The sequence below is a fragment of the Akkermansiaceae bacterium genome, from assembly GCA_017798145.1.
Taxonomy (GTDB): domain Bacteria; phylum Verrucomicrobiota; class Verrucomicrobiia; order Verrucomicrobiales; family Akkermansiaceae; genus Luteolibacter.
Window position 1 is genome coordinate 2,418,725 of sequence record CP059069.1, and the last position, 230,686, is coordinate 2,649,410.

A 230,686-nucleotide genomic window follows, 5' to 3' on the forward strand; every position below is an offset into this window, starting at 1 on the left:
GATATGCTTATCGGGCATCAATCACCCCTTGACATAACGTAAAATATCGTTACGAGTTTCTTCGTCACATGAATTCCGCCCCCACTTTCTTCCGCGCCCTCGGCGATGACACCCGCTGGCGCATCGTCCGGCTGGTGATGGATCGCGCGCTCTGCGTCTGCGAGCTGGCGGACATCCTCGGAATGCCGCAATCCTCCGTTTCCAGCCATGTCCAGATCATCCGCAAGGCCGGCCTGCTGGAGAGCGAACGCTGCGGCAAATGGACATATTTCCGCATCCACGCAAAACACCATCCGCTTCTCACCCATCTCATCGAAAACCTCCCTGTCGGCACCGCGCACAAGACCGACCTGAAAAAGGCCAAGGCCCGCCTCGCCGGGCGCGCCGGAAGCTGCTGCCCCGGCCCGGCCAAACTCGCCTGAAGACAGCCCATGAAACTCAACGAACTGAAATCTTTGCTCTCGGAATTCTCCGACCGCCACTTCCGCATCAGCCTCCCGGATGGCGATGCTATCCCGCAGTCCTTCCACGTCACCGAGGTCGGCCACGTCCACAAGACCTTCCTCGACTGCGGCGGCACGCTGCGCGAGAGCCGCACCTGCCAACTCCAGATCTGGGTGGGCGAGGACTACGAGCACCGCATCGAGACAGGGAAAATGGCCTCCATTTTGGAAAAAACAAAATCCCTCCTGCCCGATGACAGCGTCCCGGTGGAAATCGAATACGAGGACAAGGTCATTTCCCAATACACCATCCAAGGCCACAGGCTGACCGATGATGCGGTGATCCTCAACCTTGCGAATAAGCATACGGAATGCCTCGCCCCGGAGCTCTGCGGACTGCCCTCCATCAACCGCCTACCCGCCCTCGGCGGGAAATCATCGTGCTGCGCGCCCGGCCAAAGCTGCTGAACCCATGAACCTCTTCGAACGCCAGCTCACCCTCTGGGTCGGACTCTGCATCGTTGCCGGGATCGCCCTCGGCAAGATCGCGCCCGACCTCGCGAAAACCCTCGACGGGATGTCCATCATGGTCAACGGCGCGCCGGTCGTTTCCATCCCCATCGCCATCTGCCTGTTCTTCATGATGTATCCCATCATGGTGAAAATCGACTTCGGCGAGGTGGTGAAAGCCAGCCGCAACCCCAAGCCGGTGCTGCTAACGCTGATCGTGAACTGGGGGGTGAAACCCTTCATCATGCTCGCCATCGCCACCCTGTTCCTCGGCGGATTTTTCAAGGATCTCCTGCCCGGCACCGAGGTCGTGAAAGACGGCTCCACCGTGGAACTCTACCGCTCCTACATCGCCGGAGCCATTCTGTTAGGCATCGCGCCCTGCACCGCGATGGTGCTGGTCTGGGGGCACCTCGCCAAAGGCAACCAAGGCCTCACGCTGGTGATGGTCGCGATCAATTCCCTGACCATGCTTTTCCTTTACGGCCTGCTCGGCGGTTGGCTGCTGGGAGTGAACAAAATGCCCGTGCCGTGGGAGGCGCTGCTGCTCTCCGTCGGCATCTACGTCGCCCTGCCGCTGGTGGCCGGATATTTTTCCCGCGTCTGGATCATGAAAGCCAAGGGGCCGGAATGGTTTGCGGAAAAATTCCTCCGCTACCTCACGCCCGTTTCCATCACCGCCCTGCTCGCCACGCTTGTGCTGCTTTTCAGTTTCAAGGGCGAGACCATCCTCGCCAACCCGCTCACCATACTCTGGATCGCCATCCCGCTGACCATCCAGACCATCCTCATTTTCGCCATCACCTACGCCGCCGCGAAACTACTGCATTTCTCGTACGAAGACGCCGCGCCCTCCGCGCTGATCGGCGCTTCCAACCACTTCGAGGTCGCCATCGCCACCGCCGTCATGCTTTTCGGACTCAGCTCAGGAGCCGCGCTGGCCACCGTCGTCGGAGTCCTCATCGAGGTGCCGCTCATGCTCATGCTCGTCCGTTTCTGCCAGCGCACCAAAGGCTGGTTCGGAGCAGGGGCCGCCACTCACTGAATCGACATGAAGCCACCCGCCATCCTCATCCTCTGCACCGGCAATTCCTGCCGCTCCCACCTCGCCGAAGCCATCCTCCGCCAAGCCCTGGGCGATGGCTTCCGCGTCGAAAGCGCCGGCTCCAACCCCGCCGGATACGTCCATCCGCTGGCGATCCGCGCACTCGGGGAAATCGGCATCGACGCCACCGGCCACCATTCGAAGCACATGAACCTTTTCCTCGATGACCAGGTGGAAACCGTGATCACCGTCTGCGGCAACGCCGACCAGGCATGCCCGGTGTTCCCGGGCCAGCTGAACCGCCACCATTGGCCCTTCGAGGATCCCGCCCATGCCACCGGCGGTGAGGAGGAGCAGCTCGCCGTCTTCCGCCGTGTGCGAGATGAGATCCGCTCCGTCTTTTCCGCCTATGCGGCCGGCAGGCTCGATTCCTTGCCCGCCCGCCAAACGGCCGGCCCGTAGCCGCCGAACCCGGAACCCGCGGAGAAACCCCTCATCCCCCCATCGCCCTCGCTGCGCGCATGACACTGCCTGCGGTGAGCTTGAAGGCCGGGGAGATGCCCATGCCCGCGCTTTGCAAGCCCTTTGCCGTCCATTTGTTGCAGCCGTTGAAGAGGTGGTAGTCCCCGACGCCGCCGTAAAACTGGCTGTCGCCGTAAAGGCCTTTCCCCATGGGGACGATGGCTCCGCCCCCATCGCGCCGCAGGCTGCCGGACACGAAGCGGAGCAGGGAGGAAAGCTCCGCATCGCCCAGGGAGAGTTGCTCGACCTCGCTGGTGGGGAAAAATTCCACGGGATCGCCGGGGATGGCGACGGCGTGGGCGACCGATTCCGTAGGCCAGAAGACAGCGCGAAGGGTCAGGGCGGCGGTGATTTCCTCCGCCTGGTAGAAGCCCTTGTCGCCCCAGCCGATCTCGATGAAATCGGCACGTGCGAAGCGTCGCCTGAACTCCGGGATAGCTTTTCGCACCTCGTCGGCGGGGAGGATGAATCCGGTGTGCCAGCCGTGGCTGGCGACATAGATGCGGTTTCCCCCGGCAGCCTCCGAGGGAGCGGGCGGCGGCACTGCTGCCGGCTCCGTGGAGCAGGCGGAAAGGAGGATGGCAAGCGACGCCAAGGCCAGGGCGGGTATGGTCGTGCTCGGCATGGCTGTGTTGGCTTTCCGGGGTAAGGGCGGGCGACCCGCCCTCGCCGCTACTTGTTCGCCTCGATGAGATCCTGCGCCTCCTTGAGGTGGCGGCGGAGATCCTCCATGCGGAGCGCTTCCAGGATCTTGCGGCGGTCGGCCTTGGCGGGCTCGGTGCCCTCAGGGAGGATGCCGAGCGGGATTTCCTCCATGTCCCAGTCATCGCTGCGCTGGGTGCCGACGGGGATGTCCGTCATGCGCTCCGCCTGGAGGTTCGCCAAGGGGCTGCGGCCCCATGCGTAGCGGTAGTGGGTGGGGTTGGGAACCATCGGGCTGCTCAGGATCAGGGTTTTCGTATCCTTCTGCTCACGCCCGCGGTCGTCTTTTCCGGTCACGAGGTGGGCGGCTGCGGCGGGATGGAATTTCCTGTCCTCGCCGGCGATGGCGAAACCATAGATCGGGCTGCCGTCATCGACAGCGCCGACCGCCTCATCGAAATCGATACGGATGGTGCCGCCCTCCGCGGCGAAACCTTTCACGATGGGTGGCTTCCAGCGGATCATTTTATCCATGCCATACTGGCTGGCCAGCGCCCAGCGGGCGATGCGCTCCCCGGCGGGAAGCTTGAGCTGCGGGTGGTACCATCTGCGGCGAAGGTCGTAGGTGCTGGTGTAGCCGATGTTCTTGTCGCCCGCGTTGTAGAGGTCGAGGAACGTCCGGTACTGCGCCTCGCGGATGTAGGGGCCGGGGTTGGCCATCATCTCGGTGTAGTTGTCGAGCGTCTGCACCGGCCCGTCGGTGCAGAGGGAGAGGATGCCGAAGGGCATCTGCGGATCGCCGAAGGCGGCTCTCCATGCGGCGATCATGTGCGGGAACACCTGGTAATACATCTTCGCTCCCTCGGTGCCGTTGAAGCAGTTGTTGAAGCCCTGGTGGAAGATCGCGCCCTTGACGGCGAGCCCTTCGAGCGGTGCGATCATGCCGGCGTAGCAGTTGCCCGGGCGGTTCGGATCCAGGGGCGGGCCGGGCTTGACATCGGTGGGGCGGGCTTTGTTGGCGGGCATTTCCTGGCCTTTCGCTTTCATCGCCGCCGCCTGCTTGTCGTAGTTTTCGATACGCTGCCTGAGATCGGCCTCGCCGTCCCATGAGGCGACCTTTTCATCCCATGTCGCGAGCAGGGTTTTGACCTGCGGGGTGTCGATGTTGCGGAGCACGGGATCGGGCGTCCAGGTCTCGACGGTGGTGCCGCCGCGGGAGGTGTCGATGACACCGATGGGCACGTTGGCGGCCTTGTGGACGCGGCGTGCGAAGACGAAGCCGATGGCGGACATTTCGCGGACGCTCTCCGGGGTGCAGACATCCCAATCGCCCTTGCGGAAATGGCGGGATGACCAATCGCTCCACTCGTGGAGGCGGGGGAAAGCGGTGACTTTTTCCGGTGCGGCGGTGGCCGGGATGGTGAGGAGGCGGATCTCGGGGAAATTCGCGGAGACGATCTCGAGGTTGCCGTTTTCCACATTGGTGAGGGGGAATTCCATGTTGCTCTGGCCGCCGAGAACCCAGACATCGCCGACGAGGACATTGTCGAGGGTGAGCGTTTCCTTCGCGCCTTTCACGATGAGCTGGCGGGGCTCGGCGCTGGCTTCCATCGCGGGGAGGGTGGCTTTCCATGAGCGGTCATCGCCGGCGGTCGCCCCCTGCGACGCTCCGGCGAAAGTGACGGTGACTTTCTCGCCCGGCGCGGCCCAGCCCCAGATGGCGGCGGGCTTGCCGCGCTGGATGACCATGTTGGACTGGAAAAGGTTGTTCACGCCCAGCCCTGCGGAAACGGCGGGCACCTCGATCACATCCGCCCTTGGCATTTTCTGAGCGCCCTGGAGCGCAAGGATCCCCACAGCCATCCATCCTGCAAATATTGTTCCGGTTTTCATTTCAGTGGGCCAGATACTGGGTTTTCGCGGGGGTTCTTCCAGCGCGTTTTCACCGCATCCCGGCGTGCCAGGCGTTTCGGGGTTTACCATCCGTGGGAAATTGTGGATTCTTCCGGGCATGAAGCATCCGGCACTCATCCCGCTGTGCATCCTGTTCCTGATGGTGTCATCCCACGCGCAACTGCGCACTTTCACCAATGCGGAGGGCAAGTCCATCGAGGCGACCCTCGTCCGCGTGGAGGGAGACACCGCGATCCTGAAGCTGGGCAACCTCAGCGTGGCCAAGGTGCCCCTTGCCACCCTTTCCAAGGCCGACGAGGCGTACGTGCGGGCATGGTGGGAGGAAAACAAGGACAAGCTCGGCCCCATGGATGTGCGCCTGGCCATCGACAAGAACACGGAGAGGATAGACCGGAAGGTGACGAGATCCGGCAACAGCGGGGGCGGTGGCAACAACCGGAACAACGTCCTCCCGCCGCTGGTCACCAGGATGCAGAAGGACGAGGTCCAATACGTCTGCGAGCTCAAGAGCTATGTGAAGAAGGACATCTCCGACATCACCGTGAACTACACGATCTACAAGCGCGTCATCACCCGCGACAAGGACGGCACGAAATCCGACATGGAGGAGACGGATGGCACGGCGACGGTGCGGCTGCTGGAGGGCTTCGGAACAGCCACATTCGATACCGATGTGGTTCCGGTCGACAACCACTCCCAGAAGGGGGGCAAGGGACCGGACACGATGCGGTCGGAGACCATTGAGGGTGTTGTCTTTGTGCTCAGCGCGGGCGGCAAGGAGTTCCTGAAGCAAAGCTATCCGGAAAACTACATCGCGAGGATGGAGGAAGAGGAGAAACGCCAGGAAGCGCGCTGAGGGATCATTGCCGCAGGGTGAGCTTGTGCAGCCTGAGCATGACAGGCTGCGGCAACGGCTCCGGCGGCTTGCGGTCGCGGTTGGCGCCGAGCGATTCCCACTGGAGCATGTAGCGGACGGCGGGATCCGGGGATTTCCCGCTGTCGGAGGCGCGGCGTATGGACATGCCCTTGAAATCGCTTTGGGTGGCGGAGAGGCTTTGGGGGAAGTCAGGGACGATGCTGAGTTTCCGGTCGAGCGGCTTGAGCGATTTCCCGTCGATGACAAGCCGCCCGCTGCCGTGGTCGCGGTGCCTGTAGGTCATCGTCAGCAAGCCCCTTCCGGCTTCTTCGAGGCCGCTGCAAGAGATGCCGATGAAGCCCATGGAGCCGTTGCCGCCGAATTGCACCGGCGTATCCCAGTCGGTGAGGCGATGGATGCCCCATTTCCCCTTCTCGGGGCGCGCGACCCAGAGCTGCATGTTGCCGTCTGCGTCGGACTTGTGGTAGGAGATGAGGGGCGCCTTGCCGGGCCGGAGGAGAAGGCTGGCACCGCCGTTGATGATGCCACCGCCGCTGGGGATCGGATCCACCCATGCCTGCTTTTCGCTGAGCACGATGGGCAGTGGGATGGCCTCCCCGAAGGCGGATTCCCATCGGATGAGATCCTTGCTGCGGGCGTAGGACAGGTGGTTGTTCGTCGCGCAGTCCGGCGTGTCGCGCCAGACCCAGATCATGTGGTAAAAGCCGTCGGGCCCGAGGATGGGGCCGGAGGGGTAGGAGCTGCGCTCTGTTTCCCCATCGAAGAGCGGCTTGTCGAGGAAGCGCGACCAGGTGCGGGTGGCGGGATCGTACTTGTTGTAGATGTGGTTGCCCCTGCCGGAGCCGCCGTCGCGGTAGTTGTAGAGCAGGCTGCCCGAGGGGTCTGCCAGGAACTTCGGATAGGTCGCCCTGCCCTCCTGTTTCCCGGTCATCGGGAAAGCCTTCAGCGAGGTGATGTCCCCCGGTTTTTCCGTGCGGAAATAGACGAGCGGGTCGGCGTGCATGTTCCCGGAGACATGCAGGCAGCCGGTGCTGTCCATGGCCATGGTGATGTAGTTGTGCGAGTCCCAGCCGACCTGGCTCGGCAGCACCTGATAGGCCCATTGTTGTGAGTCGAGCTTGCGGGAGGCGACGGTCATGCGCCGCTCCTTGTCGTAGTAGGCTGCGTATTGGGTGTCCCCGGCGGTCAGCAAGGCGAAGCCGACACGGAAGTCCGAGACGACCTCAGCGATGTCGATGGAGGCGGCGAGCTCATGGCGGGACTCCGGGTTTGCCTGCGCGGCTGAAAGGCAGGCGAGGAGGGCTAGGAGGGCGGGTCTGGATGGCATGGTGGAAAACGGATGCGGGAACCGAGAGACATCCCTACGCCCGCGGACTCCTGATTTCTTCCAATCAAGGCCTCTTCTGAGGAGCCGCTTTCATTCGGGCTTGCCATCCAAGTCCCCGAAAACCGCCTTGAGCTTCCGGAGCTCGGCCTCTTCATGATCCGTGAGCTTCCCGGAAACCGCCGCCGCGGGATCGTCCCACAGCTCCGTAACGGGGCGCAGCTTGCCATTGCTGTCGAGGATGTGGCGCTTGCCGCGCACATGGCGCTGCTCCTTGTCCTGGATGTAAACCCAATCGCGCGGGTTTCCGGCCTCGCCGAGCAGCTGGGGCATGAAACTGCGGCCGTGGATTTTTCCCGCGGGCAGGGGGGCGCCGCCAATCTCGCAGAGAGTGGGGAGCATGTCGGAAAAATCGATGAGATCACCGCAGGCCGACCCGGCCTTGATCCGCCCCGGCCACCTGACGATGAGCGGGACGCGGGTGCCGCGGTCGGTCATCGTGCCCTTTCCTCCTTCGATGTCCTTGCCATTGTCCAGCCGGTGCACGAGGTCGCGGTCGGTTCCGTTGTCAGAGAGGAAAACGAGCACGGTGTTTTCCGCCACACCCATTTCATCAAGCGCCCGCATGAGCTTGCCCACGTTGTCATCGAGGTGGGCGACCATGTCGGGGAAATACTTCGGGTCGCCCTTGTGGTCGGGATCCGGGAGCCGGTAGCCCTGGTCTTCGCTCTCCGGGGTCGGCACCCACGGGTAATGAGGCAGCAGGCAGGTGTGGTAGGCCATGAAAGGCTTGCCTTCCGCATGGCTGGCTTTCATGAAGCCGATCAGGAACGCCACATCCACATCCGGCCCGTAGCGATCCGCGATTTCCGCGGCGATGAGTGTTCCGTTGCGGTTGAAATGCGGCTTCTCGAAGCGGGATGTCCTCTCGCCCGAGGGGGTGAAGATCTGCCAGCACTGGTATTGATCGAAGCCGAAGCCGTTGATCTCGTTGCGCTGGTTCAGGAACGAGAGCTGCCATTTCCCGGCGATCGCGGTGGCGTATCCGGCGCCCTTGAGCTGGCGGGCGAAGCTGGGCTGCCTGGTGTCAAGGTACATGTCCGCATGGGTTTCCAGGTTCCAGATCACCTGCTTCATGCCGTGGGCAAAGGAGTAGCGGCCTGTCAGCAGCGTGGCGCGGGAGGGCGAGCAGGTGGGATTGGAGAAACAATGGGTGAAGCGCATCCCCTGCGTTGCCAGCCTGGCGATGTTAGGCGTCTTGTGGGTGATGCCGCCGTAGGTGGACAGGCACTCGATGCCGAGGTCATCTGCGAGGATGACGAGGATGTTGGGTTTCACCGCGCCGCCGGCACCGCCGTGCAGGGCCAAGCAGAGGATCGCGGTTCGGAAAACGAAGCTTATCATCCCGCAGGTGTAGGTGCCGGGACCCGGTTATGGAACCAGATAATTCCGCAACATGACGGGAAGGGTCACGGCCTCTTCGCCGGAGACTGCGGCGGCGAGTCCGGGCCGTAGGGGATGCAGCCCCTATCGTCGGGCTTCAATCCCCACATCCTGTGATATTCGGCGGGACTGAGGAAATCGTCGCCGGTTTCGCGCAGCCTGGCCTGGAGCTTTTCCTCAAGCTCCTTTTGCAGGCCCGCATGGGAGGGATCGCCGATGAGGTTTTCCATCTGGTACGGATCGGCCTTGTTGTCATACATCATCCACGGGCCGTCGGGGCTTCGGACATAGGTATGGCGTGCGGTGCGGATGCCTCGGTAGGGCTTGCCCTGGAGGTATCCGGCGAAGGGTGAGACGGACATGATGAGGGCGGCCCTGTCGGCGTCGGTCTCGCCTTTCACGTAGGCGGAGAGATCCTCGCCCTCCACCGTTTCCGGCACCTTTATGGCGGATAGGGAAAGGAGTGTGGGCAGGATGTCGGGGGTGTTGAGGGGGGCCTCGACCGTGCGCCCTTTCCCGCCAGTGATGGGAGGGTAACTGAGGAGGAAGGGGATGCGGATCGATTCGTCCCAAGGAACCTGTTTTTCCTTCGGAGCCACGCCTTGGGAGCCGAGCATCTCGCCGTGGTCGGAGGTGAAGACGACGATGGTATCCCGCGCTATGCCGGTTTCCGCGATGGTTCCGAGCAGATCGCCGACGCATTTGTCGATCGCGGTGCAGTGCGCGTAGTAACCCCGGGATTCCCTGCGGGCGGCGGCCTGGCCGGCGGCGGGCACATTGGGGCGCAGCCGGATATCCTTCGCCGGATAGAGCGCCATGAGATCCGCAGGCGCGGTCTCATGCGGGAAATGCGGGCCGCCGTAGGAAACCAGGAGCAGGAAGGGATTTTCCGCCTGCGCATGCCTGCGGATGTATGCCTGGGCGTCCTTTGTCTGGGCGTAGGCATCGTAGCCCGGCCAGGTGCGGATCTGCGGGTCGTCGTTGTCGTAGTATTGCGAGTTGTTGTAGTCGTGGGTGCATTCCAGCACCTTCCAGTAGTCGAATCCCTGGCGGCGCCCGGCCGGGATGAAGGCAGAGCGCCCGTGGCCGTCGAGATGCCATTTCCCGATGTATCCGGTCCGATATCCGGCCTCCTTGAAAATTTCCGCCATGGTGAGCTCCTTGGAAGGGAGATGGAGATCGTTGAGGAACATGCCGGTGCTCAGCGGGTATCTGCCGGTGAGCAGGGCGGCGCGATAAGGGGTGCACACCGGGATTGCCGCCACCGCGTTGCGGAAATTCACGCTGCGCGCGGCGAACGCATCGATGTTCGGGGTTTTCACGTTCGGATCGCCGGCATACCCGAAGGCCTGGGCGCGCCATTGGTCGGTGAGGATGTAAATGATGTTGGGTTTGCGCGCCTCGGCTGCGGAGGCATGTCCCGATGGCAGGACCAGGGCGGCAAGCGCGAATATCGCGCCCGCAATGAGGAGGCTTGTGTGCGGGGCCTTGCCGCTCCTTCCCGCCTTCGGATCAAGTTTCATGGGGCGGAGCTTACCTGCACGGGGGCAACGGGCAAGCCGCCCGTTTCTAACAAATTGCGATGACGGTTGACCGAATCCCGCAAATTTATTAATTACTGCTTAATATCAATCTAAATGAGGTGAGATTCCCTTGCACGGATATGACGGCGCATCCGGCCCTTGGCTCCTGCATCCTCGCGATGATGATGGCCATCCCATTTGACTGCCGGGCGCAGGTCTCGCCTGCGGCCCACAGCGGATTCAGCGAGCAGGCCGGGGCTGCGGCATCCTATCCCTTCGCAGCGCCCGACGCTTATGTTCTGGGGGTGAACACTCTCGGAGACATTGGCGGAGCTGCGGAGGTTGCCGTTTTCCAGTCTTCCGGCAGCGGAGCTTTCTTGGTGTGCCGCTCGCCCGGAAAAGATTGCGAGGCGCCGGTGCATGGGATCCGGACCAGCCTGAACACCTTGGGGCGTTACGACATGGGCCTCTTTTTCACAGATCCCACCCAGGCCATCCCGGAACCCGGGCTTCTTGCCTTCTGCGTGCTCGGACTGTCGGTTCTTTCAGGGCACAGGCGCCCGCGTGGCGCCGCCGCAATAGGGCATTGAGCCGCCGGAAAAACGCCTGGTTCGGGGGCTTTCCATGGTTCTTTCGGGGCACACCGCGCGACGCCCTGCGGCTCCACTTGGCTCCGTCCCGGCATTCTTGCTTGAAATTCGGGAATTGGCGTTTGAGGTTTCGGCGGGTCTGCGCAAGATTGACGCATCCCTATTTCCCTTCCCCAATGAACGCCCTCACCCGCAGCGCCGCAGCTTACTGGCAATCCTCCATCGGCAAGAAACTCGTCGTCGCCGTCACAGGCCTGGCGATGGTGCTCTTCCTCGCCGGCCACCTCACCGGAAACCTCCTCATCTACGCAGGCCGCCAGGCATTCAACGACTACGCGGAAATGCTCCACACCATGGGACACGGCGCACTGATCTGGGTTGCGCGTATTGGGCTGCTGGTGGTCGTCACGCTGCACGTCTGGGCGACGGTGCTGCTGACGCGCCAGAACAGGTCGGCGCGGAAACAATACGAATACCAAGCCACCATCCAGGCATCCAGGTCGTCCCGCCTGATGATCGTCTCCGGCCTCACGATCCTCGCGTTCATCATCTTCCACATCCTCCATTTCACGGTGAAAGCCGGCAGCAGCTTCGGGGACATGATCGATGTCCCCCACTTGGCGGAAACCGGCGCGATCCGACACGATGCATACGGGATGGTCATCGCCGGCTTCAGCCCGGGCATCCTGACCTTTTTCGCCGTTGCATTCTACGTCATCGCCATGACCCTGCTCTGCTCCCACCTCAGCCATGGCGTCCAGTCGATGTTCCAAACCCTCGGCCTGCGCTCAAAAAAGGCCAGCGACCTGATCAGGAAAATCTCCGTCGGCTACGCGGTCGCGATCTACCTCGGCTTCATCTCCGTCCCGCTCTCCATCTTCCTAGGCTTCGTAAAATAAGAATTTCCCCGCACTCCCATGTCACTCGATTCGAAAATCCCCGCCGGCCCGCTGGAGCAGAAATGGTCCAGCCACAAGATGAACTCCAAGCTCATCAACCCGGCCAACAAGCGGAAATTCAACATCATCGTCGTCGGCTCCGGCCTTGCGGGCGGTGCCGCCGCCGCGACCCTCTCCGAGCTCGGCTACCAGGTGAAGTGCTTCTGCTACCAGGACTCCCCGCGCCGCGCCCACTCGATCGCAGCCCAGGGCGGCATCAACGCCGCGAAGAACTACCGCAACGACGGCGACTCCGTCTACCGCCTCTTCTACGACACGATCAAGGGCGGCGACTTCCGCTCCCGCGAGGCCAATGTCTATCGCCTCGCCGAGGTTTCCAACAACATCATCGACCAATGCGTCGCCCAGGGCGTTCCCTTCGCCCGCGAATACGGCGGTCTTCTGGACAACCGCTCCTTCGGCGGCGCGCAGGTCTCCCGCACCTTCTACGCCCGCGGCCAGACCGGCCAGCAGCTCCTCATCGGCTGCTACCAGGCGCTCGAAAAGGAAATCCACAAGGGCGGCGTGAAAATGTATCCGCGCACCGAGATGATGGATCTCGTCAAGGTCGATGGACACGCCAAGGGCATCGTCGTCCGCGACCTGAACACCGGCGCGATCTCCACCCACGCGGCCGATGCCGTGATCCTCGCCACCGGCGGCTACGGGAACGTCTTCTTCCTCTCCACCAACGCCATGGGCTGCAACGTCATGGCCGCATGGCGCGCCGCCCGCCGCGGTGCACTGATGGCCAATCCCTGCTACACCCAGATCCACCCGACCTGCATCCCGGTCTCCGGCGATTACCAGTCGAAGCTCACCCTCATGTCCGAGTCGCTCCGCAACGACGGCCGCGTCTGGGCACCGAAATCCCGCGAGATCGCCGCCAAGATCCGCGCCAAGGAAATGCATCCCAACGATGTCCCCGAAGACGACCGCGACTATTTCCTGGAGCGGAAATACCCCTCCTTCGGAAACCTCGCCCCGCGCGACATCTCCTCCCGCGCCGCCAAGGAAGCCTGCGATGACGGCCGCGGCGTCGCCCCCACCGGCCTCGGTGTCTACCTCGACTTCCGCGATGCGATCAAGCGCCTCGGCGAGGACAAGATCCGCGCCAGCTACGGAAACCTTTTCCAGATGTACGAAAAGATCGCCGGCGAGAACCCCTACGAGCGCCCGATGATGATCTACCCCGCCGTCCACTACACCATGGGCGGTCTCTGGGTGGACTACAACCTGATGTCCAACATCCCCGGCCTTCACGTGCTGGGCGAGGCGAACTTCTCCGACCACGGCGCAAACCGCCTCGGCGCATCCGCCCTCATGCAGGGCCTTGCCGACGGATATTTCGTCATCCCGACGACCATCGCAAACTACCTCGCGACCCAGAAGCCCGGCACTGTCACCACCCAGGACCCCGCCTTCGGGCAGGCCGAGGGCGAAGTCCGCGAACGCATCTCAAAACTCCTCTCCATCCAGGGGAAACGCACCGTCGATTCCTTCCACAAGGATCTCGGGAAAGTCATGTGGGACAAATGCGGCATGGAGCGCAGCGCCGAGGGACTCACCTGGGCGCTCGAGGAAATCCCCCGCATCCGCGAGGAATTCTGGAACAACGTCCGCATCCCCGGCACCGCAGACACCCCGAACATGGAGTTGGAAAAAGCCGGCCGCGTCGCCGACTTCCTCGAGTTCGGCGAGCTCATGTGCCACGATGCCCTCCAGCGCGAGGAATCCTGCGGCGGCCACTTCCGCGCCGAGCACCAGTTCACCGAGGACAGCCCGGAGGTGAGGGAAGGCAAGACCCAGCCCGGCGAGGCCAAGCGCCACGATGACACCTTCGCCTACGTCTCCGCCTGGGAATACCACGGCCCCGGCCAGACCCCCACCCTCCACAAGGAGCCCCTGGAATACGAGACCGTCAAACTCTCCGTCCGCAGCTACGCATGAGGTGGCGGCGGATTCCGTCCGCCCAGATCATGAGATAGGCATCAGGCGAAGCAATCGGATCCCTGCGGCATCGCGGTTCCCCCACTCCTTTTTACCTGGAGCGGCCACAAGGATGGCCAACATCCGGTGCATGACCCGAATGACCCGGAATCAGGCCATTTTCCAAGGGCTCAGGGCCATTGGGCGCGTTGGATCCCAGTGCCAAGCTCCTCCCCCCGATGTTCGTTGCACAGAGGCGCGGGGAATGCTTCACTCCCGTCGTGGCCTATCTCGAAATCAAAGACCTCGAAAAGCATTTCACCAAAAAAGCGGGGGGCATCCTCAACGCCCGCACCGAGACCGTCAAAGCGGTCGACGGCGTCACCCTGGACATCCAGAAGGGCGAGATCCTCGGCCTCGTCGGCGAGTCCGGCTGCGGGAAATCCACGCTCTCGCGCATGGTCATGCAGCTCATCCCGCCCACCGCCGGCTCCATCCTCCTCAACGGTGAAAACCTCAGCCGGCTGGATCACCGCGAAGTCAGGAAACGCCGCCTGGATTTCCAGATGGTGTTCCAGGATCCCTATGCATCGCTGAACCCCCGCATGACCGTTTTCTCAACCCTCTCCGAGGCAGTCCGCCAGCGCCACCCGGAGATGAAAGGCGGAGCCCTGGAGGAAAAAGTGGCCGAACTCATGTCCACCGTCGGCCTCGATGTGCGCCTGATGAACCGCTATCCGCATGAGTTTTCGGGCGGCCAGCGCCAGCGCATCGCCATCGCCCGCGCCCTCGCCCCCGAGCCGAAGCTCATCATCGCCGACGAGCCGGTCTCCGCCCTCGATGTCTCCATCCAGTCCCAGATCCTCAACCTCCTCAAGGATCTCCAGCGCGATCTCGGCCTGACCATGGTTTTCATTTCCCACGATCTCGGTGTCGTCCACTACATCGCGGACAGGATCGCGGTGATGTATCAGGGGAAAATCGTGGAGACGGGCACGGCTGACCAGGTCTTCCACTCGCCCAAGGACACCTACACTCAGCGGCTGCTTGCCTCGATCCCGCTGCTCGTAGCGGATTAGCCTTTGCTGACGGCGGTCACCTTGCCGTCGCTGACCCTGAAATTCAGGCGGTCGGGGCGGTAGTCGCGGGTGACGGGCTGCGGCTTGCCGTCCAGCTCGATGATGCGGTTACGCACCCCGGCGGCATCGCAGGCAGCCTTCACGGCGGCATGGGGCTGGCCGATGAGCGTCTCCGGCTTGCTCACATCGATGGCGGGCGAAACCCGCTTTTCGGATGCTGCCATGGCTCCGGAAGGCGGGCGGGTGGGGAGGGCGGACTGCGCATGACAGGAAACGAGGAGCGCGGACGTTATCAGGATGGTTGCGGTTTTCATCCGCATAGCATCGCAGGCCGGGGATTTTTTGCAAGTTCCCGGACGAAAAACCGCCGTTGCAACCGCCAGAAACCAAACTAGATTCACGACCTCATGAAATGGAACACAACGAGCGCCTCCGCAGCCTGCCTCACAGTCGGGCTGGCAGGATTCCTTGCCGGGAAAATCTCCACCGGAAACGGAAGCGCCGGCGGGGGCGAGGCCGATGAACTGATCGAGCGCGCCCGCCAGGTTTCCTCCGGCGGCACCGCGGCAGGCAAAGAGGGTGCCGGGATGCGCCGGGATGCTGCCGGACGCCCCGTCCGCGCCGGTGCAAGCCGTGCGGGCACCACCTTCGACGAGCGCCTCACCGACATGGAGGAGATCGTCCGCGGCGAGAACGCCCTCGACCGTGGCCGCGCCATGCTTGCATGGATCGACTCCCTCGCCCCGGATGAGTTCGAGTCCGCCGTGGCCCGCTTCCGCAGCCTTGGCATCACCGATGCGCGGATGGGCGAATACGCGATGTTGCTCACCGCATGGGCGCAGGTGGATCCCACCGCCGCCCTCGCCTACACCACGGAGAACACCCGCGGCGGCATGGCCACCGGCACAGTGCTCGCCGCATGGGCCAGCCGCGATCCGGAGTCCGCCATCGCATGGGCGGAGGCGAACCACGAGGGCGACGAGGCGAACCCCTACATGGCCGGCATCATACGCGCCCTTGCAGAGACCAATCCCACCCGCGCCACCGAGCTGCTTGAGAGAATGCCCTTCAGCTCCGAGCGCGGCCAGGCTCTCACGGCGATGATCCCGCACCTCACCCGCATGGGGCCTGAGTCTGCCCGGCAATGGATCTCCGCCCTCTCCGATGAGCGGCTGCGGGACGGAGCCACCGCCCGCATCGCCGAGGAATTGGCCAAGACGGATCCGGCAGGCACCGCCTCCTGGCTGCTCTCGAACCTCGGCGAGGCATCCACCCGCAGCGTCGATGAGGTCTTCGAGGAATGGGCGAAAAAGGACAAGGCAGCCGCCATGTCCTCCTTCGCCTCGCTGCCCGCAGGCGATGCCAGATCCCGCGCCCTGCGCGGCCTTGTCACCATCGAGGCGCGCGAGAATCCGCAGGCCGCCGCCAAGCTCATGGACACCTATCCCGCCGATGTCGATGAGCGCATGGTCTATCATTTCATGTGGAACTCCTTCGACGACGCACCCGCCGTGGCTCTCAGCCAGGCGCCGAAAATCACCGACGAGAGGAACCGCAACCGCATGTACCAACGCGCCCTCGGATCATGGCTCGAGAGGGACCAGCCGGCGGCACAGCGCTGGATCGACTCCGCAAACCTCCCCGAGTCCGTCCTGCAATCCCTCTCGAACCGCAACAACCCCTGAGCCCTGCCACCTGTTCCGGCAGCCTTCTACCACTCGTTGCTGAGCCCCTCGCGCTCGGCGAGTTCCAGGAGCTCCGGCTTCATCGGCCATTCGTCGCAGCGCTCGCTGGTGGCGTGGCGCTTGCTGGCTCCCTTGAGCAACATGCAGCCGGTGTTGTCGCCGATGATGCGTATCGTTTCGACTTCCTCCGGGGTGAGGCGGACATCGGGCATGTTCCCGAACTCGCGGATCTTGTCCTCGATGGGGCGGGCGTTTTCCCCTGCCTCCTGGATGAAGGTGGGGACCACGCACTCGACCGGGCTCTGGCTGAGATTCCAGATGCAGGCGAGCTCCAGCAGGCTGAGATTGTATCTCTCCCCGATGGGTCTCATCCGGTTCGCCTTTTCCATGCCGTGGCCGACCCAGCCCTCCGGCCGATAGGTGCGGTGGTCGCCGGGCTTGAAAACGTGGTCGGGTCCGCCGAGGTCGTCGTGGAAAACGCCGCCGTAATCGACCACGCGGGTGAGCACCTTGATGCCGTGCTTCTGGCAGGCGGGCAGCAGGAGATTCGAGGGCCACGGCTCTAGCGGATTGAGGATGAGCATGGCCCAATCGATGATGCCGCCGAATTTCTCGAAGAAGGCGAGGAGATCAAGCGTGAAGCCGTTTGCGGGGCCCGGGGCCATGCCTAGCTGCTTGGTGAGGCCGGTTTCCTTGGCGCGGGCCATGGCTTTCCAGACGGCCTCGGAGGTGTAGCCAAGCTCGTCGGGGTTATGGAGCATGAGGAGATCGAAGTGGTCGGTGCCGCAGCGCTCGAGGGAGGCTTTCGTGGCGCGGAGGACAAACTCCTCATAGCCATCGGCGCCGCGCAGCTCGGGATCGGTGAAGCGCGGGTAGCCCTGGGAGCCCTTGCGCTCGCCGTCGTAGAAATCGTGGCCAATCATGCCGACGAGGGAGTAGGTGGAGCGGTCGATTCCGGCGAGGGCTTGGCCGAGCAGGGCATCGGCCTTGCCGTTTCCATAGACGTCGGAGGTGACGAAGGTGCGGATGCCGGCCTCGTAGGCGGTCTTTATGCAGCCGAGGAAGCGCTCCTCGGAAAGGGTTTCGCCGAAGTGCATGAAGCGGCCTCCGCTCCATGTGCCGTATGCCGTGTTGGTGAGTTGCATGGTGATTGTTACGCGTTGTTTGCGCGGGAGCTTCCACCCCGGATGGGGGGTTCCGCAAGAGGGAATCGGCTGCGGATCAATCGGTGCGAGGAAAACAGCAGGATCAGGGCATGGGATCCAGCCGCTCCGCGTCGCAGGCCTTGGCGGCGATGAGCCTGCGGGGAATCCGCCCAGTCTAGGCGTGCATGTCGGCGAGAGTCGGGATGACCAGTTTCACCCCGGCGGCTGATGCGGAGGCATGGGCGCCCGAATGTGTTCATGTCCGGAAGCGAGTGCCTGGTGCGTTCCCAGACCCCGTCGCTCATGAATTCGTAGGCCATGACGCGACAAACCAATCACCATAATTCAGGGTTCAATCCTGAAATTTCCGACTTATGAAAACGTTTCCAGCCTATTTAGCTGCCTTCGCTTTCACGAAAACGCCCTTGTAAGGCTTTGTCACGTTCCCTTTTTCGGTGAGAATTCCGGCACTGACAAGAGTCTGGCGCTTCTCTCCTTAAGTCATCTTGGACATGCGGCTCCGGCCATTCTTCCACGCTGATGCATAGGGATCCGCTGTTTGTGCCTGAGCTTTCATATGCACAAGACGGCCGAAAGTAGCCTAGGGTGCAAGATGGATGGAAGAACCTTCGAATGCAGAACGAGCGAGAATGGTGACGATGACCCCATGATTCCCCAGAAGAACTGCGTATCTTCTTGTGATGGGGCATGGTTTTTTTAGGGTGTCTTCAACGAAAGTTTGACCTCTGATCGAAAACTGTTCATAAGAACGCAATGAAGTCCACGAAAGCAAATCATCGCCGCCCTGTTGGAGTCGATCTTTTCGCGGGTGCCGGTGGAATGTCACTTGGGTTCGAACAAGCTGGTTTCGATGTTGCGGCAGCTGTGGAGATCGATCCCATTCATGCGTGCATCCACCATTTCAATTTCCCGGAAACCACCGTCATCCCCGAGTCCGTCCAGAATCTGAGCGGCGCGGAAATTCGCAAGCGGGCTGGAATCACGGGCAAGGTCGATGTGGTGTTCGGGGGTGCTCCTTGCCAAGGGTTTTCAATGATCGGAAAGCGGATTTTCGACGACCCGCGCAACCGGCTCGTTGGGGATTTCGTCAGGATCGTCTGCGAGCTGGATGCCGATTATTTCGTCTTTGAGAACGTCAAAGGGCTGACAGTTGGCGCGCACAAGAAGTTCCTTGAGCAACTTATCGAAACTTTCGAGGAGCGGGGTTATTCAGTGAGGATGCCTTGGTCGGTTCTGAACGCCAGTTCCTACGGCGTGCCACAGGATAGGAAACGCCTCTTCCTGCTCGGTGCGAAAAAAGGGCTCACTGTTCCTGTGTATCCCGCCGCATCCACCCACCGCCCCGACAAGTCGCCGGAGATCGGCTTGATTTCCGCACCGAATTGCGAGGATGCCCTTGGTGACCTCCCCGATGCAGACCGCTACGCTACGCTTGGGAAAAGCGATGAAGTGAAGAGCAATGCTTGGGGTGCGCCATCGGCCTATGCAAAGGAAATGCGGTGCTCCGAAACGACCTCCTGGCACAATGGCCGGATCCGGATCTGGGATCCCGGCTTGTTGACTTCAAGCACCCGAACCTCCCATTCGGAAATTTCCCGCACACGTTTTTCAGAGACAAGTCCCGGATCGGTCGAGCCGATTTCCCGTTTCTTCAAACTCAGCCCCACCGGGGTTTCCAATACCCTGCGTGCCGGCACTGATGCAGCACGCGGAGCTTTCACCAGCCCCCGACCGATTCACTACAAGCACCCGAGATGTATTACCGTCCGTGAGATGGCAAGGCTTCACGGTTTTCCCGATTGGTTCCGTTTCCATCAGACAAAGTGGCATGGTGCCCGGCAGATCAGAAACGCAGTCCCGCCGCCGCTCGCCCGCGCTGTGGCATCGGAAGTCATCAAGGCGATGGGTGTTACCCCTGCAATGGCTGATGAAGCGATCTCACTTGGCGATCCCAAGCTGCTCACCATGGAAATGTCCCACGCCGCGAAGTTCTGGGGGATTGATTGCCCGATCCACAAACGCGATCGGAAAAGTGGCGCTCGCAAACGCACACAGCAGGAGACCGAACGCGAGAGACTTTTTAGAGTCGCAAGCTGACTAAATCCCGAGCGAGCTTACTCTTGCCTCCTCATCGCGCTCAAGGTCTCGTGGAATTCTCCATCTCACGATAGGGCTTCGTGAGCCTGCCTTTTTTCGTGAGAATGCCCGCGTTCACGAAGGTCTGGAGCTTTTCCTCATCCGTCATGATGTCGAAGCGCTTCTTGAACCGTTCCCATGCCTTTTCCACCGGAGAAGGGGACATGAAGGAATACTGGATGGATCGGCTTTTGCTCACGGGATTACAGTGGCCTGAAGTAGCCCATGATGCAAGCCGGATTCCGGATCGCGAGCTGGATGTGTGACTTCATTCTGATGGATGAACCTTCAAAGGCCGGTTCGGACTCTTGGAATACGCCGCGTACGGAATCGTAGGTCGGAGAATCGGCATCGGCGTCGAAAATTTCGGTCAGCCAGTTGATGATCGAGCAATCGAGTGTTCTTCGCAGAAGATCCAGGTCACCATCGTGGCGGCCTTCATTGCGGGGAACAGACAGGTCATACCGTTTCCTGAAGTCCACATATCGGGGGTAAGCCTCCGCAAGTATCCGGGTAGAGCTGATGTCCATGAAATCGAAGCAGTTCCCGAGATGAATCACTGCTCCGATCACCGAAGGGTTTTCCAATTTTCCCCTTGCGACCTGCTCCTTCGCCCAATCCAGTGCTCGCTCCGGCCCGTGTTCCCAGAAATAGATTCCGCTGCCGAGCCAGTCGTAGCGTTTCTCGCTCTTCTTGAGCGAATCTTCGCCCGCCAGTACCCGATCCGCAACGGATTTGTCGCAGCCATGGTAGCCGAGGACTAGGCGCTGGTATTGGAAGGCTTGGTTCATGCGGGTGCAGAAATCAGGATGACGCTTTCAAAAGACTGCGCAAGCTGAGAACCACGGGATCTGAGCCACGGAGAGCATTCAGGCCACCGGCACCCGCCTCTCGAACCATTGCCCCGATCAGAAATCCTATGCGAAAAGTGATCGAGCGATTTTATAAAATCCTCCAGGGGCCTGATTCGGAAACCCTTTCAACAATACCTTCTGATTCAAGTTCACGGATAGCGGCGACAACCCAGTATTGTTGGGCGGTAGATTTCGTTTTCGGGTAGTCGCCCCAATCGAGGCCACACGATCTGAAAATCTCGGCAGTGCGTAAACCTTTCCCGTTTGAGCCGTAATCAGGAGACGACTTCATCAAATCTACGATCAGACGCTTCGTCTGATTTCTGATGTTCTCCCCTATTGATTCGAAATTGCTCATTGTTTTTCTTTTCTACGAAACCTAATTCCTTACGCCAAGATCTGATCCAGCACATAAGGCAGGATGCCGCCGGCGTTGTAGTAATCGACTTCCGCCGGGGTATCGAGGCGGACTTTGAGCGGGATGGTGACCTTGGTGCCGTCCGGTTTGGTGGCGGTGAGGGTGGCGGACTGCATGGGCTTGAGTTCGCCGGCGATGCCGGTGATGTCGAACTTTGCGTCGGTGAGATCCTTGACCTTGTCGTAGTCGGCCTTGTCGACGAAGTTGCAGGGGAGGACGCCCATGCCGATGAGGTTGGAGCGGTGGATGCGCTCGAAGGATTTGGTGACGACGGCTTTGACGCCGAGGAGGCGGGTGCCTTTCGCCGCCCAGTCGCGGGATGAGCCCATGCCGTAATCCTCGCCGCCGATGCAGATGAGGGGCGTGCCCTCTTCCTGGTAGGCCATGGAGGCGTTGTAGATGAAGGTCGGGATCGCGCCGCTGACGGAGGCGATTTCCTGGTCGGGGGCCGCGACGGATTTCGCGCCGAAGTATTGGGTGTATCCGCCTTCGATGCCGGGGCACATGAGGTTCTTGATGCGGACGTTGGCGAAGGTGCCGCGGGTCATGACGCGGTCGTTGCCGCGGCGTGCTCCGTAGGAGTTGAAGGATGCCTTGTCCACGCCGTTGGCGATGAGGTATTGGCCTGCGGGGGAGGTCTCCTTGATCGCTCCGGCGGGGGAGATGTGGTCGGTGGTGACGGAATCGCCGAAGATGCCGAGCGGACGTGCGCCGAGGATGTCCTCGCTGCCGCCGATCTTGGTTTCGAAGAACGGAGGCGACTGGACGTAGGTGGATTTCTCGTCCCACTCGTAGGTCGCGCCTGCGGAGCCGTTGATCTCGCCCCATTTCGGGTTCGCGGTATCGACGTTTCCGTAGAGTTTCGCGTAAACCTCGGGCTTGAGCGCTGCATCGAGCTGGGCTTTGATTTCGGCCTGGGAAGGCCAGAGGTCTTTTAGGAATACCGGGTTGCCGTCCTTGTCGTTTCCGAGCGGTTCTGTGGTGAGGTCGATGTCCACGCGTCCTGCGAGCGCGTATGCGACGACGAGGGGAGGGGACATGAGGAAGTTCGATTTGATCGAGCCGTGGACGCGGGCCTCGAAGTTGCGGTTTCCGGAAAGGACGGAGGCGCAGACGAGGTTGCCTTCCTTGATCGCGCCCTCGATGGCCGGATGGAGCGGGCCGGAGTTTCCGATGCAGGTGGTGCAGCCGTAGCCGACCGTTTCGAAGCCGAGCTTGTCGAGTTCTGCGGAAAGACCCGTGGCGTCGAGGTAATCGGTGACGACCCGCGAGCCGGGGCCGAGGGAGGTTTTCACGAAAGGCGCGACGGTGAGGCCGAGAGCGTTGGCTGCCTTCGCGACGAGTCCCGCGGCGAGCATGACGCTCGGGTTGCTGGTGTTCGTGCAGGAGGTGATGGCGGCGATCAGGACGGAGCCGTGGCGCAGACTGGTGTCGATGTCCGTGGCGGTGATCGTCTCGCCCTCGATGAGGGGGTTGTCGAATTCACCGGCCGGGGAATCGAGGTGAAGCGCGACGGTGGTGTCGCGCAGATCCGCGCTGAGGCCGAATCCGCCGGCGGAGACGGGAGCGGTGAAGAGATGGTTGAAGCTGTCGCGGAGCGCGGGGACGTCGATGCGATCCTGCGGGCGTTTCGGGCCGGCGACGGAGGGGACGATGGTGGAGAGGTCGAGCTCGAGTTCGTCCGTGTAGGTGCAGTCGCCCTTGTCCGGGATGCCGAAGAGGCCCTGCGCCTTGTAGTAGTTCTCGACGGTGGTGCAGAGTTCCTCGCTGCGGCCGGTGCCACGGAGGTAGTTGATCGTTTCACCATCGACGGGGAAAAAGCCCATGGTCGCGCCGTATTCCGGAGCCATGTTGGCGATGGTCGCGCGGTCGGGCAGGGAAAGGGCTTCCGCACCCGGGCCGTAGAACTCGACGAACTTGCCGACAACCCCGTGCTTGCGGAGAATTTCCGTGACGCGGAGGGTGAGGTCGGTGGCGGTGACGCCCTCCTTCAGGGAGCCGTGGAGATAGACGCCGACGACTTCCGGGACGAGGAAGGTGACCGGCTGGCCGAGCATCCCGGCCTCCGCCTCGATGCCGCCCACGCCCCAGCCGACGACGCCGAGGCCGTTGATCATGGTGGTGTGGGAGTCCGTGCCGACGAGGGTGTCCGGGTAGTAAACGCCGTCTTTCGAGAGCACGCCCTTGGCGAGATACTCAAGGTTCACCTGGTGGACGATGCCGATGCCCGGAGGCACAACGGAGAAAGTTTCAAAGGCTTGCTGCCCCCATTTCAGGAACTCGTAGCGCTCGCGGTTGCGGATGAACTCGATGGCCATGTTGCGGTCGAGCGCGCTCTGGGAGCCGGAGAAATCCACCTGGACCGAGTGATCCACCACGAGATCCACGGGCACGAGGGGCTCGATTTTTTCCGGGGATGCACCGCGGGCGACAGCGGCATCGCGCATCGCCGCCACATCGACGAGCAGGGGGACACCGGTGAAATCCTGGAGGACGATGCGGGCGACGGTGAATGGGATTTCATACTCGCCTGTGTTTTTCGCGTCGTAGTTGGCGAGGTTCGCGACGTCCGCATCCGTGACCTTCCGGCCATCGACGTTGCGCAGAACCGATTCGAGCACGATGCGGATCGAGACCGGGAGCTTGGGGAGATTCGGGAATGTTTCCGCAAGGGCGGGAAGGGAATGGAATTTGCCCTCGGCGCCGGAGCCGGTGGTGAAGGTGCGGATGTAGCTCATGGTTGTGATGAAATGGGAGGTTTTGTGGGCGGAGGGTTGTTGATCAGGGGGGATTTGTCAAAAATGTTCGGCAGGCGGAATTTTCCCTGCTTTTCCCATGCCAAGATCGTGATTGAAGACCGGTCGCGTTCCGGGGCATGGTTGAGGGCATGAATAAGCCCCTTGTCGCCCTTGGCATGATTTTCTCGCTCGCCGCCTGCGCCCCGCAGGAACGCGTTCCCGTGCCCACCGCCGCGATGGCCACCCGCAGCGGCCAGGAGCTGGCGGCGCTTCAGAAGGGCTACGGTGTTTACATGAGCCAATGCGCCCGCTGCCACGAGCCGCTGATGCCCTCGGATGTCTCAAGCGAGGACTGGCACATCGTGACGCCGGGGATGGCGTGGAATGCGGGCATTTCCGAGGCGGATGAGCAGGCGGTGCTCAAATATATTTTGGCGGCCCGATGAGCGGGCCTAGCTTGCCGCAGCATGGGATACATCGCCTCAATTCTGGTTTTCATCACCTCGATGGCCTGCGCTGGAGAGCAAATCGCTGATTTCCAGTGGAATAGCCGGCTGCTTGTGCTGTCCGGCGCGAGCGGGGAAGCGGTGGCGAGGATCGCTGCGGACGAAGCGGGGATCCGCGAGAGGGACATCAAGGTTTTCGTGCTCGGCGGCTCCGGTGCGAAACGTTTTCCCGTCCCGGAAAAGCTCGCGGGGGAATTCGCCGAGCGTCTCGATCCGGATGCCGGGGCGCCGATGGTGTACCTGATCGGAAAAGACGGGCGCACCACGCTGCGATGGCCGATGGGCGAATTCACGCTCGAAAAGCTCTACGCCAGCATCGACATCATGCCGATGCGCCAGCGCGAGATGCGTGAGCGGGGACAGGGCGCGGGGAAGCCGGAAGCGCCCTAGATGCGGGAAGCCCCCGCGAGATGCTGTTGGGTGCGCCCAAGCCCCTCAGATATCGAACTCAACCCCCGGCTCGGGGATGATCACCACGGTGCCAGGCAGCCTTGATTCCAGCTCGCCCTTGAACCATGCCATCGCCCCCTCATCGCCGTGCACGAGGAAAACCTTCTTCGGCTTCACCTTGACGGCGTAGTCGGCGATGGCATCGCGGGTGGAGTGGCCGGAGAAATCGAAAACGCGCACCTCGCAATTGAGCTTCACCGGTGGATAGGCGGGATCGAGGTCTATCATGTCGCCCTGCTTCGCCGCACGGATCTTGCCGCCGGGTGTTTCCGAGTCCGCGTAGCCGACGAAGAACAGGCCGTGCTTCCTGTTTTCCAGGACACCCTGGCGGGCGAAGTTGTTAGAGACGGTTTTTTCCGACATCATGCCGCTGGAGAGCGCGTAGATGCAGCCGTTGTTGAAGGGGATGGGGCCGACGCGGCGCTTGTTGCCGCCCGCCAGCTCCATGTCGGTGAGGAACTTGAAGCCGCGGCGGTTGCGGCGGGAGACATCGCTGAACTTGTCGTAGATCGTGGTCATCTTGGTGCTCAGGCCTCCGATGTAGATGGGTGCCTTCGGATTCACGCGGCCCTCTTCCCTGAAGCGCTGGAGCATGGCCAGCACCTCCTGGGTTTTCCCCATTGCAAAGACCGGCACCAGTGCGGAGCCGCCGCGTTTCAGCACCCTGTCGATGGCCTCCGCGAATTCGTTCTCCTCCTCCTGCCGTGAGTAATCCGCCCTCCGCGCCTGCTCCCCGCGCGTCGTTTCCACGATGAGCGCGTCCACCTCGCCCTCTGGAAAGACCGCGCCCTTCTGGATCGTGCTGTCCTCGAAATTCACGTCCCCCGTGTAAAAAACCTTCTTCCCCTCCGCCTCGAACATCACCCCCACGGAGCCCATGATGTGGCCCGCATCGAAGAATTCGGCCGTTATTTTCCCGGCATCATCGACGAAGAATCTTTGGCCTGTTTTGCGCAGCTCGAAGTTCGCCTTCATGCGGTCGATTTGGCCATGGCGGAAAAACGGATACTCGGTGATGCCAAGCTCCGTGCGCTTGGATTCCATCACGTTGACGGAGTTGTGAAGCATCGCGCAGGTGAGCTCCGCGGCTTCCGGGGATATGAAAATCCGCGCCGTCTGCTGGCGCTCCGCGCATACCGGCAAGGTGCCGACATGATCCAGGTGGGAGTGGGTCACGAAAATGGCGTCCGCCGTGTCATCGCCGATCAGGTCGTAGCGGGGTTGCGCGGCCATGCCTTCCTCCTTCGGGTGCATACCGGCATCCAGCACCATCCTCACTCCCCCGGATTCCAACACATACGAATTCGCCCCTATCCCCACGTCCCTGCAGATGCTTTTGAAAACCATTTGTCCGCGCAGCCTCGACAATACGCCCCGGCCTGTCAACCCGTGTGCCGAGACCGGGCCGGGCCCCGGGAGCAAGCAGAGCAATCGCACCCTTTCGCGAATCCCGGATCCGTGCCATCTTCCCCCTACGATGCCCCTGCCCAAAACCCTTGCCATCCTCTTCCTGGGCCTGGCAGCTGCACAGGCCATCGAGATCCGGAACTACTCGCCCGCCCGCCACGACCGCTTCGTCACCGGGGAAAACGGCACGCAGCCCAACCCCGGCGCCTATTATGTTTCCAGCCGCTACACCGGCCTCGGCTACGCAACGGCGGGCGTGGACGGTCGCCAGTTCGCACTGGTCACGCCCCAGCACGTGCTGTTCGCGAGGCACTTCGCCCCCGCGAACGGCACCAACATCCGTTTCCTGAATGTCTCCGGCGAGGCGTTTGATCGCACCACGACGGCGAGCACAAACGTCCCCAACGGCTCGGGAGGGGTGGCGGATGTCCTCATCGTGAAGCTCAACGCCGCCCTGCCCACCGAGCAGGGCATCACACCCTTCCCCTACCTCAACCTCGCCACCGAGGCCCAATACAACAACACCGTCCTCACCGTCTTCGGCCAGACCCGACGCGCGGGCCGGGGGCGCATCTCCGCGTTTTCCGATTTCTCCGATGACAACATCGACACCACCCGCAGCTACACCTTCCTGTACAGCAATCTCGCAGGCAACCAGGACGATTCCTACCTGGTCTCCGGAGATTCCGGCAGCCCGAGCTTCGCATTGGTGAACAACCGGCCGGCTCTCGTCGGCCTGCACCTCGCGGCAGGCCTCGCATTCGGGAGCCGGGTGAGCACGGACAGCTTCGTCCCGCAATACGCGCCCGCAATCAACACCATCCTCGCTAGCGAGGGCTATCAGCTCATCCCCGCCTACCCGGCCACCGCCAGCCTGACGGCTGAAATTTCCAACCCACCGCTGCGCCAGGCAAAACCCGCCGACCTGGAGCTCACCATCACGAATTCCTCCCCGAACACCGCCACCAACCCCCGCCTCAACCTGCTTTTCCCCACCAACGCCATCCCCTCATCCATCACCGCCCCCGGCTGGATCATCGAGAACCCCTCACCCGGAGATTACCGCCTCCGCATCGCCACCCTCGGCGGAAACACCGCTGCCACCGCGACGATCAAATACGCCTCCGTACCAGTGCTCGATGAAATCCCCATCCAGGCCACCCACGGCTCGGACGGCAGCCCGGCGATTTCGCAAAACTTCGATCTACCCGTCGCGGAAACATTCGCCAGCTTCGTATCCGACCTCCCGCTCAAGGGCGAGCTCGATGACCCCGATCTCGACGGCATATCCAACCTGCTCGAATACGCCTTCGGCGGGAACCCCGGCGCGAACTCCAACCTCGCGGAAGGCGGCCATCCCCTCGCCCCACAGACCTCCCGCGAAAACGGCCTCACCTTCACCTACAGCCGCCGCACCGATGCCGCCGCCCGCGGCCTCACCTACGAGACCGAGTTTTCCGGAAACCTTGAAAACGAATCCTGGGGCACCTCGCCCCCACTCGGCGCATCGGTTTCCGCTGCGCCCTTCGATCCGGATGTCCCCGGCTTCGAAAACGTCACCGTAATCATCCCGGCGAATGGGAGAATGTTCGTGCGGGTCAAGGTGACGCTCGCGGAGCATTCCCCTTGAACTGGCCATCCCCCGGAGTCCTCGGGAACTGGATCACATTGCGGATCTTGTGGAAGCCGTGACGGATTTCAGCAGCCTCTCGAAGCCCAGAATTTTGTTTCCCATGGCTCCCGCTTGCCGCCTTGGCACTCCCGCGCACGCGCCGGTGGCGCCGAGGTTCCAGTCCTGGGTCGCGCCTGCGGGGATCGTATCGCCCTTGGTGAAGTCGGGTTTGTTCATCGCGCCCTTGGGAGCTGCATTGGAGAAGGGCGTGGCGAACAGCACCGCAAGGATCAGCGGGGCGGTGGTGCGGAAGGGGCAAAACAACATGATCGTTATATTTTGTTGGATGAAATGGGCCGCGTCCATCCGCAATTCCGCGCGGAGTATCCCCTGTTGTGGCACAGTGCCGCCCGGCCTGCCTGCCGCATCCGGAGGGTGACGGCGCGGTTCAGGCCAGAGCCTTGCGCGTCTTTCCGGGCAGGGAAGCGAACACCAGATCATACGAGTGCCGGATCAGCTCCTTGACCAGTCCCGCGGGCAACGAACCGTCGAGGATCAGGGTGTTCCAATGCTTCTTGTTCATGTGGTAGCCGGGGATGATGGATTCGTGCTGCTCCCGAAGCTCGATCGCGCGGTCGGGATCGCACTTCAGGTTGAGCCGCAGGCCGTCTTCGTCGTCCGTGTAGAGGGCGAACATCTTCCCGCCGACTTTCTGGACGAAAATCCCGGGGCCGAAGGGTTCCGACTCCTCGACGTGGGGGAGGGAGTGGAGAAGATCGCAAAGGGTGGAGGGGGACATGAGAACAAATCAATGCGTTGCCGAATATTTGTCTACCCCGCTTTCCCCAAGAAGCACGGGGAAAACCCGCTCCACCGGAAGGCTTTCCTGTTCGAACCGCCCCTTGTCACCGCTGGCGATCATGCATTGCATGGTGTGCCTGAGATCTTCCATCGACGGATTCGCGATGAGCCGTGACAGCGTTTCATGCTCCATTTCGGTCAGCGGAACCGGCTGTGGCGACGGCCTGTGTCCCATCAGGATGGGGCGGAAATTTCTTCCCGTTTTCTCCCGCAGGTCGCGGAGGATGTCGAAGCCCGCCGGATCGCTGTCGCCGAAGTGATGGAAATCCATTTCCGGCAGGCGCGCGATGAGCCGGCGCACGGCTGAGCCGGGGAAGCTGGTCTGGATGAGGAGCGCGCCGGGGTTGCGTTTCGCGAGTTCCATGAAGACATCCTCGTTCTCCACGGTCAGGCAGATGCGGGCGGCGGTGGAAATATGGCGGGCTTCCGCGATGTTCGTTTCCGAGAGGGTGTAGGTGCCGGGGAGGGCGGAGAAATCGATGCGGGAGCCGCCGATTTCTAGGACAAGCGGCCCGTGGAGATTCGCGGATCGGGGCTTGTGGAGAATGCCGAAAGCTTCGAGAGAGCTTTCTCCGGTGATCTCGCCGAGCGCCGTCACCAGCCTGGATTCCAGCGCTTGCAGCCGTTTCGAATCCCCGCAAATCCGGGCGCTGGCGTAGCGGATGAGCGATTCCCCCTGCCAGTTGAGCACGCCGGTGAGCGCGTCCATCAGTTCATGGTTGCCGGTTTTTGAAAAGGGCTGGAGGGACGCGCCGGACATGGCGCGGGAAGCCAGCGACGCACACCAATCCTTCCATGCTGCCACCCATTTTTCCGGGATGCTTCTTTCGGCGCATTGCTGGAAATAGCGGGCGAGTTCCTCCCGTTCGCGGGTGGGATTTGTCCTGCCGATCTTTGAAAACAACCATTCCTCACCGCCCTCCGCAGAGAGCCGCAGGGTCATTGGCAGGCCGGATTTCCGATGTCGGTCGATCCGGAAAACCCCGCCCGATTCGCTTTCCGCGAGGCGCAGTGCGTTTTCCGCAAGCTCACGTTCATCGCCGTCCCCGGCGCTGGCGAGGCGGAGGAATTTCTCGTAGTCGATGGTGAAGTCGCGCTTCCTGAGTGCGGATTTCCCGTAGAGGTCGGCGAGGGTTTGGAAAAGGGGGTTCATCGGGACGTAGGGAAGGGATTCGAAAGCGCACTTTGGGGTTCCAGCTCACCAGCAAGCCGATCTTCCAATCTGAGTCCCTGTGATGTCAAAGCCCGACTCGGCTGGGAGAAAATACTCGGATGCGAGTATTTACTTGATTGGGTTTGGGTCTGAGGTTATCCGTATTTCGTGATCAAGAGCTTCTCGGACAAAGCGACGCAAAAGCTCTTTCTCGGCGAGCCTCTCAATCAGAAGGAACGTCGGGCTTATGGGGCGATGAATTTGGAAAAGGCGGCGGAGCGGCTGTTTCTGCTGGATCGCGCCGACGAGAAGGCTCTCCTCACCGCATCCGCCCTCCACTATCACAAGCTCCATGGTTCCGGCCGATTTTCGATTGACGCTGATTCCCGCAAGTCCAAATGGCGCATCACCTTCACATGGGAAAATGACGAAGCGAAGGATGTCTGCCTCGTCATAATCGCAGACACTCACTGAAAACATTAAACGCGATGAAACCAAACCAAACACACAACTTTCCCCGTGATCCGAAACAGGTTCCCAATCCATCCAGCAATCCGGTTGCAGGGCTGATTCAGGATACCCTCATTCATCACGGACTCACACAGGCGGCGGCAGCCAAGGCGATGCGAATCTCACCGGGAGTGATCTGCGATGTGATCAAGGCAAGGAAACCCGTCAGCACGGAGCTGGCTTTGCGGCTCGAACATTGTCTGGGTCTCTCGGCGGATTTCATCCTCAAAGTCCAAGCGCATTTCCAATACTGCGTTGCCTATCATGCGAAGTCATCCCTCATCGCAACCGAGGTCAAGGTGCTCGTGAAGGTTTGAGTGTCGTGGTGCCGGATGGCTTGGCGGACAGGGAGATCAGCCCTCGATGCCGGTTTCCCTGATCCATTCGCGGCCTTCTTCGGAGTCGCGGAAGAGGACGACGGGGACGTTGCGGACGCCGACGCGGGTGCCGCGCCTTTCCTCCTTGCGGGTGATGATGATGAGCTCGTCGCACTGGCTGAAGGCGTAGGGGATGTTGCCGGAGGACATGGAGAACATGCCCTGGAGATCGAGTTCCGCCATGGCCTGGAGGCAGTTCTGGATGCGCTCGCCGGAGAGCTTTGAGAAGGCCTCGTCGATGGGGACGAGGGCGAGCGAGGGCTCCTTGCGGCGTGCTTCGTGGCGGTTGTAGGCGTGCAGGTAGCTGGCGAGGATGGCGACGAAGTACGGGCTCTGGTTTTCACCTCCGGACATTTTTCCGCTCTGCTTATCGACGCTCACCGGCTTGCCATCGGGATCGCGGATGTCGGTGACGAGCAGGTCGTAGTCGAAATACTGGCGGTAATCCAACAGCCGCGCGGCCTCCGGGCTGTTGGCGTTCTGGACGAGGGTTTTGAGGAAAACCTGGAGCGCGTCCTTCAGCTCGCCGCCCATGCTGGCGAAGAACAGCTCGTCCTCGTGGTGCAGGGCGTTGAGGTCGATAAGCTCCCGGTAGATGCGGAAATCAGGGTTCGGTTTCTTGTCGATCCGGTAGCGGTCGTGGCCGATGGGGCGCTTGAGCTGGTGGTTGAGCAGGGAGATGATGTTCTCCACGTTCTTGATCGCCTGCTGCATGCGGCTGAGCACCTGGGTGCGGAACAGCGATTCCCAGCGCTTGCGCTCGGCGGCGGACTTTTTCTCGAACTTGGGGATGTCCGCGTGCTCGATGGCGGCGAGGATTTTCTCGTAGGGCGCGGTGTCGCTGCCGTCGTCCGGGAGGTCGTCGAACTTGGGGTGGAAGGCGTTCTTGAAATCCAGCATCGCGACCTTGAGATCGCCGATGGTCTGGGTGGCGAGCAGCTCGGCGGCGGCGGCGGCTTTCGTGAACTCCCGGGCGCGGACATCGGCGGCGTGGTGGAAATCGATGGCCTCCTGCTTCCATGAAAGGTAGCGCTCGTGGTGCAGGTGGACGTCGATGCGTAGCTTGGTTCTCGAGAAATCATCCTCGCGGCGGGAGGCTTCCTCCTGTCGATCGGCCAGGTCTTTCTCGGCTTGGGAAATCTCGCGGTGTCCGCCTTTGCGCAGGATCGATTTTTCCTCGGTGGCCCATGCGGCGGCTTGTTCCTTGAGTTCGTTGATCTTGTCCTCCAGCTCGACGAGCTTGTCGTTGGCGATGGCGTTGATCTGGGTCATCAGCGCTTCGTGATCCGCCTGCTTGCGTGGCAGTTCCTCGACACGCACCAGCTCGGCGGCGACGTTGGCGTGATCCGGGATGGCTTTCTCGCGGGCGTCGAGGAGGCGGTCGATCTCGCGCTCGATGGGTTCGAGGCGGCGGAGCTTCGCTTCGATTTCGGCGAGGCGCAGGGTCTTGATTTCGAGCTGACGTTTCAGGCCGTTCTCGCCGATGAACGGTGTGCCGTCGTAGGCGAGCGGGCGGGTCAGGATGCCATCGCGCTTGATCAGGCCATCGGGGCGGATGGCGGATTCATGGCCGGACATTTCCTTGGAATCCGAGACGCGGATGAGGTGGCCGAAGGCTTGGTCGATGAAGGCGCGGGCGACGGGATCGCTGCAATCGAAGACTTCCGCGAGGGATTTTTTCTCCGGCTTCGGTTTTGAGGAAAGCAGATGGGCGGAGTCGATCAGGCTTTGCGGGCCGGCTTTCGCGAGGTCGTGGGCGCTGAGCTGGTCGAGGATTTTCGCGGCGCTGTCGTGCTGCTCCGGGGAGACGATGACGGCGAATTTTTCCGCAAGGGAGACCTCGGCGGCGGGTCGCCAGGTCTCGTCATTGATTTCGCAAAGCTCGCGCAGGGCGCGGGGCGGGGTCTCGCCGGGGGTGAGCGGGAGGGCGTCGCGGAGGGCTGTTAGAAAGGGCTGGGGGACGGGTGGGAGGCCGCGTTTCAGGGAATCGATCTGGGTGTCGAGCGCGGATTTTTCCGAGCGGAGCTGGCGCAGTTCCTCGGCATCGGAGCGGAAGCGGTCGCGGAGTTCGCGGCAGAGCTTGTTGGCGGCATCGGCGAGGAGGCCGAGGGTATTGGAGGTTTCCTCGCGCTCGCAGCCATCGAGGACTTTGATCGCGTCTTCCAGAGGGCTGGTGAAAACCTTCGGCTCCACGGGCGCCTTCGCCATTTCCTCCATCCACTTGCGGGCGTCCCTCAGGCGGCTGCCTATGCCGCTGTCGATCTTGGTGGAAATGACGCGGAGGCGGTCGATTTCCTCCTCCAGCTTGCGGATGCGGGCGGCGAGGTCGTTGTAGAGGCGGCCTTCGCTGGATTCGTTCAGCAGGGCGGTGAGCTGCTCGCGCTGCTCGGCGGCGTTTTTCATCTGCTCGCCCAGCTCGGTGAGGCGGGCTTCGTCATCGGCGAAGTCGGCGCGGAGTTTTTCGAGGCGCTCGGCGTGGAGGCGGACGGCTTCGCTACTATGTTCGTAGTGGTTTTCGGCGGCGAGGTAGGTGGCGACATCGCGGTCGCGCTCCGCGGTGCGCAGGGTTTCCGAGAGCCGGCGGACGGAGAGGAGTCGGTCGAGCTGGTTGCGGAGATCGCGGAGTTCGCGCTCGTAGGACTCGAAGTCGCGGAAGCTGGAGATCACGTCATCGACGGGCACGGCCTCGTTGGGCAGGACGAACTGGCGGCAGAAGTCGTCGAAGCTCTTGAGGTTCGTGAACGACATGGCGCTGGGCAGCAGCCGTTCGAGCACGTCCTTGTTGAAATTGAGGTGGGAGGGGTTCGCCATGTCGCGCAGGTATTCGCGCGAGGAGGTGAAGATCCGCCCGCCCTTGGATTCGATCATCGCCTTGAACTCGGCGAGCGAGCTGGTGCGGGATTTCCCGTCCTCCGGGGAAATGGAGAGGAAATCCTCGCGCTCCAGGGGTGCGGGGCAGAAGAAGGGGGTGGAGAAACCGTCGTTTTCCGAGGTGTTGCGGAACTCGAAGCGGATGCCCCAGGTTTCAATCCGCGATCCGTCCGGCCATGTGAATTCCGCGCCGATGTAGGTAACGACGCCCTTGTCGTGGAAATATTGCGGCTGGCCGTTTTCCTCGCGTTTCGTATCGAGCAGGCAGTAGCCCTTGATCGTGCGGTCGCTGCGCCCGCCGGTGGCGGAGCGGTTGAAGTGGTGGCGCGCGCGCTCCGGGCCGACGAGGACGAGCATGAGCAGGTCCATCAAAATGGATTTCCCCGATCCGGTGACACCGGCGAGGACGAGGTTGCCCTTGACCGGGAGGCTGTCGCGGTAGCCGTACCAGTTGAGCGCGTGGATCTTGGAAAGCTGGATGGCGCGGCTCATGCGTTTTCCTCCTCTACTGTGTCCGTAGTAATTACATCGTCGGCGGAGAAAGCGGATGCGGCGGCCGTCCAGTCGGCGAGTTCGCGGAAAGGCACGACGCGGCGGATGGCGGGGAGGACTTCGATGCCGGATTCCTCGAAGGGTTCGGCGGGTTCGAAGCGGATGAGGTTGAAGCGGGCTGCTTGGCGGAGGATTTCCTGCATGCGTCCGCGCGGGAAGACGCCGATGGCATCCGGGATGAGCTGGTCCTGGATGAGGCCGTTGAGTTCAGCGACGGAGAGGAAAGCCTGATCCTGGCCTTCATCGCGCCAGCGGACATCGCCCGCATACCAGAGGGCGAGCCAGATGAGGGTGGCGTCTTTCGGAAGTTTCAGGCGGAGCGCGCCGCTGGTGGGGATGGCTTGGATGAGGCGCTCCTCGTGGACGATCAGCACCTCAAGCCCGGCGAGGGCGGCGGCTTCCTTGACCCACTCGAAATACTGGCGGCACCAGTGGTAGAGGGCGGACTTCGAGTTTTCCAAACCGGTGATGGAGCCGGTTGCGAGGAGCTCCTGGAGGGCTTCGCCGAGGCGTGCGCGCTCGCCCTCCGGGAGGGTGATGAGGCCGGGGGATTCGGTGATTTCGGGTTCTAGATTCAAAATGAAGAGTTTTTTAGCCACGGATGGCACGGATGATCACGGATCGGGTTGAAATCCTCGACTCTTGGAACTGCAATTCCTTATCCGTGTTTATCTGTGTCATCCGTGGTTAAAATTCCTAGAGGTGTTGGTCATTTCTTGATAATGGAGAAACGCTCAATCTGGCAACCTTCGAGGGTATCGAGGGGCGGGATGGTGGTTTCTGCGGAGAGGCGGTCGGGTTCCAGGCGGTAGCGGGCTTCGGCGGATTCGGCGTGGAGGAGGAGTGAAATGAGGTCGGTGAAGCCGCTTTCGCCGGAGATGGCGAGATCGGCGCTGGCGATGCGGGCGCCTTTCGCTCCGGCGAGGATTTCACGAAAGGTGTTGGCGCGCTGGACGGTGAGGGAATCGCGGAGGGCTTTTCCCATGCCGGCTTTTCCGGCTTCGCGGTCGCCATCGTCGGCGGTGTCCTCGAAGGCATCCTGCTCGATGGAGGCGCGGCGGACGGGCGGGGAGTAGAGGAATCGAGGCCCGGCGGGGAGCTTGACGGCGGGCAGGCGGAAGTCCGGCAAGTCTAGTAGTTCGGAGGCGCTTTGGGATACGCGTTTCCCGGCCATGAGGCGGTTGACGGTTTCGAACATGGCCTTGATCTCGGTGCGGCGCTCGCCGGTGACGTCCTGGAGGTAGCGGAAACGGGAGAGCGAGCGGCGGGTGAAATCGGCGGTGCGGCGGTCGATCTCATCGGCCATGGGCAGGACGCGTTCGACGAGGGCGATGAGTTCGTCGAGGGCGTTGAGCACGGTGCAGCGGGCGGTTTCCGCAGACATCGCGGGATGGCGGCGGAGGACTTCGGTCTGCATTTCCGAAAGGGTGGCGGAGCAGCCCATGAGGCGGTTCGCGATGCGGTTGACGGCTTCCGGCAGGCGCAGGGGGAGGCGGGCGCGGACGAGCTCCGCGTAGCAGGCGTGGGAGATCTGTTCGGAGTAGTCGTCGAAAACGGTCTCGAGGTTCCCTTTGAGCGTCTCCTCCTCAAGCTGGCGGCGGGTGAGGCGCTGGACGGATTTCTGCATGGCGCGGAGTTCGTTCAGGCCTTCGCGGACGCTGGAGAGGCAGTTTTCCACCGTCTGCCAGGGGCGCTCGGAAAGCTCCGTCTCATCGACGAGCATGGCGCAGACGGCGATGAGCTTGTCGGTGAAAACGGCGGCATCCGGCCATGCGATTTTCCGCAGCGCGGTGATGAGGGTGGCCCCGTGGGCATCGAAATGGATGGTGCGCCGCCAGTCCCGGCGCGGGGGTTCATCGAGCCAATGGCATTTCAGGAGTTTTTCCAAAAGCAGCCGCGCCTTCTCGCGGGGCGTGGCTGCGGCCTCGCTGCCGTCCTCCTCGTCGAGTTCGAAGTCCGGATGGTGCTCCAGGGTATCGGTGATGAGCAGGATGACCTCCTCGCGCGACATCCCGTCGGGCCGGTCGGCGGACTCGGCCTCCAGGGCGTCGAGGGCATCCACGTAGAAGGGTGCGTTGCGCCCCGCCAGGACACGGAAAAACCCGGCACCGCGGGTCTCGCGGAAAAGGGCGGTGGAGAGATGCTCGGCGGGCATGGGGGGGGGTCGTAGGCCTACGTTGAAACCAGAACCAGGGTGTTGGGCAGCTTTTTCGCGGCCTTCTCAAAGGTGACCAAGGTCTGGCCGTCTCCGTGGGCGGCTCCGTGGATGAGTCGGTCGATGAAGCCGGGTTTCGTTTGGGAAAGGTTCGGGAGACCGAAGACCTTCCTTGCGGAGGGCGTGATTGCAACGGGAGCTTGCGCGGTGAGGGCTTTGAGCGCCGCCAGGGCATCGGCCTTGGTGAAGCCGAAATGAAACTGGAGCGCGAAGTAGCATTCGGAAAGCACGAGGTCGGAGATGAAGAGTTGGCTGCCGTCCTGGCGTTGCTCTTCGTAGAAGGAGAGGGCGGCGGGCAATTGGGAGTCAGGGCTTTCGGTGAGAATGCGCAGGACGAAGGAGGTATCGAGGGAGAAGGAAGCCATGGTTGTCAGGAGGGGGCTGTGTTGCTCCGTCCGTTGGCGATGGATTTGCGGATGTCATCCATCTCATAACTCACTCCCCCTGTCGGATATTTCGCCGCAATCTTCAGCCATGGGTAGGCTTTCGCCGTTTCCGCGGGAAGGGGGGCGGGTTCCAGGGATTTGGGGGTGGTTTCGATTTCCCCGGAGAGCCATTTTTCGAAAAGTTCGGCGGCGACCGCCCTCACGGGACGCCCTTCCAAGGCGCTGCGTGCCTTTACGTTGCGATAGAGTTCATCGGGAATCTCCAAGGTGGCTTTCATGGGAATACGGTTAGCTGTATTGCTGTGTAATGTCAATGCGAGGTGCTTCAAAGAAGCTGGAAGCCTTCGAGCTTCGCGGCTTTGCGATCCAAGGTATGGGTGGGGGCGATGGAGCGGGATTCGTTCCGGGCGAGGATGAGGCAGTCGGAGAAATCGGCGGTGGATTCGAGGAAGAGGTCGAGGGCCAGGCTGACGAGAATTTCGTCTTCGACGAGGATGGAGGCGGTATCGAGAAGTTTGCGGATGAACACGGCCGTCTCCATGCGGGAGTAACCGTAAGTCCGCCCCAAAACCCAGGAGAGTTCCGTGACAACAATGACGCTGACCCAAGCGGGATGCTCGTCCGAAAATTTTTCCGCCATGAGTTTTTCGACCCTTGCAAGCTGGGTCAGGTCATCACGGGTGGCGATGCGGACGAGGATGTTGGTATCAAGAGCCTCCATCACAAGCTCCTTGTGCGATGCCTTCGTTCATTTCCTCCACAGTGTAGCTGCGTTTTGCCCGTGGGAGGATGTTCATGAGTTCCTCCAATGTCCCCTTTTTCCTAGCGGGAGACACTTTGATTGAAGTCCCTTCGATCTGGAAATCCAGTTTGTCGCCGGTGCGGAGGTTGAGCTGTTCCCGGATCTTCACCGGCACGGTGATTTGGCCTTTGCTGGTGAGGGTTGCTTTCATTCCTTACGCAAGGTAAGGATTTTCGTGGGGATGTCAAGGGGCGGACTCACGTACCGGGAAACGCGGCTCCGTTCTCAATCCGTCACCGCACAGTTTCCCAAGTCTTTCAAAGTCTCTTCATTCACCCGCTGCGATCCGCGCGCGGAATTCCTGTTCCTCTGCTGTGTGTCTCGTCATCTGATCGTATAGTCCAGCCCATTGGGAGTCGGAGGGGTAGAGTTCGCTGTCATCCAGCTCCCCAAGCTCGCTGCGTCTCCACGCCTCGGCGGCGTAGGGTTTCAACTGCTCCGGCCAGCCCTCTTTATCATCGCGGGCATAACCCCACCGCTCTCTCCGCGCAATCCGCGCCCGGAACCAGTTTCAGGACAAGCTCCCTTGCCAAGCCATAACTGTCACGATCCGAGATATGCTCCGCAAAGCCGTCCTCATCGATGCCGTAGATCCCGAAATACCTCTCTCCCAGATTCTCATCGAACGGACAGTCGGAATCCGTGTAGGGGACAACCAGCGGCTCGGAGAGAAGATCACGCACTGTCTGGATGCGAAAGGCCTTGAAAGTGGCATCCGCGCAGATGTTGTCCACGACCACATCGACCGGAATCGGCAGCTCCCCATTTTCCCAAACTGGCAGCCGCAGCCGGAAGGCAACCCGCAGACAGTCGTCCGCGTCAAAGGATGCGAGCGCGCTGGCATCCATCACCGCAAGACACGCCTCCCCGAAACAGCTCTCCAGATAGTACGACCACGTATCCTCCATGTGGTCGAATGCCACGTGCATGCAAGCCCACTCCTCGAACATGCCCGCGACACGCATCAGCTCCCGCGTGAACTGATCCCATCCGTTGTAAGCCTCAGAGAGGTTTAGATCGGGATCATGTCTCACCTTCTCTTCGCACGCTTTTCGAAGGGAGCTGGCAATGGCGAACACGGCGGCGGGGTCAACTTCCTCGGGCGGAACATTCATCGCCAAGAATACCTGGCCAGGTACATCCGAAAGCGCAAGAGCCATTTCCAGCGGGAAATTCTAACTCGCCCCGGCAAGGAAAGCCGCCATCATCCGGGAATGGGGAAGGCCAAGAGTGTGAGATGGACAAGAGAGCAACTCCTTGTGGCGCTGAACCTTTATCACAAGCTCCGCTTCGGACAGATGGACAAGCGTCAGAAGGTGATTGTCGAGCTGGCGAATAAAATCGGGCGCACTCCGGATGCGGTGGCGATGAAACTCGTCAACCTAGCGTCACTTGATCCGACCCTTAAGCTGAGAGGAATCATGGGGCTCCCCGGCAGCAGCCAGTTGGATCGTGAAGTGTGGGAGGAATACCATGCCAATGCCGCCGAGTTGATTCCGATGGCGCAAGGGATGTTCGATGCGCTCTTCGTTAAGGACGAACTCGATACGACCGAGGTTCTTCCAGGCAAAGGAATTCGCGTCGTAAGGCGACCGCCGATGGGAAGCACCGAGTCCTCTTCAGTAACGAAACGGCGGATCGGGCAGGATTACTTCCGCGAAGTCGTTCTGAACAATTATAACGGCTGTTGCGGCGTCACCGGCTTACCGGTCAGGGAATTGCTCGTTGCCTCCCACATATTGCCATGGAGCGAACACGCGGCTGAGCGTCTCAATGTCAGCAACGGCATAAGCCTGAATCGCCTCCATGATTCTGCATTCGACCGTTATCTCATCAGCTTTGATGACGAACTCAGGCTGCTCCTTTCTCCTAAGTTGAAATCTCTTCTTCCTACGGAATCCGTCGCCTATCATTTTGAGGCATACGAGGGCAAAACTCTCAGTTTGCCCACCGACGGCTTCCCTCCCAACCTGTCGTTTCTCTCAAGCCATCGAAAGAAGCTGGCGAGGAACTGAGATTGGGGGAGCCGCGTTCATATATGTTTTTCGTAATCGCTCGAAAACACGCATTCACCCCCCGCTTTCTCGAAGGCGATGCGGAAGCCGCCGATGCCGCAGAAGAGATCGATAAAGCGGAGAGGACGCGCGATGTAATGCTTCTCGTCCTCCTGAAGGCTTGAGCTTTTCGCCTGCGCTTTCTCCCGCGTCGCAGCCTTCTTTGGGTGGGTGGGCTTTCTACTCAAAAGGGTTGTTTTTTTCTTGGCGGTCATGGATCAATTGAAGTGGGCAATGTCGTAGGATGTTTTTGATTCCAGCAAACCCGCACCGGAGAAAAAGGAGAAAACGGCGTGTTTGGAAGGAGATGGATGGGGCATGGGGTTGGCGGGAGAATGCGAATTTTTGGATTCCGGAGCAGGTGCGAAGGTGCCGGGAGTCACCTTTGGTGATGCGCCATGCTGGCGAGCAAGCATCCCAAGGGCAAACCTGAAACACGGCTTGGCGGGCGGATCGGGATGATGGAGTTGGTATTGATGGAAGAATTCCGACCACGGAGGACACAGAGAACACGGAGGTCTTGGTTGGGAACCCGCAGATCTTGCTGGAAGTTCTCTGTGCTCTCCGTGTCCTCCGTGGTAAAATCCCAAACTAGCTGGGTCTTCACTCTCCCGATCAGAACGGGCGCTCCCCTTGTTCAAGAGCAAACCTCGCAACTCTCGGCAGTCGCGTGTCCGGCTAAGGCGTGGGTTCGGTAAGCTTCCAGCACTGCTTCGAGGGCGGCGGCTTCCGTGGCTCCGATGGCGGAAATGCCAAGCGCCGAAAAGGAAGCCACCCAAACCTTGCCCATCTGGGCAACTTCAAAGGACAACTGGCGACGATTGGTCATAGTTCGGGATTGACGACGGACGTAGTTTCCGAGAGGGCGTTCTCAGCGTCAATACAGTTCCTGAAAATGAGGAAAATGAAGACTCGCGTTCTGGAGAACGCGGCTCCGGGTCAATGCGCCGCCAGCCAGTTCTTCCCGGTGCCTTTCTCGACGAGGATGGGGACGCCGTGGGGTAGTGGCAGGGCGGTTTCCATGATGTGGAGGATTTTCGGGACGAGTTCGGCTTCCTCTTCGGGGTGGAGGTCGAAGACGAGTTCGTCGTGGACCTGGAGGAGCATTTTGGTTTGGTAGGGCTTTTTGCGGAGGAGCTCGTCGATGCGGATCATGGCGATCTTGATCATGTCGGCGGAGGTGCCTTGGATGGGCATGTTGATGGCGGCGCGCTCGGCGTTGGCGCGGAGGCCGGCGTTTCCGGAGGAGAGGTCGGGGTAATGGCGGCGGCGGCCGGAGAGGGTTTCGGCGTAGCCTTTTTCGCGGGACTCCTGGATGGTGCGATCCATGTATTGTTTGATGGCCGGGTATTCGCGGAAATAGGCCTCTATTATTTCCGCTGCGTCTGATCGTGGGATTGCCAATCGCTGCGAGAGTCCGAAGGCGGAGATGCCGTAGATGATGCCGAAGTTCACCATCTTCGCGCCGGAGCGCATGTCGCGGGTGACTTCCTCGGGGATGACGCCGTGGACTTTCGCGGCGGTGATGGTGTGGATGTCGGCGCCGTCCTGGAAGGCGGTGATCATGGTGGGATCGCAGGCGAGGGCGGCCATCACGCGGAGCTCGATCTGCGAGTAGTCGCAGGAAAGCAGGGTGAAGCCTTTGCGCGGGACGAAGGCTTGGCGGATTTTCCGGCCGGACTCGGAGCGGACGGGGATGTTCTGGAGGTTGGGGTCGGAGGAGGCGAGGCGGCCGGTGGCGGCGAGGAGCTGATGGTAATGGGTGTGGATGCGGCCGGTCTCCGGGGCGATGTGGTTGGGGAGCGCGTCGAGGTAGGTGGACTTGAGTTTCGTGGCCTCGCGGTATTCGAGGATTTCCTCGATGATGGGGTGGATGCCGAGGAGGGTGGAGAGGGTTTGCTCGTCGGTCTTGTATTGGCCGGTTTTGGTTTTCTTGGGCTTGTCTAACAGTTTCAGGTGATCAAAGAGGATCTGGCCGAGCTGTTTCGGGGAGGCGATGTTGAACGGGGTGCCGGCGTGTTGCTCGATGGATTTCGCGAGCTGGTCGATGGTCTGCTGGAGATCGGCTCCGATGGTGATGAGGGCTTCGGGGTCGATGGCGATCCCTTCCATTTCCATGCGGACGAGGACGGGGAGGAGCGGGGCTTCGATTTCGGTGAAAATCTTTTCCATGCCGGATTCCTTGAGGAGGGGGCGGAGCTTTGCGGCGAGCTGGAAGGTGACGTCGGCATCCTCGGCGGCGTATTCGGCCAAGGTTTCCAGGGGGATGGAGAGCATGTCCAGATCCTTGCTCTTGGTGGCTTTCTTTTCCGCGAAGTCGAAGAGGTCGTCGCTTTGCTCCTCCGGGCGGCGACCGAAGATCGCCGCCACGTCGGCGAGTTTCACGGGGGTGTAGCCGAGATGGATTTCCGAAAGGTAGTCCATGCTGTGGCGGCGCTCGGGGGCGACGAGGGAGTCTGCGAGCATGGTGTCGAAGAACGGGCCTGCGACCTCGATGCCGTGGGAGTGGAGGACGGAGAGGTCGTATTTGAGGTTGTGGCCTATTTTTTCCGCCGTTCCTGCTAAGAGAGATTTGATATTTGAAATTAGAGATTCGGTGAATGGCAGATACCAGGCTTCGTGGGCTTTCCATGAGAAGGCGATGCCTAACAGTTTCGCGGAGTGGCGGTCGAGGGAGGTGGTCTCGATGTCGAAGCAGAAGGAGGGCTGGGCGTGGAGGTTTTCGAAGAGGGTTTTCTGGAGGGCGGGGGTGTTGGCGAGGTGGTAGGTGTGGGGGACGTCGCGGATGGTTTTGAAGGTGTCGAAGAGGGTGGGGGTGGATTCTTGCGCAGGGTCATTCGGCGGACGGCCCGGCGAGCCGTCCCTACCTGAGCCATCCCTACCTGCGTCATCCCCGAAGAGGCGTTTGGTGAGGGAGCGGAATTCGAAGTCGGTGAAGAGCTGTTTCACCGCCTCATCGTCGCGTTGGGAGAGGACGAGGTCTTCCCAGGTGACCTCTACGGGGACGTCGGTGATGATGGTGGCGAGTTCCTTGGAGAGGAGGGCTTGGTCGGAGTTCGCCTCGACGTTTTCCTTCTGCTTGCCTTTGAGGGAGGCGGTGTTGGCGAGGAGGTTTTCCATGCTGCCGAATTCGGCGATGAGTTTCTGCGCGGTCTTCGGGCCGATGCCGGGGATGCCGGGGATGTTGTCGGAGGCGTCGCCCATCAGGCCGAGGAGGTCGATGATCTGGTGCGGCTCGGCGACGCCCCAGATTTCCGGGAGCTGTTTCAGGCCGATGATTTCATGGTCGGTGCCCTTGCGTCCGGGTTTCCACATGAAGGTCGTTTCGGAAAGCAGCTGGGCGAAATCCTTGTCGGGGGTGACCATGAACGACTCGAAGCCCTCCGGTTCCGCGCGTTTCACCAGGGTGCCGATGATGTCGTCCGCCTCGAAGCCGTCGATTTCAAGGACGGGGATGTGGAAGGCGCGGCACAGGGCTTTCACGTGGGGGATGGAATCGGCGAGTTCCTCCGGCATCTCGTCGCGCTGGGCCTTGTAGGCGGGGTAGAGGATGTGGCGCGGGGTGGGCGCGGAGGTGTCGAAGGCGACCCCGATGTGGGTGGGTTTCTCCTTTTCGAGGATGGCCAGCAGGGTGTTGATGAAACCGTAGAGCGCGGAGGTGTTGACGCCTTTGGAGTTCCGGATCGGGTTCTGGATGAAAGCGAAGTGCGCCCGGTAAACCAGGGCCATGCCATCTAGCAGGAAAAGGCGTTTCATGTCCCTAAACCCTAAATTTTAAACTTCGAACTCCAATGAAGAATTCGCGGGAAATGTGATTTCCATGTGTGTCAGCTCTTTTGGGGGATGTCCGCCCAGGAGGCCTTCCAGGCATCGAGGGCTTGCTTGAGTTCCTGTTGGATCGCGGGGTTCTCCACCGGATTCTCCTCCCCGATGTCCTTGGAAAGATCGAAGAGCTGTTCGTTTTCTCCGCTCAGGATGAATTTCCATGGGCCGCGTCTTGCGGCTGAGCCTTTGCCGATATCCCAGAACACGGTTCGTCCGGGAAGCGGTCTGTTCTCCGCTAGGAGCGGGAGCAGGCTGATGCCGTCGAGACTTGGATCCTTTTCCATGCCTGCTGCATCGAGCATGGTTGGGTAAAGATCCATGGTCAGCGCGGTGGCATCCGTGCGGGTGCCGGCTTCAATCCTCCCGGGCCAATAGGCGATGGCCGGGACGCGGTGACCACCTTCCCAGATCTGCCCCTTGTGGCCCTTGAGCGCGCCGTTGGAGCCATTGGAATTCGCGCCGTTGTCGGAACAGAAGAACACGAGGGTGTTTTGCTGCAATCCGTTTTCGCGCAGCGCGGCAAGGATCTCGCCGAGGCCTTTGTCCATTTCCTCTACCATCTCGCGGTAGGCCGTGGCGATGTCCTTGCGCTCGCCTTTGCCTTTTTTGTCACCCTTTGCGCGGATGGCCTTGTCGCCCGGCCCCTGGTAGGGGTAGTGCGGCGGCTCGTAGGGGAGGTAGAGGCAAAATGGCTTGTCCTTGTTTTCGCCGATGAAACGCACGGCGTGTTTCGTGATGAGGTGGGTTGTGTACCCTTCCTCCGGATGCAGTGCATCGCCCTTCCACCAGTCCTCGTAGCCCTCCTGGTCGATGTGGGAGAAGAAATCGACATTGCCGCTGACGTATCCGCGGAATTCGCCGAAGCCCTGCCTCACCGGATTGAATTCCTTCGCGTAGCCGAGGTGCCATTTGCCGAAAATCGCGGTCGCATAACCGGCGCCGCCCAACCTTTCGGCGAAGGTGGTTTCCTCCAGCGGAAGCCCGACCTCCCGATGCCTCGCCGCCGTGACCACACCGGCGATGCCGCTGCGCTGCTGGTAGCGGCCTGTCATCAGCGCGGCGCGGGTGGGGGAACAGACCGCTCCGTTCGAGTGGAAATCGGTGAAGCGCAGGCCGCCTGCGGCGAGTGCATCCAGGTTCGGGGTCTTGGTCGTCTTGTTTCCGAAGCACCCGATGTCCGCGTAGCCGAGGTCGTCCGCCATGATGACGACAAAGTTCGGTCGGGCGGCGTGAAGCATGGGGCAAAGAACCAGGAGCGCGGCGATGGGGCGAAGTTCCATCCCGGAATGCTAGTTTCCCCTATCCAAACTCCAATCAGGAAAATGCCGCGGCCGGGTGGCGCAGATTTCTGACAAGATCCCCCTTTCATGAAGGTAGAGGATAGGTGCCTTGCAAGGCACGGGTTGCAAATCACCGGAAACGATGGCAGCCTCCGCCAGGAGCAATCCGCATAAAATCACAGAAAGAGCAAACAATGAAAACCAGCAAAACAACCAAGGCATCCCTCCTAACGGCGGCGATGTGTATCGGCTTCGCCGCAGTGGCGAACGCCGAAACCAACCTCCCCGATCCCGACGGAAAGCCCGCCGACATGACCAAGCCGGTTCAGGTTTTCCTGATCATGGGACAGTCCAACACCCTGGAAATGGGCAAGGTAACCCCTGATCTCGGCGAGAAATATCCCTTCCTTGTCGATGACACCGGCAAGTGGACCGTCCGCCAGGACGTGCGGAATGTGTCCGTGATGGTCGGGAAAGGCGTTTACCGCAACGAATGGCTGAGCGTCGAAGGCAAGGGCAAGATCGGCATCGAGATCGGTGTTGGCCAGCAGCTCGGCAACGCCATTGACGCGCCGGTGATGGTGCTCAAGAGCTCGATCGGCAACCGCAGCCTCGGCTGGGATCTGCTGCCACCGGGTGTGCCTCGTTACACTCATGATGGCAAGGAGCAACCTGGCTACAAGGAGACCGTCAAAAGCAAACAGGACAGCACCATTGTTCCCTTCGTCGAGGGTGGTGACATGCTGCAGTGGTATGCCGGCAAGCAATACGACGATGACGTCGCCAACGCCAAAAAGATCCTCGAGGACATCGGCACCTACTACCCCGGCGCCACCGAATACGAGGTCGCCGGCATCGTCTGGTGGCAGGGCGACAAGGACATGCGCAACCCGGCCCACGCCGCCAACTACGAGAAGCACCTCGGATTGCTGCTAAAGGCCTTGCGCAAGGACTTCAATGCCCCGAAAGCCGCCTTCGTGAGCGCGTCGCTCGGCCAAACCGACGAGAGCGACACCGAGTCCGGCCACGGCATCCTCCTGCATGCCATGAAAAACTTCGCGAGCGGCAAGTACAAGGACGAGCTCGGCGAGAACATCGGCTTCGTCTACAGCAAGCCGCTTCTCGATGCGCCCAGCAGCTCAAGCGCCCATTACGGAGGCAATGCCAAAACCTACATGAACGTCGGCCTGGCCTTGGGAGAGGCCATGGTGAAATTGTTGAAATAAGCTCTTTCGAGAGCCATCCGCCCTTCCGCATGCGCGGATCAGTCATGGGCCTGTGCGGTTTGCCGCGCAGGCCTTTCATGTTGCCCGACGTGATGGCATGAGCTTCGGGTTTGCAAAAACCGACAGTTTGTCCGAGCGTAAGCCGTGCATCCCCTGGGACTGAAAGACTCCCGGCGTTTCAGGGTATGTATCCACGTAATTTTCCGAAAACAATGAGATATTTTGCATGGACCATCGCGCCTCTGGCACTTCTTTTGGCAGGGTGCCGGGAGAAAACGATTGTATTCAGCAATGGCGCTGAGGATGCCGCAGCCCCGGCGTCCAACGGGAGTGAAATGATTCTTCCCGAGCAGGTCTCCTTCAACGAGCACATTCAGCCCATCCTCTCCGAATACTGCTATCACTGCCACGGCCCGGATGCCGGAACCCGGATGCCGGAGAAGGAGCCGTTGCGCTTCGATGTCGAGGAAGAGATGTTCAAGGTGCGGGATTTCGGCGCGCCGGTCATCGTGAAGGGCAAGCCGGAGGAATCCGAGTTGGTGAAGCTCATCCGCTCCACGGACAAGTCCGAGGTGATGCCGCCGCCGGAAAGCCACAAGACGATGGGCGCGCGGGAGATCGCGCTTCTGGAGAAATGGATCGAGCAGGGCGCGGAATACGAGGGTCACTGGTCCTATGAGCCGATCGCCAGGCCGATTCCGCCCGAGAACAAATGGTCCGACAAGCCGGTGGACGGCTTCATTTTCGAAAAACTCGCCGAGGCGGGGCTGGAGCCGAATCCCACCGACGATGCGCGCCGTTTCCACCGCAGGCTGTCGCTGGATCTCACCGGCCTGCCGCCGGAACCCGCCCAGACGGATGCGTTCGTGGCCGCTTATGAAAAGGATGCCGAGGCCGCCGTTGCCGCCGAGGCCGACCGCATGCTCGCCTCCATCCAAAGCGCGGAGCACTTCGCGCGGCATTGGCTCGACGCGGCGCGCTATGCCGACACGCACGGCATCCACATCGACAACTACCGCGCCATCTGGCCGTACCGCGATTGGGTGGTGCGGGCTTTCCACCAGAACATGAAATGGGACCAGTTCACCACCGAGCAGCTCGCCGGCGATCTCATTCCCGACCGCACGCTCGACCAGCACGTGGCCACCGGTTTCCTCCGCTCCCTCGCCACCACCGGCGAGGGCGGCGCGATCCCCGAGGAATACGACGCGATCTACGCCACCGACCGCGTGGACACCATGAGCGGCATCTGGCTCGGCCTCACGGCGAGCTGCGCCTCCTGCCACGACCACAAGTTCGACCCGTTTTCCCAGAAGGATTTCTACCAGTTCGCCGCGTTTTTCCGGAACAACACGATGAAGGCGCTGGACGGTAACAACGCGGAGCACGCGCCGGCCATTTTCGTCCCGCTACAAGATGACAGGGAAAAGTGGATGCAGATACAGGAGTCCGTGAAAAGCCTGGACGGAAAGCTCGCGGCGCGGCGCAAGGCGGCGAACGCGGATTTCAAGGGCTGGATCGCCACGGCGGCGCAGTCGCAGGCGCAGGAGACGGACTCTTCGCTGGCGATCCACCTCCCCCTCACGGAAAACGAAGGCAACATCAAGGGCAGGGTGAACGGCCAGCCGCAGGAGTGGTCGGCGGCGCCCAAGCGCATCGCCGGCCCGCTGGGCAAGGCGATCACGGTTTCCGGCGCGGACATCCCGCTGGGTGACATCGGAAATTTCTCGCGCGGAGATCAGGTCAGCTACGGCGGCTTCATCCGGATCGATGGCCCGGCAAGAGAGGTCAATGGCTCGGTCATCGCGAAAATGGATTCCGCCAACGGCTTCCGGGGCTGGGATCTCTACCTTGAGAACGGCCAGCCGGGCGCGCACATCATCGACAGTTGGGACAAGTCGGCGAACAAAATGGTCTCACCCACCATGCTGAAACCCAATGTATGGTATCATGTCATGGTCGTTTTCGACGGCACGCTCGCCGGCCACCAGACGATGTCGATTTTCGTGGATGGGAAAAGGGTCGGAGCCGGTGCGAATCCGAACACGGTCGGCGGAACCATCGAAACCACCGTGCCCCTGCGCCTTGGCTCTCGCGAGGGCGGGGAGTCGAAACTCAATGGCAAAGTCTCGCTCCAGGACTTCCGCTTCTACCGGAAAAAACTCACCGGGGCGGAGATTTCCGACCTTGCCAACAACAAGATGATCGGCGTCTGGGCGGCGATCCCGGAGAACAAGCGCACGAAGGAGCAGAACGCCGCGCTCGCGGAGCACTACTTCACCTTCGTGGATGCCCCTTCCCTTGAGCTGCTGCGCGAAAAGGACAAGCTCGTTGCCGCCGACGGCGAGATCCGGAAGCGCGGCTCTGCCACACTGGTATTCGAGGAGAAGAGCGAGGAACCCTTCGCCCACATCCTCACGCGGGGAGCCTACGCCTCAAAGGGCGAAAAGGTTTTCCCCAATACCCCCGCCATGCTGCCGCCCATGCCCGAAGGTGCGCCGAAGAACCGCCTCGGCCTCGCGAAGTGGCTCAACGACCCGAAAAACCCCCTCCCCGCACGCGTCACGATGAACCGCCTCTGGGCGAATTTCTTCGGGATCGGCATCGTGGAATCGGCGGGCGACTTCGGCATCATGGGCGCCCGCCCGACGCATCCCAAGCTCCTCGATTGGCTCGCCTCGGAGTTCGTTTCCAGCGGCTGGGACTACCGCCACATGGCGAAAATCATCGCCACCTCCAAGGCCTACCGCCAGTCCGGCGCGATCAGCCCGGAGAAACTGGAGAAGGATTACTCCAACGCCCTCGTCTCGCGAGGCCCGCGCCTTCGCCTCGACGCCGAGCAGCTCCGCGACCTCTCGCTTGCGGCCGCCGGAGCGCTCTCGCCGAAGGTCGGCGGCGCGCCCGTGAAGCCCTACCAGCCGGAAGGCATCTGGGAGGCCGTGGCCATGCCGCAGTCGAACACCAAGAACTACAAGCAGGACACCGGTGAGGCTCTTTACCGCCGCTCGATCTACACCTTCTGGAAGCGCACCGCCGCGCCGCCCACCATGGAGATCCTCGACGCGCCGACACGCGAGCACTTCTGCCTCAAGCGCAGCCGCACGAACACCCCGCTCCAGGCGCTCGCCCTGATGAACGACCCGCAGTTCGTGGAAGCCTCCCGGAACCTCGCCGCCAAGGCCATGTCGGAACAGAAGGATTTCGATACCCGCCTCGACCTCATGTCCCTGCGCCTCCTGAACCGGAAATTCGATACCGCCGAACGGGCCGTGGTGAAGGAAACGCTCGACGCCGCGCTCGCGCATTACACCGCCAAGCCCGAAGAGGCGCGGCTCGCCATCGCCACCGGGGAGTCCAAGGCTCCCGAAACCATCCCCGCCCCCGAACTCGCCGCCTGGTCGCTTGTCGCCAGCCAGCTCTTCAACCTCGACGAAACCGTAACCCGCTAAACTGCGATGAATCCAGTGGACATTTACAACCAGGCCTACACCCGCCGCCAGTTCTTCCGGAAATCCGGCACCGGCCTCGGTGTCGCTGCGATGGCCTCGCTGCTCGGCGAGAAAAGTTTCGCAGCTTCCCAGCCTGCGGGCGGCGTGGCTTTCCCTCAGTTCGCCCCGAAGGCGAAGCGCGCGATCTACATCTCGCTGATCGGCGCGCCCTCTCAGTTCGAGACCTTCGACTACAAGCCCGAACTGGTGAAACGGTTCAAGGAAGACCTCAAGGGCTATCTCGCGAAAGAGGGTGAGCGCCTCACCGGCATGACCTCGGGCCAGGCGGCCTTTCCCATCGCGCCCGCCCGCGTCAAGTTCACCCAGCACGGCCAGTCCGGCACGTGGATCAGCGATTACCTGCCATGGCACGGGAAAATGGCGGACGATCTCTGTGTCATCAAGTCGATGCACACCGACGCGATCAACCACGAACCCGCCAACCAGCTCATCTGCACCGGCTCGATGGTGAACGGCAAGGCTTCCATCGGTTCGTGGCTTTCCTACGGCCTCGGCTCGATGAACAACGACCTGCCCGCCTTCGTCGTCCTCCATGCGAAGCACACCTCGCCCTACTCGAACGTGCAGGCGATCTCGAACCGGCTCTGGGGCTCCGCGTTCCTGCCCGGCAAGCACGCGGGCGTCTCGCTCCGCTCGCTGGGCGATCCCGTCCTTTTCCTCAAGGACAACCCCGGCGTCTCCAAGGAAATGCGCCGCAAGATGCTCGACGGCCTCGGCAAGCTCAACATGAAGTCCTACGACGCCATCGGCGATCCCGAGATCCAGAACCGCGTCCAGCAATACGAGATGGCCTACCGCATGCAGTCCTCGGTGCCTGAGCTGGCCGACCTTTCCGGCGAAGCCGAGCACACCTACGCGCTCTACGGCGAGGAAAGCAAGACCCGCGGCAGCTTCGCGAACTCCGCCCTCATGGCCCGCAGGCTCCTCGAAAGGGGCGTCCGCTTCGTGCAGATTTTCCACCGCGGCTGGGACCAGCACGGCAACCTGCCGCGCGACATCGCCTCCCAGTGCAAGGACGTGGACCAAGGCTGCTACGGCCTCATCCAGGATCTGAAAATGCGCGGCATGTTGGAAGACACCCTGGTGATCTGGGGCGGCGAGTTCGGGCGCACGATCTACTCGCAGGGCCAGCTCACTGAGGACAACTACGGCCGCGACCACCATCCGCGCTGCTTCAGCATCTGGATGGCCGGCGGCGGCATCAAGGGTGGTCAGGTCTATGGGGAAACCGACGAGCTGAGCTACAACATCACCCAGAACCCCGTCCACATCCGCGATCTCCACGCCACCATCCTCCACGCCCTCGGCATCCAGCACGAAATGCTAAGCTACAAGTTCCAGGGCCTCGACAACCGCCTCACGGGTGTTATGCCGGCCAAGGTCATCAAGGATCTTTTCGCATAGCCCCTGAGGATCGCAATCGCCGCCTCAACTCTGCGTGGATATGCGGAGGGTTTCCCTTTCCATCCGCCGCCGGATATGTGTATCGTGAGGTATGAAAAAAATCCTCGCATCCGTCGATTTCTCAAACGCAAGCCCCGGCGTGGTCGCCACGGCCGCGGAAATGGCGAAAGCCTTTGGTGCGGAACTGCACCTCCTGCATGTGATCGAGCCCGAGCCGACCTACACCGCCTACGGCTTCACCCCGGAGGAATTCCCCGCCATCCACACCTTCCACGAGGAAACCCGCGCCCGCGCCAAGAAAACCCTCGAAGATGCCGCATCCGTTTTCCCAGGAGCCGTCACCCACCTCGGTGATGGCAGCCCGCTGCATGTGCTTGAGGAAAAGGTCAGGGAGATCGCCGCGGATCTCGTCATCCTCGGTTCCCACGGCCACGGCGTGGTGGCCTCGCTACTGCTAGGCAGCGTGGCCGAGGGCATGATCAGGAAATCCATCGTGCCAACGCTGGTGATCCCGGCGGGGAAGGATGAGTGAGGCTACACAGGCTCTTTGCCTTTCCAACCCGTTCCCTCAACCGCAGGCTCCTGTGCAATGCGCAGGCGAAAAACAGACCCTTTGCCTCTTGCTCGGTTTGCCCCTTGAGGGGACTTCACATTCTGGGCGAACAAGCAAAACCCTAGCTTTCATTCATTGCCCGGAAAGTCGTCGCTTTGCCATGCGCCCGGTCGGGTGATTTGGTGTTTGCCCTCTTCCTGGCATAAATCCAGCATGGCACTGTTTAACTTAAAGCCATGATGACGCGTGCCCGATTTCTCACTCCCGTTGCATTCCTCGCCCTTGTCGCCACCCACAGCCACTCGGAAATCATCGGCGTCGAATCCTTCGACTACCCGGACGGACCGGTCGCGGGGCAAAGCGGCGGCATTTTCTGGGACTACGACAACTTCGCGGTTTCGCACACCGGAACCGCCTCGGACTGGGACAACAGCTTCGGCGCTCCGTTTGTCCGCTACGGGAAATTGGTCACCGACAACTCGGGAACCGATCGCGAGTTCAACGGCCCCGGCGAGGGGTTCCCTCCCAGCGACGAGGGCAACGGCGCGGTCAACGACCCCGCCAGCGTCCCCAGTTCCGACGCCAAGGTGGTTTATTTCCGCGTCAACGCCACCACCGGGGCCACCGTGCCCGCCTACTTCGGAATCAGCTCCTACGACTTCAACGCCGAGCGGCTGTTCTTCGGGAAAACCGATAGCGGCAACGATTTCCGCGTCCGCGTCTTCGGCACCGGCGATGGCGGCTCAAGCGTGAACGCCGCCGCGAACACCACCTACACCTTCGTCGCCAAGCTCGATTACGTGAGCAATGTGGTCGCCTTTTTCGTCGATCCCGACCTCAACGCGGCGGAACCCCCACCCACCGCATCCCTCACCTACACCGGCACCAACTGGAGCACCGCCGTGCGCCTCGCCAGCGGCAGCGGCGGGGAAATTTCCTGGGACAAGCTCGTCGTCGCCACCACCTGGGACGATCTCGGCACCGTCGTCACCAACACCGCCGACTCCGGTGCCGGATCGCTGCGCGACGCCCTCGCCGGCGCGCCCGACGGCGGACTCATCACCTTCGCCCCCGCCCTCAGCGGGAAAACCATCACCCTCACCGGCGGCGAGTTGAGCCTCAGCAGGAACGCGGCCATCGACGCCTCCGGGCTGCCCCGCGGCATCCGCATCAGCGGCAACCGCGCCTCGCGGGTCATGAACATCGCCTCCGGGAGAAATGTCCGGCTCAACCATCTCACCATCGCCGATGGATTCACCGGTTCCTTCGGCGGGGGGATCAACACCGAGGGGGCGCTGACCATGGTGGACTGCCGCATCACGGACAATACCGCGGTGGGGGTCTGTGGCGGCGTTTACTCGTTTTTCGGAGGCGGCATTGACGCCCTGCGCTGCACCTTCCGCGGAAACACCGGAGCGGATGGAGGAGCCATCCGCCATCAGAACGCCGGTTCGGTCACCTTGCGCCACTGCACCTTCAGTGGAAACAAGGCGACCTCGGCCGTGGGCGGAGGGGCTCTGGCCGTCATCGACGGCACGACCACCCTGGTCCACTGCACCGTCACCGACAACCAAGCTCCGGGTCAGGCAGGGGGGCTGTTTTTGCAATCCCCCGCGACAGTCACGCTCGAAAACTGCATCATCGCCGGCAATCAAGCGCCCTTGGGAGCCGACATTCTGAAAGTTTCCGGAACCCTCACGCCGACAGGCACCAACCTCATCGGCAGCAACCAGTCGGTCACCAGCGAATTTCCGAGCGACGGCGTCCTCGTCGGGACATCAGGCGCGCCGGTCGATCCGAAGCTCTCCCCGCTCGCCTACTACGGCGGCAGGACGATGACGCGCCACCCGCTCGTCGGTTCCCCCGCCATCGATGCCGCCGGCACCACCGATCCCGGCGGCGGCGACCAGCGCGGCTACGCCCGCTTCAGCGATGGCGATGCCGACGGCACCCCGGCACTCGATATCGGCGCGGTGGAGGCAGGCTTGAAAATCGTCGCCACCACCGTGGTAGATGAGGACGACGGAAACTTCTTCTTCTCTTCCGGAACCGGAGCTTCCCTGCGCGAGGCGATCAAATATGCCCCCGATGGCGCCGTCATCACCTTCGAGATGGTCTCCGGCTTCGAGGACACGCCCGTCGTTCTGTCCCTCGGCGAAATCGTCATCGACAAGAACCTTTTCATCGACGCCTCGAGCCTAGGCGGCGCCGTCACCGTCTCCGGAAACCACGCCAGCCGGATCTTCCGAATCACCGGGGCGGCCGAGGTCGCCATGACCCACCTTACCATCACCGAAGGCCGCTCGGACGAAGGACTGGATTGGGACGACCCTTCCAATCCCGATTTTCCCTTTATCGGCACTCCCGGTGCTCCGGGCGGAGGGATCCTGAACGCCGGCGATTTGAGCCTGATCCACTGTCATGTCCAAGGCAACGAAACCGGCATGGGCGGGGATGGATTTTTCGATCCCAATGATCGCGAATCGATTGTTTTCGGCGGCTCGTCCGGAACCGGAGGCGGGATCCACAACCAAGGGAGACTGTTGCTGGAGTCCTCCACACTCTCCGGCAATCGCACGGGCGCGCGAGCAGTCCAAGGCAATTCAGCATCAGGAGGTGGCATCTATTCGGATTCAGGATCCGCGCTGATCATTCGCAGGTCTTCGCTCATCGACAACAGCGCGGGCAAAAGCCCGTCCCTTCAAGACGGAGGAGCCATCTACCTCCGCACCGCTACCCTCCGCGCCCATGACAGCACCTTCAGCGGCAACCGCGGGATCTCCGGGGGCGCGATCCGGTGCGCCTCCTCTACCGAAGCTTTCCTCTCCCGCTGCACTCTGACGGGAAACACCGCAAGATCAGGGGGCGGGGCGATCGAGATGAATTCCGGCACCCTTCTTATCCTGGATCACTGCACCATCTCCGCGAATTCCGCCGGACCTTCCGGCGGCGGCGCGATTTTCAACAATGGCAACACCACCGCCAACCACAGCATCCTCGCTGGCAACACGCCGGACAACATCGCGCGAAACCCGGTCACCGGCACCGGCAACCTCCTCTCCGGCGACCCGCTTCTCAGCCCCCTCGGCGGCTTCGGCGGCACCACCGCCACCCTGCTGCCGCTCCCGGGCTCCCCCGCCATCGGCGCCGCCACCGGTTCCCCCGCCGCCACCGACCAGCGCGGCTTCCCGCGCGACGCCTCCCCGGACATCGGCGCAACCGAGGCTCCGGACTGGGCCAACCCCGACCCCGCGGATCTCGCCGTCCTCTGGCCCAACGACCTCGACGGCGACGGCAACCCCTACGGACTTGAAGTCGCCATCGGCACCGATCCTTTCACCCCGTTCGGAGACGCGGGCTTCGAGAACCTCGCCGTGCCGCAGATCCAACCCGCCGGCGAAGCCGTGCTCAGATTCGGCAACAACAACACCGGCGTCCCCGCCGGCACCACCCTCCGGCTCATGCGCTCCACCACGCTCGCCGAGGGCAGCTTCGAGGAACTCGTCCGGATCGTGAACGGCAGCACCGCCAGCGACATCGAGGGCGGCAACGGCTTGTTCCTCTCCGGCGGGAACCGCCTCGTCACCTTCAGCGATGCCAATCCGCCCGCCGGCAGGGCGTTCTACCGCCTGGAGTCCGAATTCACGCCTCCGCCGTGAACCGCTTTCACCGGAATGAACGGAGATATCGTCAGCGCTTCGGCGTGAGATGATCGTCGGGATCCATCATGGCAGCTTCCCAGGGAAGGCACCTTGGTGGCCTGGCGATTTTTCAAATCCATTTCCGTTCAGAAATCGCTCTCCGGGTGCAGCTCGTGGTATTTGATCGCTTCCACGGCGACGGCGGCGGCGGTGCCGAAAATGGTTTCCACCGAGGCGGTGCGCGGGAGTTGAGCGGCAGGTCGGGCGAGGCCGAGGATGAGCTGGCCGTAGTTCTGCGCGCCGCCGAGGTGCTGCAGGAGCTTCAGGGAGATGTGGGCGGCATCGAGGTTCGGGAAAACCAGGACGTCGGCGGTTTTCCTGGCTGCCGCGTCCGGGAGCTTGGTCTCGGCGGCCTCGGGGTCGATGGCGACGTCCGCCTGAAGCTCTCCGTCGAGGTCGAGGTCGAGCGTTTCGCGGAGGATCCGGTCTTTTGCCAGGGCGGTGGCGGCGACGATTTTCTGCGCTTCCGCCGTGGTGGACGAGCCTTTCGTGGAGTGGCTGAGCAGGGCGACGCTCGGCCTGCGCCCGAGAAAGTGTTGGGCGAGCTTTCCGGTCTCGATGGCGATGGTGGAGAGCTGGTTCACATCCGGCTGCGGGATGAGGCCGGTGTCCGCGAGGAAAAGGATGCGGTCTTCCCCGAGCAGCGGGAAATGCGGGGCAACGAGCAACGTGACTCCAAAGATGCGCGGCACATCCGCCTCCGGCTTGATGTTGTGGAGCAGGGCGCGGAAGTAGGCGGCGGGGATCGCCTGGTTGCCACCGACGATGGCATCCGCATGCCCGTACTGCACCATCATGGAGCCGAAGTAATGAGGGCGGATGATGGTTTCCTCGGTGTCCACCTGGCCGCTGTCCCGGTAGCGACCCATGTTTTCCGCCCGTTTCACGAAAAGGGGCAGGTCGGAGGAGCTCTTCGGATCGATGATGCGGACGAAATTCAGCGGGATCCTGTTTTGTCCGGCCATGGCGCGGATGCGCTCCGGGCGTCCCAACAGGATGGGGGCGACGGCTTCCGCGGCGACAAGCCGGGCGGCGGCCTCGATGACGCGAATGTCCTCGCCTTCCGTGAAAACCACCCGTTTCGGATGGCGGCGAAGCTGCCCGATGAGGTGCTGGGTGACTTTGTTGTGGTCCGCAGGGTTGGATTCAGGCATGAGGAAAGTTCGCTTGGGGAATTGGAAAACATCCTGCCCGCGCTCAGGCCGGGAATCAACACCCGACTTTACGGCTCCCGTTTCCATGGGAGGGAAGGCTCCGTCACGCCAAAATCCCCTCCACCACCTTCGCGGGGGTGACTCCGGTGGGCTTCTGGTTCAGTCCCTGGAAGCGGAAGGTGAACCTGTCGTGGTCCATGCCGAGGCAGTGGAGGATGGTGGCGTTGAGATCGCGGATGTGCACGGGGTTTTCGACGATGTTGTAGGAGTAGTCATCGGTCAGCCCGTAGCTGGTGCCCGCCTTGGTGCCTCCGCCGGCGACCCATGAGCTGAAGCAGCGCCCGTGGTGGTCGCGGCCGGTGCCGAGCTTGCCCTGGCTGTAAACGGTGCGCCCGAACTCCCCGCCCCAGATGACGAGCGTGTCTTCGAGCAGCCCGCGCCGGTCGAGATCGGTGATGAGTGCGGCGGATGCCTGGTCGGTGTCATTGCACTGCGCCGCCAGGTGGGTGGGAAGGCTGAGGTGCTGATCCCAGCCGCGGTGGAAAAGCTGGGTGAAACGCACGCCGCGCTCGGCCATGCGGCGGGCGAGCAGGCAGTTGTAGGCGTAGGTGCCCGGGCGGCGGGCATCCTCGCCGTAGAGTTCGAAGACGGAATCCGGCTCGTCGGAAAGATCCGCAAGCTCCGGCGCGGAGGCCTGCATCCGGAAGGCCATTTCGTACTGGCTGATGCGGGTCTGGATCTCCGGATCGCCCAGCTCGTCGTGGCGGATGCGGTTGAAGGCGGCGAGATCGTCGAGCATCGCGCGGCGGTCGCTGCGGGTGATGCCTGCGGGGTCGTTGAGGAAAAGCACAGGGTCTTTCCCGCTGCGGAACTGCACGCCCTGGTGGCTGGATGGCAGGAAACCGCTGCCCCAGAGACGTGAGAAAATCGGCTGCCCCGGGTTTTTCCCCGTGCCTTGGGAGGTGAGGACGACGTAGGAGGGAAGGTTTTCGTTCATGCTGCCGAGCCCGTAGGAGACCCACGAGCCCATGCTCGGCATTCCGGGAAACTGCGATCCGGTGTTGATGAAGGTGATACCGGGGTCGTGGTTGATCGCCTCGGTGTGCATGGAGCGTATCACCGCGATCTTGTCCGCGATGCCTGAAGTGTATGGCAGGTATTCGCTGATCCACTGGCCGCTCTCGCCATGCTGCGCGAAGGGTTTCAGCCCCTTGCAAAGGGGGAAGCTTTTCTGCCCGGAGGTCATGCCGGTGAGCCGCTGGCCCTGGCGGACGGAGTCAGGGAGATCCTTGCCATGAAGTTTTTCCAGCTCCGGCTTGTAATCGAAGAGGTCGATGTGGGACGGCCCGCCGGATTGGAAAAGGTAGATGACTCGCTTTGCCTTGGGGGCGAAATGCGGGTTGCGCGCAGGCAGGGCGGCGGCGGGGATTTTCAGATCCGCCGCGAGCAGGCTGCGGGCGGCCATCGCGCCGAGGCCGAGCCCTGTCAGGCCGAGGAAGCTGCGGCGTGAGACGGCGTTGGCTGGGTGTTCGAGCGGGTTCATGGCCTGTTGATGAGTTCGTCGAGGTTGAGGAGGATGGAGGCGAGCATCGCGTGGGCGGCGAGTTCCGGATTTTCTGCGCCGACGAGGAGCTTCGCGGCGGCGGGATCCTTTTCATAGCGGGCATGATGTTTTTCCAGCGCCTCAGCCAGCAGGGAAAGCTCCTCCGCCGTCGGCTCGCGCCCGGTCGCCATCCGGAAGCCGTAGCCGGCGCGGTTTGCCCCGCCCTCCGCGATCATGCGCCGCCCGAAGGCCACGGCGGCCTCCACGTATTGCGGCTCGTTCATCAGGACGAGCGCCTGCAAGGGGGTGTTCGTATTGCTGCGTATCACCGCGCAGGTCTCACGCGTGGGCGCATCGAAAATGGCCATGGACGGAGGCGGCGAGGTGCGTTTCCAAAATGTGTAGATGCTGCGGCGGTAAAGCGAATCTCCGCTGCCCGGCAGGAATATCTGGGCCGTGAAGGGATGCTGGTAACCGAAGTGGCTGATCTCGCTCCACAGATCCGGCTGTGGCGGATGCACCCCGGGCCCGCCGAGCGTGGGATTGAGCAGGCCGCTGAGGGCGAGCGCCTGATCGCGGATGATCTCCGCCGCAAGGCGCGAGCGCGGCGAGCGGGAAAGCAACTCGCAGCGCGGATCCTTCTCCAGCATTTCCGCAGTGGCAACGGCGGACTGGCGATAGGTTTCCGAGCTCAGGATGGTCATCAGGGTGCTGCGCAGATCCCAGCCGTTTTCCACAAGATCCACAGCCAGCCAATCGAGCAACTCCGGATGCGTGGGCCATGATCCCTGGTTCCCGAAATCGCCTGCCGTCTCGACGATGCCGCGCCCGAAGATCATCTGCCAAAGCCGGTTCACCGCGACGCGGGCCGTGAGCGGATTCTCCGCGTCAGTGACCCAGCGGGCGAGATCGAGCCGGGTCGCCTCCCCTTCCCCGCCGATCGCCGGAAGCGCCGATGGTGTGCCGGCCGTGACCTCCTCGCCCGGCTGGTCGTAGGCGCCGCGCCCAAGGATGTGCGTCTTGCGGAGGCCGGGCTTGTGATCCATGACCATCACCGTGGTCTTGCCGCGCTTGATCTCCTTTTCCAGCACGCCGATCTCCACATCGATGGTCTTTAGCGTGATGCCTGCCAGGCCCGCCAGCGGGCCACCGGCCTTGATGAAGGCCTCGTTGAGCGCCTTCCAGTGATCGTGGGTGCGCTCCGGGCGCGGGATATCTAACAGCTCTCGCGGAGCGGTGGCGGTGGCCTCCCAGGATTCGCGGGCGGCGACGATTTCCGCCGAGGGATGGGAGCGGAGATATTGCAGCTCGGAGATCCTTTTGCCCACGCCGGCCATCCCGCCATCGCCGAGCGGCGACCGGTATTCGATGACAGGCGGCGAGCTGGCGTTCGTCGCGCCCTTGCCGCTCTCCGTGGAGCTGTTGAAAAATGCGAAGAAGCGGTAGTAATCCTTCTGCGAGATCGGGTCGTATTTGTGGTCGTGGCACTGGGCGCACTTCATCGTCAGTCCGAGCATGGAGGTCGCCACCGCATCGACCTTGTCGATCGCGTAGGCCACGCGGTATTCCTCCTCGATGGTGCCGCCCTCGTGGGTGTTCATGCTGTTGCGGAGAAAGCCGGTGGCCGCGATCTGATCCGGGGTGGCGCCGGGAATGAGGTCTCCGGCGAGCTGCTCGGTGACGAATTGGTCGTAGGGTTGGTTTTTCCGGAACGCGTCGATCACCCAGTCGCGCCAGCCCCACATGTCGCGGTGATCGTCGATGGAGAATCCATGGGTGTCCGAGTAGCGGGCGGCATCCAGCCACGGCATCGCCATGCGCTCCGCGAAATGCGGCGAGTCCATCAGGGTGCGGATCCGTTTTTCCCAGCGATCCGGCGAGCTGTCCGCAAGGAAGGAATCGACTTCCGCAGGTGTCGGCGGCAAGCCTGTCAGGTCCAGGTGCAGGCGCCGCACCTGCGTCTCCGGTGGCGCGGGCGGGCTGGGACTGAGGCCTTTTTCCAGGAGGCCGGCGCGGACAAATCCGTCCACGGGATTTCCCCGGGTCTCCGCCTTGACCGGGGGCACGAAGGCCCAGTGCGGCTGGTACTCCGCGCCGTTCTTGATCCAGCTTTCGAGGATTGCGATCTGTTCCGGCTTCAGCGGCGGCAGGTGCGCCTTGGGCGGCGGCATCATCATGTCCGGATCGGTGGAGAGGATGCGGCGCAGCATCTGGCTCTTGTCCGGATCCCCGGGAACGATGGCCGCCCCGTCATCGCGCGCTGCGATCGCCTCCTCGCGGATGTCGAGGCGCAGTTCCCCGCCGCGATGCTCCGGATCCTGCCCGTGGCAGAGGAAACAGTTTTCCGAAAGGATGGGGCGCACCTCGCGGTTGAAATCCGGCCCGGCGGCCGGCGCCGTGGAAGCGAGCGCAAGCAAGGCTACGGGAAAGCTTTTCCAGATGGGGATGGTGGCCTGTCTCATGATTCTCGAGCGCGAAAACAATTCCGCCTGAAGCAATACGCTCACAGCGGGGGAATCTTCGCATGAAGGTTCCATTTCGCAAGCCCGGGACACGCATGGGCACCCTGTGATCGCTCATCGCTCCAGCAAGCCGCGCAGTTTTCCCACCGCGAAGCCGATTTCCTCCGGAGAGACGCAGAATGGCGGGGTGAAGGCAAGCACATCCCCCGCAGGCCCGTCGGGAAGGGCGATGATCCCTGAGCGCAGGAGGGCTTTGATGGCTGCGAGGGCGCGTTCGCCGCTGTCGGTCTCCACGCCCATCATCAGACCCCGGCCGCGGATTTCACGGACACAGGGCAAGCTGACCAGGGCTTCCAGCGCCTCGCGGAGGCGATCCGCTGCGGCCCGCACCATGGCTTCCGTGCTTGGCTCCCGATAGCGGAACAGCGCTTCGAGAGCCATCGCACAGCCCATCGGATTCCCCAGGAAGGTGCTGGTATGCAGCGCCTCGCCCGCGCTTGGAGGCCAGCAGTCCATCACCTCTGCGGAGCCGACACAGGCGGAGATGGGGAATCCGCCGCTGAGGGCTTTGCCGAGGCAGATGAGATCCGGCACCACGCCCTCCCACTCGCAGGCGAACATTTTCCCCGTCCGCCAGAACCCGGTGTAGATCTCATCGAAAATCAGGACCGCGCCGACGGCATCGCACCACTCACGCAGGATTTTCAGGAAACCATCCGGCGGCACCACGATCCCGCCGCGCCCCTGCACCGGCTCGACCAGCACAGCGCCGATGGAGAGCCCGTCGAGCTCCCAGAGATCGTCGGAAAATGTTTCCAGTTCCCCCGGCGTGCGCGGAAAAGGGAGCCGCTGGGTCACGGCCGCAAGCTGTCCCTCGAAGGGCTCGCGGAACCAGCCTATCCCCGCCCCCAGCAGCGTGCCATAACCCAGGCCGTGATATCCGCCCCCGAAGGAAAGGATCCCGCTCCGCCCCGTCGCCACCACCGCCGTTTTCAGCGCCGCCTCCACCGCCTCGAAGCCGGAATTTCCAAACAGGCACTTCCCCTTGCGGCCGGCCCATCTCCCGAAAGTGATTTCGGAGAGCGCCTCGCAGAGTTCCACCTTGATCCGCGCCGGGTGGACATCGCCCATCGCGTGCATCAGGGATGCGCTCTGCCCGCGCAGGGCATCCCCGGTGAAGCCGTAGCCCATGCCCGCCACCCCGAAGCCGCTGGTCATGTCGAGATACCGGTTCCCATCCACGTCCCACACGTTCGCCCCCTCCGCCCGCTCCCAGAAAATGGGCCAGTCATCTACTAGGAACGTAGTGTTCCGGCACTCCACCGCCGAGAGCCTCGCCGCCAGGGCATGGGATTTCCCGCCGGGGACATTTGTGAGGATCTCGGGTAGCACGGTGCGGAGCATCCGCATTGCGAGCCGGTCATTGAAGCGCAAAATGACCGGCTTGGCACAAGCCGGGGATTGCGGCATGCATCACCCTGCGCTGACCAGCGCATGCTTCGCCTTCGCCCCGAGGCGCTTGATCCGCAGCTCCTCCTTGCTCGCCTCGGAGCGGTTGCCGACTTCGCGTCGATAGACGATTTCGAGCGGCAGCCGCCCGCGCAGGTATCTCGCCGCCTTCGGCCCCTGGGAAAGGTGCTCGGAAAAACGCCGTTCCACATCCGTGGCGATGCCGGTGTAGAGCGATCCGTCGCCGCAGCGGATGATGTAAACCGACCAGGTGGAAGCGGGCATGGCCGCTTGTAGCGCCCACAGGGACGAAGGGAAAGGATTCCCCTGATTTCGCTTCCAAGCCGCTCTCCGGGTCACGAAGCTTCCGCGCATCAGCCCCTACCTCCAGCTCCATCTCCTGGTTTTCATTTTCGCGGCGACGACCATCCTCGGTCGTCTGGCTTCCGTCAGTGCTCCGGTGCTCATCACCTGGCGTTGCCTGATCGCGGCGGTCGCCGCTTTCCTGTGGATCGCGGCCATGCGGAACCGCAGGATCTGGCTGGGCTGGCGGAAGGTGGGGAAACTGCTCTGCATCGGTGCGATCATCGGGCTGCACTGGCTATGCCTGTTCGGAGCGGTCAAGATCGCCAACGTTTCCATCGCGCTGGCCGGACTGGCCACCATGTCGCTGTTCACCGCCTTCGCGGAGCCGCTTTTCACCCGCCGCCGCATCCGACCCTTCGAGGTCTTCATCGGCCTGATCGTGGTGGTCGGGGTGTGCCTGATCGCAGGGGTGGAGCAAGCGCATTGGCTCGGCCTTCTCATCGCGCTGCTCAGCGCGCTGTTCGCGGCGATTTTCCTCGTCCTCAACGGCATGCTCATGGTCGAAGGCGCGGATCCCATGGTCATGGTCGGCTGGGAAATGGCCGCCTCCGCCGCCGTCTGCCTTGCCGCCGTCCCAATCTTCGATCCCGCAGGCCTGCCCGCGCTCGGTGTCCGCGATGCATGGGATTGGCTCTGGATCGGCATCCTCGCGATCATCTGCACCGTCTTCGCGCAGGATCTGACCAACCGCCTGCTGCGCTCCCTCTCCGCCTACGACATCAACCTCGTCTCGAACTTCGAGCCGGTGTACGGCATCATCGCCGCCGCCCTCATTTTCAACGAGCATGAGAGCCTCAAGCCCGCCTTCTACCTCGGCGCGCTGACCATCATCCTGGCGAATTTCCTCCACCCCCTCCTGCGGAAGCGTTTCGGGTGAAAAGCGCCTCACCCCAGGAGCCGGGCGCTTCGTTCGTTTCGCCGGGCGCGTCGAATGCCGTCTTCCACGACCCTGGGGCTCAGCCAACATCAAGCGACTAGCGCGCAACGGAAGCACCCGGGGTTTTGGAGTGCGCTTGTTGCGGGAAGTCGAAGGTCAAGACGAGCGGTTCGGTTCCCGTGTTCTCGATTTCGACACCACCGCGATCAAGCGCGGCTTGGGTGATGAATCCGATCTCGGGATAGATTTCGCCAAGCTTCATGTCCAGGTGATATCGCACTTCGAGTTTCCCAACCCGGCCGATGCCGCCATTGGTGTGAAACAGCGCGGGGCTTTCCGGGCAGAACTTGGTCTTGCTACCCGGCGCGACGATGAGGCGGAGAATCGAGGCCTTCTGGTCGCCGAGGAAATCACCGTAAACGATCCACTTTGCATCCACCCCATCGCCTACAAATTCTTCGGCGGTGATGGCCGGGCGCGAATTCTTCTTCACGAAGTTCGGATCCTGGTTCGCCTCGAAGTCGAACGTTTCGACCAGGAATTCCCAGTCTTCGTGCCGGTTCTTCGGATAGTCCTCTTCGCGGCAGGCGTAAAACGCATCGGCCGCCCCGATCCGCCCATCCAGCGTCAGATCCTCGGCCAGGAAATGCTCGTCCATCGTGACGTGCAACTCGTGCGTGCAAAGGTTCGTCGGTGAGTGCAGCACCCCGTTCGGCATCACGAAGCCGTTATCAATGTGCATCATCGTGTGCGGAGACAAATGCCGGACGCCGTTATACTCGCCCTGCCCCCAGCTCTTCATGCAGGCGAGGAACTGATCCTTTGTCACGAACGGGTAGAGACCCATCGCCGTGGTGTGATAGTGCGACGGGCTGACTCCGGGATTGTCGTATGAATTGATGTCGTAAACTTCCCATTTTGCCCAGTGGAGGTGGTGGGGAATGGGGTTCAGGTTGTCGAATTTCTTGGACACGATGGGCCAGGTGACCTTGCCGAACAATTCCCTCGAAAGTGACGTGGCTTTCTCTCCCATGACGGCTCCAGGATTGGCCTCAATCAAATCCTGAAGTGAGATCACCTGACCGCTCGGCGTGAGGACGTGCGCTTCCCCCTCACGAAAAGGCGCCTTTCCCGTGCGGGTATCGATGACGCCTGTCACGATGGGCACGGTGCAGCACATCCAGACCTCATCGAGACCCGTCCCATTCATGTAGTCCGGGTAGTACGATTTCTCATCCAGGCGAAGGCGCCTTCCCGGCGTGCAAAATGTCCGGCCGGCATAGCGGTGGAGGAGTTGCAGCACCCCGTCGTTCTGATTGATGATCTCATCGAGAATCGAATCCGATGCTCCATCGATGACATCGTGATGCGGGTATTCGTGCAGTTTGTCCGGGAGAATTGATGTCGAGGTGGGCATGGGAAATAGATTCCAAGCATTGAGAGATAGAGGCAAGAATTAATAGCGCTGGCGATGGAGGCTCACAAGAGATAGGGATAAGTCATGTGGATACGCCTTCACGCCCTCTTCGCCGCTTCATGCCTTGCCTCCTCCTGCCGCATCTATGAGGGAGGTGGGGAGCCAGGTGTTCGGCTTAGGGTGGGTGAGTCAGCTGGAATCGTTGAACGAAATGTCACCTTGGTTTCACTCGGGAAATCCTCTGCTAGGGTGAAGATCGACTCAGGCCGTACAGCCCAGGTGCTGACCCTCGGTCATTACGAGCAGCTTGATTTCACTAGAGGCCTCGTGCTTCACGAATCGGATCCCGGAAAACAAACGGCCAGAATCACCGGATTTCGCATAAAACGGACACTCAACCCGTATCAGCCGTTCTGAAAAACGCCTAGGGAATCGCGAATCAGCTTTTCCGTGCTCCAGTCGAAGTTTTTACAGGCGGCGGAGACGCCACCCGTGACCCAAGGCGCGGGGACGCGCCTACTCCATTGACGCTGGCGCAGGCTTGTTCCACGGTGCGGCATGGCGTGGGATTTCAACAAGGTGGCAATCGTTGGATCGGGCGCGATCGGCCTGTATTATGGCGGCAGGCTGGCGGAGGCGGGAGGGGATGTGAGCTTCCTGGCGAGATCGGATTTCGATGAAATTTCCGGGAATGGCATACGGGCGGAGAGCGTTGCCGGGGGCTTCCATCTACCGGAGGCCAAGGTCTTCCGCAGCGCGGAGGAGACCGGTGCGGTGGATCTGGTGATCGTTGCCTGGAAGGCGACTGCGAACGGTTCGCTTGGCGCGGTGCTGCCGCCTCTTCTTCATGCCGGCACGCAGGTGCTGACCTTGCAGAACGGTTTGGGGAACTGCGAAAGCGTCGCGGAAATCGTGGGGGCGGAGCGTGTCTGCGGAGGGCTGTGCTTCGTGTGCATCAATCGTATCGCCCCCGGAACGGTATCGCACACCTCGGGAGGGAGGCTGACCATCGGGGAGTTCGCACCGGGCGTCCCGGGAAGGGCGGAGATCTTGGCGGCGCGTTTCCGGGAAGCGAAGATCCCCGCAGCCGCAACGGAAAACCTGTTGGTCGCCCAGTGGGAAAAGCTGATCTGGAACGTGCCTTTCAACGGCCTTTCGGTCGCCGAAGGCGGCAAGGACACGAAGGAGCTTCTCGCAGATCCCCGCATCGAGGCCGAGATCCGCCGCCTCATGGAAGAGGTTGTCGCCGCCGCGCGAGCCCAGGGGATTTCGCTCGATCAGGCCTTGGTTGATAAGAACATCGAGCGCACCCGCCCGATGGATGCCTACCGCCCTTCTACGATGATTGATTTCCTGGAAGGCCGCGAACTTGAACTCGGGCCGATCTGGGAGGAACCGATGCGGCGCGCGAAGGCGGCCGGGGTGGAGATGGCTGCGCTGGAAAAGCTGCTCCTACGTATGAAAAGGCGTTTGGCGGAACGGGGCTGACAACTTGGTTTCTCTGCCTTTCACGCTTGCGGGCAGTGTCCCACCACCCCTTCGCCGGACCTATCGTCCCGCCCTCAAACAGTTTTGCCAGGGGCGAGGTCTTGCGGCGGCCCCCACGTGAGATCATCACGATTTTGCTGTGGCCCAAGGAAACGAGCTCCGGACAGCAGTTCGTAGCGCGGGTGTTTTCCTGGGGCTCGTGCTGGCGATGGCTACGTTCATGCTGTGCCCGAACAGCCCGAGCACCGCGAAGGGTTGCGCCGCGAACCACGACAGGACAGGCCGCGAACCCGCTTGCACCACCCAGGCATCCGGTTCGCAATTCATCGCACTGCCGGTGATTCCTTGTACCATGAGATCGATGTGTTAGGAACACCATCGGACATCCCCGAACCCTCTGTCGCCCTCCTCGGAGGACTTGGTGCAATGCTTCTGCTCCGCCGCAGAAGGTTCTGATTTTCATTCATGGCCATTAGTTCTCATATTCGCCCTGGCCGTTGATCCGGATCAGGGCGTTTTGATGTCGCCGCCGAAGGTGAGGCGGAGGGGAAGCCCACTGCGCCGGAAGTCAGGATTTCCTAAGGCGGCGCTCCGGCTGGAACTGCCACTCTGCCGCCCTGTTGCTTCTACTGTTCCTGCTGTCGGCGCATCTGCTCCTGCTGCTGGCGGGCACGCTCTTGCTGCTCCTGCTGCTGGCGTTGCATTTCCTCCTGCTGCTGGCGGGCGCGTTCTTGCTGCTCCTGCTGCTGGCGTTGCATTTCCTCCTGCTGCTGGCGGGCGCGTTCTTGCTGCTCCTGCTGCTGGCGTTGCATTTCCTCCTGCTGCTGGCGGGCGCGCTCTTGCTGCTCCTGCTGGCGCTGCATTTCCTCCTGCTGCTGGCGGGCGCGCTCTTGCTGCTCCTGCTGGCGCTGCATTTCCTCCTGCTGCTGGCGGGCGCGTTCTTGTTGCTCCTGCTGGCGCTGCATTTCCTCCTGCTGCTGGCGGGCACGCTCTTGCTGCTCCTGCTGGCGCTGCATTTCCTCCTGCTGCTGGCGGGCGCGTTCTTGCTGCTCCTGCTGCTGGCGCTGCATTTCCTCCTGCTGCTGGCGGGCACGCTCTTGCTGCTCCTGCTGCTGGCGTTGCATTTCCTCCTGCTGCTGGCGGGCGCGCTCTTGCTGCTCCTGCTGGCGCTGCATTTCCTCCTGCTGCTGGCGGGCGCGTTCTTGCTGCTCCTGCTGGCGCTGCATTTCCTCCTGCTGCTGGCGGGCGCGCTCTTGCTGCTCATTCGCTTGCTCCTCTTGCGCACCGCGACGGGTTTGTTGCTGGCGGCTGCCGGGGGGAGCCTCCTCTTTCGGCATTCCTTCCGCCTGCTTCCGAAGCTCCTCTGCCTGCTCGCGCTGGCGAGCCTGGGCTTCTTCGATCTGGCGGCGCGCTTCCTCAGCCTGTGCCTTGCGCTGCTCAAGGGCTTCCTGAATTTTTCTCAGCTCCTGCTGGCGGGCTGTTTCCCCTGCCGGTTCGGCGGGTTCCTCCATCTGCTGGTTCCCAGCCTCCTTCCTGGTGCGCGCCGCCTCCTCGGCAGCGGCCTGTGCCGCCCGACGTTCCTCCTCGAGCTTGGCTTTGCGCTGCTCGATCATTTCCTGAAGCTTGCGGCGCCTATCGTCCTGCGGAGTCCCTGGCTTAACGGGCTCCGGTGCCGGGGCGGCCTCTGGTTGTATGGGAGCCGGAGCGGGCGGAACCACTTCCGGAACCACCGGGGTGGGCTCAGGCTCCGGGGCTTCCGGACGCATTCCGGGACGCTCCGGACGCTCCGGCCTGCCGGGGGCTTCCGAAGGGACAATGCCCGGAGGAACCTCCGGAACTTGAGGCGTGGGAGTCACGCCGGGAGGGAGAACGGGTTCCCCCGGATCTCCCGGTGTTGCTGGCTCCGGCGAAATCGGGATCCCCGCAGGCGGCGTACCATCCGGCTGCGGCTCCACAGGTGTGCCGGGGAGCACTGGAATTGGCACACTGCCATCCGGGCGACCGGGGCGTCCCGGACGATCCGGACGGACATTCGGCCTTTCAGGGATGACAGCGACCGGCGGCTCCTGGGGCGCGCCGGGACTTGCTTCGTTCGCGTTTCTTCCCGCCTCCTCACGGCCTCTCTCCAAGCGTTCCCGGCGCTCACTCTCGAATCTTTCGCGCCCGCCGGCATCCGCCACGATACGCTCTGCATCCCTGCTCTCCTCCCTGCGGTGCTCGGAAAACTCCCTGCGCACATCCTCCGGCAGCTCGCGCGACCGCTCCACGGAGACACGCCCGAGATCCCTGCTCACCCTTTGCGGGCTGAGCGCCTGGTTCCAGTCCGCATCCATGCGCGGGGCGACGACACGCAGATCCCTGCCATCGAAACGCGAGCCCAGGCTGCGCCCGCTCCTGCCGAAATCAGGGCGCTGATCCATGTTCAGGCGGTGGATGGGGAACGGCCTTCCGATTTCCTGGCAAACCCTCTGGTATGCTGGGCCGCCGAGGAAAACGCGCTCATTGTCGACCCGGTAGCGTGTTATGTTGCGCGAGCTGCGGATGATGACCGTGTTCTGTGCCACGGGCAGGCAGTGGTTTTGTATTCCACTGCCGAAATTGCGGTATGACACGAAGGAGAACCATGAGCTTCCGATTCCGAAGTTCACCTCCACGGATGAATCCCATGAGCGATCCCGCCAGGCGAGCGTCTCAGGCGGGAGCGGTGCCCAGCCCACATATCCGGGGCTTTCCCGCCATGTCACCCATGCAGGCGCCCACTGGTTGCCAGGCACCCAAACCCAGCCGACGTTCCTCAGGAGCGCCCAGCGCCCGTAGTGGTAACAGGCCCAGCCGAATGGCTCGTCGGAGACCCATGTCCAGCCCTGGTTGGTGAATGCCCAGCGGCCGCGGGTGTAGGGCCGCCATGAAGAATCGCGCACGACCGTGGGCTGATAGACATAGCCGTAGTCCGAGCTGTTGAACCATGATCCGTAATTCGCCAGCGGGCGGTAGAAATTGTCAAAATCCCCTGTCGGGCCACTGACATAGGTTTTCCGTGTGACCGGCAGGGCACGGAGCGGCTCGCGCCCGGCCATGGACAGCTCCTTTTCCTTCAGCTCGCTCTCCAGTCCGGTGAGCTGCTGCTCGCGCGCATCGATCTCCTCCCGCGCCTGGGAAAGCCTGCCCTCCCTTTCATCGAGCTGCCGCTCACGGAGTGCGAGCGCTTCGGCCGCCGCCGCATCCTGTGCGCTGCGGTCTTGCTCCATCGCGAGGCGCTGCTGATCGATCAAAGTCCGTTCCCTCTCGATCGCCTCCAGCTCTGAGGTGAGTTTCTGGATGGCGAGCTCATCTTCCAGCTGGCGCTGCCGCTCCTGCGCCTCCGCCGCCTTTTTCTCAAGCTCTCCGAGTTTCTTGTCCAATCCCGCATCCCGCTTGTCGCAGGAAACGAGACCGAGGGCGGCGCAGGCCGCAAGCGCGGCGAAGTTCATGGTTTTCATAGGTCGTGGCGACGGGTTCGCAGGGGTTTTGACACGGGGGATGAGGAATTGATTCAAAAACTTTTTCCCTGGCGGGACGCCCTAGCCCTCAGGGTGGCGCAGCGAGGATGAAATCCACATGCGCCGGGATGCCGCCCGCTTCCCCGGAGACCTCGCGCACCAGCTTACCGCCGAGTGCGTGTTCCGCAGCCCGCTGCTCCATCGCAACGGCACGGGGATACTTCGCGAGGATGCTCCCGAGCGGATTGTGGAACTCCCGCAACACGATCCTGCCGCCCTCCGCATCATGAAGGCAGCGGGTGAAACAACCCTCCTGTGAGCGGATTTTCGCAAAAAGCTGCGCCCGGTACAACAGCGTGCTGCCCTTCGCCAACCGCGCTTTCCAGCCCTCCCCCTGATCCTGGAAATACTGGAAAAGCAGCCGGTCCGGCGAGTTCTCGCCGAACATTTTCTGGATCTGATCCAGCATCCCGAGGGTGAATTCCGCTGGGATCGCTGGAAACAGCGCATCGGCCTTTTCAGAAAGGCTGTAGAAAATCTCCGGCCTGCCGATCTCCGTCCGGGGCACCCGGGAGCGTTTGAGATATCCGAGTTTGGTCAGATCCTCGCAATGCTGCTTCACCGTCATGTAGCTGGTCCCCAGGCGGCGCGAAAGCTCGCTCACCGCCAGCCCGCCGGCCTCCTTGAGCTCGGTCAGGGTGGCCAGCCATTGCGGCTTCAGCATGTCGTGGAATGCGGGAAGGAACATCTGCTCGGGACATATCGTAGCCGGGGTTTTTTCCTTGTCCAGCGGGCGCATCGGGCGAGGCTTTCCCACAGTTTATGAAAATTCCGGCCTTCCTCCTGCCCTTGCTCGCGTCGATCTCAATCTCCCATGCCGCCGAGCGCCCGAACATCCTCTTCATCTTCACCGACGACCACGCGCTCCAGGCCATCTCCGCCTACGGCGGGCGTTTCCAGAAAATCGCCCCTACGCCCAACATCGACCGCCTCGCCGCCGAGGGCATGATTTTCGAAAACTCCTTCTGCGGAAACTCGATCTGCGGCCCCTCCCGCGCCTCCATCCTCACCGGCAAGCACAGCCACCTCAACGGCTACGTGGACAACGATTCCGGGCGCTTCGACGGCAGCCAGCAGACCTTTCCCAAGCTCCTCCAAAACGCCGGATACGAGACCGCCCTGATCGGGAAATGGCACCTCGTTTCCGACCCCACAGGCTTCGACCACTGGGAGATCCTCCCCGGACAGGGCAGCTATGTGAACCCTGATTTCATCCAGATGGACGGCTCCGTGAAACGCAGCGAGGGATACGTCACCGACATCGTGACCGACAAGACCATAGCCTGGCTCAAGAACCGCAAGGACAAGTCCAAGCCCTTCGTCCTGATGAGCCAGCAGAAGGCGCCGCACCGCAGCTGGGTGCCCGCACCGCGCCATTACACGCTCTTCGACGACATCGAGATGCCCGAGCCGGAAACCCTCTTCGACGACCATTCCGGCCGCATCGATGCGGTGAAAAACCAGCAGATGACCATCGCCAACCATTTCTTCTGGGGCTGGGACATGTTTCTCCATGGCGAACCCACCGACAAACGCTTCATGGGCGGCCTCGCAAACCAGGAATACGCCCGCATGACAGCCGCGCAGAAAGCCGGATTCGACGCCGCCTACGGCCCGGAGAACGATAAGCTCCTCGCCGCCCTGCCGACCATGACCGACGAGGAACTCACCCGCTGGAAATACCAGCGCTACATCAAGAACTACCTCCGCACCATCCGCGCCGTGGACGAGAACATCGGCCGCACCCTCGAATACCTGGAGGAATCCGGCCTCGCGGAAAACACCGTCGTCATCTACTCCTCCGACCAGGGTTTCTACCTCGGTGAGCACGGCTGGTACGACAAGCGCTGGATGTTCGAGGAATCCTTCAAGATGCCCTTCCTAATCCGCTGGCCCGGCGTCGCCAAGGCCGGGGTGAGGCCGGAGGCGATGATCCAGAACATCGACTACGCCCCCACCTTCCTCGAAATGGCCGGCGCGCCAATCCCGCCCGACATGCAGGGCAAAAGCATCGTCCCCATCCTCAAGGGCGAAGGCAAAACCCCCGAAGGCTGGCGCGACGCCGTCTTCTACCAATACTCCGGCGAGAACACCCACGCCGTCGCCCGCCACGATGGCGTCCGCGACTCCCGCCACAAGCTCATGCACTTCCCCGACACCGACGAGTGGATGCTCTTCGACCTGGAGAAGGACCCGCAGGAAATGAAAAACGTCTTCGCCGACCCCGCCTACGCCGCCGTGGTCGCGAAAATGAAATCCCTCTACGCGGATCTCAAGGAACAATACGGAGCCAACGCCTCCACCTTCCCCATGCACCGCATGAAGGAAGACTGGTGGAAGGAGCGCTGGGCGGCGAAAAACAAGGAAGCCAACACCAGGGAAGCGAAGGCCGCGCAGGTCGTTTTCCTCGGCGACTCCATCACCCAGGCTTGGGAAGAGAAGGGCAAGGATGCCTGGGACAAACACTTCGCGCCAATGGGCGCGCTCAACTGGGGCTACTCCGGAGACCGCACCGAGCACCTCATCTGGCGCCTCCAGAACGGCAACATCCAGCGCATCAATCCCAAGGCCGCCGTCATCCTCATCGGCACCAACAACACCGGCCATGAGAAACGCCCCGCCTCCGAAACCGTCGGAGCCATGAAGTCCGTCCTCGACGATCTCGCATGGAAATGGCCCGAGACGAAAATCGTCCTCATGTCCGTCTTCCCACGCGGAGCCAGCAAGGAAGATCCGCTGCGCATCATCAACGACGAGATCAACGAACAGGTCAAAGCCCTCGCCGACGGCAAGCGCGTCCACCTGTTAGACATCAACGCAAAATACCTCGATACCGAGGGCAACCTCAGCAAAGACAAGTTCCCCGACCTCCTCCACCTAAACCCCGCCGCCTACGACACCTGGGCCGGGGCATTGGCACCGATGCTCAAGGAACTGGGGCTCTGAACGGGCAGGTGCGTCCCCGCCCGATCTGAAAAGGTGGGGATCCCAAGCCAGCTCGATTTCATCGCAGGTTTCACGGAAACACGATACGCCTGGCAAAATCCCGTTGCTTTCCATGAAGATCGGGCTTGGTCTTCCGCCGGGACGCGGGCATTTTCTCACTGCAAAGCATGGACCTGGATATGACAGCTTGCAGGCGGGTGATGGTGACCGGTGGCTGCGGCTTCATCGGCGGGCACTTGGTGCGGGCCTTGCTTGCCGCGGGGAATGAGGTCCTGAACGTGGACAAGCTCACATACGCGGCCGATGCCGGGCTCATCGACGAATTCGCGGGGACGGGGCGGCACCAATTCTTCAAGGCGGACATCGCGGATGCGGATGCGATGCGGATGGCGATGGCTGATTTCCGGCCGGAATGGGTTTTCCACACGGCGGCGGAGAGCCACGTGGACCGCTCGATCGAAGGGCCGCTGGAATTCCTGCGGACAAATCTGCTGGGGACGGGGGCTTTGCTGGAGGCGGCTCGGAGGCAGCGCGTGAAAAATTTCCGCTTCATCCATATCTCCACGGACGAGGTCTATGGCAGCCTCGGGGAGGATGGGGCTTTCGATGAGGAAAGCGGATACGGGCCGCGCTCGCCCTATTCGGCAAGCAAGGCGGGGGCGGACCACCTGGTCCGGGCATGGCACGAAACCTACGGGCTGCCGGTGATCGTGACGCATTGCGGAAACAACTACGGCAGCGGCCAGTTCCCGGAAAAGCTGATACCGCTGGCAATTTCACGGGGCCTGGCGGGCGAGGGAATCCCGGTCTATGGGAGCGGCCGGCAAGTGCGGGACTGGGTGCATGTGGAGGATCACGTCGCGGCGCTCATCGCGGTGGCGGAGCGTGGCAGCATCGGGGAAACCTACTGCATCGGCGCCCGGGACGAGTGGCGCAACATCGATCTCGTGCAGGCGATCTGCGGAGCCCTCGACGAGCTCCGGCCGGATGCTTTCCCCGCCGGGCACGCCTCGCTCATCCGCCATGTGGACGACAGGCCGGGGCATGATTTCCGCTATGCCGTGGATCCGGGGAAAATCATGCGGGAACTGGGCTGGGGAGCACGGAAAAAACTGTCCGCCTGCCTGCCGGGACTTGTCCGCGCGGCGGCCGGCCCCTGAAGTCAGCGGGCCCTGATGGCGGCGACCGCGCGCTCTGCAAGCACCCTGATTTCCGGATCGGGATCCGAGGAGAGCTTTTCCAGGCCGGGCAGCTCCGCATCGGTGCCGACCTTGCCCAGCAGCCTCACCGCGGAGCGGCGCAGCGGCGCATCCTTGGAGCCAAGCTGGGCCAGCAGGCCGGGGATGATGCGTGCGCCGAACCTTGCGTAGTAGGTCTCCCAGTTGCCGGGGCTTTGGATCCAGATCTGGTTGATCGGCGGGATGGCGTCGTCCGCCCCTCCCCTTGACACCAGATCCACGAGGCTTTCGGAAACAATGCCGCCTGCGGCAAGGGAGCTGCGCAGCACCCCGAGCCCGGCTTCCGCCGCCGGGCCGGGCTCTTCCTGCCATACGAGAAGGGCTTTTGCGAGCTGGTCGTGGAAGCTGACGCCGGGCTTGCCGAGCAGATCGGTGAGTGAGCGGCTGATGTCCTTGCGGTAGATCGTCGGCTCCGCATCGGCAAGGCGCTCGACGGCGGCCTGGACGCGGTCGAGGTCGATGTTGCGCAGCTCGTATTGGTTGAGCTCGTAGAAGGCGGGATCCTTTTTGTCGTTGAGCTTCTCGGCGGAGCCGGCGGCGAAGTGCGAGTTGTCCACGCGAACCACGATCACGGCGATCTCCGGGAAAGTGCCCTCCACGGAACCGAGGCGGCCTGCGATCTCAGCCACCTTGGTGATGTCCATGGCCACATCGCTGAGGACCATGAGGTAGTTCCCGTCATCGCGCGGATAGGGATGGGAGGAAAGCGATGCCTCGGTTTCCCGTATGAGGAAATCCCTGGCTATGAACTTGTTCCTCGGCGTGAGGCCGGTGAGGAAGATCCCGAAGGCCTCTTTCCCGTCCGTGGCCTTGCGCATCCTTTCCTGCTCCGCCTCCAGGGGTTTCGTCCCATAGCGCTCACGCATTGCGAGGAGCGGATCCTCATCCTCCTCCTCGGTGCCGAACAACACATCCACATCGGCCGGCCTGAACTCGACGATGTTGTTCTGTGCGAGCGGCTGCCCCTTGAAGAAAAAAGGCAGGCAGACAACACCGGAGCCGAGCAGGACCCCGAAGGCGAAGGCCTTCACCCGCGCCTTGGGGTTTGCGTAAATGAGAAGGACGATGCCAAGCAGGGATGTGAAGCAGGCCACGATGAGCTTGTTTTCCAGCGGCATGACACTGAAAGCGCCCCCGGGATTCACCGCGAAGATGAGCATCAGCGCGATGATGGCCATCAGGGCGACCCCGAAGATGCCCGCGATGATGCGCTGCGGGGAGGCCGGCTCAAGCCGCTCCGGGGAGCTGAACTCCGCGTATCGCATCGTCGCCAAGCCCTCCGGTGCCGCTGCGGACAGCGGAACCCGCTGGAAATGGTTCAGATCCGTCCCGCTGCGCTCCCCGGGGTAGAATTTCTTCGAGCGCAGCACAACATCGTCATTGATGCGGAAACGGGTCTCGCAACCCCCGCACTCGACCATGCGATCCATCAGGTCGGCACCCACGAAAAAGCGCTGCCTGCAATTCGGGCAGCGTATCGTCAGGTTCTCACTGGTGTTTTTCGTGTCGGCCATGTGCCGCGGTAACTTGCCCGAGAGATCTTCCGAATGCAACCACACTTGCGAACGGGTTTTTACTTCGGATAAATTAATGATTGATGTTTCTTTGAAATCAAGCTAAGCCGACATCAATCAACTGAATTGCCATGGATACCTTATCGCTTGCACCCCTGCCATCCGAAACCACCGAGCAAAGCCGCAGCCTCCGGCGCAGTCGCGTAGAGGGCTTCATCGATGAGAATGTGGTTTCCCGGGTCATTGAGAGGGGAGCCTACGACAGGCATCCCGTGCAGCCCGAGGGGATGGCGCTTTCCTCCAGCGAGGACGACTACGCAGGCTGGGCGCTGCCGGTCACATCCCCTTTCCGGGAAATGACGGAGAGTCCATCCACCTCCCCGGCCGTGGTTCGCCTGCCCGGCATGCCGCGCCTCCGGAAAGACGCGGAGCCGGGGGTCGGCGCACCGTATGAGGGCGGGCACCGCTGGTGGCTCTTCGGCATGTCCGGGGCGCTGGCCTGCGGCATCATGGCACTTACATTCCTTGGCATCGCGCAGAGCAAAGGCAGGCCCGGCACGACCGGCATGAACTCCGCCCCGGCCTCCCCGACGAGCCGGGCTGTGGTTCCGGTTACAGCCATCGAGGGGCCGGTCATCTCCCCGGCGCTCACCACCATCCTGCCTGCGGACCGCTGAAGCCCGCCGGCCCGCCGCGAGCTGCCCCATGTGACAATTTTCGCTCGTCACCCCGCACCCGGCCATCCGAGACTGGCGCAGTGATCCACCCCACCGCCATCATTTCGCCGAAAGCCGAGCTCGGCAGGAACGTCCGTGTCGGCCCCTATTGCGTGATCGGCGCGAACGTCACCCTCGGCGATGACTGCGTGCTCCATTCGCACGTTGTGATCGAGGGCACATCCACCTTCGGGAAAGGCAACGAGTTCTTCCCTTTCGCCGTCGTCGGTGGGAAAACCCAGGATCTCAAATACATCGGCGAGCCCACCGCCCTGGAGGTAGGCGACCGGAACACCTTCCGCGAGAACTGCACGATCCACCGCGGCACCCACGCGGAGCTGCCCACCCGCATCGGCTCGGACAATCTCTTCCTCTGCTACTCCCACGTCGCCCACGACTGCCAGCTGGGCGACCACATCATCCTCTCCAACAACGGCAGCCTCGCCGGCCACGTCACCGTGGAGGATCATGCCATCGTCTCCGGCCTCGCCGCCGTCCACCAGTTCTGCCGCATCGGGAAACATTCCATCATCGGCGGACTCTCGAAGGTGGTGCAGGACATCCCGCCCTTCATGATCGTCGATGGCAACCCCGCCTCCACCCGCGGCCTCAACCTCATCGGCCTCCAGCGCCGCGGCTTCACCGAGGCCGACATCCGCGACCTGAAATCCGCCTACAAGCGCCTGTTCCTCAAAAAGGACATCAGCCTAGCCAACGGCGTCAGCTCCCTGAAAGCCACCGCCGCCGCTTCCAACCCCCACGTCGAGCACCTCATCCATTTCGTGGAGGAAACCCAGCGCGGGGTGACGCGGTGAGAGGGAAATGGGCCGATCGGAGATTCGGGTTGAGCCCGTCCGCCTGATCCCACATGCCATCAATCGCCGTAGTAAAACTCTGGGGATTTCGCAGTGTGTGCGCGAAAGGACCTGCCGTCCCACGCAAGATCCATGAGCCGCACCCCGTCTCCGCCACATGCTTCCGTCCCGTCGGGCTTTTTCCAAACCTTGTATGGCCCGGCCTGAAGAACAAGCGAACGCCTGCTGTGCCTGAAAAGCCAAAGGATATCGACACCCTCAGGTAGCGTTTCCTTCGTGACGTCCACCCATTTCCCGTCGCGATGGGCGTAAAAATAGGTTTGTCCCGGACGTGGCGGCATCGTGTCCGCCTGCGGCTTCGGCATGTGGCAGAAAACGATGTCTCCACCGCCCTTGATTGGAAAAACCTTCATGTAGAGCATGGAAGAGGCGAGGAACGGCGTCTCTCCATCGGAATAGAACCACAGGAAGCCGTTCTTGACGTCGAGGCGCGGGTTCGGTGGCCCGTCGGATCGGAGGTGAGACAGGAATATGGCACGCTGCGGGAACGGGATGTCAGCGACCGCTTCGGGGGGAAGTTCCATGACCGCACGTTCCAATACGCTGCTGCCGCCGGCATCCGCTTCCGATGCGCCTTGTGTGGGAGATCGGTTGGATGCGCAAGAGGACAGCATGAGGCACGTCACGAGAATCCGGATGGGAGAAAGGCGCATGATCGGTGGGCAACCCAATGCATTCATCATACAGGCCACGGATAGGAAGCATAAAAAAATCGCCGCCGCCTTGCGTAGGCATGCGTTCCCATTTATCAGGCTTGCAGCCGGTTTGGAAAAAAGCATGAAGATTTTCCCTCTCCTCATCCTGCTTCCATTCCTCCCGCTCTTGGTGCAGTGCGGGGATAAGGCCAAAAGCCAGAAGAAGGAGGAGGCACCCAAGCCCATGGAAACCGAACTCGCGGAGAAAAAACTGGAATCCGGCTCGCCCGTCTTCATCCGCGCCTTCAAGGAGGAGCGGGAGCTGGAGCTTTTCATCGAGGACAAGGCAACCGGGAAATTCGTGCTGTTCCGCACCTATCCCATCGCCGCCGCCAGCGGCACCCTCGGCCCCAAGCTCGCCGAGGGCGACCGCCAGGTGCCGGAGGGCTTCTATTTCTCCGGCGCGAAGGACATGAACCCTAACAGCTCCTTCCACCTCTCCTTCAATGTGAATTACCCCAACGCCTACGACCGCGCCCACGGCCGCACCGGCTCCTTCATCATGATCCATGGCAGCAAGGTCTCCATCGGCTGCCTCGCCATGACCGATGAGAAGATCGAGGAGATCTACGCTCTCTGCCAGGCGGCCCTCGACGCCGGGCAGCCCTTCTTCCGCATCCACATTTTCCCCTTCCGCATGACGGAGGAGCGCATGGCGCAAGCAGCCGGCAGCCCCCACCTCCCCTTCTGGAAAAACCTAAAAACCGGCTACGACCTCTTCGAGGAAACCCGCATCCCCCCAGAGGTAAGCGTCAACGACAAAACTTACATTTTCGAGCAGCCCGAGTCTTCCACTGATCACTGATCACTCGGCACTTTTCACTTCTTCCACCACCGCAATCACAGACCCAAACTGATTGCTCCCCTTGCCAAGATTTTCCCCAAACCTCATCTGGCTGATATCCCCATCCAGGAACAGCGCGTCCTTGCAGCCGAGGCTCAGGAACAGATCCGCGAAGCCATAAAGGTTCGGCCATTTCTCGCCCTTGGAATCCGAGATCGCGAACACCACCGTCCCATCTTCCGCAACTCCCACCCCGTTGCGCAGCAGCCGTGAGTCCGATCCCTTGTTGAAGGCCGGATGCACCTTCCCATTTTCCGAAAGCAAGGGCCCGGACTGCACCGCGTAGGAAACCTTCTCCCCCTGTGGCGGATATTTCGAGGTCTCCAAGACCCGCGCACCTTTTCCGGAGATCAGGAAAATCCCGTTCGGCTTCATGAAAAAATTCCCCGCGCCGTCCCTCGGATTCAGCGGGCGCAGCGGCTTCCCATCCTGCACCATCAGCCCGCTGGGGATGCGGCCCGGCTCGAAGATCCCGCCGTTCATCAGCATCAGCGGCTTCTCGCCCTTCCCCTCCAAATAGGCCTTCGCCGTCGGCAGATCGCCAAGTTGTTTCCCGGCGTCATCCTTCCAGAGCACCCGCACCTTCCCCGGCTCCGCCCTCCAGATGAAATACCGCACGCCATCGCGCATCACAGTCTCAGGTGCCGCGAAAAGCGCCGATATGAGGGCAAGCCAAACAAGCAACGGGCGTATCATCCGCAAGTCCTAGCGGAAACACCAATCCCCGTAAAGATCGGGCCTGCGGCTCAAAGAAATGCCTACCAGTCCGGGGGCTTTTCCCATAGTCAGTGTAGGTGCTCCCGGAAACAAACCCGCTCATCGCCGCCGCCACCGCACCCTTCGCAGACAACGCGGAGCAGCGCATGGCCGTAACCGGGATGCTCCGCGAAACAGCGGACCCGGCGCATCCGGACGCAGCGGCTGCCATCGTGCGCTGGGAGGAAATGGATGCCAGGAAGCACCCCGGCGCATGGAAGGTCATTCTATACGCACTCGCTGCAATTTCCCTGGCCGCCTTAGTCATTACCGGCATTTCTGCTTTCAAGACCATGAGGATGGTGAGGGCGCTCACCAGCTTCGCCCCCATCGGGGAGGGCATAAGTCCGGAGGGGCTCTCGGCTTCCGGAAAACTGCTTCTGGGAGACCCTTCGAAACCCCGCATCACCCAAAAGGAAGCGCTGCACAACAGCGATCCGGAACGTCCCGATTTCTATGCGGAATACGCGGATGCCTACTTCGAGTTTCATGACGCCTTCCCTGCGCACCATCTGCAAACGGTGGCACGAATCGACCCGGAAAATGCCTTTTTCCCCTACATCATGGCTGGGCGCCAGGGAGGGGATTCCATTGAAAAAGTCAAATCCCCGCCCTCGGGGCCTAGCCCGCCTCCACGCATGAGGGACGGGGTGCGGCTGAGGCCCATCCCCAAGGAGACGGTATGGAAAATCACCGATGAGGCGGAATTTGCGGAAGCGATGGAATGGATCGCCAAGGCCTCCGCCCTGCCCCGTTTCGATTCATACGAAACCGCGCTGGCGGAGAAAAGGGTGGGGCTCTTCGATCAGGAAACTTTTGTGGGACGCATGCAGGCCCTCACCTATTCCGCCAGCCAGACCAGCCAGGTGATCTCGCTCATGAAAGCGGCGAATTTGCTGCAGGCCAGCGCCTACCTTCACTCGGTGGATGGCGATGCCGAAGCGTTCCGCCGCGACCACGAGATGGCCGAGGCTTTGCTCGCGCATCTGGGCAAAAGCCCCCCGGGCACTCTCGTCGGAGAGTTGGTTTTCAATGCGATCGCCATCGCCACCACACAATCGCTCTACCACGGAGCCGTCCGACTTGGCATTTCAGACCTGGAGGAAAGCCTCGGGAAAAGGAAAGCCGCATTCCAGGAATACAGCGACCTCAAGGAGATCCGGCGCAACGACGCAACGACTCTGCTCATCGAAGCGGAAGGCTCCATGATGCACAGGCTGTCCTTGCCGCTGATAGGCCGACAGGTGGCGAATCCCCCCGTTCTCACTTCCAATGATTTGGCTCCAAGCCGCCTTGCGGAGCACGATTTCGCATCGGCGCTGGGCGTCTCAGCGCTCGCGGCCTCCGCGTTGGTATGCGGGCTTTGCGTGTTCCTCTTCCAATACCGCGCTCCGCGTGCAATCAGGGTTTTGTCCGACCGCTTCACCCAGCTCCTCAATGGCTGCGACTGGATCTGGATATTCGGGATCGGCGTTGTCCTGCCTTTCATGGTGACCTTTGCCATCAGCCTGCTCACGCCGCTGGGTGGCAGGGGCATGGGGCTCAGCCGGATGGGATTCCAGTTTCCCGCCATCCATTATACGATCCTGCTCCTGCTCATCCTGGGCGTAACCCCCATCCTGGTTCGCTGGCGGCTCGGGAAACGGAGCGGCGCATTCGGGATGGATTTCAGGATTGGAAAACCGGCATTCGTTTTCCCTGTCATGGGCATCGTGCTGGCACTAGCGGCCTATCCGTTGCTCGCCGGGAACATCCACAAAGGCCGCAACACCCTGATTCTGTTAGGTGCCCCGCTCCTGCTTTGGCAGCTTTCCATCGTCGTCACCGCCCTTCGCGCACTCTTCGGAAAGCAGGCCTCGCGCCTGCGCCGGGCGATCGTCGCACGCGTCATGCAGCCCGCATTCGCCCTTGCCCTGATCATCCCGGCGGTTGCGCTGCCGCTTTTCCTGGCATCCGCCGAAAAGCGCTTCACAGAGGATGACCTGACGAGGGTGGCCGCGCGCGGATTCAGCAGCTACGAGGCCGAGATCGCGAATCTGAAGCGCCAGGAGGTCAACACGATCCTCGGGATCGAAAACTGACGCCGCAAATGGTCCCGGGTGGAATCGAACCACCACCTACGGCTTCGGAGGCCATCGTCCTATCCATTGGACCACGGGACCTTGTGCTCGGCGTGAGGGGGGAGTGTGTAGGGTAGCGCACGGGCTTTGGCAAGGATAACCCCGCTGCCACGCAATCCCCCATGAAATCGCTTTTGAACCGGAAGACCCTTGCAAAAACGCAGGCATCCCGGAGAAAATCATCCATGAAACTCCCGCTACGGATATTTTCCGACCTGCACCTCGGGCACCGCGCATCGCGAATCGGCGATGTCGAGTCCCTCCGCCCGCTGTTCCGCGGCGCGGGCACGGTGCTTTTCAACGGCGACACCTGGGAAGAGCTTTCCCCCCAATGGCGCGAACATTCCGGACAGTTGCTCGCCCGGCTCCGGCTCATCCTGGCCGAAGAAGCTTGCGACGCCGTCTTCCTCCCGGGAAACCACGATCCCGGTTGGGACGGGGTCGGCTTCATGGAGCTCGCCGGCGGGAGAATCATCATCACCCATGGCGATGCCTTGCTCCGCGACGGAGCGCCATGGAAACGCGAGATGCTCGCCGGTCGCTCCGTGGTGGATGCGCTCTGGGCAAGCCATCCCGCCGCCGCCACCGATCCCGCCGCCCGCCACGAGCTTGCCCGGGCGATCTCCAAAAGCCTGCCCAATCTTTCCCACCCCCAGGGACGCAGCCTGTTCGCCCGCGCTCTCGATGCCGCATTCCCGCCGCAGCGCGCGATCGCGATGCTACACGCTTGGATCACCCAGGGAAAACTCGGCGCGCTTTTCTGCGAGCGCTATTTCCCCGCCGCGGAGATGCTCGTCGTCGGCCATTTCCACTGCCGCGGGATCCGGCAATCGCGGGGCCGGACTGTGATCAACACCGGCTCCTTCGTTGTCCCAGGCCCCGCCGGATGGGTGGAGTGGGATGGGATAAAAATATGTTCCGGACGCATCCGGGAACGCGGCGTGCAGGGAACCCTTATGGAACCTGCCGAATTCCGCCGAAAATTTATTTAGGAAACATGAAATTTAAGACTTGCAAAATTTAAACCGGGGCATTTACTCAACCTTTAAAATTTTGGGTCGCTTTTGTCGCGGGCGGGTGCTATACTCACCCCGCTATGGCAACAACCACAAAAAGAACCCGGTTCTCCCGGAGGCTTCCAGACCACGTGACCGATGAACTCTGCAACGTCCTTTCCGAAAAGAAAGTGTTCGGATTCAATGACCTATTCGAAAGGGTTTTCGAAAACCTGAAGCAGCGCAACGCAGTGAGCGGCGGGGAGGAAATGCTCCGCCTCCGTTCCTACGAGAAACTGCAGAACCTGGTCAACAGGGGTCTCGTCGAGAAGCTCGGCAAGGAATACAAGGGCACCGCCCGGGTTCATGAAGCGTCCAGCGCATACGCCGCGGCCCAGGAGGCCGATGCGGAGGCCTGAACGCCCCAATGACATTTCCTGACAAACCCGCGCCATTCGCATGGCGCGGGTTTTTTTCTGTCCAAGCCGCAGCCGAGCCCCTACGAAAGCTGGCGCAGCCACCACCGTTCCCCAGCCATGCCAGAAAACTACCTCCCCGTGCTCCTGCAGGTGCTCATCGCCCTCGGCTTCGCGGTCACCACCCTAGCCCTCAGCGTCGTCTTCGGCCGCTCCGCGCGCCGCAACGCCACCAAGGACACCGCCTACGAGTGCGGCATGATCCCCATCGGCGAGGGCGCACCCCGCTTCTCCGTCAAGTTCTACCTCGTGGCCATGCTCTTCGTCATCTTCGACATCGAGGTGGTCTTCATGTATCCCTGGGCCGTGCAGTTCCGCGACCTTTCCGCGCATCACGGTGCCACCGCACTCACCAGCATGGCGGGCTTCGCAGGCATCCTCGCCATCGCCTACGTCTATGCCCTCAAAAAGGGCGCGCTCAACTGGAAGAGCTGACCCCGGACCCCCCTTCGGAAACATGATCCACCACGTCATCTACCTCCAGCTCAACGATCCCTCGGACCACGGGGCGCTGGAGCAAATGGTTAGGGCGGCGCGAACATGGTTGCTGAAAATCCCGGAGGTGCTATCCGTGAAGTCCGGCCGCAACCTCGATCCCGAGTCCCAGTGGCAGTTTTTCTACTCCTACGAGGTGGAGTCCATGGAAAAGCTCGGCCTGGTGAGGGAGGATGCATTCCACCTGAAGTTCATCCAGCAGTTCATCAAGCCGCACACCAACAACCAGTTCGGGTTGGTCTTCGAGCTCGATCCGTCCCGCGACCTGAAATATTCGTAGCGCCTGATCTGCCGGAAATTGGTACGATCCGCGCTTGAAATGCATCCCGGTTGCGAACAGGTTGCGCTGCCGGCCAACCCCGGCATCTCAGAGAAATGGTCTCCCCGCTCCAGTTACCAGACGACGCACCCTTCACACCCGAGCAAAGGCAATGGCTCGGCTCATACATCGCCCAGCTGCTTGCGCAGGCTTCCGGCGCTCCGCAACCCCCCGGCCCGGCCGTGCCGGTCACGGTGCTTTTCGGCTCCCAGACGGGCACTGCGGAAGGGTTGGCCAAGAAACTCGTCAAGACCCTGAAAAAAGGCAATTTCGAGCCGAACATCCAGGACATGGCCGCCTACGACAGGGACAACCTGGCCAAGGAGAAAAACCTCCTCGTAATCACCTCAACGTACGGAGACGGGGAGCCACCGGACTCCGCCCTCGGGTTCCACACATGGCTTATGAGCGAAGCTGCGCCGAGCCTCGCTGGCGTCAATTTCTCCGTGCTCTCCCTGGGCGACAGCTCCTATCCGGATTTCTGCCAGTGCGGGATCGAGTTCGACACCCGCCTGGAGGCTCTCGGCGCAAACCGCATCCTCGCCCGCGTCGATGTCGATGTCGATCCGGACGAGCCATACGCGGTCTGGTCCAAGGCTGTCATCGCCATCCTCGCACCCGATGCCGTTGCCGTTGCATCCAACGGTGTGGCCGCCGACGAGACCGAGGAGGGCGGCTATTCCAAGAAAAAACCTTTCCCTTCCCCCGTCCTGAAAAATTACAACCTCAACCGCCCGGGTGCGAAGCAGACGAACCATGTCGAGCTTTCCCTCGAGGGCTCCGGCCTCGGCTATGAGGTGGGTGATGCCCTAGGCGTTTTCCCGGAAAACCCGGAGAGCGTGGTCGATGAAATCATTGCGGCACTCCCGTTCCGCGCCGGCGACGTGCCAACCTCCACCGGCGAGGAAGTCCCTCTCCGCGAGGCGCTCATCCGCCACTACGACATCGGCAACATCAACAAGTCCCTGATCGGCAAATGGCAAAAACGTAGCGGCTCGCCCTTCCTGCGTGCCCTTGTCGAGGCGGACGACAAGGCGGCCTACGAAAGTTTCTGCTGGGGCCGGGATCTCATCGACCTCGTCATCGACCACCCGGCGGATTTCACAGACGGCGAGGATTTCGTCTCCGTCCTGAAAAAGCTCCAGCCGCGGCTTTATTCGATCGCCTCCAGCCCGAAGGCGCATCCGGGCGAGGTGCATCTCTGCGTCGGCATCGTCCGCTACAACAGCCATGGGCGGCAGCGCGGCGGGATCTGCTCCACCTATCTCTCGGACCGGCCTCAGGACAGTTCCAAGCCCGGGGTTTTCGTGCACCGCAACAATGCCTTCCGCCTCCCTGCCGATGGCGCTGTGCCCGTCATCATGGTCGGACCGGGGACCGGCATCGCACCCTTCCGGGCCTTCCTGGAGGAGCGCAAGGCCATCGGTGCGAAGGGCAGGAACTGGCTGTTTTTCGGAAACCCCCACAAGAGCAGCGATTTCCTCTACGAGGACGAGATGGAGGCCTACGCGAAGGACGGCACGCTCAGCCGCATGGACCTTGCATGGTCTCGCGACCAGGATACCAAGGTCTACGTCCAGGATCTCATGCTCAAGGAAGGTGCGGAGATCTGGAAATGGTTCCAGGAGGGCGCGGCCTTCTATGTATGCGGGGATGCCTCGCGCATGGCCAAGGATGTCGATGCGGCGCTGCTCACCATCGCAAGGGAACACGGGGAGCTCTCCGATGAGGATGCCGCCGCCTTCATCGCGCAGCTCAAGAAGGACAAGCGCTACCTCAGGGACGTGTACTAAGGGGCGGCGTGCGAGCCGGGTGTTCGGCGTGGCAGCGGGTTCCCGGGTGCCTTGGATCACGGCACAGTCACATCCACGTGGCAGGGATAGGCGAATTCCGGATCGCCGAACTGCATGATGCTCTCGCAAAGGATGGAAAGCTGGGGATTGGGGACGACGGAGCTGACCTCCTTGCCGTTGACGGTGATGCTGACGGGCTTGGAGAGATCGAGGAGGGATTCGTGGAGCCAGATGCGGAGCTTGAGGCCGCCGGCTGGGGCCGTCGGGCCGGAATCCTCAAGGGCTTTCTGCCAATCCGCGGACTGGACTTTCTCGTCTCCGACAGTCGCCCCGGCGGCGATCGCCACGCTGTTCTTGCCCTTGTCGATGATCCCATCCAGATGGATCACTTTCTTATCGAGGTCGCTGGTGGCCTGCAGCCAGTAGGCTCCCCTGTTCTTGACCCCATCGTGCTGGAAGAGCGTGTAGGTGACGCGGTCGGGATGGGGCTTGCGGGTGTGCCGGACCATCCACGCCGGGCCGGGAGCGTAGTCGATGCCGTGGCCACGGCCTTTGTGGACTTCGAGGTGATTCACGTAGCCGCCGGGATCCTTTTCACGCAGTTCCTCCAGGAGTTTGTGCTTGGCGATGGCGTTGGGGATGCGGCCGAACATCGTGTCGTTCTCGCCGGTGTCGGTGCGGAAGGGCAGGTTGCGGATGTTTTCCACATGGATGGATGTGCCGGAACCGCAGGCCATGCCATTGGCGGCGGCGAGATAGTCGGGATACCGGCAGGCGAGGGCCTCTGTGCCATAGCCGCCTTCGGAAATGCCGAGCATGTAAACGCGGTTCGGATCAACATCCCAGAAAAGGATGGCGTGGCGCACCATGGCGCTGAAGGCCTTGTGGTTGAATTCCTTCCACCAGCGGCCCTGGTTGTCGTTCACCATGCGGGGCACGAAGTAGGTGGCATCGGTGGGGTAGGTCTTGATCGCGAGGCCGATCTGGGCATTCCACTCCCGTGTGTTCACGGGCCAGGCGTGGGGGGTGGGTAATTTGTCCCCGGTGCTGCCGCCGCCGTGCATGGCGATGACCAGCGGCCAGCCCTTGGCTGGCTTTTCTCCTTTGCGGAGGACGACATAGGGCATGTCAAGACCCTCAGAGATGTGATATTTCCCGGGCTTCAGTTTGATCTCGCCGCCTTCCTTGGGGAGCTGGAATGGGGGGGTGAAATGATTTTCGAAACCCGCAGCGGTGGCCGCCGCCTTGTAGGCCGCGAAAGCCTCATCCCTGCGCTTTGCGATTTCCGCAACGGGGATCCCCGAATCCTCCAACGGCGCGTCGTCCCCCTTGATGGCGGCACCGAACCAGGATTCGAGCGGCATGGCCCCTTGTGCGGGGACACAAAGGCACAGCAAGAGCAGGGACTTCCTCAAGGATGGCGGATTCATGCTTTCAACATACCCGGCTCGGGACACGTTTCGTTCACGGCGCGTGCCCTCAAGGCACCGGCTCCTTCTCCGCCGGGTAATAGTCGGACCAAAGCGGCGCGAACGGGGTCTTGCTCTTGGGGAGGATCATGTCCTCCATGCTTTTCCCCTCCCAAACCTCCCACCACTTGGCTTCCTTCTCGGCTGTCGCCATGACGAGGCCAGCCGCGTGGCGGTCATCGGTCACGATGCCCGGCCCGGAAATGACCAGTGCGTATCCCTCGATGTCGCTTTCCTTCGGCTTGTCTTCGCCGGTCAGGCGCTCGAGCGTGTCCGGATCGATGTAGGCGCTGAGATGAACCTTATTGCCCTTGGTGCGGATGTTCCTGAACGTCGCCTTCCCCGTCAGTCGCACCGGCTTGCCGCTGTGCTTGTCCTTGATGACGGCGAACCACCTGGTCTCAAGCTCGGGGATGAAGCCCGAGGGATCCTTGGTCTCCACCTCGATCTCCGCCTCGATCTCGATCCAGTATCGACTGTCCTGATCCTTCGCGCGAGGCCCGCTTACCGAGAACCTTGGGGTCAGCTGGGTCTGCCCCTCAAGATCCAAGATCTTCGCCCGGTGGGCGTGTTCCTGGGCATGTGCCCCCGCAGCAATTGCCAGGGCGAGAAAAATCATGGCGGGAGTTTTCATGGTGTTTGGCTGTCTTGGGATTCGACGTATCCGGGGAAACGCCCATTCAAGTCACCTGACCTGATAGCACCATGACTTCGGGTAGGCAACGCCCGTTATGCATCCCATCGCCGGGCGACTTCCGGATAAGCCTACCATCGCCCTGCATCAGGGTTGGATGCCATTCCATGAACGGCGGCGACCGAAGATCGCCGCCACTCTCACTCCTGAGGCACGTGGGGCTCGAAGGTCATCGAGCGCTCATGCTCGCGGGCTTTGGCGGCGCGGCGGGATTGCTGGTAGAAGTGCTCCTGGGCGCGGAAAGGTTTTTCGCCTTTGGCGGGGGTGATTTTCTGGGAGCTGCCATCGGGGAGGATGCGGTATGCGTTCTGGTTGTCCTGGAAGTAGGTCTCGAGGATGCGGACCAGGCGGCGCTTGATGGTTTTCTCCTCGATCGGGATCATCAGCTCGACGCGCTTCTCGAGATTGCGCGTCATCCAGTCGGCGGAGGCGATGAAGACCTGGGGGTCGCCGCCCTGGTGGAAGTAGAAAAGGCGGGCGTGCTCAAGGAAACGATCGATGACGGAGACCACCTCTATGTTCTTGGAGAATGGTTTTCCGGGGACGAGGCAGCAGATCCCGCGGACGTTGAGCTGGATCTTCACGCCGGCCTTGGAGGCGGTGTAGAGGGCGGCGATGATGTCGGGATCCTGGAGAGAGTTTGTCTTCGCGATGATCCTGGCGGGAAGGCCCTGCTTGGCGCGCTCCGCCTCGCCGGCGATGAGGTCCAACAGGCGCGGCTTCATCGCGGAGGGCGCGGGGATGAGGCGCTGGAAGCGGAGGAGCTTTGAGCGGCCGGTGACGGCGTTGAACAGGAGCGATGCGTCGTTGCCGTACTCCGCCTTGCAGGTGAGGTAGGAGATGTCCGTGTAGAGGCGGGAGGTGGTCTCGTTGTAGTTCCCGGTGCCGAGGTGGACGTAGCGGCGGATATGGCCGGACTCGCGGCGCAGGACGAGGCAGATCTTCGCGTGGGTCTTGAGGTTTTTCACCCCGTAGACGATCTGGGCGCCGGCGCGCTGGAGCTCGTCGGCGCGGTTCAGGTTGCGCGCCTCGTCGAAGCGGGCCTTGAGCTCTACGAGGACGGTGACGTGCTTGCCGTTTTCCGCGGCCTTGATCAGGGCGTCGATGATGCGCGACTGGCGGGCGGTGCGGTAGAGGATCTGCTTGATGGCGATGACATCCGGATCGGCGGCGGCCTCTTCCAGCAAACGGATGACGGGATCGAAGGATTCGTAGGGATGGAAAAGCATCACGTCGCCGGCGGCGATGGTCTCGAACATGGAGGCACCCGGGGTGATGGACGGCGAGCTCTGCGCGGGCCAATCCTCGTCCCGGAGGTGGTCGTAATCCGGCAGGAAGGCCATTTCCATGAACGAGGCCAGCCCCAGCGGGCCGGCGTGGGCGAAGATTTCCTGGGTGCCGGAGGAGGTGACGGTGCGGATCATGCGCGAGAGGTCGCGGGGGGCGTCCGAGCGGATCTCAAGGCGGACCGTATCTGCGAAACGGCGGGAAATGAGGACATCCTCCATTTCATCGGCGAGGTCGGTGGCATCCTCTTCCTGGACGGCGATGTCGCCGTTGCGGGTGACGCGGAAGGCGGTGGTGGCGGTGATGTTCTCGCCTGGGAAAAGGCGGTCCGCGTGGGTCGCGACAAGATCCTCGATGAGGATGAAGGCGTTGGTTTCGTCATCGGTCTGGACGGCGATGCGGCGCGGCAGGTTTTCGTGGATGGGGATGAGGACGTGGCGGGTGGATTTGTCCGCAGGATCGACCAAGCGGCAGGCGAGCACGATATGCAGCGCCGGGACGGCGGGCGGGGTGCCGTTTTCATCCACGGCCAGCGGCGTGAGCAGCGGGGAGATGTTGTCCTCGAAGGCGATGGCCGTCTGGGCGCGCTGGGAATCGGTGAGCTGCGAGGGCGAGAGGAGCACGATGCCCTTCGCGGCGAGGGCGGGGATGAGCGTGTGGTTGAGAAGGTCGTATTGGTCCGCGTTCATTTTCAGCACGCGCTCGCGGATCGCGGCGAGGTTGCGCGTCGGGGTGTGGCCGGAGTTGTCCCGGGTTTTCCGGCCGCTGCGCCGCATCAGCATCAGCGATCCGACGCGGACCTGGAAAAACTCGTCGAGGTTCGATGCGGAGATGGCGAGGAACTTGAGGCGCTCTAACAGGGGCAGGCTTTCGCGCTGCGCCTGTTCGAGGACGCGCTGGTTGAATTCGAGCCAGGAGAGTTCGCGGTTGTTGTATTCGGGCATGGGGAAATCGGGTTTCTAGATGTCTTCCTCGATGACCACGGCGAGGCCGAAGACCTGCTCGAAGAGATCGGCCTTGGAGTCCATGGCGAGGCGCTCGATGGCGGCGTCCTCCAGGCCGGGGAGACGGATGCGGAGCTTGTCGGCGGTGCGGGAGATCTCGATCTTGGAAATGCGCTGGGCGTGGGTGCGCTCCAGGGCATCGGCAACGCGGAGGATGGCCGCGAGCTTGCAGACGCGGATGCGGTCATCGACGGAGAGCGCGGCGTAGGAAGGGTGGTCGAGCCTGGGGCCGGAGTGGCGGTGGTAGCGGGAGACGAGCGCGACGATGGTGACATCGAGCCGGTCGAGACCGAAGATCTCCGAGTTCAGGATGATGTATTCCGAGTGCTTGTGGTGGGCGCGGGGGCTGACGTAGGTGCCGACCTCGTGGAGGATGGCCGAGACCTGCAGGAGCAGGGCATCGTGGGCGGTGAGCTTGTGGAGATCCTGGAGGTTCTTGAGGAAATGCTCGCAGAGTTTCCCGACGTGTTCGCCGTGGCCGGGATCCGATTGGTAGCGCTCGGCGAGGATGCGGGCGGAGCGCAGCACTTCCGCTGCGAACGAGCCGCTCAATTCCCGGGAGGCGAGGAGATCGTGGAGCAGGCCTTGCTCGTATTCCGAGGTGGGGATGTGGACTTCCTTCAGGTTCAGTGTTTCCGCGATGGCGAGGTTGATCTCAAGTGCGGGGACAAGCGCCTCGGCCGTCTGGTAGTCGAGCTGGAAGCGCTTCACCGCCTCAAGGTCGCTTAGGATCGCCGTTTCCGAGGTGAATTTCCTGAGTTGTTTCAACGAGCAGGCCTCGTTGTTTTTCGTGAGCGACGAGGCAACGGATTGGATCTCATAGCCGATGAGGATCATGCCGTCGATGGTGACATCGGAGAAATCGAAACGCAACTGGCCGAGGTTGCCGGACGCGTGTTCGCGGATGACGCGCAGCAACGAGGGACCCTCCGCGTGGGAGGCCTCGACGGCCTCGCGGGTGCGGTGGGTGCCCATGCGGTAGCTGGTGTAGCGGGTGATGAGCCCTTCCTGGAAAAGCAGCGCGCGGGTGTTGCCGGGGCCGACGTGGACCACGAGCGCGGTGCGTTGGCTCATGGCCGGGAGGTGCTGGATGCGGCGGCGGGTCTTGAGGTAGATCAGGCGGGTCATCTCGCCGTCGTCGATCATGGAGACCGGCAGGCCGCAGGCGATGCGGATGCGGTTGAGGACGGCCTCATGGTTGGCCGCCTCGTGGAGGACGTTGGTGGCGACGGCGCGGGTGAGGTTGTGGGGGTCGAGGCCGAGCTCGGAAAGCGTTTGCTGGTAGCCGCGGATGATGGAGACGATGCGCTCGGTGGTGGCGTTCGAGACCACGGTCCCGCCGAATACGTCCTGTGCGAGAGGCGCCGGTTGCTCCAGGAAATCGATGGGTGAGAGGTTCCCCTTTTCGTCTCGCTCGGCGATGATGATGGACACCGAACTCGCGCCGATGTGGAGGGCGGTGAGGATGGTGGCCGGATCTGCGGGGATGATGTTCCTTTTCTTCCGTGCGGCAACCATGGCGCTATCTCAGGTGCAATGGTCTCTTTTTACAATGCGGAAAACGAGTGGCATGAGTCCGGGCTTGTCAGGGCCAGTTGTGGAAGCGATAAGGGGCGATGCCAGTCAGAGGAGCCTTGGAAAAATATTTGGTCGAGCCCGGAAGCAAGGTCGATCTGGGCAAGATCGACTCGGACGAGCGGGAGCTGTTCGGGAAAGGCGGCAAGGAGGAGAGCTACGCAGCCTTCGACAAGCTGCAGGATGAGCTGCAGCTGCTCCAGAAAATGCTCTATGCGCAGAACAAGCACCGCATCCTGGTGGTCATGCAGGCGATGGACACCGGCGGCAAGGACGGCTGCATCAAGCACGTTTTCTCCCGCATCGATCCGCAGGGCATCCACGTGCGGTCTTTCAAGAAGCCGTCCGAGGAGGAGCTGGCGCACGATTTCCTGTGGCGTGTCCACGACAAGGTGCCGCGCAACGGGCAGCTGGTGATTTTCAACCGCAGCCACTACGAGGACATCATCGCGGTGAAGGTGAAGAAGCTTTTCCCGGAAAAGGTTTGGAAGCAGCGCTTCCGCCACGTCGTGGAATTCGAGCGGATGCTGGCCGAGGAGGGCACGACGATCGTGAAGATCTATCTCCACATCTCCAAGGACGAGCAGAAGGCCCGTCTCGAATCGCGCCTGGAGAACCCGGACAAGCACTGGAAATTCAACCCCGACGACCTCAAGGACCGCGCACTATGGTGCGAGTTCATGGAGACCTACGAGGAGATCATAGGCAAAACCTCCACGCAACATGCGCCTTGGTATGTCGTCCCGGCGAACCGGAAATGGTACCGGAACCTAGTCGTCGCAAGGATCATGGTCGACACGCTAAAGAAGCTGAAAATGGATTTCCCCCCGATAAGCTGGGATCCCTCAAGCATGGTCGTGGAGGACTGAAAGCCCTATGAAAACGTGGATCGTCACCCTGGCGCTGCTATCCCACGCCCAAGCTCAGGTGATCCTTTTGCCGGAGGGAATCAGGGGGGACTACGCCGCCGTGGCCGAGGCAAACCCCTCGCTCAGTCTCGTCGGCTATTCCGACGGGAAGGATGCCTTGGGAAAAATCGCCGCAGCTGAGGGTTACATCGGCTCGCCCAACGAGGCGCTGATGAATGCCGGCGCGAAGCTCAGGTGGGTGCACATCTTTTCCGCAGGGATAGACAGATATGCCGATCTCCCGAAGCTCAGGGACGACTCGGTTGCCATCACCAGCCTCAAGATCGACCAGGGGCCGGAGATCGCGGACCATGCCTTCGCGCTGCTGCTGGGGCTGACGCGGAACATGGCCGCCTTCCAACGGGCGCAGGAATCAGGGGAGTGGAAACGGGGCGCGGGCGGGCTGCCCATGACCGAGCTGCGCGGCAAGAACATGCTCGTCATCGGATACGGTGGGATCGGCGTGCAGGTGGCGGAGCGCAGCCACGCCTTCGGCATGGACGTGTATGCGATCAACCCGGGCGACATCCCGCTGACCGGCACCCTCAGGGGCAGCGGCAAGCCGGACGAGCTCGATGAATTCCTCGCCGCGGCAGATGTGGTCGTGAGCTGCGTGCCGGAGACCCCTCAGACAATAGGCATGATCTCTGCGGCTCAATTCGCGAAGATGAAGCCCGGCGCGTATCTCATCAACGTCTCGCGCGGCAAGGTCGTGGACACCGCCGCGCTGGTCAAAGCGCTGGATGGCAAAAAAATCGCCGGAGCCGGGCTGGATGTTACCGATCCCGAGCCACTCCCCAAGGATCATCCGCTCTGGAAGATGAAGAACGTGATCATCACACCGCACGTCGCCGGAATCTCGGAGGCAAAGGCGGATCGGCAGAAAGCCTTGATTTCCAGCAATCTGGAGCGTTTCTCGAAAGGGCTTCCACTGAAGAACGCGGTCTCCGGGCGGAAGGGATATTGAGCGAGCCGCCCTGAATATCAGCAAAAATAGATTTTTAAAAAATCTTGTGGATACACGCGATCGCGTGTATCCGTGTGTGTCCCATGAACACTCACCCTGTCCCCGAGTTCCGGGCCGTGCCAAGCAAGCCGACTCTCCGGTTCCTCACCGGCCCTATCCGGCTGGTCACCGCCCGGTTCAACCGCCGCAACGCAGTCTGCCTCATCGCGCTGAGCGTTCCCGCCCTGCTGGTGACCGCACTGCTCACCCTACCGGCGTTCCTTTTCCCCTCGCCACGGCACAACGAATACTTCGAGTTCGCCCAACAGCTCGACCGGGGCGGCGAAAGCTGGCTGGCGGTCGGCCTATCCGCCTGCTGCTGTTTCGTCTGCTTTGCCGTTCCCTGCGACAGCTCGCGCGTGATCACCCGCAAGCGCAAGGATTGAGAATCCTTCGCGTTGCGCGTCAACCGCCCTTCGGGTGGGCGATGAAGGATTTGAAGGTCAGCTTCCTGAGCTTGGCCTCCATATTCTTTTGCATGGCCACGAGGGCGTCATGGAGCGGACAGGGATCGCCCGTTCCGCACCAGCCCGGGCCAAAGGGGCAACCGCTGGTGTCACGGTGGCCTTCGAAAACTTCCACGATCTGGTGGAGGGTGACTTTCCCCGGATCCATCGCGAGCCGGTAGCCGCCCCCGGGGCCGCGGGTGCCGACCACAAATCCCTTCTGGGAAAGCCGCGTGAGGATCTTGGCGACGAGGGCTTGGGAGAAATTGCGGCTGGCAGCGATCTCGGCGGAGCTCAGGGTGAGCCCCTGCCCGTGGACTTCCGCAAGTGCGCTTACCGCTGCGACGGCGCAACCGCTCATTTTTCCGTATCCGAACATGGTGGGTTGCGGCTCAACATGGCTGCGGTGGGACTGGGCACAATCAAGAAATCTCGTTCTTGATCTCGGCCCTGCGCCGGTTTCATCCGGGGGAGTTGAGTTCGCGGCGGATTTTCCAGGCCCAGAAAGCGAGGGCAGCGATCCACATCAGCGCGGCGTGGATGAGGTGTGAGACGCGCACAGCCGGGATGAACTCCGCGCTGAGGCGGGTGGCGGCGGTGAAAACAACGAGAAACCATAGGGCATGACACCAGCGCAGCGGCGAGGCGAGGCGGTCATGGCGTCCGTTGTGGCCGAGGATGACGCGGGTGGCTGCGGCCAGCATGAGCAGGCCGCAGCCACCGATGAACATGAGGTGCAACATGCCCGTGCGCTGCGGCAGGAACCATGCGGCAAGCAGCCATCCGGCGGCGGCGCACGGGACGAAACAACGTACGGCAAAGCCGAGGCCGTTCGATCTGCCGCATGCGAAGAGCCCGGGGACGGAGAGGGCGAGGTGGAGGGTGACGGTGGCGGCGCGGAGCATCATGCCGGCGGCGGGGATGCCCCATGCTTCGAGGGCGAAGCTGGCGATGAGCAGCAGGCCGGCGGCGAGGGATTCCAGAAAGGGGCGGTGCCAGCCGGCGGGGATCGTGAGGCTTTCCTCGAAGGAATGCAGGGAGCTTTTCCCGAAGAAGCGGGGCAGGAGATAGGGGGCGACCCCGAGTATGGGCAGCCAGAGAAAACCCTGGAAATGAAGCAGGCGCAGGAATTGGTTTACTGGAAATGTAGTAGTTATCCCGAGACCGGAAGCGAGCGCGGCGGTGGCGGCCCCGGCGAGACCCAGGATCGCGAGCGGGAGGCCGGGGGGAGGGACATCCCGGCGGGCTGTGAAAAACCGTCCGAGCAGGCTCGCGAGCAAGCCGATGAGCCAGGCGGAGGAGAGAATGTCTGCGGCAGGGATGCGGTCCAGGGAAAGCGCGGCCATCACCGATAGCGCGAGGGCGAGGTAGAGCAAAAGCTCGTCGCGGCGGAAAGGGCGGGTGCCGATCCATCGCGGGCCGGCTGTGCCGAGAAAGCCGGTGATGAAGCAGCCGCCAAGCCCGATGACCATCCATCGGCTGTGCGCCTCCAGCGGATAGTAGCCGATCCATCCCGCAAAAACGGCAGGCCAGAGCATCACGCCGATGGCGGAGGCGAGCAGCCCGAGCGGGAAAAAGATGCGGAAGGGTTCTGCGGCGGGGCGGCTGAACCACGCCGCTGCGGGATGCGTCACGGCGGGTCAGAAGTGGTAGTTGAGCTCGATGGAAAGGCGGGTGGTATCAAAGGGGGCGGGGTTGGCGGCAGTGCCCGCACCGGATGAATCGAACCAGGCGCATTTCACGATGGCGAGGAGGTTGTCGTTGAATTTCCTGGTGAGGGTGGTGTCGTATTCCCAGCCGAAATCGAAGTTCGAATCGTTGTCGCCGAAGAGGTGGAGGCTTTGTGAAAGCCCGATGCCAAGGATGGGCATCGGCACGGCGTGGGTGAGGTAGATGTCGTTGAGGCCGGGGTTGCGGACGAGGCCGATGCGGGGGTTGATGAAGGCGTCGGCATAGCCGTTGTAGGCGTGGACGGTGGCGAGCGGGGTGACGAAGTCCGCGCCGAGGCATTCCCAGCCGAGGGTGAAGGTGTTTTCCCCCGCTTTCATCGAAGCGTTCAAATGGGCGTAGTGCGTTCGGCCGGGCTTGGCTGCGGGCGAGCCGGAAACGTCCGTCTGGAGGGCGAGCTCGCCGTAGAGATTGAACGGTCCGGCGGGTGCGCTGGCGATGATGCCGTAGGTGTTGTTGCTGATGTAGTTCGCGTTGGCGGAGGTGCGGTTGAAATCCATCAGGTAGATATAGCCGGTGAGGGTGGCATCGCGGAAGCCGGTGTAGGCGGCGTGGAGGAGGTGGATGTCGCCCTCGAATGCTTTCAGGGCACCGGAGGCTTCTGAGCCGAAGATGCGGTTGGCGCGGTTGGCGCAGGCGTAGAACAGCGTGAGGTCTTCGATGGAAGTGTTGGTGATGCTGAGGGCATCGTAGGTCTGCTCGTTCTGGCGCCAGACGACGTTCCCTACAAACGCGGCGTTGTCCAGGATGATGCGCTGGCGGCCGGCGATGAGTGTGGTTTCCTCATCGCGGTAGCGGAGAAATGCCTGGTTGAGTTCGTTGGTCCGCGGATCGGAAATTCCGGTGAGGGCGGGGTTGTCGGGGTGGGTGGAGGCTCCGGGCCCGGAATCGTAGTTATTGCATGCGGCCTGCAGGAACTCGCCTTCGATCAGGGTGCTGAAACCGCGGAAGGGGCGTGTTTCCAGGCCGATGCGCTCGCGGAAGGTGAGGGCATTTGCGGAACCGAGGGCGGGTGATCCGATATCGGCGTATTCGTAGCGGGCGCGGATGTCGATGAGCGGCTTGATCCAATCCTCTCCGGCTGGCGGGGTGATGGCGGGGTTTCCCGGCGGAGTCCCGGCCTGGGCAGCTGAGGCGATGAATGCCAGCAAGGGAAGGGTTTTCATGGGGCTACCGGTATTTTGCGGATTGCGGCGAGGGTTGCGGCGGGATCGGCTCCCAGCCCTTCCTGGCGGTGGAGGATTTCCCCGGTGGGGGAAAGCAGGGCGATGATGTTGGAGTGGGCGAAATCGGTTTCGGTGGTTTTGCGGTAGCGGATGCCCAGGGCGACGGAGAGCTCGAGGATGGAGTCCGCGTCGCCGCGCAGCCCGTGCCAGCGTGTTTGGGATACCTTGTATTCGTCGAAAAACGCCTTGATTTGCGCCGGGGAGTCTCGCGCGGGATCGATGGAGACGAAGACGACCGCGAGTTTCTCAAGTTCATCGGCGGAAAGCTGTTTCTCGATCGCGATCAGATCGCTGGCGAGGCGCGGGCAGGCGAATTTGCAGGTGGCGTAGCCCATGGTGATGAGAACGGGGCGGCCCTTGAGGTCGGCGAGGGACATCTGCTTGCCGTGCTGGTTTGTCCAGGTTGCATCGAGCTGGTAGATGGACTCCGTGGCGTGGACTGCGGCGGCTTCCTTTTCCACACAGCAGGGTGCGGCGTGGATGGCTGCGGAGAGGGCAAATAGGAGTGTCACGGCTTTCATGGTCTTGCTGGGCTTGGAACTGTCAGGTCGCGAGCGCCCCGGAAGCCGAGGTTGGCGACCGTGAAATTGCCGCCAAGGCTGGAGCGGAAGGCGAGGCGCATGAAGGCGGCGTAGTTGACCGCATCGGTGGCACTGAGCGCACCGCCGGCGCAGAACAGCGAGCGATCGAGGGAGCTGTCGTTGCGGGCAGCTCCGGTGACCATCTGGTTGTTGAAATCGGAGACCCATTCCCAGACCAGTCCGTGCATGCCGGTGATGCCGCGCAAATCGGTTTCGGCGGTGGTGACGGCGGGGAGGACGGGTGGATTGGGCTTTCCATACCATCCGAGGATGCGGTTCAGGAATGCCGGATCCATGGTGGCATCGACGCGGGTCGCATCGGCGCGGGCGGCGAATTCCCACTCGTCCTCGGTGGGCAGTCGTTTGCCGCAAGCCTTGAGGTAGGCACGGGCGGCGAACCAAGACACCTGGACGACCGGGGCGTCCCCTGGCGCACCCGGGCCAAGTGCGAGGTCTCCTGCCCAGTGGGAGAGGTAGCCTTCGGAGACGAAGAGGCGGCTGGCTTGCGAGCGCCGCCATTTCGGGTTTTCGCGGACGAATTCGAGGAATTCCGCATTGGTGGCAGGACGGCGATCCAGAAGAAATGGGGCGACGGTGCGGGGCTTCCCGCGCTCGCCGAACATGGGCAGATAGCTGCCACCCTCCACCCTTGCCATTTCCGGCGGGATGTTTTTCCCCGCCTCTTCCGCCTGCAGGGTGCAGGTGGCGAGGGACAGGAAAAGGGCTGCGGATTTCATCTCGGTGTCTCCGGTCATTTTCCGGCGGCGCGGATTTTCGCGACCTGTTCCGGGGTGATTTCGATGCCCTTGTTATCCCACTCCGAGTAAACGTAGGTGAGGACATTGGCGACGTTCTCATCGTTGAGGCCGAGGCTTGGCATGATGGACTCGTAGTCCTGGCCGTTGACCTTGATCTTGCCCTCAAGGCCGTGGATGACCACTGCGATGGAGCGATCCACGTTCTCGTTGAGGTAGTCGGATGCGGCGAGCGGCGGGAAGGCTTTGGGCACTCCGCTGCCGTCAGGCATGTGGCAGGCGGCGCAGTTCGCGGCGTAGATGGCCTTGCCTGCGGTGATGCGCTCCGCCTTGTTGGCGGCGGCGGGCGCTGCAACGGCATCGGACGGGATGGTTTGGATCGCGCCTCCCTCGGGGAGATAGACCGTGTCGCTTTTCTGGCCGGAAAAAACGCTTAGGTCCGCCTCGCCGGGGACGTTCATGATACCCAGGGCTCCCTTGTTGAAGGCGCGGAAGATGGAGTGATCGACGAGGATGAAATCGCCCGATGTCTCAAGCTTGAACTCGCAGATCGCGGAGCCGCCGGCAGGGACTAGCGTGGTCTGGACGTTTTCCTGAATCCTGCTGCCGCCCTCGTGGTAAACCCGGTCGAAGATCTCGCCGATCACATGGAAGGACGAAACGAGGTTGGGGCCGCCGTTGCCGACGAAGAGCCGGACTGTATCACCCTTGGAGGCAACAAGGGCTTTCTCACCGGTCATCGATCCTACCGAGCCGTTGAAGACGACGTAATCGGGATTTTCCGCGATGGCCTTCTCCATGTCGAAGCCCTGGAGTCCGGCTTCACCGTATTTCCCGGTGGTGTAGAAGTCGCCTTGGACGACGTAGAACTCCTTGTCGACCTCGGGCAGCCCGCCGATGGGCTCGACGAGGATGAGGCCGTACATTCCATTGGCGATGTGCATGCCGACAGGGGCGGTGGCGCAGTGGTAGATGTAGAGTCCCGGATTGATGGCCTTGAAGGTGAAATTCGTCTGGTGGCCGGGTGTGGTGAAGGTCGCTTTCGCCCCGCCGCCCGGGCCGGTGACCGCGTGGAGGTCGATGTTGTGCGGCATCTTGCTCGTCGGGTGGTTTTTCAGGGTGAAATCGACCTCGTCGTTCTGGCGGACACGCATGAACTTGCCGGGTACGCTGCCTCCGAAGGTCCAGAAGGTGTAGGTGACCCCATCGGCCATGCGCTTGACCACCTCGGTGACCTCGAGATCAACCTTCACCCGGGTCGGGTGGTCGCGGGTGATCCGGGGCGGGACGTTCGGGGCATCCGTGAGCACGGCGACTTCCTCGCCCTTCAGCGGGGCGTCTTCCGCCTCGGAAGGCGCGGTCTGCGTTTCCCCGAGAAGGCGGGTCGTTAGGATCAGGAGCGGAAGGAGGCGGGCGATGGGCTTCATGGTGTTCGGTTTCGGCTCCAATCTGCACAATTCACCCGAAGAAAGAAAGAACAAAATAACTTTTGTTCTTTTTTTATGCCTGTGAATCGTGAGTGCCGGTCGTGCGATAACAATCGGATTGTCCGTGAGCGTCCTTGCGCTATGGTGCGGGCATGTTGGTGAAATTCCTGGATGATGCCGCGCTGGTGGCCGAGGTGAGCCACTTGTTGACGGTGGCGGAGGAGGCTGTGGAGGCGCAGCGCAAGGAGTTCGGGAAAAACGTGATCGACCCTTTTGCCGCGATGTTCGAGATGGCGGGCTTCGGGATGGATCATGCGGGCTGGGTGAACAGCGAGCTGATGCGACAGGCGCAGAAGACCTTGCTAAACCACATCGGCGGATTCCACCAGAACATCCTGGGATCGGTGGCGGGCTGGGAGAACATGAACACCGGCTCGGTCGTCGATCTCGTTTCCGAAAAGCACAGGGTCATCGCGGAGGTGAAGAACAAGCACAACACCCTCAGCGGCGGCAAGCGCTCCGACCAATACTCGAACCTGGAGAAGCTCGTCATGCAGAAGGCGAGCCGCTACCACGGCTACACCGCGTATTTCGTGACGGTCATCCCGAAATCGCCGGAGCGTTTCGACCGCCCGTTCACGCCTTCGGAAAAGGAAACCGGCGCGAAGGTGCCCGAGAACGAGCTGATCCGCGAGATCGACGGCGCGAGTTTCTACGAGCTGGTGACGGGTGAGAAAGATGCTCTCGGGCAGCTTTTCGCTGTGCTGCCAAAAGTCGTCGAAGGCATCACGGACAGGAAAACCGATGCCGCTGACCGCGCGGCACTCAACGCCTATTTCAGCAACGCCTTCGGAGCCTGAGCCGCCTCGATGCGGTTCATCGCGGCGACGATGGACAGTCCCAGCGCCTCGGCGAGGTTGACCGGGACGGCGTTGCCGATCTGTTTGTAAACCGATGACCTGGAACCCGAGAACTCCCAATCGTCGGGAAAGGTCTGGATCCGGGCGTACTCGCGGATCGTGAAGGGGCGGGTCTCCTCCGGGTGGCAGCGCTCGGTCTGTTTCTGCGCGGGCGAGCAGGTGAGCGTCAGGCATGGCTCGTCCCAGCTCATGCGCCGGGCCATGCCGGTTTTCCCTCCGCCGAGGAAAAAGCTTTTCTGCATATACTCGCGCTGGACGCTTTCGGGCAAATCCCGCCAGTAACCGCCGGGCGGCACCTGCCCCATGACTTTTGCCTTCGCTACCGTGTAGCGCTCGCCGGGAGATTCCGGCACGTCACTGGGGAACAGCTCGCCGCGCTTCAAGGCATCGCGGACGGTGTAGATTTTCCCCTCGGGGACGGGCCACCCGAACCCCGCATGGCACGCAACATCGTTGCGGAAGGCTGCGATGATCAGGCGCTCGCGTTTCTGCGGCACTCGGTGATGGATCGCTTTCAGGACGCGCGGTTCGAGCGGCGAGTAGCCGAGCTCGCGGATGACGGCGAGCATGGTTTCCAGCGTGCGGCCCCCATCATGGCGCAGCAGGCCGCGCACGTTTTCCGCAACGACCACCGCGGGCCTCGTCTCGTCGATGGCGCGCGCCCATTCGTAGAAAAGCGTGCCGCGCGTGTCCTTGAAACCGAGCTTCCTGCCCGCGTAGCTGAAGGCCTGGCAAGGAAAGCCTCCTGCCAAAATGTCGGCCTTTCCTTGGTAGGCCTTGAAGTCGATGTTGGCGACGCCGCCCTGGATCACATACCAATCCGGGCGGTTGGCGCGGAGGGTGGCGCACGCATTCCTGTCGATCTCGTTGAGCATGAGGGAGTGCATTCCGGCACGCTCAAGGCCGAGCGCCAGCCCGCCGGCGCCGGCAAAAAGCTCGATGAGCCGGTAAGGCCGCAGCGGCACGGGTCGTGGCGTCGGCGTGCCGGTGTGGAAAAACGGGTTTTGCGGATCGAGCTTGCGGACATCCTCCGCCGCATAGATGCGCTTGCCGGAACGCCCCTCCCGGCGCGCGGTGAGCTTGCCGGATTTCCCCCATGATTCCACGACAGCTTTGGAAACCGAGAAAATGTCAGCGACCTCCGAAACGGAATACAGGGGCTGTTCGCTTGGCATGGGGTTTCCTAGCAGCGATGCCCTCTCAAGGGCAAGGCATTCGGGGGTTCCATGTTCCTCCGGGTTGCGGATCATGCGACCAGGTGCGAATGTGCGGAGATGAGTGAGACGGATGAAATCAAGATCCTGGGCTTCACCGGACAATGCCGGGTGACGGATGCTGCCGGTTTGCGCCGCGCCTTGTCCGCAGGGCTATCGGAAATGAAAACGTTGCTCGGGGCCCGGATGACCGCGATGTGTGGCGCGGCGCCGGGGGCGGATCTCGTTTTCCTACGGGCCTGTGTCGAGCTCCGGATCCCTGCGATCGTGATCCTGCCATCCCCAGTGGCGAATCTCGCGGAGCGGTTCCCGGACAAGGTGGAGTGGAAACTGGCGCAGGATCTCATGGGCGTCGCCCTCGCAAGGTACGTCGCACCCGGTCGGATCACGCCGCACCTGCTCGACTGGGCGGATGCGCTCCTCTTTGCGGGCGGGGAAAACGGCGATGCCGCCAAGGAGGCGAGGGATCTCGGCATACCGTCCCGCATCATCGAACCGGAAGGCTTCGGTGCCCGCTGGGGCGTAGCCTTGGATGCGCCCCGGAGCGCGAGACATGGCTTCGGGACAAGGGCGGATCTGCTGGACTTCCTCGATGCGAGGTTTGGCTACACAGCCTGATGGCCGGCCGCTATGCGGGATTCTCGCCCGCAGCCATTCAGGAATGCCTCGATCTCGGCGAGCAGCAGGTCGCAGCCCTTGTTCCACTTGGTCTCGCCGCGCAGGATCATGGTGCATTCGCGCAGGCCGGTGAAGCGGATGTCCTCCGCACCCGCAAGGCGGAGCTCGGAGATTTCCGACCGGATGTTCTCGAAAAACGCCAGCTCGAAGCCGTTCCCTGCGGCTTTGGCCGCGTGGATGAGCGATACGGTGAGCGGCGGTGCCAGCGGCTCGAGTTTCTCGGCGATGCGTTCGCAACCCATCTTCACCAGCATCTTGCGCATCCGCTCGAAAAGCTCCTCCAGGTGCAGGAGGCGCAACGCGCATTTGTGCTCGAGGTAGAGCTCCACCCCGTTCGTGATTTCCGAAAGCAGCGGGAAATCCTCGTGATCCGCCGCACGCGCCGCGCGGCGCAGCGCGTCCTCCAGCCACGCGGTATCGTAATCGAGCACCTGGTGGGTGCCGATCTGCAGCGCGGGGCGGTTGCCGATGAATGAGATCAAAATGTGACGGAAGTCGGGTGGTTCATTCCTTGAAAAGGCGGCGCTGGAAGGTGTCGCGCGCGGCGCGGCGTGAGAGCGACTGGATCTCGTCGATGAACTCCTTGACGTTCTCGAACTGCCGATACACTGATACGTAGCGAACATACGCCACCGGATCGATCTGGTGGAGCTTGTCCATCACCTTCGCGCCGATCGATGCGGACGGCACCTCGCTGAGATGATCCTTGTGCAGGTCGGTCAAAATTTCCTCCACCGCCCTGTCGAGCCGCTCCATGGAAACCGGGCGTTTCTCGCAGGCCTTGACCAGCCCGCCCATGAGCTTCTCCCGGTGGAGCGATTCGCGCGTGCCGTCCCGTTTCACAACCCGCAGCTCGGTGCGCTCGATCTGCTCGTAGGTCGTGTAGCGGTAGCCGCACTTCAGGCATTCCCGACGACGACGTATCGTCGTCCCATCTTTCGAGGAACGCGAGTCGAGGACTTTGTCTTTTAGGGAACCGCATTGGACGCAACGCATAGTTGGGAACGTGAAACAATGCGCCACACCGTACCACCCGATATGGCACCGTCAATTCAAAAACTACGGCATATTTAGTATGTCGCGAATTTTTCCTATGGATGGGACTTCCTGAATGTGCCGTCCTCGATGTCCTTCTTTGGAAATACCAGCCCCTTCTTCACAGGGTCGATGGACATCTTCCCATCGACCACGCCGTCTTCGTCATCGACTTCGCGGATGAAGTCAGCCAACTCGCTGGCGGAAACAATTTCCCGATCCACCAGGAAACGTGTGAGCGCCTGGATCGCAAGCTTCTGCCTGCCGATTTCATCCCGCATGGCGTCGATCTGCTGATCACGGCTGCGGATTTTGCTGGCGCTCCTCTCATGGGCGGCGCGCACCATGGAGATTTCCCTCTCCGCATCCGCAATGTCCAATCTGTTCCCGATATCACCCAGCAAAATTGTTCTCATCCATCCCATAGTGACATTACGGTAGATTATCAGGATGGGGCAACAAGCAGGAATCCTCGGTTTTCTTCCGTCAAGCCTTCCCCCACACCGCCACCCACCTATCCACGCTCTTCCCTTCCGCATCAGGCAGGTCGCGCGAGCTGGTGTTGCGGAGATTCGCAAGCATTACCGCACCTCTCTCCCTCATGCTTGCCGTTAGAAGCTCGTGCTCCAGATCGAAGTACGACGTGCATACGAGATGGCCGCCGTCCTTCAGCGCCGCCAAAGCCTCGTCGAGGATGCCCTCCCAGACCATCGGCTCATGCCAGTAGTTCTGGTGGCGGATGAAAACGATATCGAACTCCGGCAAGCCCTCCATCCGGCCTATCATCGCCGCGTTGCCCTCACGGAAATCAATCTCACCGCCCGGCAGCTCCCAGCGTTTCCTCGCCTCCCCGATCGCATCGCTGCGCAGGTCCATACCGAGGTAAAACCCTATCTCCGCCGGTGCCACCGCCGCCGCCAGCACCCCGGTCTCATCCGCCCGCCCGCAGGCAAGGTTCAGCACCACCAGTTTTCCGGAAAAGCGCAGTCCGGCCAGCGTGAACACCTCGCCCAGAAGCACCCGCAGCCGCCGGACATCGCCGTCTATGCCTTCGTGGGAAAATGGGAGCCGCTGAATCATCCGCCACCGAGATTCACGACCCTTTCCGCCTCTGGCCATCCGAAAATCCCCCCCCTGCGGAAGATACGCGCAGTCTAACGCAAGCCGTGCGATGCGCGTTTCCCGGGCATTTGCTCCACTCACCCCGTGGACGCACTCGCCATCACCATCCTCGTCAGCACCTGCCTCGCTGCGTTTTTCGTCGTCTGCTTCGCGGTGGAGTCGCGCCGCTCCCGCCGTTCCAGCCTCGAACACGATTCCCTCCTACCCCTCGACTCCGACAACCGGAATTCCTGACCCCTAACTCCTGACACCCTTCCCCATTCTCCCATGACCACCGAAATCACCTACGACGACAAGACCGTCCGCCGCTTCATGAACGCCTCCATCTTCTGGGGCATTGTCGGGATGCTCGTCGGCGTCCTCGCCGCCACCCAGCTCTCGTGGTGGCAGATGAACGGGAAATTCCTGGAAACCATCACCTTCGGCCTCTTCAAGGGCGAAGGCCTCGCCTACATCACCTTCGGCCGGATCCGCCCGCTCCATACCAATGCGGTCATCTTCGCCTTCGTCGGGAACATGGTGTTCGCGGGCGTCTATTACTCCACCCAGCGGCTCTGCAAATGCCGCACCGCATCCGACCTGCTTTCCGCCATCCATTTCTGGGGCTGGCAGCTCATCATCGTCGGGGCCGCGCTGACCCTTCCCGCCGGCCTCACCCGCGGCAAGGAATACGCAGAACTCATCTGGCCGCTGAACATCGGCGTCGTCCTCATCTGGGTGGTCTTCGGCGCGAATTTCTTCTGGACCCTCGCGAAACGCAACGAGAAATCACTCTACGTCTCCCTCTGGTTCTACATCGCGACGATCATCACCATCGCGATGCTCTACATCGTCAACCACCTCTCCATCCCCACCTCGCTCACCCACTCCTACCCGATTTTCGGCGGGGTGCAGGATGCCCTCGTCCAGTGGTGGTACGGCCACAACGCCGTCGCCTTCTTCCTGACCACCCCGATCCTCGGGATCATGTATTATTTCATCCCGAAGGCGGCGGATCGCCCGGTGTATTCCTACCGGCTTTCCATCATCCACTTCTGGGCGCTCGTCTTCATCTACATCTGGGCCGGCCCCCACCACCTGCTCAACACCGCCCTGCCGCGCTGGCTGCAGATGCTCGGCATGCTCTTCTCCCTCATGCTCTGGGCGCCATCATGGGCGGGCATGCTCAACGGACTGCTCACACTGCGCGGCGCATGGGACAAACTCCGCACCGATCCCGTCATCAAGTTTTTCGCCGTCGCCGTCACCTTCTACGGGATGGCCACTTTCGAGGGCCCGCTGCTCTCCATCCGCGCGGTCAATTCCCTCTCCCACTACACCGACTGGACCGTCGGCCACGTTCACTCCGGCGCGCTGGGCTGGAACGGCTTCATGGCCGCCGGCATGTTCTACTGGCTCGCCCCGCGCCTCTGGAAAACCAAGCTCTGGTCCACTTCGCTCGCCAACATGCACTTCTGGATCGGCCTGGTCGGCATCCTCCTTTACGTCGCCTCCATGTGGGTCGCCGGCATCACCCAGGGACTCATGCTTTCCGAGACCAATCCCGGCGGTGCCACACTGAAATACGAGTTTGTCGAGACCCTCAAGCAAATCAACCCGATGTATATCCTCCGCTCCATCGGCGGTACGTTCTACTTCCTCGGCTTCATCCTCTGTGCATTCAACATCTTCATGACCGCCCGTTCCGGGAAAGCCACCGACGACACCGTGGAGGTCAACGTCCTTGCCAAGGAGCAGAAGGACAAGCTCCGCATCGGCACCGCACTGCGCCAGGATCCCGTGGTCTATGCGGTCTCCGGCATCGCTTTCATGATCCTCTGGTTCCTGCTGCCGCCCCACGCGGACAAGGCCGCGCTCGTCGTCGCCGTCATCGTTTTCGCAAAGGGATTCCTGCTCTTCAAAAAGGAAACGAAATCCTGGTCCGACTACTTCGATAGCCTGCTGGAAAACTACCTTCCCTTCACCGTCCTCATCTTCTTCGCCGTCGCCATCGGCGGCGGGGTGCAGATCATCCCCTCGCTCCTCGTGAACAAGTCCACGAACATGGAGGATCGCATCCAGCTCCCCTACACCCCGCTCGAGCTCGCGGGCCGCGACATCTACGTCGCGGAGGGCTGCTACAACTGCCACTCGCAGATGATACGCACCCTCGTCCCGGATGTCCTCCGATACGGCCCAACCGAGGAGCAGGGATACTCCCGCATGGGTGAGTCCCTCTACGATCACCCCCACCAGTGGGGATCGAAACGCACCGGCCCAGACCTCGCCCGGGAAGGCGGTGCGCTCGCCGCAGGTTCCGAAACCATGCGCTCCGGCAAGCGTGACAACCTCTGGCACTTCAACCACTTCTGGGATCCCCGCCAGACATCCCCCGGCTCGAACATGCCGCCCTACGCATTCCTTTTCTCGAAAAAGGCGGACCTGAAGTCGCTCCCGAAGAAAATCGCCGCCCAGTCCGCGCTCGGCGTGCCATGGCCCGCCATGACGAAGGACGAGATCGAGCAATCCGCCCGCGACCAGGCCATGGAAATCAGCGACGCACTCGTGAAAGCCGGAGCCTTCCTCCCCGATGAAAGCGAACTCACCGAAGAGCAGCTCACGCGCCGCCTCGCGGACACGGAGGTAGTGGCCCTCATCGCCTACATGCAGAAACTCGGCACCTACGAGGCCAGCGCCCCGCTCAAGAAGATCAACGACCCCGACTCCCTCCGCGAAACCCGCCGCACCCCCGAACCCGCCCCCGAAGCCACCTCAGCCCGGTAATTTCAGCGTCTTCCTCCATAGCATTCCGTCCGAGCCAGAAGGCTTCGCATCCAACCAGCATTCGCCGCCGCCCATTCCGCTTCCAGTTTTCAGAACCCCAGCATCCACACGATCATGTTCCACCGAGTCATCCACGAACACTGGGCCGCCATCGTCCCCATCATCTCCTTCGCCATCACGGCCGGCGTCTTCCTCTTCGTCTCCATCCGCGCCATCCGCCTCCCGAAATCCCGCCGCGAGAAACTCGCCCGCATCCCGCTCGACTGACCCCTGCCCCCATCCACCATGTCCAACGAACCCGAAATCCGCCGCGCCCAATTCGCAGAAAAGAAAGGCGAGGTCGTGCTCCGCGACCACGTATACGATGGCATCCGCGAATACGACCAGAAGCTTCCCAACTGGTGGCTCGTCATCTTCCTGGCCGGCAACATCTTCTTCGTCGTCTGGTGGTTCGCCTACTACAACCTCGGCCTCTCGCAGACCGATGAGGAAAAGATCGATGCCGCCATGGCCGTCATCGCCGATGCGAAGGCCAAGGCGCTCGACGAAATGCTCGCCAAGCTCACCGACGAGGCCCTCGTCAACGAATGGGCCACGGATGCCTCCCGCGTCGCCTCCGGCCAGGCCATTTATCAGCAGAACTGCATCGCCTGCCACGGCCAGGATCTCGCCGCAAAGATAGACATCGGCGGAGGCCAGTCCGTCCCCCTCCCCGGCCTTTCGCTCACCGACGGCGAGTGGAAATACGGAGCCAAACCCATGGACATTTTCCGCATCATCAACGAAGGCACCCCCGCCAACTCGCCCGGCCACAACGGCGCGAAGATGGAAGCCTGGGGCCTGAAAATGCCCCCCGTCCAGGTCGCCGAGCTCACCGCTTTCATAATCAGCGAAAACAAGGCGGAGTTCGCAGAGTGAGGGGGCGCCGACTTCAGTCGGCCTGTTCTGGCGCCCCTAGCTTGAGGTGGGCCCGCCCTTCTCGCCGGCACCGCTCCGAGCAATACCTCACCTCATCCCAAACCTTCTCCCACTTCTTCCGCCAAGCGAAAGGCCTGCCGCAAACCACACAGTCCTTCCGGGGCAGATCGGATTTCCTCACCTTCGGGGGCATGGGCTGAGTATCCCACACATCCCCTCTTCCGCCAACACACTACCGATGCCCTGCGGGGCTCCGTGGCCTAAGCCCCCGCAAGGCCGCGCCCGATTTCTTTCATCGCCGCTTCGTCAGCCTCCGCCCCGGCGCGGGATCCCACGGTCAAAGCAGCTCAAGGAACACCGGCAGGATCTTGAGGAAAAGCGAGTTCTTTCCGCCGCGTGCGAGCTGCTGGGCGACGAGATCGGCGGGTGCCTCCGGATCGGCGGGGGAGAGGGAGCTGACGTGGTAGTCGCCGCAATTGATCTCGCGGAGAAGGTGGGTTGAGCCTTTCTCGCGGCTGACGCGGACTGTGGTGGCACCGGATGAGAGCTCGACGAGGCCGATGGGGGCGGAGTTTCCCGAGCATTCCACTTCCACGGCGATGCGCTGCCCGTTCTTGGTCTCGAAATGGGTCTTCCCGGAAATTCTCCACCCCGCCTGGACGGCGAGCCACGCCAGGATCTGGAGGGCGGTGTTGCGGTCCGAGGGGTTGTGCAGGATACGGATTTTCCCGATGTCCCCGAGGATGGTCTGAGCCACCGAATCATCGAAGAGTCCGGCTATGCCGACTCGGTACTGCCAGCAACGGGTCCAGGCGAGATCCTGGACGACGAGGGCGGCATTCGACTGGGCTGCTTCGGAAATTTTCGCGAATCCGCCCTTCACGTCGCCCCAGCCGGAGCTATCGACGATGAGCCTGTCGATGACGCTGGCGAGGCGCTCGGTGAAGACTTCCGAAAGCTCCCCCTGCCACCAGAAGATCAGGGGCAGGTCGGAGTTGAGGTGGGAGAAGACGGTGTTGCGGAAACGGCCGGTGACGCGGCCGGTGAGGCGGAAGGCGATCTGCTCGCAGCAAACGGATTTCTGGCCGTGGGAGAGGTGGCAGTGGGCGGTGATCCAGGCGCGGAGGGACGCCTCCTCGTTGCGGTTGATCTCCACGAGGATGGCGCGGCAGGCGTTGTCGCGGGTCAGGTCGCTGATGATGCGTGAGTTCTCCAGAAGGCCACCGGGTTTTTCCGTATAGACCACGAGGTTCATCAGGGACGCGTTTGTCCGGGCTTCGTCCTGCTCCCAGAGCTTGCGCAGCTCGAGATCGATCTCGGAGACTTTCACCTCCTTGCCCAGTTCTGAATAATCGTCCATGCCTTTGGATCCCATTAAAGTCTGCGCCATGCGAAGCCGTCGCGCTTGATCATGTCATCCGCTTCCCGCGGCCCCCAGGAGCCGGCGACGAACTCGGCGATGGGCGGCTTGTTGTCGGACTCATGCCAGGCGCGCTCGATGTGGTCGATGAAGCGCCATGCCTCCTCCACCTCGTCGCGGCGGGCGAAGAGGGTGGCGTCGCCTGCGATCGCATCGAGGATGAGGCGCTCGTAGGCTTCCGGGCTGCCTTTGCCGAAGCTGGTGGCGTAGTGGAAATCCATTTTCACCGGCTCAAGGCGGAGGCTGGTGCCGGGGATTTTCGAGACCATGCGGAGGGAGATCCCCTCGTCCGGCTGGATGCGGATGACGAGCACGTTGCCGCCTGGTACGCCGCCGGGGAGGGCGCTGAAAAGCACGGAGGGGGCGTCCTTGAAATGGATGGAGATCTCGGTGGATTTCTTGGGCAGGCGCTTGCCCATGCGGATGTAGAATGGCACGCCGCTCCATCGCCAGGTGTCGATGAGGAGGCGGACGGCGACGTAGGCTTCCGTTTCCGATGTGGGGGAAACGCGGTCTTCCTCGCGGTAGCCGGGGACGGGCGTGCCATCCACGTGACCCGCAGTATATTGGGCGCGGACAACGTTTTCAGCGACCTTTTCCGGCGTATCCCACTGCCGTAGCGAGCGGATGACCTTTACCTTCTCGTCGCGGACGCCATCGGCGGAGAGGTCGGTCGGAGGCTCCATGGCGACGAGGCTGAGGAGCTGGAGGAGGTGGTTCTGCACCATGTCGCGGAGAGCGCCGGACTTCTCGTAATAGCCGCCGCGCCCGCCCTCCATGCCGAGGTTTTCCGCGCAGGTGATCTGGATGTGGCCGATGTACTTGCTGTTCCACAGCGGCTCGAAGATGGCGTTGGCGAAGCGCAGCACCATGAGGTTCTGGGCGGTTTCCTTGCCGAGGTAGTGGTCGATGCGGTAGGTGTCCTTCTCGTGGAAGGTCTCGTTGACCACCTGGTTGAGGTGTTTGGCGGTGGCGAGGTTGGTGCCGAAGGGTTTTTCCACGATTACGCGCGCCCAGCAGCCGTCCTTGGCCTCGTTGAGTCCGGCGGATTTCAGGTGCAGGAGGATGTCATCGAAAAACTCCGGTGCGGAGGCGATGTAGAATAGCCGGTTGCCCTTGCCGCCCCGGCCTGCATCGATCTCATCGAGTTTTGCCGCCAGCGAGGCATAGCCCGCATCGTCGGTGAATTCGGAACAATGATAGCTGACGCTGCCGATGAAATTCCCCCAGATCTCGGGATCATGGCCGCTGCGCGAAACCTTTTTGTTCAGCTCCTCCAGCCCGCTCCGGAATTCCTCGTCGGATTTCTCCCGGCGGGCGAAGCCGATGATGTTGACGCCGGTGGGCAGTTCGCCATCGACGGCGAGGTTGTAGAGTGCGGGGATGAGCTTGCGGTGGGTGAGGTCTCCCGTCGCCCCGAAAATGACGATGCTGCAAGGCTCCGGTCGGTTGCGGGAAACGAGGTCTTCGCGGAAAGGATTGGACATGGCGCTGGGGGCAGCATCCGCCTGTGGCCCGGCGAGGGAAAGCCAAAACAGGCCGTAGGATCAATTGTTGGGGGGCGCCGGTTTCAGCCGATCAGCTCGGCATATGCGGCGGGGCTGAGCAGGCCGGAAAGCTGGTCTGGCTTGGTGAGCCTGAGTTTGAAGATCCAGCCGGCTCCGTAGGGGTCGGTGTTGACCAGCGAGGGATCCGCCTCGACGGAGGGGTTCACCTCGATGACCTCCCCGGAGATGGGGGCGTAGATATCGGAGGCGGCCTTGACGGATTCCACCACGGCGGTGGGATCGCCGGCATCCACCGTGCGGCCCATCGCGGGCAGTTCGACGAAGACCACATCGGTGAGTTCCGCCTGGGCGTGGTCGGAGATCCCCACGGTGGCGGTGTCGCCATCGACACGCGCCCATTCGTGTGAGGACTGGAAAAGGAGGTCTGCGGGGATGTTCGTTGCGCTCATGTCTGTGGGATTTGTGGAGGATTCGCGGCGGCTAAGGAAGGGGAAATTTCGCGGTTTTTCTGGGCTCAGGCTTTTTTGAGGAAGGGTTTCCTGACGGTGACGGCGCTGAAGCGGCGGCCGCGGATGTCGATGAGGAGGGGAGTGCCGGGTTTTGCGTGGGCGGCGGGCAGGTAGGCCATGGCGATGCCCTTCCCGAGGGTGGGGGAGAGGACGCCGCTGGAGAGTTCGCCGAGCGTTTCGCCATCGGCGGAGAGGACGGGGTAGTGAGGGCGCGGTGGCGGCCCCTTTTCGGTGAGCTCGATGGCGGTGAGCTTGCTTTCCGCACCGGAGGCCTTTTGGGATGCGAGTGTTTCGCGGCCGATGAAATCGGGTTTTTCGAGATCGCAGAAGAATCCCAGGCCGGCCTCGATGGGCGAGCGCTCGGGGGAGAGGTCGTTGCCGTTGAGCGGGTAGCACATTTCGAGGCGCAGGGTGTCGCGCGCGCCGAGGCCGCAGGGAGTGGCTCCGGCGGCGATGAATTTCTCGAAGGCGGCGATGCCGTTCTCGGCCGGGCAGAAGAATTCGTAGCCGTCCTCGCCGGTGTAGCCGGTGCGGCAGACGATGTCCCCGGAGGCTGTTTTTGAAATCCCGTTGCGTGGCGGGAGGGTCTCGCCGGGGAAAAGTTTTGCGAAGATCGCCGCCGCATCCGGGCCCTGGACGGCAAGGCCGGCCCAGGCGGCGGACTCGTTGCGGAGGGTGACGCCGGGGGCGAGGTGTTTTCCCATCCATGCGACGTCCTCGGGGATCATGGAGGCGTTGATGACGAGGAGGGTCTCGCTTTCGGAAAGGCGGTAGGCGATGAGGTCGTCGATGACGCCGCCGCTTTGGTTGAGCATGATCGTGTATTGGCCTTGGCCGGGGGCGAGCTTGGAGAGGTTGTTGGTGAGGAGGGTGTCGAGCCATGCGATGTGGCCCTCGCCGCTGACGAAAACCTGGCCCATGTGGGAGATGTCGAAGACGCCGGCCTTTTCGCGGACGGCGGCGTGCTCGGTGAGGATGGAGGAATACTGCACCGGCATGGCCCAGCCGCCGAAGGGGATGAGCTTTGCCCCGAGGGCGAGGTGGGCGGCTTCTAGCGGGGAGTGGAGGACTGTTTCGGACACGGGGCAAGAGTGTGGGCGGACGGGAAACTCTCAAGGGGAAAAGTCGGCGGGATGCGCGGGTTTCCAAAAAACCGCTTGCGCTGCGGTGGCATTGCCCGAACCCTGCGCGCCTTTCCCCTTCTGGGAAACTTTCCCAAAGCCGCACCATGTTCTCCCGTCTTCCCGCCGCCTGGTTCTCGAATCTCCGGGGCGACATCCTCTCCGGTCTCGTCGTCGCCCTCGCGCTGATCCCCGAGGCCATCGCTTTCTCCATCATCGCCGGGGTGGATCCCAAGGTCGGCCTCTACGCATCCTTCACCATCGCGGTCATCACCTCCTTCGCGGGCGGGCGGCCTGCGATGATTTCCGCCGCGACCGCCGCGATGGCGCTGCTGGTGGGGACGCTGGTGAAAGCCCATGGCGTGGAATACCTCCTCGCCGCGACCGTGCTGACCGGCGTGATCCAATTCATCTTCGGCCTGCTCAAGGTGGGGTCGGTGATGAAATACGTCTCGAAATCGGTGATGACCGGCTTCGTCAACGCGCTGGCGATCCTGATTTTCGCGGCGCAACTGCCGGAGCTGAACCTCGCGAAGGCCGATGTCTCATGGATTGCCTGGGCGATGACGGCGGGCGGCCTCTCCATCATCTACATACTGCCGCGTTTCACGAAAGCCGTCCCCTCCCCGCTCATCTGCATCATCGTGCTCTCGCTGGTCGCCGTTCTTACGGGGATGGATGTCCGGACGGTCGGCGATCTCGGGGCGCTGCCGAGCTCGCTCCCCGCCTTCCTGATCCCGGATGTGCCGCTGAATTTCGAGACGTTCGAGATCATTCTGCCGTTTGCGGTGAGCCTTGCCATCGTCGGCCTGCTGGAGTCCCTGCTGACCGCTCAGATCGTCGACCAGCTCACCGACACGCCCTCCGACAAGAACCGCGAGGCGCGCGGCCAGGGCATCGCGAATTTCATCACCGGCTTCTTCGGCGGGATGGCGGGCTGCGCGATGATAGGCCAGTCCGTGATCAACGTGAAATCCGGCGGGCGCACGCGGCTTTCCACGCTCATCGCCGGGGTGGTGCTCATCATCCTCTGCGTCGTCCTCGGCCCCTGGGTGAGCATGATACCGATGCCCGCGCTGGTGGCGATCATGATCATGGTTTCCATCGGCACGTTCAACTGGGGTTCCTTCAAGAACCTCGCCGTCCACCCGAGGCCGACCAGCCTCGTGATGCTCACGACGGTAGCGGTGACGATCTGGCAGCACAACCTCGCCCTCGGCGTCGGTGCCGGTGTGCTGCTCAGTGCGGTGTTCTTCGCGGGCAAGGTTTCCCAGCTGATGAGCGTGTCCAGCGTGCTTTCCGGGGACACGCGCCGTTACACGGTACACGGCCAGGTTTTCTTCGCCTCCTCGGAGAAATTCCTCGCGGCCTTTGATTTCAAGGAAGTCCTCGAAAAGGTGGTCATCGATGTCTCCCATGCCCATTTCTGGGATCTCAGCTCGGTCGGCGCTCTCGACACGGTGGTTCTGAAATACCGCCGCGAAGGCACCGAGGTGGAAATCCTTGGAATGAACGAGGCAAGTGCCACGATCGTCGGCAAGCTCGCCGAGCACGACAAGCCCGGGGCCGCCGGGCGCATGTCCGGGCACTAACCAGCCTTATCGTTGAAGTTCCGAGTTCATACCTAACGTCTCCCATGCCGACCATCCTCACCTGCACCGACGGCTCGCCCTATGCGCCGAGCATCTACCGTCTCGCCGCCTGGGCCGCCGCCCGCACGGGCGCGGAAATCCATGTCCTCCACGCCATCGAGCATCACGAAACGCCTGCAACCGGCGATCTCAGCGGGAACCTCGGCTTCAGCGCGAACGACGAGCTCCTCGAGGAGCTCACCCGCCTCGACGAGACCCGCTACCGCGTCGCCCGCCTGCGCGGCAAGGCGATCCTCGGGGATGCGGCAAAGCGGTTCGCTCCCGCCGCCGTCACCACCACCCAGCGCCATGGGTCGCTGGTCGATGCCATGGCCGATTTCGAGGGGGAATCCGATCTCATCGTCCTCGGGAAACGCGGCGAGCACGCTGATTTCTCCAAGGGCCACCTCGGCAGCAACCTCGAGCGCGTCGTCCGTTCCGTGAAAATCCCGGTGCTCGTCGCCGCCCGCGAATTCAGGCCGGTGGAGAGTTTCACCGTCGCCTTCGATGGCGGCCAGAGCGCCCTGAAGGCGATCCATTACCTCGCCACCCAACCTCTCCTGAAGGACGCGGAGTGCGACCTCATCGCGGTCGGCAAGGCGGATTCGGAACTCGCCCGGTCGCTCGATGTCGCGGCCGCCACCCTCAGGGCTGCGGGCTACACGGTCGCCTCGCGGCTTGTCCCCGGAGATCCCGAGGAAGTCATTTCCGCGAGGGTGAGGGAAAGCGGCAGCGACCTGCTTGTCATGGGCGCATACGGCCACTCCCGGATCCGCGAGCTCATCCTCGGCAGCACCACCGCCGGGCTGATCCGCACCTGCCACGTGCCGGTCCTGCTGTTCCGCTGAATTCCGGCCTCAGGATTTCCCCTTCGCCGCGGTGATCACGGTGAGGGAAACGCATTTGTTTTTCACGATGCCCCATAGGCCCGGTTCCTTCGAGAAACGGTCCCACGCGATCGCTTGGCCGCAAAAGCCGACTCCGCCCTCTGTACGGACGTATTCCAGTTTATCCCCGTGGATCCTCAGCACACAGGCTTCAGCGAGATCGTGGCCGGTGGCATAGAGCATGCCGTCCGGCCCCCAGGATCCGCCGGAACAGCTCATCGTGCCCCAGCTTGCGACGGCTTCCTCCGGAAAACGGTGGCTCTTCTCCTCGATGAATTTCCCGTTTTCCCGGCGGTAATGGATGAGCTTGGTCTCCTTGTTCTTTGCCCTTCCATAGACGGCATAACACATCCACCAGGTCCCGTCGCCGCGCCTGTCGATCCATGTGAGGGAACCATGCGTTGGGGGCATTCGGATTGTCTCCACATGGTCGAGCTTTTCCCCCGTGACATCCCAGATCTCAACGGTGCATTCGTTGGGAGCGACCGGAAAGCGGGAGTGGGCGCAATGGAGCTTCCCATCGATCACGGTGCCGCTGTTCAGGTGCCTGAAGTGCTTGAACTCCGCCCGCTTGGTGTCCGCTTTCCAGACGGTGACCGCCGCCCCGGTGACTTTGTCGCACTTGCGGATCTCGGTGTTGCTGATTGCGTATATGTATTCCCCGTCGACGGCCACCCCTTGGCTGGCCTTGATCGGGAAGCTTCTGAGCACCTGGTTCCCTGCGCACAGGGGATACGCCTGGACGATAAGCGCCGCCGCGAAAACAAACGGACTCGCGATCGGCGGCATGCAGCCAAGCTAGCCATCCCATCGGAGCAGCTCAATCCCTTATTAACGCGCAAACCTTCCTTGGAAGTTGAATCTCCGGCCCCGGGGTTGCACCATTCCCCGTGTCCTGGATCCTTACGAAACTGATCCGCTTCTACCAGCTCGCCATCTCGCCTTGGCTGCGGGCCGTGAGCGGCGGCCATGGGGTTTGCCGCCATGACCCGACCTGCAGCCACTACGGCATCGAGGCGATCAAAATCCACGGGGCGCTCAAAGGCTCCTGGCTGACAATCCGCCGTCTGCTGCGCTGCCACCCGTGGGGGACTCATGGCTATGATCCGGTTCCGAAAAAGAAGGCCTAGGCCGGCCTGACCATGGCCCAGCCGTTCGGCCACGAAAGGCGCAGCCTCATCCCGTAAAGGCGGCCGAGGTTTCCCGGTGTGACCACGGCCTTCTTCTTCCCATCTGCAAGGATCCGGCCTTCCCTGAGAAGGATCACCCGCTCGATCTCAGGCAGGATCTCGCCGGGGTCGTGGGTCACAAGTACGATGTTTCCCGTATTTGCGGCGATGCCGCGCAGCCTCTCCAGAACGGCAAGGCGGCCGCCGAAATCCAGGGCGGTCGACGGCTCGTCGAGGACAAGGATTTCGGGATCATGCACCAGGGCGCGGGCGATCAGGAAACGCCGTTTCTCGCCGGAGGAAAGCTGCCCGAAGAGCCTGCCCGCAAGCGCGCCGACCCCGGCCCCTTCCATCGCGCGCGCGGCGCTTTGCTTTTCGGATGCCTTGAAACGCATGTCGCCGGTGCGCCCGTAGGCGCCGCGGAAGGCGGAGCGGACGACATCCGCCGCGATCTCCCCCGGATCGAACCTCGCCACCTCCTCGGGCATCACCAGGCCTATCCTATGGCGCAGTTCCTCAAGGTTCCAAAGCTCCTCGCCGAAAAGGCGGCAGCAGGCTCCCGGCACGGCCTCGACCCGCACCTCGCCGGTCATCAGCTTGAGCAGGCTGCTTTTCCCCGCCCCGTTTGCGCCGAGGATCGCGACGTTCTCGCCGCGGCGCAGCGTCAGGTTCAGGTCTCGCAGCGCGAGGACATCGCCGCGCCAGACATTTGTGTTCCGGATCTCGAAAAACGGCGGGTTCATTTCACGATCAGCCCCCTCACTTTCAGGTCCCTGCCGAGCCGTTCACGGCTGATGCCGGTGAGCGCCAACGATTGGGGGGATTCCACCCCGAGCAAGGCCGGCACCGTGTCGCCGCAAATGATGGGCGCATGATAGATCACGGCCTCGTCCACAAGGCCGGCGGCGATCATCGCAGCGGAGAATTTCCCGCCCGCCTCGATCATCACGGAAAGCACCCCCTGCTCGCGCACCAGCCCGCGCAGCGTCCCCTCCATGTCCGCGCGGCCGCGCAGCAGCGTCCTTCCCTTCCATTCATCGGAAAACAGGGGGGCATCCAGCGGCATGGTTTCCGGCTGATCCGTCACCACCACCCGCCACGGCTGCTCCCGTCCCTCCAGCAACTCCGGCAAGCGGATCGTCAGCGCGGGCTTGTCGCGGCGCACCGTCTCTCCGCTGGTCAGGATCGCATCCACCTCGCCGCGCAGCCGCTGGACATCCGCCCTCGATTCCCCGCCGCTCAGCCACTGGCCTCGCCCTCCGGCCTGGTGATTTTTCCCGTCCAGCGACATCGCGCATTTCCAGATCACCCACGGCAGGCCGGTTTGCTGGGACCTTGGAAAACGGCCTCAGGATTTCCGCGCACTCCTCACGCAAGACCCCTTTGCCTACGGCGATTTCCCGCTGCCGCGAGCACGGCATCCGCGGCACCGGCATGCGCCGGATTCGGATCCTCGCACGCATAGACGACCCGCGAAACCCCCGCCGCCGCCAACCCGCCGGTGCAGGCCGGGGTTCTCCCAAGCGTCGAGCACGGCTCCAAGGTCACATAAGCCGTCGCCCCCACCGTGCAGCCCTTGCCGTGGGCTTTTTCCGCCGCCGCAATCGCCTCCACCTCCGCATGGGGCATCCCGGCCTTGCGGTGAAATCCGCTCCCCAGCAGCAACCCGTCCTTGACGATCACTGCGCCGACGGGGGGGTTCGGCGCCGTCCTGCCGACGCCTTTCCGCGCCTCCGCAAGGGCAAGAGCCATCCATTTCCCGTCCTCCATTCCCGGAAAATGTCGCCCGCCCCCCGCCAAGTCCAGCCCTGAACGGGATACGCAAGGCGGCTTTGGTGAAATTTTGTTGCCAAGCCCCGCCACTTCCTTAACCTCAGCGCCATGTTGAAACGTTTCGCCATGCTAGTGCTCCTGGCCGCCACCGCTCTTGCGGCATCATCCTGCTGCTGCCTCTTCTAACCATACCCACAGAAATCAATCCGATGAAAAAACTCCTCAGCCTCTTCGCTCTCCTCGCCCTATCCCTGGGCTTCTCCTCCTGCTGTTCGCTGTTCGGCTCGCAGACAGGCACCGCAGGATACCGCACCACCACCAAACAGGTGAAAACCTGCGGCTACGACATCGTCACCGAGCAGGTGAATGTCGGCGGCAGCAAGAGCGGCAAGGGCGGCATGATCGAGACCATCGAGAAAAAGGTGCCGCGCTACAAGACCGTCACCAAGAAGACGCGTGTCCCATGCAACCAGTGCGTCCGCCTCTACTGCCCGAAAAAGGACTGCTGCGGCTCCACCTCCGAGGCTTTCCTGAAAATGTCCACCGCCCAAGGGCCGGTCGGCAGCCCGCACATCGGCCTCGTGCCGACCATGCGCAAGCTCGCCGAGTAGGGCTTTCCACTTCCTGTTTTCCAAAAAGCGCGGTTCGGCCTTGTCCGTCCCGCGCTTCTTACTTTCCGGATGGCACAAAAAGGGCTGGAAATACCCCGGCTTTCTCCCATCCTTCCCGCCTACCTCCACTTTCCACACAGCACATGTCAGTAAACATCGAAATGCCCAAGCTCTCGGACACCATGACCGAAGGCACCCTCATCAAATGGCACAAAAAGGTCGGCGATAGCGTCGAGATCGGCGACATCCTCGCCGAGGTCGAGACCGACAAGGCGACGATGGAGATGGAGGCCTTCGACGAGGGCACGATCACCGAAATCCGTGTGCAGGAAGGCGAGAAGGCCGAGATTGGCGGCGTTTTGGCCGTGCTCGACGGGGATGAGGCTGGCGAAGCCCCCCAGGAGCCGCCCGCCAAGGCCGACAATCCCGCACCCGCTGAAAAAAGGCAGGAGACTCCCGCCGAACCTCAAGCCGCCCAGCCTGCCGCCGCGATATCCGGGGATGGCGGGCGTGTGAAAGCATCCCCCCTCGCGCGCAAGGTCGCCGCCGAGCTCGGTGTCGATCTCTCCGGCGTGGCCGGATCCGGCCCGGCGGGTCGGATTGTCAGGGAGGATGTTGAGAAGGCATCCTCCGCCCCCGCCCCGAAGCAGCCCTCCCAGGCTGCATCCGCCGCGGCAAAGCTTGCGGATGCCGTCAAGGCACGTGCCGGTGGATCCGCATCCGCCCCGGCACCGGCCGCCGCCGCGATCATGCCGACGGCGAAGGAGGGCGACGAGCGCATCGAGCTTTCCTCCATGCGCAAGGTCATCGCCTCGCGCCTGCTCACCTCCAAGACCACCATCCCGCACTTCTACCTCCACCTCGAGGTAGACGCCGCGCCGCTCATGGCACTGCGCAAACAGGTCAACGAGCAGGCGGAGAAGACCCACGGCAACAAGTATTCGGTCAACGATTTCATCCTGAAAGCCACGATCAACGCCGCCCAGGCCGTGCCAGCCGTCAACGCATCCTTTGCGGGCGACCACATCGTTTCATTCAGGCACATCGGCCTCTCCGTCGCGATCGCGGTGGAGGACGGCTTGGTCACTCCCGTCATCAAGCAGGCGGAAACCAAATCACTGCTGGCGATTTCACAGGCGGTCAAGGACTTCGCCGCGCGCGCGAAGGAGAAAAAGCTCAAGCCCGATGAATTCGATGGTGGCACAATCACCGTCTCCAACCTCGGAGCATGGGGCATCGAGTCCTTCGATGCCATCGTCAACCCGCCCCAGGCGGCGATACTCTCCGTTGGCGGAGCCATCGAGAAGCCCGTCGTCAAGGACGGCCAGATCGTCCCCGGCCTGCGCATGAACATCGGCATTTCCGCGGATCACCGCGTCGTGGACGGAGCCGTCGCGGCATCCTTCCTCGCGGAGATCAAGAAACTCATCGAGAACCCGGCGCTCATGCTGCTGTAAGCTGCCGCCGTGGCAATGCTCCGGAGTTCCTCAACGGGATATGAATTGCGCGGCCGGGATCCGGCTGTAGCCTGTGATTTCAAACCATGGACTGGCAAGCAATCACCGCCCTGAGCTGCGTTCTCGGCACCCTCGCTGTTTTTGCCTGGCGCTTTGCTCGCCCCGCGAAGGGCGGGTCCGGTTGCGGGAAAGGCTGCGGCTGCGGGATGGGGAAGAAACCCAAGGCCAACTGATCCCGGAATCTGCGCCGAAACGGCCGTTTTGACCCACGGCAGGAAACGGATTGGGAATTTTCCGGTTTCCGGACTCCGGATTCTGGTATCTCTTGGGCGTATGCCAAGCCCCACAGAGAAGCGCCCCCGCGTCAACGTCCGCCGCCCGGATGTGATGGAGCTGGTATCCGCCGAGGTTGCCGTCCACTACCGGTCCTCGCTCGTCGAGAAAATCAAGGATCAGGGCGGGAAAATCACGCGCGGCAACACCACCCTGCTCCTCGCGCAGGATTTCGGGTTCTGCTACGGGGTTGAGCGTGCGATCGACCTCGCCTACGCCTCGCGCAAGGTTTTCCCGGAGAACCGCATCTTCCTCATCGGGGAAATCATCCACAACCCGGAGGTGAACCGGCAGCTGCGCGAGATGGATATCGTATCTCTCCCATGGCGGGAAATGGATGCGAGCTACGACGAGCTCCTGCCCGAGGACGTGGTCATCGTCCCGGCCTTCGGCGCACCCACGAAATTCATGGAGAAGATCGAGGAGCGCGGCTGCTACACGGTCGATACCACCTGCGGTGATGTGATGAAAGTCTGGCGGCGTGTCCGCGGCTACGCGAAGGACGGCATCACATCCATCATCCACGGCAAGGCAAACCATGAGGAAACCCGCGCCACCGCATCGCGCGCCCTCGGCGAGAACAAGGACGGCCGGTATCTGGTGATCCTCACTCTCGCAGACACCGATTTCGTCTGCGACTACATCCGCAATGGCGGGGACAGGGAGGCTTTCCTGAAACGCTTCGCCGGATCCTTTTCCGATGGTTTCGATCCCGATGTGCATCTGGAAAAAATCGGCGTCGCCAACCAGACGACCATGCTCAAGAGCGAGACGCTGGAGATCCAGAAGCGCCTCGCAGACGCCGTCCAAGGCCGCGATGGGTCGGCGGAAAAGTTCTCCGTTTTCGATACGATCTGCGGCGCCACCCAGGAGCGTCAGGACGCGCTTTTCGAGATGCTCAAAACCAGGATGGACCTGCTGCTGGTTGTCGGCGGCTACAATTCCTCGAACACCGCGCATCTGGTGGAAATCGGAGAGAAGGAGCTGCCCACGTTTTTCATCCGCGACGCCTCGCAGATCAAGTCGCTTGGGGAAATCGTCCACTACGACCTGCACCACCAGCGGGAGACGACCTCGGCGTATGCATCGGCGTTCTCGGGCAAGGATCACGTCACCATAGGCCTCACCGCCGGTGCCTCCTGCCCGAACAACCTCATCGAGGAAACGGTCAGAAAGGTCTTCGGGCTGCGCGGCGAGACGCTGGACTGATGTGGTGCCGCAGCTTTGGCCGGCTCCTTTTGCCGATGCACGGAAACAGGCCGGGGGCACGGCCCCCCATTCAGGCAAGATCCATCACCAGCACTTTCGCCCACATCTCCTTGTGGCCGCCGGAAAAGGCGTCGTGGACCGGATCGGCCTTCTGGTATCTCTCATGGGCTTCCATCGTGTCGAAGCGGAAGGAGATCCCGTAATCCCAGGTATGGTCGGTGACAGGGCGCTGCTCGGTTGGCGCGGGCGTGCCCCAGTGGGCCTTGGAGACGTTGGTGGATTTCGCAAGCCCATCGAGCGCAGCTTCCATCCGCGCGCGACCGGCATCGTTCTTGTATTCTTCCTTCAGCCAGAAATAGACGTGATGTTCCATGCCCCATCCTGCGATGTCCGGCACGGAGATTCCAAGCCCTAAAGCCGCCTGCCCCCCCTTCATGCCCTGGGAAGGGAAATCCCGACAAGCAGCCCGCCCATCGCGCTTTTCCCAGCCGCGACCTTGCCCCCGCAGGCGCGCACGGAGCCCTCCACGATGGCCATGCCCAGGCCGCTGCCGCCGGTGTCGCGGGTGCGGGATCTGTCCGGCCTGTAGAAGGGCTCGAAGAGCCGTTGCTGCTCCTCATCCGCGACACCCGGCCCGTCGTCCTCAATCACTAGATTCACAGTATTTCCCGACAGGTGTGCGGCGATGCTCACCTTGCACCCCGCGCCGGCGTGGCGATGGCAGTTGCGCAGGATGTTGCCGAGGGCGCGGGCAAGGTGCCTGCGGTCGGCTTTCACGCAAAGGCCCGCGGCGATGTCGCACCCCACCGCATGGCCATCGAGTTCCTTTGCGGCAAGCTCGCGGCAGATTCCGGCAAGAGGGATCGTTTCGATTTCCACCGCCGCCGAGCTCGCCCTGGTGAAGGCGAGCAGCTCGGCAACGAGCGCGGAAAGCTCCTCCGCATCCTCATCGATGGATTCGATCCGTTCCGCCTGCCCGCCAGCGGATTCCCGCAGGATGCCGAGGCCGGTGCGCATCCTCGCAAGCGGGGCGCAGAGCTCATGCGCAACATCGCCGAGGAACCTTTTCTGCCCGGAAAGAAGCTGCCCGAGCCGGGCGGACATCTCCTCGATGGATTCGCCGGCGGCACCCAGCTCGTCGTTGCGAGAGGCGCCGATTTTCGTATCGAAACCACCCTCCGCGATTTTCCCCGTGGCCTTGGAAATCCGCCCTGCGTAGCGGGTGATGCCGAGCACGAAGGGCGCCCAGAACAGGATGCTGAACGCCAGCACCGCAAGCCCGCCGAAGAGCCAGGGCCGGTAGTCGAAGAACAGTCCGTTGGCGGAGGCGTTGTCGGATTTCAGGAACAGCACCCCCCGCGGCGGCCTGCCCCGTCCCGGAGACCCGACGGCCAGCTCGATGGCGGCCCAGTAGCTTCCGTCACCCGGATCCCTTGTGAGGAAAAGCGCCCTGGGCTCGCGCTGTTCACGGGGGCGCCCCCCCCGGTCGGGTGGGGGAAATCCGCCCGGCCCGCCCCTTGGTTCGTGCCAGGGCGCTTCGGGTGGTTTCGCCTGTCCTCCGGGCGGCGGCAGTTCCCCTTTTGCGCGTGCGATGATCTCCGCCGGGATTTCCGCCTCCGCCGCATCCGGCCCGAGTTCCCGCTCGGACCGGAAAAGGCCTTCCAGCCCGTAGGGGGAAACCTTCTCCGCGATGATGCCGCCCCACCCGCTTTCGGGCACGTCATCCAGGCTTGCCGAGATATCCTTTCCCAGCGATTCCAGCCGCTCGCCGGTTGTGCCGGTCAGCAGCGAATCCAGCCCAAGCCGGAGCTGCCACGAGACGAAGAGGGCGAACGCCACGGCGAGAACCAGCAGATGCACCGCCAGCCAGGCGGCAACCTTCGCCATCAGCGGGAAGCGCCGCCTCGCCCTCACCCCAACCCCCCTTCCTCAAAGCGGTAGCCCACGCTCCGAACCGTGACGATGAACTGCGGCTTTCTGGCATCGTCCCCGAGTTTTTTGCGGAGCTGGGAGATATGCACGTCGATGGAGCGGTCGAAGACATCGAAGCGCCGTTCGGAAACCTCCTCCAGCAGCGCCTCGCGGGATTTCACCCTGCCCCTCGCCTTCATCAGGGAAACCAGGATCGCGAATTCAAGGGCCGTCAGATCCAGCGGCTCGTCGCGGAGTATCGCGGTGTGGGTGGCCTCGTTGACCCGGAGTTTCCCGGCCACGAGATCCACGCCGCCATCATCCGCAGGCTCCGCCAGCACCGCCCGCCGCGTCACAGCCCGCAGCCGTGCCAACAGCTCGCGGCTGGAAAACGTTTTCGGCAGGTAATCGTCCGCCCCCAGCTCAAGCCCCACGATGCGGTCCGCCTCGTCGCCCATCGCGGTAAGCATCAGCACCGGCACGTTGGAGCTTTTCCGCAGCTCCCGCAGCACCTCGAAGCCGTCCATCCCGGGCATCATCACATCCAGGATCACCGCCTCGTATTCGCCATCCAGAGCCTCCGACAAGCCATCGGTTCCCGTGTGGCGCATGGAGACGTTCCAGCCCATCGGTTGCAGGTAGTCGCGGATCAGGCCGCAGAGCTTGCGGTCGTCATCGACCACCAGCAGCGGCCTGCCTTGCGTGTTCCCGGCATTCGACATGCAGCCATCCTCCATGTCACGCGCACCTCCGCCATCCATTTTACCGAATCTTAACAAAAAAGAGCCGTATCGAAATCATACCGTCACATCGCCCGCCGCATCATCATCCCACTGCAATCAAGCGCAGGGAAACCATGAAAGCAAAACCACTCGCACCAAGCATACTCCTCGCCATCTCGGGATTCGCAATCGCACAGATGCCGCCGCCGCCGGACATCGTCGCCGTCACCATCGACAAGGATCACGACCACAAGCTCACCGCCCGTGAGATCCGCAACGCCCCGAAGTCACTGCTCAAGCTCGATGAGGATGAAGACGGCGCACTCAGCGCCGAGGAGCTACGCCCCGAGCCGCCAGATGGCAGGCGCCGGAAAAAGGACGGGGACGACGCGCAGCTCCAGCCGCCGCCACCACCCCCATCCGCGCTGATGGATGCCATCGACACCGACGGCGATGGCACGCTCTCCAAGGACGAGATCGAGAAATCCGGTGAAACGCTGCTGGAACTCGACAAGGACGACGACGGGAAAATCGACAACACCGAAGCCCCTTCCCTGGGCGAGCCGAACCAAGGCGGCCCTCCAGGCGGCGGTGGCGGGCGCCCGCCGCATCCCCCCGGCCCGCCGCACGGCAGATGATTGTCCCCCCCCAGGAAATGGCAAGGGGCGTCCCCGCAAGGGGGCGCCCCACCATATCAGGCCGTCAAATCCGCGAACGCATCTTCCAGTGTGCGGAAACGGAAGGCGAATCCCGCCTTTTCCAGTTTCGCCGGGACGGCGCGCTGACTTGCCAGCAGCACCCCTGCGAAATCCCCCAGAACCAGCCGCAGGGCGAAGCCCGGCACCGGAAGGAAAACCCAGCGACCCACCGCACGGGCGAGTTTGCGCGTCAGATCCGAATTCCGCTCGGGCACCGGCGCGGTGCCGTTCACCGCACCGCGGATGCCTTCGCTGAGAATGGAAAACACCATCGCGCGGCGCAGGTCATCGACATGGATCCACGGCATCCACTGGCTGCCATCGCCCAGCCTGCCGCCTATCCCAGCCTTGAAAACCCGCATCAGTTTCTCATAAGCCTGCCCGCCTTTCCCTAGCACCACACCGATCCTGAACATCACCACCCGAACCCCCAGCAGCTCCGCCTTGCCCGCCGCCGCCTCCCACTCCGCGCACAGATCCGCAAGGTATCCCGTCCCATGCGGCGATCCTTCGCCGAGAATTTCATCGCCCCGGTTCCCATAGATCCCGACCGCCGAGCCATTCAGCAAGACCCCCGGCCTGCCGCCCTCTGGAAGCGCCGCAATCCTCTCCACGATGTCCTCCGTCACCCCCACCCGGCTTTCATGGAACTCCCTTTTCCTGGCCTCAGTCCAGCGTTGGTCGATGGGCGCTCCGGCAAGGTTCACCACCACATCACAGCCCTGGAAATCCACATCCTCCGGCTTCACCCAACGGGTAACCCCGGACATGTTTCCCGCTCCCTTGCGACTCACGCCTACGACCTCATAGCCCTCCCCGGCCAGCAAGCCCGCCAGCCCGCCGCCGATGAATCCGCTCGCTCCGTAAATCACTGCCCGTTTTCCCATGCCACAGGATACACCCATCGCCACCTGTGCAAAACACGTTTCGTAAAGGCCGCGAAACATGTATCGTCCGCCACGATGCGCATCGACATCCTCACACTCTTCCCCGAGATCGCGCTCGCTCCTCTCAGCGACTCGATCATCCGGCGCGCGCGAGACGCAAGACTGGTGGAAATCCATGGCCACAACCTCCGCGACTGGTCGGAGGACAAGCACCGCCGCGTGGACGACTCACCCTGCGGCGGCGGGCCCGGGATGGTCTTGCAGCCCGGCCCCTTGCACGCGGCGATCACGGAGCTGAAAAAGGAAAACACCCGCGTGATCCTGATGACCCCGCAGGGCGCTCCGCTGAAACAGGCGCGTGTCCGGGAACTTTCCTCGGAAAGCCATCTCCTCATCGTCTGCGGGCATTACGAGGGCATCGACCACCGCATCACCGAGACCCTCATCGACGAGGAAATTTCCATCGGCGATTACGTGCTCACCAACGGAGCCATCGCCGCCGCCGTGCTCTGCGACGCGGTCATCCGCCTGCTGCCCGGCGCGCTCGGCGATGCGGAATCCGCCGCCGTGGAATCGTTTTCCGAGCCGAACCTGCTGGAGGCTCCGTGCTACACCCGCCCCGTGGATTTCATGGGGATGAAAGTCCCGGATGTCCTGCTTTCCGGAAACCACGCGAAGATCGAGGCATGGCGCAACGAACAGGCTCTCCGGCGCTCTCTCGAAAACCGTCCTGACCTGAACCCATGAAATCCGCTATTCTCCTCCTTTTCCTTATCGCAACAGCTCGGGCGAAAACCCTGAAAATCGAGGCCGGCCTTCATGACCGCGCCAACACGGTCGTGACCGTTCCCGCCCCCGATGATGTGCCGGAAAACCCCGGGCTGAAACCGGCGGACGGGAAAATCCTGCCGCTCCAGCTTTCCGATGATGGCACGGCGACCTTCATCCTGCCGGAACTCGCGGCGGGGAAAACGGCGGAGTTCGCGCTCGTGTCCATGGGGGAACCCGCGCCGGACACGGCGCTGGCGGAGGAAAAGGGCACCGACATCGCGCTCGGCGTGGGCAAGCGTCCGGTGGCGGATTTCGTGGGGAAACGGACGGAGCTGCCGCGCGCCGACATCCCGCCGATCTACCTTCGCGGCGGCTACCTGCATCCGCTGCGGACACCTACGGGAAACGTAGTAACCGACGACTACCCCTCGAACCACATCCACCATCACGGCATCTGGACGGCATGGACGAGCACGGTTTTCCAAGGCAGGAAGCCTGATTTCTGGAACATGGGCAAGGGCAGGGGGAAGGTGGATTGCAAGGAGATCGGCTTTTCCTGGTCCGGGCCGGTGCATGCCGGGCTCGAGGCGGAGAACGAATACACCGACCTGACAACCGGAGCGCCGGTCGTCGCGCTCAACGAGAGCTGGACGGTGAAAGCCTACGCCGTTTCGGAAAAGTTTCACCTGCTGGAGCTTGTCTTCGTCCACCGCACGGCGGGCGATGACGGCCTGAAGCTGCCGGAATTCCACTACGGCGGCCTCGGGATCCGCGGCGCGGCGGCTTGGGACGGGCTTGGAAACGCGGAGTTCCTCACCTCGGAAGGCGTCACCGACCGAGACGAGGCGAACGGCAAGCCCGCCCGCTGGGTCGCGATGTCGGGAGCGGTGGACGGGGCAAAAGCGGGCATCGCCATTCTCGGCCATCCGGGAAATTTTCGCGCCCCCCAGCCGATCCGCATCCATCCCACCGAGCCGTTCATTTCCTTCGCCCCGCAAATGGCGGGAGACATGGAGATCGCCCACGACAAGGCCTACCGCTCCGCATACCGCTTCGTCACGTTCGATGGCGCGCCCGACAAACAGCTACTGGGCCGTATCTGGAACGACTACGCCGAGCCGCCGACTGCGGCGTGGGAGTGAGCCCGTTTCCCGAGATCATCCAGCGCCGCCATGAAGGCGTCATAGGCCGCCTGCGGGCTGCGGTAGGGGGAGAAGTAGCTCGTCACCTGGCCGTCGCTGCCGCCCTTGGTGGACATCCAGTAAAGATGGTCCGATGACTGGAGCGCGCCCCATGCGGCGATGAGCTTCGGGTCGCCGCCGCTCATCACCGGCGTTTCGAGCGAGCGGATCTTTGCGAGCGCCTCCTTCTGCATCGCGTTGCCCGCCCATGCGGAGAGGTCGCGCTCGGCATCGGCCCACGAGGTGGCGAGCGGGCAATCGTATTCGCGTATCGCCGGGTAGATCGCCACGGCCTCGGCGGGCGTGACCCATTGGGAGCCGGACTCGATCAGGATCTCCGGCACTTTCCGCCAGAACTCATAGATGCCCTGCTCCTTCTTCTGGTGCTCGCCGATCGATTCGTAATCCATGAAAAGGTTCACCAGATCCCCCGGCGACTGGCCGATCCATGCGGTGAATTTTTCCCATGTCAGGGGGAATCCGGACCATGAGCGGTCGGAGAAACGGAAGGCGAGATCGTCTGAGAGGGTGTGGTTGCGCATCAGGGTCTTGATGCGGGCGGTGTCCGGCGCGCGGTAGAGGAAATTGGGGGAGATGCCCTGCGTGAAGGCGGGCGTGCCCTCCGCGATCACACCCTCGAAGCCGAGCGTTTCCGCCCGCGCGGCGATCGCGTTGTCATAGATCAGTTCCGAGTTCCGGAACACCTTCGGGCGCACGGAGAAGCACTCCTCCATGAGATCGAGGTGCATGTCGGATTGGCGCTGGAATTCCTTTTCCGAATAGAGGAAGGCGAGCGAGTGATGGTACGTTTCCGCGAGCAGTTCCACCCCGCCGGTGGCGACGAGCTCCTGGAACGACTCGAGCACATCCGGGCGGTATTTCCGGAACTGCTCGATCACCGTGCCGGTGAGCGAGAGCGCCATGCGGAACAGGCCGTGGCTTTCCCCGATGCGCTTGCGGAACATCTCGTTGGCCGGAAGGTAGCAGCTGTCGGCCACGCGGTTCAGGATCTCGCGGTTGAGCTTCTCGTCGAGGCGGTGCGGCTGGTGCACCTGGAAATAAAGGCAGACGTCGGGCATGGGTTGGTGGGAGGATAAAGCCCCTTTGCGGAAATTGCCAGCAATCCACAGGCCAAACTCGCAGAGCCGCCGCGGCCAAAGGATCGCTTGCCCGTTCCCGGCCATCCGCTACGCTTCGCCCACCCCATGAACCGTAGAAATCCCCTTTGCCTGAGCGCAAGCCTTCTTGCCTTCGCCATCCTGCCCCTCGCCGCAGAAGTGATCCCGGTAGACCTGCCCGCCCCAGACGGCAAGCCGGGCACCAAGGACAAGCCGGTCAAGGTTTTCATCCTGTCCGGCCAGTCGAACATGCTCGGCTTCGGCAAAGTGGAGGGCTCCGCCCCGCTCTACGACAGCCTTTTCCTCTCCGCCGACCCTTCGGTGAAAGCCTGCAAGATGCCCGTCGATAACTCCGCGCTCATGCCCCACGGCATCTACCTTTCCGACGCTGCGGATGCGGAGAAGGGAGCCAGATATTTCATCCGCTCCGGGGAGGAAATCCACAAGGACGGCAAAGTCGCCCTCGGAACCGTTTCCGAAAAGCTCCCCGTCACCGCAGCCGGCCAATCGCTCGTCGTGAAGGCCTTCATCGACGTGCCATACGACGGGATCTACGAGCTCCACGCCGGGATGGGCCAGGCCTGCACGATCGGCCTTGACGGCAAGGAGGTGAAGGGCGGGGTCGCACTGAAGGCAGGCACCCGCTACCCGCTGGACATCGCCTACCCGCAGGGTGGTGGCTCCGCCGCGTTCTGGATGGAGAAAACCGACATGCAAGGCATGGGCGACCTCCGCTGGGCCATCGAGAAGCTCGGCCGCTTCCCCTACCTGCTCGATGAGAAGGGCGGGTGGACGGTCCGCAACGACGTGATGCTCAACGACGCCTATATGGGCAAGGGCAGCAGCGCACCGCTCAGCGCACCCGCCTGCGGGCCGACCTTCGGCCCGGAGCTGGGCTTCGGCTACGTGATGGGAACCTATCTCGACGAGCCGGTCATCGTCATGAAGGCGGACATCGGCAACCGCAGCCTCGGCTGGGACATCCTCCCGCCGGACAGCGAAAGCTACACCTTCGAGGGCAAGCGGTATCCCGGATACGGGGAAACGGTCGATGCGGACGGGAACATCACGAAGCCAGGCCCGAACGATTGGTATGCGGGCAAGCAGTACGACGATTACACCGCCGCCGTCCGCGCAGTGCTAGACAACTTCGGCGAGCGCTATCCCGAATACAGGGAGCAGGGCTTCGAGGTCGCCGGCTTCGCCTGGTGGCAGGGCCACAAGGACGGCCCGAACCCGGCGCACAACGCCCGCTACGAAACCAACCTCGCCAACCTCATCAAGGCATGGCGCAAGGAATTCAACGCACCCAACGCAAAATGGGCCATCGCCACGGTCGGCTTCCACGGAAAGGATATGCCGGAGCACTATGTGAGGATCGCGGAGGCGCAGCTCGCCGTCGCCGATCCCAAGAAGCATCCGGAATTCGCCGGCAACGTGGCGACCATCGACACCCGCCCCTTCTGGCGCGGACCGGAGGTTTCCCCGAAGAACCAGGACTATCACTACAACCACAACGGCGAGACCTACATGCTCACCGGCGATGCGCTCGGCCGCGCGATGGTAGGGCTGATGGGAGGAAAGGCGCAATCCCCTCCCGCCACAGCGGACAAGCCGATCGCTGCGGTGCCGTTCATGCAGCCGCCCTCCGCAGAGGAAGCTGCGGCAATGGCCTCAGCCCTCAGCCCCATCATGCTGAACAGGACCATCCCCGATTATGTCGCCAAGTCCGCGGCGATACCGGCCCACCAGCGCAGGGGGATGTTGCTCGACAACATCGCTTCCAACACGCCGCCCACCGACAAGAAAAGCCTCGAGTCCCTCGGCAGCCAGCTTGACCAGGTCATTGCCTACTACAACACCGCCGGAATCCACGACTATGATTGGAAGCCTTTCGTTCCCCAGATGCAGAAGGCGGAATGGAATTACCTCAGCTTCGATCCCCAGGAAAAGGTCACGAAAGACGCCAAGGGCAACCTCCCCGACATGTATCGCGAGGTCACCCTTCCCGCCGGATCGGAGAACTGGTTCGCGGCGGATTTCGATCCCGCACAGGCCGGCTGGAAAACCGGAAAGGCTCCCTTCGGCCAGAACAACGGCGAGCAGAAAGCCCTGCGCGAGAACTGCGGCGTGGCACACTGCGGCTGCGACATCGCGCCGGCCACAAAGTGGGATAACGAGGTCCTGCTGATCCGCCAGACCTTCGATATCCCCGATTTCAAGGAAGGCCACCGCTACCGCATCATCGTCGGCGGAGGCGGCCACGCTTGGGCCGGCGAGGGCTTCGCGCTCTACCTCAACGGCAAGCTGTTGACCGAGGTCAAAGCCGCCTATTACAAGGGCGGCGGCGCAGCCCGCGGCGCCTACGTCTTCGAGGACGTCATCCCGGAGTTCGGGGACGGCAAGGCCACCCTTGCGGTCAAAGCTTTCCTGCGCCAAACCGGCCACCGTGGCAAGCCCGGCCCGCCGAACGGGCATCTCAGCGTGTGGATGCAGGAGGCGAAGCTCCCGCCCGCGGTACTGGAAATGGCCGCGAAGCCGACCGAGTGAAGCTCAATGGCCGAGCTTGAGCTTTTTCAGCTTCGGCTCGACCACATACTGGCAGTAGCTGTTGCGGGTCTTGTTCTGGAAATAGTAATCCTGGTGGTATTTCTCCGCGGGGAAAAACTCCGCCGCCGCCGTGATCTCGGTGACGATGGGCTTGTCGAAATTCCCCTGCGCTGCTGACCTCGAGGCCTCGGCGAGTTTCCTCTGATCCTCGTTGTGGAAAAAGATCGCCGAGCGGTACTGGGTGCCGATGTCGTTGCCCTGCCGGTTGAGTTGGGTCGGGTCGTGAAGGTCCCAGAACCATGCCAGCACCCGCTCCAAGGGGATTGCTTTCGGATCGAAGACGACCTGCACGACTTCCGCATGGCCCGTCCTGCCGGTGCAGATGTCCTCGTAGGTGGGGTCCACGGTTTCCCCGCCCATGTATCCGGAAACGGCGGCATGGATCCCATCAAGCTGGTTGTAGGCGGCCTCGACACACCAGAAACATCCGGCGCCGAGGGTGATCGTTTCCGCGCCCTCGGGGACGCTTGGTTTGTCGGCGGGTGATTTTTCATCGGGCTCCATACCGGGATCGTAAACTGGATATCCTGCGGCACAAGAGGACGCATCCGGGATTTCCGTGTTGCGGAGGATCCCCATCGGCGGTTTCATGAAGAATGCAAGAAACCCGCCCCGAACACGATTCCATGGGCGAGCTCGCCATCCCGGCCGATGCGCTTTACGGAGCGTCCACCCAGCGTGCGGTGGGGAATTTCCCCATCTCTGGGGAAACGGTGAGCCCGGCGCTGATCCATGCCTACGGCCTGATCAAGGAGGCCTCCGCTCTTGCGAACGCGAAGCTCGGCGTGCTGCCGCAGGAACTCGCGGAGCCCATCGCTGCCGCCGCCCGCGAGGTTGCGGAGGGGAAACATGTCGCGCATTTCCCCGTCGATGTGTATCAGACCGGCTCCGGCACCTCTACGAACATGAACGTGAACGAGGTCATCGCCACCCTTTGCCGCCAAGGCGGGCACGAAGCCCATCCCAACGACCACGTCAACCTCGGGCAATCCTCCAACGACACCTTTCCCACCGCCATCCACATCGCCGTTTGCACGGAACTCCGCGACACCCTTATCCCGGCGCTGGGGGGACTGGAAAAATCCCTTTCCCAGAAGGCGGAGGCATTTCACCACGTCCTCAAGATCGGCCGCACGCACCTGATGGACGCGGTGCCGATGCGACTGGGCCAGGAGTTTTCCGGCTACGCGAAACAGGCGGAGCGCGGGGTGGGCCGCTGCCACAAGGCGATTGAGGCGCTGCTGGAAATTCCGCTCGGCGGCACCGCGATCGGCACCGGCCTGAACCGCCATCCGGATTTTCCGGAAACGGCCATCGCCTTCCTCAAGGACCGCACCGCCTTCCCATTCCAGCGCGCCGAAAACCCCTTCGAAGCCCAGGCCGCACGCGACGCGCTGGTCGAGGCACACGGCCAGCTCAATGCCATCGCGACCTCGCTGTTCAAGATCGCCAACGACATCCGCCTCCTCGGCTCCGGGCCGCGCTGTGCGATAGGCGAGATCAGCCTCCCCGCCGTCCAGCCCGGTTCCTCGATCATGCCGGGAAAGGTGAATCCCGTGCTCTGCGAGGCGCTGACCATGGTCTGCGCGAGGGTTTTCGGAAACCAGACGACCGTGACTTTCTGCGGCGCAAACGGCCAGTTCGAGCTCAACGCCTTCATGCCGCTGCTTGGCCAGTGCGTGCTGGAATCCATCCGCCTGCTCTCGAACGCCTCCAACGCCTTCGCGGAGAAATGCGTCGGTGGCATCACCGCGAACGAAGCCCGCTGCGAGGAACTCATCGAGCTCTCGCTTTCCATGGTCACCTCCCTGGTCCCCCTCATCGGCTACGACAAGGCTGCCGCTATCGCCAAGGAATCCGTGAAAACCGGAAAAACCATCCGCGAGCTATGCGAGGAAAAAATTCCCGAGCTCGGCATTTCCATGGGACAGCTCAGCCAAGCCCTCGGGCCCGCGACGATGGCCGGAGAGTGAAACTCCTTGGTCTGCGGCACAAAAGAATCCCCCCGGATCGCTCCGGAGGGATTTTTGGGGAAACTGACAGTGATCAGCCCGCGAAGTTCGCGGCGACGACGTCCCAGTTCACCACGTTCCAGAACGCGTCGATGTAGGCGGGGCGCTTGTTCTGGTAATGGAGGTAGTAGGCGTGCTCCCACACGTCGAGGCCGAGGATAGGGGTGCTGCCGCAACCGCCGAAGTCAGGCCCCATGGTCGGGTTGTCCTGGTTGGCTGAGGAGCAGACGGCGAGGGTGCCGTCGGATTTCTTGCAGAGCCATGCCCAGCCGGAGCCGAAACGGGTCATGCCGGCCTTGGCGAAGGCTTCCTTGAACGCGTCGAAGGAACCGAAGGCCGAGTCGATGCTCGCCGCGAGGTCGCCGGAAGGTGCGGATGCGCCGCCGGGGGCGATGACTTTCCAGAAGAACGAGTGGTTCCAGTGGCCGCCCCCATTGTTGCGGACCGCAGCGCGGATGTCATCGGGGACGGAGGCGAGGTCGGAAACGAGCTCGCAGATGGATTTCGCCTCAAGCTCTGCGTTGCCTGCGATGGCATTGTTCAGGTTGGTGACGTATGCCTGGTGGTGCCTGTCATGGTGGATTTCCATCGTCAGTGCGTCGATGTGGGGCTCGAGGGCGTCGAAGGAGTAGCCGAGATCTGGTAATGTGTGTGCCATGGTAATAAATGGTTGTTTGTCTGGTTGCTTTTGCCGCGGCAGGATGGGAAAGAACTTTTCCGCCGCACAAGTAACAACAACGCCAGCAACCCCGCGCCCGCAAGAAGAAATCAGCCATGCCCCCGGAACTCGAACCCTACATCCCGCTCATCATCACCGCCGTCGCTTCTCTTTTCGTCGGTTGGCTGATCACATGGCTGGCCGCGTCCGGAGCGAAATCCGCGCTGCTTGAGCGCCTAAAGGGCGAGGAACGCCGGATCGCCGAAGCCGAAGCCCGCCTCGCCAACGCGGAGGCGGAGAGCGAGCGCAACGAGGCCGAAGCACAGACTTTCCGCAACCAGCTCACGGAAATGACCGCACGCCTTGATGCCGAGCGCAAGGCTGCCGAGGAAAGACAAGCCCTGCTTTCCCGCGCCGAAGCGAAGCTCTCCGACACCTTCAAGGCGCTTTCGGCCGACGCGCTCAAGGGCGCCTCCGAGCAATTCCTCCACCTTGCGAAATCCACCCTCGCCTCCCAGACCGAGGAGGCCAAGGGCGAGATCGAGAAACGCAAGACCGCCATCGAATCGCTGGTGAAACCCGTGGCGGAATCCCTCGGGAAATTCGAGCTGCGCATCGGCGAGATCGAGAAACTCCGCGAGGGTGCGTATTCGGAGCTCAAAGAACAGGTCCGCGCCCTCGGCGAGGGACAGCTGGGCCTCCAGAAGGAGACCGCCTCGCTCGTCAAAGCCCTGCGCCAGCCCACCGGCCGCGGCCAGTGGGGCGAGATGCAGCTCCGCCGAGTCGTCGAGCTCGCCGGGATGCAGGAGCATTGCGATTTCACCCTCCAGACCAACACCACCACCGATGAGGGCAAGCGCCTCCGCCCGGACATGGTCGTCAAACTGCCTGGCGGGAAAACCATCGTCGTCGATTCCAAGACGCCGATGGACGCCTACCTCAACGCCCTTGAAGCCACCGATGACACCACACGTGCCAATTTCCTCAACGGCCACGCCAAGCAGGTCCGCGACCACATCCAGCAACTTTCCTCCAAGAAATACACCGACCAGTTCGAGGACACCCCGGAGTTCACCGTGCTGTTCCTGCCCAGCGAATCCTTCTTCTCCGCCGCCCTCCACTCCGATCCCGGCCTCATCGAGCGCGGGGTCGACCACGGTGTCATCCTCGCCACCCCCACCACCCTCATCGCCCTGCTCAAAGCCGTCGCCTACGGCTGGAGGCAGGAAGCCCTCGCCCTAAACGCCAAGGAAATCTCCGCCCTCGGACGCACCATGCACGAGCGCCTCGGAAAACTCGCCGAGCATTTTTCCAAACTCGGCAACTCACTCAACTCCGCCGTCGATCACTACAACCGCGCCATCGGCTCCTACGAGACCCGCGTCATGTCCACCGCCCGGAAATTCGAGGAACTCAAAGCCGCGCCGGAGAACGCAACCCTCCCCGACATCGAAAAGATCGACCGCACCACCCGTCCCCTCCTGGCCAATCCGGAAATCGACATCGAGGCCAAGGACGACTTCGCCTTCGTCCCCGAAAAGGACACCGCCTCAAAGAAAGCGGCGAACGATCTGCGGAGCGCGTTCGGGGATCTCTGAGAAAGCGCACGCCCGGGATTCCCTCCCCCATGGCCAAACACATGGAAATGGAATCATCCGGGATGCCGAAATCTCCCGGTCAGCCAGCTTGACGCGTGCCACTTCGCAAATCATACTGGGCTCCCAAAGCGCTGGTCGAAGACCCGCCACAGACACTCAACGACCCCAAGCAACGCCATGAAAACCAAGCTCCTCCTTAGCCTGCCGCTCGTCGGCTGTCTCGCTATCGTCTCCTGCTACCCCATTCCGGATGGGCCGCGCAAGCCGCAACGCCCCGCTGCTGATGCGACGGTGACCAGCCAGGACCAGCAGAAAATCCAGGATCAGCGCGACCGCATGAAGCTGGCCGAGGAGAAGAAGCAGGCCGAGGCCGATGCCATCAAGGAAAAGCCGGCCACAGGCTCCACCACGACGACCGACAAGCCAAAGGCCGACAAGCCTAAGGGCGAATACGCCTTCGCCACCCCGGTTCCCGGCAAGGAAGGTTTCGTCTTCAGCCCTTACAACAACAAGCTCGTTGACGTCAGGGACATCCCAAGCGGCACCCTTGTCCAGGATCCGACCTATCCGGCCGCAGAGAAGAAGTATTTCCGCGTGCCCTGAGCCCGCACCCCAAAGGCAGACCTTCGATTGAAAAAACGGCCGGGTCCAACCCCTTGGATCCGGTCTTTTTTATGAGCACATCCTTCCAACGAATCGGCATCCTTGGTGGCGGCCTGCTGGGCGGCTCCATCGCCCTCGCCCTCCGGGAAAAGGCCGACGTGCGCCTGTGGTTCAGAAAACCGGAGGCGGCGCTATCCTCCGGCCTCGGTTTCGCCACCGGTGATCTCGCCCAGGCCGTGGCGGGATGCGATCTGCTCATCCTCGCCGTCCCTGTCGGCGCCATGCCCGCCCTGCTTTCCGCAGCCCTCGGGGCCGGGCTCCCCACATCATGCCTCATCACTGATGTCGGATCGGTCAAAAAATCCGTGCATGACTCGCTCTCCGCGGTGTTCGCAAAAGGCGGGAACCCCTTCATCGGCAGCCATCCATGGCCCGGCTCCGAGCGCAACGGCCTCGCCGCCGCACGGCCCGATCTTTTCGAGAACGCCGCCTGCCTGCTGACCAATGATTCCGGAGCGGGTCCAGCCCCATGCGCCGCCCTGGAGTCCTTTTGGGAATCGCTAGGCTGCCGCACGAAATGGCTAGGGGCCCTGGAACACGACGAGCTTGTCGCCCGCATCAGCCATCTCCCGCATATCGTGGCGGCCGCCGCGGCGAAGGTCGCCCTCGCCGACAGCTCCGCTGGCACCTTCGGAGGCGGCGGCCTGCGTGACACCACCCGCGTTGCCTCCGGCAATCCGGTGATGTGGGCGGAAATCCTCACCGAGAACCGCACGGCTGTCATCCCGGCGGTCAAGGAAACCATCGCGGGGCTGCGTGAAATCCTTGCCACGCTCGAAAAGCCCGACCAAGAACTTGCGCAGCAATGGCTCGCCGAGGCCAAGGCGCTCCGAGACACCCTGAGATAGATTTTTCCCAGAAAGCATCCATGTCCACCCTCCGCGTCAAAGCCATCTCCTCCCTCCATGCCGAGTTCAGCGTGCCGGGCGACAAAAGCATCTCCCACCGCGCCGCCATCCTCGGCGGGCTCTCCAACGGCACCTGCGAGATCTCCAATTTCCTCCCCAGCGAGGACTGCCTCAACACCCTCAAAGCCATGCGCGCCCTCGGCGCGAAATTCGATATCCTGGAGAAACTCGAGGGCTACGGCCCGACCAAGCTGCGCATCCACGGCCGCTCCATGAAACTCACCGCCCCCGAGTCACCCATCGACTGCGGGAACTCCGGCACCGGCATGCGCCTGCTTGCCGGCATGCTTGCCGGGCAGGATTTCATCTCCGAGCTCTTCGGGGACGCCTCCCTCTCCTCCCGCCCCATGGGCCGCATCACCGTGCCGCTCGCCGAGATGGGGGCGAAGCTCGAAACCCTCGGCGAGAAGCCCGGCTGCGCCCCCCTCAGAATCCATGGCAGCAAGCTCAAACCCATCACCTACGAGATGCCCGTCGCCTCCGCCCAGGTGAAAAGCGCGGTGCTGCTGGCAGGCCTGTTCGCGGAAGGCACCACCTCCGTGATCCAGCCCGCCGCCACACGCGATCACACCGAGCGCATGTTCGCCGCCTTCCGCATCTCCTGCCGCACCGTCGGGAACAAGATCACCATGCCCGGCGGCCAGATGCCGGAATCCTGCGATTTCACGGTGCCCGGCGACATCTCCTCCGCCGCCTTCTGGCTCGTCGCCGCCGCCGCGATGGACGGCTCGCGCCTGCTCATCAAGGACGTCGGCCTGAACCCAACCCGCACCGCCATCCTCAAAGTCCTCTCCCGCATGGGCGCGCACATGACCGAAACGCTCCACAGCATGGACGGCGAGCCCATCGGCAACATCGAGATCCATGGCGCACCCCTCACCGGAACCACCTTGCTGCCGGAGGAAATCCCCAACCTCATCGACGAGATCCCCGTCATCGCCGTCGCCGCCGCGCTTGCGAATGGATCAACCCACATCCGCAACGCCCGCGAGCTGCGCGTCAAGGAAACCGACCGCATCACCACCACCGTGGAGAACCTGCGGAAAATGGGAGTCGATGTGGAGGAGTTTGAGGACGGCATGATCGTCCACGGGGCCAAGCGGCTCAAGGGTGCGGAGATCGAGTCCCACGGCGACCACCGCATTGCCATGGCATTCTCCATCGCGGGTCTTTTCGCCAGGGGCGAGACAGTCATCCACGGCACCGACTGCATCAACACCTCCTATCCCGGATTCGCCCACCACCTGGATGCGATCCGCAACGAGCGCAGGGCCGCCGCCGATTTCATCCTGCCCACAACCGAACCATGACCTACCACGCCATCGCCATCGACGGCCCCGCCGCCTCCGGGAAAAGCACGCTTGCCCGGGCGCTGGCGGAAAAGCTCGGGCTGGTGATGGTGAACTCCGGTGCGATGTACCGCGCGGTCACCTGGAAGATCCTTTCGGAAAACATCGACCCGAAGGACTCGGCGGCGGTTACTGCCAGCCTCGGCCACATGGAGATCGAGTGCGGCCGCGATGGCTCTCTCTCGACCATACGTATCAACGGCGAAGACCCGACGCCTTTCCTCCGCGATCCGGCGATCAACGCGAACGTCTCCACGGTCTCCGCGATCCCGCAGGTGCGCGAGAGACTCGTCGCCCTGCAGCGGGATTACCTCAAGCGCACCCATGTCGTCATGGAAGGCCGCGACATCGGCTCGGTGGTCTTCCCGGACACTCCGTTCAAGATCTACATCGATGCGGAACCATCGGTCCGGAACAGCCGACGCTCCGATGACGGCGAGGTGGACTCCGTGGAAAAGCGCGACGCGGCGGACAGCTCCCGCACCACCGCGCCGCTCAAGGTGGCGGATGGGGCGGTGCTGCTGGATACCTCCGATCTCAGCGTCGGGGGGGTGCTGGATGCAGCGGTTGCGATACTCGGCAGCCAGGGCTTCCCGCTTCCCGGAGAGGCCGTTTGCCCGGCGCTTGCCGAAGAGCCGCACAAGCCCATGCGCTGGATCTACTGGCTCGGGTGGATGTCCTTCGGCGCCGCCTACCGCACCCTTTTCGGACTCCGCATCGTCGGCGATGAGAACACCATCAAGTCCGGCCCCGTGCTCGTCGCCTCAAACCACCAGAGCTTCCTCGATCCGCCGCTTATCGGGAACCTTTACAAGACCGAGATGGTCTTCTTCGCCCGCAAGACCCTCTTCAAGGGCATCGGGAAATGGCTATACCCGCAATGGAACGCCATCCCCATCGACCAGGACAAGCCTGACATGAGCTCGATGAAAACCGTCATCCGCAAGCTCAAGGAAGGCTGGCGCGTGCTGGTTTTCCCCGAGGGCGCACGGACGCTCGACGGCGAGATCGGCCCGGCGGCACCCGGGGTCGGGATGATCGCGGCGAAGGCCGGCGTGCCGATCCAGCCGGTGAGGATCTTCGGCGCCGACAAGGCCTTGCCGCGCGGTTCCGGGAAAATCCGCTTTGCGAGGATCACCGTGAAGGTCGGGAAGCCCATCATCCTCTCCGAGGAGGAGTTCAGGTCATACTCGCGGAAAGGCGGCTACGAGGAACTCACCGAACGCATCATGGACGCCATCAAGGCGCTTTGAAAGTCGGGGAACGGAACAGTCCGGGCGCTTGGCCGGCCCCGTGTCAATAGACCGGCTCGTCGTAAGCCCCGGTGTCATAGCCGCTGGAGTCACCGTATGCTGGCGCTCCATAGCTTTGCGGAGCACCGGAGCCCAAGGGCTCCACCACGCCGACTCCTTGGTCACGGGCCACATAGCCCACCACCCCGCCGAGGAGAAGGGGCACACAAGAGCTGCTGCCGAGCGTTACAGACACCAAAACCGCCGCCTGTATCAGGCGACGGAATTTTCCTAGCGCATGGTTTTCAGACATCATGCCTGCAGCGGGATTCGTGCTTATCTTTTCTTGATCGGGTTCTGCACACGGTAGCCCTCGTCGTGTGCGACGTATCCTACGGCTGCGCCTGCCGCCAAGGGCAGACAGGATGAGAGGCCGAACAAGGCAATGGATGCCGTGCTGAGAAGCGCGAATTGGCGGAATGACAGTTTTGATTTCATATTTTTATCGTTTTGGAAGCGCCTACATCCTAGCGGCCGATCATCCAGATAGCAACCGGTCATTTTCAACCTGCCAGCGCGGCGGCGATCGCCTTCGCAAGTTCATCGCTGTCCGGCTTGGTCGTGGATCCGAACTTGGCGACCGGCTTGCCGTTCTTGTCGATGAGGATCTTCCCGAAGTTCCACTTCACGTTGCCCGGAAAAGCGCCGTCCTTGCCGGTAAGCGCGGCGTAGAGCGGATGCTGGTCTTTGCCTTTCACATGGATCTTCGCCATGATGGGGAAGGTAACGCCGTAGTTGGTCTTGCAGAAAGCCTGGATCTCCTCGATGGATCCCGGCTCCTGCCCTCCGAAGTCGTTGCACGGAAAGCCGAGGATCACCAAGCCATCGCCTTTCTTCTCCTCGTAGAGCTTCTGGAGACCTTCATACTGCTTCGTGAAACCGCACTTGGAGGCGACGTTCACAATCAGCACCGCCTTGCCCTTGAAATCGGCGAGGCTGGTTTTCTCACCCTCCGCATTCTCAAAGGGGATGCCTGTGATGTCCGCGGCGAAGGCGGAAGAGCAAAGGACGACGGCTGGCATCAGTATTCTGCGGATCATACCGCGAACCTAACCGCACTTAACGCACTGGCAAGGGTGGGATCTGATTTTTTCCCCGCAAGGTTTCACCCCCCCCATTCAGGCTCCCAAAGCCCCACCGTGCCGCAGAACCATGCAGCTCGCGCCAAGCTCCCGGACGACACGGCAACGGCGCTCGGCTTGCTGATGCTGGGGGTGCCGGGCGACGGGCGGATGAAAGGGCGGGCGTGGACTTTCCCGCTTTCCGGAAAAACCCATGGCGGAGCCGCCGGGAAAAGGGACGAACCCGCCTCACATTGCCCGGTGCGATGGCTGCAGGAGGGCTGATCGATGCAGGCAGGCCAGTTTCTCCCTTGCGCGCAGGCTGCCAAAACGCTTCCTTGTCCCAGCCCGTCCCAACCAAGCCACAAATTTTTCCCATCATGTCTGAATACGCACGCGGCCTCGAAGGGGTCATCGCAAACGAATCCTCCCTGTCCAATGTCATCGGTGACATCGGCGAGCTCAGCTACGTCGGCTACCACATCGACGATCTGGTGGAAAACTGCTGCTACGAGGAAATCATCTACCTTCTCCACAACAACCGCCTGCCGAACCAGGCGGAGCTGGAAGCCTTCGAGAAAGGCCTGCGTGCGGACCGCGGCCTGCCGGAGCAGGTCATCGCTTTCCTGAAAAGCGCCCCTAGGGACGCCTCGCCCATGGATGTGCTCCGCACCGCCGTCTCCATGCTCGGCCTCTACGACCACCGCGCCAAGATCGGCGAGCCGGACATCGCCGCCAACCAGGCCATCGCTCTCTCCCTCTGCGCGAAGTCCGCCACCATCGTCGCCGCCTTCCACCGCTTCCGCAACGGCCTTGAGCTGCCGCCCGTCCGCGAGGATCTGACCGAAGCCCAGCATTTCCTCTACCTCATCAACGGCGAGGTGCCCACCGACATGGCCGCCCGCATCCTCGATGTCGCGCTCATCCTGCATGCGGATCACGGCATGAACGCATCCACCTTCTCCGCACGCGTCACCGTCGCCACCCTCTCGGACATGTATTCCGCGATCACCGCCGCGATCGGCACCCTCAAGGGCCCGCTCCATGGCGGCGCCAACGAGGGTGTGATCCACATGCTCCAGGAAATCGGCGAGTTCGACAAGGTGGACGCATGGGTCGAGGGCAAGCTCGCGCGCAAGGAGAAGATCATGGGCATAGGCCACCGGGTTTACAAGGTGCTCGATCCGCGCGCCCCGCACCTGCGCCGCCTCGCCGTCCAGCTCACCGAGGAGCTCGGCGAGCCGAAGTGGATCAAGATGTCCGAGCGCATCGCCGAGATCATGCGCGACAGGAAAAAACTGGAAGCCAACGTCGATTTCTACTCCGCCACGGTCTATTACTCGCTTGGCATCCCGACCGACCTTTTCACGCCCATCTTTGCGATTTCGCGCACCTCCGGCTGGACGGCGCATGTCCTCGAGCAGCTCCGCGACAACCGCCTCTACCGCCCCCTCACCCTCTACACCGGCCCGAAGACGCTCAGCCCGGTGCCTCCCATCGAATCGCGCTGAAGCCCGCTTTGTGAAAAACCCCATCACGCTCCTGTTTGCCATCGGCCTGGCCTCCTGCGCCGCGCCCAAGGCCATTGTCGTGGAGGAGGCTCCCGAGAAGCCCGTGAAAACCGCGGTGGCGGACATTTCCCCGCCTGCCACACCGGGCGAACCGAACGACGGACTGCGGATCGGCGATGATGACCTGCTGACGCTGCCCAGCGACGAGCAGCTGCGCCCCTCCTCCGCCCCTGGCGGCGATAGCGCCGCACCCGTGACCATACGCCCCCCCAAGGAGTAAGCCGGACCGTCTCCAACCCGAATTTCATGGTGACAGCCAGGTATCCTGGGTCTAGGCTAGCCGACCATGGGCATCTTATCTTGGATCGTGCTGGGCCTGATCGCAGGCGTTTTGGGGAAAATGCTTCTGCCAGGCAAGGATCCCGGCGGCTGGATCATCACCATCCTGCTTGGGATAGGCGGCGCCTTTTTCGGCGGCTGGGTCGGCAGCTTCTTCGGGATCGGAACGGTCGGCGGCTTCAGCCTCGGCTCGGTTGCCACCGCAACCGGAGGCGCGATGCTGCTGCTGGTCATTTCCCGGATGATACGGGGGTGATACTGAGCGGGCTCAGAGCTTCCCAAGGGTTTCACGCGCACGTGCCTTTGAATCCGCGTCGTCGGCCTCACGGTTTTGCATTGCAAGGCCTCTGTTGATCTCCTTTTTCGCATCTGCCTCGCGGCCCATCATGGCCAGGGTGCGGCCGTATTCGAGCTGGTGGATGAGGCGCTTGCCGTTGATCGCGCGGGCTTTGGCGAAGTGGTCGAGGGCTTCCTGATACGAGCCTTTCGGCACCCCGCCGTAAACGACCTTCGCCAGCAGCCTGGTACCGCCGCCTATGCCCGCCATTTCCTGGTGCCAGCGGCCGAGCATGTGGTGGGCGTAGTCGGACTTGGGATTGAGCTTCAGGGCGAGCTCGGCTTCGGATTTCATCTCGCGGGAGGCCTCGATCTTGGCCTTGTTGCCCATGTAGGGGGTGAGCTTGCCCAGCGAGAGGGCGACGGCGAGGTGGGGATCCGAGGAGTTCGGCGCGACCTTCACCGCGCGGCGGGAGTATGCCAGCGAGGACTCCGCGGCATCCTTCGCGGCGGCCTTGCCAAGCGAGGGCATCAGGTCGCCGTATTGCTTGGCGATCTTGACGAGAATATCCGCGTCGTTCGGCGATTTCTTCTCGGCCTCCTGGTAGGCGGCGAGGGCGTCTTTGGTTTTCCCCGCGGCCTCCAGCGCATCGCCTTTCTTCTTCCACTCGGAGGCGGATTGGGAAAAGGCGAGTGCCGAGGAAAGCAACAAGGTGGCGATGATTCCCGATTTCATGCCTTAGCCATACGCGTGTTTTCCGATGATTTCAAGGAGACGGTTTCCGGCGATCACTTGCGGTTTGAGAAAAGGTAGTGGGAAACGATCCATTCGTGGCCCTTGCGGTAGCCCCATAGCTCGGCGCAGGCCATGTAGAAGACGCGCCAGTAAGTCCACCAGCGGACTGCGTTCTCGGCACCGTAGGTTTCGGAGATGAGGGGGAAGAGCTCGTCCTTGTGGTCGTCCATGTTGCGGAGCCAGGCCTCGGAGGTTTTCTGGTAGTGCTGGCCGTTGACCTGCCAGTGCTGCTCGATGCGCAGGTGATCCTGGAAGTAGAGGAGGAGGTCATCGGAGGGCATCTGGCCGCCGGTGAAAAAGTATTTCGCCATCCAGTCGTCGTCGTTTTCCACCACGTAGTGATAGGCGATTTCCCGGTGGGTGAAGATGTGGACGAAGAGCTTGCCGTCGGGCTTGAGCCATCCGGAAACGCGCTCTAACAGGAGCTGGTAGTTCTTCATGTGCTCGAACATCTCGACGGAGACGCAGCGGTCGAAGACGGATTCGCCGACGCCCTCGAAGGTGATCATGTTCGCGGTGATGACGGTGATGTTGTGGAGGTTGCGCTTTTCCGCCTCGGCCATGATGTGCTCGCGCTGGGTGCGGGAGTTGGAAACCGCTGTGATCTTCGCGTCGGGGTAGTGTTTTCCCATCCAAAGGGTGAGCGAGCCCCAGCCGCAGCCCAGCTCAAGGATTGTCTGGCCGTTGGAAAGCTCGGCGCGCTGGCAGGTGATCTCCAGCATCCGCGCCTCGGACTCGGCTATGTCGATCACGCCTTCCTCCCAGTAGCCGGAGGAGTATTTCATGTGCGGGCCAAGGCAGCGCTTGAAAAAGGCGGTCGGCAGCTCGTAGTGCTGCTCGTTCGCCTCGTCCGTGGCGATGGCGACGGGCATGGTCTTCAGCTCGGCGATGTGCGCCATGAGCTTGGCCTGGCGGTCTTCGGGATCGAGTTTCTCGAAGGGGGCGATGGTGTTGGCGAGCCGGTGGCGGATGCCGAGGCGGATCGCGGTGTCGGGGAGTTTTCCCGTGGCGATGAGGTCGTTGGTGTTCATAAAGGTTTGCTAGTTCGAAGAGTTCAGTTTTCAGGCTTTCGGAGGCCACGGGACGAACGCGGATGTGGTGCGCTGGTATTCGCGGTAGGCTTCGCCTTTGCGTTTTACGGCTGAGGCTTCGGTGGGCGGGATGCCGGTGACCTTGAGGAGCAGGTAGGTGATGATGGCGGGGGCGTAGATGCTTGTCCAACCCCACGGGGAGCCTGCGGCAAAAAGGAAGAACCCGGTCCAGATGACGGATTCGAAGAAATAGTTGGGGTGGCGGGAGTAATTCCAAAGGCCTTTTCTGCAGACGGATTTCGGATCAGGATCGGTGGCCTTGAAGGCGGACATCTGCTTGTCGGCGATGGTTTCCCCGATGAGCCCGATGGCCGCCACGAACGCCCCGGCGATGTGGAGTGGGGTCCATGCCGGGTCGGGATCTGCGGCGATGAGATAAAACGGCAGGGACAAAAGGAACACGGAAACCGCCTGTCCCATGAAGAACCAGAAAAAGGAACGGTTTTCGCGGCCCGTCCAGACCTCGCGGAGCTTGACGTAGCGCGAGTCTTCCTCCGGGTGGTGCTTGGCGATGCGTTTCGCGAGATGGAATCCGAGCCTGGCGGACCATGCGCCGATGAGGGCGGCGGCGATGACTTGCTTCGGGTTTTGCTCTTGGGAAAGCAGGAAATACACCGAGGTGAGGCCGATGCAGATTGCCCAGAAAGCATCGACCGGGGAGAAATTTTTCAGCCTGACGCACCACGCCCATGCGGCGGCGAAGATGATGGTGTCTGCGATGAGGGCTATGGGAAGCACACCGCATTCTAGGTGGCATGATATCGGGCGCAACCGGTGTTTTGGCTACCTTATCGAATTCCCGGCTCAGGGGAAGGTGCCCCAGCCCGGCTGCGGGCTTCCGTTTGGCAAGCATCCGGAATGGCGGGTAGAAACACATCCTCGCCGCGATCGGGTGGCTCTGGCGGGGAGGTCGCGGCGGCGGGAGTGAAGATCTGTCTGGAGCCGCACAAGATCGTCCGTCGTGGGCGAGACTTCATCACCTGATGCATGGTCGGGGGCGGGGTGATCCTTCCAACGGTTCACGAAATCGCGGCGTCCCGGGGCTGCGGTGATGGGCGCTGGGCGGTAGGTGCCGTTTACCGAACATCAAATGGCGATCGCGGGGGGCGAAGTGCTGCTGCCCCAGCCTGCCAGCAACCGTGGTTTTCCGGCCGGTGGAGTTTTTTGCGGAATTTCAGACAAGGCGAGGCAAGCCCACCGCTTAACGTGTGAATTCTGATTCGTGTAACTTGTTTCGTAAGAACATGCCACGGAGACAGGTGAGAACAAAACAGCAACCAAACAACCGAACCAAACAAATGAAAATCGCATTCATCAAGCCAGCAGCAGCCATCGCAGCACTCGCCTTCGCGCCCATGGCGCATGGCGCCGCCCCTGTGACGAACACCAACATCACCGAGGCGGAGGTGGAAAAGGCGCAGCAGGCCTGGGGCGCCGCCCTGATCCAGATTTCCAAGGATCACAAGGAGGGCGGGGTGGCAAAGGCAAAGGCCACCGCCAGCGCGGTGCTTGACGCAGCCTACGGATACAACATGGGGCCGGTGCTCTTCAAGCCCACCCTCACCGTGGTTCCGCAGACCTTCCGCCCGACCAAGGAGGGGGCGCTCGCCTACTTCGTCGGCGACGATCCGAATTTCCCGAAGGACACCGGATTTGCGCTCAAGGGCTGGGAGAAGTATGAGTTCGAGAACTCCGCGATCCACATCACGTCCGATCTGGCGCTGACCATGGGGAAAGTGCGCGTGACCAACGGCGACGGCCAGGTCACGGAGGTGGACAAGACATGGGGCTTCAAGAAAGACGACGCCGGCGTGATCCGCATCGTGCTCCATCACTCGTCCCTGCCCTACAATCCGTAACCGACTTGCCAGGCACGTTTGCATCGTGGCGGAGCCGGCACCCAAAGCCGCCCGGGATTTTCCGGGCGGTTTTCTGCGTCCATCGCGCAGGAACGGCCTAGCGGCGGCGGCGGGCGGCAAGGCCGAAGGCCAAGGCCAGGTGGGCGAACACAGCGGGCTCCGGGACGGGCGAAGAATGCAGCGTGAAGCCGATGTCGATGAGCGAAGCCTTGGTGGTCTCGCTGATGAAACGGGAGCCGCTGCTCACACCGGTCATCAGCTCGTCATCCAGGGACAGCCCGAGGTTCGGGCCGAAGAGCACTGTGGGCGCCGGCCCGCCATCGCCAGGATCGCTATCGAAGCCGGGCTGGTTCTCAAGCGAGCTGTTGAAGTGGTCCGCCACCATGTTCCAGTGCCCGTCCGCCGTGCCGGGGCCGCCATCACGCTCGATGGGGATAAAGGCCGCGGTGGGGTCGAATTCCGACTGGTAGATGGAGAGGCCGTTGGCACCTATGTATTGCCCCGGGGTGCCGACTGTCGCGGTGCGGTTGTGGTTGCCGCCGATCCCATCGTTGTACACCTCGTTGTCCTCCCATAGAGTGCCGATCCCGAGGGCGTGCCCGATCTCATGCCGGATCGTGGATGCATTGAGCTGATCGGGACCCGGCTCGATGTCCGCATCGGGATGGGTGTTGAACTGCGAGAAGCCCGATCCTGACAGGATGTAGCGGTCGGGCCATGATCCGCCGAGGCCGGAGCCCGGAACCACGTTGCTCAAATAGAGATCCTCAGGCCCGGCAGACCCCAGCAGGACACCGCCGCCGGAAGCTGCTTGCGAGAAGGTATCCACTGTCAGAACCCAGTTGTATGACCTGCCGTCCTGATATCCGTCGATGATGGCGTCCCAGAAAGCCAGGCCATCGGTGAATTTCGCCCTGTCCGAGGCGCTGAGATCCGCCTCGGCCTGTGAGGTGAAGACCACGCTGAATGTGATGGCGGCCTGCAAGCCGGCCGACAAGGGGAGCATGAGGCACAGCGGGATCAGGAACCTGTTCGACATTTCAGGACTATCGCATGTGGCCGGGTGAGTTTGGCAAGGCGGAATTGCACGGCAGCGCCAGACGCTGCGGTTTTCCCTCCGGCATTTTCACCAGGGCGAGGCATTGCCTGGCGGTGACAAGCCGCGCCCCATCGGACTCCCTGTGCATGGTGAAATCGCACCAGAACCTCGCCTTGCCAACCTCGCCAAGCTTTCCGTGGACAGCGATCCAATCCCCGAGCTTGGCGGGCTTGAGATAGTCCGCCTCGGTGCGGATGAGCACGGGATAGATCCCGGAGGAGGCCATTTCCCGCAAGTCCATCCCCAGCTTCGCCGCGAGCCTTGTCCTGCAGGTTTCGATCATCCTCAGGTAGGCGAGGTTGTGCACCACGCCGCCGCAATCGGTATCGAAAAACATCACTTCCTCACGGGTTTCCATTTCCATGCGGAGAGCCTTGCAGGAAGTGTGCACGGCTTGCAATGCGGTTCGGCCCGGGATCGGCTGGGTTCAGCGGTCCGTCCACTCCGTGACGAACTCCTCCCAGGCTCCGACCGTGGCCGGGATGTCGGCGGCGGCCTCCGCGATGCGGGCGCGGTGGAGGGCTTGGCCGGCGAGGGGGAGGCGGCGGTCTTCGGAACTGCGGTTGGCGAGATGGGGATCTTTTCCCGGCGGGCAGAGGGCGTGGACTTTCCCGACGAGATCCGCGAAGCGCGCACCGGTGAACCACGGACTGGCTCCGGCTCCGGAGCTGCGGTAGGTGCGGGGAGCCATGTATTCGATGACGGGCCGGTCGTCGGTGTTCTCCGGATATCCCGCGAAGAGCGTGCGTGCCTCTGTCAGGTTCCCGCAATAGAAAAGCAGTATGGTCTGGGGATTGAGCGGCAGGCTGAGGTGCTGGATGTCGCGGTGATCCTTTCCGGAAACCGCAAACAGCTTGTCCGCAGAGCTGTCGATGGCGCTGGCGGGCAGGGCTTGCCCCGCACGGCGGCCGATGAGAGCGACGACCTCATCGCCCGGCTGGAAGTTGTGCCGCCACATGGTGACCTCCCCGAAGACCCCGATCATGGTTTTGGCAATGATGGAGAATTCGTATTCCGTGAGCTGGTAGAGCGGCAGCCATTGCACGAAGACACCCTGCGGCGTGAGCCGTTCCCTCGCGGCCTCGAAGTGCTCCCGGCTGTACAGGCTGCCCGCGCCGGAGCGGAAGGGAACGAAGAGATCCGAATTGATGATGTCGAAGCTCTCGTTGGTCGCCATCAGGTGGTGGCGGCCGTCCTCGATGAGCACGGTGGCGCGCGGGTCGGTGAAAAGGCCGCCGGTGGTGTCGAAGCCGCGGAAATCGGTCATGTGTTTTTTCGCGGCGGTGATGACTTCCGGGACAAGCTCACAGGCGACGATCCTTTTCACGTTCGCATGGATGGGGCCCAGGGCGCTGCCTGCGGTGATCCCGGTGCCGACGCCGAGGAAAAACACGGATTCGGATTCCGGGTAGGCAAACAGGGGGAGATCCGCCTGGAATTTTTCCTGCATGTAAGCGCCGGTGGAGCCGAGGCTGTAGTGGGAGTTGATGCGGATCGCCCGGCCCCGCTCGCTTTCCGTGACGGAGACGGTGCAGTCGCCGCCCTCCCAGGCCTCGATGAGCGTCTCCTCGACCGAGGAGAGGGGGTCGGCGCTCATCAGGGGCATGTTGCCGGGCTTTGGGAGGACGAGGCCGAGGAGGAGGGCGAGGCCGCAGGCCGCCTTCGTCACGAGGCTGCGCGCGTCCCACCCGAGCGGAAGGATGAGTGCCGCGAAGAGATAGATGACCGCGACCAGTTGCATCCCGCGCCAGATCCCCAGCCAATCGAGCATCAGGAAACCGCATAGCAGCGCACCGAGCACCGCGCCGATGGTGTTGGCGGCGGCGAGCTTGCCGAGCGAGAGGCCGGCCGATTGGAGATGGCGCTCCTCCACTTTCATCAGGTACGGGAAGACCGTGCCGAGCAGGATCGCGGACGGGCCGATGACGAGAAAGGCGCTGCGGAAAATGAGCAGGACATATCCGCCCCAGCTTCCCGCCGAGGAAATGATCTGCATCCCGTTGGTCAGTGCGAGGAAGGCCGGGGGGGTGGCCAGCACGGCTCCGCCGCCGGCGAGGAGGAGCATGGTCAGGACAAGGATGGGGGGAAACCTGAGCCGTGCGACGAACGAGCTGATGAGCGCACCGATGGCAAGGCAGACCAGCACCACCACCAGGATGGCCGCAAACGTGTAGACCGAGTTTTCCAACACCTGGGAGAACAACCGCGTCCACAGAACCTCCAGCGCGAGCACTCCGAAGCCGGAGAGGAAGGACAGGCAGAGGATGACTCCGCGGCCGCTGGCTTGCGGGGCGGCGGATACCGCCTGGATGCTCACGGCCTTGGGGCGTTTGCCTTCCCGCTCCATGCGCCGCCGTTCCTGTCGGGAGACGGTTTCCGCCGGGGCGTCCACCGGGGTCGCGGCAAGCTCACTCGTCCCGTTCACCACCGCTGCGCGGGGTAGCCGGAAGGCGACGAGCGCCACCGCCACCGAGACGGATATGGCCAGCGCACAGGTCGCGTTGAAGCCGATCCACAGGGGGAGGAAAAATCCGGCGAAGACCGCGCCGGACGCCGCGCCGAGGGTGTTCACGCCGTACATGAGTGCTGCGGTTTTGCCGAAAGAGCTTTTCTCGCGCACCATCCACTGGCCCAGCGCCGGTATGGTGCCGCCCATGCAGAAGGCCGGTGGGAAAACCAGCAAGAGGGACAGCGCAAAGCGGATGACTGTCAGCGATCCGCCTGTGCCCACCGCCTGATAGATCGCCGGGTAGATGGCGTGGTAAAGCGCCATGATGCCATAGTACAGGAGTGCGGTGGCGGCAATGCCCAGCTCAAGCCAGGCGTAGGTGCGCATCGGGTTCGTGGCGGTGGAGACCCTACTCCCGAGCGCCCAGCTGCCTGCCGCAAGCCCCAGGAAGAACGAGGCGAGGGTGGCACTCGCAGCATGGGATGTGTTCCCGAAAAGCAGGCCGATCTGCTTCATCCACAGCACCTGATAGACAAGCGCCGCGAAGCCCGAAAGGAACACCAGCCCGAGGGCTGGCGCGGTCGCCGTCCCCCTGTTTGTTTTTTCCGATGTCTTGAGCATGCTCGGAGCGACCTTTACTCAGCCACCTCCGGCAGCTTCATCTCCTCGATCCAGAAGCTCTGGCGGTTGGATTTCCCGTTGCGGAAGTTCATGAAGCCGGTGGCGGAGAGGATGATCTTCCCGTCCTCGAATTCGGGGCGGAACTCGTCGCCGATGATCGCCCCCCATGGCTTGCCGCCCTGGCGCTTGCCGACTCCCGTTAGGGTCGGCTCCTGGACGCGCCTTGCCGCCATGTATTTCCCGTCGATCCAGATGTCCGATCCGTCGCCCGCGTTCACGTGGCTGCGCCCGCCGACGAGGATGCGGTAGGCATGGCCTTGCCTGAGCGGCGGCAGTTCGATTTCCGCCCGCATCATGAGCACTTCCTTTTCCCAGAGGGTCTTGAGCGGGGAGGAACAATCGCAGAATCCGGCATCGCATTTGCCGGGGAACTCCAGCTTGCCCGCGGTGCTTCCAAAAGGGGCGTAGCCCGTTTTCCAGCCGGCCGCCTTCGGATCGAACCCGGTCTCGAACCACTTCTCCATCCCTGCGGGCCACTTGACCGGACGATACCTCCAGCCGTTTTCCCAAAGCTTCCCGTCCTGCGGGTCGAAGCTGTGGTAGTCCCACTTGATCGCCCTTCGTTCCGGGCCGTAAAGCTTCCAGTCGTAGTCGCCGATGCCCGCCCTTTGGTAAAGATCGACAAGACCCTCCACCGTGGCCGCGGGCGCGTGTTTCGAGATCTCGGCATCGAGCTTCGGCTTGTTCGCCGCGATGTATTCCGGGATCAGCTTGCTTTTGATCATCGGCACCAGCGCACCCTTGACCTCGGGCCCGAATTTCGACGAATCCGCCTCCAGGAATATGTCCCGGTGCGGCAGGCTTTCCTCCGGGAAACGCCTCTTCGCGACATCGAAGAGCTGGTCGAAGCCGCCGGGGGTTTCCGCGAGGTTCGCCGCGATGCCATCAAGCAGGTAGGACACGCCTTCCGAAAGATCCTGCCCGCCGGGGGCGGCCAGCTCCGTGGGGAAATCCACGTACGCCTTACCTAGTACTTGGACCGCGTATCCCTGCACCTCGGGATCGGCGGATTGGAGCTTGGCCACGATGCCGCCGACCGGCTGGAGCGCCACCGCACGCTCGTTGTTGGCGATCATTTCCCCGACCACGGGCAGGATCTGCCTGTAGAAACGCTTGTCGGTGGCGACGGGTGTGAGGGCGACCATCGCGCCCTTGCGCAGCCACCAGTCATCGTGCTCGAGCCATTGGCAAAGCCGCTCCACATGCGGATCGATCAGTTCGGGGCGGGCGCGGCCCATGGCGTTGAGGGCACCCTCGACGACCCACCACGATTCCTCCGGATCGTTGATCATGCCCGCGACCAGGGCGAACATCTCGTCGGTGAGCTTGCCGTCCTCCAGCGCCGGGCCCTTGAACATTCCGGTGAGGCAGGTCACGCCGGCGCGGCGGCCGCGGGGATCGGCGGACTTGAGGAGCTGCACGACGAGATGGGTGCGGCCCGCGATGTTGATGGCGCGCGAAGCGGTGTCGCGGATCCCCTGGTCGATGTGGTGGGCGTATGCGAGGAGGTCTTCGTCGCTGATCTTGGGATCGCCGATGGTATCCGACAGCGGCATGGAAGCATGGGTGACAAGCTTCTCCCTGGAGATATCCAAGGCCTTTCCGGGAGCGTATTCGCCGGGCGCGAGGGAAAGGAAAACCTCGTCGGCGGCGGTTCCCCACGGACGCTCCGGAAGTTTGTATGGGTTGGAAAACTCGGTTTTGGGCGCGCCGTAGATCCGGAGTTTCTTGAGCGGCAGGGTGTAGATGAGCGGGATGTAGTTCCCCCATGCGCGGCCTTGCTTGTGGCCGGTGTCGCCGTAGCTGACATTCCATCCGCTGGGCCATCCGAAGGCCCCGTCCCATGTGCGGGCCAGCTCGTACATCCAGCGGCGGCCTTCCATGAAAGAGCGGTATTGGTCCGGCCGCTCATCCTTCACCAAGCCCATCGCGGGGCCGCGCCAGAGTTCGCCGATGCCGCCGCCGGTGTGGCCGTGGAAGAGCCATGAGGTGGAGTAGAAGCTTTTGGTGGCGCTGATCTTGCTCGCCTTGGCATAGACCGAATCCTCGCCCTCGGGGGTGAGCGCTGCGGCAGCCGCCATCGCGAAGGCCAAGCCGCCGGTCTTGCCGTTGTCCACGAAACCGCCTTCCGGCAAACCATCGCCATAGGGCACGTTGCCGTGGCCGGCGAAGCGGTAGAATTGCTCCAGCGCGGTATCGAAGGTGTGATCGTCGATTTTGACACCGCATTCCTTGGCGAGCATCAGGTAGGTGACACAGTGCACGCCTGCGCCGTTGAGGTGGCCGCCGGCCATGTAGCGGTAGGGGGCGCCGCCGCGTCCGGCCCAGCCGCCGTTGTAGATCGTGCGGGTCAGCTCGGCGGCCATGCTTTCGATGGCGGGGAGGACGCTTTTGTCACCGGTGCGCAGGTAGTACTCGCAGACTGCGGTGCCCGCGTAACCGATGTCCCATGGGTAGCCCGCCATGTCGGCGGGGAGCTTGTCCTTGAACCAGCGGGTGACGACATCGAGGTCTTTCTGCTCGCCGGTGGAGAGCAGGAAGAGCGCCGCGCCGTAGTTCGGCTGGTCGATCTTTGCGAGGAAATCGGCGAAGTTGCGGATGATTTTCGCGGACTTCGGGCAATCGACCGGCCAATTTTCGCCGTAGGCGCCGAGCGCCGGGATTTTCACGACCACCTCTCGGGCGGCGGCTTTCGGGTCGTCCTTGACCATCATTTTCAGGACACCGTCCTTGGCCTCCGCCTCGGTGATCCAGTCGCCGAGGATGACGCGCGGGTCGCGATCCCTGAGCACCTGTCCGTTGATGCTTTCGATGATCTGGCCTTTCCTGAGCTGCCCGGTCAGGCCGGCGGGCGAGCCTTCCTCTACGTTGCTGATGCGCATGGTGAAGGCCGGCTGGATGAGCTCCAGGCCGATCCCGATGGGCCCGATGCGGCTGATCTCGTAGCGGGCGGCGGCCGGATCCGGCCATGTGTGGAACTGGGGAGCCTCCGTGTAATAGTCCTCCGCCGCGCCCGCGTTGCAGGACAGGGCTATGAGCGCGATGAGCGCGGCTTGGATTTTCGTGGTCATCTTCATGGTCTTTCCAGGTGGGGTTCTATCGGCTCGACGCCTATCCATCAACGCCCGAGTCAGCGGGGGTTGTCCCTTTCCACGGGTGCGTGGGCTTTTTCGGGAAACTGCCTTGAGAAAACAAGCGTCACTCCGGTGCCGAGTCCGGGAACATGTTTTTCGTCGATTTCCAGCCCGTTATGGCTGTTTTCGTAGGGGTTTTCGCTGGGGATTCCGTATTGGATGACTGTGCTGGGATCCGGCCAGATGCCGACGAGGATACCGCTGGCGTTTCCCGCGTATTGCCGCGCGCCCGTGACCGGGTGTGGAACCATGACGGAGCCCGCGAAAACCCAGGCATCCTTGGCCGGCTTGCCGCCGCCTTCCTGGCGGTCACGCAACATGGAGGAGAGGCTCGCGCGTTTTTTCTCCGCGCCGTCCTGCCATTCCACATCGATATTCACGCGGGAGTCCTTGTTTTCCATGGCCTTGCCCCACCACAGATCGGTCAGGCCGGGGATCAGCTGGGTCGGCTTCAGCCCAGCCAGCAACAGGGCGGCGTGGACGAGTTCCGGCTTGGCGGTGGTGGTGAAAATCGCCTCGTGCTCGAAGGTTCCGGGCTTGCAGACGACGTATTCGAGGATGCCGGATGTTAGGCAAACGGTGGCCGCGATGCGGACTTCGAGGGTGTTGCGGTCGATGGTGACGCCGGGAATCTGGATCTCCTTTTCGGTGACGGTGAAGGGCGGCGGCTCATTTTCCCCGGCGGTGGGGGGCATGGCCTCGCCCTGCGCCAGCACCGCACTGGCGAGCAGAACAAATCCATGGGTTAAGCGCCTCAAAACCGTCATTTCCTTTCGAGCCGTCCGATACGGAGCCTGGCTGGGATTACTTTCGGATGAGCGCATCACCAGTCTTGCTTGAATTTCATCGCAGCGGCCCGGCCTAGCCGACCCCTGCCAAGGGTTTCAAAAACCTGTGGGGAACGGAAGGCCTATTCCTCGGACACGCCGATTCGGAAGAACTTAGGCGGGATGTTTTCCAGGCCCACTGCGGGTGGCACCAGCGCGGGGAAGGGCACGCTCACCACCTCGGTGTCGCCCGCGCCGTTCGGATCGGTGAGAACGGTGGGCTCTGCCCCGCTTGCCGTCCACAAGCCCATATCGCCGCTGAATTCGACCGCATATACCAAGCCGGCGGCCGCATGATCCTTGCGGCGCGCGAACACGGCGCGGATGTCATCCGCCTGTCCGGGGGGCGCCAGGTTCATCAGCGTCGGGAGGCCGGGGGAGGTGATCGCCCCGCCGGGGACGAAGGTGATGGGTCCGGATTCGGAAAGCGTCGGATCGGTGCCGAATGCGAATTCCTGCAGGTTGGTGAGCTTGTCCCCGTCGGGATTGGCGGCGGGTGCCGTTTCCGTGAACGTTCCTGAGAAATCCCCGCCCGCCCATGCGGAGTAGGGATCCGCTGCGCCCAGGCCGATGACCGCCTCATAACTCGCGCCGAAACGGATCTCGTCGATGCCATGCGCTGGATTGGCTCCCTTGGCTCCGAATGAAATCGTGTCGAAGAGCGTTTGGTCGATCGCGCCCGACCATGTCGATACCGGGTTTGCGAGGACAAGGTTCGTGCCGACGTTGTAGATCTGGAGCGTGTCGGTTCCCGCCCCCCAGGTGAACTTCCCGACAACAAGATAGGTGGACTCCGGAGCCGCGCCGTTGCCGCTGTTGTTGCCGCTGCGTGTCAGGGCTGGTTCCCAGGCGGAAGCCCTGAGCTGGTTGTTCTTAAAGGTGAAACCCAGCGCTGTGCCATCGTTTGACACGGGCAGGTTGTTGCCGGAGCCGATGGGATCGGTGCCGAACGCGAAGCCGAAATCGCCGTTGGTGGCGATGTCGCTGCCCGTGCGGACGACAACGCTGAACCAGAGGGTCGCCCCGTCGTCCATGAGGCCGGGGGCAGCCAGTGTGGTGCCGGTGGAGGCGTATCCGTTCTGGCTGGAGATGCTTGCTTTCCCGCCGGTTCCCGCCGGTAGGTTTCCGTAGTCCAGGCTTCCCGCCGCGACGGCCCCGCTTCCAAGCCATGTGCCCACCAATCCCCTGCCAGCGGTGTTACCCGTGAGAGTGGCGTTTGTGTCTTCGAATGCCTCGTGGATGAAGGCCACGGCGAGATCGGTCTGGAAAACGGTCAGTGAGCGCTGGACGGATGGCGCGGGCTCATGGTTCGCATCTCCGGCCTGTGATGCGGTGATGACGGTGGTGCCCGCCCCTTCCGGAGTCAGGATGTTCCCGGCGACCGTGGCCACGGCTGTCGCGGAGCTGGTGTAGGAAACCGCGAGCCCCGAGCCGGCGGTGGCCGTGAGCGCGAAGGGTGGCTCATCGGCGCCGATGGGATCAAGCTCGGCGAAGGTGATCGTCTGCTGCGCCTTGGCGATGAGCAGGTCATCCGCCGCTCCCCCGCTGTGGTTCGGTTCCGTAATCGCGACGACGACGGGATAGATTCCGGCGTCCGTCGGTGGGTTGGCCGACCCGCCGTAGGTTATGGAATAGGCCATGCCGGGCGGTGAGGTCGTCACGGAAACCGGTTTCGGCGAGCCGTCATAGCTGCGGGTGAGGCCACCGAGCGTGACGCCCACAGGGATGGGATCAACGGTGAGGGATACATTGCGGGTGGTGTCGCCGTTTCCGTTCGTGGTGTTGGTGAACGACACCGAATCTGCGTAGGAGCCGGTGTCCAATGCGTCGGCTGCGGCGCTGAGGGAGACCGTCACCGTCGTCTCGGCACCTGGTGCCAGCGTTCCGCCGGTGGCGCTCAGGCTGATCCAATCCGCAGCCTTCGAAGCCGTCCAGTCGATGCTTGTGCTGCCGGGATTTCCGAGTGTGTATTCCCTGGATGCCGGATTGAAGGGTCCGCCGTAATTTCCCGAGGCATCCAGCGCATCCGCCGGGCCGACGGCCAGGGTGCCCGGGCCGACGACCGTGAGGTTGACCGGCCTGGTGGTATCTCCGGTCCCGTTGGAGATGTTGGAAAACGCTATGGTATCGCCATGGCTGCCGATGGCCAGTGAGTTGGCGGCGTTGTTCAGCGAGACGGTCACGGTGGTGGACGCCCCCGCGGCCAGGGTGCCGCCGGTGGAGCTGAGGTCCAGCCAGGCTGCCGTTTTCACGGCAGTCCATGTGAGGCTGCCGGTGCCGGAGTTTTCCAGAGTGTATTGCTGCGAGGACGGTAAGAAGGGGCCGCCGGCCAGGCCGGTGGGTGAGAAACCGCCCGCCGGGGTGACGGCCAACACGCCTTGCGAGGGACTCGCATCGCCGCCGACGGCGACCTCATCGAGGTTCCAGCCGCACCATTGCCAGGAGCTGTCCGTCGGCCCGATGCCCCAGCGGATGAAGACGGTGGGTTGGCCGTCGGCTACCGCGGAGATGTCATGCTGGATGGAAACCCATGCGCCATCGTCCACGGTTGATGCCGGATTCTCCCAAACCGTTGTCCAGGTGCTGCCGTTGTTGGAGACCTGTACAAAAGCGCGGTCGTATTGGGAGCTCTCGACGCCCAGCCAGCGGCGGTATGTGAGCGTGGTGTTTTCGCGCCCGCTGCAGTTGATGGCGGGTGTCGTCGCCCAGCGAGTGGTGGGCAGGCTTGCCTCGTAATCGCCGTCAAGCCGGTAGCCGATCACGTTCGGCCCGTTGAAGCCTGCGGTCGGATCGGGATTGCCGTACGCATCCTGACCCTGCCCGGTCGGTTGTCCGAAAGCCCAGCCGGCATCAAGGCTCCAGCCGGGATCGGCAGCCATGGAAGCCAGGTAGATCGGAGGCGGGGTGATGGAGAAATCCGCGGTGTATCGGTCGTCCGGGCTTTCGCCGGGGATCTCGTCACCATCCTGATCCATGGGGTTGCCCTGCATGTCCGAGATGTTCGGCCCGAGGATCATCCGATGGAGGCCGGGTGTGGATTGGGCGGAAAAGCTCACCGTCAGGGTGGTGTCGGAATTCGACCATGCCGCGCCGGTGATCGCGGGAAGGAGCGAGGCTCCGGTGGGGGAGGTGAAGGAGACGATGTCCTGCGCCACGGAAAATGTAGCGGGATTCATCGGCGCGTTGAAACTCAGGATGAGTTGTGTGACCGGGGCGGGAGCGGATGGCGACGCCGCGGGCGTATGCGAAACGATGCGCGGCAGGTTTCCGGTGATGGAGAATTGCTGGCTGTCGGCTGTCCGGATGTTACCTCCCCCCGGGGCGGTGAGTGTCACGCGGATCATGTAATCAGTTCCGGAGGCCAAGCCTGTGGGAACCGTCCATGCGAAATTCCTGCTGGTCGCGGGGTTGAGCCCGCTCGCGATGGTGCTGACCAGGGATCCGCCCTTGTAGAGGGTGATGCTGAAGAGATCATCCATGTCCCCGCCGTTGAAGGAAATGGTTTGAGCCGATACGCGCGGCCATTCCGCACCGGAAAGCGGGCTGGTGACGTTGAAGGCCGTCCGCACCGCCCGGTTCGAGGCCACTGTCGCCCCATAACTGCCGTTGCCTCCGCCGGTGTTGATCGTGTTCGCGTTGTTCGCCGCGAGATTCGCATTTGTTCCGTCGAAGCCGGACCGGTTCGGATCGGAGCCGGTGTAGCCCAGCCCGCCCGTTACATAACGCTGGTCCGCTGTGGCGTCGCCCGTCGCGTTGTAGCCGTTCACCGTGCCGGTGGCGGCACCGTTGTAGCTGACATTCGGATTCGCGAAATAGGGGATTCGGTGGCCATTTCCCCAGCCCCAGTCGTAGGCCATGATCGTGCGCACGCGGGTGAGTCCGGGTGGCTCGAGGCGCCAGCCGTAGTGGGTATGGTAGGATTGTGAGGAATCGCCCCAGCTGTGGTCGCAGCCCAGGTTGTGCCCAACCTCGTGGGCGAAGGTGATGCGGGTCGATGTCATGTAAGTCCGCGCCGTGATACTGCTGCGCCCCGGGCGGTAGGCGATGCCAGCGCTGCCGTCGGCTTCCCTGGTGACGAAGGAAACCATGTCCGCCCCGAGTGTGGTCGCAAAACCCGAAACCGTGTCGAGTATGCCGTCGGAAAAATTGTTCAGGTTCCCGAGTTCCTCCCCCATGTTTCCGGCGGAGCTGCCGGGGAACACGTAAAACGGATCTTCGACGGTGCCGAGGAGCATCAGCTCGGTGTTCGTGATCGCGCTGTTTGCGAAGGCGGCGCTCATACGATCCACCGAGGAGATGATGCGTGCCTCGATCTGGGTATATCCCCCGTCCTCCACCCGGGCTCCCGCGTCATAGCCGACAACGATATCGATCGTTCTCCAACCAGCGGTGTCCCCGGAGATCTCACCTTCGTTTTGTGGGATGATTTCCAGCCCCTCCCCCGAAGCCCCGTCAAACAGAGCCTCTGCTTCGGTCGCCGGGCCGTTTCCGCAGGTCGCCGTCATGGTCGCGGGGTCTAGCTCGCGCACCATCATGTGGCCGTCTGCGAGGATGCGGTATTCCAGATGCTGGTCGGCGGCGGCCGAGTAGCGTGCCACCGAGCCATGGATGACCCCGTCATGGTACACGAGCAGGGCATCGCTGCTTTCCTCCTCGCCGACAACACGCCCCAGCAACGTGTGGCTCCGCGCCGAGCGGGTTTTCACGCTGTGGAACTCAAGCGTTAGCACCTCATCCCCGACGGTGGGTGCAAGCGCGCGCACCGTTTCCCCCGACAATACGGCGTCCAGCGCAGCGGGATCGAAAACCATCCTACGGGCAAGCCGGGTGTGGAGGTCGATCTCCCCGGGCAGCAGATGTGTCCGCCCGTCTTCCGGAGTCAACGCGAGAACGCCGGGTTCGCGTGTGCCCAGCCCGCGAGGGAGCGCCCGGCTGACAGGCACGTGGTAACGCCGGGAAAAATTCTCGCCTCGCGGGAAATCGAATTGGGGAGCTGGTGCGCCCGTCCGGCTGAAAACGGCTGGCGGCACCCAGGACTCCGGGGAGAGGCGTTGCGCCAAGGCGGCGTCCGGAACGGCGGCTTGTCCAGCAGCGGCTTGCCGCTCGTTCGCGGCCAAAGGCGGTTCCCCCTGGTTTTCCCCCGCAGGATCTTGGCGGAGGCGCAGCAGGAATACGGCAAGCAAGAGGAGGAGAGCGACGGCGAGCGCCGAGGGTCGTTTTTTCATCGGGTGCGGCTGATGACAGGGGTTTTATTCGATTTCCAGTGCCGAAGCGCAAAAAATACCTAGAGAACGCCAGGAATTGCGAAAGGCCTTTTTGCTACACATGTGTTTACCAATTACCCGGGAACCACAAGATCGTAATTGCCTTTCCGTCCCTTTTGGGAAATTTTCTTCTTCTCGCACACGCATTTTTTCCCCTTACTTGAGAGTCAACAACCCAAGCGCAAGATCAATCCGTCACAAACATCCCGCCCTCCGGCACTCGTTGCGGCCGCAATGCTTCTCATTGTGCAGGCTCTTCCGTCCGCGCCTGTTTACACCGATCCCATCGGCTTCAACAAGATCACCTGTCTCACCAACTCCGACACCATCGTCGGCGTTCCTTTCCGCGCCGAAGGCAGCCTGAAAAGCGTCCTCGCATCCGCCCCGGTGACGGCAGGCGACGGCGAAACAGCTACACTCACGATCTCCAATAGCAGCCTGAACCCCGGCGCCCTCGGCACACACTATGTGAAATTCGACGGCGGCACCCGCGACGGTCGCTGGTACGACATCACCGCCAACACCGCCAACACCCTCACCATCGATCTCAACGGCGACAACCTCACCGGCGTCCTCTCCGGAAACAGCCTCGTCATCGCCCGCTACTGGACCCTCGACTCCCTGTTTCCCCCCGCACAAGCCACCACATCCTGGACGCTCGATCCAGAATCCGGAATCCAGGTGCCCAACGGGCATGCGATCGTATCATCGCTTGGAACCGCTCCATCCGGCAGGAGGACACAAATTCTTTTTCCAAACAACGCTACCTTAGGCACTAACCGGCCTTCCACTGATATTTTCTACATCAATCGGAACACTAATTTATGGGTGCGTGTCGCAGGTAGCGTCACTCCTCCAGGAGAAACAATCATTTTCCCGGATACATACATTACCATACGGCATGTCCCGTCCGTAACCCATTCGACAATCCTTAGGGTATCCGGTGATGTTGTGACCAACAACCAATCAATCGCCCTTTCCACCAGGCCTTTGGGTGCTGGTAGCAATGACAATTATGTGGCCATCCCTCGCCCCGTTGACGTTTCCCTTTGGGATCTGAACATTGTTCAGTCTGGCGCCTTCACGGCAAGTTCAGGGACATCTCCCGCAGCGCGACGCGACCAGCTTCTCGTCTACAACAACTCTATCCCACAGATCAACAGGCCGGTTGACGCCATTTACTATTATCTTGTGGACAAGTGGGTGAAGGTTGGCGACGCCACGCAATCATCCCAGAACAATGTCATAATCCCATCCAGTGCCGGTTTGATCGTCAGGAAATACAATACGGCTGGCGGAGTTACTTCACATTGGATCAATACGCCAAGCTACTAATATCATCCACATCAGTTTTATGAACCATAAGCCATTCACGTTTCTTTTATTGACCACCCTCTCGCATTGCGTTGCTTCTCATGGGGCTACGACAGCCCAGCTCTACGTCGACAAACTGAACACTTCGGGCGGGATCGGGAATCCAGCTTCGAGTTCGGCTTGGGCAATCATTTATGACCAGAATAACGATGGAAATTTGCCGGGAGGGCTGACCGACGGAACATCTGTCACCATCGCAAACGCAAGTGCGACCGCCGCTGCTTTCGGGTCTAGCACTGCATTATCAGTCAATACACTCTTGAGCAGCGGTGATCGTATCATCGCGGTAGGAACCATTCCTGTGAGCGGCATACTTGATGACTTGATAACATTCGACATAGGCACCGGCCTCAATCAGGTCGCAAGCGGTAGGAAATTTTCGCTTTTCTGGTTTCCAGGTCTATCGGTCGGGGATAATTTTGATACAACCGGAGCTTATGAGTTAGGCGGTATTTTCGAGCAGAACCCTCACGCGCCTTCTTTTTCTGATTACGGAATGGTTGTCCCTGGCGATAACGAGAACGGCCTTTTCCTTGCATTGGATTCTACGGCTGGTTTCCCAGAATCTCGTCTCGTAGCCGTTGCCGTCCCGGAACCCGGCAGCATGCTGCTCGCGGTGTTCGGCACCGTTGCCCTCTTGTCCCGTAGACGGGCGTGAACCGTCCTCATCGCTTGCTGCAGGGCGATGGGATTTCACAAGGCAAATATGATTTCACCTGAAATCTACGGGTTCGTGCCTGACGTAGTGTTGGCGGTGCATTTCAATCCCCGCTCCATCGCCGCTTGCCCTGGCAGCCCGCATGGTCTAGCAAATAGCCAACTTCCGACCCGTCTCCCCTTTTGCTTCACCTCAACCCCACCCCGCTGACACTTTGGCTAGGCATCGCCGCAATTCTGGGCGTGGCGTTCCTCTGCTTCCTCTCCTGGAAGCGCAGCCCGCATCCCGCGCGGACGGCGGCGCTTGAGATCCTGCGCTTTTTCATCGCCGCGCTGGTGGTGCTCCTGCTCTGGCAGCCGGAGTGGCGCACTGTCATCAACCCCACCACCAAGCCGAAGATCGCCATCCTGTGGGACGATTCCGGCTCCATGAACACCCTCGATGCTGAGCTGCCGGAAGCCCTTTCCGGGGATGCGAAGTCGGGAGCCATCGTGGCTCGCGGGGATTGGGTGAAAAAGGCGCTGGATTCGGATCTGTGGACTCCGCTGCGCTCCGGGGGCGCCAACGACCTGATCAGCAAGCCCTACGCCACACCCTCCGAGAGCGGCTCGAACGGCAGCGATCTGGGCACCCCGCTAGACGAGCTTCTGGACAAGGAAAACAACCTCCGCGCCGTGGTCATGCTCAGCGACGGGGATTTCAATCTCGGCGCCCCGCCGGTCGGGGCGGCGCAGAAATACCGACTCCGGGGTGTGCCGATCTTCACCATCCCGGTTGGCAGCGAGACGCGCCTGCCCGACCTCGACCTTCTGTCCGTCACCGCACCTACCTACGGGATCGTCGGCGAAAACGTGCAGATCCCTTTCACCATCCGCTCCTCGCTGGACAGGCAGGTGCGCACGATCGTCCGCCTCCGCGATGCTGCGGGGCGCGAGCGCACGAAGAACATCATTCTGCCTCCGAATTCCGAGACCTACGATTCCATCCTCTGGCGTCTTGAGAAAGAGGGTGTCTCCACCCTTAACCTTTCCGTCCCGGTGGAGGACGGTGAGCTGGTCTCCGCCAACAATTCCCGGAAATTCACCATCGCCATTACTTACCGGAAAGGATACGCGTGCTGGTCGTCGAGACCCTGCCGCGCTGGGAATTCCGTTTCCTGAGAAACGCCCTCCAGCGCGATCCGGGCGTGGAGCTTTCCTGCCTGCTCCTGCGCCCCGAGCTCGGTGTTGCCGAGGGTCTTGACTACATCCCGGAATTTCCGAAAACCCTGGAGGAACTCTCCAAGTTCGATGTCGTTTTCCTCGGCGATGTGGGGATGGCCCCGGATCAGCTGACGGCGGAACAGTGCACGCAGATCCGCGGGCTGGTGGAGAACCAGGCATCCGGGGTCGTGTTCCTTCCGGGGCCGCAGGGCAACCAGTTCACCCTCCTGGATACGGATCTCTCCGACCTGATCCCGGTCACCCTCGATGACAAGAGCAAGGAAGGTTTCCCGGAAAGCCTCGCCACCCCGCTGAACCTGACCACGGAAGGCCGCGCCTCGCTGCTGACCATGCTCGGCGATTCGGAGGAGGAAAACCCGGAGATCTGGCGACGCCTCCCCGGCTTTTTCTGGCACGCCCCCGTCGTGCGCGCCAAGGGCGGCACCGAAGTCCTCGCCGTCCATGCGAACCGCCGCGGCCCCTACGGCCAGGTGCCGTTGCTCGTCACCAAGGCGGCGGGCAGCGGGAAAGTCCTGTTCATGGGCATCGATTCCGCATGGCGCTGGCGGCGCGGCGTGGAGGATCTCTATCACTACCGCTTCTGGGGGCAGGTCGCCCGTTGGATGAGCTACCAGCGCAACATGGCCGCCGGACAGCGCGTGCGGATGTTCTTCACCCCGGAGCGGCCCGAGCCGGGCGCAACGGTCACGCTCAACGCGAACGGTTTCGATGCGAACGGGGCTCCGCTCAAGGAGGGGGCCATCGTGGTGGACATCACTTCGCCGGATGGGAAATCCCAGCGCATCGAGCTCCAGAAAAACGACTCCGAGTGGGGCGCATTCACCGGCCGGTTTCGGGTAGATCTGCCGGGTGAGTGGAAACTCCGCGCCATCGCCTCCGGAGCCGCCGATCTACCCACCGAGACCACGATCCTCGCGCAGGGCGTTGACATCGAGAAAACCGGCCAACCCGCCCGCCCCGGCGTGCTGGAGGAAATTTCCAAGGTTTCCCGCGGACGCAGCATCCTGCCGGACCAGCTCCCCGACCTGATCAAGGAGATCGACGCACTCCCCGAGCCGCGCCCGCTCGAGAACCGCATCCCCCTCTGGTCCCACTGGGCCACTCTCGCCGTCATGGTTTTCCTCCTCGGCGTTTTCTGGGTCGGGAGGAAGCTGAACGGCGCATTCTAGGGCGCGCCGGGCTCCGGAGATCGCCCTGCTTGGCGTCTTTCGCCCGCAGTTTCGCATTCGCGCCTTGCCATCGCGGGAAAAACCCTCCATAGCCCCGCCCCCAAAGCCGTCCGGCACCATATTTTATGTCACTCAAGATCCGCAACCTCGCCATCATCGCCCACGTTGACCACGGCAAAACCACCCTCGTCGACCAACTCCTGCAAGCCGGCGGCACCTACCGTGAGAACCAGGCCACCCAGGAGCGCGCCATGGATTCCATGGATCTTGAGCGCGAAAAAGGCATCACCATCAAGGCCAAGAACACCGCCATCCTCTGGGAAGGCTACACGATCAACATCGTAGACACCCCCGGCCACGCCGACTTCGGGGCCGAGGTCGAGCGCGTCATGAAAATGGTCGATGGCGTTCTCCTCGTCGTGGACGCCGCGGGCGGCCCGCAGGCGCAGACGCGCTTCGTGCTCCGCAAGGCTCTCGCCGAAGGCCTCAAGCCCATCGTCGTCGTCAACAAGATCGACCGCCCGCTTTCCAATCCGCTCAAGGTACACGACCAGGTGCTTGAGCTTTTCCTAGACCTCGACGCCACCGAGGAACAGTTCAACGCGCCGTTCTGCTACGGCTCCGCCCGCGACGGCTACTTCATGGATCATCCCGATGACGAACGGAAGGACTGCATCCCGCTCCTGAAAAAAATCGTCGAGTTCATCCCCGAGCCAGCCGCCGATCCGGAGGCCCCTTTCCACATGCTCGTCTCCAACATCGAGTGGGACAGCTTCGTCGGCCGCGTGGCGGTTGGCAAAGTCCTCGGCGGCTCCGTGAAGAAGGGCGACACCATCTGGCTCCACCGCAAGGACGGCACCTCGCAGCAGTCCAAGGTGATGAAGACCTTCACCTACTCCGGCCTCGCCACGGAGGACTCGGAAGGCTGCGGCGCGGGCGGCATCGTCGGCATAGCGGCCGGCATCGAGAACATCGACATCGGCGAGACCCTCGCCGCCACCAAGGAGCAGGAAGCCCTTCCCTTCGTGGAAATCGATCCTCCAACCATTTCCATGGAGTTCTCCATCAACGACGGCCCGCTGGCCGGCAAGGAAGGCAAGCACGTCACCTCACGCGCGATCCGCGACCGCCTCATGCACGAGGTGAAGACCAACGTCTCGCTCCAGGTCGAGGACACCGACCAGGCGGGCGTCTTCAACGTCTCCGCCCGCGGCGCGATGCAGATCGCCGTGCTCGTGGAAACCATGCGCCGCGAAGGATTCGAGCTCTGCGTTTCCCGCCCGACCGTGATCTACCGCCGCGACGAGAGCGGGAAGCTCCTCGAGCCCTTCGAGACCCTCTACATCGAGTCGCCCGGCGAATACGCCCAGGGCATCCTGAAGCTCCTCATCAACCGCAAGGGCCAGATGGAGAACATGGAGACCGAGCCCTCCGGCGAGACCCTCATCACCGCCCTCATCCCGACCCGCGGCCTGATCGGCTTCGAAACGGAAATCGTCAACCTCACCTCCGGCCACGGCATCATGTCCCACCTTTTCCGCGAATACGGCCCGCATGCCGGGGAGATCGTCACCCGCACCACGGGCACGCTCGTCTCGATGGATTCCGGTGTCGCAACCACCTACTCCCTGCAGGCGCTCGAGGATCGCGGCACCCTCTTCGTCGGAGCCAACGACGCGATCTACGGCGGCATGCTCGTCGGGGAAAACCCGCGCGTCGGGGACATGCCGGTCAACCCCGTAAAGGAGAAGCACCTCGACAACATGCGCTCCTCCGGCAAGGACAAGACCTCCAAGCTCTCCCCACCCATCCGTTTCTCGCTGGAGCGCGCCATCGAATACATCGATGCGGACGAGCTCGTGGAAGCGACCCCGCAGAACATCCGCCTGCGCAAGCGCCTGCTCGACGAGGGTGCCCGCAAGCGCGCCGCGAAAGGCATCAAGGGCGAAGACCGCAGCAATCGCGGGAAGTGAAACTTTCAAATCTCAATCTCCAACTCCCAAGGAAGCGTTCAGCAGCGAACCGCTTGCTTTAGTCGGCCTTTCTGCCTTGGCGGTTAGAATTCTTAGCCGCAACCAAAGCCACAAGAATCCGATACGTGTTGACCCGCGTCCATCCGCGGTTCCTCTTCAGCACAAGCAAGGTCTTCCACTGATCACCGCTCACTGATCACTCGGCACTTCTCCCATGACCACCCACCTCATCCGCATCTCCGAAGTGTTTTCCGGCCTTGTCCCGGAAATTCTCGGCATTCTCGGCGCGGACAAGGTGAAAAAACTCGGCACCGAGTATTTCCTTTTCCAAACGGAAACCCCGGAGGCGATCCGTGATTCGCCCGCCGCGCGTTTCATCCGCTGGCACATCCCGGTGGAGCACTCGTGGCCCTGCAATCCGGAAAAGATGGACGGCTTCATCGAAAAAGCCGCGCAGACGGTCTATTACAAATTCGAGGGCCGCAACCCGCAGACCTTGCTCGTGGGCAGGCTCGATCCCGGCTCCACCAAACAGTACTACAAAGCCCTCGCCTCGAATTTCCGTGGCCGTGCCTTGCAGGTCTTCGACCTCCCCGAAAGCTCTCCGAAAACCGCCGAGGAGCAAAATCCAAACAAGGAAACCCTATTCTGCCTCGTCGGCAAGGAAGGCTTGTATTGCGGCATCTTCAGCCCCCTCGATGCGGGCGGGCTGCATCCGGGCGGGACGAAATTCATCGCGCAGGGAGCGCAGGATGCGGTCAGTCGCGCCGGGGCGAAGATCGCCGAGGGACTGCATTTCCTTTCCATGCACCGCCCCTTGCCGCCGGTAAGCGCTCACTGGCTGGAGCTTGGCGCCAGCCCCGGCGGGATGACCTCCGAGCTCCTGAAGCGCGGCTACGAAGTCTCCGCCATCGACCGCGCCCCGCTCGATCCCCGCCTCGCCAACCACCGCAACCTTAGTTTCCTGCGCGAGGATGTTGCGGAGTTCGTTCCGCCGCGCGGCATCCGCTACGATGCAATCCTTTCCGATATGAACGGCGACCCCCGCCAGGCGATCAGCCACGCCACCCGCCTCAAGGATTTCCTGAACCCGGGCGGGTTGGTTGCTTTCACGCTGAAAACAACCGGGGCGAGAACGATCGCGGAAATCGATGTGCTGGAGAAAGACGTGCTCTCCATCGCCGCACAAAACGGCTTCTTCCTCATCGCCCGCACCCACCTGACCTACAACCGGCAGGAGTTCACGATGTTCTTCGGGAAAGTAGGCTGATCCGGCGACCCGGATGCTGCCCGCCCACCCCTCGGCATGAGGCGCTCCATTCGCTTTTCCCCATGGATTCGCATAAATCCCTATGGATTCTGCTCGGCGGCGAAATTGAAGTAAGCCGCCGGGCCGGGCTCGAACTCGATGGTGGCATCCACCTTTTCCCAGTCACCGCCGTCCTCAAGGATGGTTTCGGAGACGACATTCGCAGACGACCAGCGGCTCAGGTCCGTCGAGAACCGAGGGGTGAGCGTGGCATCCTTGGGGTTCTTGGCGCGCCGGTAGATCAGGTGGATGGTTCCGGCAACCGGATCGGGGCTGGCGGTTTCCGGCATGTCGTCTTTCGTGGCGGTCATGGGATTGAGCCCCATCGCATAGGCCAGAAGGTTCTGCACCATCAGCGGTAGATTTGCGATCCAGCGGGTCGCGGCGGTCGGCCGGGATACCGGTCTCATCCGCCCACTCCCCAAAGGTCGGGCCGGCAGCATTGGGGAAGGTGATGGAAAGCCCCGGCATCTGGTGGGCGAATTCTCCGTCGCCGAACTGGGAGCCTATCCCCCAGACCAGGGAGTTGTTTTCAAGATATGCATCCGTGACTGCGGCAGGAACGGTTACGACAATATCGAACACGGCGTTGCCCGGGCGCGCGGTGACCGATGAAACCGGAATTTCCGCCTCCGCGGAGCCGTCCCAGTAGGAAAGCCTGAGATCCCCGGGAGCCAGCGAGGGAACGCTTTTGAAAAGGTTCAGCGTGAATCCGCTGCGGGTGACGGTGGCGGCCTCCGCCCTGTTGAAAATCAGGACGGGTTCGCCCGCCATCACCTGGGCAAAGCCGCCGACTGTCTGGCCATCGCCCGTGCCACGGCAGACCAGCCGGTATCCGCCCAGATCGTCCTCCGTGGTGGTGTAGGTGTCACCGGTGGCTCCCGGAATGGCGACGAGCGCCCCGGTTTGAGGATTGCGGCGATACCACTGGAAATCGAAGCCGCCGGTGATCTGGCTGCTGTCGCTGAGATTCCTCGCCTGGAAAGCGGCGATCAGGCCGTGCCCGAGCCACGGGGCGTTCGGGCCGCCGAAGACCCAGTTGTTGCCGATGCTCCAGAAGGAAACCTGGGTGGGAAACAAGGTGATCTCACCCTCCACCACATTGGAAACCTGCCCGTCGCGCGGGCCGCCGTGGACAAGCAGGCGGAAGAAAAAGTAGCCGCCCGGATTGAAGCTGAAGTTGTCCTGCGCCGCGCTGAACGTGGTGTGAAGCGTCTCCCAGCCGTTGATGCCGTCCGGGGATTTCTGGAGATCGAAGGCCGTGGCCCCGTAGCTGGCAGGCGAATCGAACTTGAGATCCAGGGTGGGTTCGTTCCCCGAGGAGAAATGGAGGTTCTCCCTGTCACTCTGGGAAACCCACAGGCTGGTGATGGAGCTGCCGGGTTCCTTGAGTTCCGGGAGCGCCGGAACCGCCCCGCCCGCACCGGGGGTGAATTGTGCAATAACCTTGGGTGCCGGAAGGAGAAACAGAAGCCCGGCAGCTCCAAGCAACCTGAGGGTGGGCGGTGACTTGGGGAAAAAGAATTGGCGGATTTCAAAGGGGGTTTTCATGGCGTTCAGCGGGTTGGTTCAGCACCATGCCGGGGCGCTCTCCAGCGACATGGCGTGGATGACAATACCCCCCGGCGGGCGGGGAAACCACGCACCTGCCGTTCGGTCACTGGGCGAAATCCGCTTATTTCCCTGAGCCTTCGCGCTCCTGGCGCCGGAACTCTCCCGGAGCCATTCCACGGAGCGCCCGGAATGTCCGGTTGAACTGCGAGAGCGACCCGAAGCCCACCTCGAAGGCGATCTCCGCGATACCGGGTTTCTCATCCTGCAACAGGTACATTGCATGGCCTATGCGGACCGCCGCGATGTATCGGCTCAGGGGATTGCCCGTGCATTTGGAAAATGTGTGGGAAAGGTAATCCTCGCTCACTCCGCATGCCAGCGCCACGCCTGCCACGCTGATGTTTTCCTGGAAATGATCATCCACATACTGGCAGGCCTTTCGCACCATGGGAGGGAATTCGCGGGCGGCCAACAGCAGGTCGACATCGAGGCGGATGCGCAGGTAAGGCAGTGTGATGCCGATCAGATCCAGCGCCCCCCTGTAAGCTTCCTGCGTCTTGATGCTTTGCGGGACGGTTTGCTTTCCGGCGCTATCTTCAGCCGTTTTCCGCCGCGCACCTGCCGTCACACGGCCGGTCAGCAGCAGGACGCCCGCGCCGCCAATCTCGCCGATCGGACGGACGGAAAACCTCTGCCCCGCATGGCAATCCACCGTATGGAAACCGTCTTTTCCCCGGGCCAATTGGCAGGCGTTGCGGAAGCAGTTCCGGCAAAGCTCGGCCTTGCCAGGATCAAGCGCGACATTTCTGCAGAAATCCCCTCTCACCCGGCTGGCAACACTCTCCCACGGCTCGCCGTCCGCATAGACCAGATCCAGCTCCATTCCGGTGGCCTGCCAGAAGGAGTCAGCGTAGCGGCGGAAAAAGCCCAGCCCCATCCCCAGTTTTTCCAACGGGTTTGGCAGCCTGTCATCCCGAGTCCATCTCATGCAGCTGCAACCGTAACAACAGCACGCGGCTTAGGGAAGCAAACGTGAGCGCGGGATTCGATCTCTCGCATCATTCCCGGAGACCGCAACTCAGGAAAGCGCTTCCCGCGTTTTCTTCGGCAGCGAGACGAACACGGTGTCGCAGGAATGCACGGTGGCCTTGTCAGGCGGAGCCTCTTTCACGTTCTTGCTTGTGCGAGCTGGTGCAGGAAGGATGGTATGTAGGCATGAACCAGTCACTCATAGCGGTATCCCTTTCGGCTGCATTGTTCGCGGGCTCCGCCCGGGCGGAGGAGAAGGCGCAACCGCCCGCCGCAGGCCTTGTCCTCGATCTCGATGCCTCCAAGGGTGTCGTGCTTGAGGATGGCAATCGGGCGGCTGCATGGAAAAACCAGGCGCCGGCCCATCCGGGGATGGTTTTCGTGAAGCGGGACGAGGGCAGGGAAGTGGCGGGCAGCGGGCGCCCTTCCCTGGAAACATCGGACGGGAGGGCGGCTCTCGTTTTCCGCCAGCAGGAACTCGTCGCCATGGACGAGGATGCCTTCGACGGCCTCACCACGGGCAAGGGTCACACCTGGATCGCCGTCATCTCCGTGATGGAACAGCGCGTCGGGCTCAAAGACGTGAATTCGTTTTTCGGAAACCTCCGCAACGGGGGAATGTACGAGGGCATCTGGGGTTGCCTCGACGACGACAACACCGTCTGGTGGGGAGCGAGGAACGGGAAATCCTTCGGGCGCTTCGATAAGAACAACCCCAAGCTCTCCGGCCCGATGCTGGAGAAGGGGAAATTTCATGTCATCGCCGGGCGCATGGATGCCGGCACAGGCACCGTGAAACTCTCGCTCTTCGTGAACTCCCCGACCGCAGTGGCCACCGCGGATTTCCCCGTCGATCCCGCGGCGAACCCGTCCCGGATGGCCGTCGGCCAGGAACGCGATGCCATCGAGCACCCCGGCAAGGAATCCTTCGACGGCGCCATCTCCCGTCTGCTGATCTGGGAAAGGCCGCTCGGCGATGCGGAGCTGGCCGCTGCGATGGCCGCGCTCGGCACGGGCCGCTGAGGGATCGCGGAGAAAGTTCGCATCACCGCGTAAAACCCTGATAGCCTCGCGCGGATGAAACTGGTGAAACTTTTGGCAAACCTCGGCTACGGCTCGCGCAAGGAGGCGGACAGGCTGATCCGCAGCGGGGCGGTGACGGATCGCGAGGGAAACATCCTCGGCGCCAAGGATTTTCCAGGCGCGGAGAAGGTCCTGGTGGCGGGGGAGGCGCTCGATCCGCAGGCGCCGCTCTTGATCGCGCTCAACAAGCCCGCCGGCTTCACATGCAGCACCGAGGATCCCGGCGATACGGTCTATGATCTGCTGCCGCCCAGGTTTTCCAAGCGGAACCCGGGGCTCAACCCCGTCGGCCGCCTCGACAAGGACACCACCGGGCTGCTGCTGATGAGCGATGACGGGAAATTCCTCCACCAGGTCATACACCCGAAGTCCGGCTGCCTGAAAGTCTATCACGCCGTTCTGGACAGGCCGCTTTCCGGGAGCGAGGGCGAACGCTTCGGCTCCGGCGAGCTGCTGCTTGAAAGCGATGCGAAGCCGCTGCTCCCGGCGGGCTTCGAGGCGCTTGGTGAAAGGGAGGCGCTGGTCACCTTGCACGAAGGCCGATACCACCAGGTGCGGCGCATGTTCGCCGCCGTGGGGAACCATGTGCTAGCCCTCAAGCGGATTTCCATAGGTGGGCTCAAGCTGCCGGAGGAACTCGCGGAAGGTGAGTGGCGCCCGCTTTCCCCGGAGGAAAAAGCCGCGATCTTCGGCAAATGACCGGAGACTCGCACTTTGCGGCCACCCGGAAAAAGTAGGGCCGGTGGGGTTTGAACCCACGACCAAAGGATTATGAGTCCCCTGCTCTAACCGCTGAGCTACAGCCCCTTTTCCTGCGCCGGGACGCGGGACAAGCTTTGACCGGGTCAACGGCCGGGTGCAAGGCCGAAGCTCGCTTAGTTCGGAGCGGACGGCTCATGCCGGGCGGGTGGCCGCGATGTCGTGTGCTTGCCGTCTCTGGAGAGGGCCGGACGCACGGGGGGTATCTGGGGCGGATTCAATCGGTCGCCCGGTTCCTCTCGTCCACCTGGCCGTTGAGCGTGCAGAAATCGTAGATCCAGCCGAGGCCGAAGAGTCCGCCGGTGAGGAGCCAGAGGATGCCGGTGGGGATTTTCCCGAGGTAGAAGCGGTGAATGCCCAGGAGGCCTAGGAAAAGCTGGAGCAGCCAGGCTGCCGAATAATCGTATTTGCCCGCCGCGTATCTGCCCGCCGCCTGCCTTTCCATGGAGGGGATGAGGAAAAGATCCACGATCCAGCCGATTAGCAGCAAGCCGCCGGTGAGCATCCAGAGGATGCCGGTGGCGGGCTTCCCGTAGTAGAAGCGGTGGATCCCGATGAATCCGAAGACCCACATGATGTATCCTAGACCGGTGCTGTGGGTTGGCGCTTTGGCATCTGGCATGCCCCCAGGATAGGAATAGCCCGGGCGGGTGCGATCCTAAAAATCGCTGCGTCCCCCGGCTTTCCGCAGCCTGTCCGCCTTGAGCATCCCGCAACCCGCCGCCACGTCGATGCCTCGGCGCTGTCGGAAGGTGCAGGGAATGCCGGCGGCGCGGAGGGTCTCCTGGAAACGGAGCCCGGATGAACTACTACGTCCCTCGTAGCTTCATGGTGGGGTTGAGCGGGATCAGGTTCACATGGCTCTCAATGCCGTCCAGCAGGGCCGCAAGCCGCCGGGCGGTTTCCACCGTATCGTTTTTCCCGGCGATGAGCGTCCATTCGAAGAAGATCTTCTTGCCGGTGGTCTCTCCATAGGTGCGGCAGGCGGCGATGAGCGTTTCCAGATCCCATTTTTTGCTCGCCGGGACGAGCGCGGAGCGTTCCTCCTCGGTGGAGCCGTGAAGGCTGACGGCGAGACGATAGGGGCGATTTTCCTCCGCCATGCGAAGGATGTTCGGGACATAGCCCACCGTGCTGACCGCGATCCTCGACGGGCCGATGGAGCAGCCGCCGGTGTGGGAGACGATGTCCATCGCTTTCATCACCGCATCGTAGTTGTGCAGCGGCTCACCCATGCCCATGAGGACGAGGTTGCGGAGGCGGCGGTGCGGATGGCTCGCGGCAAGGGCGCGGCGCACGTGCAACACCTGGGCGACGATCTCGCCGACGGTGAGGTGGCGGACAAAACCCATCTGCCCGGTGGCGCAGAATACGCAACCCATCGCGCAGCCTGCCTGCGAGCTGACACAGGCGGTGAAGCGGTTTTCATATCCCATCAGCACGGTTTCGATCACCTGGCCGTCGGCAAGTTTCAGCAGGAACTTCCGCGTCAGCCCATCGCTGCTGGCGATCTCGTCCACCTGCTCCGGGAGGTCGATGAAATGGGATTTGCCGTCGCCCAGATTGGCGGCAACCCATCTCGCGAGGGGAGGTGAGTGGGTGACGGAGGATGGATCCGGGATCGCCTTGCGGTGCATGTTTCCCCAAAGCTCCTTGGCATGGTGGGCGCGAATGCCATCCTTGCAGAGCAGATCCGCGAGCTCGCCAAAACCGAGCCCCAGCAGCGAGGTTCCAGAAATCTTCACGGCTCGACTGGCAGGGCGCGGGGCGGGGGCGGTTCTTCCACCGGCTGCGCCCGCAGTATGGCGGGTGGCTCCGGGACAGGCATTGCCCTCGGCGGGGCGGGGACATTCGGCTTGATCAGGATCGCCTTGGGCGGAACCGTCTCCTCCTCCACTGGCCTTGCCTTCGGGGTCACCTTGATCGGCTGGTCGGTGGGCGGGGTTTTTCTCATGCGGATTTCCACCCGGCGGTTCGGCGCCTGGGCATCCGCATCGCCTCCCGCCACGAGCGGCTGGGTTTTCCCGAAGCCGCGCGTGATGATGCGCTCGGGATTCATGCGCATGGACTCGACGAGATACGTTTTCACCGCCTCCGCACGCTGTTGGGAGAGGATGATGTTCGCCTCGTCCCCGCCGATGAGATCGGTGTGCCCCTCGATCCAGCAGTAGAGGGAGGGGTTCCTGTCCATGAGGAGCGCGAGCTTCATCAGGCCGACCTTTGCGCTATCGCGCAGTTCCGCGCGGCCGAACTCGAAGAGCAGGTCGCTGGGCAGTAGGGTTTTCTTGGAAAGGAGAAGGTTGGGCGGGAGGTCGAGGAGCTGGTCGAGGGACTCGATGCCATCGAGCTTGCCATTGTCCACAAGGCCGTTGTTGCCTTGCTTGATGAGTTCGTCGGTGAAGGATTTCAGCTCCGTGTCGTCCACGTTCACCGCGCCGGGATCGACCGTGATCTGGCCCAGTGCGGCCGGGCTCAGCTCGGTCTCCATGCGGCCCAGCTCCGGGAGGTCTGAGCTGATCTCGAAATCCGAGGAAAGCTTGGTGTCGGGTGCATCCAGCTCTCCCTCGGCGAGGGGGTTGGACATTTTCAGGGCGTATTCGGGATCGGTGATGCTAGGCGCGATGTCGATTTCCACATCCTCCGGCAGCAACTCGAGGAGATCGACCTCCTCCAGCAGGGCTGCGGATTCCGCGGGCGGGGTGATGCTTTCCTCCGGCGGCAGGGCAAGCTCCGGCTCATAGGGCTTCACCTCCACCTGCCGGACATTGATCGGCCCCGTGGAAAGATCCTCCGCCACGGAAATGCCGAGCGCGACCTTGACGTGATCCAGGGCGAAGAAGACCAATACATGCAGCAGTATGGATACCAGCATGGCCGCCGTCGCCCAGCGCCCCAGATGTTCCGGCCCCGGCAAACGATAGCCGCCGGTATCGCGCATGTCGCTCCAGCGATAGTCCTGCTCCATGCCATCCATGATAAGCCATGGATTCATGCTGGCAATCCCGGAAAAAACCGCATATGCGGGGCACGGCATTGAAAGTGCTTAGCCAACAACTCATCCCCGACATAATTATGCCTGCGAAGAAAACAACCAAGAAGGTGACGGCCAAGAAGGCCGCCGTGAAACCAGCCACAGCCAAGAAAACGCCTGCCAAAAAAACCGCCGTGAAGGCCGTTGCGAAAAAAGCCCCCGCGAAAAACGCGGTTGCCGAAAAGAAAGCCGCCCCATCCCTGGATGCCGTCGCAAAGGCAGCCTACCTGAATTACCGCCGTCGCATGGAGCTGGGGCTTCCCGGCGATGACGACAGCGACTGGCTTGAGGCCGAGCGCTCTCTCAAGGGCTGAGGCCGCTTCCCCGGAAATTCCGGCCATCCCGCATTTAGCTGTTGTCATCCGGCGGCAAAGGTGGATAGTTCGGATATCTTGACAAAAAAGATGTCAGTCGGTCGCCTTCCGGTGACCCTGAAAACGCCGCAGACAGCCCTTCCTGCTGCCCTCACGGCCTCTCCCTTGGATGTTTCCCCAAGGGATCCTCGTGCCCTCATCACCCGCCAACCCCTAACCAATGAACCCCAGCATCGTGTCCATGCAACCCGCCCTGTTCGAAGAATCACCCGCCGTTTCGGTCCCGAGAAAAACCCGGCGATCCTCCGCCGCCAGCAAGGCCATCGAGGAATTCGGCCTCAAGGCACCATCGAAGCAGGGAAAGAACTACGTGCTCGACACCAATGTCCTCCTGCATGACCCCGCTTGCCTTGAGCGTTTCAAGGAAAACCACATCTGCATACTCGTCGATGTCCTCGCGGAGCTCGACAAGTTCAAGGGCGAGCAATCCGAGCGCGGAGCGAACGCCCGCCGCGTGCACCGCCGGCTCACCGACATATTTGCTACTGCAAACGTAGTAACTGGAGGCGTTCCCACCGAGGGCGGGGGAACCATCCGCCTGGTCATCTACGATCCCTCCGCATGCCCGGACAACTCCGAGCAACTCAAGCAATTCTACCGGATTTTCCCCGACCGCGAGCGCGTCGATCACCGCATCCTCGCCGCCTGCTTCCTGCTCAAGCAATACAATCCGGACGGCCAGGTCGCTCTCGTCACCAAGGACATCAACCTCCAGCTCAAGGCGCGCGCCGTCAGTATCGAGTGCCAGGACTACCTCAATGATAAGGTCGATGCCCGCGAGGTCTCGAACTACGATGTCCGCCGTGTCGAGGTCGATACCGCAGAGCTGCACCGCTTCGCCAGCAGCGGGGAGATCACGCTGGGGCCGGAGCGTTCTGCCGGGATCGCCACCAATGAATACGTCCTGCTCTCCTGCGGCGAGAAACAGACAATGCCCGCGCGCCTGCATTTCAGCGGCTGCTTCGTCCGGCTGAATATACCCGAAGTCCTGAAAATCCCCGACGGCCAGACGCTCAAGCCGCTCAACCTCGGCCAGCGCTGCCTGATCGACGCCCTCCTCAACCCGGACATTTCCCTCGTCACCTGCTATGGACATGCGGGAACGGGAAAAACCCTGGTCGCCGTCGCCGCCGGACTGCATGAGATGTTCAACCGCAGATACAACGGCATCACCGTCAGCCGCCCGGTCGTCTCGATGGGGGATCAGCTCGGATTCCTGCCCGGCTCGCTCGATGAGAAGATGCGCCCCTGGCTCCAGCCCATCCATGATGCGCTCGACCTGCTGATGCGCCCCAACCTCCCGCTCGGCCCCAAGCGCAAGCAGGCCAAGCCCAACGCGGGCGGGCTGCCGCCGAAAAAGCCCTACGAGATGCTCATGGAGCAGGGGATCCTGGAAATCGAAGCCCTCTGCTACATCCGCGGCCGCTCGATCCCGAACCGCTTCTTCATCCTCGACGAGGCGCAGCAGCTTACCCCGCAGGAGGCGAAGACCATCGTCACCCGCATGTCGAGGGACTCGAAGCTGGTGCTCGTCGGAGATCCTGCGCAGATCGACAATCCCTACGTGGACAGCCGCAGCAACGGCCTGGTTTACACCCGCAACCGCCTCAAGGGCCAGCCATTCACAGCCCACGTTGCCTTGAACCGGGGAGAACGCTCAGAGCTTGCCGAGGCGGGGGCGCAGCTGATGTAAAACTCCTTGGGATACCCGACCAGTGCCTGCCATCCGATTGTGGAGAGCCCACGCTGATACCTGATCATAGCATTTGCCCGGAAACCCACCAACCATGACAACCGAGAATCTCATCGCAGCTGCGTGGAAAGCGCGGGATATGGCCTACGCGCCATACTCGGATTTCCAGGTCGGGGCGGCTTTGTTGGCCAGCGATGGGCGGGTGTTTGCCGGCTGCAATGTCGAGAACATCTCCTATGGGTTGACGAATTGCGCCGAACGGGTGGCGATCGGCGCAGCGGTTGCAGCGGGCGCGCGGGAATTCGAAATGGTGGCTGTGGTGGCCGATACGGCCGAACCGGTGTCGCCTTGCGGGGCGTGTCGGCAGGTCTTGGCGGAATTCGGCGTCAAAACCGTGATCCTTGCGAATCATGCGGGAAGCATCGAATTTTCCCTGGATGAACTGCTCCCCAGAGCCAGCACGGGCATCCTAGATAGGCCGTAGGTGTTCCACGTGGAACTTTTGGGTGCAATGGAGTCCGTGATTGCACCCGTAGGTAGCCGTGCTTAGGGTCGCGCCCCGCAGATGTTCCGGTATCCGAAAGAGTATGATGTGATTGTGATTGGCGCCGGCCATGCGGGTGTCGAGGCCGCCTTGGCGGCTTCACGCCTTGGTTCGCTAGTGGCCGTTCTTACACAGAATCTCGATACGATAGGCCAAATGTCATGCAACCCGGCCATCGGGGGGCTCGCCAAGGGACACATGGTTCGGGAAATCGATGCCTTGGGTGGTGCGATGGGGATCAACACCGATGCCACCGGCATCCAGTGGCGCATGCTAAACGCCTCCAAGGGTCCCTCGGTCAGGGCGCCACGCACCCAGTGCGACAAGAAAGCCTACCAGTTTCGCATGAAGATGGAGATGGAGCGGGCGGAGGGGGTAGAGCTACACCAGGGGAATGTCGCCGAGCTCCTGGTGGATGGCGAAGACCGAATCACAGGCATACGCACCTCGCTGGGGATGGAGATTTGGGGAAAATCCGTGATCCTCAGCGCCGGGACTTTCATGCGTGGGCTGATGCACGTCGGCCTCAAGAATGAAAAAGGCGGCAGGATGGGGGACGCCACTTCGACGGTTTCCGATTCCCTCAAGCAACTCGGTTTCGAGGTCGAGCGATTCAAGACCGGTACCCCGTGCCGCCTGAATGGCCGGTCATTGGACTTTTCCAGATGCGAACGGCAGGACGGGGACAGCCCGGTTCCTACGTTCAGCTTCATGGCGGATCGGATCGAAAAGGGCAGGGATGACATCTTCACCCTCAATCCTTGGGGTGACCCGACGTTCCACGTGGAACAAATCCCGTGCTGGATCACCTACACAAACCCGCAAACCCACGAAATCATCGCCGGTAACCTCGACCAATCGCCCATGTATTGCGGTGTGATCGAGGGGGTGGGCCCGCGCTATTGCCCGTCGATTGAGGACAAGGTGGTGCGTTTTGCAGAAAAGGAGCGACATCAGGTGTTCCTGGAGCCGGAGGGTCGGCACACGCTGGAGTACTACGTGAACGGGGTTTCCACCTCACTCCCCTATGAAGTTCAGCTGAATTTCCTCCGCACGATCCCAGGCTTGGAGAACTGCGAGATCCTGCGTCCCGGCTATGCGGTGGAGTATGATTATTGCCCGCCGACCCAGCTCAAGCCGACCCTGGAAACGAAGCGGGTGGAAGGGCTGTACTTCGCGGGCCAGATCAACGGCACATCCGGCTACGAGGAAGCGGCTGGGCAGGGACTGATCGCCGGAACCAACGCCGCACTGAAGGTGCAAGGGAAACCCGCCTTCGTGCTTGGGCGCGACGAGGCTTACCTTGGCGTTATGGTCGATGATCTCGTTATCAAGGGATGCACCGAGCCCTACCGGATGTTCACGAGCCGGGCGGAATACCGGCTCCTGCTTCGCCAGGACAATGCCGATCTGCGCCTTACGCCGAAGGCCGCCGAAATCGGGCTCGCCTCCGGGGAGCGGGTGAGTCGCGTCAAATCAAAAGCGTCTGATCTGGCGCGTGCCGATGATTTCGTCCGCCAAGCGGTCTTCGAAGGGCTCAAGCTGGATCATTGGTTCCGCCGCTCCGAGTCCCGTTGGGAAAATCTCCCCGCAGAGATTCGGAAAGAATTCCCCGATCATGTCTGGCCGCTCATCGAGACAGATTTCAAATACGAGGGGCACCTCGGCAGACAGCAGCAGCAGATCGAACGCATGTCGCGGCAGGAGGGCAGGGGAATTCCCGAGGACATTGATTTCGCAACCATACCCGCGCTGAAGAAGGAAGCCCAACTCCGATTTTCGGAGATCCGCCCGCAGACCGTGGGGCAGGCGGGGCGTATCCCTGGCATCACCCCGGCGGATCTGGCGATCCTTGTGATCTGGCTCGAAAAGCGCAGCCGCACAGATGCGGATTCGCCTTTGTCCGATGCCAGCCCATGAGGTTGCGTTGGTTTCCGGGCGACGCAAGCGAAAGCAGCCCGGTGCACGGAGGCGGCGTTATCTACTGCATCCATAGTAGTTGTGGCGGAAATGTCCGGTTGCCCGGCGGCGCCAAACCTGCCATCAATGGTAAGTGGCCAAGACGAACCCGATTTCCGCCAACCCATCCCTACTGCTCCTGATCGCCGCGAACCTGCTCCCGGTCGGCGGGGTTCTGCTCTGGGGATGGAGCGTTTTCGAGATCGTGGCGCTGTATTGGTTCGAGAACGTCATCATCGGCGCTTTCAATGTCCTGAAAATGCTCATGGCGGCTGGCGAACCCGCCGGGCATGGGGGAGGAACCCCAGGCGGGAGCGAGGAAATGCCGGGCTATCTGCGCAAGCCAGCCCAACGCGCGACTGGACACGGCATCAAGCTTTTCCTGATCCCGTTTTTCACCTTCCACTACGGGTTGTTCTGCTTCGTCCATGGCATGTTCGTATTCGTGCTGCTCGGAGGGTCGGAAGGCGGGATGGACATGAAACGAAGCCCTTCAGACGGCATCGGCGACATGATCTCGGAAATTTCCCTGCGTGGCGGGAAATGGTTCGTGCTGGCCGTCATCATCAGCCACCTGTTCTCGTTTTTCGCCAACTTCATCGGGAAAGGCGAGTTCCGCAGGACGTCCGCACCGGCACTCATGCAGGCACCCTATGGGCGCATCGTGGTGCTGCACATCGCCATCCTTTTCGGCGCATTCGTCATCGCGTTCCTCGGCAGCCCGGTGTTCCTGCTCCTGCTGCTCATCGCCGGAAAAATCATCCTGGATGCAAAGCTACATCTCAAAAGCCACGGCAAGCCCGCCGAAACAAAGGGCAACCTTGCCTGACTGCTTGGGTCGGCTTGCCATTTTTTCCAAAAAAACCCCCATTTTCGGATTGCCACGCAGCATGGAGCCGCCTAGTTTCCGCCCCCCAACCGTCCAACCCCGCTTCCACGATGTCCAAGCACAACTCACTCAAGTCAAACGCCACCGTCGGCGGCAAACGCTCCGTCCTCAAGCGCTTTGAACGCGTCAAGCTGCTCAAGGAGCGAGGCGAATGGAAGCAGGGCAAGTCCCCGATCGGTCTTCCGAAGACCAAGCACGAGGGTTAACCCTTCGTCATTCCGCAAGCTCCCATCTCCGCGCCTACAGTGCGGATATACAACAGCCTTTTTTATGTCCGAGGGAGTCAGACTGAACAAATACCTGGCATCATGCGCCATCGGTTCGCGCCGTGCCTGCGATGAGCTCATCGCATCCGGACGCATCGAGGTGAACGGCGAACCCTGCACCAAGCTCGCGACCCGTGTCACCGAGAAGGACTCCGTCCGCGTCGATGGCAAACGGGTTTTCCCAAAGGAGGAAATCGTCGTCATTTTCCACAAGCCCCGCGGATACGTCTGCACCCGCAGCGACGAACTGGGCCGCCAAACCATCTACGACCTACTCCCACCCGCCATGCAGTCCCTCCATCATGTCGGACGGCTCGACGCCGACTCGGAAGGGCTGCTGATCCTCACCAACGACGGCGACCTCTCGCAGCAGCTCATGCACCCATCGAAATCGGTGGAAAAGGAATACCTCGTCACCTCCAACCAGGCCTTCGAGAACTCCCACCTCGACCAGTTCCTCGCCGGGGTCTACACGGACGAAGGCAAGCTCAAGGCGAAGAACATCGAGCGCGTTTCCGCCCGCCGCCTCAAGGTCGTGCTCGACCACGGCGCGAAGCGCCAGATCCGCGTGATGTTCGAAGCGCTCGGCTACCAGGTAACCAAGCTCCTGCGCGTCCGCATCGGAAAGCTCTGGCTCGGTGATCTTGAGCCAGGCAAATATGCGATCCTCAACGGCAAGGAAATCGCGATGCTGCTCGGGAACTGATCCAAGCCCCCCCGCCATTTCAGGCATTGGGCAGACCTGCCATTGCAACATTTCCCGGGGATTTCATGCCATATCGTTGAAATGCCTTGAGAAGCCGCGGGTTCCGAAGCGATTCTCAGACCCGGAGGAGCGCCCTATCCTTTCCTTGGGGGACCGCATCGACCATGGCCGCCTCGTCTCGTACCAAAAATGTGAATCCGGCGCACCGTAAGTCCCGGCCCACAGGTTTCAGAAGTCGAGGTAGATTTCAGTGCGGCGGTTGGCACGGCGGCCGTCGGGGTTGTCTTCTCCCGTCTCGGTGAGGTTTGGGCGGCGGGGCTGGGAGGCGCCTTTTGCGAGGGTGATGATCTGGGCGGCGGGGACACCCTCTGCGGCAAGGAAGTCGCGGACGACGGCGGCTCGCTTGGCAGAGAGGGCGTCGTTATATTCGGCGGTGCCGAGGGCGTCGGTGTGGCCGCTAAGGGTGATTTTCTTGCCCGCATCGCCCTTGAGCATGGCGGAGACGATCTCAAGCTGGCGGCGGGTGCGGTCGCTGACAGTGTCCTCGTCGAAGCCGAAGTAGAGGGCGAGCGTTTCGCCGCCGGCGGGGTTTTTGGACAAGCGGGAGTAGTAGGCATCGCCGCCGGCGACACGCTGGGCGTAATCGGCAAGGAGGGAGTCGAGGTTGATTTCGGAGACGAGCCAGTTTGAGGGAGCCGGCGGCTGGAGGAGGTTGAGTGCGAACTGTGCGGACTGGGTGCCATCCTTGGTCTCGACGTTGGCCAGGTATCCGGTGGTGTCGCCGCGTGAGAACATGGCGCGGAGGGGCTTCTGGGATCTCATGCGATATTCGCCTTCCTCGAAGAGAATGCAGAGGGCGGCGATCTTGGCCTCGGAAACGGTCTTGGGATCGACGAAATCGCGGGCGAACTCGAAGTCCTGCCGGAGGACTGCCTGTAGGAAGGCATCGGCGACGCCGAGGGAATCGGCTAGGACAGCCTTGGGGATGGGCTGGCCTGGGGCGGGTGGGAGGGTGAGTTTCTCGACGAGCCATTTGCCGTTTTCGTTGCGGAGGTCGAAGAGGATGCGGTCTCGTCCGGCCTCGCGTTCCTCTAGTTCGAGCGCCCAGCGTGCCAGGCGGTTGAGCTCGAGCTCGCCGATTTCACGGACACCGCCGGGGCGGCGGAGGCGGAGAGGTTCGGCATCAGCGAGGGCGCTGAGCGCGGCGAGGTTGCCGGAATCGAGAGCCTGCTTGCCGATGAGCTTAGAAACGGCGGCCATATCTCCTTTTTCGAGCGCTTCCCCGATGCGGGTGAGGAGTTCGGAAGGGTCTGCCACAGCGAGGCCGACTCCTAGGTTTTCGAGGATTTCCTCGGGTGTCTCCGGCTCGGCGGGCTGGTCGAGGGTGCCGATGGGAGCGGGCGCGGGCTGTGCGGCTGGCTGGGCGGGGGTGGCGGGTGGTTTGGCGGGTGGGGCTTGCACACCCGGTTTCCAGATGAGCAGTCCGATCGCGGCGGCGGCGAGGACGGCGGCGAGGCCGAGGAAGAAGTATGCGGTCTTGTTGCTCATAAAAGCTTTCCGTTTTGGGATTTCAAATTCGAAGGATGAACGATTTTGCGGGGTGCACGCCAGATCGGATACGCGGAAAGGCGGGCGGATCAATCATTTCTCGGGAGCCGGTAGGCTGAGGCGGATGGGTTTGCCAGCACGGATGAGATGAAGGGTGGTCGCCTGGACAGCGGCTGAGGTTGCGAGGTGCAGATAGAATTCGTTGGAGCTGGAGATCTGGGAGTTGTTCAGGGCGATGATGAGATCCCCGGGAAGGAGTATGCCCTCCGCCTGTGCCCCGGGCATGATTGCGCTGACGACGACGCCACGGAAACCGCGCAGGCGCTCGTTGGTGGTGAGATCGCGGACTTCCACGCCGACGCTGCGTATGATATCGGCGTTGTCCCTCATTTTGCCGCCGGGGGCGAGCTCCGTGTAAACGGGTGCGGTGGTGGCCTCGGTGATGGTGGCCTCCAGGGTAACGAGCTCGCCCTTGCGCCAGGCGACCATGGTCACTTTCTCGCCGATCGCGGAGCGCTGCACGAGCGAGATGAGCTGTGCGGTGTCCTTGATGACCTGGCCGCCGTAGGAGACGACGACATCGTCCGGCCTGAGTCCTGCGCCCTCCGCGGGAGAGCCGGGCGTGATGCTCAGAACGGCGGAGCCATTGGAGTCCGGGTAGCCGAGCTGGCTGCGGACGGCGGGGTCGAGATCGAGCATCTGGACTCCGAGAAAACCGCGGACAGGTCGGCCGCGGTTGATGATTTGACCGAGTGCCTCGGCGACTTCGTTGGAAGGGATGGAAAAGCCGACTCCCTGGAAGCCGGGGTTCGCGCGATCCTGGCTGTAGATGGCGACGTTGATACCGATGATCTCACCGGTCAGGTTTACCAGCGGGCCACCGGAATTCCCTGGGTTGATGGCGGCATCAGTTTGGAAAAGGTCGCGCTGATTGTCGGAGAGCGAGCGCTCCTTGGCGGAGATGATGCCCTGGGTGACGGTTTCGCCGAGGCCAAAGGGATTTCCAACGGCAAAGACAAGCTGGCCGACCTCGACGAGGGAGGAGTCGCCGAGTTTCAGTGGTGTGAAGGTTTCCTTGGAGTCGATCTTGATGACGGCGATGTCGAGAAGCGGGTCTTCGCCGATGAGGGTGGCGCCGTAGGTTTTGCCGCCGTGCAGGGTGATGGTGATTTTCTGTTGGCCGGCGATGACGTGATGGTTGGTGATGATGTGCCCTTCCTTGGAGACGATGACACCTGAGCCCTGGCCTTGCTCGCGGTAGCTCTGGAGGCGGGAGCGACCCCAGAAATCCATGAGTTTCTCGGTGCGGTAGCCGGTGGTGTCGATGCTGACGACGGAGGGGACAACGGCGCGGGTGAGGCGGGCGTATTCCTCGTTGAGCCGGGAGAGCATCTCAACATCGCCTAGGTTCAGGGCGGGTTTGTCGGATGGGGTGAAGGTTTCCGGGCGGTTGTTGTGATGTTTTTTCAGGAACGAAGGAATGAGCGAACCGAGTTCACCGCCGTTGCGCCATGTCCGCAGAGCCGTCACGAGCAGGAAAAAGACGACGAAGACGGTGAGCAGGGAAAGGAAGCGCTTGATGGCAGGTGGCATGGGGTGGGGTGAAAAGTGGTTGCAAGATGCCAGCTCCGGGGCATTTTCCAAGTCCCAATGGATGGGGCGGCCCACTCGGTGTGGGGGCGCCAGCAAGGGGTGGGGTGATGATTATGTTATCTTTTGACCTCATAAGATCTTCATCATAAGCGTGTGGACAAGTCCGTGATTGGCGTGTTCCGCACTGCTGGATCGGGTGTTCCATGCGAATGACAAGCTGTGCCGTGCCAAGGGCGGGATGCCCGAAAAGCCGGATGCTACGGATCTCCGAAATGGTTCCCAACGGCTCCCCACATGTTTTTGGGCCTTTATCCACAGCTTGTTGGTGGCGAGGATTCGGGCGTTGAAACGCATAATCATCACGGGGGGGACGGGCGGGCTGGGCGGTGCGGTCGCATCCGTTTTCAGGGAGAACGGGTGGGAGACAATCCAGCTCGGGAGGCGGGATCTCGATCTCTCGGACGAGACGGCTGTGAAGGAGTTTTTCCGCAGGGAGGCCTGTGATGTATTGGTCTGTGCGGCGGGCATGGTGAACGATATTCCGCTGGCGAGGATGCCGGAGAGCGCATGGGATGATGTGTTCGGGCTCAACTACACGGCAGGGGAAAGGTGCGCGCGGGCGGCGCTCCCCGGAATGGCGGAAAGAGGGTGCGGGCACGTCGTTTTCATTTCCAGCCATGCGGCGATCGATCCGACGATTGGCCAGGTGGCCTATGGGGCGGCGAAGGCAGCCCTGTTGGGACTGACTTCCTCGCTTGCCGAGGCATGGGGTCGCAAAGGGATACGTATCAATGCGGTTCTGCCGGGATTCCTTGAAACGGCGATGACCGCCGGGGTTTCCGCGAAGCGAAGGGAAGCCGTCATGAAAGATCATCGTCTCGGCCAACTGAACACGAAAGAAGCGGCGGCGGATTTCATATTTTTCCTTGAGGGGAGAATGCCGCACACTTCCGGCCAGGTGTTCCAGCTGGACAGCCGCCGGGGATTTTTCTGAAAAACGACCGATAGCCTTGACACAAGTGGGAAAAAGGTGCCATTTTTCGCGCCCGCAGCAACTCTGCGAACGCACTCGTAGCTCAGCTGGATAGAGCGCCTGACTACGAATCAGGAGGTCAGGGGTTCGAATCCCTTCGAGTGTACCACTTTCAAAGCCCCGGATTTCCAGAAAGGAATCCGGGGTTTTTTGTTTCCGGCGGCAAAGAGCCAGGCAGGGGAATCACGCGTGGTACTCCTGGATGCTCTGCACCGTGAATTCGATCTCCTTGAGGGATCGCATGGCTTTCACGGTGGCTTCTGCAGCAGCCATGTTGGTGGCGTAGGAGATTTTCTGGGCGATTGCGGTGGAGCGGATCAGGATCTCGTCGGCGCGGGACTCGTGGGTTGCAGGGGTGTTGATGAGGAAGTGGATCTCGTTGTTCTTCATCATGTCGATGACGTTCGGGCGCGCCTGCTCAAGGACTTTGTAGACACGCTCGGCGGGAATGCCAGCCTCGGCGAGTTTCGCCAATGTGCCGCCGGTCGAGCAGATCGTGAAGCCAAGCTGGTGGAGGTCGCGGGCGATGGTGACGGCACGTTCCTTGTCGCGGTCGGCGACGGATAGGAAGACCTTGCCCTCGGTGGGGAGCGAGTTGAAGGCCGCCATCTGGGACTTCGCGTAGGCCATGCCCCAATCGGCATCGATGCCCATGACCTCACCGGTGGATTTCATTTCCGGGCCAAGGACGATGTCAATGCCGGGGAAGCGGTTCCATGGGAACACGGCTTCCTTCACGGAGAAGTGTTGCGGGACGATGGTTTCCGTGTAACCCATATCGGCGAGTTTTTCGCCGACCATGATTTTTGCAGCGAGCTTGGCGAGGGAAACCCCGGTGGCCTTGCTGACAAAAGGCACTGTGCGGGAGGCTCGGGGATTGACCTCGATGACATAGAGCTCCTCGTCCTTGACTGCGAACTGGATGTTCATCAGGCCGCGTACTTCCAGCTCGCGGGCGAGGTCTTTGGCGGCCTTGTCAATCTGCGCCTTGATGTTGTCAGAGATGGAGAAGGCGGGGATGACGCAGGCGGAGTCTCCGGAGTGGATGCCGGCCTGCTCGATGTGCTGCATGACCGCGCCTACCACAGAGGTCTCGCCATCGCTGATGCAATCGACATCGATCTCGGTGGCGTTGTCGAGGAAACGGTCGACGAGCACGGGGCGCTCCGGGGAGGCGGTGACGGCCTCGCGCATGTAGGTGGAAAGCTCTGCGTCGGAGTAAACGATCATCATCGCGCGACCGCCGAGAACGAAGGACGGGCGGACAAGCACTGGATAGCCGATGCGGTTCGCGACCTCGATCGCTTCCGATTCGTTGGTGGCGGTCCCGGCTTCCGCCTGCTTGAGGTTGAGCTTGTCGAGCAGGGCGGAGAAAAATTTCCTATCCTCCGCGAGCTCGATGTTTTTCGGTGAGGTGCCGATGATGGGCACGCCGTGGCGCTCGAGGTCTGCGGCGAGGTTGAGCGGGGTTTGGCCGCCGAACTGGACGATGACGCCGTGGGGCTTTTCCTGGTCGCAGATGTTGGTATACGTCCTCCAGTGTGAGCGGCTCGAAGAAGAGCTTGTCCGAGGTGTCGTAGTCGGTGGAGACGGTCTCGGGGTTCGAGTTCACCATGATCGTCTCGTAGCCGAGCTCCTTGAGCGCGAAGGCGGCGTGGACGCAGCAGTAATCGAACTCGATGCCCTGGCCGATGCGGTTCGGACCGCCACCGAGGATGATGATCTTTTTTTTGTCGGACTGCCGGGCTTCGTTCTCGTCGCCGTAGGTGGAGTAGAAATACGGGGTGTAAGCCTCGAACTCCGCGGCACAGGTATCGACCAGGCGGTAGGTCGGAATGATGCCCTTGGATTTGCGCTCGGCGCGGACTTCATCTTCCGTGGTGGATTTCGCTTTCGCAATCTGGCGGTCGGAGAAGCCGAGTTTCTTGGCCTGCTTGAGATCGAGCTTGGCGAGATTCTTGCCTTCCTCGGCGATCTGCTGGAGGTGGCGGAGGAACCATGGGTCGATGTTCGTCGCGTCGAAAACCTCTTCCAGGGTCCAGCCGTTCACGAAAGCGGTCTGCAGCCAGAAAATGCGCTCGGCATTCGGGATCTGCAGCTTGCGGGTGATCTCGTCCTTGGTCGGTGATTTCGGATCCTTGTTGTCGAAGCCGAAGCCCCAGCGGCCGGTTTCGAGGGAGCGCAGGCATTTCTGCATGGACTCCTTGAAGGTGCGGCCGATGGACATGGCCTCGCCCACGGACTTCATCGAGGTGGTAAGCACTGCATTTGCAGTAGGGAATTTCTCGAAGGTGAAGCGCGGGATTTTCGTGACGACGTAATCGATGGTAGGTTCGAAGGAAGCTGGGGTGACGCGGGTGATGTCGTTAGGCAGCTCGTCGAGGGTGTAGCCGACGGCGAGTTTGGCGGCGATTTTCGCGATGGGGAAACCGGTGGCCTTCGAGGCGAGCGCGGAGGAGCGGGAGACGCGGGGATTCATCTCGATGACGATCATGCGGCCGCTCTTCGGGCATGTGGCGAACTGGATGTTCGAGCCGCCGGTTTCCACGCCGATCTCGCGGATCACGGCGAAGGAGGCGTCGCGCATGATCTGGTATTCGCGGTCGGTGAGGGTCTGGATGGGCGCGACGGTGATCGAGTCCCCGGTGTGGACGCCCATGGGATCGAGGTTCTCGATCGAGCAGATGACCACGCAGTTGTCCGCGCAGTCGCGCATGACTTCCATTTCGAATTCCTTCCAGCCGAGCAGGGACTCGTCGATGAGGACTTCCGAAACGGGCGAGAGATCGAGGCCGCGGTGGACGATTTCCTCGAACTCGTCCTTGTTGTAGGCGATGCCGCCGCCCTGTCCGCCGAGGGTGAAGGCGGGGCGGACGATGAGGGGGAAGGTTCCGATCTCCGCAGCAACCTCGCGGCCTTCCTCCATGGTGCGGGCGATGCCGGAGCGTGGCATATCGAGCCCGATTTTTTCCATCGCCTCCTTGAAAAGGTGCCTGTCCTCGCCCTTGTCGATGGCCTCGGCGTTGGCTCCGATCATTTTCACCCCGTGCTTCCCGAGGGTGCCCGATTTGAAAAGCGACATCGAGGTGTTGAGTGCGGTCTGTCCTCCGAGGGTGGGAAGGAGTGCGTCCGGTTTCTCACGGATGATGATTTTCTCGACGACTTCGGGGGTGATCGGCTCGATGTAGGTGCGGTGGGCGAACTCCGGATCGGTCATGATCGTGGCGGGGTTCGAGTTCACCAAAATGACCTCGTAGCCTTCCTCCTTGAGGGCTTTGCAGGCCTGGACTCCGGAGTAGTCGAACTCACAGCCTTGGCCGATGACGATGGGGCCGGAGCCGATGACGAGAATTTTGCGGATCGAGGTGTCTTTTGGCATGTGCGCGTGCGAGTTGCTTAAACTTTCAGGGGTTTGGCAGGGATATGCCGGATTGTAAAGAGAAGGGGCTGCGCAGCCGTGTGAAAAGCCGCACCGGCGGAAGTACCGGATGTCATGCGTTCTCTGCGAGCTTGTGGTTCATCGCGATGGATTTGCGGAGCGCACCCATGACATCGACCAAGCCTTGGTGTTCCTTCGCGGCTTTCTTGCAGGCGGCGTTGAGAGAAACGTTGCGGCTCACATGCCGTCCGATCTCGGAATAGAGCTGGCGCATCTGGGTGTCCAGGACACCGAGCTCCGCCCGCAGCGTGGACATTTCCTGGTTTGCGTCACCGATGTGCTGGAAAGCCTCGGAAGCTTTCTCGCGGCGCTCTTTCTTGCGGACGAGGATTTCCGCGTCGATCAAGTCGATCTGGGCGTCGCCAGCGGTGATTTTTTCCGCAATGACATGGCGCTCGGTTTTGAGTGCGGAGAAATCGCGTTTCAGTTCGTAGAGCCTTTCGGAAATCTTTTGCAGCTCCTCGGGGCTGTGGTTGCCCTCGGAGGTCAGCACCTCTTCCTTGGTCTTGATGCCGTCGTAGAGCCTGCGAATGTCCCTTGCCTTGGCGACGACGATGTCCCGCTCCCGGGCAAGATCCTCGAGGGTGCCAAGCACTTTCTGGCGCTCGTCGAGGAGATCCTGGAAGGGCTGGTTGGAAATGCCGAGCAGCCCCGACCTTTCCTCGTGCGCCTTTGCAAGTGCTTCGCTGCATTTCTCAAGTTCCCCGGCCACCCGCTCGCGTTCCTTGATCAGCTTGCGCAGGTTCCAGTATTCCACGGAAAGCTCCTCGATGTCCTCCACACGTTCCCAAACCGCTTTTCCCAGGTAGGATTCCGCTTCCTTGAGAAGGTGCATCTCCGCAGCTGCGTCACCCATCCGCAAGTTCTTCCGGTGGTAGCCGAAGGTCTGCGCGATGCGACAAATGAGATATCTGGCGGGCGTCATGCGGCGGTGGTTACTTCTTGAGCAGGTCTTTGAGGTGTTCGATCACGCCGATGTCTTCCAGTGTGGTCACGCTGCCCGAGATGGTTCCGGTGGCGACCAGCTCCTTGAGGAGCCGACGTATGATTTTCCCGGAGCGGGTTTTTGGCAAGGCGGGAGTGAAATGGATGTCATCCGGCTTGGCGATGGCACCGATGACCTTGCCGACGTGGTTGCGTAGCCCGCTCTCGAGTTCCGGGGAGGCATCGAATCCGGTTTTGAGGGTCACGAAGGCGGCGACCGCCTGGCCCTTGAGATCGTGGGGTCGGCCGACGACCGCAGCTTCGGCGACGGATGGATGGGCGACGAGGGCGCTTTCGATCTCCGCCGTGCCGAGGCGGTGGCCGGAGACGTTGAGCACGTCGTCGAGGCGGCCGATGATCCAGAAATTGCCTTTCTTGTCGCGGCGGGCGCCGTCACCGGCGGTGTAGAGGCCCGGGTAGTCGGCGAAATAGGTTTTCTTGAACCGGGCCTTGTCGCCGTAGATCGTCCGGGTCATGGACGGCCACGGCTTGCGGATCACGAGGCGGCCATCGACGTTGGGCGGGCATTCGTTGCCTTCGTCGTCGAGGATGGCGGCGTCGATGCCGAAGAAGGGACGGGTGGCGGTGCCGGGGATGCACGGGGTGGCGCCGGGGATGGGCGAGATGAGGATGGCTCCGGTTTCAGTTTGCCACCAGGTATCTACGATGGGGCATCTGCCGCCGCCGATTTTCGTATGGTACCAGTGCCAGGCCTCGGGGTTGATCGGCTCGCCGACGGAGCCGAGGAGGCGGAGCGAGGTGAGGTCGTGTTTGTCGGGGAACTCGTCGCCCGCCTTGATGAAGGCGCGGATCGCGGTCGGGGCGGTGTAGAGGATGGTCACGCGGTGCTCCTCGATGATTTTCCAGAACCGCCCCCAATCCGGCTCGTTCGGCGCGCCCTCATACATCACTTGGGTGACGCCATTGGCCAGCGGGCCATAGACGATGTAGGAGTGGCCGGTGATCCAGCCGACATCGGCGGTGCACCAATAGACATCCTCGTCGCGCATATCGAAGATGTATTTGCAGGTGGCGTAGGTGCCTGTGAGGTAGCCGCCGGAGGTGTGGAGTATGCCCTTGGGCTTTCCGGTGGAGCCGGATGTGTAGAGGATGAAAAGCGGATGTTCGGAATCGAAGCCTTTCGGCTCATGTTTCGCGGAGGCTCCCGCCATTTCCTCGTGCCACCAGTGGTCGCGTGCGCGCCTCCATGGAGACCTCGTTGCCGGTGCGGTTGACGACGAAGATATTGGTGATCTCCGTGTATTTCTTCAGCGCCTCATCGACGACAGGCTTGAGCGGGACGACCTTGCCGCGACGCCAGCCGCCGTCGGCGGTGATGATGGCCGTCGCCCCGGAGTCCTCCAGCCGGTCCACGATGGAGTCCGATGCGAAGCCGCCGAAAACGACATTGTGCACCGCGCCGATGCGGGCGCAGGCGAGCATCGCGACGGCCGCCTCCGGGATCATGGGCATGTAGATGAGAACGCGGTCTTTCGATTTCACGCCGCGCGCGAGCAGGACGTTGGCGAACTTGCAGACTTCGCGGTGGAGCTGGGCGTAGGTGATCGTGCGGGTATCCCCCGGCTCGCCCTCCCAGATGATCGCCGCCTTGTTCGCCCGCGGGCCGGTGGCGTGGCGGTCCACGCAGTTCTCCGCGACGTTGATTTTCCCTCCGAGGAACCACTGCGCATCTGGTGCCTTCCATTTGAGCACCTGAGAAAACGGTTTCTGCCAGGTGAGTTCCTTCGCCTCGGACGCCCAGAATTTCTCCGGTTTCTCGATGGAGTGTTTGTAAAGCTTTTCATACCCGGCCATCGATCCGATGCGGGCTTTTTTTGAAAACTCCTTCGATGGCTTATGGACCGCGGTCAATGCGGCGGTGTGGTCGGATGCGGGTCTTTTGGATTTCTTCGCGCTCATGGGTTGGTCTCCCGAAAAACCTAGGGAGACGCCGCCGCCGGGGCAATGGCGAAAAAGAGGCGATCCGGAAGCGCAGGCGTGCTCGCACTAAGCCCCCATCCCCCGCTCGTCATCGAGCAGGGCTTTGATGGCTTCCGCGAATTTGTTGTAGAAAAGCCCGAGCAGGATCAGTGCGGCACCAAGGACGATGAAGGAGGCGACGCGCATGAAGGCGGTGAAATCCCAGACGTCGACCGCGAAGAGCTTGCCGAAGGAAAGCAGCAGCAGCATGAATCCGGAGACGCGGAAAATGTGAAGGCGCTGCCACAGCCCGGCGCTGACGAAGGCGAAGCCAAGGATCGTCCAGAGCACGGCGGTCGGCTTCCAGCCGAAGCGCCAGACCAGCATCTGAGTGGCCCAGAGGGCGGTGATGAGGCAGGTGATGGCGGCCAGCGCGGCGATGGCGGATTTCCTGGCCTGAGGATCGGCGATGAGTGCCGGGCGGTGGCGATAGCTCAGGGTCAGGGCGAGCATGGCGATGATCACGAGGACGCCGCGCCAATCTGCGGCATCGGCAAGCACCCGCCACGGGGTGGATATCATCGCGCCGATCAGGCCCGCCAGGGCGATGGCGATCAGGCCGAGGCACTCGACGAACATTTTCCGTTTCATGATCACGGATACCGCGGTGAGGATGATGCAGGTGATCGCCAGGAAATCCGTCCACGCACCGGGCGCGGCCTGGTGCCACGCGGCGCAGTAGCTGATGAAGGCGGAGAGGCGGAAAATGATGATGGCCAAGCCGGGCCGTTCACCGCCCATGCGTCTCCCCCAAGGGCTGAGGAGGGCGCCTGCGGATAGCGCGGCGAGGGAAGACGTGCCGAAAATCACGGGGGCGCTCCCAATCGGCGGAATCAGCAGATAGGCCAGGGAGAAAAGCGAATACAGGGCCGCGGCCAATGTGAGGCGCTTGCAGCGCAGCAGGATGGCGATGGGGACGAGCAGCGTGGCGGCGATCTGGTTGCCTAACAGCTCGGGGATTCGGGCGATGTCCGCGCAGGCCAGGGAGAGGAAAATGGGTGTGGCGAAGGCGAAGGCATAGGCGGGGATGCCCCGGTTCGCGGCGAGATCGTAGGGCGGCCCATCGATTTCCTCGGGGCGGTGCCAGAGCCATGTGCCGACGAGGGATAGTGCGGCGGCGAAGGCGAGCGGCCAGGTGAGGGTTTCGGCGAAGCCGAGGTATGCGGCGAGCGTGAGGAACCAGAGGGAAGCCCACGGAACTTCCGGCATCAGGCGTTCTGGATCGAGCTTGAGCGTGGCGAGGGAAAGCGCAACGGAGAGCGCAATCGCGGTGACGAGTTTCCACGGATCATCAAGCCGGGACACGCAGAGATGGCTGGCGATCAATGCGGCGGCCACGCAGAGGAGGCAGGCGGAAACACGCATGAATTTCCCGAACGGCGAACCATCGCCGGATCCCTTCGCGGTGATTACGGAAGTCGCCACCACCAGGGCTGCAGTAATTGCCGCGCTCCAGACCGGGACTGGCACGTGTCCGTGGAGGAAATGGGAAAAATCGTTGTGGGCGAGGATGATCCCCGTCGCGCCGAGCCCGCACAGGAGCGAGAAAACCGACTCGCATTTCCCGCGGTATTTCCATGCGGCGATGGCCAGCGCGAGCGCCTCGAAGGCGAGGACAAGCGCGAGGTTCTGGCCTTCCAGTTTCAGGATCATCGCGAAGGTGGCGAGCGCTATGCCCTGGCCGATGTTTACGCCTCCGGCGGTGGCGTTCTGGCGGCGACCGAGGATTCCGAGGGCGATGAGGATGGTGCCGAAAACGGCGGCGACCTTCCAGTAGTTGTCATCGCCGTTCTGATGCAGCCATACGCCGGAAAAGAGGAAGAAGAATAGGGCGTTATTTGCGGCGGTGAACCATGCACAGGCGCGGTCGGAAAGGCTTTCGCGGAAGCGGTTCACGGCACCAGGGATGGCGAACATGACCCACACCGGAGGGAGGAACCAGAGCGTGGCGGGATCATCCGAGCGGACATTTCCACCGGAGGCACCGAGCAACTGCCAGCCGAGGAACGCGCCGTAAGTCCCGAGCATGGAAGCCCAGCCGGGGCCTGACCAGCCGGGGCGGAGCATGAAGAACAGGCCGAGGCCGCCGAGCAGGAGATTGGAAAAGCAGGACATCCATCCGATCGGCTGAAGCATGGTGGCGTAGGAGGCGAGGACGATGCCGAGGATGGCGGTGGCCTTCGCCTGGCGCAGCCATGAGACGGCGGCAATGGAAAGGGCGGCGGCGGAAAGCATCACGGCTCCGAAGGCGGGGCTATCAATCACGCGGAGCCGCGCGACATGATGCGCGGCAAAGGTGCAGTAGTAGAAAAACGCCATGCCGCCAGCCAGCAGCACCTCGCCGAAGCGGCTGAGGCTTTCCTTGTTCGCGAGGCGTCTTCCGGTTTCCACAAGAGCCAGCGCGCAGGCGAAAAGCGCGGCGAGGCGGACGCCGTTTGGCATCTCGCGGATCCAGTTCTGGTAGGCGTAGTTGCCGAGGAAAACCAAACCTGTTAGAAGGATGACGATGCCGATGCGGACGAACCAGACCTTTCCGAAATCGAGCTCGAAGGGGGTTTCCGGGAGGGGCGCGGGGGAGGGGGCGAGTGGGAGAGAGGGGGATGCTTGGGCAGGCGGTTCCGGGACGGGTTTGGGTTGCGTATGTTCCGGCTCCGGTTTCAGGCGCGCCTCGGCCAGGGCCGGCATGAAGGCCGGGCGTTTTTCCGGCAGCGGGGGCGGGGTGGGGACGATGTGCTGCTCCGCATCCGCTTTCCCGAGCTGCGACTCCAACGCCGTGATGCGTGTGCTGATGCGCGCGAACTCCGCATGATGCCTGTCGCTCAGATCGGTGAGCTCCCGGCGCAGGCGCTTGATCTCGTTCCACAGCGGGCTTTCTTCGGAGGGGTTCATGGCTGCTTGGGTGCCGTGAAACGCAAGCCGCCTGCAGTGACGGTGGCGCTTTTATCTGGGTGGAATGGCGGGGGCTTGAAGAGCATCCGGAGCCAGAGGGCGGCGGCGGCTGTTAGGACGATCCATGGGAAAAGCCAGCCGTAGCGCGTATAGAAGGTGAGCTTGGTTTCGCGTTTCAGGGTGCCGGTGATCCCGCCCTGCTCCATCGCCCCAAGGCGGGCGTGGAGGTGCCCGGAGGGATCGATGAGCTGGGAGATGCCGGAGGTGGCGGTGACGAAAATCCACCTGCCGTTCTCCGCTGCGCGGATGCGGGTTAGCTCTGCGTGCTGGTCGTGCTGGATTTTCCCCCATGGCTCGGCATCCATGGTTGGTACGACGATATACTCCGCCCCGGCCGCGGTCATCCTGCGGATGACCCCCTCGTAGTCGCCATCGAAGCAGATCGGCGTGCCGACCTTGCCGTGCGGCGTGGTGATGGGCAGGGCGGTTTCACCCGCGATGCCATCGTCGAAGAAATGGACCGTGTGGTTCTTGTTGTGCTCACCCAGCGCGCCGCTTGCGTCCATGGTCAGGGCGATGTTCCGCCATTCCGCGCCGCCGCCAGGGCGTGACTGGGTGCCGAGGGTCAGGGTGATGCATTTTTCACGGCAGAGATCTAACAGGCCTTCCCATTCGCGCTTGTTTTTACGGACATCGAAAGGGACGGCGTATTCCGGCCAGACGACGTGATCGATGCCGGCGGGCAGTTTTTCCGTGGCCTCCACGAACGCGGCGATGGTCACGTTTTCAAACTGCAAGCCGCCCATGCTGACGGCGTTTTCCTCATCGGACACCGGGGAGTGGTGCGGGCTGGAAAGGAGGACGGCGGCAAACAGGACGGCGAGGCTGGCGGAGGCGGATTTCCACATCCGCCCGGTCAGTGCCGCTGCTGCGAAAATCACGATGGTGCCCACCCCATAGACGCCGATCCATGGCAGCAATAAGTTAGGGCCAACGGCGAGGCCTGCGGACATCCACGGAAATTTCAGCGGGAAAATCTCCGCGCGGATGAACTCCAGGGCACCCCAGCTGATGGCGGTGCAGAGTGCGAGCCTCAAGCCGCCCATGCCGCGCAGTTGCGCCGCGCCGTGGATGGCTGCGAAGAGAACCGTGAAAACGGCGAGCACACACCAAAGGATGAGCGCCACCGGGCCGAAGAGATTCAGCACCCATGTCAGGCCGGCCCCATACGCGCAGACTCCGTGGAGCAGGCCGAGCATCACTGCCGGCCGACCGCTCTGGCCATCGAGTGCGAGCAGCAGCCCGCAGAATCCCGGCAAGACCATCCAACCCCAATCCAGCGGCGGAAATGCCTGCGCATAAACCAGCCCGGAAAAGGCGGCGAGGGCGCAGCGCACCGGGAATTTCCGCAGGACATCCATGGCTCATTCCGGCTGCGCGGCGAACCACTGCTTGGTGGCGGGGCGGTTGAGCAGGATGAGGCAGAGGATGGGATAGGAGCACATCACGACGACGCTGAGTACGGTGGTCACCACCATCATGGAGCCGAACGCGACCGGCATCGCCCCGGCACCACCCGACATGGCGGAGGTCATTTCCTTCATCATGGGAATGGTGTAGGCAAAGGCCAGGACGAGGCTCACCGCTTTCCCGGCAAGTGATGTCCAGGCGTACATGTTGGACCATTTCAGCCCGTCCCTGCGCTTCTTGAGGAGCTTGATGCCTGCCACGATGATCAGGGCGGTGATGATCAGCGCCATGACTAGTCCGATGATGGTTGCGGGCATCACTTTCTCCTGCATTTCCGCCTGAATCTGGGCTTGTGCGGCCATCTCCGGGGTCTTGGGCATCAATCCGAGGAATGGGTTCCCCGCAAATGCTACATAAGTGCCGATCGCCGTGGTCGCCAGGCCGTAGGCACCGAGGATGAGGTGAAAGATCCCAAGGATCTTCACCGATTGCGGCTGGCCGAGCTGATGATAGCCCGATCCCTGTGCAGCGGCCATTTCCTGCGGGGTGAGCGGCGGTGGCTGTTCCATATCGCGCTATCCAATCCGCTTTTGGTAAAAATGTCGAGAACTCGCTCGGCAATTCCTCCTTGGCGCACCGGGGCTTGCCCTGATACGTAACCTTCATGGAACATCTGTGGGGATGGCTTTGCTTGCTGCTGCTGCCCGGCATCTGGGTGCTGCTTGTCTACAACTCCCTCGTCAACCACCGCAACCAGGTGCGGCTGGCCTTCGCCACGATCGACGTACAGCTGAAAAAACGCTTCGACCTCGTCCCAAACCTCGTCGAGACAGTCCGGGGATACGCGGAGCATGAGCGCGAGGCGCTGGAGAACGTCACGCTCGCCCGGAACCATGCGGCGGCACCCGGCGCCGACTGGCAGGCACAGGAAACCCTGCAGCACTCCCTGGGCATCCTGGTCGCCCGCGCGGAGGCCTATCCCGATCTCAAGGCCAGCGCGCATTTCCTGATGCTGCAGCGGCAGCTCTCCGAATGCGAAGCGCAGATCGCCGCCGCCCGCCGCACCTACAACGCCTCGGTGATGGACTACAACAACACCGTCGAGATGTTCCCTTCTTCCCTGGTGGCCGGGATTTTCAGGTTTGCGAGGAAGCCGGAATTCGAGATCGCTATCGCGGAAAGGGAGGCGCCGGATGTCCGTTTCTGAAGGAAATGCGGTGAATTGGCGGCCGGATGCTCATGCCATCGCGCAGAGCATGCGGCCTCTCACCGACAGGCTGGAGATCGCGCGCCGCGAGGCGATCGCGAAGCGTGGCAGAGCCATCTGGATCGCCTTGGGGATCGCTGGGATCGGCTGGGTGGTCGCGCTCCTGATCATGGCGGCTGGCGCCGAGACTGCCGTACCAGGGATTTTGGCCGGAGGTTTCTTTTCCATCGTGGCCTTGCTTGTCCATTTGCTGGTTGGAGGCGGGGCGAAAAAGGCATACCTCGCCGCGTTCAAGAAGGGCGTGTTCACCGAGGCGGCGAGCATCGCCGTGCCGGGGATCTCATATCTGCCGGAATCCATGCTGCCGGAGCATACTTTCGAAAACGGCGGGCTCTTCGGCTCCCGCATCGACCGCTACAATGGCGAGGACTGCTTCACTGGCCGCTGCGGTGCCACGGATCTCATCTTCAGCCAGCTGCATGTCGAGCGAAAGGAAACCACCACGGACTCCGAAGGAAGAAACAGCACCAAATGGGTCACCGTGTTCAAAGGCATCTACCTGGTTGCGGATTTCCACAAGGACTTCAGCTGCCGGGTGAAAATCGTGCCGGATGTGGCGGAGGCGAACTTCGGATGGATCGGCAGGAAGCTGCAGGGCGTTTCCGGCGACCTGGTGCGCCTCGAGAACCCGCAATTCGAGAGCGCCTTCAAGGTCACCGCGACCGACCAGCAGGCAGCCCGCTACCTGCTGACACCGGATATGCAGGAGCGTTTCCTGGCCTTGCGGGGCCAATGGAATTCCGCCATCCGTGCGGCCTTCCTCGATTCCTTCCTGCATCTGGCGATCCCGATGAAAGAGAATTGGTTCGAGCCGAACATGTCCGTCCCGGCGGGCGATGTGGCGGTGCTCGAAACCTTTCTGTCCCAATTGATGATCGTCCTGCACATCACCGAAACGCTGGATCTGAACACTCGGATCTGGACGAAGCAGTGAAGACGCGTGTTCTGGATCCCGCTTCAAGAAATTCCTAACCCAGGAACAAGCCCACCTCGGCGACGCCTCCGGAGAGAACCCGCTCGCCCACTGAGCCGCAAAAAAGCCATCCGCCCCCAAGCCGAAAAGCCCGCAAAGGATGCGGGCATCTTCCTGCGCCAAGCGAGAAACCGGGCGGCAAGGTCAGCGGACTCTCTACCACCGAGAGATGGAACGCCCCGAGTGCGGCTCATCGCAAGGATCTCTCGGCGACCGTCGCCCTCCCCTGCCCGAGGCCACCCCCTTCTCACTTCCCACTCCACCTCTCCCAGCTCCTCGAACCTGTCCCCTTGTATTGCGCTCCCTCCCGAGCCGCCCAACGGCCTGCCGGGTGAGTGGCGTTGTCAGGAGCGAGGCGCCGCCGGATCCAATCCGGCACGCCTCTCCGCCTTCCTCGGAATATCCTAAATGCGGTTGCCCTGCGCGCCCAACGCATCCAGCGGGCTCCGCACACCTTTCCCGTTCACATCCTCCGCCACGTGCGTGCTAGATCTCCGTCGTCTTCACATCCGCGTGTCCGAGCAGTTCCTGCAGAGTCCGGATATCCGTCCCGCCCTCCAGCAGATGGGTCGCGAAACAATGCCGAAGCACATGACTCGTCACCCTTTTTTCCACCCCTGCCTTTCTGGCAGCCCTCGTGATCGCCTCGCCGTAAACCTTGGCATGCATATGGTGCCGTCGCTCGATGCCCGTTTCCGGATCGCGCGACAAGTGGTCGGCAGGAAAGATCCAGAACCATTCCCATCTCTCCCCCGCCTTCGACATTTTCCTGGCAAGCGCCGTCGGCAATGCGACACCCGGCACCCCTTCCGCGCGGTCTTTTCCGTGAACGGCGCGCAGATCTCCCCAGATCGCATCCAGGCTTTCCTTGACCCGTTTGGGTAGGGTAACCGTCACGCGATCCTTGTCGCCCTTGCCGCCCCGCACCACCACCTGCCCGCGCGCCCTGTCAACATCCTGCACCCGCAGCGAGACGAGCTCCTGAGCCGCAGCCCGGCCCCCATACTGCATCTCCGCCATCAGGCGGTGGCGCAGTTCCAGCTTGTCGAGCAGCGCCACCACTTCCTTCGCGCTCATGACCACCGGTGTCCGCCTTTCCGTCCGCCGCAGCCTCACATCGAACAACACCTCCTCCTTGCGGCACACGTCCCTGAAGAAAAACGCCAGCGCATTGAGCGCCTGTTTCTGCGTTGCGAAGCTCACCTTTCCCTTGTCCACCAGCTCTGCCAGCCACGCGCCGCCGCGTTCCGTATCCATGGCCTCTTCCGCACCGGCCACCCACTCGCCGTAGCGCGCCATCCAGCCCGCGTAGGTCTGCCGGGTGCGCAGGGCGAACCCGCGCCACGCCCCCGCCAGCATCACCGCACGGTGCAGCCTTTCTCCCAGTGAGCGCGGCTCGCGCCCGTTCTGAGCACATAGCTCCAGCCACCGCCTGTGCCAGCGCATCGCCACCGCCCAGCGCTCCAGCTGCCAATCCTTGCGCGGCTTGGTGATCACCTGCTCATTCCAGAATCTCACCGCCGATGCCCTGACCGGCTCCAAACCCTGCCCCAGCCTCCAGTGCTCATACCACGCCAGCAAAAACACGTGGTTTTGCTTTTCCTGATCCGTGAGATCCCGGGAAGCCTCGAGATCCGATCTCCAGTCGGCATGCGAACCTATCATCGGAACACTGTTCGTTTGAAAGGTGTTTGCAATCAAGGTTTTTCATCACGCTTCGTAAATTCTGGTATTCAACCATCTATGACCATCACAGATGCCTGACGGAACGAACGCCTTCACCGCAACCCCGCGCAAAACCGCCACCCTCCGCCGCCCGATATGGACACGCCCCCGCGCGAAAAGCCTTGATCTTCCAACGATTTCCCGCTCCCATACTGGAAGACTATCCCGCCCGATATCACAAGCTGGGCGGAACTAATACATCTGTTCTGCGAAGAAATTTTCTCATCAATCCATGTCGAAGCTAAAAGACACAGTGATCCTGATAGCCAGCCTTGGGTTGCCAACAACAGCCATATGGGGGCTGGTAGTGAGGTTGTGGACAGATACCACATTGGTATCACAGGTGCATATACGCATCCTCCTAGTATCAGCAGCCTTGCTAGCCACGTTATTGGTTTTGTCATTCTGGTGGATTTCACGGTTGAACAAGCGTATCCGGCCTTTGAGTTTCCAGGAGCAGTGCGTTTTCGATCCTCGCTTGGGTTTATACCGACATCCTGATTCGGATATTCTGTACTGCGGATCTTGCACTCCGAAGGGATTGATTTCGCCGTTGAAGAATCAGAATCACGGATGGATTTGCGTTGTTGACAGCGCCCACTGGCACAACGATCCAGATAACCCTGAGCCGCGCCGCGATAGTGTGGCGAGGTCTGGTCTGATAACCGACTTTTAGATTTAAAAACATGCAGAACAAGCCGGAGGAGCCGACGCCGAGGAAGCTTTCTGATCATTTCGAGCCTCCTTCCCGGCGCGGCTCTCCTTTAACGTTCGATAAGAAATTTCTAAAACAACGTATCCACTTATGACAGACTCCAAAGAACTTGCTGACAACTTCCTTGATAAGTTCAATTCGCGAATAGATAGCCCTAGATCTAAGATAGAAGGCGGGAATCTCGTTCTCGACCCTGATGGCGCTGATTACGACATCGACCTGGATTCTTGCTCCACTCATTCTCAGATCGTTTATTGGGTGATGCACCTTTCCGAGAAGACTTGGTTTGACCGCGAGTTGCTTAGGACGTTCATCTCCGCCGCATGTTCCTATCACGGGCTTGATCCGAGATCTAGGCTCTAGCGTAGCACTCCTCACGAAGTCGCCGCAATCGTCGCAGATCTTTTGTCCGTCCATATTGTAGTATCCCCATTTTGACACTTCACCACAATATCCGCATTTCGGTTTCGTAGTTTTCACGCATCACCTCCTTCCGAAGACAATGAAGAACCCGAACAAGGCGGAGATACCGACGCCGAGGAAGCAGTCTGATCAAGTTGAGCGTCGCACCGGCGCGGTATTCCTTTAACGTTCGGTAAGAAAAGAAGATGCAATGAAATCACTTGCCGATAAAGTATCAGAACTCGGCGGCAAGCTCGCACCACCTGCGTCTGAAGATCAGATCGCAAATCTAGAGGCGAAGCTCGGCTACACGATTCCGACTGAGCTTAGAACCTATCTTTCGAAGCATAACGGTTGTTCGGAGGAGACCGATGAGGCGATATGGAACTTTTGGCCATGTGCGAAGATTTCAAGTTACGGCGATTACAGGGATGAGGACGAGTTTTTACCCGACAATAACTGGCTGAGGATGATTGATCCTTCGGCGAGGGAGATTAAGCTTCCGGCTTCAAGGGTCATTTTATTCGCGGACAGCCTGATTGAAGCTCCAACTTACGGACTCTATCATTCACCAGGATGCAGGTTTGACGGCATCGTTTTCGATACGACATACGGTTCTATCTCTGCGCTTAGCTTGGGCTACTGGCTAGATGATTTCATCGATCACGGAGAGGAAGGCCTGCTCCTATACAATAACGAAGAAACCGAACAAGGCGGAGATGGCGACGCCGAGGAAGCCGTCTGATCATTTTGGAAGTTGACCCCGGCGCCGCCATTCCTTAGACGTTCGGTAAGAAGTAAATACTACAATGAAAACCGCAATCATCTCGTATGATCTCCGCAATACAAAACCTGGCGACAACTCACGAGTGAAGTCAGCGCTAGAAGAGTTCAGGAACACCCACGCGACTCTCCAAGCTCTAAATGTTCTAAGCGCCTTCCCAAGATGGGTTAATCTTGAACTCCCAGACACAACCCTTGTGGCGACTATTGCAGATCCAGATATCACGGCTGCAAAGATTGCGGGTGAGATCGCCAGTGTCATTCAAAATACCAACGCAACCGTAGGTAAGATATACGTCGCATTTCTTAACACCGACGATGACTTTCTGGTTAACAACAACTAACATACCTAACCTTCATGCAATTTCTAGCTTCTGATTTGACGCAGTTTATGAATAGCCTACTTTTTGCTTTTTCTGTTGGGTGAACGGCGCGATAAATTACGCAGTCACATTTGCTTTCGGGAGGAGTGCTCCTGTTATTTTAGCAATGCCAGTAACGATTTTTTGTTATTTGGAGCGATCAACTACGCATGGAAGATCCACCGCTAGTATTTACTGCTATGGGATCTATCGGAGCCGCCGCGGGTTGCTATGTAGGGGCGACAAGGAGAGCTAAGGAGAAAGCAAATAAAAAAATAACCGAAAAAGAAACCGAACAAGGCGGAGATGGCGACGCCGAGGAATCCGTCTGATTAAATTCGAGCTTTACACCGGCGCGCCATTCCTATGCCGTTCGATAGAAATTCTGATGCAGTCCCAATTCATTCTCAAAGCGTGCACATATATTTTGCTTTCGTTGGCATGCGCATCTTTCGCGTTGGCGGAAGAAGAAGCGAAGGGGTTTGATCTCTTCAATATGGATCACTCCTCAACTGGTTGCGAGAAGGCTGGTGTAATCTGGGGCGTTTGCTATGGCCGAACCGATGAAGGCAAGGTCTCCTATGCAGTCTTTTACGATGGTTCGAAGCCTTCTCCGTTCGCTGCTAAGATTTGGTTTCGTAGCGATGGCGAGAAGGGGAGTTAGATTAGTTGCCACGCACAATGGAGAGTCGATCGATCCGCCCGACCCAGAGCAGAACATCCTCTTGATTCTTGGGGACACAATTGCGAGAGGGCATTTTGAGCCAATGGACGATGCTAAATTCCAGCAGTTCTTGAGTCAGAAGCAGGAATTCACTGTCGCTGGCCTAGAGTTGTTTTCCAAGGAGGGCGGAGGAGACATCAAGCCCGAGGAAGACAAAAAATCGAACAAGGCGGAGATGGCGACGCCGAGGAAGCCGTCTGATTAATTGTGAGTTTACACCGGCGCCGCCATTCCTTAGACGTTCGCTACAAAATGAAGAGTCCTATCATAGCATCCATAGCATACGTCGCATTAGCGATGATCTGTATGGCCGGGCGCCCTATCATTTTGGAAGAAGCCGAGGCGTGTTCCCAAGCTGAACTCGTTGTTGTCGCTACGATTTCGGAAGCTAAGGATGTTCCTGCTGACAACGATGATCCTTTTGGAGGATGGGGGATCAGAGTGGCACCAATTTGGTTTCACCAAGGTTGCCCCAGTGGAAGTCGAGCGGACGCTATTCGGAACCGCACCGGATGAGTTGTCGATTTACGGAGGCAAGCTGGGAGCTGGAACCGACTTCAGAATAGAGAAGGGAAGGTATTTGGTTCTTTTTAATTAAAGTCAAGAATGGTGCCTATAGGGCTGTGGATTACCATTACTCGTTCATACCAATCAAGAATGACAAAGTTGGATGGTTGATCGAGAGGTATCCCGCGATGCGTGAGTGGATTTCAATCGAAGAGGCTATGAAGCGCATCGAAGCTCAAAAAGAAAAAAGCGAACAAGGCGCAGATGGCGACGCCGAGGAAGCCGTCTGATTAATTTTGTGCGTGCAAGTCGGCGCCGCCATTGCTATGACGTTAGGCAGAAAATGGGATTGTTCCGAAAAGACCCTCTGAAAGCGCGTGTCCAAGAGTCCATGAAGCTCTTGGAGAGTGCTCCTGATGACTTTCGCTTCTTCAAAGTTCTGAAACAAGCGCGCCAATCACTGATTGAATTGCCAGTCGAAGCTCGTCGTTACTTGGGTACTTATCTTTCGCACCCGAATCCTTGGGTAAGGAGGTATGCGGGAACAGCGCTGGCCGTTCACATGGACGACGAGGTTCTTGAGCTCCTGCTAAAAGGGATCAGAACGAACGACCCCGACGTATGCTCATGGTATGCATCAGAGATCGCGAAGTCGCCTCACCCTCGCGCTTTGCCTTCGCTTGAGGCGTTCATTTCAGGAATGCATCCATCCGCTCGTGAGGGATCTTTCGCAGGATACGTGAATCCCAGCCAGACGGAGGGGTTGACCTGCTGCTTCTGGGTATTGGGCAAGAGGATAGCCTCGATTCGCTACGTGAGCGAGTAATGGCGCTCGCCGCTTACAACAGGCTCAATCAAATCACCGAGATTTACGATCGGTTTTCGGCAGAGCAAAAGGCATGGATCATGAGGGATCCCTATCCTTGTTGGAAGAGGGACCGCGATATTCCTGGTAGGCAGGCGATCATCGGTCGATTGCTTCTTGAAGGAGACGATGACTTGGTCTGGGATACATTTCAGAAGATTGATCCACCAGATCTTGCTGATGCAACTCTTCGTCCCGTCTTAGTAAAGTTGCTTTCGCATCCGAATCACCGCATCAAGTCACGAGCAGAAGATTACATCGAAGTAATCGACTGTAGCACGAATCAAAAAAAGAGCCTAACAAGTCGTGGCGCACCAACCGGCCATAAGCTTTTCAATTTCATTTCAACATCCTTTCAATCGCGCCGGTGGGCGCACATCAAACGTTAGCGAAGAAAATTCTCACTCGATGAACCGCCTCTGCACAGATAGCAAGAGGCAGAAGGAAGCAAAGCATGGCAGCACCAAAAACAAGAATAGCAGCGGCGATAATCCTTTCATTAATAGGTGTCGCGGGGTCGACCGGGCTGATTGTATCCGGCTTGATAGGTGAGTTGTCGTTCGTCCTTCTATTAGTCTCGTCAGCGTTCATTGGTCTCGTGGTGGCATTTATTGATAGGATTCAGTCATTCAGCCTAAGAGAACTTAAGGTGGAGATGGCCAAGGTAGAGGCGGCGCGCCAAGAGGTTGAGGACATCGCAATGACATTGGCTGAGATTTCGGTATTTTTCGCCGCGTTTAATCATCGGTTTGGTAGCGAGGAGTCCCACAGGATCGAACGCGAGTGGATAACCACCAAGGTTCACAACCTGCTTGATTCGATTCAGCAGGATACCGCCACTAAGGAGAAGGTTCTGAGGTATTTGACCGACGTTCAGAAGATGGACGCCATGCGGGAATCCGATTCGGAGGCTGGAGATGCTATTTGGGACGCAATGTGGAAGACCATCGAAGATGAATCGAAAAAGAGACGCTAACAAGGCGTGGGAGAGCAACCGCCATCCCGCTTTCTGTTTGGAGCGGGGCTTCATTTCGAGCCTCCATTCTGTACTCCTGCCTCGCCCTCGGATGGCGGTGCCTCCACTATGACGTTGCTATGGCTGCCTGTTTGTCAATGGGCAAAAGTTTCTCTATGTCATCGATGGTATCTGATGAGGTTTCTTCCGGTTTCTCTGTGCTGTAGGCCGGGATGGGAATGGCGTTGTTTGATCCAGTTGTGATCAGCAGGTTCGCCTAGTGCTTGGTATGCTGCTATTCGTGGGCTGCCCCTTTCGGAGCCTTTCCAACAGTTTCTTTATTCACGTTTGTGGCCCTTGTTTCAGTCTCTGCACGGGTGCTCGTCCGGCAATGCCGGACTAACCCAGAACGTCTATCGAGGATTGGGCCGGCTGGCGCTTCCCATCCCGGTCTGCAACGCAGATGACCGGGCTATGTCTCTTTCTTTTGTGGTTTCTTATGTCCCTGGTAACGGAAACTTTCATTTTTCAAATCCCCCCCAAGGGACGCCGGGGGATTTGAAAAAGGGAAGGTGGAGTGGTGCGGTTATCGGTCCTTGCGGCGGGCGGGCATGGCGGAGGGTTTGGACGTTTTCCTGATTGGTGTCTTGGATTCGATCCTGGTGCCAAGCTCCCAGATGAAGGCGCAGAGCTCGCGGGCGACGGAGACCTTGATCTTGTTGTGGTGCAGCCTGCGCTTGGCCAGCGACATGAAGCGGGTGCTGAGCCGCAGCTGGGTGCTCCATGAAAGCTCGAGGATCCAGCGGGCTTGTCCGGTCTGTCGGCGCGATAGCTGCTCGCTCACCTTGGGAGGGTAGCGGTAGTGGGTGGCCTGTTCGATGAGGAGCCAGCGGGCGTGGGGGTTGCCGCATTTGGTGATGCCTCCCTGCCTCTGTTTGCCCCCGCTGGAGTTTTCCGAGGGCACGAGCCCGAGGAAGGCCATGAGCTTCTTGGGGTGTTCGAAACGGCTGAACGTGCCGATCTCCGAGACGGTGACCATGGCGGCGACGAGCTTGAAGCCCTTGAAGGCCATGAGTGCGTCGACGAGGGGTTTGCGCTGCCAGCCGCCGAGGAGGTTGAGCATTTCCGCCTCGATCCTCTCGACGCGCTTCTCATGGAAGTCGATGAGGGTGAGGTTGTCCTCGAGGACGATGTGGTGGGCGCTGTCGGGCATCCTGAGGCCGCGCAGGTAGTTCATGTGCGCCTGGCTCCAGTGGGTCTTGCCGTCGTATTTGTAGCCGAGGCGGCGGAGCAGGGCGAGGAGCCTGGCCCTGGCGCGGCGGAGGTCATCGACGGCATCGGTGCGGCCGCGGCAAAGGTCGCGGACGGCCTCGTCGACGCTGTCGGGGATGTTGACCGGGACGAGGTCGTTGGAGCGGAGGTTTTTGGCGAGCTTCATGGCGTCGCGCTTGTCGGTCTTGACCCGGTCGCCGGACTTGGTGGGGATGAGGGAAGGGGCGATGACCTCGCAGCGGACGCCCATCTGCAAAAGCCGCCGGGCGATCCAGAACCCGCATCCGCTCGCCTCGTAGCAGACGTGGAGGTCGGAGAGTTTGCGCCCGTTGCTTTTGGCGATCCGGCGTATGGCGCGTTCGAGTGCGTGCTGGGTGGTGCCGATCTCGCCGTAGGGGCGTGGCTCGGCATCGCGCTCCGCTTCGAGGATGGCGATGGATGTTTTTTCTTTATGGACGTCGAGTCCGATGTAGAGTGCGCGTGGCGTGTCCGGGTTCGTTTTCATTTGTTTGTTCATATGAATGTTGGATAGGTCCCGTTCACTCGGGATAGCCCACGGATTGAACCGGACACGCCACCTTTCAAACCAATAAAGAATGGATCTGAAATGCTGCGCCGTGCTCAACGGGCAGCCATAGGGTCTCTGCAAATACAATCCAATTTCCCATGAAGACTATAGCATTACTAGCGACCGTTCTGATTTCCTTAGTTTCTTGCGCCTCTCACAACGAGAACATGCAAACTTACCGTTATCGAGTGCCGCCCACCTACGGATCTGAGCGGATCAAAGACCAAGCAGGGGATCTGGTGGGATTGAGGAAGGTTTCTATTCAAGGTCTAATGGAATCCAATGGCGTCGAGTTTGCGGAAGGATCATCTGTAATTTACGATCCAAGCGAACCTGCCGTGACTGTAACCAACACACCGAACCAGATAAAGGCCGTTGATGCATATATGGAGGCGACGTTTGACCGTCCGGTCGACAAGCGGAGAATGAACCGGAACTGAATCAATCTCATCTCACAGCACCCACTTGCTTCGACGTGCTAGGTAGCAAACACAATGCAGAACAAGACGTCGCACGACAATCCGCTACCCGCCATGAGTCAAAATTTTACCGATAGCTACAACCCTAACCCCGAGTCGAAGCCTCGCTCCCGGTAGCGGATGTGTGGACTTTGACGTTCTGCCAATAAATGAATTGACCAATCTAATCGCACCAACCCTGCGTCGATGAAGTTTCTTTCCTGGTTATCGCTCTTGATTTTCGCCTGCGGGTTTCTCTTTGCCTGGCTTGTCAAGCCCGCCCAAAATGTTCCGGCTCCTCCGGAATCCGCCGCAATTCAGAATTCCGCTCGGCCACGGGCGGTGACCGCGCCCCTGCGACGTGACGCCGTGGCGAAGAGGCAGGCCGAGGCCCGGCTAGACCGCCATCGTGCCAGCGGCAAGGACTGGATTTCCGAAGGGACTGAGGATTACCCGGAGCTCGTGGCAGCCCTACAGCGCGAGGCCGGGTTCGGCGGACTTGATGCCGAGTCAGAGCGTCTGCTGAAGAAGATCGTGGTGAGTTGGTACGACTCCGAGCCGGAGGCGGCCCTCGACTGGGCGCTCAACCTCGGCAACTTGGCGGATGAGGGCGTCATGATGAGCGCGATCGTCAACCACTGCGCGGAAAGCGATTGGCGGGCGGCGGTCGCATTTGCGGAACGGTATGGGGCAGCCGACGGACGCGAGATCGACATGCCCCGGATCATGCTTGAGAAGGTGATGCAGACGCTGAGTCCGGAAGAGTTCGTGCGCATCGACCGGATGTTTACCGGGGCCTCGGCGGGAAATGATTCGCGCGTCAAGGTCGGAGACGATTTCCGGTTTGCCGAAACCCTGGACTTGTATGGGAATGACGAGAAACCCCAAGCAGTCCTCGAAGAGTGGGCACAAAGGGACTTCGGCGCCGTCTGGGAGTGGGCGAGTGACCGTGATGAGCCGCAGTTCAAGAATGAGAGCTCACTCCGGGCGTTGGCTGGCATTTGGGCCGCGCAAGCTGATGATGGCCAGATCGCCGGCTTCGCCGCTTATCTTATGGGTGACGCCGGCCCTGCCGATGCGCCGGACCGGAACCTCGAGATCGCCTGGCACCTGCTCAGGGAGCGGCCGGTGTCCGAGGTGCTGCCATCCGTTCTTGAGATCGCTCCCGGGAATCGGCAGGACCAGCTCAACCGACTCTTGAGAATCGGGGCTACGGATTTGAAGTTCGGCAAGGAGAACGATCTGGTCAGGCAGAAGTTGCTCGGGCAGATGTCCCCAGTGGAACTGATTGCTGCGTTCAAAAGCAACCGCGACGCCAAGTGGCTGGGCGGGACCTATTACAAGGAGCCTCTCGCTCTCCTCGGATATTCGCCTGAGCAGATCGAACGGATGCTTCCAGAATAGAATCCCGACAGGGTTACGCTTGGCAGCTTTCGTGGCGCCCAGGCTCCTTGATTGGGCCAACCAAGGCTTGGCATCAAGAGTGAAGCGTACCGTTAGATGATTCGCGGAAAACCTCCTCCGGTGTCCTGTAGTCATGCCTTTTGCGCGGCCGCCGGTTGAGGGTGGCCGCACTGAGGCCTTTCCCCTTGGGAAGATACTGCCGGATACCTGCCGTCACGCGAACCCACAACCCGGGGACGCGCTTACTCCGCTACGACAGCCTAACGCTTGCGTATCAAGGTTTCCGAGCCGTCGAGGAACCCTTCCAGCAAGATCCCGCCATCCTGCCGGATGGTGACGGTGATGCCTCCCGTTTCCGTTTGGCCGATAACGCGTATCCCCGCCTTGCTCCATGCGCTTTTCTGGAAAGCCCGGTGCCTGTCCATCGCGCAGCCCGCCGGTCTCGGAACGATGATGGCCTGTGGCTTCACTGCGGCGATAAACGGCTTGGTCAGGCTCAGGTCGCTCTCATGCAGTCCGGCGACGATCACATCCGCCTGCAGATCCGCCCCGGAATCCAACAGCCATTCCTCGGTGCGCCGCCCCGCATCCCCGGTGAAGAGGAATTTCCTATCCCTCCAGTGCAGGCGGAACACGAGCCCCCTGTCATCCGCCAGGGACCCTTCCAGCCCGTCCCCCGGCGAGACCAGCACCTCCGCCCACGCCCCGCCGCCGAAGTCCAGCAAATCGCCGCGCCCCGGCACGCGGAAACCGATCCCGCCAAAGCCCGCCCATTTGTCGGCCACCGAACCCCGCGCCGGGGTCATCCCGCTGGCAACCTGACGCAGCGGGAACATCTCAAGCATCAGTCCCGGCGCAACCACATGTCCGGCGTCGGTGTGGGTGAGGATCGCGGAATCCGGCTCCATCCCCAGCCCCATCAGCGAGGGGCCGACTTCGCGCTCCAGGGAAAATTTCCCGCCCGCATCGATCAGCACGGCATTGCCCGCTGCGGAGGCGAAACACGCCGCCGAAGCACCGTACCCCAGATCATGGATCACCAGCGTATCGACATCGGCGGAGCGGATGGACGCCGATGCGCCCGGCAGCCCTGCGAAAAATCGCGCCGTCCCCGCGCACACCTGCGCAACCCTTGCATTTCCCCGGTTGAGGAAAACCGAACCCTTCTCCCAGAACGGATGCACCATCGAGGAGACCAGCGCGATACCGAGCAGCGCGTAAACCGTAGGCACCAAGGCAACCGTCGCGATCACGGAAACGGGAGTGAAGAGGCCGAAGTGGAAGGCGGAAAGCGGGGTCGAGCCGACCGAGGCTGCCGTGGAAACGGCGAGCGCCTCCGCGAGTTTCCTCCGGAAGCCCAGCCACTTCCTCGCCAAGAAACCCAGCTCGCTCGCCGGGAGAAGTTCCTCCTCCTCCGCGATCCATGCAAAGCAGCGCCGTGCCGCCGCGGTGCCGATCCCGATCGCCGCCACCACCCCATAGGAAAGCTGCACCCCCGGCATCCGAATCATTCGCGGATCGAAGAACAGCGAGACCAGCAGCACCACACCGAGCGCATTGAGCAGATCCGTCCTCCGGCGTAGCGCAAAGGCCCCGAGGAACACGGCGCCCATCCAAGCCGCCCTCACCGCGGCCGGGCCGTTGCCCGTCAGCCATGCGTATCCGAACATCGCGAGGATGATCGCGGGGATCGCAGCACGCCTCGGTGCGCCCGCCCATTTCAGCGCGAACCAGACCATGCTGCCCAGCATCATCACATGCATCCCGCTGACCGTGAAAACATGCAGCGTCCCGCTCTCGCGGAAGTCCCGCACCAGCCCGAGCGAGTCCTTCGAGCGCTCGCCGAGCACCACCGCGCAAATCACCTTCGCAGGCAATCCGTCCTCCTCGAGTCCCGCCACGATTCCCTTGCGGAACGATCTTTTGAACATTGCCGCACGCGCACTTACCGGCCCGAGCCATTGGCGGCTGCGCATCGCGTCCGCACGGAAAACGGCGCAAACGCCCTCATCCCGCAGCCGTCGGCTGCTGTCCGGCACGCCCGGATTCCTCTCCGCTTCCAAGGGGGCGAACACACCCACGGCGGAAAGCTCCGTTCCGGCGGGAGGAGCTTCGCCGCTGCCCGACCAGCGGATTTTCCTGCCATGAAAATCCCCGCCCCGCAGCCTTGCGGTGCCGCTCCACCCGCGCTCCCCAGCCACCGCATCCTCTGTGAGGCGCGCCTCCGCATGGGCGTATCCGAGCCCGCCGAGCGCGACCTCATCCGCCGAGCGCCGGGCATCCCTCCAAAGCAGTTGCGCGAAAAAGAAGGCTGCCAGGAGCATGGCGCCCAAGGCCGTTTTCCAATCTGCCACCGGCCACAACAGCACGGCCAGCAGCACGCAGCCCGCCCATCCGAGCCACGGGCTCACCGTGCCCAGCCAGAGCATTGCAACCACCCCAGCGGCCAGCAGGAACAGCGGCCGCCTCACCCACAAGCGCGTGAGCACCCGGGACATCGGCGGCTAGGCCATGCCCCACTCGTGGAGCTTCGTGCGCGCATTCGCCGAGTGGCGTGTCTCGGGAAACTGCTCCATCACCTGCTCCATGATCGCCACCGCCGACTCGCGGTCGCCCGCATCTTCGTCGTAAAGCTCCGCCAGCCGGAACATCAGGAATGCCGCGTCCTTCTCCTCCCATTCCTGCCCCTCGATCGCCTCGCGCAGGGTGGTGATCGCCGCAGCGGGATCCTCAAGGTGCACTTTCTGGATTTTCGCGATCTCCACGTAGGGCATCCGGTTGAGCGGATCCTGCACCGCCGCCTCCCGGAATGATTCGATGGCGCTCTCCCACTCCCCTGCGCGCCATGAACACCCGCGCATCGTGGAAGGCGTCCTGCTCGACCATCTCCCCGCTGTCATAGACCGCATGGGTAAGCTTTTGGGCCAAGGCCGGAAGCAGCTGCGTCACGAACACGATCCCGATCAGCCCCGCACTCAGGAAAGCCAGCAGGATCCCGTTGAACGTCCGCTGCCCCTCGATCTCGCCCATCCTCGTCCTTAGGGCGGGCACCTGCTCCTCCTCATCCCCAGCCTCATACAGCTCGTCGATCTGCTTGGCCAAGGATCTCTGCTCATCGCCCGCCTTGTAAAACATGAACCAGCTCACTGCAACCAGGAGCACCAGCACTGCGATGGCGATGTATTTGACCATGTGTGACTATCCAAACTGACAGCCTTCCGGGAAAGCAAAATCTCAATCCGCCAGATGATCCTCGCAGTATTCCCTGCCATCCGCAGACATGCGGAAATCGAGATCCGGATCGGAAATCTCCGTCCTGTCACATTTCGCGCAGCGGTGGAACGCCTCATCATCGCCGCCTGCGGCCTTGGTGAATTTCCCTTTCCTGCCGGCTGCCTTCAGCACCCGGGCCTGGCCGCGCAGTGCGGGGATGCCAGCCCATAGGATGTAGTTGGCAAAAGCCAGCAGCAGATATCCGAGATACAGTGGCTGGCCCAGCGCACCGACAACCAGAAGCCCCCCCCACAGTGCCGCGAGCCACCGCACCTGCACCGGGATGATCAGGAACATGAGGAACTCGTGCCTCGGGAAAAGCGTGGCGAAGGCGAAAAAGGCGGAGGAATAGACGAAGAACCCGCTGCCGGGCATGGGGTTCGCGTAGATGAAATTCGCCGCAAGAAGCCCCGCGAATGCGGTGAAGTGGAACATGCTCGTCCGGAAAACGCCCCACGCCCCTTCCAGCGCATCGCTCATCATGAAGGCGATCATCACCATGAAAAACAGGAACAGCATGGCAAATGCGCCCTGCCCCTTGAAGCCGCTGTCCGCGAAGAGGAAGGTGAAAACCCGCCATAGCTCGCCTTCCATGATCTTCTGCCTGTCAAAGTCCAGAACCTCGCCGATCTGCGGGTTCACAAACTGCAGCAGGAAAACCATGACATGAAAAAGCGCATAGTATCTCAGCAACCCGGGGAACGACATCCACCCGAGCTTCCTCTCCCATTTGTCCATGAATTCCATCCGCGCAAACACTTCCCCATCCGCGCCATCCCTGCAAGCCGCGAACGGGCTCGATTTCAGCGCACCGGAAACCCGGACGATGCAGCAAGCCGTCGCCGGATCGGGGCGCCCGCCGATTCGCGGCTATGCTGCGCGAGGCTTAGTCCGTCGCTTGAGTCGGTGATCCGGGCTCCTCCGCCGACTCGGAACCGCGCTCCGTTTCCGGGTCGCTTTCCTCGCTCTCCGCGTCCTCCCCGTCGGGGATGACCAGGGAGATGTCCTGGAGTTTCTCGCCGGATTTCAGGGTGAGGAGTTTCACGCCCTGGGCGTTGCGGCCGGTGGTGCGGACTTCGCTGACGCGGATGCGGATCGACTGGCCGGTGGAGGTCATGAGCATGAGCTCGTGCTCATCCTCGACGGCGAGTGCGCCGACGAGCGGGCCGGTTTTCTCGGTGACCTTCATGGTGATGATGCCTTTGCCGCCGCGCGATTGCTTGCGGTATTCCTCGAAGGCGGTGCGCTTGCCGAGGCCGTTTTCGGAGGCGACGAGAAGGGTGTGGTTCTCCTCCACGAGAGCCAGGCCGACGACGTAATCGCCCTCCACCGGGCGTATGCCCATGACGCCCATCGAGGAGCGGCCGAGCGGGCGGGTGTCCTGCTCGGAGAAGCGGAGGCTGATGCCCTCGTGGGTGACGAGGATGATGTCGTCGTTGCCGGAGGTGAGGCGGACGCCGATGAGTTCGTTCTGCTCCTCAAGGATGATCGCGATGATGCCGGCCTTGCGGTAGTTGCGGAAGTCGTTGAGAGCCGTCTTCTTGACCTTTCCGCTGCGGGTGGCGAAGAACACGAAGCCCGCGTCCTCGCGGAAGGTGATGTCGTTGCCGTCCTCGTCCACGGTGCGCTCGAGGCGGAGCATTGCGGCGATCTTTTCCTCCGGCTGGAGGTCGAGGACGTTCTTGATGCTGCGGCCGACGGAGGTGCGGGAGCCCTCGGGGAGCTCGAACACGCGCTCCACGTAGAGGCGACCGGTGTTGGTGAAGAACAGCAGGTAATCGTGGGTCTGGACGGAGAAGAGGTGCTCGACGAAATCGTCCTCGACGTCCTTTGCGGTGGCCTTCGTTTCCATGCCCTTGAGGCCTTTGCCGCCGCGGCCCTGGAGGCGGTATTCGGTGGCGGGGGTGCGCTTGATGTAACCGCGGTGCGAGAGGGTGACGATCATCGCGTCGTTGGCGATAAGATCCTCCATCGCGACCTCGCCGACTTCCGCGACGATGGGGCACTTACGGGGAGTGGCGTACTTCGCCTTGATCGCCTGGAGCTCGTCCTTGATGATGTTGAGGACGCGCTCCTCGCGGGCGAGGATGTCGAGGTAGTCCTTGATTTCCTCGAGGATGCCGTCGTATTCGGCCTTCACCTTGTCGCGCTCAAGGCCGGTGAGCTGGTAGAGGCGGAGTTCGAGGATGGCGTTCACCTGGCGTTCGGAGAACACGTATTTCTCGCCCTGCACCGCAGGCTGCGAGCGGAGCAGGATGCCGAGCCCTTGGGCGGTGGCGGTGGAGAACTCGTAGGCGGCAAGGCGGGTGCGTGCTTCGTCGCGGTTCTTGGAGTCGCGGATGATCTTGATGAAATCGTCGAGGTGGCCGAGCGCGAGGAGGTAGGCCTCGAGGAGTTCGGCGCGCTCCTCGGCTTTTCCGAGCAGGTAGCGGGTGCGGCGGATGACGACATCGCGGCGGTGCTCGATGTAGCAGTCGATGGCTTCCTTGAGGGAAAGCTGTTTCGGGCGCTTCTCGTGGATCGCGAGCATGTTGACGCTGAACGAGGTTTCGAGAGCGGTGAGCTTGAAGAGCTGGTTGACGACGACCTGCGGGCGGGCGTCGCGCTTGAGCTCGATCTCGATGCGGGTCTCCTCGTCGGAAAGGTCGCGCATGCCGGAGATGCCGGTGAGTGTTTTCTCGTTCACCAGCTCCGCGATGCGGGTCTGGAGGACGGCGCGGTTCACCCCGTAGGGAACCTCGCGGATGATGATCATCGACTTGCCGTTCTCATTCTCCTCGATCTCGACTTTTCCGCGGAGGCGCATGGAGCCTTTTCCGGTGCGGAAATAATCCTCGATGCCGCGGATGCCGCGCACCTCGCAGGCCACCGGGAAATCCGGCCCCTTGATGTGCTGCATCAGGCCGGGGAGGTCGATGTGGGGATCGTTGATCATCGCACAGATGCCGTCGATGACCTCGCCGAGGTTGTGCGGGGCCAGGTTCGTGGCCATGCCGACGGCGATGCCGGTGCCGCCGTTCACGAGGAAGTTCGGGAACGCGGAAGGCATGACGGAGGGCTCCTGGAGGGTGCCGTCGTAGTTGGGGACGAAATCGACCGTGTCCTTGTCGAGGTCGTCCATCATCGCCATGCCGAGCGGGTGGAGGCGCGCCTCGGTGTAACGCATGGAAGCGGCGGCATCACCTTCGACCGATCCGAAGTTCCCCTGGCCATCGACGATGAGCTCGCGCATGGACCATGGCTGACCCATGTTGACGAGGGTGGAGTAGATGGAGGAGTCGCCGTGCGGGTGGTAGTTACCCATTGTCTCACCGACGATCTTGGCGCACTTCACGTGTGATTTCGAAGGTGTCACGCCGAGCTGGCGCATGGCGTAGAGGACGCGGCGCTGGGAGGGTTTCAGGCCATCGCGCACGTCCGGGAGGGCGCGTGAGATGATGACGGACATCGAATACTCGAGGAACGACTGCGAGAGTTCGTCGGCGACGTTGATGGGCTTGATGGAATCGGACATGGGGACACCTGATGAGAACGAATGGCGGGAGCCATCGAAGGGCGGGATTTTGTTCCGAATGAACCCCCGCCGCAAGCCCTTAGAGGCGATTATGCCCCTTCATTTCGCGGCGTTTCGCCCCCGAATCGCCCCTATCGCCCAAGCCCGGCGAATTTCCTCACTCCTCAGCCACCCGGAGGCGGAAAAACTGCTTGGTCCGGCTGGTGAAAGCGGCGTTCGAACGGAGGGTCACCCGCTCGGTGCCATCGCCCAGATCCTCGGTGCCGATGACGGTCGAGCCGAGGTCGTTTGCAAATCCGAGATCGTCGGAGACCTGAAGCTGGATTGCGGCGCCGGTGAGATCTTTCACCCGGATGTAGCTCACAACGGGGAAGCCATCGTCATCGCCTTGCCCCTCGACCACCCTGGAGGGCAGCCTTTCGCCCGCGGATTCCAGCGGTGGAATGCCGAGCGCGTATTTGATGATGTTTGCCACGCCGTCGCCGGCGGGTGTGGCGTTCGGGCCGCGCTGGGCTTCCGGCAAGGCGGCGAGAGGCGGCCATGCGGTGAAGCCTCCGCCGCCCACGGGGGTGAAGGAGCTGGAATGGATCGTGCCGCGGATGAAATTGGTGCCACCCACCGCGCCACCGGTGAAGCGGAGGACGAAATGGAAATTCGCATTGCTTGATTTTGAAAGATCGAAGCTCGCCGCGCTGACAAACGGGACATCCACCGCCGGGAAGCCGGCGCCGGAACCCTTGATCATATCCGGGGGGAAGGTCTCATCGACGAAGTTGAACTCGATGGAGCTGAGATTATACCCCTGTGCCTGGGGGGCGGAAACCACCGCCGCGGTGCCGTTGGTGAAACTCATGGAAAGCTGGTCGTAGCCGCCGCTCGTGTCCTCCGCGTTGCGAACGCCCAGGGCGCCATGGGAGCCCGAGGATGTGAAGTCCGTGACGTAATTGGAAAAGCTGACCCTCCCGTTGGAGAAAAAATCGCGGTAACTCCCGTTGCTTGTGAAGAAATCGATCCTTTCGCCGAAGAAAAACGTGGGGTTGTCGCTCAGATCCATGCTGACGGTGAACTGCTGTCCGACGCTGAACGTCCCGGCGAGCAGCGGGTTGACGTAGTTGAGCGTTCCTGTCATCTGCCATTTGGTGGCGCCGCCTGCGGAAGGAGCCATGGCTGCCAGGGCAAGCGCCGGGAAGCAAATGGCATTCAGGCAGGATTTGTATTGGAGCGGCTGCGTGAGCGGTGAGGCGGAGATCATGGCATGGCAAGGTCTTGGGGTCGTCATTTGGAAAAAACCAAGTAATTCCGGATCGCGGGAAATCCAGCGGAAAAAGGATTTTCTGGATCGGTTTTCGCCCACCTTCCAGCGGAACAGCTGCTTTTCCTTGTTTGAGAAGCTTGCATTCGGGCGGGCGATGGTGCGCTCGGTGCCATCACCGAGGCCTTCGGTGGCCTTGGGAAATGCACCCGCTACATCCTGCTGACCTTGACGCGGGAAAAGAAGGAACCGGAGGCGGGTGCGGGCAGTGTGATGGAGACCGGCCGCAGGCCTTGCGGGGTTGTTGGCCCGAGGGTGAGGCGGGGGTCGGATGGATTGTTGAGGTCGATTTCCTCCCAGGCTCTCAGATCTGTGGAAAACTGGAAGCTGAGGACGCTTTCCGTGAGCGCGTCTTCGCGGCGGTGGAAGGAAAAGGTGAGTTGGCTGCCGTTGCGGACGGCGGAGGGTAGGATGTCGGCGGAGTTCGTGGACGGGTCGCCGCCAAGGGCGGATTCGATGATGTTTCCGATGCCGTCCGCATCGGAGTCGGCGAGTGGCGAAGGATCCGTGAGCGGCGGGAAACGGTTGAGCCAGAGGTCGTATTCGCTGGCATCCGGAATGGATGCGGCGGCGGCGATGGCGGCGGTGTGGCCACCGCTGGTGTCGAAGGCCACGATGCTTCGGTCGGCGGGGATGCCGGTGGTTTCGAAAACGGTTGGTGCTGTGTCGTTGGAAAATTTCACGCGGCTGCCGTCGGTGCAGGTGAGGAGGGTGATGCCGGATTTCACGAGGACAGCGGCGATGGATTTTCCGCTGAGTGCACCGGTGGAGGGGATGAGGACGGGCTCGGGGCGGTTGATTTTCGTGCCATCGCCGATCTGGCCGAAGAAATTGTATCCCCAGCCGGCGAGTGTGCCATCCGAGCAGAGGGCGTAGGCGACTCCGCCACCGGCAGCGATTTGGACGATGGATTTCCCGGCGAGGACTCCGGAGGTAACAACCGGAGTGGGGAGGGTGGTGTTGGTGGTGCCGCCGTTGCCGAGTTCGCCGCTGGTGTTGGAACCCCAACTGGCAAGGGTGCCATCGGAGCAGAGGGCGAAGCTGCGGGAGAAGTCGGTGGCGATCTGGACGACGGTTTTTCCACGGAGCAGCCCCGAGGTATCGACGAGAACGGGGAGTGTGCTGCTGGTGTTGGTGGTGCCGTTGCCGAGTTGGCCGGAGGAGTTCGCCCCCCAGGCGGCGAGGGTGCCGTCCTGGCAGAGGGCGAGGACATGGCTGGAGCTCGCGCTGAAAGAGGTGATGGATTTCCCGGCAAGGACGCCGCTGGTGGAGATGGGGACGGCAAGGCTGCTGGAGCTGGTGCCGCCGTTGCCGAACTGGCCGTTGGAATTGTTGCCCCAGGCCGCGAGGGTGCCGCCGAGGCTGAGGGCGAGCGTGTAGCTGCCGCCGCTGGCCGTGGCGATCGTGGTGCCTGAGAGGGCTGGCTGGGGCAGGACGGCGACGGGGAAATTGCGGCCGATGTTGTTCCCGGTGCCGAGCTGAAAGAGCGAGTTCTGCCCCCATGCGGCGAGTGTGCCATCGGCGGTGTGGGCGACGGTGTGGGCACCTCCGATGGTGGCCTTGATGACGGATTTCCCCGCCAGGATGCCGGTGGTAATGACAGGGGTGGCGGTGGCGGTATCGGTGTTGTTCCCGATGCCGAGCTGGCCCCAGCTGTTGGTGCCCCAGGTGTAGAGCTGCCTGTCGGCGGGGTGGAGGACGAGGTCGTTGCCATCGCCGCCGGCATAGTCCGCGATGAATGCGTGGGCGGTTCCCCCGTGTTTCAAGGTGATGGGCTGGCCTTGGGCTATGTTTTCAAAACGTCCGGCCGTGCGAGAAATGCCGGTGAGGCTGAGCACGGTGAGAGAGGTGCCGGCGGGCGGGGAGAACCCGAGTGACAGCCGGGCGCTGAGGCCGGTGGCGTCGAAGAGGGGGAACTCTGCGGCGGTCTGGTTTGCGGATGTGAAGGTGAAATCGATCTCGGTGGGACGCACGACCCGGATTTCGTAATCGGTGGCGTACCCGCCCGGGCTGGTGGTGCGGAGGGTGATGATATTCAGGCCGGGGGAGAGCGGGATGGGCGGCGGGGTTTCGCCATGGGCGATGGGAGCGCCTTGGACGGTGAGGGCGCCTTCCGGCAGGCTGCCCGGGGCAAGTGAGATGGCAGTGGTGCCGAAGGGGACTGCGATGGCGTAAGCGGTGCGCGCCGGGTGAAATCCGGGGGAGAGGATGAAGGGTGCGGCATCAAGCGCGGTGAGTTGCGAGGCCGGGGGAACGGCGCGGAAAGCGATCAGGGTGGTGGTGCGGATGGTGATGCCGTCCTGAGCGGTGACGCGGATGAAGATCCTGTTTTCGCCGAAGGCCAAGGGAATGGGCGGGGTGGTGGCGCCTGAGGTGAGGGCGCTCCCGTTCACGGTGACGGTCGCGTTTGGCTCGGTGGTGGTTGCGGAGAGTGTGAGCGAGGTGGTTTGTTCCGGGAGTTCGGCCCTGTATGCGCCGGCGTTCTGGCTGAAGCCCGGGCTGAGGGCGCCGGTGCTGATTGTCAGTGCGGAGAGTCTGGTATCGGTGGAGGGCTGGGCGCGCGTGACGAAAAAGGTATATGTGCCGACCGTGATCCCATCCGCGGCGGTGACGGCGATGCTCAGTGAATTTCCGCCGAAGGCGAGCGGTAAAGGCGGGCTGGTGGCTCCGGCGGCGACGATGTTGCCATTGATGCGGACGGTGGCGGACGGGTTTGAGGCGCGGGGCGTGAAGGAGATCGAGGAAGTGGTGGTGGGGGCGGTGATCGAGTAATCCCTGTGCCCGGATGTGAATGGGCTGAACCATGTCCCTTCGCTTGCTGTGAGGGTGACGAGCGAGGCGTCATCGGCGAGTAGGGAGACGTTTTCGGCAGCGATCGCGAGGCTGTGTCGCGCCCCGGCGGCGATGGCGACAGGTGTTTTTCCCGACAGCGTGCCCAATGCTGAGATGGCGATGGGCGAGTTGCGATCCGAGCTGCTGTTGTTTCCGACCTGGCCCTGAATGTTTGATCCCCAGGCGGTGAGTGTGCCGTCGGTGCAAAGGGCGAGGCTGTGGGATCTCCCTGCTGCCAAACGGGAGACGCTTTTTCCGGAAAGGGCTCCGCTTGTGGTGACGGAAACGGGGAAATCGGAAGAGGCGAAGGTGGAATTGCCGAGCTGGCCGTCGGAATTATTCCCCCATGCAAAAGCGGATAGCTGGCTTGTGTTGGCGAGGGTGTGCACGCCGCCGCAGATGGCTGCGTTCGCTCCGGAGAGGGTGGTAAGCAGGCCGGGGCTGCTGGATGAGCCGCCGAATGAGCCGTTGCCAAGCTGGCCCGATGTGTCCGAGCCCCAGACGGCGATGCGCCCGTCCGTGGTGACCGCAAGGCTGTGGGATGCCCCTGCCGAGATCGACCTGATCAGGCGGCCACTGAAGCCGGCTGCTTGGACGGTCACGGGAACGGAGCTGCCGTTCGAGGTGGTGCCGATACCGAGCTGGCCGTCCCAGTTCATACCCCAGGCAACGAGAGTGCCGTCCGAGCAAAGCGCGAGGCTGTGGGAGTCACCGGCGGCTATGGCGACCACGGATTTTCCGGCGAGTGCGCCGTTTGTGACAACGGCTGTCGGGTTGGACTGGGACTGTTGAGAACCGATTCCGAGCTGGCCGTTGTTGTTGTCACCCCAGGCGGCGACGGTGCCATCCGAGAGGAGAGCGAGGCTATGGAAAGCGCCTGCGGCAACGGCGACCACGGTTTTACTACCGATGGCACCGATCGTGGAAACCGCGACCGGAACGGAGCTGTTGATGTATGAGCGATTGCCGAGCTGGCCGGCGTTGTTCAGCCCCCATGCGACGAGGGTGCCATCCGAGCAGAGAGCAAGGCTATGCCCCTCTCCCGCCGACACGGCTACGGGGATTTTTCCCGCGAGGACACCGGAGGCCTGAACCGCGGCCGGGATCGCGCTGATCGTCGTGATTCCCCTTCCCAACTGTCCGCTGTCGTTTCCTCCCCAGGCGTGGGGGCTGCGGAATGCCCACTGGAGGACGACATCATTGCCATCGCCGCCATAGAAATCGGCGATGAAATGATAGACCGTGGTGCCGTAACGCAGGTGGACGCGCTGCCCGTGGGCGAGGTTCGTGAACCGCCCCGATATGAAACGGATCCCGGTGAGATTGACGAGGGTCAGGCTGGTGCCGCGTGCGGGGGCGAAACCAAGGGAGAAGTCCACGGCGTTTCCCGTTGCCGTGTAAGAGCTGGCAGTGAGCGGAACGGTGGACGCCGAGGTGAAATCGGCCGTGATCGTGGCGGCAGAAAGAGACTGGGCGAGTGCGATCCCGGAGAGTAGGACTCCGCAGAATGGAGATCGGAAAGGCATGATGTGATCAAGCGCGGTGGAGGGCGTTGGCGGAGACGAAGAGGTTGCGGACGCGGAAGGCTGCGGGCGACTCCTGGAGGAGGATGGCCTTCATATTCTGCGATTTCGCGGCGAAATATGGGACGGACATTTTACGGCAGGTTGCTTTGACCCATCGCGGAGCTTCCAAATTGTGGACTTGGCTGAGATAGGCGGCGGTGGATGCGACGAAGGCATCGGCGTAGCCTTGGTCTCAAGGGACCGCGAGATGAGAGCTGGATCAGGGTTCGATTTGAAACGACCAAGAAAATTACGGATCGCATGAATGAAATCCGTGGAACTCTCGACATGTGGGAGGCTTTCTCTGAGTGTCTCGTGAATGCGGCTCATGAGGTGGGATCTGAATTGATTTCAGCAACGAATTCTTCGGTGTAATGCCTGACGCGGGGAGCTGGCAGGCTATCTTAGTAACAACGGGCCACCAGCTCGCAAGCTTCCGAAGCATCAGTGATTCCAGTTGGCTTCAGAAGTGTGATGAAGTCGGAAGGGTTCATGGAAATACTTGGCGCGGCGGATGAAATTTGCCTTTGGCTTTCCGGGAGGCGGCTTGCCGATGATTTTCTGCCGCTACAGCAACCCCTCTGGATTGCCGCCACGTTTACACATCCAGGTTGCGGACATTGAGGGCGTTGTCCTCGATGAAGCGTTTGCGGGGCTCGACGACATCACCCATGAGGACGTCGAACATCTTGTCGGCCTCGACGGCGTTGTCCTCGTCGAGGCGGACGCGGAGGAACTGGCGGGTTTCCGGATCCATGGTGGTGGCGAAAAGCTGTTTGGCGTTCATCTCGCCAAGTCCCTTGAAGCGCTTGATCTGGACGCCCTTGGCGGAGATCTCAAGGACCTTGCCGAGGATTTCGGAGACGACGAAAATCGGTGTCGAGGTCTTCTTTTCACCATCGCCTTCAAGGATTTCGAAGATGGGGGTGTCCATGGAGTGGAAGACCTTCGTATCGATTCCGAGTTCGTTCAGGCGTGAGAAGATCTTCGCGATCGCGTGGGACTCGTGGAGCTCGTGGAGGACGGCACGGCGGGAGGGGCCGGTGACGGCGGCGAGTTCCTCGTCGGTGAGCCGCTCGTCGAAGAGGCCGAGATCCCGGTTTTCCGAAGCGTAGGCGGAGAGCGCCGCCTGGTTGGTGAAGTAGAGGACGGATTCCTGGTTGCCCTCGCGGATGCGGACCATGTATTCCGGCAGGTGACCGTCGGCGCTGCGGTTGGCGAGGTATTCCTGGAAGTTGCCGCCGTTGCCCTCGATGGCTTTGGTGAAACGGGAGAGAGAGGAGAGGTTTTCCAGGATGCCCTTGAGTTCCTCGGCGGAAAATTCCCGTGACCTGTCGAAGCTGCGGAGTGTGACTTCGCCGGCACCTAGGTCGATGAGGATCTTGTTGAGCTCATCGTTGTCCTGGACGTATTCCGAGCGCTTTTTCCGCGTGACCAGATAGAGCGGCGGCTGGGCGATGTAGAGGTAGCCCTTTTTCACGAGCTCCGGCATGTGGCGGCAGAAGAAGGTGAGCAGCAGGGTGCGGATGTGGGAGCCGTCCACGTCGGCATCGGTCATGATGACGATCTTGTGGTAGCGAACCTTCTCGATGTTGAAGGCACCGTCCTGATCGCCCTCGCCGATTCCCGCGCCGATGGCGGTGATCATGGATTGGATTTCCTTGTTCTGGAGGGCGCGGTGGAGGCGGGCTTTCTCGACGTTGATCACCTTTCCGCGCAGCGGGAGGATGGCCTGTGTCCGCCGGTCGCGGCCTTGTTTGGCGGAACCACCGGCGGAGTCTCCTTCGACAATGTAGAGCTCGGACTTCGCGGGATCGCGCTCGGAGCAATCGGCGAGCTTGCCGGGCAGGCCGCCGCCGGAGAGGGCGGATTTCCGGACGGTTTCCCGGGCTTTGCGGGCGGCCTCGCGGGCGCGGGCGGCGTTGACGGATTTCTCGATGATCTTGCGGGCGAGGGAGGGGTTTTCCTCAAAATAGGTATTGAGCCCTTCGTACACGATGGAGGAGACGACGCCCTCGATCTCGGAGTTGACCAGCTTGCCTTTCGTCTGGGAGGAGAAGCGCGGGCTGGGCATTTTCACGGAAATGACGCAGACGAGGCCCTCGCGGACGTCATCGCCGGAAAGGGCGGGATCCTTGTCCTTCAGGATCTTGTTTGCCTTCGCGTAGGTGTTGATCGCGCGGGTGAGGGCGGTGCGGAAGCCGGTGAGGTGGGTGCCGCCGTCGGCGTTGGGGATGCTGTTGGCGAAGCAGAGGATCTGATCCTGGTAGGAATCGTTGTATTGGAACACGACATCCGCGAAAACGTCCTCCTTGGTCTGCTTGCCGTCGTAGTCGATGTCGATCTCGCGCTTGCCGCTGATGACGACCGGCGATTCGTGGACGACATTCTTGTTTTCGCAGAGCTGCGTCACGAATTCGGTGATGCCGTCCTTGTAGAAGAACGAGGTCTTTTTCGCGGACTCCGGGCGCTCGTCCTCGAGCTCGATGGTGAGCCCCGGGTTGAGGAACGCGAGCTCGCGCAGGCGGGTGGCGAGGCGGTCGAACTGGAAGACGATGGTGTCGACGAAGATCGTGGCGTCCGGGAAGAAGGTGATTGCGGTGCCGGTTTTCTTGGGATCGGCATCGCCGACGACATGGAGCGGCTCGGTGGTCTTGCCGCGCTCGAAGGCGATGCGGTGAACCTGCCCGCCACGGGTGATGTCCGCGCGGAACCAGTCGGAAAGGGCGTTGACGCACTTCGCGCCGACCCCGTGGAGGCCGCCGGAGTACTTGTAGGCGCCCTGGCCGAATTTTCCACCGGCGTGGAGGTTGGTCAGCACCAGCTCGACGGCGGGGATGCCGAATTTCTGGTGCATGTCCACGGGGATGCCCCGCCCGTTGTCGGAGACGGAGATGGAACCATCGACATGGATCGCGACCTTGATCTTCGAGCAATAGCCGGCGAGGTGCTCGTCGATGGAGTTGTCCAAAACCTCAAACACGCAGTGGTGGAGTCCGCGCTCGTCGGGATCCCCGATGTACATGCCGGGGCGCTTGCGGACGGCTTCAAGGCCTTCGAGTTTGTCGATCTGTCCGGCGTTGTATTCCTGCTCCGCCCCGACCTTGGTCTGGGCCTTCTCCGGCTCGTTTTTTTCCTCTGACATAGGGCAGGCAAAGGGTCTGAAATCCCCGGTGGGGAAACAAGGACTTAATGCGGAAATCGGGGTAAGGCTCCCTCCCCCGGAAAAGCATCCGGATCCAGCGGGTTGCGGCCCTAGGAGGCCATCCAGTGCCGGAGAAAGAGGGCCACCGAGAGGATCACCGCCAATACGCCCAGTGAAACGGCAAGCACGCGGAGCGTTCCCATGAGTTCCCTGCGCTCCGTGTAAGCATGATCCAGGTAACCATCGGCCCGGATTCGTCCCCTGCCGCCTAACACATTGTCATTTTGGCGTTTGTGCGAAGCCCCGGGGCGGTGAACACCGGCCTCGGGCGCCTGCGCAGGTGATTCCGGGATGAGGAACCGCGACGCATCGATCCAGGCCCCGCATTTCGGGCAGGGCCCGCTGGCAGCGGAGGCGCCTGCGGGCAGGATCAAGGGCACCGAACATCCTGTGCAGACGAATCGCAGGGACGGGGTTCCGGCGGCCGCTTGCATGGCGGGAGGGGTCACTCCGTCATCCTTGCAGGAACACCTGTCTCTTTCAAGCATCAAATCGACGCCGCAGGCCCGTCTCCTGATGGCAAAGCCCGCAGGTAAACATGCCGATCGGCAAATAATGGCTGCAAGCCGGGGTGTGCACCCGGAATCCTCCCTGCGCAGCGCCAGAGCAAGCCGTCTGCACCGTGAAACGTAAGGGTCTTCCTCGGGCGCTGCGGACTAGGGAGGATTCCTGGAACCCTTTCACCTCAAGCTTTGGGGCGTTTCAACGATCGGATCAGGATCCAAGCCAAAACGGGCGTTTTCTCCCGTATGACCCCTTCCCTCCCCATTTCGCCACCGGCTGTATGCATAGCTTCGAGTCGCTCTTCCGTACGGCTGAAAATCGATCGGCGATTATCCGTATGGATGATCGCCTTGGTTTCGTGGATTCCGTTCAAACACGCTTCGCAGAAGCGATCGGGATTGTTTCACAGCGATCGCCACCCGGAACCTCGGAAGACCCGACCAATCCCAAAATTAACTCCCTTCCATCTGATCGAATAGCTCCTCCCCTATCGGAAGCCAAGGGGCAGGACCGCCATGATCCGAGCCTCGTCAATAATCAGCAAGGATCTTCGGGACAAAGGCGTCATCTGGAAATGGGAGAATGACGTCATGCCTCACCCTTTTTGCAGCTATCTGCGGGTGTTTTCATGAGTGGCTCATCCTCTCCCCTCCGGAACGGCATGAAAGGTGGGGTACACACCCCATTGTCTGGGTTCACCACCTTTTGTCAGGATCGAAAGTATGGATACAAATGTGCATTACACTGATAGCGAATGGAATCCACCGGCTCCCTTGCTCTCTCGGGAAATCCAGCGCGGGGGCGGTGTGCTATCTCCCCGGTCTGAGCGTCTGGCCGCTTCGATACAAATAGGAGAGGATAGAAAACGTGCGAATCGGCTACTGCCTTCGGCTAAGCCCGCAACCACTTACCTCACCAAACCCTAGGAAATCATGGATCTCAGCACCAAATATCTGGGCTTGAACCTACGTTCGCCGCTGGTGGTTTCGTCCTCGGCGGGGTTGAGATCCCGCACAGCCAGGGGTTGGATGGCCATTCGGATGCGGATGTCCTCTGCCATGCCATCGCGGATGCCGTCCTGGGTGCGATGGGGAATTCCGACATCGGCCATTATTTCCCGCCGGGCGATCCATCCTGCAAGGACATCTCTTCCCTGAAAATCCTGGAGAAATGCCGCGAACTTCTCGCGGAGGAAAACCTCTCGCTGGTTAACATCGGCTCCACCCTCATCGCCGATGCTCCAAAAGTTTTGCCCCACCGCGAGGCCATGCAAAGGAACATCGGCGCAGCCCCGGGCATCCCACCCTCCCGCGTCGGCATCAAGGCCACAACCAACGAGACCATGGGCTTCGTCGGCCGCAAGGAAGGCATCGCCGCGATGGCCGTCGCCATGGTGACAACCGTCGCGTGAGGCGGAGCTTCCCGCAGCCGCGGATGCGGCGAGCTCTGCAAAGCGGAACCTGCAGGGCATCTGCGGAATTGTGCGCAAACCCGGATCCGGTCAGCCGACTACCCTTTTGAATTACGAAATCCACCCATGAGGTAGATGACGAGGCAGATTAGCAAAATCAGGCCCAGGCCGCTGCCGCCAATGATCGGGCCACCGAAGTAAAAGCCACCGCCGCCGAAAAGGAGAAGCAGGACAAGGATGATGATTAGTAGATTCATGCCGATAGGATGCCATTTCTCCGCCCGGCATCTATGGGGTCTTCACCCCATGGCGTGGGATCGACCACGTGCTTAGTTTTAGAAATCGCAAAGGGGAGCACGCACCCCAACCAACAAATCAACCATACCAATACCGTGATTACCGAAATCCACCCAGATACACCGATCAACCAACTGCCGCAGGCAGCCAGGGAAACCGCCCAACATGCCATCGATGCCACCAAGGACGCCGCGCACCGGGCCACCGACGCGGCCAAGGACATGTATCAGTCCGCTGCGACCAAGGCCAGCGACACGCTGGCGATTTCCAAGGACTATGTGCGGCGCAACCCGCTGCCAGTTGTCCTGGGAGCCGTCGCACACGGCGCGGCCATCGGTTACATTCTGCTGAGCTCCAGGAGGAAGCCGACCTTCGGCGAACGTTTTGCGGACGAGCCTCTGGCCTCCGTTCGCGAGGCGATCCTCAGCGCGCTGACGCCCATGGCGCAGGGTGTCCACGAAGGATATGATTCGGCGCGGGACAGTGTCGGGAAAGCGATGCATCAGGCACGCGGGTTTGGCGTACAGCGCAGCTGCGGGAATTTGTCAGACCGGCTCTGCCGCGTTGGCAGCAACCTCAAATTCTGGTAAGCCATGAACGATACACCAAACAATACGGCGGAGACGGTTTCCGTGGAGGAAATGGTCAGTGTCTCGCTTTGCAATGTGAAGCAGCGCCTTCGCAACCGTCGAACGAAGTGCGAGGATCGCATCAGGGAATCTCCGGCGGCATCCGTTCTGGGAGCCGTTGGGGTCGGCTATCTCCTGCACCGGATGCCCGTGCGCGCAATCCTTGTCACCCAGGTGCGGATTCTTTCGGCGCTGGCACCGCCCGCGTTGTTCCTTTTTGGTGCGGCGAAGCTTATCAGTTTCCTGCAAAGGCAACAGCCTGCCGACCGGAAATAAGTCATTCGTCCGGCGGCGTCTTTTCCGAGATCGCTTCCAGCATCCTCTCGTGCCCGGCTTCCTCGACGCCCTCTTCGAAAAGCCTCTCCTCAGCGCTGCGGCCTTCGGCATCCTCACCGTCATCGAAATCGACCATGGCCTCATGGCCGGAGGAACCCGGGATCGGATTCCAGCGATCCGATTCGGGCATCGATTCCATGAGCAGTTGCTTCGGATCCAGTTCGTTGCCGCCGGTCAATTCCCTCTTGGCCTCATCCCAATCGGCCTTCGTTGCCTCATGCAACTCGCGGCCGTTGATGAAAGCCAGTTCGGCGGCGCGTTTGCCGATCATCTCCGGGCTGACCGTCCCAACCCCCTCGCCATGGATCATAAAGGCGCCCTCATGCAGTGGATTCTCGTTCATAATGTTTCAGGCGGAAACCGGGTACCGCATAGGAAACGGTACAAACCGTCCCCGCATGCCGCCATGGGGTGAAACCCTACTGCTGGCGATCTCAGCCTTCCCGCACCGGGAAGTCCCTTGGCTGATGGGGCTCCACAGTTTGGTTGTCTCATTGAATAACGACGACCTAACAACCCCCGGCTTCCAGCCTTTACGTTTTCCCAAACCCCGCTAGTTATAAGGTATGAATACGTTGGAAATCGACATCGAAATCGGAGCCGAAGGCAGCGTGAAGCTGCTCTCGCCCCTGCCCACATGGCTGAAGCCGGGACGTGCTCGTGTTCTTATGACAGTGGAGTCGGTGCAGGAGGAACCGAAGCGCCAAAAATCCATTGGTAAACCTGATTTCCTCGCTCGCCAGCAGGCATTGTTCGGGAGCCGGGTGCTACCCGACTCGCAGGCGATTCTGCAGGAACTCCGTGCCGACCGCTTCTGATGCGCTACTTCGACACCGGCGTCCTGCAATGATCCATCCTGACCAATTCGAGCAATGATCCGTGCCGTGCTCGATACGAATGTCCTGCTCGCTGCCCTGCGCTCGCGCAACGGAGCTTCTTTTGAAATCCTTTCCCGTTTTGCCAAAGACCAGTTTGTCATGGTCATCGGAAACACCGTGCTATCCGAGTATGACGAAGTGCTCAAACGGGAATGCCCCGGCTTCGGAATCCCGCTTGAGACCATTGACCGCTATCTCGATGCCATTTGCGCCCGAGCCATCTTCTTCCAAACATCCGCATTTTGGAAACCGGCACTTCCCGACCCTGATGACGAGGCGTTCGCCCAGCTTGCGCTCGAAGCAAAAGTAGGGTATCTCATAACACACAACCAACGCCACTTTCCCGCCGACCGCCTCCCGGCCTTGAAAATCACAACGCCCAGGGAATTCCTCGATATCCTCCAAACCGCAAAGCCATGATCGTCCAAGCCACAATTCCCGACTATCTCATGCGCCAGGCCGCCGAGGTGGCCGAGCGGGAGAATACCACCGTGGATTCCATCATTTCCATCGCCCTTTCCTCCCAGGTGACCGCATGGCAGGTGCGCGATACGGTTGAGCAACGTGCCAAGCGGGGCGCGGCTTCCGACCTCGAATCCATTCTCGCCGAAGTCCCGGATGTGCCGCCGGTTCCGGGCGACGAGAAATAAACAGCCACCGGCGAGCGGATGTAAGATCCGCCAATCATGGAGAGCCGTGCTTCCAGCCGGCAGCATTGCCTGAGGAACGAAAGCCGGCCAAAGGTACGGCTCTCCATTACCCCAAGCTCAAAATTGGGCGCTTGATCGCAGGCTCATAACCGATTAGCCTCCGCCCATGTTGGCAAAGGAGCAAATTTCCCGGATGTCATCCAGCGAGCGGATGGAAGCCATGGAGCTTCTGTGGGAATCGTTCTCCACGGAAGGGATCGATTACCCCTCGCCCGATTGGCACGCCAAGGTTCTCGCCGAGCGATCCGAAATCATCGACTCCGGCAAGGCGACCTGGCTCTCGGTCGATGAGCTTCAAGCTCGTTTGGCGAACCGATGAAAAGGCACGTCGTCGTTCTCGCGGAAGCGGCCAACGACATCGAACGCGGGATCGACTTCTACGACGCGATCGAAGATGGCGTCGGCAGGTATTTCAGGGACTCGATCATCGCGGATCTCCGTCGGCTCGGACTCTA

The 230,686-nt window shown here is 62.1% G+C and carries 204 protein-coding genes, 3 tRNA genes and 4 pseudogenes (1 of these 211 only partly in view); 103 read left to right on the plus strand and 108 right to left on the minus strand.

What is annotated here, in order from left to right:
- Positions 1-68: 68 nt before the first annotated feature.
- From HZ994_10285 to HZ994_10300, 4 genes are read left to right on the plus strand one after another with little or no spacing between them, the layout of a single operon-like run.
- Positions 69-422, plus strand: a complete 354-nt coding sequence (locus tag HZ994_10285) for a winged helix-turn-helix transcriptional regulator (protein QTN32703.1) — start codon at positions 69-71, stop codon at positions 420-422.
- 9 nt (positions 423-431) lie between these two features.
- Positions 432-911: a hypothetical protein gene (locus tag HZ994_10290; protein QTN32704.1), complete on the plus strand. Its 480-nt coding sequence runs from the start codon at positions 432-434 to the stop codon at positions 909-911.
- Between the two features lie 4 nt (positions 912-915).
- Positions 916-1,998: an ACR3 family arsenite efflux transporter gene (gene arsB, locus HZ994_10295; GenBank protein QTN32705.1), complete on the plus strand. Its 1,083-nt coding sequence runs from the start codon at positions 916-918 to the stop codon at positions 1,996-1,998.
- A gap of 6 nt (positions 1,999-2,004) precedes the next feature.
- Positions 2,005-2,460 carry an arsenate reductase ArsC gene (locus tag HZ994_10300; GenBank protein ID QTN32706.1) on the plus strand — a complete coding sequence of 152 codons (456 nt, stop codon included), beginning with the start codon at positions 2,005-2,007 and terminating at the stop codon, positions 2,458-2,460.
- A 31-nt stretch (positions 2,461-2,491) separates the two neighbouring features.
- Here HZ994_10300 and HZ994_10305 read toward each other — a convergent pair whose 3' ends face one another.
- Complete coding sequence (locus tag HZ994_10305) at positions 2,492-3,145, minus strand: TIGR02117 family protein (GenBank protein ID QTN32707.1); 654 nt, start codon at positions 3,143-3,145, stop codon at positions 2,492-2,494.
- A gap of 47 nt (positions 3,146-3,192) precedes the next feature.
- The gene (locus HZ994_10310; GenBank protein ID QTN32708.1) at positions 3,193-5,055 is read right to left on the minus strand and encodes a hypothetical protein; all 1,863 of its coding nucleotides are present in this window, start codon (positions 5,053-5,055) and stop codon (positions 3,193-3,195) included.
- A 118-nt stretch (positions 5,056-5,173) separates the two neighbouring features.
- Between HZ994_10310 and HZ994_10315 the strand changes: the two genes are divergently transcribed.
- Entirely contained in the window at positions 5,174-5,932 is a 759-nt protein-coding gene (locus HZ994_10315; protein QTN32709.1) for a hypothetical protein, read from the plus strand.
- 4 nt (positions 5,933-5,936) lie between these two features.
- On the opposite strand, the gene HZ994_10320 is transcribed toward HZ994_10315, so the two are convergent.
- The 3 genes from HZ994_10320 to HZ994_10330 form a co-directional block, all read right to left on the minus strand.
- A complete protein-coding gene (locus tag HZ994_10320) occupies positions 5,937-7,280 on the minus strand; it encodes a BNR-4 repeat-containing protein (protein QTN32710.1) in 1,344 nt (447 codons plus the stop codon).
- A gap of 90 nt (positions 7,281-7,370) precedes the next feature.
- A complete protein-coding gene (locus HZ994_10325) occupies positions 7,371-8,681 on the minus strand; it encodes a sulfatase-like hydrolase/transferase (protein ID QTN32711.1) in 1,311 nt (436 codons plus the stop codon).
- 65 nt (positions 8,682-8,746) lie between these two features.
- Positions 8,747-10,243 carry a sulfatase gene (locus tag HZ994_10330; GenBank protein QTN32712.1) on the minus strand — a complete coding sequence of 499 codons (1,497 nt, stop codon included), beginning with the start codon at positions 10,241-10,243 and terminating at the stop codon, positions 8,747-8,749.
- Between the two features lie 140 nt (positions 10,244-10,383).
- On the opposite strand from HZ994_10330, the gene HZ994_10335 reads away from it, so the two are divergent.
- The 4 genes from HZ994_10335 (at position 10,384) to HZ994_10350 (ending at position 14,779) form a co-directional block, all read left to right on the plus strand.
- Positions 10,384-10,833: a hypothetical protein gene (locus tag HZ994_10335; GenBank protein QTN32713.1), complete on the plus strand. Its 450-nt coding sequence runs from the start codon at positions 10,384-10,386 to the stop codon at positions 10,831-10,833.
- A 176-nt stretch (positions 10,834-11,009) separates the two neighbouring features.
- Entirely contained in the window at positions 11,010-11,732 is a 723-nt protein-coding gene (locus HZ994_10340; GenBank protein ID QTN32714.1) for a succinate dehydrogenase cytochrome b subunit, read from the plus strand.
- An 18-nt stretch (positions 11,733-11,750) separates the two neighbouring features.
- Positions 11,751-13,721, plus strand: a complete 1,971-nt coding sequence (locus HZ994_10345; GenBank protein ID QTN32715.1) for a fumarate reductase/succinate dehydrogenase flavoprotein subunit — start codon at positions 11,751-11,753, stop codon at positions 13,719-13,721.
- 218 nt (positions 13,722-13,939) lie between these two features.
- Positions 13,940-14,779, plus strand: coding sequence for an ABC transporter ATP-binding protein (locus tag HZ994_10350; GenBank protein QTN32716.1), 840 nt, complete (start codon positions 13,940-13,942; stop codon positions 14,777-14,779).
- On the opposite strand, the gene HZ994_10355 is transcribed toward HZ994_10350, so the two are convergent.
- Entirely contained in the window at positions 14,776-15,093 is a 318-nt protein-coding gene (locus tag HZ994_10355; GenBank protein QTN32717.1) for a hypothetical protein, read from the minus strand. The two genes, HZ994_10350 and HZ994_10355, sit on opposite strands and share 4 nt — an antisense overlap.
- A gap of 93 nt (positions 15,094-15,186) precedes the next feature.
- On the opposite strand from HZ994_10355, the gene HZ994_10360 reads away from it, so the two are divergent.
- Positions 15,187-16,464 carry a hypothetical protein gene (locus HZ994_10360; protein ID QTN32718.1) on the plus strand — a complete coding sequence of 426 codons (1,278 nt, stop codon included), beginning with the start codon at positions 15,187-15,189 and terminating at the stop codon, positions 16,462-16,464.
- A gap of 26 nt (positions 16,465-16,490) precedes the next feature.
- On the opposite strand, the gene HZ994_10365 is transcribed toward HZ994_10360, so the two are convergent.
- The gene (locus HZ994_10365) at positions 16,491-17,609 is read right to left on the minus strand and encodes an aldo/keto reductase (GenBank protein ID QTN32719.1); all 1,119 of its coding nucleotides are present in this window, start codon (positions 17,607-17,609) and stop codon (positions 16,491-16,493) included.
- 774 nt (positions 17,610-18,383) lie between these two features.
- Here HZ994_10365 and HZ994_10370 point away from each other — a divergent pair.
- On the plus strand, positions 18,384-19,727 hold the full coding sequence (locus HZ994_10370) for a DNA cytosine methyltransferase (GenBank protein ID QTN32720.1): 1,344 nt from the start codon (positions 18,384-18,386) through the stop codon (positions 19,725-19,727).
- A gap of 40 nt (positions 19,728-19,767) precedes the next feature.
- Here the strand turns inward: HZ994_10370 and HZ994_10375 are convergent, their stop codons facing one another.
- The 4 genes from HZ994_10375 to acnA all read right to left on the minus strand — a co-directional run bounded on the left by HZ994_10375 (position 19,768) and on the right by acnA (position 23,776).
- Positions 19,768-19,965: a hypothetical protein gene (locus HZ994_10375; GenBank protein QTN32721.1), complete on the minus strand. Its 198-nt coding sequence runs from the start codon at positions 19,963-19,965 to the stop codon at positions 19,768-19,770.
- A gap of 4 nt (positions 19,966-19,969) precedes the next feature.
- Positions 19,970-20,557 (minus strand): hypothetical protein, encoded by a 588-nt coding sequence (locus HZ994_10380; GenBank protein ID QTN32722.1) that lies wholly within the window; start codon positions 20,555-20,557, stop codon positions 19,970-19,972.
- 151 nt (positions 20,558-20,708) lie between these two features.
- Entirely contained in the window at positions 20,709-20,978 is a 270-nt protein-coding gene (locus HZ994_10385) for a hypothetical protein (GenBank protein ID QTN32723.1), read from the minus strand.
- A 29-nt stretch (positions 20,979-21,007) separates the two neighbouring features.
- On the minus strand, positions 21,008-23,776 hold the full coding sequence (gene acnA / locus HZ994_10390; protein QTN32724.1) for an aconitate hydratase AcnA: 2,769 nt from the start codon (positions 23,774-23,776) through the stop codon (positions 21,008-21,010).
- A gap of 149 nt (positions 23,777-23,925) precedes the next feature.
- On the opposite strand from acnA, the gene HZ994_10395 reads away from it, so the two are divergent.
- Both HZ994_10395 and HZ994_10400 read left to right on the plus strand, forming a co-directional pair.
- On the plus strand, positions 23,926-24,222 hold the full coding sequence (locus HZ994_10395; GenBank protein ID QTN32725.1) for a cytochrome c: 297 nt from the start codon (positions 23,926-23,928) through the stop codon (positions 24,220-24,222).
- Between the two features lie 21 nt (positions 24,223-24,243).
- Positions 24,244-24,672: a DUF4174 domain-containing protein gene (locus HZ994_10400; GenBank protein QTN32726.1), complete on the plus strand. Its 429-nt coding sequence runs from the start codon at positions 24,244-24,246 to the stop codon at positions 24,670-24,672.
- Between the two features lie 45 nt (positions 24,673-24,717).
- Here HZ994_10400 and HZ994_10405 read toward each other — a convergent pair whose 3' ends face one another.
- Complete coding sequence (locus HZ994_10405) at positions 24,718-26,079, minus strand: MBL fold metallo-hydrolase (protein ID QTN32727.1); 1,362 nt, start codon at positions 26,077-26,079, stop codon at positions 24,718-24,720.
- Between the two features lie 130 nt (positions 26,080-26,209).
- Here HZ994_10405 and HZ994_10410 point away from each other — a divergent pair, with 130 nt between their 5' ends.
- On the plus strand, positions 26,210-27,769 hold the full coding sequence (locus tag HZ994_10410; GenBank protein QTN32728.1) for a hypothetical protein: 1,560 nt from the start codon (positions 26,210-26,212) through the stop codon (positions 27,767-27,769).
- Positions 27,770-27,802: 33 nt separating this feature from the next.
- Here HZ994_10410 and HZ994_10415 read toward each other — a convergent pair whose 3' ends face one another.
- The 3 genes from HZ994_10415 to HZ994_10425 all read right to left on the minus strand — a co-directional run bounded on the left by HZ994_10415 (position 27,803) and on the right by HZ994_10425 (position 29,765).
- Positions 27,803-28,078 (minus strand): hypothetical protein, encoded by a 276-nt coding sequence (locus HZ994_10415; GenBank protein ID QTN32729.1) that lies wholly within the window; start codon positions 28,076-28,078, stop codon positions 27,803-27,805.
- A gap of 121 nt (positions 28,079-28,199) precedes the next feature.
- Positions 28,200-28,550, minus strand: a complete 351-nt coding sequence (locus HZ994_10420) for an MmcQ/YjbR family DNA-binding protein (GenBank protein ID QTN32730.1) — start codon at positions 28,548-28,550, stop codon at positions 28,200-28,202.
- Between the two features lie 9 nt (positions 28,551-28,559).
- Positions 28,560-29,765, minus strand: a complete 1,206-nt coding sequence (locus HZ994_10425; protein QTN32731.1) for a hypothetical protein — start codon at positions 29,763-29,765, stop codon at positions 28,560-28,562.
- Positions 29,766-29,933: 168 nt separating this feature from the next.
- Between HZ994_10425 and HZ994_10430 the strand changes: the two genes are divergently transcribed.
- Together HZ994_10430 and HZ994_10435 are read left to right on the plus strand one after the other, a co-directional pair.
- Positions 29,934-30,239, plus strand: coding sequence for a type II toxin-antitoxin system RelE/ParE family toxin (locus HZ994_10430; protein QTN32732.1), 306 nt, complete (start codon positions 29,934-29,936; stop codon positions 30,237-30,239).
- A gap of 14 nt (positions 30,240-30,253) precedes the next feature.
- A complete protein-coding gene (locus HZ994_10435) occupies positions 30,254-30,592 on the plus strand; it encodes a HigA family addiction module antidote protein (GenBank protein QTN32733.1) in 339 nt (112 codons plus the stop codon).
- A 36-nt stretch (positions 30,593-30,628) separates the two neighbouring features.
- Here HZ994_10435 and HZ994_10440 read toward each other — a convergent pair whose 3' ends face one another.
- From HZ994_10440 to HZ994_10480, 9 genes are all read right to left on the minus strand, one after another.
- The gene (locus tag HZ994_10440) at positions 30,629-34,015 is read right to left on the minus strand and encodes a hypothetical protein (protein ID QTN32734.1); all 3,387 of its coding nucleotides are present in this window, start codon (positions 34,013-34,015) and stop codon (positions 30,629-30,631) included.
- Entirely contained in the window at positions 34,012-34,653 is a 642-nt protein-coding gene (locus HZ994_10445; GenBank protein ID QTN32735.1) for a DUF4194 domain-containing protein, read from the minus strand. The genes HZ994_10440 and HZ994_10445 overlap by 4 nt, the downstream gene beginning before the upstream one ends.
- Before the next feature lie 131 nt (positions 34,654-34,784).
- A complete protein-coding gene (locus HZ994_10450) occupies positions 34,785-36,230 on the minus strand; it encodes a hypothetical protein (GenBank protein ID QTN32736.1) in 1,446 nt (481 codons plus the stop codon).
- A 17-nt stretch (positions 36,231-36,247) separates the two neighbouring features.
- Complete coding sequence (locus HZ994_10455) at positions 36,248-36,655, minus strand: PIN domain-containing protein (GenBank protein QTN32737.1); 408 nt, start codon at positions 36,653-36,655, stop codon at positions 36,248-36,250.
- Between the two features lie 5 nt (positions 36,656-36,660).
- Positions 36,661-36,954: a hypothetical protein gene (locus HZ994_10460; protein ID QTN32738.1), complete on the minus strand. Its 294-nt coding sequence runs from the start codon at positions 36,952-36,954 to the stop codon at positions 36,661-36,663.
- Between the two features lie 47 nt (positions 36,955-37,001).
- A complete protein-coding gene (locus HZ994_10465; protein ID QTN32739.1) occupies positions 37,002-37,397 on the minus strand; it encodes a type II toxin-antitoxin system VapC family toxin in 396 nt (131 codons plus the stop codon).
- Positions 37,384-37,629 (minus strand): AbrB/MazE/SpoVT family DNA-binding domain-containing protein, encoded by a 246-nt coding sequence (locus HZ994_10470; protein ID QTN32740.1) that lies wholly within the window; start codon positions 37,627-37,629, stop codon positions 37,384-37,386. The genes HZ994_10465 and HZ994_10470 overlap by 14 nt, the downstream gene beginning before the upstream one ends.
- A 117-nt stretch (positions 37,630-37,746) precedes the next feature.
- The gene (locus tag HZ994_10475; GenBank protein ID QTN32741.1) at positions 37,747-37,911 is read right to left on the minus strand and encodes a hypothetical protein; all 165 of its coding nucleotides are present in this window, start codon (positions 37,909-37,911) and stop codon (positions 37,747-37,749) included.
- Positions 37,912-37,933: 22 nt separating this feature from the next.
- Positions 37,934-38,512, minus strand: a complete 579-nt coding sequence (locus HZ994_10480) for a hypothetical protein (protein ID QTN32742.1) — start codon at positions 38,510-38,512, stop codon at positions 37,934-37,936.
- A gap of 231 nt (positions 38,513-38,743) precedes the next feature.
- Here HZ994_10480 and HZ994_10485 point away from each other — a divergent pair, with 231 nt between their 5' ends.
- Positions 38,744-39,493, plus strand: a complete 750-nt coding sequence (locus HZ994_10485) for an HNH endonuclease (GenBank protein QTN34367.1) — start codon at positions 38,744-38,746, stop codon at positions 39,491-39,493.
- Positions 39,494-39,510: 17 nt separating this feature from the next.
- On the opposite strand, the gene HZ994_10490 is transcribed toward HZ994_10485, so the two are convergent.
- The 3 genes from HZ994_10490 to HZ994_10500 form a co-directional block, all read right to left on the minus strand.
- Positions 39,511-39,747 carry a DNA cytosine methyltransferase gene (locus HZ994_10490; GenBank protein ID QTN32743.1) on the minus strand — a complete coding sequence of 79 codons (237 nt, stop codon included), beginning with the start codon at positions 39,745-39,747 and terminating at the stop codon, positions 39,511-39,513.
- Between the two features lie 724 nt (positions 39,748-40,471).
- Positions 40,472-43,288, minus strand: coding sequence for a DNA polymerase I (gene polA / locus HZ994_10495; protein ID QTN32744.1), 2,817 nt, complete (start codon positions 43,286-43,288; stop codon positions 40,472-40,474).
- Positions 43,289-43,359: 71 nt separating this feature from the next.
- Positions 43,360-44,595, minus strand: a complete 1,236-nt coding sequence (locus HZ994_10500; GenBank protein QTN34368.1) for a sulfatase-like hydrolase/transferase — start codon at positions 44,593-44,595, stop codon at positions 43,360-43,362.
- A 353-nt stretch (positions 44,596-44,948) separates the two neighbouring features.
- Between HZ994_10500 and HZ994_10505 the strand changes: the two genes are divergently transcribed.
- The 5 genes from HZ994_10505 to HZ994_10525 all read left to right on the plus strand — a co-directional run bounded on the left by HZ994_10505 (position 44,949) and on the right by HZ994_10525 (position 54,988).
- The gene (locus HZ994_10505) at positions 44,949-45,863 is read left to right on the plus strand and encodes a sialate O-acetylesterase (GenBank protein ID QTN34369.1); all 915 of its coding nucleotides are present in this window, start codon (positions 44,949-44,951) and stop codon (positions 45,861-45,863) included.
- A 335-nt stretch (positions 45,864-46,198) separates the two neighbouring features.
- Positions 46,199-49,312 (plus strand): DUF1553 domain-containing protein, encoded by a 3,114-nt coding sequence (locus tag HZ994_10510; protein ID QTN32745.1) that lies wholly within the window; start codon positions 46,199-46,201, stop codon positions 49,310-49,312.
- A 6-nt stretch (positions 49,313-49,318) separates the two neighbouring features.
- Positions 49,319-50,776: a DUF1501 domain-containing protein gene (locus tag HZ994_10515; GenBank protein QTN32746.1), complete on the plus strand. Its 1,458-nt coding sequence runs from the start codon at positions 49,319-49,321 to the stop codon at positions 50,774-50,776.
- A gap of 91 nt (positions 50,777-50,867) precedes the next feature.
- Positions 50,868-51,308 carry a universal stress protein gene (locus tag HZ994_10520; GenBank protein QTN32747.1) on the plus strand — a complete coding sequence of 147 codons (441 nt, stop codon included), beginning with the start codon at positions 50,868-50,870 and terminating at the stop codon, positions 51,306-51,308.
- A gap of 257 nt (positions 51,309-51,565) precedes the next feature.
- Positions 51,566-54,988 (plus strand): hypothetical protein, encoded by a 3,423-nt coding sequence (locus HZ994_10525; GenBank protein QTN32748.1) that lies wholly within the window; start codon positions 51,566-51,568, stop codon positions 54,986-54,988.
- A gap of 128 nt (positions 54,989-55,116) precedes the next feature.
- Here HZ994_10525 and HZ994_10530 read toward each other — a convergent pair whose 3' ends face one another.
- The 5 genes from HZ994_10530 to HZ994_10550 form a co-directional block, all read right to left on the minus strand.
- The gene (locus tag HZ994_10530) at positions 55,117-56,184 is read right to left on the minus strand and encodes a hypothetical protein (GenBank protein QTN32749.1); all 1,068 of its coding nucleotides are present in this window, start codon (positions 56,182-56,184) and stop codon (positions 55,117-55,119) included.
- A gap of 103 nt (positions 56,185-56,287) precedes the next feature.
- Positions 56,288-57,727 carry a DUF1501 domain-containing protein gene (locus HZ994_10535; protein ID QTN32750.1) on the minus strand — a complete coding sequence of 480 codons (1,440 nt, stop codon included), beginning with the start codon at positions 57,725-57,727 and terminating at the stop codon, positions 56,288-56,290.
- Positions 57,724-60,189 carry a DUF1553 domain-containing protein gene (locus HZ994_10540; protein QTN32751.1) on the minus strand — a complete coding sequence of 822 codons (2,466 nt, stop codon included), beginning with the start codon at positions 60,187-60,189 and terminating at the stop codon, positions 57,724-57,726. The genes HZ994_10535 and HZ994_10540 overlap by 4 nt, the downstream gene beginning before the upstream one ends.
- A gap of 114 nt (positions 60,190-60,303) precedes the next feature.
- The gene (locus HZ994_10545) at positions 60,304-61,581 is read right to left on the minus strand and encodes an aspartate aminotransferase family protein (GenBank protein QTN32752.1); all 1,278 of its coding nucleotides are present in this window, start codon (positions 61,579-61,581) and stop codon (positions 60,304-60,306) included.
- 81 nt (positions 61,582-61,662) lie between these two features.
- On the minus strand, positions 61,663-61,923 hold the full coding sequence (locus HZ994_10550; GenBank protein QTN32753.1) for a GIY-YIG nuclease family protein: 261 nt from the start codon (positions 61,921-61,923) through the stop codon (positions 61,663-61,665).
- A 175-nt stretch (positions 61,924-62,098) separates the two neighbouring features.
- Here HZ994_10550 and HZ994_10555 point away from each other — a divergent pair, with 175 nt between their 5' ends.
- Positions 62,099-62,881: an EamA family transporter gene (locus tag HZ994_10555; protein QTN32754.1), complete on the plus strand. Its 783-nt coding sequence runs from the start codon at positions 62,099-62,101 to the stop codon at positions 62,879-62,881.
- Positions 62,882-62,978: 97 nt separating this feature from the next.
- Here the strand turns inward: HZ994_10555 and HZ994_10560 are convergent, their stop codons facing one another.
- On the minus strand, positions 62,979-64,298 hold the full coding sequence (locus tag HZ994_10560) for a hypothetical protein (GenBank protein QTN32755.1): 1,320 nt from the start codon (positions 64,296-64,298) through the stop codon (positions 62,979-62,981).
- Between the two features lie 558 nt (positions 64,299-64,856).
- Here HZ994_10560 and HZ994_10565 point away from each other — a divergent pair.
- Complete coding sequence (locus HZ994_10565) at positions 64,857-65,786, plus strand: 2-dehydropantoate 2-reductase (GenBank protein QTN32756.1); 930 nt, start codon at positions 64,857-64,859, stop codon at positions 65,784-65,786.
- 626 nt (positions 65,787-66,412) lie between these two features.
- On the opposite strand, the gene HZ994_10570 is transcribed toward HZ994_10565, so the two are convergent.
- Positions 66,413-69,265: a hypothetical protein gene (locus HZ994_10570; protein QTN32757.1), complete on the minus strand. Its 2,853-nt coding sequence runs from the start codon at positions 69,263-69,265 to the stop codon at positions 66,413-66,415.
- 88 nt (positions 69,266-69,353) lie between these two features.
- A complete protein-coding gene (locus HZ994_10575) occupies positions 69,354-70,064 on the minus strand; it encodes a MarR family transcriptional regulator (GenBank protein ID QTN32758.1) in 711 nt (236 codons plus the stop codon).
- 23 nt (positions 70,065-70,087) lie between these two features.
- Between HZ994_10575 and HZ994_10580 the strand changes: the two genes are divergently transcribed.
- Positions 70,088-72,271: a sulfatase-like hydrolase/transferase gene (locus HZ994_10580; GenBank protein QTN32759.1), complete on the plus strand. Its 2,184-nt coding sequence runs from the start codon at positions 70,088-70,090 to the stop codon at positions 72,269-72,271.
- A 179-nt stretch (positions 72,272-72,450) separates the two neighbouring features.
- Positions 72,451-73,431, plus strand: a complete 981-nt coding sequence (gene rfbB, locus HZ994_10585) for a dTDP-glucose 4,6-dehydratase (GenBank protein QTN34370.1) — start codon at positions 72,451-72,453, stop codon at positions 73,429-73,431.
- 2 nt (positions 73,432-73,433) lie between these two features.
- On the opposite strand, the gene HZ994_10590 is transcribed toward rfbB, so the two are convergent.
- Entirely contained in the window at positions 73,434-75,023 is a 1,590-nt protein-coding gene (locus tag HZ994_10590; protein QTN32760.1) for a hypothetical protein, read from the minus strand.
- A gap of 131 nt (positions 75,024-75,154) precedes the next feature.
- On the opposite strand from HZ994_10590, the gene HZ994_10595 reads away from it, so the two are divergent.
- Positions 75,155-75,700 carry a hypothetical protein gene (locus HZ994_10595; protein QTN32761.1) on the plus strand — a complete coding sequence of 182 codons (546 nt, stop codon included), beginning with the start codon at positions 75,155-75,157 and terminating at the stop codon, positions 75,698-75,700.
- Positions 75,701-75,780: 80 nt separating this feature from the next.
- Complete coding sequence (gene lpxA / locus HZ994_10600) at positions 75,781-76,554, plus strand: acyl-ACP--UDP-N-acetylglucosamine O-acyltransferase (protein ID QTN32762.1); 774 nt, start codon at positions 75,781-75,783, stop codon at positions 76,552-76,554.
- Between the two features lie 59 nt (positions 76,555-76,613).
- Here lpxA and HZ994_10605 read toward each other — a convergent pair whose 3' ends face one another.
- A complete protein-coding gene (locus HZ994_10605) occupies positions 76,614-77,138 on the minus strand; it encodes a hypothetical protein (GenBank protein ID QTN32763.1) in 525 nt (174 codons plus the stop codon).
- Positions 77,139-77,391: 253 nt separating this feature from the next.
- On the opposite strand from HZ994_10605, the gene HZ994_10610 reads away from it, so the two are divergent.
- Positions 77,392-78,114 (plus strand): murein L,D-transpeptidase, encoded by a 723-nt coding sequence (locus HZ994_10610; protein QTN32764.1) that lies wholly within the window; start codon positions 77,392-77,394, stop codon positions 78,112-78,114.
- On the opposite strand, the gene HZ994_10615 is transcribed toward HZ994_10610, so the two are convergent.
- Complete coding sequence (locus HZ994_10615) at positions 78,115-78,849, minus strand: phosphodiester glycosidase family protein (GenBank protein ID QTN32765.1); 735 nt, start codon at positions 78,847-78,849, stop codon at positions 78,115-78,117.
- Positions 78,850-78,947: 98 nt separating this feature from the next.
- Here HZ994_10615 and HZ994_10620 point away from each other — a divergent pair, with 98 nt between their 5' ends.
- On the plus strand, positions 78,948-80,990 hold the full coding sequence (locus HZ994_10620; protein ID QTN32766.1) for a hypothetical protein: 2,043 nt from the start codon (positions 78,948-78,950) through the stop codon (positions 80,988-80,990).
- Positions 80,991-80,999: 9 nt separating this feature from the next.
- Here the strand turns inward: HZ994_10620 and HZ994_10625 are convergent.
- Positions 81,000-81,071 (minus strand) — tRNA-Arg (locus HZ994_10625).
- A gap of 143 nt (positions 81,072-81,214) precedes the next feature.
- On the opposite strand from HZ994_10625, the gene HZ994_10630 reads away from it, so the two are divergent.
- The 5 genes from HZ994_10630 to HZ994_10650 all read left to right on the plus strand — a co-directional run bounded on the left by HZ994_10630 (position 81,215) and on the right by HZ994_10650 (position 85,107).
- Positions 81,215-82,021, plus strand: coding sequence for a metallophosphoesterase family protein (locus HZ994_10630; GenBank protein QTN32767.1), 807 nt, complete (start codon positions 81,215-81,217; stop codon positions 82,019-82,021).
- Between the two features lie 155 nt (positions 82,022-82,176).
- A complete protein-coding gene (locus HZ994_10635) occupies positions 82,177-82,443 on the plus strand; it encodes a hypothetical protein (GenBank protein QTN32768.1) in 267 nt (88 codons plus the stop codon).
- A 117-nt stretch (positions 82,444-82,560) separates the two neighbouring features.
- A complete protein-coding gene (locus HZ994_10640; GenBank protein QTN32769.1) occupies positions 82,561-82,935 on the plus strand; it encodes an NADH-quinone oxidoreductase subunit A in 375 nt (124 codons plus the stop codon).
- Between the two features lie 22 nt (positions 82,936-82,957).
- Positions 82,958-83,275, plus strand: a complete 318-nt coding sequence (locus HZ994_10645) for a Dabb family protein (GenBank protein ID QTN32770.1) — start codon at positions 82,958-82,960, stop codon at positions 83,273-83,275.
- A gap of 95 nt (positions 83,276-83,370) precedes the next feature.
- The gene (locus HZ994_10650; protein ID QTN32771.1) at positions 83,371-85,107 is read left to right on the plus strand and encodes a flavodoxin domain-containing protein; all 1,737 of its coding nucleotides are present in this window, start codon (positions 83,371-83,373) and stop codon (positions 85,105-85,107) included.
- 56 nt (positions 85,108-85,163) lie between these two features.
- On the opposite strand, the gene HZ994_10655 is transcribed toward HZ994_10650, so the two are convergent.
- The 4 genes from HZ994_10655 to HZ994_10670 form a co-directional block, all read right to left on the minus strand.
- On the minus strand, positions 85,164-86,471 hold the full coding sequence (locus tag HZ994_10655; GenBank protein QTN32772.1) for a hypothetical protein: 1,308 nt from the start codon (positions 86,469-86,471) through the stop codon (positions 85,164-85,166).
- Between the two features lie 115 nt (positions 86,472-86,586).
- Positions 86,587-87,210 carry a hypothetical protein gene (locus HZ994_10660; GenBank protein ID QTN32773.1) on the minus strand — a complete coding sequence of 208 codons (624 nt, stop codon included), beginning with the start codon at positions 87,208-87,210 and terminating at the stop codon, positions 86,587-86,589.
- A 200-nt stretch (positions 87,211-87,410) separates the two neighbouring features.
- Positions 87,411-89,501: a polyphosphate kinase 1 gene (ppk1, locus tag HZ994_10665; protein QTN32774.1), complete on the minus strand. Its 2,091-nt coding sequence runs from the start codon at positions 89,499-89,501 to the stop codon at positions 87,411-87,413.
- A 15-nt stretch (positions 89,502-89,516) separates the two neighbouring features.
- Positions 89,517-91,079, minus strand: a complete 1,563-nt coding sequence (locus HZ994_10670) for an HD domain-containing protein (GenBank protein QTN32775.1) — start codon at positions 91,077-91,079, stop codon at positions 89,517-89,519.
- A 98-nt stretch (positions 91,080-91,177) separates the two neighbouring features.
- On the opposite strand from HZ994_10670, the gene HZ994_10675 reads away from it, so the two are divergent.
- The 3 genes from HZ994_10675 to HZ994_10685 all read left to right on the plus strand — a co-directional run bounded on the left by HZ994_10675 (position 91,178) and on the right by HZ994_10685 (position 93,436).
- Positions 91,178-92,005, plus strand: a complete 828-nt coding sequence (locus HZ994_10675; protein QTN32776.1) for a polyphosphate kinase 2 family protein — start codon at positions 91,178-91,180, stop codon at positions 92,003-92,005.
- Positions 92,006-92,012: 7 nt separating this feature from the next.
- Entirely contained in the window at positions 92,013-93,011 is a 999-nt protein-coding gene (locus tag HZ994_10680; GenBank protein QTN32777.1) for a D-2-hydroxyacid dehydrogenase, read from the plus strand.
- Between the two features lie 83 nt (positions 93,012-93,094).
- Positions 93,095-93,436 (plus strand): hypothetical protein, encoded by a 342-nt coding sequence (locus HZ994_10685; protein ID QTN32778.1) that lies wholly within the window; start codon positions 93,095-93,097, stop codon positions 93,434-93,436.
- A 19-nt stretch (positions 93,437-93,455) separates the two neighbouring features.
- Here the strand turns inward: HZ994_10685 and HZ994_10690 are convergent, their stop codons facing one another.
- From HZ994_10690 to nirK, 6 genes are all read right to left on the minus strand, one after another.
- Entirely contained in the window at positions 93,456-93,875 is a 420-nt protein-coding gene (locus HZ994_10690) for an Rrf2 family transcriptional regulator (protein QTN32779.1), read from the minus strand.
- Between the two features lie 82 nt (positions 93,876-93,957).
- On the minus strand, positions 93,958-95,130 hold the full coding sequence (locus HZ994_10695; GenBank protein QTN32780.1) for an NnrS family protein: 1,173 nt from the start codon (positions 95,128-95,130) through the stop codon (positions 93,958-93,960).
- A 6-nt stretch (positions 95,131-95,136) separates the two neighbouring features.
- A complete protein-coding gene (locus tag HZ994_10700) occupies positions 95,137-96,390 on the minus strand; it encodes a hypothetical protein (protein QTN32781.1) in 1,254 nt (417 codons plus the stop codon).
- Entirely contained in the window at positions 96,387-96,971 is a 585-nt protein-coding gene (locus HZ994_10705; GenBank protein QTN32782.1) for an SCO family protein, read from the minus strand. The genes HZ994_10700 and HZ994_10705 overlap by 4 nt, the downstream gene beginning before the upstream one ends.
- Entirely contained in the window at positions 96,968-97,687 is a 720-nt protein-coding gene (locus HZ994_10710; GenBank protein ID QTN34371.1) for a formylglycine-generating enzyme family protein, read from the minus strand. Before HZ994_10710 ends, HZ994_10705 begins: the two co-directional genes overlap by 4 nt.
- A 95-nt stretch (positions 97,688-97,782) precedes the next feature.
- On the minus strand, positions 97,783-99,213 hold the full coding sequence (gene nirK / locus HZ994_10715; GenBank protein ID QTN32783.1) for a nitrite reductase, copper-containing: 1,431 nt from the start codon (positions 99,211-99,213) through the stop codon (positions 97,783-97,785).
- 152 nt (positions 99,214-99,365) lie between these two features.
- Between nirK and HZ994_10720 the strand changes: the two genes are divergently transcribed.
- Entirely contained in the window at positions 99,366-100,073 is a 708-nt protein-coding gene (locus HZ994_10720) for an Eco47II family restriction endonuclease (GenBank protein QTN32784.1), read from the plus strand.
- Here the strand turns inward: HZ994_10720 and dcm are convergent.
- Complete coding sequence (gene dcm / locus HZ994_10725) at positions 100,046-101,308, minus strand: DNA (cytosine-5-)-methyltransferase (protein QTN34372.1); 1,263 nt, start codon at positions 101,306-101,308, stop codon at positions 100,046-100,048. The genes HZ994_10720 and dcm overlap by 28 nt on opposite strands.
- A 99-nt stretch (positions 101,309-101,407) precedes the next feature.
- Here dcm and HZ994_10730 point away from each other — a divergent pair, with 99 nt between their 5' ends.
- A complete protein-coding gene (locus HZ994_10730; GenBank protein ID QTN32785.1) occupies positions 101,408-101,965 on the plus strand; it encodes a hypothetical protein in 558 nt (185 codons plus the stop codon).
- Here HZ994_10730 and HZ994_10735 read toward each other — a convergent pair.
- The 4 genes from HZ994_10735 to HZ994_10750 all read right to left on the minus strand — a co-directional run bounded on the left by HZ994_10735 (position 101,953) and on the right by HZ994_10750 (position 104,140).
- Entirely contained in the window at positions 101,953-102,507 is a 555-nt protein-coding gene (locus tag HZ994_10735) for a hypothetical protein (GenBank protein QTN32786.1), read from the minus strand. The genes HZ994_10730 and HZ994_10735 overlap by 13 nt on opposite strands.
- Positions 102,508-102,529: 22 nt before the next feature.
- Positions 102,530-103,021, minus strand: coding sequence for a transcriptional repressor NrdR (gene nrdR, locus HZ994_10740; protein ID QTN32787.1), 492 nt, complete (start codon positions 103,019-103,021; stop codon positions 102,530-102,532).
- A 95-nt stretch (positions 103,022-103,116) separates the two neighbouring features.
- Positions 103,117-103,476, minus strand: a complete 360-nt coding sequence (locus tag HZ994_10745; GenBank protein ID QTN32788.1) for a hypothetical protein — start codon at positions 103,474-103,476, stop codon at positions 103,117-103,119.
- A gap of 70 nt (positions 103,477-103,546) precedes the next feature.
- Complete coding sequence (locus tag HZ994_10750; GenBank protein ID QTN32789.1) at positions 103,547-104,140, minus strand: class I SAM-dependent methyltransferase; 594 nt, start codon at positions 104,138-104,140, stop codon at positions 103,547-103,549.
- A gap of 126 nt (positions 104,141-104,266) precedes the next feature.
- Here HZ994_10750 and HZ994_10755 point away from each other — a divergent pair, with 126 nt between their 5' ends.
- The 4 genes from HZ994_10755 (at position 104,267) to HZ994_10770 (ending at position 107,863) form a co-directional block, all read left to right on the plus strand.
- On the plus strand, positions 104,267-104,416 hold the full coding sequence (locus HZ994_10755; GenBank protein ID QTN32790.1) for a hypothetical protein: 150 nt from the start codon (positions 104,267-104,269) through the stop codon (positions 104,414-104,416).
- A 33-nt stretch (positions 104,417-104,449) separates the two neighbouring features.
- The gene (ccoN, locus tag HZ994_10760; GenBank protein ID QTN32791.1) at positions 104,450-106,945 is read left to right on the plus strand and encodes a cytochrome-c oxidase, cbb3-type subunit I; all 2,496 of its coding nucleotides are present in this window, start codon (positions 104,450-104,452) and stop codon (positions 106,943-106,945) included.
- Between the two features lie 114 nt (positions 106,946-107,059).
- Positions 107,060-107,212: a hypothetical protein gene (locus HZ994_10765; protein QTN32792.1), complete on the plus strand. Its 153-nt coding sequence runs from the start codon at positions 107,060-107,062 to the stop codon at positions 107,210-107,212.
- 18 nt (positions 107,213-107,230) lie between these two features.
- Positions 107,231-107,863: a c-type cytochrome gene (locus tag HZ994_10770; GenBank protein QTN32793.1), complete on the plus strand. Its 633-nt coding sequence runs from the start codon at positions 107,231-107,233 to the stop codon at positions 107,861-107,863.
- Positions 107,864-107,876: 13 nt separating this feature from the next.
- Here the strand turns inward: HZ994_10770 and HZ994_10775 are convergent, their stop codons facing one another.
- The 5 genes from HZ994_10775 to gcvT all read right to left on the minus strand — a co-directional run bounded on the left by HZ994_10775 (position 107,877) and on the right by gcvT (position 112,382).
- Positions 107,877-108,056 (minus strand): DUF2256 domain-containing protein, encoded by a 180-nt coding sequence (locus HZ994_10775; protein ID QTN32794.1) that lies wholly within the window; start codon positions 108,054-108,056, stop codon positions 107,877-107,879.
- A gap of 144 nt (positions 108,057-108,200) precedes the next feature.
- Complete coding sequence (locus HZ994_10780) at positions 108,201-109,253, minus strand: glucose-6-phosphate dehydrogenase assembly protein OpcA (GenBank protein QTN32795.1); 1,053 nt, start codon at positions 109,251-109,253, stop codon at positions 108,201-108,203.
- Positions 109,238-110,770 carry a glucose-6-phosphate dehydrogenase gene (gene zwf / locus HZ994_10785; GenBank protein ID QTN32796.1) on the minus strand — a complete coding sequence of 511 codons (1,533 nt, stop codon included), beginning with the start codon at positions 110,768-110,770 and terminating at the stop codon, positions 109,238-109,240. The genes HZ994_10780 and zwf overlap by 16 nt, the downstream gene beginning before the upstream one ends.
- Before the next feature lie 83 nt (positions 110,771-110,853).
- Positions 110,854-111,240, minus strand: coding sequence for a glycine cleavage system protein GcvH (gene gcvH, locus HZ994_10790; GenBank protein QTN32797.1), 387 nt, complete (start codon positions 111,238-111,240; stop codon positions 110,854-110,856).
- 65 nt (positions 111,241-111,305) lie between these two features.
- Positions 111,306-112,382, minus strand: a complete 1,077-nt coding sequence (gcvT, locus tag HZ994_10795; protein QTN32798.1) for a glycine cleavage system aminomethyltransferase GcvT — start codon at positions 112,380-112,382, stop codon at positions 111,306-111,308.
- Between the two features lie 146 nt (positions 112,383-112,528).
- On the opposite strand from gcvT, the gene HZ994_10800 reads away from it, so the two are divergent.
- On the plus strand, positions 112,529-114,013 hold the full coding sequence (locus HZ994_10800; GenBank protein ID QTN32799.1) for a SulP family inorganic anion transporter: 1,485 nt from the start codon (positions 112,529-112,531) through the stop codon (positions 114,011-114,013).
- A gap of 44 nt (positions 114,014-114,057) precedes the next feature.
- On the plus strand, positions 114,058-114,900 hold the full coding sequence (locus HZ994_10805; GenBank protein QTN32800.1) for a universal stress protein: 843 nt from the start codon (positions 114,058-114,060) through the stop codon (positions 114,898-114,900).
- A 9-nt stretch (positions 114,901-114,909) separates the two neighbouring features.
- On the opposite strand, the gene HZ994_10810 is transcribed toward HZ994_10805, so the two are convergent.
- Positions 114,910-115,728, minus strand: coding sequence for a hypothetical protein (locus HZ994_10810; protein QTN32801.1), 819 nt, complete (start codon positions 115,726-115,728; stop codon positions 114,910-114,912).
- Positions 115,729-115,829: 101 nt separating this feature from the next.
- Between HZ994_10810 and yidD the strand changes: the two genes are divergently transcribed.
- Positions 115,830-116,069: a membrane protein insertion efficiency factor YidD gene (gene yidD, locus HZ994_10815; GenBank protein ID QTN32802.1), complete on the plus strand. Its 240-nt coding sequence runs from the start codon at positions 115,830-115,832 to the stop codon at positions 116,067-116,069.
- Here the strand turns inward: yidD and HZ994_10820 are convergent.
- Genes HZ994_10820 through HZ994_10830 form a run of 3 tightly spaced genes read right to left on the minus strand, consistent with a single transcriptional unit; the run spans position 116,066 to position 117,878 of the window.
- On the minus strand, positions 116,066-116,851 hold the full coding sequence (locus tag HZ994_10820; GenBank protein QTN32803.1) for an ATP-binding cassette domain-containing protein: 786 nt from the start codon (positions 116,849-116,851) through the stop codon (positions 116,066-116,068). The two genes, yidD and HZ994_10820, sit on opposite strands and share 4 nt — an antisense overlap.
- Positions 116,848-117,417: a RibD family protein gene (locus HZ994_10825; GenBank protein ID QTN32804.1), complete on the minus strand. Its 570-nt coding sequence runs from the start codon at positions 117,415-117,417 to the stop codon at positions 116,848-116,850. The genes HZ994_10820 and HZ994_10825 overlap by 4 nt, the downstream gene beginning before the upstream one ends.
- A gap of 59 nt (positions 117,418-117,476) precedes the next feature.
- Positions 117,477-117,878, minus strand: coding sequence for a hypothetical protein (locus HZ994_10830; protein QTN32805.1), 402 nt, complete (start codon positions 117,876-117,878; stop codon positions 117,477-117,479).
- A gap of 212 nt (positions 117,879-118,090) precedes the next feature.
- Here HZ994_10830 and HZ994_10835 point away from each other — a divergent pair, with 212 nt between their 5' ends.
- The 4 genes from HZ994_10835 (at position 118,091) to HZ994_10850 (ending at position 121,491) form a co-directional block, all read left to right on the plus strand.
- Positions 118,091-118,492, plus strand: a complete 402-nt coding sequence (locus HZ994_10835) for a hypothetical protein (protein QTN32806.1) — start codon at positions 118,091-118,093, stop codon at positions 118,490-118,492.
- Positions 118,493-118,635: 143 nt separating this feature from the next.
- Complete coding sequence (locus HZ994_10840; protein QTN32807.1) at positions 118,636-119,949, plus strand: 2-oxo acid dehydrogenase subunit E2; 1,314 nt, start codon at positions 118,636-118,638, stop codon at positions 119,947-119,949.
- 86 nt (positions 119,950-120,035) lie between these two features.
- Complete coding sequence (locus tag HZ994_10845) at positions 120,036-120,182, plus strand: hypothetical protein (GenBank protein QTN32808.1); 147 nt, start codon at positions 120,036-120,038, stop codon at positions 120,180-120,182.
- A gap of 100 nt (positions 120,183-120,282) precedes the next feature.
- The gene (locus tag HZ994_10850; protein ID QTN32809.1) at positions 120,283-121,491 is read left to right on the plus strand and encodes a 4-hydroxy-3-methylbut-2-enyl diphosphate reductase; all 1,209 of its coding nucleotides are present in this window, start codon (positions 120,283-120,285) and stop codon (positions 121,489-121,491) included.
- A 70-nt stretch (positions 121,492-121,561) separates the two neighbouring features.
- On the opposite strand, the gene HZ994_10855 is transcribed toward HZ994_10850, so the two are convergent.
- Genes HZ994_10855 through HZ994_10865 form a run of 3 tightly spaced genes read right to left on the minus strand, consistent with a single transcriptional unit; the run spans position 121,562 to position 124,124 of the window.
- Positions 121,562-121,888 (minus strand): Dabb family protein, encoded by a 327-nt coding sequence (locus HZ994_10855; GenBank protein ID QTN32810.1) that lies wholly within the window; start codon positions 121,886-121,888, stop codon positions 121,562-121,564.
- 35 nt (positions 121,889-121,923) lie between these two features.
- Positions 121,924-123,378: a HAMP domain-containing histidine kinase gene (locus HZ994_10860; protein QTN32811.1), complete on the minus strand. Its 1,455-nt coding sequence runs from the start codon at positions 123,376-123,378 to the stop codon at positions 121,924-121,926.
- A gap of 23 nt (positions 123,379-123,401) precedes the next feature.
- Positions 123,402-124,124: a response regulator transcription factor gene (locus tag HZ994_10865; GenBank protein ID QTN34373.1), complete on the minus strand. Its 723-nt coding sequence runs from the start codon at positions 124,122-124,124 to the stop codon at positions 123,402-123,404.
- Between the two features lie 134 nt (positions 124,125-124,258).
- Here HZ994_10865 and HZ994_10870 point away from each other — a divergent pair, with 134 nt between their 5' ends.
- The gene (locus tag HZ994_10870; protein ID QTN32812.1) at positions 124,259-124,762 is read left to right on the plus strand and encodes a hypothetical protein; all 504 of its coding nucleotides are present in this window, start codon (positions 124,259-124,261) and stop codon (positions 124,760-124,762) included.
- A 56-nt stretch (positions 124,763-124,818) separates the two neighbouring features.
- Here the strand turns inward: HZ994_10870 and HZ994_10875 are convergent, their stop codons facing one another.
- Entirely contained in the window at positions 124,819-125,709 is an 891-nt protein-coding gene (locus HZ994_10875; GenBank protein QTN32813.1) for a TIGR01777 family protein, read from the minus strand.
- 75 nt (positions 125,710-125,784) lie between these two features.
- Between HZ994_10875 and trmD the strand changes: the two genes are divergently transcribed.
- A complete protein-coding gene (gene trmD / locus HZ994_10880) occupies positions 125,785-126,456 on the plus strand; it encodes a tRNA (guanosine(37)-N1)-methyltransferase TrmD (GenBank protein QTN32814.1) in 672 nt (223 codons plus the stop codon).
- The gene (locus tag HZ994_10885) at positions 126,453-127,622 is read left to right on the plus strand and encodes a PmoA family protein (protein QTN32815.1); all 1,170 of its coding nucleotides are present in this window, start codon (positions 126,453-126,455) and stop codon (positions 127,620-127,622) included. Before trmD ends, HZ994_10885 begins: the two co-directional genes overlap by 4 nt.
- Here the strand turns inward: HZ994_10885 and HZ994_10890 are convergent.
- On the minus strand, positions 127,589-128,740 hold the full coding sequence (locus tag HZ994_10890; GenBank protein ID QTN32816.1) for an alpha-amylase: 1,152 nt from the start codon (positions 128,738-128,740) through the stop codon (positions 127,589-127,591). The two genes, HZ994_10885 and HZ994_10890, sit on opposite strands and share 34 nt — an antisense overlap.
- A gap of 126 nt (positions 128,741-128,866) precedes the next feature.
- Between HZ994_10890 and HZ994_10895 the strand changes: the two genes are divergently transcribed.
- Positions 128,867-131,329, plus strand: coding sequence for a hypothetical protein (locus HZ994_10895; protein ID QTN32817.1), 2,463 nt, complete (start codon positions 128,867-128,869; stop codon positions 131,327-131,329).
- Between the two features lie 3 nt (positions 131,330-131,332).
- Here the strand turns inward: HZ994_10895 and msrA are convergent, their stop codons facing one another.
- Positions 131,333-131,893 (minus strand): peptide-methionine (S)-S-oxide reductase MsrA, encoded by a 561-nt coding sequence (gene msrA / locus HZ994_10900; GenBank protein ID QTN34374.1) that lies wholly within the window; start codon positions 131,891-131,893, stop codon positions 131,333-131,335.
- A 92-nt stretch (positions 131,894-131,985) separates the two neighbouring features.
- Between msrA and HZ994_10905 the strand changes: the two genes are divergently transcribed.
- The gene (locus tag HZ994_10905) at positions 131,986-133,362 is read left to right on the plus strand and encodes a class II fumarate hydratase (protein QTN32818.1); all 1,377 of its coding nucleotides are present in this window, start codon (positions 131,986-131,988) and stop codon (positions 133,360-133,362) included.
- A gap of 73 nt (positions 133,363-133,435) precedes the next feature.
- Here the strand turns inward: HZ994_10905 and HZ994_10910 are convergent, their stop codons facing one another.
- On the minus strand, positions 133,436-134,059 hold the full coding sequence (locus HZ994_10910; protein QTN32819.1) for a superoxide dismutase: 624 nt from the start codon (positions 134,057-134,059) through the stop codon (positions 133,436-133,438).
- 116 nt (positions 134,060-134,175) lie between these two features.
- On the opposite strand from HZ994_10910, the gene rmuC reads away from it, so the two are divergent.
- The 6 genes and pseudogenes from rmuC (at position 134,176) to HZ994_10940 (ending at position 139,830) form a co-directional block, all read left to right on the plus strand.
- Positions 134,176-135,657 (plus strand): DNA recombination protein RmuC, encoded by a 1,482-nt coding sequence (rmuC, locus tag HZ994_10915; GenBank protein QTN32820.1) that lies wholly within the window; start codon positions 134,176-134,178, stop codon positions 135,655-135,657.
- Positions 135,658-135,834: 177 nt separating this feature from the next.
- Positions 135,835-136,260, plus strand: coding sequence for a hypothetical protein (locus HZ994_10920; GenBank protein ID QTN32821.1), 426 nt, complete (start codon positions 135,835-135,837; stop codon positions 136,258-136,260).
- A 71-nt stretch (positions 136,261-136,331) separates the two neighbouring features.
- On the plus strand, positions 136,332-137,168 hold the full coding sequence (locus tag HZ994_10925; GenBank protein ID QTN32822.1) for a prephenate dehydrogenase/arogenate dehydrogenase family protein: 837 nt from the start codon (positions 136,332-136,334) through the stop codon (positions 137,166-137,168).
- Positions 137,169-137,188: 20 nt separating this feature from the next.
- Positions 137,189-138,538, plus strand: coding sequence for a 3-phosphoshikimate 1-carboxyvinyltransferase (gene aroA, locus HZ994_10930; GenBank protein QTN32823.1), 1,350 nt, complete (start codon positions 137,189-137,191; stop codon positions 138,536-138,538).
- Positions 138,535-139,173 (plus strand): annotated as a pseudogene (gene cmk, locus HZ994_10935) ((d)CMP kinase). Before aroA ends, cmk begins: the two are co-directional and overlap by 4 nt.
- Before the next feature lie 51 nt (positions 139,174-139,224).
- On the plus strand, positions 139,225-139,830 hold the full coding sequence (locus HZ994_10940) for a 1-acyl-sn-glycerol-3-phosphate acyltransferase (GenBank protein ID QTN34375.1): 606 nt from the start codon (positions 139,225-139,227) through the stop codon (positions 139,828-139,830).
- 43 nt (positions 139,831-139,873) lie between these two features.
- On the opposite strand, the gene HZ994_10945 is transcribed toward HZ994_10940, so the two are convergent.
- From HZ994_10945 to HZ994_10955, 3 genes are all read right to left on the minus strand, one after another.
- Complete coding sequence (locus HZ994_10945) at positions 139,874-140,035, minus strand: hypothetical protein (GenBank protein ID QTN32824.1); 162 nt, start codon at positions 140,033-140,035, stop codon at positions 139,874-139,876.
- A 110-nt stretch (positions 140,036-140,145) separates the two neighbouring features.
- Positions 140,146-140,307, minus strand: a complete 162-nt coding sequence (locus tag HZ994_10950) for a hypothetical protein (GenBank protein ID QTN32825.1) — start codon at positions 140,305-140,307, stop codon at positions 140,146-140,148.
- Between the two features lie 65 nt (positions 140,308-140,372).
- On the minus strand, positions 140,373-140,891 hold the full coding sequence (locus HZ994_10955; protein ID QTN34376.1) for a glutathione peroxidase: 519 nt from the start codon (positions 140,889-140,891) through the stop codon (positions 140,373-140,375).
- 117 nt (positions 140,892-141,008) lie between these two features.
- Here HZ994_10955 and HZ994_10960 point away from each other — a divergent pair, with 117 nt between their 5' ends.
- From HZ994_10960 to HZ994_10975, 4 genes are all read left to right on the plus strand, one after another.
- A complete protein-coding gene (locus tag HZ994_10960) occupies positions 141,009-141,215 on the plus strand; it encodes a hypothetical protein (protein ID QTN32826.1) in 207 nt (68 codons plus the stop codon).
- 95 nt (positions 141,216-141,310) lie between these two features.
- Positions 141,311-142,441 (plus strand): citrate synthase, encoded by a 1,131-nt coding sequence (locus tag HZ994_10965; GenBank protein QTN32827.1) that lies wholly within the window; start codon positions 141,311-141,313, stop codon positions 142,439-142,441.
- Between the two features lie 10 nt (positions 142,442-142,451).
- Positions 142,452-142,721 (plus strand): hypothetical protein, encoded by a 270-nt coding sequence (locus HZ994_10970; protein ID QTN32828.1) that lies wholly within the window; start codon positions 142,452-142,454, stop codon positions 142,719-142,721.
- Between the two features lie 66 nt (positions 142,722-142,787).
- Positions 142,788-143,036, plus strand: coding sequence for a GlsB/YeaQ/YmgE family stress response membrane protein (locus HZ994_10975; GenBank protein QTN32829.1), 249 nt, complete (start codon positions 142,788-142,790; stop codon positions 143,034-143,036).
- Positions 143,037-143,048: 12 nt separating this feature from the next.
- Here HZ994_10975 and HZ994_10980 read toward each other — a convergent pair whose 3' ends face one another.
- Genes HZ994_10980 through HZ994_10990 form a run of 3 tightly spaced genes read right to left on the minus strand, consistent with a single transcriptional unit; the run spans position 143,049 to position 145,681 of the window.
- A complete protein-coding gene (locus HZ994_10980) occupies positions 143,049-143,792 on the minus strand; it encodes a hypothetical protein (protein QTN32830.1) in 744 nt (247 codons plus the stop codon).
- 53 nt (positions 143,793-143,845) lie between these two features.
- Positions 143,846-144,883 (minus strand): class I SAM-dependent methyltransferase, encoded by a 1,038-nt coding sequence (locus HZ994_10985; GenBank protein QTN32831.1) that lies wholly within the window; start codon positions 144,881-144,883, stop codon positions 143,846-143,848.
- Between the two features lie 30 nt (positions 144,884-144,913).
- Positions 144,914-145,681: a DUF1295 domain-containing protein gene (locus tag HZ994_10990; GenBank protein QTN32832.1), complete on the minus strand. Its 768-nt coding sequence runs from the start codon at positions 145,679-145,681 to the stop codon at positions 144,914-144,916.
- Between the two features lie 560 nt (positions 145,682-146,241).
- Between HZ994_10990 and HZ994_10995 the strand changes: the two genes are divergently transcribed.
- Entirely contained in the window at positions 146,242-146,802 is a 561-nt protein-coding gene (locus HZ994_10995) for a phosphoribosyl-AMP cyclohydrolase (GenBank protein ID QTN32833.1), read from the plus strand.
- Between the two features lie 97 nt (positions 146,803-146,899).
- On the opposite strand, the gene HZ994_11000 is transcribed toward HZ994_10995, so the two are convergent.
- The 6 genes from HZ994_11000 to HZ994_11025 all read right to left on the minus strand — a co-directional run bounded on the left by HZ994_11000 (position 146,900) and on the right by HZ994_11025 (position 160,217).
- On the minus strand, positions 146,900-147,841 hold the full coding sequence (locus HZ994_11000) for a hypothetical protein (protein ID QTN32834.1): 942 nt from the start codon (positions 147,839-147,841) through the stop codon (positions 146,900-146,902).
- A gap of 7 nt (positions 147,842-147,848) precedes the next feature.
- Positions 147,849-148,265 (minus strand): acyl-CoA thioesterase, encoded by a 417-nt coding sequence (locus tag HZ994_11005; GenBank protein ID QTN34377.1) that lies wholly within the window; start codon positions 148,263-148,265, stop codon positions 147,849-147,851.
- Between the two features lie 63 nt (positions 148,266-148,328).
- The gene (locus HZ994_11010) at positions 148,329-150,971 is read right to left on the minus strand and encodes a fused MFS/spermidine synthase (protein QTN32835.1); all 2,643 of its coding nucleotides are present in this window, start codon (positions 150,969-150,971) and stop codon (positions 148,329-148,331) included.
- Between the two features lie 14 nt (positions 150,972-150,985).
- Positions 150,986-154,102: a hypothetical protein gene (locus tag HZ994_11015; GenBank protein ID QTN32836.1), complete on the minus strand. Its 3,117-nt coding sequence runs from the start codon at positions 154,100-154,102 to the stop codon at positions 150,986-150,988.
- Positions 154,103-154,161: 59 nt separating this feature from the next.
- Complete coding sequence (locus tag HZ994_11020) at positions 154,162-154,923, minus strand: hypothetical protein (protein ID QTN32837.1); 762 nt, start codon at positions 154,921-154,923, stop codon at positions 154,162-154,164.
- Between the two features lie 152 nt (positions 154,924-155,075).
- On the minus strand, positions 155,076-160,217 hold the full coding sequence (locus HZ994_11025) for a hypothetical protein (protein ID QTN32838.1): 5,142 nt from the start codon (positions 160,215-160,217) through the stop codon (positions 155,076-155,078).
- Between the two features lie 138 nt (positions 160,218-160,355).
- Between HZ994_11025 and HZ994_11030 the strand changes: the two genes are divergently transcribed.
- From HZ994_11030 to HZ994_11055, 6 genes are all read left to right on the plus strand, one after another.
- Positions 160,356-161,591 carry a TIGR02597 family protein gene (locus tag HZ994_11030; GenBank protein ID QTN32839.1) on the plus strand — a complete coding sequence of 412 codons (1,236 nt, stop codon included), beginning with the start codon at positions 160,356-160,358 and terminating at the stop codon, positions 161,589-161,591.
- Between the two features lie 19 nt (positions 161,592-161,610).
- Positions 161,611-162,288, plus strand: coding sequence for a PEP-CTERM sorting domain-containing protein (locus HZ994_11035; protein QTN32840.1), 678 nt, complete (start codon positions 161,611-161,613; stop codon positions 162,286-162,288).
- A 182-nt stretch (positions 162,289-162,470) separates the two neighbouring features.
- Positions 162,471-163,448, plus strand: a complete 978-nt coding sequence (locus HZ994_11040) for a hypothetical protein (GenBank protein ID QTN32841.1) — start codon at positions 162,471-162,473, stop codon at positions 163,446-163,448.
- Positions 163,403-164,680 carry a hypothetical protein gene (locus tag HZ994_11045; protein ID QTN32842.1) on the plus strand — a complete coding sequence of 426 codons (1,278 nt, stop codon included), beginning with the start codon at positions 163,403-163,405 and terminating at the stop codon, positions 164,678-164,680. The genes HZ994_11040 and HZ994_11045 overlap by 46 nt, the downstream gene beginning before the upstream one ends.
- Positions 164,681-164,805: 125 nt before the next feature.
- Entirely contained in the window at positions 164,806-166,653 is a 1,848-nt protein-coding gene (typA, locus tag HZ994_11050; GenBank protein QTN32843.1) for a translational GTPase TypA, read from the plus strand.
- A 214-nt stretch (positions 166,654-166,867) separates the two neighbouring features.
- Positions 166,868-167,923: a hypothetical protein gene (locus HZ994_11055; protein ID QTN32844.1), complete on the plus strand. Its 1,056-nt coding sequence runs from the start codon at positions 166,868-166,870 to the stop codon at positions 167,921-167,923.
- A gap of 174 nt (positions 167,924-168,097) precedes the next feature.
- Here the strand turns inward: HZ994_11055 and HZ994_11060 are convergent, their stop codons facing one another.
- Positions 168,098-169,513, minus strand: coding sequence for a hypothetical protein (locus tag HZ994_11060; protein QTN32845.1), 1,416 nt, complete (start codon positions 169,511-169,513; stop codon positions 168,098-168,100).
- A 124-nt stretch (positions 169,514-169,637) separates the two neighbouring features.
- Positions 169,638-170,504 (minus strand): helix-turn-helix domain-containing protein, encoded by an 867-nt coding sequence (locus HZ994_11065; protein ID QTN32846.1) that lies wholly within the window; start codon positions 170,502-170,504, stop codon positions 169,638-169,640.
- 227 nt (positions 170,505-170,731) lie between these two features.
- Here HZ994_11065 and HZ994_11070 point away from each other — a divergent pair, with 227 nt between their 5' ends.
- Positions 170,732-171,568 (plus strand): hypothetical protein, encoded by an 837-nt coding sequence (locus HZ994_11070; protein ID QTN32847.1) that lies wholly within the window; start codon positions 170,732-170,734, stop codon positions 171,566-171,568.
- A 54-nt stretch (positions 171,569-171,622) separates the two neighbouring features.
- Positions 171,623-172,327, plus strand: coding sequence for an rRNA pseudouridine synthase (locus HZ994_11075; GenBank protein QTN32848.1), 705 nt, complete (start codon positions 171,623-171,625; stop codon positions 172,325-172,327).
- 35 nt (positions 172,328-172,362) lie between these two features.
- Here the strand turns inward: HZ994_11075 and HZ994_11080 are convergent.
- The 4 genes and pseudogenes from HZ994_11080 to HZ994_11095 form a co-directional block, all read right to left on the minus strand.
- Positions 172,363-172,435 (minus strand) — tRNA-Ile (locus HZ994_11080).
- Positions 172,436-172,604: 169 nt separating this feature from the next.
- Positions 172,605-173,009: an NINE protein gene (locus HZ994_11085; protein ID QTN32849.1), complete on the minus strand. Its 405-nt coding sequence runs from the start codon at positions 173,007-173,009 to the stop codon at positions 172,605-172,607.
- A 36-nt stretch (positions 173,010-173,045) separates the two neighbouring features.
- Positions 173,046-174,024, minus strand: a pseudogene (gene rlmN / locus HZ994_11090) (23S rRNA (adenine(2503)-C(2))-methyltransferase RlmN).
- 104 nt (positions 174,025-174,128) lie between these two features.
- Positions 174,129-175,379, minus strand: a complete 1,251-nt coding sequence (locus HZ994_11095) for an OmpA family protein (GenBank protein QTN32850.1) — start codon at positions 175,377-175,379, stop codon at positions 174,129-174,131.
- An 80-nt stretch (positions 175,380-175,459) separates the two neighbouring features.
- Here HZ994_11095 and HZ994_11100 point away from each other — a divergent pair, with 80 nt between their 5' ends.
- The 7 genes from HZ994_11100 (at position 175,460) to HZ994_11130 (ending at position 181,849) form a co-directional block, all read left to right on the plus strand.
- Positions 175,460-175,732, plus strand: a complete 273-nt coding sequence (locus tag HZ994_11100) for a hypothetical protein (protein QTN32851.1) — start codon at positions 175,460-175,462, stop codon at positions 175,730-175,732.
- A gap of 220 nt (positions 175,733-175,952) precedes the next feature.
- Positions 175,953-177,485: a PhoH family protein gene (locus HZ994_11105; protein QTN32852.1), complete on the plus strand. Its 1,533-nt coding sequence runs from the start codon at positions 175,953-175,955 to the stop codon at positions 177,483-177,485.
- Between the two features lie 94 nt (positions 177,486-177,579).
- Entirely contained in the window at positions 177,580-177,969 is a 390-nt protein-coding gene (locus HZ994_11110; GenBank protein QTN32853.1) for a cytidine deaminase, read from the plus strand.
- A gap of 81 nt (positions 177,970-178,050) precedes the next feature.
- Positions 178,051-179,949, plus strand: a complete 1,899-nt coding sequence (gene mnmG / locus HZ994_11115) for a tRNA uridine-5-carboxymethylaminomethyl(34) synthesis enzyme MnmG (GenBank protein QTN32854.1) — start codon at positions 178,051-178,053, stop codon at positions 179,947-179,949.
- Positions 179,950-180,082: 133 nt separating this feature from the next.
- Positions 180,083-180,817, plus strand: coding sequence for a hypothetical protein (locus HZ994_11120; protein ID QTN32855.1), 735 nt, complete (start codon positions 180,083-180,085; stop codon positions 180,815-180,817).
- A gap of 110 nt (positions 180,818-180,927) precedes the next feature.
- Positions 180,928-181,083, plus strand: a complete 156-nt coding sequence (locus HZ994_11125; GenBank protein ID QTN32856.1) for a small basic protein — start codon at positions 180,928-180,930, stop codon at positions 181,081-181,083.
- A gap of 64 nt (positions 181,084-181,147) precedes the next feature.
- Complete coding sequence (locus HZ994_11130; protein QTN32857.1) at positions 181,148-181,849, plus strand: rRNA pseudouridine synthase; 702 nt, start codon at positions 181,148-181,150, stop codon at positions 181,847-181,849.
- Between the two features lie 228 nt (positions 181,850-182,077).
- Here HZ994_11130 and HZ994_11135 read toward each other — a convergent pair whose 3' ends face one another.
- Together HZ994_11135 and HZ994_11140 are read right to left on the minus strand one after the other, a co-directional pair.
- The gene (locus HZ994_11135) at positions 182,078-183,397 is read right to left on the minus strand and encodes an OmpA family protein (GenBank protein ID QTN32858.1); all 1,320 of its coding nucleotides are present in this window, start codon (positions 183,395-183,397) and stop codon (positions 182,078-182,080) included.
- 93 nt (positions 183,398-183,490) lie between these two features.
- Complete coding sequence (locus tag HZ994_11140) at positions 183,491-184,990, minus strand: trypsin-like peptidase domain-containing protein (GenBank protein ID QTN32859.1); 1,500 nt, start codon at positions 184,988-184,990, stop codon at positions 183,491-183,493.
- Positions 184,991-185,333: 343 nt separating this feature from the next.
- Between HZ994_11140 and HZ994_11145 the strand changes: the two genes are divergently transcribed.
- Positions 185,334-185,984, plus strand: coding sequence for an SDR family oxidoreductase (locus HZ994_11145; protein QTN32860.1), 651 nt, complete (start codon positions 185,334-185,336; stop codon positions 185,982-185,984).
- Positions 185,985-186,055: 71 nt separating this feature from the next.
- A tRNA-Arg gene (locus HZ994_11150) sits at positions 186,056-186,132 on the plus strand.
- Positions 186,133-186,206: 74 nt separating this feature from the next.
- On the opposite strand, the pseudogene carB reads toward HZ994_11150, so the two are convergent.
- From carB to HZ994_11180, 6 genes and pseudogenes are all read right to left on the minus strand, one after another.
- A pseudogene (gene carB / locus HZ994_11155) lies at positions 186,207-189,402 on the minus strand (carbamoyl-phosphate synthase large subunit).
- A 112-nt stretch (positions 189,403-189,514) separates the two neighbouring features.
- On the minus strand, positions 189,515-190,387 hold the full coding sequence (locus HZ994_11160; protein QTN32861.1) for a hypothetical protein: 873 nt from the start codon (positions 190,385-190,387) through the stop codon (positions 189,515-189,517).
- A 10-nt stretch (positions 190,388-190,397) separates the two neighbouring features.
- Positions 190,398-192,366: pseudogene (gene acs, locus HZ994_11165) on the minus strand (acetate--CoA ligase).
- An 87-nt stretch (positions 192,367-192,453) separates the two neighbouring features.
- Positions 192,454-195,315, minus strand: coding sequence for a DUF2339 domain-containing protein (locus tag HZ994_11170; protein QTN32862.1), 2,862 nt, complete (start codon positions 195,313-195,315; stop codon positions 192,454-192,456).
- Positions 195,312-196,736: a hypothetical protein gene (locus HZ994_11175; GenBank protein QTN32863.1), complete on the minus strand. Its 1,425-nt coding sequence runs from the start codon at positions 196,734-196,736 to the stop codon at positions 195,312-195,314. The genes HZ994_11170 and HZ994_11175 overlap by 4 nt, the downstream gene beginning before the upstream one ends.
- Positions 196,737-196,739: 3 nt before the next feature.
- Positions 196,740-197,354, minus strand: coding sequence for a hypothetical protein (locus tag HZ994_11180; GenBank protein QTN32864.1), 615 nt, complete (start codon positions 197,352-197,354; stop codon positions 196,740-196,742).
- A gap of 95 nt (positions 197,355-197,449) precedes the next feature.
- Between HZ994_11180 and HZ994_11185 the strand changes: the two genes are divergently transcribed.
- Together HZ994_11185 and HZ994_11190 are read left to right on the plus strand one after the other, a co-directional pair.
- On the plus strand, positions 197,450-197,992 hold the full coding sequence (locus HZ994_11185) for a LemA family protein (protein ID QTN32865.1): 543 nt from the start codon (positions 197,450-197,452) through the stop codon (positions 197,990-197,992).
- 49 nt (positions 197,993-198,041) lie between these two features.
- A complete protein-coding gene (locus HZ994_11190) occupies positions 198,042-198,986 on the plus strand; it encodes a DUF3137 domain-containing protein (GenBank protein ID QTN32866.1) in 945 nt (314 codons plus the stop codon).
- A gap of 525 nt (positions 198,987-199,511) precedes the next feature.
- On the opposite strand, the gene HZ994_11195 is transcribed toward HZ994_11190, so the two are convergent.
- Complete coding sequence (locus HZ994_11195; protein ID QTN34378.1) at positions 199,512-200,384, minus strand: integron integrase; 873 nt, start codon at positions 200,382-200,384, stop codon at positions 199,512-199,514.
- Between the two features lie 1,694 nt (positions 200,385-202,078).
- Between HZ994_11195 and HZ994_11200 the strand changes: the two genes are divergently transcribed.
- From HZ994_11200 to HZ994_11225, 6 genes are all read left to right on the plus strand, one after another.
- Entirely contained in the window at positions 202,079-202,612 is a 534-nt protein-coding gene (locus tag HZ994_11200) for an SMI1/KNR4 family protein (protein ID QTN32867.1), read from the plus strand.
- Between the two features lie 64 nt (positions 202,613-202,676).
- Positions 202,677-202,994, plus strand: coding sequence for a hypothetical protein (locus tag HZ994_11205; protein QTN32868.1), 318 nt, complete (start codon positions 202,677-202,679; stop codon positions 202,992-202,994).
- Positions 202,995-203,563: 569 nt separating this feature from the next.
- The gene (locus tag HZ994_11210) at positions 203,564-203,941 is read left to right on the plus strand and encodes a hypothetical protein (GenBank protein ID QTN32869.1); all 378 of its coding nucleotides are present in this window, start codon (positions 203,564-203,566) and stop codon (positions 203,939-203,941) included.
- A 693-nt stretch (positions 203,942-204,634) separates the two neighbouring features.
- A complete protein-coding gene (locus HZ994_11215; protein ID QTN32870.1) occupies positions 204,635-205,069 on the plus strand; it encodes a HEAT repeat domain-containing protein in 435 nt (144 codons plus the stop codon).
- A complete protein-coding gene (locus tag HZ994_11220; protein ID QTN32871.1) occupies positions 205,069-205,497 on the plus strand; it encodes a hypothetical protein in 429 nt (142 codons plus the stop codon). The genes HZ994_11215 and HZ994_11220 overlap by 1 nt, the downstream gene beginning before the upstream one ends.
- A gap of 65 nt (positions 205,498-205,562) precedes the next feature.
- Entirely contained in the window at positions 205,563-206,084 is a 522-nt protein-coding gene (locus HZ994_11225) for a hypothetical protein (protein QTN32872.1), read from the plus strand.
- 565 nt (positions 206,085-206,649) lie between these two features.
- Here the strand turns inward: HZ994_11225 and HZ994_11230 are convergent.
- The gene (locus HZ994_11230) at positions 206,650-207,840 is read right to left on the minus strand and encodes an IS110 family transposase (GenBank protein QTN32873.1); all 1,191 of its coding nucleotides are present in this window, start codon (positions 207,838-207,840) and stop codon (positions 206,650-206,652) included.
- 161 nt (positions 207,841-208,001) lie between these two features.
- On the opposite strand from HZ994_11230, the gene HZ994_11235 reads away from it, so the two are divergent.
- Both HZ994_11235 and HZ994_11240 read left to right on the plus strand, forming a co-directional pair.
- Positions 208,002-208,343 (plus strand): hypothetical protein, encoded by a 342-nt coding sequence (locus HZ994_11235; protein ID QTN32874.1) that lies wholly within the window; start codon positions 208,002-208,004, stop codon positions 208,341-208,343.
- A gap of 225 nt (positions 208,344-208,568) precedes the next feature.
- Positions 208,569-209,765: a hypothetical protein gene (locus HZ994_11240; GenBank protein QTN32875.1), complete on the plus strand. Its 1,197-nt coding sequence runs from the start codon at positions 208,569-208,571 to the stop codon at positions 209,763-209,765.
- Between the two features lie 260 nt (positions 209,766-210,025).
- Here HZ994_11240 and HZ994_11245 read toward each other — a convergent pair whose 3' ends face one another.
- The 8 genes from HZ994_11245 to gyrB form a co-directional block, all read right to left on the minus strand.
- Entirely contained in the window at positions 210,026-212,254 is a 2,229-nt protein-coding gene (locus HZ994_11245) for a ComEC/Rec2 family competence protein (GenBank protein ID QTN32876.1), read from the minus strand.
- A 15-nt stretch (positions 212,255-212,269) separates the two neighbouring features.
- Positions 212,270-212,539 (minus strand): tetratricopeptide repeat protein, encoded by a 270-nt coding sequence (locus HZ994_11250; GenBank protein ID QTN32877.1) that lies wholly within the window; start codon positions 212,537-212,539, stop codon positions 212,270-212,272.
- Positions 212,496-212,957 (minus strand): hypothetical protein, encoded by a 462-nt coding sequence (locus HZ994_11255; GenBank protein ID QTN32878.1) that lies wholly within the window; start codon positions 212,955-212,957, stop codon positions 212,496-212,498. Before HZ994_11255 ends, HZ994_11250 begins: the two co-directional genes overlap by 44 nt.
- 42 nt (positions 212,958-212,999) lie before the next feature.
- Positions 213,000-213,776, minus strand: coding sequence for a hypothetical protein (locus HZ994_11260; protein QTN32879.1), 777 nt, complete (start codon positions 213,774-213,776; stop codon positions 213,000-213,002).
- A 148-nt stretch (positions 213,777-213,924) separates the two neighbouring features.
- A complete protein-coding gene (gene gyrA, locus HZ994_11265) occupies positions 213,925-216,552 on the minus strand; it encodes a DNA gyrase subunit A (protein ID QTN32880.1) in 2,628 nt (875 codons plus the stop codon).
- 157 nt (positions 216,553-216,709) lie between these two features.
- Positions 216,710-217,804: a hypothetical protein gene (locus HZ994_11270; protein QTN32881.1), complete on the minus strand. Its 1,095-nt coding sequence runs from the start codon at positions 217,802-217,804 to the stop codon at positions 216,710-216,712.
- A gap of 212 nt (positions 217,805-218,016) precedes the next feature.
- Positions 218,017-222,222, minus strand: coding sequence for a cadherin-like beta sandwich domain-containing protein (locus tag HZ994_11275; protein QTN32882.1), 4,206 nt, complete (start codon positions 222,220-222,222; stop codon positions 218,017-218,019).
- 637 nt (positions 222,223-222,859) lie between these two features.
- Positions 222,860-225,406 (minus strand): DNA topoisomerase (ATP-hydrolyzing) subunit B, encoded by a 2,547-nt coding sequence (gyrB, locus tag HZ994_11280; GenBank protein ID QTN32883.1) that lies wholly within the window; start codon positions 225,404-225,406, stop codon positions 222,860-222,862.
- A gap of 844 nt (positions 225,407-226,250) precedes the next feature.
- Here gyrB and HZ994_11285 point away from each other — a divergent pair.
- Positions 226,251-226,556 carry a hypothetical protein gene (locus tag HZ994_11285; protein QTN32884.1) on the plus strand — a complete coding sequence of 102 codons (306 nt, stop codon included), beginning with the start codon at positions 226,251-226,253 and terminating at the stop codon, positions 226,554-226,556.
- 363 nt (positions 226,557-226,919) lie between these two features.
- Positions 226,920-227,381: a 2-C-methyl-D-erythritol 2,4-cyclodiphosphate synthase gene (gene ispF, locus HZ994_11290; GenBank protein ID QTN34379.1), complete on the plus strand. Its 462-nt coding sequence runs from the start codon at positions 226,920-226,922 to the stop codon at positions 227,379-227,381.
- A gap of 98 nt (positions 227,382-227,479) precedes the next feature.
- Here ispF and HZ994_11295 read toward each other — a convergent pair whose 3' ends face one another.
- Complete coding sequence (locus HZ994_11295) at positions 227,480-227,638, minus strand: DUF3309 domain-containing protein (protein ID QTN32885.1); 159 nt, start codon at positions 227,636-227,638, stop codon at positions 227,480-227,482.
- A gap of 135 nt (positions 227,639-227,773) precedes the next feature.
- Between HZ994_11295 and HZ994_11300 the strand changes: the two genes are divergently transcribed.
- On the plus strand, positions 227,774-228,268 hold the full coding sequence (locus HZ994_11300) for a hypothetical protein (protein ID QTN32886.1): 495 nt from the start codon (positions 227,774-227,776) through the stop codon (positions 228,266-228,268).
- 3 nt (positions 228,269-228,271) lie between these two features.
- Complete coding sequence (locus HZ994_11305; GenBank protein ID QTN32887.1) at positions 228,272-228,583, plus strand: hypothetical protein; 312 nt, start codon at positions 228,272-228,274, stop codon at positions 228,581-228,583.
- A gap of 1 nt (position 228,584) precedes the next feature.
- On the opposite strand, the gene HZ994_11310 is transcribed toward HZ994_11305, so the two are convergent.
- Positions 228,585-228,986, minus strand: a complete 402-nt coding sequence (locus HZ994_11310) for a hypothetical protein (GenBank protein ID QTN32888.1) — start codon at positions 228,984-228,986, stop codon at positions 228,585-228,587.
- Positions 228,987-229,209: 223 nt separating this feature from the next.
- Here HZ994_11310 and HZ994_11315 point away from each other — a divergent pair, with 223 nt between their 5' ends.
- The 5 genes from HZ994_11315 to HZ994_11335 all read left to right on the plus strand — a co-directional run.
- Complete coding sequence (locus HZ994_11315; GenBank protein ID QTN32889.1) at positions 229,210-229,461, plus strand: hypothetical protein; 252 nt, start codon at positions 229,210-229,212, stop codon at positions 229,459-229,461.
- A 54-nt stretch (positions 229,462-229,515) separates the two neighbouring features.
- Positions 229,516-229,941, plus strand: coding sequence for a putative toxin-antitoxin system toxin component, PIN family (locus HZ994_11320; protein QTN32890.1), 426 nt, complete (start codon positions 229,516-229,518; stop codon positions 229,939-229,941).
- Complete coding sequence (locus tag HZ994_11325; protein QTN32891.1) at positions 229,938-230,171, plus strand: hypothetical protein; 234 nt, start codon at positions 229,938-229,940, stop codon at positions 230,169-230,171. The genes HZ994_11320 and HZ994_11325 overlap by 4 nt, the downstream gene beginning before the upstream one ends.
- Positions 230,172-230,337: 166 nt before the next feature.
- On the plus strand, positions 230,338-230,550 hold the full coding sequence (locus tag HZ994_11330; GenBank protein ID QTN32892.1) for an addiction module protein: 213 nt from the start codon (positions 230,338-230,340) through the stop codon (positions 230,548-230,550).
- On the plus strand, positions 230,547-230,686 hold the 5' portion of the coding sequence (locus tag HZ994_11335) for a type II toxin-antitoxin system RelE/ParE family toxin (GenBank protein QTN32893.1). Its footprint extends 163 nt past the window's final position; only the first 140 of its 303 coding nucleotides appear in the window; its start codon is at positions 230,547-230,549; the stop codon falls past the right edge of the window. The genes HZ994_11330 and HZ994_11335 overlap by 4 nt, the downstream gene beginning before the upstream one ends.

Coding starts and splice junctions, on each gene's coding strand:
- HZ994_10330 (QTN32712.1), bottom strand. CDS start 10,243: ATGAAACTTGATCCGAAGGCGGGAAGGAGCGGCAAGGCCCCGCACACA.
- gyrA (QTN32880.1), bottom strand. CDS start 216,552: ATGTCCGATTCCATCAAGCCCATCAACGTCGCCGACGAACTCTCGCAG.
- HZ994_10940 (QTN34375.1), top strand. CDS start 139,225: ATGCGCTGGATCTACTGGCTCGGGTGGATGTCCTTCGGCGCCGCCTAC.
- HZ994_10685 (QTN32778.1), top strand. CDS start 93,095: ATGAACACTCACCCTGTCCCCGAGTTCCGGGCCGTGCCAAGCAAGCCG.
- HZ994_10465 (QTN32739.1), bottom strand. CDS start 37,397: ATGGAGGCTCTTGATACCAACATCCTCGTCCGCATCGCCACCCGTGAT.
- mnmG (QTN32854.1), top strand. CDS start 178,051: ATGTTCCGGTATCCGAAAGAGTATGATGTGATTGTGATTGGCGCCGGC.
- HZ994_10435 (QTN32733.1), top strand. CDS start 30,254: ATGAAACCAAACCAAACACACAACTTTCCCCGTGATCCGAAACAGGTT.
- HZ994_10850 (QTN32809.1), top strand. CDS start 120,283: ATGCCAAGCCCCACAGAGAAGCGCCCCCGCGTCAACGTCCGCCGCCCG.
- HZ994_11100 (QTN32851.1), top strand. CDS start 175,460: ATGCCTGCGAAGAAAACAACCAAGAAGGTGACGGCCAAGAAGGCCGCC.
- HZ994_10650 (QTN32771.1), top strand. CDS start 83,371: ATGGTCTCCCCGCTCCAGTTACCAGACGACGCACCCTTCACACCCGAG.
- ccoN (QTN32791.1), top strand. CDS start 104,450: ATGACCACCGAAATCACCTACGACGACAAGACCGTCCGCCGCTTCATG.
- HZ994_10570 (QTN32757.1), bottom strand. CDS start 69,265: ATGAAAACCATGAACTTCGCCGCGCTTGCGGCCTGCGCCGCCCTCGGT.
- HZ994_11185 (QTN32865.1), top strand. CDS start 197,450: ATGGAACATCTGTGGGGATGGCTTTGCTTGCTGCTGCTGCCCGGCATC.
- HZ994_10870 (QTN32812.1), top strand. CDS start 124,259: ATGAAAGCAAAACCACTCGCACCAAGCATACTCCTCGCCATCTCGGGA.
- HZ994_10525 (QTN32748.1), top strand. CDS start 51,566: ATGATGACGCGTGCCCGATTTCTCACTCCCGTTGCATTCCTCGCCCTT.
- HZ994_10310 (QTN32708.1), bottom strand. CDS start 5,055: ATGAAAACCGGAACAATATTTGCAGGATGGATGGCTGTGGGGATCCTT.
- HZ994_11015 (QTN32836.1), bottom strand. CDS start 154,102: ATGACCACGAAAATCCAAGCCGCGCTCATCGCGCTCATAGCCCTGTCC.
- HZ994_10910 (QTN32819.1), bottom strand. CDS start 134,059: ATGGCACACACATTACCAGATCTCGGCTACTCCTTCGACGCCCTCGAG.
- HZ994_11220 (QTN32871.1), top strand. CDS start 205,069: ATGGCGCTCGCCGCTTACAACAGGCTCAATCAAATCACCGAGATTTAC.
- HZ994_11175 (QTN32863.1), bottom strand. CDS start 196,736: ATGGATGTCCTGCGGAAATTCCCGGTGCGCTGCGCCCTCGCCGCCTTT.
- HZ994_10965 (QTN32827.1), top strand. CDS start 141,311: ATGTCTGAATACGCACGCGGCCTCGAAGGGGTCATCGCAAACGAATCC.
- HZ994_11235 (QTN32874.1), top strand. CDS start 208,002: ATGAAGACTATAGCATTACTAGCGACCGTTCTGATTTCCTTAGTTTCT.
- HZ994_11010 (QTN32835.1), bottom strand. CDS start 150,971: ATGCTCAAGACATCGGAAAAAACAAACAGGGGGACGGCGACCGCGCCA.
- rfbB (QTN34370.1), top strand. CDS start 72,451: ATGACAGCTTGCAGGCGGGTGATGGTGACCGGTGGCTGCGGCTTCATC.
- HZ994_11240 (QTN32875.1), top strand. CDS start 208,569: ATGAAGTTTCTTTCCTGGTTATCGCTCTTGATTTTCGCCTGCGGGTTT.
- HZ994_10745 (QTN32788.1), bottom strand. CDS start 103,476: ATGAGAACAATTTTGCTGGGTGATATCGGGAACAGATTGGACATTGCG.
- HZ994_10710 (QTN34371.1), bottom strand. CDS start 97,687: ATGGCAAGGGTGGAGGGTGGCAGCTATCTGCCCATGTTCGGCGAGCGC.
- HZ994_10315 (QTN32709.1), top strand. CDS start 5,174: ATGAAGCATCCGGCACTCATCCCGCTGTGCATCCTGTTCCTGATGGTG.
- HZ994_11075 (QTN32848.1), top strand. CDS start 171,623: ATGAAACTGGTGAAACTTTTGGCAAACCTCGGCTACGGCTCGCGCAAG.
- HZ994_10875 (QTN32813.1), bottom strand. CDS start 125,709: ATGGGAAAACGGGCAGTGATTTACGGAGCGAGCGGATTCATCGGCGGC.
- acnA (QTN32724.1), bottom strand. CDS start 23,776: ATGAGCTACATCCGCACCTTCACCACCGGCTCCGGCGCCGAGGGCAAA.
- HZ994_11255 (QTN32878.1), bottom strand. CDS start 212,957: ATGGTCAAATACATCGCCATCGCAGTGCTGGTGCTCCTGGTTGCAGTG.
- HZ994_11085 (QTN32849.1), bottom strand. CDS start 173,009: ATGCCAGATGCCAAAGCGCCAACCCACAGCACCGGTCTAGGATACATC.
- HZ994_10440 (QTN32734.1), bottom strand. CDS start 34,015: ATGAGCCGCGCCATCCAGCTTTCCAAGATCCACGCGCTCAACTGGTAC.
- rmuC (QTN32820.1), top strand. CDS start 134,176: ATGCCCCCGGAACTCGAACCCTACATCCCGCTCATCATCACCGCCGTC.
- HZ994_10835 (QTN32806.1), top strand. CDS start 118,091: ATGAAAAAACTCCTCAGCCTCTTCGCTCTCCTCGCCCTATCCCTGGGC.
- gcvH (QTN32797.1), bottom strand. CDS start 111,240: ATGAGCGCAACGAACATCCCCGCAGACCTCCTTTTCCAGTCCTCACAC.
- HZ994_10675 (QTN32776.1), top strand. CDS start 91,178: ATGCCAGTCAGAGGAGCCTTGGAAAAATATTTGGTCGAGCCCGGAAGC.
- HZ994_10340 (QTN32714.1), top strand. CDS start 11,010: ATGAACGCCCTCACCCGCAGCGCCGCAGCTTACTGGCAATCCTCCATC.
- HZ994_10995 (QTN32833.1), top strand. CDS start 146,242: ATGAAAATCGCATTCATCAAGCCAGCAGCAGCCATCGCAGCACTCGCC.
- HZ994_10640 (QTN32769.1), top strand. CDS start 82,561: ATGCCAGAAAACTACCTCCCCGTGCTCCTGCAGGTGCTCATCGCCCTC.
- HZ994_11225 (QTN32872.1), top strand. CDS start 205,563: ATGGCAGCACCAAAAACAAGAATAGCAGCGGCGATAATCCTTTCATTA.
- HZ994_10765 (QTN32792.1), top strand. CDS start 107,060: ATGTTCCACCGAGTCATCCACGAACACTGGGCCGCCATCGTCCCCATC.
- HZ994_10980 (QTN32830.1), bottom strand. CDS start 143,792: ATGAAATCGGGAATCATCGCCACCTTGTTGCTTTCCTCGGCACTCGCC.
- HZ994_10905 (QTN32818.1), top strand. CDS start 131,986: ATGCAAGAAACCCGCCCCGAACACGATTCCATGGGCGAGCTCGCCATC.
- HZ994_10530 (QTN32749.1), bottom strand. CDS start 56,184: ATGCCTGAATCCAACCCTGCGGACCACAACAAAGTCACCCAGCACCTC.
- HZ994_10370 (QTN32720.1), top strand. CDS start 18,384: ATGAAGTCCACGAAAGCAAATCATCGCCGCCCTGTTGGAGTCGATCTT.
- aroA (QTN32823.1), top strand. CDS start 137,189: ATGTCCACCCTCCGCGTCAAAGCCATCTCCTCCCTCCATGCCGAGTTC.
- HZ994_10890 (QTN32816.1), bottom strand. CDS start 128,740: ATGCCCGACGTCTGCCTTTATTTCCAGGTGCACCAGCCGCACCGCCTC.
- HZ994_11200 (QTN32867.1), top strand. CDS start 202,079: ATGAAATCACTTGCCGATAAAGTATCAGAACTCGGCGGCAAGCTCGCA.
- HZ994_10565 (QTN32756.1), top strand. CDS start 64,857: ATGGCGTGGGATTTCAACAAGGTGGCAATCGTTGGATCGGGCGCGATC.
- HZ994_10720 (QTN32784.1), top strand. CDS start 99,366: ATGTTGGTGAAATTCCTGGATGATGCCGCGCTGGTGGCCGAGGTGAGC.
- HZ994_11170 (QTN32862.1), bottom strand. CDS start 195,315: ATGAACCCCTCCGAAGAAAGCCCGCTGTGGAACGAGATCAAGCGCCTG.
- HZ994_11095 (QTN32850.1), bottom strand. CDS start 175,379: ATGAATCCATGGCTTATCATGGATGGCATGGAGCAGGACTATCGCTGG.
- HZ994_11205 (QTN32868.1), top strand. CDS start 202,677: ATGAAAACCGCAATCATCTCGTATGATCTCCGCAATACAAAACCTGGC.
- HZ994_10410 (QTN32728.1), top strand. CDS start 26,210: ATGCCCCTGCCCAAAACCCTTGCCATCCTCTTCCTGGGCCTGGCAGCT.
- HZ994_10490 (QTN32743.1), bottom strand. CDS start 39,747: ATGACCGCCAAGAAAAAAACAACCCTTTTGAGTAGAAAGCCCACCCAC.
- HZ994_10400 (QTN32726.1), top strand. CDS start 24,244: ATGGGATACATCGCCTCAATTCTGGTTTTCATCACCTCGATGGCCTGC.
- HZ994_11190 (QTN32866.1), top strand. CDS start 198,042: ATGCGGCCTCTCACCGACAGGCTGGAGATCGCGCGCCGCGAGGCGATC.
- HZ994_10805 (QTN32800.1), top strand. CDS start 114,058: ATGCCGACCATCCTCACCTGCACCGACGGCTCGCCCTATGCGCCGAGC.
- HZ994_10320 (QTN32710.1), bottom strand. CDS start 7,280: ATGCCATCCAGACCCGCCCTCCTAGCCCTCCTCGCCTGCCTTTCAGCC.
- HZ994_10800 (QTN32799.1), top strand. CDS start 112,529: ATGTTCTCCCGTCTTCCCGCCGCCTGGTTCTCGAATCTCCGGGGCGAC.
- HZ994_10680 (QTN32777.1), top strand. CDS start 92,013: ATGAAAACGTGGATCGTCACCCTGGCGCTGCTATCCCACGCCCAAGCT.
- HZ994_11250 (QTN32877.1), bottom strand. CDS start 212,539: ATGCCCTACGTGGAGATCGCGAAAATCCAGAAAGTGCACCTTGAGGAT.
- HZ994_11325 (QTN32891.1), top strand. CDS start 229,938: ATGATCGTCCAAGCCACAATTCCCGACTATCTCATGCGCCAGGCCGCC.
- HZ994_10345 (QTN32715.1), top strand. CDS start 11,751: ATGTCACTCGATTCGAAAATCCCCGCCGGCCCGCTGGAGCAGAAATGG.
- HZ994_11025 (QTN32838.1), bottom strand. CDS start 160,217: ATGAAAAAACGACCCTCGGCGCTCGCCGTCGCTCTCCTCCTCTTGCTT.
- HZ994_10690 (QTN32779.1), bottom strand. CDS start 93,875: ATGTTCGGATACGGAAAAATGAGCGGTTGCGCCGTCGCAGCGGTAAGC.
- HZ994_10550 (QTN32753.1), bottom strand. CDS start 61,923: ATGCCCGCTTCCACCTGGTCGGTTTACATCATCCGCTGCGGCGACGGA.
- HZ994_10505 (QTN34369.1), top strand. CDS start 44,949: ATGACCAAGCCGGTTCAGGTTTTCCTGATCATGGGACAGTCCAACACC.
- polA (QTN32744.1), bottom strand. CDS start 43,288: ATGAAACGCCTTTTCCTGCTAGATGGCATGGCCCTGGTTTACCGGGCG.
- HZ994_10360 (QTN32718.1), top strand. CDS start 15,187: ATGAAATGGAACACAACGAGCGCCTCCGCAGCCTGCCTCACAGTCGGG.
- HZ994_10515 (QTN32746.1), top strand. CDS start 49,319: ATGAATCCAGTGGACATTTACAACCAGGCCTACACCCGCCGCCAGTTC.
- HZ994_10885 (QTN32815.1), top strand. CDS start 126,453: ATGAAATCCGCTATTCTCCTCCTTTTCCTTATCGCAACAGCTCGGGCG.
- HZ994_10975 (QTN32829.1), top strand. CDS start 142,788: ATGGGCATCTTATCTTGGATCGTGCTGGGCCTGATCGCAGGCGTTTTG.
- HZ994_11285 (QTN32884.1), top strand. CDS start 226,251: ATGCATAGCTTCGAGTCGCTCTTCCGTACGGCTGAAAATCGATCGGCG.
- HZ994_11055 (QTN32844.1), top strand. CDS start 166,868: ATGACCACCCACCTCATCCGCATCTCCGAAGTGTTTTCCGGCCTTGTC.
- HZ994_11035 (QTN32840.1), top strand. CDS start 161,611: ATGAACCATAAGCCATTCACGTTTCTTTTATTGACCACCCTCTCGCAT.
- HZ994_10595 (QTN32761.1), top strand. CDS start 75,155: ATGGATACCTTATCGCTTGCACCCCTGCCATCCGAAACCACCGAGCAA.
- HZ994_11195 (QTN34378.1), bottom strand. CDS start 200,384: ATGCTGGCGGGGGCGTGGCGCGGGTTCGCCCTGCGCACCCGGCAGACC.
- HZ994_11305 (QTN32887.1), top strand. CDS start 228,272: ATGAACGATACACCAAACAATACGGCGGAGACGGTTTCCGTGGAGGAA.
- HZ994_10955 (QTN34376.1), bottom strand. CDS start 140,891: ATGCCAGCCGTCGTCCTTTGCTCTTCCGCCTTCGCCGCGGACATCACA.
- HZ994_10470 (QTN32740.1), bottom strand. CDS start 37,629: ATGAAAGCAACCCTCACCAGCAAAGGCCAAATCACCGTGCCGGTGAAG.
- HZ994_10985 (QTN32831.1), bottom strand. CDS start 144,883: ATGAACACCAACGACCTCATCGCCACGGGAAAACTCCCCGACACCGCG.
- HZ994_10460 (QTN32738.1), bottom strand. CDS start 36,954: ATGAAAGCCACCTTGGAGATTCCCGATGAACTCTATCGCAACGTAAAG.
- HZ994_11315 (QTN32889.1), top strand. CDS start 229,210: ATGAATACGTTGGAAATCGACATCGAAATCGGAGCCGAAGGCAGCGTG.
- HZ994_10780 (QTN32795.1), bottom strand. CDS start 109,253: ATGGCGCAGACTTTAATGGGATCCAAAGGCATGGACGATTATTCAGAA.
- HZ994_10895 (QTN32817.1), top strand. CDS start 128,867: ATGAACCGTAGAAATCCCCTTTGCCTGAGCGCAAGCCTTCTTGCCTTC.
- dcm (QTN34372.1), bottom strand. CDS start 101,308: ATGCCAAGCGAACAGCCCCTGTATTCCGTTTCGGAGGTCGCTGACATT.
- HZ994_10630 (QTN32767.1), top strand. CDS start 81,215: ATGAAACTCCCGCTACGGATATTTTCCGACCTGCACCTCGGGCACCGC.
- HZ994_10950 (QTN32825.1), bottom strand. CDS start 140,307: ATGAAATCAAAACTGTCATTCCGCCAATTCGCGCTTCTCAGCACGGCA.
- gyrB (QTN32883.1), bottom strand. CDS start 225,406: ATGTCAGAGGAAAAAAACGAGCCGGAGAAGGCCCAGACCAAGGTCGGG.
- HZ994_10610 (QTN32764.1), top strand. CDS start 77,392: ATGAAGATTTTCCCTCTCCTCATCCTGCTTCCATTCCTCCCGCTCTTG.
- HZ994_10365 (QTN32719.1), bottom strand. CDS start 17,609: ATGCAACTCACCAACACGGCATACGGCACATGGAGCGGAGGCCGCTTC.
- typA (QTN32843.1), top strand. CDS start 164,806: ATGTCACTCAAGATCCGCAACCTCGCCATCATCGCCCACGTTGACCAC.
- HZ994_10425 (QTN32731.1), bottom strand. CDS start 29,765: ATGAACCCCCTTTTCCAAACCCTCGCCGACCTCTACGGGAAATCCGCA.
- HZ994_10920 (QTN32821.1), top strand. CDS start 135,835: ATGAAAACCAAGCTCCTCCTTAGCCTGCCGCTCGTCGGCTGTCTCGCT.
- HZ994_11320 (QTN32890.1), top strand. CDS start 229,516: ATGATCCGTGCCGTGCTCGATACGAATGTCCTGCTCGCTGCCCTGCGC.
- HZ994_11135 (QTN32858.1), bottom strand. CDS start 183,397: ATGAGCAACAAGACCGCATACTTCTTCCTCGGCCTCGCCGCCGTCCTC.
- HZ994_10645 (QTN32770.1), top strand. CDS start 82,958: ATGATCCACCACGTCATCTACCTCCAGCTCAACGATCCCTCGGACCAC.
- HZ994_10510 (QTN32745.1), top strand. CDS start 46,199: ATGATTCTTCCCGAGCAGGTCTCCTTCAACGAGCACATTCAGCCCATC.
- HZ994_10660 (QTN32773.1), bottom strand. CDS start 87,210: ATGAAAACTCCCGCCATGATTTTTCTCGCCCTGGCAATTGCTGCGGGG.
- HZ994_11125 (QTN32856.1), top strand. CDS start 180,928: ATGTCCAAGCACAACTCACTCAAGTCAAACGCCACCGTCGGCGGCAAA.
- HZ994_10415 (QTN32729.1), bottom strand. CDS start 28,078: ATGTTGTTTTGCCCCTTCCGCACCACCGCCCCGCTGATCCTTGCGGTG.
- HZ994_10560 (QTN32755.1), bottom strand. CDS start 64,298: ATGCCCACCTCGACATCAATTCTCCCGGACAAACTGCACGAATACCCG.
- HZ994_10395 (QTN32725.1), top strand. CDS start 23,926: ATGAATAAGCCCCTTGTCGCCCTTGGCATGATTTTCTCGCTCGCCGCC.
- HZ994_10770 (QTN32793.1), top strand. CDS start 107,231: ATGTCCAACGAACCCGAAATCCGCCGCGCCCAATTCGCAGAAAAGAAA.
- HZ994_10605 (QTN32763.1), bottom strand. CDS start 77,138: ATGGAACTTCCCCCCGAAGCGGTCGCTGACATCCCGTTCCCGCAGCGT.
- HZ994_10820 (QTN32803.1), bottom strand. CDS start 116,851: ATGAACCCGCCGTTTTTCGAGATCCGGAACACAAATGTCTGGCGCGGC.
- HZ994_10700 (QTN32781.1), bottom strand. CDS start 96,390: ATGAAAACCCTTCCCTTGCTGGCATTCATCGCCTCAGCTGCCCAGGCC.
- HZ994_11270 (QTN32881.1), bottom strand. CDS start 217,804: ATGATCTCCGCCTCACCGCTCACGCAGCCGCTCCAATACAAATCCTGC.
- HZ994_11210 (QTN32869.1), top strand. CDS start 203,564: ATGGCCGAACCGATGAAGGCAAGGTCTCCTATGCAGTCTTTTACGATG.
- HZ994_10865 (QTN34373.1), bottom strand. CDS start 124,124: ATGTCGAATGCCGGGAACACGCAAGGCAGGCCGCTGCTGGTGGTCGAT.
- HZ994_11005 (QTN34377.1), bottom strand. CDS start 148,265: ATGGAAATGGAAACCCGTGAGGAAGTGATGTTTTTCGATACCGATTGC.
- HZ994_11110 (QTN32853.1), top strand. CDS start 177,580: ATGACAACCGAGAATCTCATCGCAGCTGCGTGGAAAGCGCGGGATATG.
- HZ994_10705 (QTN32782.1), bottom strand. CDS start 96,971: ATGAAAGCCGTGACACTCCTATTTGCCCTCTCCGCAGCCATCCACGCC.
- HZ994_10405 (QTN32727.1), bottom strand. CDS start 26,079: ATGGTTTTCAAAAGCATCTGCAGGGACGTGGGGATAGGGGCGAATTCG.
- HZ994_10420 (QTN32730.1), bottom strand. CDS start 28,550: ATGTCCCCCTCCACCCTTTGCGATCTTCTCCACTCCCTCCCCCACGTC.
- HZ994_10615 (QTN32765.1), bottom strand. CDS start 78,849: ATGATACGCCCGTTGCTTGTTTGGCTTGCCCTCATATCGGCGCTTTTC.
- nrdR (QTN32787.1), bottom strand. CDS start 103,021: ATGCGTTGCGTCCAATGCGGTTCCCTAAAAGACAAAGTCCTCGACTCG.
- zwf (QTN32796.1), bottom strand. CDS start 110,770: ATGTCCAATCCTTTCCGCGAAGACCTCGTTTCCCGCAACCGACCGGAG.
- HZ994_11230 (QTN32873.1), bottom strand. CDS start 207,840: ATGAAAACGAACCCGGACACGCCACGCGCACTCTACATCGGACTCGAC.
- HZ994_10455 (QTN32737.1), bottom strand. CDS start 36,655: ATGGCTTCCTTCTCCCTCGATACCTCCTTCGTCCTGCGCATTCTCACC.
- HZ994_11275 (QTN32882.1), bottom strand. CDS start 222,222: ATGCCTTTCCGATCTCCATTCTGCGGAGTCCTACTCTCCGGGATCGCA.
- HZ994_10300 (QTN32706.1), top strand. CDS start 2,005: ATGAAGCCACCCGCCATCCTCATCCTCTGCACCGGCAATTCCTGCCGC.
- nirK (QTN32783.1), bottom strand. CDS start 99,213: ATGAAGCCCATCGCCCGCCTCCTTCCGCTCCTGATCCTAACGACCCGC.
- HZ994_10325 (QTN32711.1), bottom strand. CDS start 8,681: ATGATAAGCTTCGTTTTCCGAACCGCGATCCTCTGCTTGGCCCTGCAC.
- HZ994_10750 (QTN32789.1), bottom strand. CDS start 104,140: ATGATTCAGCGGCTCCCATTTTCCCACGAAGGCATAGACGGCGATGTC.
- HZ994_11000 (QTN32834.1), bottom strand. CDS start 147,841: ATGTCGAACAGGTTCCTGATCCCGCTGTGCCTCATGCTCCCCTTGTCG.
- HZ994_10380 (QTN32722.1), bottom strand. CDS start 20,557: ATGAACCAAGCCTTCCAATACCAGCGCCTAGTCCTCGGCTACCATGGC.
- HZ994_10845 (QTN32808.1), top strand. CDS start 120,036: ATGGACTGGCAAGCAATCACCGCCCTGAGCTGCGTTCTCGGCACCCTC.
- HZ994_10575 (QTN32758.1), bottom strand. CDS start 70,064: ATGCGCCCGCTGGACAAGGAAAAAACCCCGGCTACGATATGTCCCGAG.
- HZ994_11140 (QTN32859.1), bottom strand. CDS start 184,990: ATGCCACCTGCCATCAAGCGCTTCCTTTCCCTGCTCACCGTCTTCGTC.
- HZ994_10830 (QTN32805.1), bottom strand. CDS start 117,878: ATGGAGGACGGGAAATGGATGGCTCTTGCCCTTGCGGAGGCGCGGAAA.
- HZ994_11065 (QTN32846.1), bottom strand. CDS start 170,504: ATGAGATGGACTCGGGATGACAGGCTGCCAAACCCGTTGGAAAAACTG.
- HZ994_10335 (QTN32713.1), top strand. CDS start 10,384: ATGACGGCGCATCCGGCCCTTGGCTCCTGCATCCTCGCGATGATGATG.
- HZ994_11330 (QTN32892.1), top strand. CDS start 230,338: ATGTTGGCAAAGGAGCAAATTTCCCGGATGTCATCCAGCGAGCGGATG.
- HZ994_10500 (QTN34368.1), bottom strand. CDS start 44,595: ATGCTTCACGCCGCCCGACCGAACTTTGTCGTCATCATGGCGGACGAC.
- HZ994_10655 (QTN32772.1), bottom strand. CDS start 86,471: ATGCCGCTCGAATCCTGGTTCGGTGCCGCCATCAAGGGGGACGACGCG.
- HZ994_11310 (QTN32888.1), bottom strand. CDS start 228,986: ATGAACGAGAATCCACTGCATGAGGGCGCCTTTATGATCCATGGCGAG.
- HZ994_11160 (QTN32861.1), bottom strand. CDS start 190,387: ATGACGCCCGCCAGATATCTCATTTGTCGCATCGCGCAGACCTTCGGC.
- HZ994_11105 (QTN32852.1), top strand. CDS start 175,953: ATGAACCCCAGCATCGTGTCCATGCAACCCGCCCTGTTCGAAGAATCA.
- HZ994_11295 (QTN32885.1), bottom strand. CDS start 227,638: ATGAATCTACTAATCATCATCCTTGTCCTGCTTCTCCTTTTCGGCGGC.
- arsB (QTN32705.1), top strand. CDS start 916: ATGAACCTCTTCGAACGCCAGCTCACCCTCTGGGTCGGACTCTGCATC.
- HZ994_10590 (QTN32760.1), bottom strand. CDS start 75,023: ATGGCCGACACGAAAAACACCAGTGAGAACCTGACGATACGCTGCCCG.
- HZ994_11070 (QTN32847.1), top strand. CDS start 170,732: ATGAACCAGTCACTCATAGCGGTATCCCTTTCGGCTGCATTGTTCGCG.
- msrA (QTN34374.1), bottom strand. CDS start 131,893: ATGGAGCCCGATGAAAAATCACCCGCCGACAAACCAAGCGTCCCCGAG.
- HZ994_10670 (QTN32775.1), bottom strand. CDS start 91,079: ATGGTTGCCGCACGGAAGAAAAGGAACATCATCCCCGCAGATCCGGCC.
- HZ994_10840 (QTN32807.1), top strand. CDS start 118,636: ATGTCAGTAAACATCGAAATGCCCAAGCTCTCGGACACCATGACCGAA.
- HZ994_10350 (QTN32716.1), top strand. CDS start 13,940: ATGTTCGTTGCACAGAGGCGCGGGGAATGCTTCACTCCCGTCGTGGCC.
- HZ994_10305 (QTN32707.1), bottom strand. CDS start 3,145: ATGCCGAGCACGACCATACCCGCCCTGGCCTTGGCGTCGCTTGCCATC.
- HZ994_10730 (QTN32785.1), top strand. CDS start 101,408: ATGAGTGAGACGGATGAAATCAAGATCCTGGGCTTCACCGGACAATGC.
- HZ994_10450 (QTN32736.1), bottom strand. CDS start 36,230: ATGCCCGCCGAGCATCTCTCCACCGCCCTTTTCCGCGAGACCCGCGGT.
- HZ994_10355 (QTN32717.1), bottom strand. CDS start 15,093: ATGAAAACCGCAACCATCCTGATAACGTCCGCGCTCCTCGTTTCCTGT.
- HZ994_10290 (QTN32704.1), top strand. CDS start 432: ATGAAACTCAACGAACTGAAATCTTTGCTCTCGGAATTCTCCGACCGC.
- ppk1 (QTN32774.1), bottom strand. CDS start 89,501: ATGCCCGAATACAACAACCGCGAACTCTCCTGGCTCGAATTCAACCAG.
- HZ994_10535 (QTN32750.1), bottom strand. CDS start 57,727: ATGAACCCGCTCGAACACCCAGCCAACGCCGTCTCACGCCGCAGCTTC.
- HZ994_10385 (QTN32723.1), bottom strand. CDS start 20,978: ATGAGCAATTTCGAATCAATAGGGGAGAACATCAGAAATCAGACGAAG.
- HZ994_11260 (QTN32879.1), bottom strand. CDS start 213,776: ATGGACAAATGGGAGAGGAAGCTCGGGTGGATGTCGTTCCCCGGGTTG.
- HZ994_10520 (QTN32747.1), top strand. CDS start 50,868: ATGAAAAAAATCCTCGCATCCGTCGATTTCTCAAACGCAAGCCCCGGC.
- HZ994_11130 (QTN32857.1), top strand. CDS start 181,148: ATGTCCGAGGGAGTCAGACTGAACAAATACCTGGCATCATGCGCCATC.
- HZ994_10860 (QTN32811.1), bottom strand. CDS start 123,378: ATGGCGAAGGTTGCCGCCTGGCTGGCGGTGCATCTGCTGGTTCTCGCC.
- HZ994_10580 (QTN32759.1), top strand. CDS start 70,088: ATGAAAATTCCGGCCTTCCTCCTGCCCTTGCTCGCGTCGATCTCAATC.
- trmD (QTN32814.1), top strand. CDS start 125,785: ATGCGCATCGACATCCTCACACTCTTCCCCGAGATCGCGCTCGCTCCT.
- HZ994_10775 (QTN32794.1), bottom strand. CDS start 108,056: ATGCCCCCGAAGGTGAGGAAATCCGATCTGCCCCGGAAGGACTGTGTG.
- HZ994_10810 (QTN32801.1), bottom strand. CDS start 115,728: ATGCCGCCGATCGCGAGTCCGTTTGTTTTCGCGGCGGCGCTTATCGTC.
- HZ994_11060 (QTN32845.1), bottom strand. CDS start 169,513: ATGAAAACCCCCTTTGAAATCCGCCAATTCTTTTTCCCCAAGTCACCG.
- HZ994_11180 (QTN32864.1), bottom strand. CDS start 197,354: ATGGAACAGCCACCGCCGCTCACCCCGCAGGAAATGGCCGCTGCACAG.
- HZ994_10285 (QTN32703.1), top strand. CDS start 69: ATGAATTCCGCCCCCACTTTCTTCCGCGCCCTCGGCGATGACACCCGC.
- HZ994_10540 (QTN32751.1), bottom strand. CDS start 60,189: ATGAGACAGGCCACCATCCCCATCTGGAAAAGCTTTCCCGTAGCCTTG.
- HZ994_10925 (QTN32822.1), top strand. CDS start 136,332: ATGAGCACATCCTTCCAACGAATCGGCATCCTTGGTGGCGGCCTGCTG.
- HZ994_11215 (QTN32870.1), top strand. CDS start 204,635: ATGAAGCTCTTGGAGAGTGCTCCTGATGACTTTCGCTTCTTCAAAGTT.